Annotated in this window: 192 protein-coding genes, 2 tRNA genes and 2 pseudogenes (2 of these 196 running past the window's edge); 94 read left to right on the top strand and 102 right to left on the bottom strand. The window is 42.4% G+C overall.

All coding sequences use genetic code 11. The features are described from left to right. The 3 genes and pseudogenes from ABD894_RS11010 to ABD894_RS11005 form a co-directional block, all read left to right on the top strand. A protein-coding gene (locus tag ABD894_RS11010; RefSeq protein ID WP_345211079.1) for an ATP-binding protein crosses the window boundary here: on the top strand, positions 1 to 2550 show its 3' portion. Its footprint begins 603 nt before the window's first position; 2550 of the gene's 3153 nt are visible here — the last part of the coding sequence; the start codon falls outside the window, past its left edge; the stop codon is at positions 2548 to 2550. Positions 2551 to 2713: 163 nt separating this feature from the next. Then, positions 2714 to 2782 (top strand): annotated as a pseudogene (locus ABD894_RS28140) (hypothetical protein); the annotation flags it as partial. 67 nt (positions 2783 to 2849) lie between these two features. Continuing rightward, positions 2850 to 3050 (top strand): DUF892 family protein, encoded by a 201-nt coding sequence (locus tag ABD894_RS11005; RefSeq protein ID WP_345211078.1) that lies wholly within the window; start codon positions 2850 to 2852, stop codon positions 3048 to 3050. Positions 3051 to 3118: 68 nt separating this feature from the next. On the opposite strand, the gene ABD894_RS11000 is transcribed toward ABD894_RS11005, so the two are convergent. The 6 genes from ABD894_RS11000 to ABD894_RS10975 all read right to left on the bottom strand — a co-directional run bounded on the left by ABD894_RS11000 (position 3119) and on the right by ABD894_RS10975 (position 6635). Beyond that, on the bottom strand, positions 3119 to 3394 hold the full coding sequence (locus tag ABD894_RS11000; protein ID WP_345211077.1) for a hypothetical protein: 276 nt from the start codon (positions 3392 to 3394) through the stop codon (positions 3119 to 3121). 23 nt (positions 3395 to 3417) lie between these two features. Further along, positions 3418 to 3615 carry a hypothetical protein gene (locus ABD894_RS10995; protein ID WP_345211076.1) on the bottom strand — a complete coding sequence of 66 codons (198 nt, stop codon included), beginning with the start codon at positions 3613 to 3615 and terminating at the stop codon, positions 3418 to 3420. Next, the gene (locus tag ABD894_RS10990) at positions 3605 to 3901 is read right to left on the bottom strand and encodes a hypothetical protein (RefSeq protein ID WP_345211075.1); all 297 of its coding nucleotides are present in this window, start codon (positions 3899 to 3901) and stop codon (positions 3605 to 3607) included. Before ABD894_RS10990 ends, ABD894_RS10995 begins: the two co-directional genes overlap by 11 nt. Positions 3902 to 3985: 84 nt before the next feature. After that, on the bottom strand, positions 3986 to 4429 hold the full coding sequence (locus tag ABD894_RS10985) for an Hsp20/alpha crystallin family protein (protein ID WP_345211074.1): 444 nt from the start codon (positions 4427 to 4429) through the stop codon (positions 3986 to 3988). 343 nt (positions 4430 to 4772) lie between these two features. Continuing rightward, the gene (locus tag ABD894_RS10980; RefSeq protein ID WP_345211073.1) at positions 4773 to 5012 is read right to left on the bottom strand and encodes a hypothetical protein; all 240 of its coding nucleotides are present in this window, start codon (positions 5010 to 5012) and stop codon (positions 4773 to 4775) included. 150 nt (positions 5013 to 5162) lie between these two features. Further along, positions 5163 to 6635 (bottom strand): PAS domain-containing protein, encoded by a 1473-nt coding sequence (locus tag ABD894_RS10975; protein ID WP_345211072.1) that lies wholly within the window; start codon positions 6633 to 6635, stop codon positions 5163 to 5165. 180 nt (positions 6636 to 6815) lie between these two features. On the opposite strand from ABD894_RS10975, the gene ABD894_RS10970 reads away from it, so the two are divergent. The 4 genes from ABD894_RS10970 to ABD894_RS10955 all read left to right on the top strand — a co-directional run bounded on the left by ABD894_RS10970 (position 6816) and on the right by ABD894_RS10955 (position 11933). Then, positions 6816 to 7235, top strand: a complete 420-nt coding sequence (locus ABD894_RS10970; protein ID WP_345211071.1) for a response regulator — start codon at positions 6816 to 6818, stop codon at positions 7233 to 7235. 893 nt (positions 7236 to 8128) lie between these two features. Further along, complete coding sequence (locus ABD894_RS10965; RefSeq protein ID WP_345211070.1) at positions 8129 to 8443, top strand: hypothetical protein; 315 nt, start codon at positions 8129 to 8131, stop codon at positions 8441 to 8443. Between the two features lie 1022 nt (positions 8444 to 9465). Beyond that, entirely contained in the window at positions 9466 to 9735 is a 270-nt protein-coding gene (locus ABD894_RS10960; protein WP_345211069.1) for a hypothetical protein, read from the top strand. A 1946-nt stretch (positions 9736 to 11681) separates the two neighbouring features. Next, positions 11682 to 11933 carry a hypothetical protein gene (locus tag ABD894_RS10955; RefSeq protein WP_345211068.1) on the top strand — a complete coding sequence of 84 codons (252 nt, stop codon included), beginning with the start codon at positions 11682 to 11684 and terminating at the stop codon, positions 11931 to 11933. 1716 nt (positions 11934 to 13649) lie between these two features. On the opposite strand, the gene ABD894_RS10950 is transcribed toward ABD894_RS10955, so the two are convergent. Further along, the gene (locus ABD894_RS10950; RefSeq protein ID WP_345211067.1) at positions 13650 to 13829 is read right to left on the bottom strand and encodes a hypothetical protein; all 180 of its coding nucleotides are present in this window, start codon (positions 13827 to 13829) and stop codon (positions 13650 to 13652) included. Positions 13830 to 13866: 37 nt separating this feature from the next. Between ABD894_RS10950 and ABD894_RS10945 the strand changes: the two genes are divergently transcribed. Beyond that, positions 13867 to 14052, top strand: coding sequence for a hypothetical protein (locus ABD894_RS10945; RefSeq protein WP_345211066.1), 186 nt, complete (start codon positions 13867 to 13869; stop codon positions 14050 to 14052). 695 nt (positions 14053 to 14747) lie between these two features. Here the strand turns inward: ABD894_RS10945 and ABD894_RS10940 are convergent. Next, positions 14748 to 15131 carry a hypothetical protein gene (locus tag ABD894_RS10940; RefSeq protein ID WP_345211065.1) on the bottom strand — a complete coding sequence of 128 codons (384 nt, stop codon included), beginning with the start codon at positions 15129 to 15131 and terminating at the stop codon, positions 14748 to 14750. A 476-nt stretch (positions 15132 to 15607) separates the two neighbouring features. Between ABD894_RS10940 and ABD894_RS10935 the strand changes: the two genes are divergently transcribed. From ABD894_RS10935 to ABD894_RS10925, 3 genes are read left to right on the top strand one after another with little or no spacing between them, the layout of a single operon-like run. Further along, positions 15608 to 15811: a helix-turn-helix transcriptional regulator gene (locus tag ABD894_RS10935; protein WP_090463249.1), complete on the top strand. Its 204-nt coding sequence runs from the start codon at positions 15608 to 15610 to the stop codon at positions 15809 to 15811. Continuing rightward, positions 15801 to 16127 carry a HipA N-terminal domain-containing protein gene (locus tag ABD894_RS10930; protein ID WP_345211064.1) on the top strand — a complete coding sequence of 109 codons (327 nt, stop codon included), beginning with the start codon at positions 15801 to 15803 and terminating at the stop codon, positions 16125 to 16127. The genes ABD894_RS10935 and ABD894_RS10930 overlap by 11 nt, the downstream gene beginning before the upstream one ends. Positions 16128 to 16130: 3 nt before the next feature. After that, positions 16131 to 17054, top strand: coding sequence for a HipA domain-containing protein (locus tag ABD894_RS10925; RefSeq protein WP_345211063.1), 924 nt, complete (start codon positions 16131 to 16133; stop codon positions 17052 to 17054). Positions 17055 to 17234: 180 nt separating this feature from the next. Here ABD894_RS10925 and ABD894_RS10920 read toward each other — a convergent pair whose 3' ends face one another. After that, positions 17235 to 17450, bottom strand: coding sequence for a hypothetical protein (locus tag ABD894_RS10920; protein ID WP_345211062.1), 216 nt, complete (start codon positions 17448 to 17450; stop codon positions 17235 to 17237). A 283-nt stretch (positions 17451 to 17733) separates the two neighbouring features. Between ABD894_RS10920 and ABD894_RS10915 the strand changes: the two genes are divergently transcribed. Next, on the top strand, positions 17734 to 18291 hold the full coding sequence (locus tag ABD894_RS10915) for a YciE/YciF ferroxidase family protein (protein WP_345211061.1): 558 nt from the start codon (positions 17734 to 17736) through the stop codon (positions 18289 to 18291). A gap of 397 nt (positions 18292 to 18688) precedes the next feature. Next, positions 18689 to 19033, top strand: a complete 345-nt coding sequence (locus ABD894_RS10910) for a helix-turn-helix domain-containing protein (protein WP_345211060.1) — start codon at positions 18689 to 18691, stop codon at positions 19031 to 19033. Here the strand turns inward: ABD894_RS10910 and ABD894_RS10905 are convergent. Then, positions 19028 to 19183 carry a hypothetical protein gene (locus ABD894_RS10905; RefSeq protein WP_345211059.1) on the bottom strand — a complete coding sequence of 52 codons (156 nt, stop codon included), beginning with the start codon at positions 19181 to 19183 and terminating at the stop codon, positions 19028 to 19030. The genes ABD894_RS10910 and ABD894_RS10905 overlap by 6 nt on opposite strands. Positions 19184 to 19381: 198 nt before the next feature. Here ABD894_RS10905 and ABD894_RS10900 point away from each other — a divergent pair, with 198 nt between their 5' ends. Beyond that, positions 19382 to 19525: a hypothetical protein gene (locus tag ABD894_RS10900; RefSeq protein ID WP_345211058.1), complete on the top strand. Its 144-nt coding sequence runs from the start codon at positions 19382 to 19384 to the stop codon at positions 19523 to 19525. 872 nt (positions 19526 to 20397) lie between these two features. On the opposite strand, the gene ABD894_RS10895 is transcribed toward ABD894_RS10900, so the two are convergent. Both ABD894_RS10895 and ABD894_RS10890 read right to left on the bottom strand, forming a co-directional pair. Continuing rightward, on the bottom strand, positions 20398 to 20664 hold the full coding sequence (locus ABD894_RS10895; RefSeq protein ID WP_345211057.1) for a nuclear transport factor 2 family protein: 267 nt from the start codon (positions 20662 to 20664) through the stop codon (positions 20398 to 20400). Positions 20665 to 20683: 19 nt separating this feature from the next. Further along, complete coding sequence (locus ABD894_RS10890) at positions 20684 to 21478, bottom strand: SDR family oxidoreductase (protein ID WP_345211056.1); 795 nt, start codon at positions 21476 to 21478, stop codon at positions 20684 to 20686. Positions 21479 to 21602: 124 nt separating this feature from the next. Here ABD894_RS10890 and ABD894_RS10885 point away from each other — a divergent pair, with 124 nt between their 5' ends. The 3 genes from ABD894_RS10885 (at position 21603) to ABD894_RS10875 (ending at position 23620) form a co-directional block, all read left to right on the top strand. After that, entirely contained in the window at positions 21603 to 21998 is a 396-nt protein-coding gene (locus ABD894_RS10885; protein WP_345211055.1) for a winged helix-turn-helix transcriptional regulator, read from the top strand. Between the two features lie 501 nt (positions 21999 to 22499). Beyond that, the gene (locus ABD894_RS10880) at positions 22500 to 22793 is read left to right on the top strand and encodes a putative quinol monooxygenase (protein WP_345211054.1); all 294 of its coding nucleotides are present in this window, start codon (positions 22500 to 22502) and stop codon (positions 22791 to 22793) included. Between the two features lie 206 nt (positions 22794 to 22999). Further along, a complete protein-coding gene (locus ABD894_RS10875) occupies positions 23000 to 23620 on the top strand; it encodes a TMEM175 family protein (RefSeq protein WP_345211053.1) in 621 nt (206 codons plus the stop codon). Between the two features lie 158 nt (positions 23621 to 23778). Here the strand turns inward: ABD894_RS10875 and ABD894_RS10870 are convergent, their stop codons facing one another. Then, a complete protein-coding gene (locus ABD894_RS10870) occupies positions 23779 to 24966 on the bottom strand; it encodes a glutathione-independent formaldehyde dehydrogenase (protein WP_345211052.1) in 1188 nt (395 codons plus the stop codon). Between the two features lie 508 nt (positions 24967 to 25474). On the opposite strand from ABD894_RS10870, the gene ABD894_RS10865 reads away from it, so the two are divergent. Then, a complete protein-coding gene (locus ABD894_RS10865) occupies positions 25475 to 26884 on the top strand; it encodes a PAS domain S-box protein (protein ID WP_345211051.1) in 1410 nt (469 codons plus the stop codon). A gap of 375 nt (positions 26885 to 27259) precedes the next feature. Here ABD894_RS10865 and ABD894_RS10860 read toward each other — a convergent pair whose 3' ends face one another. Both ABD894_RS10860 and ABD894_RS10855 read right to left on the bottom strand, forming a co-directional pair. Then, positions 27260 to 27391, bottom strand: a complete 132-nt coding sequence (locus ABD894_RS10860; RefSeq protein ID WP_345211050.1) for a hypothetical protein — start codon at positions 27389 to 27391, stop codon at positions 27260 to 27262. A 712-nt stretch (positions 27392 to 28103) separates the two neighbouring features. After that, positions 28104 to 28661 (bottom strand): DUF922 domain-containing protein, encoded by a 558-nt coding sequence (locus ABD894_RS10855; RefSeq protein ID WP_345211049.1) that lies wholly within the window; start codon positions 28659 to 28661, stop codon positions 28104 to 28106. A gap of 621 nt (positions 28662 to 29282) precedes the next feature. Between ABD894_RS10855 and ABD894_RS10850 the strand changes: the two genes are divergently transcribed. Both ABD894_RS10850 and ABD894_RS10845 read left to right on the top strand, forming a co-directional pair. Further along, complete coding sequence (locus ABD894_RS10850) at positions 29283 to 29729, top strand: hypothetical protein (RefSeq protein ID WP_345211048.1); 447 nt, start codon at positions 29283 to 29285, stop codon at positions 29727 to 29729. Between the two features lie 44 nt (positions 29730 to 29773). Further along, positions 29774 to 30157, top strand: a complete 384-nt coding sequence (locus ABD894_RS10845; RefSeq protein ID WP_345211047.1) for a hypothetical protein — start codon at positions 29774 to 29776, stop codon at positions 30155 to 30157. A 452-nt stretch (positions 30158 to 30609) separates the two neighbouring features. Here ABD894_RS10845 and ABD894_RS10840 read toward each other — a convergent pair. From ABD894_RS10840 to ABD894_RS10820, 5 genes and pseudogenes are all read right to left on the bottom strand, one after another. Beyond that, positions 30610 to 31070 (bottom strand): annotated as a pseudogene (locus ABD894_RS10840) (transposase); the annotation flags it as partial. Positions 31071 to 31957: 887 nt separating this feature from the next. Then, positions 31958 to 32551 carry a zinc-binding dehydrogenase gene (locus ABD894_RS10835; RefSeq protein WP_345211045.1) on the bottom strand — a complete coding sequence of 198 codons (594 nt, stop codon included), beginning with the start codon at positions 32549 to 32551 and terminating at the stop codon, positions 31958 to 31960. Then, positions 32551 to 33114, bottom strand: coding sequence for an alcohol dehydrogenase catalytic domain-containing protein (locus ABD894_RS10830; protein ID WP_345211044.1), 564 nt, complete (start codon positions 33112 to 33114; stop codon positions 32551 to 32553). Before ABD894_RS10830 ends, ABD894_RS10835 begins: the two co-directional genes overlap by 1 nt. A gap of 18 nt (positions 33115 to 33132) precedes the next feature. Further along, entirely contained in the window at positions 33133 to 34272 is a 1140-nt protein-coding gene (locus ABD894_RS10825; RefSeq protein WP_345211043.1) for a DUF892 family protein, read from the bottom strand. Between the two features lie 27 nt (positions 34273 to 34299). Next, positions 34300 to 35241 carry a manganese catalase family protein gene (locus ABD894_RS10820; protein ID WP_345211042.1) on the bottom strand — a complete coding sequence of 314 codons (942 nt, stop codon included), beginning with the start codon at positions 35239 to 35241 and terminating at the stop codon, positions 34300 to 34302. 354 nt (positions 35242 to 35595) lie between these two features. On the opposite strand from ABD894_RS10820, the gene ABD894_RS10815 reads away from it, so the two are divergent. From ABD894_RS10815 to ABD894_RS10780, 8 genes are all read left to right on the top strand, one after another. Next, positions 35596 to 36516: a phage integrase SAM-like domain-containing protein gene (locus ABD894_RS10815; protein ID WP_345211041.1), complete on the top strand. Its 921-nt coding sequence runs from the start codon at positions 35596 to 35598 to the stop codon at positions 36514 to 36516. Then, positions 36513 to 37082 carry a site-specific integrase gene (locus ABD894_RS10810; protein ID WP_345211040.1) on the top strand — a complete coding sequence of 190 codons (570 nt, stop codon included), beginning with the start codon at positions 36513 to 36515 and terminating at the stop codon, positions 37080 to 37082. Before ABD894_RS10815 ends, ABD894_RS10810 begins: the two co-directional genes overlap by 4 nt. 52 nt (positions 37083 to 37134) lie before the next feature. After that, on the top strand, positions 37135 to 37632 hold the full coding sequence (locus ABD894_RS10805) for a helix-turn-helix transcriptional regulator (RefSeq protein ID WP_345211039.1): 498 nt from the start codon (positions 37135 to 37137) through the stop codon (positions 37630 to 37632). After that, positions 37616 to 38296 (top strand): nucleotidyl transferase AbiEii/AbiGii toxin family protein, encoded by a 681-nt coding sequence (locus ABD894_RS10800; protein WP_345211038.1) that lies wholly within the window; start codon positions 37616 to 37618, stop codon positions 38294 to 38296. The genes ABD894_RS10805 and ABD894_RS10800 overlap by 17 nt, the downstream gene beginning before the upstream one ends. 340 nt (positions 38297 to 38636) lie before the next feature. Beyond that, complete coding sequence (locus ABD894_RS10795; protein ID WP_345211037.1) at positions 38637 to 38945, top strand: ISAon1 family transposase N-terminal region protein; 309 nt, start codon at positions 38637 to 38639, stop codon at positions 38943 to 38945. A gap of 280 nt (positions 38946 to 39225) precedes the next feature. Beyond that, the gene (locus ABD894_RS10790; RefSeq protein WP_345211036.1) at positions 39226 to 39807 is read left to right on the top strand and encodes an RNA polymerase sigma factor; all 582 of its coding nucleotides are present in this window, start codon (positions 39226 to 39228) and stop codon (positions 39805 to 39807) included. 214 nt (positions 39808 to 40021) lie between these two features. Next, complete coding sequence (locus ABD894_RS10785; RefSeq protein ID WP_345211035.1) at positions 40022 to 40939, top strand: FecR family protein; 918 nt, start codon at positions 40022 to 40024, stop codon at positions 40937 to 40939. A gap of 252 nt (positions 40940 to 41191) precedes the next feature. Further along, complete coding sequence (locus ABD894_RS10780) at positions 41192 to 43816, top strand: TonB-dependent receptor domain-containing protein (RefSeq protein ID WP_345211034.1); 2625 nt, start codon at positions 41192 to 41194, stop codon at positions 43814 to 43816. A 397-nt stretch (positions 43817 to 44213) separates the two neighbouring features. Here the strand turns inward: ABD894_RS10780 and ABD894_RS10775 are convergent, their stop codons facing one another. The 4 genes from ABD894_RS10775 to ABD894_RS10760 all read right to left on the bottom strand — a co-directional run bounded on the left by ABD894_RS10775 (position 44214) and on the right by ABD894_RS10760 (position 49093). Then, positions 44214 to 44594 (bottom strand): hypothetical protein, encoded by a 381-nt coding sequence (locus ABD894_RS10775; protein WP_345211033.1) that lies wholly within the window; start codon positions 44592 to 44594, stop codon positions 44214 to 44216. Positions 44595 to 44738: 144 nt separating this feature from the next. Next, positions 44739 to 47249 carry a M36 family metallopeptidase gene (locus tag ABD894_RS10770; protein ID WP_345211032.1) on the bottom strand — a complete coding sequence of 837 codons (2511 nt, stop codon included), beginning with the start codon at positions 47247 to 47249 and terminating at the stop codon, positions 44739 to 44741. Between the two features lie 36 nt (positions 47250 to 47285). Continuing rightward, positions 47286 to 48143 carry a hypothetical protein gene (locus ABD894_RS10765; RefSeq protein WP_345211031.1) on the bottom strand — a complete coding sequence of 286 codons (858 nt, stop codon included), beginning with the start codon at positions 48141 to 48143 and terminating at the stop codon, positions 47286 to 47288. 173 nt (positions 48144 to 48316) lie between these two features. After that, positions 48317 to 49093, bottom strand: coding sequence for a S1/P1 nuclease (locus ABD894_RS10760; RefSeq protein WP_345211030.1), 777 nt, complete (start codon positions 49091 to 49093; stop codon positions 48317 to 48319). A gap of 577 nt (positions 49094 to 49670) precedes the next feature. On the opposite strand from ABD894_RS10760, the gene ABD894_RS10755 reads away from it, so the two are divergent. Both ABD894_RS10755 and ABD894_RS10750 read left to right on the top strand, forming a co-directional pair. Further along, a complete protein-coding gene (locus ABD894_RS10755) occupies positions 49671 to 50309 on the top strand; it encodes a response regulator transcription factor (RefSeq protein ID WP_345211029.1) in 639 nt (212 codons plus the stop codon). Positions 50310 to 50454: 145 nt separating this feature from the next. After that, complete coding sequence (locus ABD894_RS10750; RefSeq protein ID WP_345211028.1) at positions 50455 to 50880, top strand: hypothetical protein; 426 nt, start codon at positions 50455 to 50457, stop codon at positions 50878 to 50880. Here the strand turns inward: ABD894_RS10750 and ABD894_RS10745 are convergent. Beyond that, positions 50863 to 52422 carry a clostripain-related cysteine peptidase gene (locus ABD894_RS10745; RefSeq protein ID WP_345211027.1) on the bottom strand — a complete coding sequence of 520 codons (1560 nt, stop codon included), beginning with the start codon at positions 52420 to 52422 and terminating at the stop codon, positions 50863 to 50865. The genes ABD894_RS10750 and ABD894_RS10745 overlap by 18 nt on opposite strands. A gap of 30 nt (positions 52423 to 52452) precedes the next feature. Here ABD894_RS10745 and ABD894_RS10740 point away from each other — a divergent pair, with 30 nt between their 5' ends. Next, entirely contained in the window at positions 52453 to 55413 is a 2961-nt protein-coding gene (locus ABD894_RS10740) for a ligand-binding sensor domain-containing protein (RefSeq protein ID WP_345211026.1), read from the top strand. A gap of 358 nt (positions 55414 to 55771) precedes the next feature. Here ABD894_RS10740 and ABD894_RS10735 read toward each other — a convergent pair whose 3' ends face one another. From ABD894_RS10735 to ABD894_RS10705, 7 genes are all read right to left on the bottom strand, one after another. After that, the gene (locus ABD894_RS10735; protein WP_345211025.1) at positions 55772 to 58558 is read right to left on the bottom strand and encodes a M16 family metallopeptidase; all 2787 of its coding nucleotides are present in this window, start codon (positions 58556 to 58558) and stop codon (positions 55772 to 55774) included. 59 nt (positions 58559 to 58617) lie between these two features. Next, positions 58618 to 60015, bottom strand: a complete 1398-nt coding sequence (locus ABD894_RS10730; RefSeq protein ID WP_345211024.1) for a RagB/SusD family nutrient uptake outer membrane protein — start codon at positions 60013 to 60015, stop codon at positions 58618 to 58620. An 11-nt stretch (positions 60016 to 60026) separates the two neighbouring features. Continuing rightward, positions 60027 to 63713 (bottom strand): SusC/RagA family TonB-linked outer membrane protein, encoded by a 3687-nt coding sequence (locus ABD894_RS10725; RefSeq protein ID WP_345211023.1) that lies wholly within the window; start codon positions 63711 to 63713, stop codon positions 60027 to 60029. Between the two features lie 122 nt (positions 63714 to 63835). Further along, positions 63836 to 64939, bottom strand: coding sequence for a FecR domain-containing protein (locus ABD894_RS10720; RefSeq protein WP_345211022.1), 1104 nt, complete (start codon positions 64937 to 64939; stop codon positions 63836 to 63838). A 54-nt stretch (positions 64940 to 64993) separates the two neighbouring features. Continuing rightward, positions 64994 to 67270 (bottom strand): Gldg family protein, encoded by a 2277-nt coding sequence (locus ABD894_RS10715; protein ID WP_345211021.1) that lies wholly within the window; start codon positions 67268 to 67270, stop codon positions 64994 to 64996. A gap of 6 nt (positions 67271 to 67276) precedes the next feature. Further along, complete coding sequence (locus ABD894_RS10710; RefSeq protein ID WP_345211020.1) at positions 67277 to 68203, bottom strand: ABC transporter ATP-binding protein; 927 nt, start codon at positions 68201 to 68203, stop codon at positions 67277 to 67279. A 108-nt stretch (positions 68204 to 68311) separates the two neighbouring features. Beyond that, positions 68312 to 68896: an RNA polymerase sigma factor gene (locus ABD894_RS10705; RefSeq protein WP_345211019.1), complete on the bottom strand. Its 585-nt coding sequence runs from the start codon at positions 68894 to 68896 to the stop codon at positions 68312 to 68314. Between the two features lie 326 nt (positions 68897 to 69222). Here ABD894_RS10705 and ABD894_RS10700 point away from each other — a divergent pair, with 326 nt between their 5' ends. The 5 genes from ABD894_RS10700 to ABD894_RS10680 all read left to right on the top strand — a co-directional run bounded on the left by ABD894_RS10700 (position 69223) and on the right by ABD894_RS10680 (position 75953). Further along, positions 69223 to 69717, top strand: coding sequence for a DNA/RNA non-specific endonuclease (locus tag ABD894_RS10700; protein ID WP_345211018.1), 495 nt, complete (start codon positions 69223 to 69225; stop codon positions 69715 to 69717). A 350-nt stretch (positions 69718 to 70067) separates the two neighbouring features. Continuing rightward, positions 70068 to 70661, top strand: coding sequence for an RNA polymerase sigma factor (locus ABD894_RS10695; protein WP_345211017.1), 594 nt, complete (start codon positions 70068 to 70070; stop codon positions 70659 to 70661). Between the two features lie 78 nt (positions 70662 to 70739). After that, on the top strand, positions 70740 to 71702 hold the full coding sequence (locus tag ABD894_RS10690; protein ID WP_345211016.1) for a FecR family protein: 963 nt from the start codon (positions 70740 to 70742) through the stop codon (positions 71700 to 71702). Positions 71703 to 71927: 225 nt separating this feature from the next. Then, positions 71928 to 75167 (top strand): TonB-dependent receptor, encoded by a 3240-nt coding sequence (locus tag ABD894_RS10685; RefSeq protein WP_345211015.1) that lies wholly within the window; start codon positions 71928 to 71930, stop codon positions 75165 to 75167. 9 nt (positions 75168 to 75176) lie between these two features. Further along, positions 75177 to 75953, top strand: coding sequence for a hypothetical protein (locus ABD894_RS10680; RefSeq protein WP_345211014.1), 777 nt, complete (start codon positions 75177 to 75179; stop codon positions 75951 to 75953). Between the two features lie 174 nt (positions 75954 to 76127). Here the strand turns inward: ABD894_RS10680 and ABD894_RS10675 are convergent, their stop codons facing one another. The 4 genes from ABD894_RS10675 to ABD894_RS10660 all read right to left on the bottom strand — a co-directional run bounded on the left by ABD894_RS10675 (position 76128) and on the right by ABD894_RS10660 (position 82820). Further along, positions 76128 to 77642: a RagB/SusD family nutrient uptake outer membrane protein gene (locus tag ABD894_RS10675; RefSeq protein WP_345211013.1), complete on the bottom strand. Its 1515-nt coding sequence runs from the start codon at positions 77640 to 77642 to the stop codon at positions 76128 to 76130. Between the two features lie 28 nt (positions 77643 to 77670). Beyond that, positions 77671 to 81069: a SusC/RagA family TonB-linked outer membrane protein gene (locus tag ABD894_RS10670; RefSeq protein WP_345211012.1), complete on the bottom strand. Its 3399-nt coding sequence runs from the start codon at positions 81067 to 81069 to the stop codon at positions 77671 to 77673. Positions 81070 to 81203: 134 nt separating this feature from the next. Next, a complete protein-coding gene (locus ABD894_RS10665) occupies positions 81204 to 82181 on the bottom strand; it encodes a FecR family protein (protein WP_345211011.1) in 978 nt (325 codons plus the stop codon). 87 nt (positions 82182 to 82268) lie between these two features. Further along, on the bottom strand, positions 82269 to 82820 hold the full coding sequence (locus ABD894_RS10660; protein ID WP_345211010.1) for an RNA polymerase sigma factor: 552 nt from the start codon (positions 82818 to 82820) through the stop codon (positions 82269 to 82271). A gap of 567 nt (positions 82821 to 83387) precedes the next feature. Between ABD894_RS10660 and ABD894_RS28135 the strand changes: the two genes are divergently transcribed. From ABD894_RS28135 to ABD894_RS10650, 3 genes are all read left to right on the top strand, one after another. Further along, complete coding sequence (locus ABD894_RS28135; RefSeq protein WP_425562948.1) at positions 83388 to 83567, top strand: SH3 domain-containing protein; 180 nt, start codon at positions 83388 to 83390, stop codon at positions 83565 to 83567. Positions 83568 to 83667: 100 nt separating this feature from the next. Beyond that, a complete protein-coding gene (locus ABD894_RS10655) occupies positions 83668 to 84150 on the top strand; it encodes a hypothetical protein (RefSeq protein WP_345211009.1) in 483 nt (160 codons plus the stop codon). Positions 84151 to 84195: 45 nt separating this feature from the next. Beyond that, positions 84196 to 84426: a hypothetical protein gene (locus ABD894_RS10650; protein ID WP_345211008.1), complete on the top strand. Its 231-nt coding sequence runs from the start codon at positions 84196 to 84198 to the stop codon at positions 84424 to 84426. Positions 84427 to 84449: 23 nt separating this feature from the next. Here the strand turns inward: ABD894_RS10650 and ABD894_RS10645 are convergent, their stop codons facing one another. The 4 genes from ABD894_RS10645 to ABD894_RS10630 all read right to left on the bottom strand — a co-directional run bounded on the left by ABD894_RS10645 (position 84450) and on the right by ABD894_RS10630 (position 90014). Continuing rightward, positions 84450 to 85307 carry a hypothetical protein gene (locus ABD894_RS10645; RefSeq protein ID WP_345211007.1) on the bottom strand — a complete coding sequence of 286 codons (858 nt, stop codon included), beginning with the start codon at positions 85305 to 85307 and terminating at the stop codon, positions 84450 to 84452. 1 nt (position 85308) lies between these two features. Continuing rightward, entirely contained in the window at positions 85309 to 85830 is a 522-nt protein-coding gene (locus tag ABD894_RS10640) for a DUF6705 family protein (protein WP_345211006.1), read from the bottom strand. Positions 85831 to 86403: 573 nt separating this feature from the next. Further along, the gene (locus tag ABD894_RS10635; RefSeq protein ID WP_345211005.1) at positions 86404 to 86640 is read right to left on the bottom strand and encodes a hypothetical protein; all 237 of its coding nucleotides are present in this window, start codon (positions 86638 to 86640) and stop codon (positions 86404 to 86406) included. 503 nt (positions 86641 to 87143) lie between these two features. Then, on the bottom strand, positions 87144 to 90014 hold the full coding sequence (locus tag ABD894_RS10630) for a hypothetical protein (protein ID WP_345211004.1): 2871 nt from the start codon (positions 90012 to 90014) through the stop codon (positions 87144 to 87146). A 663-nt stretch (positions 90015 to 90677) separates the two neighbouring features. Between ABD894_RS10630 and ABD894_RS10625 the strand changes: the two genes are divergently transcribed. After that, positions 90678 to 91952 (top strand): hypothetical protein, encoded by a 1275-nt coding sequence (locus tag ABD894_RS10625; protein ID WP_345211003.1) that lies wholly within the window; start codon positions 90678 to 90680, stop codon positions 91950 to 91952. An 804-nt stretch (positions 91953 to 92756) separates the two neighbouring features. After that, the gene (locus ABD894_RS10620; RefSeq protein WP_345211002.1) at positions 92757 to 94238 is read left to right on the top strand and encodes a glycosyltransferase family protein; all 1482 of its coding nucleotides are present in this window, start codon (positions 92757 to 92759) and stop codon (positions 94236 to 94238) included. Here the strand turns inward: ABD894_RS10620 and ABD894_RS10615 are convergent. Next, positions 94235 to 95806: a hypothetical protein gene (locus ABD894_RS10615; RefSeq protein WP_345211001.1), complete on the bottom strand. Its 1572-nt coding sequence runs from the start codon at positions 95804 to 95806 to the stop codon at positions 94235 to 94237. The genes ABD894_RS10620 and ABD894_RS10615 overlap by 4 nt on opposite strands. 184 nt (positions 95807 to 95990) lie before the next feature. Between ABD894_RS10615 and ABD894_RS10610 the strand changes: the two genes are divergently transcribed. From ABD894_RS10610 to ABD894_RS10600, 3 genes are all read left to right on the top strand, one after another. Then, a complete protein-coding gene (locus ABD894_RS10610) occupies positions 95991 to 97286 on the top strand; it encodes a hypothetical protein (RefSeq protein ID WP_345211000.1) in 1296 nt (431 codons plus the stop codon). A 280-nt stretch (positions 97287 to 97566) separates the two neighbouring features. Beyond that, complete coding sequence (locus ABD894_RS10605; RefSeq protein WP_345210999.1) at positions 97567 to 99141, top strand: hypothetical protein; 1575 nt, start codon at positions 97567 to 97569, stop codon at positions 99139 to 99141. A gap of 23 nt (positions 99142 to 99164) precedes the next feature. Then, positions 99165 to 99686, top strand: coding sequence for a hypothetical protein (locus ABD894_RS10600; protein ID WP_345210998.1), 522 nt, complete (start codon positions 99165 to 99167; stop codon positions 99684 to 99686). A 523-nt stretch (positions 99687 to 100209) separates the two neighbouring features. Here ABD894_RS10600 and ABD894_RS10595 read toward each other — a convergent pair. Then, the gene (locus tag ABD894_RS10595; protein WP_345210997.1) at positions 100210 to 101451 is read right to left on the bottom strand and encodes a carboxypeptidase-like regulatory domain-containing protein; all 1242 of its coding nucleotides are present in this window, start codon (positions 101449 to 101451) and stop codon (positions 100210 to 100212) included. Between the two features lie 1341 nt (positions 101452 to 102792). On the opposite strand from ABD894_RS10595, the gene ABD894_RS10590 reads away from it, so the two are divergent. Beyond that, positions 102793 to 103524, top strand: a complete 732-nt coding sequence (locus ABD894_RS10590; RefSeq protein ID WP_345210996.1) for an SDR family oxidoreductase — start codon at positions 102793 to 102795, stop codon at positions 103522 to 103524. 119 nt (positions 103525 to 103643) lie between these two features. On the opposite strand, the gene ABD894_RS10585 is transcribed toward ABD894_RS10590, so the two are convergent. Then, positions 103644 to 104546 carry an NAD-dependent epimerase/dehydratase family protein gene (locus tag ABD894_RS10585; protein WP_345210995.1) on the bottom strand — a complete coding sequence of 301 codons (903 nt, stop codon included), beginning with the start codon at positions 104544 to 104546 and terminating at the stop codon, positions 103644 to 103646. Between the two features lie 337 nt (positions 104547 to 104883). Here ABD894_RS10585 and ABD894_RS10580 point away from each other — a divergent pair, with 337 nt between their 5' ends. After that, on the top strand, positions 104884 to 106359 hold the full coding sequence (locus ABD894_RS10580; protein WP_345210994.1) for an aminotransferase-like domain-containing protein: 1476 nt from the start codon (positions 104884 to 104886) through the stop codon (positions 106357 to 106359). A gap of 47 nt (positions 106360 to 106406) precedes the next feature. Here the strand turns inward: ABD894_RS10580 and ABD894_RS10575 are convergent, their stop codons facing one another. Further along, positions 106407 to 107150 (bottom strand): SDR family oxidoreductase, encoded by a 744-nt coding sequence (locus tag ABD894_RS10575; protein WP_345210993.1) that lies wholly within the window; start codon positions 107148 to 107150, stop codon positions 106407 to 106409. Positions 107151 to 107713: 563 nt separating this feature from the next. Between ABD894_RS10575 and ABD894_RS10570 the strand changes: the two genes are divergently transcribed. From ABD894_RS10570 to ABD894_RS10560, 3 genes are all read left to right on the top strand, one after another. Further along, complete coding sequence (locus tag ABD894_RS10570) at positions 107714 to 108436, top strand: DUF2490 domain-containing protein (RefSeq protein WP_345210992.1); 723 nt, start codon at positions 107714 to 107716, stop codon at positions 108434 to 108436. A 1040-nt stretch (positions 108437 to 109476) separates the two neighbouring features. Then, the gene (locus tag ABD894_RS10565) at positions 109477 to 111249 is read left to right on the top strand and encodes an ATP-dependent nuclease (protein ID WP_345210991.1); all 1773 of its coding nucleotides are present in this window, start codon (positions 109477 to 109479) and stop codon (positions 111247 to 111249) included. 7 nt (positions 111250 to 111256) lie between these two features. Beyond that, positions 111257 to 112240 carry a DUF4365 domain-containing protein gene (locus ABD894_RS10560; RefSeq protein ID WP_345210990.1) on the top strand — a complete coding sequence of 328 codons (984 nt, stop codon included), beginning with the start codon at positions 111257 to 111259 and terminating at the stop codon, positions 112238 to 112240. A gap of 581 nt (positions 112241 to 112821) precedes the next feature. Here ABD894_RS10560 and ABD894_RS10555 read toward each other — a convergent pair. From ABD894_RS10555 to ABD894_RS10530, 6 genes are all read right to left on the bottom strand, one after another. Further along, a complete protein-coding gene (locus ABD894_RS10555; protein WP_345210989.1) occupies positions 112822 to 113466 on the bottom strand; it encodes a Cap15 family cyclic dinucleotide receptor domain-containing protein in 645 nt (214 codons plus the stop codon). Positions 113467 to 113482: 16 nt separating this feature from the next. Then, a complete protein-coding gene (locus ABD894_RS10550; protein ID WP_345210988.1) occupies positions 113483 to 114370 on the bottom strand; it encodes a nucleotidyltransferase domain-containing protein in 888 nt (295 codons plus the stop codon). Between the two features lie 195 nt (positions 114371 to 114565). Beyond that, positions 114566 to 115627 carry a hypothetical protein gene (locus tag ABD894_RS10545; RefSeq protein WP_345210987.1) on the bottom strand — a complete coding sequence of 354 codons (1062 nt, stop codon included), beginning with the start codon at positions 115625 to 115627 and terminating at the stop codon, positions 114566 to 114568. Between the two features lie 116 nt (positions 115628 to 115743). Beyond that, entirely contained in the window at positions 115744 to 116043 is a 300-nt protein-coding gene (locus ABD894_RS10540; RefSeq protein ID WP_345210986.1) for a hypothetical protein, read from the bottom strand. A 17-nt stretch (positions 116044 to 116060) separates the two neighbouring features. Continuing rightward, positions 116061 to 116306, bottom strand: a complete 246-nt coding sequence (locus ABD894_RS10535; RefSeq protein ID WP_345210985.1) for a hypothetical protein — start codon at positions 116304 to 116306, stop codon at positions 116061 to 116063. Between the two features lie 10 nt (positions 116307 to 116316). Further along, positions 116317 to 118968, bottom strand: coding sequence for a PD-(D/E)XK nuclease domain-containing protein (locus ABD894_RS10530; protein WP_345210984.1), 2652 nt, complete (start codon positions 118966 to 118968; stop codon positions 116317 to 116319). 366 nt (positions 118969 to 119334) lie between these two features. Here ABD894_RS10530 and ABD894_RS10525 point away from each other — a divergent pair, with 366 nt between their 5' ends. From ABD894_RS10525 to ABD894_RS10510, 4 genes are all read left to right on the top strand, one after another. After that, complete coding sequence (locus ABD894_RS10525) at positions 119335 to 119691, top strand: plasmid mobilization protein (RefSeq protein ID WP_345210983.1); 357 nt, start codon at positions 119335 to 119337, stop codon at positions 119689 to 119691. Then, the gene (locus ABD894_RS10520; protein WP_345210982.1) at positions 119666 to 120868 is read left to right on the top strand and encodes a relaxase/mobilization nuclease domain-containing protein; all 1203 of its coding nucleotides are present in this window, start codon (positions 119666 to 119668) and stop codon (positions 120866 to 120868) included. The genes ABD894_RS10525 and ABD894_RS10520 overlap by 26 nt, the downstream gene beginning before the upstream one ends. 68 nt (positions 120869 to 120936) lie before the next feature. After that, positions 120937 to 121287 (top strand): hypothetical protein, encoded by a 351-nt coding sequence (locus ABD894_RS10515; protein WP_345210981.1) that lies wholly within the window; start codon positions 120937 to 120939, stop codon positions 121285 to 121287. A 6-nt stretch (positions 121288 to 121293) separates the two neighbouring features. Continuing rightward, positions 121294 to 121944, top strand: coding sequence for a zeta toxin family protein (locus ABD894_RS10510; protein ID WP_345210980.1), 651 nt, complete (start codon positions 121294 to 121296; stop codon positions 121942 to 121944). A gap of 176 nt (positions 121945 to 122120) precedes the next feature. Here the strand turns inward: ABD894_RS10510 and ABD894_RS10505 are convergent, their stop codons facing one another. After that, positions 122121 to 122522, bottom strand: coding sequence for a helix-turn-helix transcriptional regulator (locus ABD894_RS10505; protein WP_345210979.1), 402 nt, complete (start codon positions 122520 to 122522; stop codon positions 122121 to 122123). A gap of 193 nt (positions 122523 to 122715) precedes the next feature. On the opposite strand from ABD894_RS10505, the gene ABD894_RS10500 reads away from it, so the two are divergent. Continuing rightward, positions 122716 to 124200 carry a HEPN domain-containing protein gene (locus ABD894_RS10500; protein ID WP_345210978.1) on the top strand — a complete coding sequence of 495 codons (1485 nt, stop codon included), beginning with the start codon at positions 122716 to 122718 and terminating at the stop codon, positions 124198 to 124200. Between the two features lie 356 nt (positions 124201 to 124556). Here the strand turns inward: ABD894_RS10500 and ABD894_RS10495 are convergent, their stop codons facing one another. The 8 genes from ABD894_RS10495 to ABD894_RS10460 all read right to left on the bottom strand — a co-directional run bounded on the left by ABD894_RS10495 (position 124557) and on the right by ABD894_RS10460 (position 130432). Continuing rightward, positions 124557 to 124826 carry a helix-turn-helix domain-containing protein gene (locus ABD894_RS10495; protein WP_345210977.1) on the bottom strand — a complete coding sequence of 90 codons (270 nt, stop codon included), beginning with the start codon at positions 124824 to 124826 and terminating at the stop codon, positions 124557 to 124559. 107 nt (positions 124827 to 124933) lie between these two features. Continuing rightward, on the bottom strand, positions 124934 to 126163 hold the full coding sequence (locus tag ABD894_RS10490; RefSeq protein ID WP_345210976.1) for a site-specific integrase: 1230 nt from the start codon (positions 126161 to 126163) through the stop codon (positions 124934 to 124936). Positions 126164 to 126464: 301 nt separating this feature from the next. Further along, positions 126465 to 126542, bottom strand: a tRNA-Val gene (locus ABD894_RS10485). A 201-nt stretch (positions 126543 to 126743) separates the two neighbouring features. Further along, entirely contained in the window at positions 126744 to 127061 is a 318-nt protein-coding gene (locus tag ABD894_RS10480; RefSeq protein WP_345210975.1) for a hypothetical protein, read from the bottom strand. A gap of 51 nt (positions 127062 to 127112) precedes the next feature. After that, a complete protein-coding gene (locus ABD894_RS10475; RefSeq protein WP_345210974.1) occupies positions 127113 to 127652 on the bottom strand; it encodes a shikimate kinase in 540 nt (179 codons plus the stop codon). A 32-nt stretch (positions 127653 to 127684) separates the two neighbouring features. Beyond that, positions 127685 to 128743: an ABC transporter permease gene (locus ABD894_RS10470; protein ID WP_345210973.1), complete on the bottom strand. Its 1059-nt coding sequence runs from the start codon at positions 128741 to 128743 to the stop codon at positions 127685 to 127687. A 4-nt stretch (positions 128744 to 128747) separates the two neighbouring features. Then, positions 128748 to 129896: a BT_3928 family protein gene (locus ABD894_RS10465; RefSeq protein WP_345210972.1), complete on the bottom strand. Its 1149-nt coding sequence runs from the start codon at positions 129894 to 129896 to the stop codon at positions 128748 to 128750. Continuing rightward, positions 129893 to 130432 carry a DUF1599 domain-containing protein gene (locus ABD894_RS10460; protein ID WP_345210971.1) on the bottom strand — a complete coding sequence of 180 codons (540 nt, stop codon included), beginning with the start codon at positions 130430 to 130432 and terminating at the stop codon, positions 129893 to 129895. Before ABD894_RS10460 ends, ABD894_RS10465 begins: the two co-directional genes overlap by 4 nt. Before the next feature lie 53 nt (positions 130433 to 130485). Between ABD894_RS10460 and folP the strand changes: the two genes are divergently transcribed. Continuing rightward, a complete protein-coding gene (gene folP, locus ABD894_RS10455) occupies positions 130486 to 131337 on the top strand; it encodes a dihydropteroate synthase (RefSeq protein ID WP_345210970.1) in 852 nt (283 codons plus the stop codon). Between the two features lie 16 nt (positions 131338 to 131353). On the opposite strand, the gene ABD894_RS10450 is transcribed toward folP, so the two are convergent. The 4 genes from ABD894_RS10450 to recJ all read right to left on the bottom strand — a co-directional run bounded on the left by ABD894_RS10450 (position 131354) and on the right by recJ (position 136686). Further along, complete coding sequence (locus tag ABD894_RS10450; RefSeq protein WP_345210969.1) at positions 131354 to 132418, bottom strand: type I restriction endonuclease; 1065 nt, start codon at positions 132416 to 132418, stop codon at positions 131354 to 131356. Positions 132419 to 132588: 170 nt separating this feature from the next. After that, on the bottom strand, positions 132589 to 134112 hold the full coding sequence (locus tag ABD894_RS10445; RefSeq protein ID WP_345210968.1) for a GH3 auxin-responsive promoter family protein: 1524 nt from the start codon (positions 134110 to 134112) through the stop codon (positions 132589 to 132591). 18 nt (positions 134113 to 134130) lie between these two features. Beyond that, positions 134131 to 134871 carry an LPS export ABC transporter ATP-binding protein gene (lptB, locus tag ABD894_RS10440; protein ID WP_345210967.1) on the bottom strand — a complete coding sequence of 247 codons (741 nt, stop codon included), beginning with the start codon at positions 134869 to 134871 and terminating at the stop codon, positions 134131 to 134133. Between the two features lie 114 nt (positions 134872 to 134985). Next, the gene (gene recJ / locus ABD894_RS10435) at positions 134986 to 136686 is read right to left on the bottom strand and encodes a single-stranded-DNA-specific exonuclease RecJ (protein ID WP_345210966.1); all 1701 of its coding nucleotides are present in this window, start codon (positions 136684 to 136686) and stop codon (positions 134986 to 134988) included. A gap of 193 nt (positions 136687 to 136879) precedes the next feature. Between recJ and ABD894_RS10430 the strand changes: the two genes are divergently transcribed. Beyond that, entirely contained in the window at positions 136880 to 137650 is a 771-nt protein-coding gene (locus tag ABD894_RS10430) for an MBL fold metallo-hydrolase (protein ID WP_345210965.1), read from the top strand. A 5-nt stretch (positions 137651 to 137655) separates the two neighbouring features. Here the strand turns inward: ABD894_RS10430 and ABD894_RS10425 are convergent, their stop codons facing one another. From ABD894_RS10425 to ABD894_RS10415, 3 genes are all read right to left on the bottom strand, one after another. Continuing rightward, positions 137656 to 138072 carry a response regulator gene (locus ABD894_RS10425; protein ID WP_345210964.1) on the bottom strand — a complete coding sequence of 139 codons (417 nt, stop codon included), beginning with the start codon at positions 138070 to 138072 and terminating at the stop codon, positions 137656 to 137658. 245 nt (positions 138073 to 138317) lie between these two features. Then, the gene (gene gcvP, locus ABD894_RS10420; protein WP_345210963.1) at positions 138318 to 141209 is read right to left on the bottom strand and encodes an aminomethyl-transferring glycine dehydrogenase; all 2892 of its coding nucleotides are present in this window, start codon (positions 141207 to 141209) and stop codon (positions 138318 to 138320) included. Between the two features lie 182 nt (positions 141210 to 141391). Continuing rightward, positions 141392 to 142111 carry a pyridoxine 5'-phosphate synthase gene (locus ABD894_RS10415; RefSeq protein ID WP_345210962.1) on the bottom strand — a complete coding sequence of 240 codons (720 nt, stop codon included), beginning with the start codon at positions 142109 to 142111 and terminating at the stop codon, positions 141392 to 141394. A 387-nt stretch (positions 142112 to 142498) separates the two neighbouring features. On the opposite strand from ABD894_RS10415, the gene ABD894_RS10410 reads away from it, so the two are divergent. From ABD894_RS10410 to cdaA, 4 genes are all read left to right on the top strand, one after another. Beyond that, positions 142499 to 143470 (top strand): polyprenyl synthetase family protein, encoded by a 972-nt coding sequence (locus tag ABD894_RS10410; protein WP_345210961.1) that lies wholly within the window; start codon positions 142499 to 142501, stop codon positions 143468 to 143470. Then, complete coding sequence (locus ABD894_RS10405) at positions 143471 to 144529, top strand: TerC family protein (RefSeq protein WP_345210960.1); 1059 nt, start codon at positions 143471 to 143473, stop codon at positions 144527 to 144529. 121 nt (positions 144530 to 144650) lie between these two features. Continuing rightward, on the top strand, positions 144651 to 145085 hold the full coding sequence (locus ABD894_RS10400; protein WP_345210959.1) for a group II truncated hemoglobin: 435 nt from the start codon (positions 144651 to 144653) through the stop codon (positions 145083 to 145085). 209 nt (positions 145086 to 145294) lie between these two features. After that, the gene (gene cdaA, locus ABD894_RS10395) at positions 145295 to 146086 is read left to right on the top strand and encodes a diadenylate cyclase CdaA (RefSeq protein ID WP_345210958.1); all 792 of its coding nucleotides are present in this window, start codon (positions 145295 to 145297) and stop codon (positions 146084 to 146086) included. 629 nt (positions 146087 to 146715) lie between these two features. Here the strand turns inward: cdaA and ABD894_RS10390 are convergent. Then, positions 146716 to 149193, bottom strand: a complete 2478-nt coding sequence (locus ABD894_RS10390; RefSeq protein WP_345210957.1) for a M1 family aminopeptidase — start codon at positions 149191 to 149193, stop codon at positions 146716 to 146718. A gap of 167 nt (positions 149194 to 149360) precedes the next feature. Here ABD894_RS10390 and ABD894_RS10385 point away from each other — a divergent pair, with 167 nt between their 5' ends. Together ABD894_RS10385 and ABD894_RS10380 are read left to right on the top strand one after the other, a co-directional pair. Further along, on the top strand, positions 149361 to 150683 hold the full coding sequence (locus ABD894_RS10385) for a Gfo/Idh/MocA family protein (protein ID WP_345210956.1): 1323 nt from the start codon (positions 149361 to 149363) through the stop codon (positions 150681 to 150683). Positions 150684 to 150959: 276 nt separating this feature from the next. Then, positions 150960 to 152333 (top strand): 3-keto-disaccharide hydrolase, encoded by a 1374-nt coding sequence (locus ABD894_RS10380; protein ID WP_345210955.1) that lies wholly within the window; start codon positions 150960 to 150962, stop codon positions 152331 to 152333. A gap of 215 nt (positions 152334 to 152548) precedes the next feature. On the opposite strand, the gene ABD894_RS10375 is transcribed toward ABD894_RS10380, so the two are convergent. Then, a complete protein-coding gene (locus tag ABD894_RS10375; RefSeq protein WP_345210954.1) occupies positions 152549 to 152959 on the bottom strand; it encodes a BrxA/BrxB family bacilliredoxin in 411 nt (136 codons plus the stop codon). A gap of 91 nt (positions 152960 to 153050) precedes the next feature. Beyond that, positions 153051 to 153350 (bottom strand): hypothetical protein, encoded by a 300-nt coding sequence (locus tag ABD894_RS10370; RefSeq protein WP_345210953.1) that lies wholly within the window; start codon positions 153348 to 153350, stop codon positions 153051 to 153053. A 260-nt stretch (positions 153351 to 153610) separates the two neighbouring features. Between ABD894_RS10370 and ahcY the strand changes: the two genes are divergently transcribed. Then, positions 153611 to 154927: an adenosylhomocysteinase gene (gene ahcY, locus ABD894_RS10365; protein ID WP_345210952.1), complete on the top strand. Its 1317-nt coding sequence runs from the start codon at positions 153611 to 153613 to the stop codon at positions 154925 to 154927. Positions 154928 to 155001: 74 nt separating this feature from the next. Here ahcY and ABD894_RS10360 read toward each other — a convergent pair whose 3' ends face one another. Both ABD894_RS10360 and ABD894_RS10355 read right to left on the bottom strand, forming a co-directional pair. Then, on the bottom strand, positions 155002 to 155577 hold the full coding sequence (locus ABD894_RS10360; protein ID WP_345210951.1) for a hypothetical protein: 576 nt from the start codon (positions 155575 to 155577) through the stop codon (positions 155002 to 155004). An 8-nt stretch (positions 155578 to 155585) separates the two neighbouring features. Further along, positions 155586 to 156584 (bottom strand): polysaccharide deacetylase family protein, encoded by a 999-nt coding sequence (locus tag ABD894_RS10355; RefSeq protein WP_345210950.1) that lies wholly within the window; start codon positions 156582 to 156584, stop codon positions 155586 to 155588. Positions 156585 to 156714: 130 nt separating this feature from the next. On the opposite strand from ABD894_RS10355, the gene ABD894_RS10350 reads away from it, so the two are divergent. Then, positions 156715 to 156802: transfer RNA gene (locus tag ABD894_RS10350), tRNA-Ser, on the top strand. 249 nt (positions 156803 to 157051) lie between these two features. Further along, a complete protein-coding gene (locus ABD894_RS10345; protein ID WP_345210949.1) occupies positions 157052 to 157813 on the top strand; it encodes a hypothetical protein in 762 nt (253 codons plus the stop codon). A 13-nt stretch (positions 157814 to 157826) separates the two neighbouring features. Here ABD894_RS10345 and ABD894_RS10340 read toward each other — a convergent pair whose 3' ends face one another. The 6 genes from ABD894_RS10340 to ABD894_RS10315 form a co-directional block, all read right to left on the bottom strand. After that, positions 157827 to 159245 carry an SGNH/GDSL hydrolase family protein gene (locus ABD894_RS10340; protein WP_345210948.1) on the bottom strand — a complete coding sequence of 473 codons (1419 nt, stop codon included), beginning with the start codon at positions 159243 to 159245 and terminating at the stop codon, positions 157827 to 157829. 483 nt (positions 159246 to 159728) lie between these two features. Next, the gene (locus tag ABD894_RS10335) at positions 159729 to 160568 is read right to left on the bottom strand and encodes an endonuclease/exonuclease/phosphatase family protein (protein ID WP_345210947.1); all 840 of its coding nucleotides are present in this window, start codon (positions 160566 to 160568) and stop codon (positions 159729 to 159731) included. Positions 160569 to 160599: 31 nt separating this feature from the next. Continuing rightward, positions 160600 to 162393 (bottom strand): RagB/SusD family nutrient uptake outer membrane protein, encoded by a 1794-nt coding sequence (locus ABD894_RS10330; RefSeq protein ID WP_345210946.1) that lies wholly within the window; start codon positions 162391 to 162393, stop codon positions 160600 to 160602. 35 nt (positions 162394 to 162428) lie between these two features. After that, complete coding sequence (locus ABD894_RS10325) at positions 162429 to 165953, bottom strand: SusC/RagA family TonB-linked outer membrane protein (protein WP_345210945.1); 3525 nt, start codon at positions 165951 to 165953, stop codon at positions 162429 to 162431. Positions 165954 to 166067: 114 nt separating this feature from the next. Further along, positions 166068 to 167018: a FecR family protein gene (locus tag ABD894_RS10320; protein WP_345210944.1), complete on the bottom strand. Its 951-nt coding sequence runs from the start codon at positions 167016 to 167018 to the stop codon at positions 166068 to 166070. A 74-nt stretch (positions 167019 to 167092) separates the two neighbouring features. Beyond that, positions 167093 to 167701 carry an RNA polymerase sigma factor gene (locus ABD894_RS10315; protein ID WP_345210943.1) on the bottom strand — a complete coding sequence of 203 codons (609 nt, stop codon included), beginning with the start codon at positions 167699 to 167701 and terminating at the stop codon, positions 167093 to 167095. A gap of 136 nt (positions 167702 to 167837) precedes the next feature. Between ABD894_RS10315 and ABD894_RS10310 the strand changes: the two genes are divergently transcribed. From ABD894_RS10310 to ABD894_RS10245, 15 genes are all read left to right on the top strand, one after another. After that, positions 167838 to 168569: an Imm49 family immunity protein gene (locus ABD894_RS10310; protein ID WP_345210942.1), complete on the top strand. Its 732-nt coding sequence runs from the start codon at positions 167838 to 167840 to the stop codon at positions 168567 to 168569. A gap of 147 nt (positions 168570 to 168716) precedes the next feature. Next, positions 168717 to 168899: a DUF2306 domain-containing protein gene (locus tag ABD894_RS28130; protein ID WP_425562939.1), complete on the top strand. Its 183-nt coding sequence runs from the start codon at positions 168717 to 168719 to the stop codon at positions 168897 to 168899. A 184-nt stretch (positions 168900 to 169083) separates the two neighbouring features. Next, positions 169084 to 171627, top strand: coding sequence for a T9SS type B sorting domain-containing protein (locus ABD894_RS10305; protein WP_345210941.1), 2544 nt, complete (start codon positions 169084 to 169086; stop codon positions 171625 to 171627). A 141-nt stretch (positions 171628 to 171768) separates the two neighbouring features. Beyond that, the gene (locus ABD894_RS10300; protein WP_345210940.1) at positions 171769 to 172953 is read left to right on the top strand and encodes an MFS transporter; all 1185 of its coding nucleotides are present in this window, start codon (positions 171769 to 171771) and stop codon (positions 172951 to 172953) included. Positions 172954 to 173056: 103 nt separating this feature from the next. Then, positions 173057 to 175933: a ligand-binding sensor domain-containing protein gene (locus tag ABD894_RS10295; RefSeq protein WP_345210939.1), complete on the top strand. Its 2877-nt coding sequence runs from the start codon at positions 173057 to 173059 to the stop codon at positions 175931 to 175933. 257 nt (positions 175934 to 176190) lie between these two features. Further along, the gene (locus ABD894_RS10290; protein ID WP_345210938.1) at positions 176191 to 179238 is read left to right on the top strand and encodes a SusC/RagA family TonB-linked outer membrane protein; all 3048 of its coding nucleotides are present in this window, start codon (positions 176191 to 176193) and stop codon (positions 179236 to 179238) included. An 18-nt stretch (positions 179239 to 179256) separates the two neighbouring features. Then, the gene (locus tag ABD894_RS10285; RefSeq protein ID WP_345210937.1) at positions 179257 to 180741 is read left to right on the top strand and encodes a RagB/SusD family nutrient uptake outer membrane protein; all 1485 of its coding nucleotides are present in this window, start codon (positions 179257 to 179259) and stop codon (positions 180739 to 180741) included. Between the two features lie 18 nt (positions 180742 to 180759). Next, positions 180760 to 181590, top strand: coding sequence for a LamG domain-containing protein (locus ABD894_RS10280; RefSeq protein ID WP_345210936.1), 831 nt, complete (start codon positions 180760 to 180762; stop codon positions 181588 to 181590). A gap of 70 nt (positions 181591 to 181660) precedes the next feature. Continuing rightward, the gene (locus tag ABD894_RS10275; protein WP_345210935.1) at positions 181661 to 183343 is read left to right on the top strand and encodes a glucoamylase family protein; all 1683 of its coding nucleotides are present in this window, start codon (positions 181661 to 181663) and stop codon (positions 183341 to 183343) included. A 22-nt stretch (positions 183344 to 183365) separates the two neighbouring features. After that, on the top strand, positions 183366 to 184721 hold the full coding sequence (locus tag ABD894_RS10270; RefSeq protein ID WP_345210934.1) for a glucoamylase family protein: 1356 nt from the start codon (positions 183366 to 183368) through the stop codon (positions 184719 to 184721). Positions 184722 to 184728: 7 nt separating this feature from the next. Beyond that, positions 184729 to 186510, top strand: a complete 1782-nt coding sequence (locus ABD894_RS10265; RefSeq protein ID WP_345210933.1) for a family 43 glycosylhydrolase — start codon at positions 184729 to 184731, stop codon at positions 186508 to 186510. 29 nt (positions 186511 to 186539) lie between these two features. Further along, positions 186540 to 188807 (top strand): beta-glucosidase BglX, encoded by a 2268-nt coding sequence (bglX, locus tag ABD894_RS10260; RefSeq protein ID WP_345210932.1) that lies wholly within the window; start codon positions 186540 to 186542, stop codon positions 188805 to 188807. 128 nt (positions 188808 to 188935) lie between these two features. Beyond that, positions 188936 to 189496, top strand: a complete 561-nt coding sequence (locus ABD894_RS10255; RefSeq protein ID WP_345210931.1) for a helix-turn-helix domain-containing protein — start codon at positions 188936 to 188938, stop codon at positions 189494 to 189496. Between the two features lie 84 nt (positions 189497 to 189580). Next, the gene (locus ABD894_RS10250; protein ID WP_345210930.1) at positions 189581 to 190321 is read left to right on the top strand and encodes a heavy-metal-associated domain-containing protein; all 741 of its coding nucleotides are present in this window, start codon (positions 189581 to 189583) and stop codon (positions 190319 to 190321) included. Positions 190322 to 190574: 253 nt separating this feature from the next. After that, complete coding sequence (locus tag ABD894_RS10245) at positions 190575 to 191984, top strand: hypothetical protein (protein ID WP_345210929.1); 1410 nt, start codon at positions 190575 to 190577, stop codon at positions 191982 to 191984. 277 nt (positions 191985 to 192261) lie between these two features. On the opposite strand, the gene ABD894_RS10240 is transcribed toward ABD894_RS10245, so the two are convergent. After that, positions 192262 to 194535: a GH92 family glycosyl hydrolase gene (locus tag ABD894_RS10240; protein ID WP_345210928.1), complete on the bottom strand. Its 2274-nt coding sequence runs from the start codon at positions 194533 to 194535 to the stop codon at positions 192262 to 192264. 303 nt (positions 194536 to 194838) lie between these two features. Between ABD894_RS10240 and ABD894_RS10235 the strand changes: the two genes are divergently transcribed. Continuing rightward, positions 194839 to 195570 (top strand): GntR family transcriptional regulator, encoded by a 732-nt coding sequence (locus ABD894_RS10235; protein WP_345210927.1) that lies wholly within the window; start codon positions 194839 to 194841, stop codon positions 195568 to 195570. A gap of 69 nt (positions 195571 to 195639) precedes the next feature. Here the strand turns inward: ABD894_RS10235 and ABD894_RS10230 are convergent, their stop codons facing one another. From ABD894_RS10230 to ABD894_RS10210, 5 genes are all read right to left on the bottom strand, one after another. Further along, the gene (locus ABD894_RS10230; RefSeq protein ID WP_345210926.1) at positions 195640 to 196659 is read right to left on the bottom strand and encodes an asparaginase; all 1020 of its coding nucleotides are present in this window, start codon (positions 196657 to 196659) and stop codon (positions 195640 to 195642) included. Between the two features lie 40 nt (positions 196660 to 196699). Then, positions 196700 to 197467, bottom strand: a complete 768-nt coding sequence (locus tag ABD894_RS10225) for a TatD family hydrolase (protein WP_345210925.1) — start codon at positions 197465 to 197467, stop codon at positions 196700 to 196702. A gap of 48 nt (positions 197468 to 197515) precedes the next feature. Further along, positions 197516 to 198508: an FKBP-type peptidyl-prolyl cis-trans isomerase gene (locus ABD894_RS10220; RefSeq protein ID WP_345210924.1), complete on the bottom strand. Its 993-nt coding sequence runs from the start codon at positions 198506 to 198508 to the stop codon at positions 197516 to 197518. A gap of 66 nt (positions 198509 to 198574) precedes the next feature. Next, entirely contained in the window at positions 198575 to 199543 is a 969-nt protein-coding gene (locus ABD894_RS10215) for an FKBP-type peptidyl-prolyl cis-trans isomerase (protein WP_345210923.1), read from the bottom strand. Positions 199544 to 199545: 2 nt separating this feature from the next. Further along, on the bottom strand, positions 199546 to 200556 hold the full coding sequence (locus tag ABD894_RS10210) for a DHH family phosphoesterase (protein ID WP_345210922.1): 1011 nt from the start codon (positions 200554 to 200556) through the stop codon (positions 199546 to 199548). A 126-nt stretch (positions 200557 to 200682) separates the two neighbouring features. On the opposite strand from ABD894_RS10210, the gene ABD894_RS10205 reads away from it, so the two are divergent. Next, on the top strand, positions 200683 to 201102 hold the full coding sequence (locus ABD894_RS10205) for a nucleoside-diphosphate kinase (RefSeq protein WP_345210921.1): 420 nt from the start codon (positions 200683 to 200685) through the stop codon (positions 201100 to 201102). Positions 201103 to 201261: 159 nt separating this feature from the next. Here the strand turns inward: ABD894_RS10205 and ABD894_RS10200 are convergent, their stop codons facing one another. Then, positions 201262 to 201552, bottom strand: a complete 291-nt coding sequence (locus tag ABD894_RS10200; RefSeq protein ID WP_345210920.1) for a DciA family protein — start codon at positions 201550 to 201552, stop codon at positions 201262 to 201264. Then, a complete protein-coding gene (gene recF, locus ABD894_RS10195; RefSeq protein WP_345210919.1) occupies positions 201545 to 202645 on the bottom strand; it encodes a DNA replication/repair protein RecF in 1101 nt (366 codons plus the stop codon). The genes ABD894_RS10200 and recF overlap by 8 nt, the downstream gene beginning before the upstream one ends. A 142-nt stretch (positions 202646 to 202787) precedes the next feature. On the opposite strand from recF, the gene ABD894_RS10190 reads away from it, so the two are divergent. The 3 genes from ABD894_RS10190 to ytxJ all read left to right on the top strand — a co-directional run bounded on the left by ABD894_RS10190 (position 202788) and on the right by ytxJ (position 204697). Then, positions 202788 to 203465: a tetratricopeptide repeat protein gene (locus ABD894_RS10190; protein WP_345210918.1), complete on the top strand. Its 678-nt coding sequence runs from the start codon at positions 202788 to 202790 to the stop codon at positions 203463 to 203465. 160 nt (positions 203466 to 203625) lie between these two features. Then, positions 203626 to 204123 (top strand): 6,7-dimethyl-8-ribityllumazine synthase, encoded by a 498-nt coding sequence (gene ribH, locus ABD894_RS10185; protein ID WP_345210917.1) that lies wholly within the window; start codon positions 203626 to 203628, stop codon positions 204121 to 204123. Positions 204124 to 204367: 244 nt separating this feature from the next. After that, entirely contained in the window at positions 204368 to 204697 is a 330-nt protein-coding gene (gene ytxJ, locus ABD894_RS10180; protein ID WP_345210916.1) for a bacillithiol system redox-active protein YtxJ, read from the top strand. 163 nt (positions 204698 to 204860) lie between these two features. Here ytxJ and ABD894_RS10175 read toward each other — a convergent pair whose 3' ends face one another. Together ABD894_RS10175 and ABD894_RS10170 are read right to left on the bottom strand one after the other, a co-directional pair. Continuing rightward, on the bottom strand, positions 204861 to 205511 hold the full coding sequence (locus ABD894_RS10175) for a DUF2711 family protein (protein WP_345210915.1): 651 nt from the start codon (positions 205509 to 205511) through the stop codon (positions 204861 to 204863). A gap of 291 nt (positions 205512 to 205802) precedes the next feature. Then, a complete protein-coding gene (locus ABD894_RS10170; RefSeq protein ID WP_345210914.1) occupies positions 205803 to 206204 on the bottom strand; it encodes an OsmC family protein in 402 nt (133 codons plus the stop codon). A gap of 178 nt (positions 206205 to 206382) precedes the next feature. Between ABD894_RS10170 and lipA the strand changes: the two genes are divergently transcribed. From lipA to ABD894_RS10155, 3 genes are read left to right on the top strand one after another with little or no spacing between them, the layout of a single operon-like run. Beyond that, positions 206383 to 207261 carry a lipoyl synthase gene (gene lipA, locus ABD894_RS10165; protein WP_345210913.1) on the top strand — a complete coding sequence of 293 codons (879 nt, stop codon included), beginning with the start codon at positions 206383 to 206385 and terminating at the stop codon, positions 207259 to 207261. 23 nt (positions 207262 to 207284) lie between these two features. Then, positions 207285 to 207836, top strand: a complete 552-nt coding sequence (locus ABD894_RS10160; protein ID WP_345210912.1) for an RNA polymerase sigma factor — start codon at positions 207285 to 207287, stop codon at positions 207834 to 207836. 3 nt (positions 207837 to 207839) lie between these two features. Next, positions 207840 to 208679: an anti-sigma factor gene (locus ABD894_RS10155; RefSeq protein WP_345210911.1), complete on the top strand. Its 840-nt coding sequence runs from the start codon at positions 207840 to 207842 to the stop codon at positions 208677 to 208679. Positions 208680 to 208681: 2 nt separating this feature from the next. On the opposite strand, the gene ABD894_RS10150 is transcribed toward ABD894_RS10155, so the two are convergent. The 12 genes from ABD894_RS10150 to ABD894_RS10095 form a co-directional block, all read right to left on the bottom strand. Further along, positions 208682 to 209182, bottom strand: a complete 501-nt coding sequence (locus ABD894_RS10150) for a hypothetical protein (protein WP_345210910.1) — start codon at positions 209180 to 209182, stop codon at positions 208682 to 208684. Positions 209183 to 209435: 253 nt separating this feature from the next. Then, positions 209436 to 210419 carry a hypothetical protein gene (locus ABD894_RS10145; protein ID WP_345210909.1) on the bottom strand — a complete coding sequence of 328 codons (984 nt, stop codon included), beginning with the start codon at positions 210417 to 210419 and terminating at the stop codon, positions 209436 to 209438. Positions 210420 to 210440: 21 nt separating this feature from the next. Continuing rightward, positions 210441 to 211355 carry a TIGR01777 family oxidoreductase gene (locus ABD894_RS10140; protein ID WP_345210908.1) on the bottom strand — a complete coding sequence of 305 codons (915 nt, stop codon included), beginning with the start codon at positions 211353 to 211355 and terminating at the stop codon, positions 210441 to 210443. Between the two features lie 7 nt (positions 211356 to 211362). Beyond that, a complete protein-coding gene (locus tag ABD894_RS10135; RefSeq protein ID WP_345210907.1) occupies positions 211363 to 212178 on the bottom strand; it encodes a DUF393 domain-containing protein in 816 nt (271 codons plus the stop codon). Positions 212179 to 212204: 26 nt separating this feature from the next. Continuing rightward, the gene (locus ABD894_RS10130; protein WP_345210906.1) at positions 212205 to 212585 is read right to left on the bottom strand and encodes a hypothetical protein; all 381 of its coding nucleotides are present in this window, start codon (positions 212583 to 212585) and stop codon (positions 212205 to 212207) included. 75 nt (positions 212586 to 212660) lie between these two features. Continuing rightward, positions 212661 to 213167 carry a GbsR/MarR family transcriptional regulator gene (locus tag ABD894_RS10125; RefSeq protein WP_345210905.1) on the bottom strand — a complete coding sequence of 169 codons (507 nt, stop codon included), beginning with the start codon at positions 213165 to 213167 and terminating at the stop codon, positions 212661 to 212663. A 199-nt stretch (positions 213168 to 213366) separates the two neighbouring features. Beyond that, entirely contained in the window at positions 213367 to 214869 is a 1503-nt protein-coding gene (locus tag ABD894_RS10120) for an NAD(P)H-hydrate dehydratase (protein WP_345210904.1), read from the bottom strand. A 47-nt stretch (positions 214870 to 214916) separates the two neighbouring features. Beyond that, positions 214917 to 215171 carry a Txe/YoeB family addiction module toxin gene (locus ABD894_RS10115; RefSeq protein WP_345210903.1) on the bottom strand — a complete coding sequence of 85 codons (255 nt, stop codon included), beginning with the start codon at positions 215169 to 215171 and terminating at the stop codon, positions 214917 to 214919. Continuing rightward, the gene (locus ABD894_RS10110) at positions 215168 to 215422 is read right to left on the bottom strand and encodes a type II toxin-antitoxin system Phd/YefM family antitoxin (RefSeq protein ID WP_345210902.1); all 255 of its coding nucleotides are present in this window, start codon (positions 215420 to 215422) and stop codon (positions 215168 to 215170) included. The genes ABD894_RS10115 and ABD894_RS10110 overlap by 4 nt, the downstream gene beginning before the upstream one ends. 90 nt (positions 215423 to 215512) lie before the next feature. Next, positions 215513 to 215686, bottom strand: a complete 174-nt coding sequence (locus tag ABD894_RS10105; protein WP_345210901.1) for a hypothetical protein — start codon at positions 215684 to 215686, stop codon at positions 215513 to 215515. 57 nt (positions 215687 to 215743) lie between these two features. Continuing rightward, positions 215744 to 218587, bottom strand: coding sequence for an excinuclease ABC subunit UvrA (gene uvrA / locus ABD894_RS10100; protein WP_345210900.1), 2844 nt, complete (start codon positions 218585 to 218587; stop codon positions 215744 to 215746). Positions 218588 to 218742: 155 nt separating this feature from the next. Continuing rightward, positions 218743 to 219510, bottom strand: a complete 768-nt coding sequence (locus ABD894_RS10095; RefSeq protein ID WP_345210899.1) for a lytic transglycosylase domain-containing protein — start codon at positions 219508 to 219510, stop codon at positions 218743 to 218745. 235 nt (positions 219511 to 219745) lie between these two features. Between ABD894_RS10095 and ABD894_RS10090 the strand changes: the two genes are divergently transcribed. Together ABD894_RS10090 and ABD894_RS10085 are read left to right on the top strand one after the other, a co-directional pair. Then, entirely contained in the window at positions 219746 to 221224 is a 1479-nt protein-coding gene (locus tag ABD894_RS10090; protein ID WP_345210898.1) for a pseudouridine synthase, read from the top strand. A 75-nt stretch (positions 221225 to 221299) separates the two neighbouring features. Continuing rightward, positions 221300 to 222439 carry a lactonase family protein gene (locus ABD894_RS10085; protein WP_345210897.1) on the top strand — a complete coding sequence of 380 codons (1140 nt, stop codon included), beginning with the start codon at positions 221300 to 221302 and terminating at the stop codon, positions 222437 to 222439. A gap of 577 nt (positions 222440 to 223016) precedes the next feature. Here the strand turns inward: ABD894_RS10085 and ABD894_RS10080 are convergent. From ABD894_RS10080 to ABD894_RS10070, 3 genes are all read right to left on the bottom strand, one after another. Then, entirely contained in the window at positions 223017 to 223499 is a 483-nt protein-coding gene (locus ABD894_RS10080) for a hypothetical protein (protein WP_345210896.1), read from the bottom strand. Between the two features lie 56 nt (positions 223500 to 223555). Next, complete coding sequence (gene bshA / locus ABD894_RS10075) at positions 223556 to 224695, bottom strand: N-acetyl-alpha-D-glucosaminyl L-malate synthase BshA (protein ID WP_345210895.1); 1140 nt, start codon at positions 224693 to 224695, stop codon at positions 223556 to 223558. Between the two features lie 596 nt (positions 224696 to 225291). Continuing rightward, positions 225292 to 227109 (bottom strand): serine hydrolase domain-containing protein, encoded by a 1818-nt coding sequence (locus ABD894_RS10070; RefSeq protein ID WP_345210894.1) that lies wholly within the window; start codon positions 227107 to 227109, stop codon positions 225292 to 225294. A 133-nt stretch (positions 227110 to 227242) separates the two neighbouring features. On the opposite strand from ABD894_RS10070, the gene mutL reads away from it, so the two are divergent. The 4 genes in view from mutL to ABD894_RS10050 are tightly spaced (at most 27 nt apart) and all read left to right on the top strand, a layout consistent with a single transcriptional unit that may run on beyond the window. Then, positions 227243 to 229102 carry a DNA mismatch repair endonuclease MutL gene (gene mutL, locus ABD894_RS10065; RefSeq protein ID WP_345210893.1) on the top strand — a complete coding sequence of 620 codons (1860 nt, stop codon included), beginning with the start codon at positions 227243 to 227245 and terminating at the stop codon, positions 229100 to 229102. A gap of 27 nt (positions 229103 to 229129) precedes the next feature. Beyond that, positions 229130 to 229831 carry a rhomboid family intramembrane serine protease gene (locus ABD894_RS10060; RefSeq protein ID WP_345210892.1) on the top strand — a complete coding sequence of 234 codons (702 nt, stop codon included), beginning with the start codon at positions 229130 to 229132 and terminating at the stop codon, positions 229829 to 229831. 18 nt (positions 229832 to 229849) lie between these two features. Further along, a complete protein-coding gene (locus ABD894_RS10055) occupies positions 229850 to 230674 on the top strand; it encodes a rhomboid family intramembrane serine protease (RefSeq protein WP_345210891.1) in 825 nt (274 codons plus the stop codon). Beyond that, on the top strand, positions 230664 to 230686 hold the 5' end (the start) of the coding sequence (locus ABD894_RS10050) for an endonuclease/exonuclease/phosphatase family protein (RefSeq protein WP_345210890.1). It continues 1084 nt past the right edge of the window; only the first 23 of its 1107 coding nucleotides appear in the window; its start codon is at positions 230664 to 230666; its stop codon lies off the right edge, out of view. The genes ABD894_RS10055 and ABD894_RS10050 overlap by 11 nt, the downstream gene beginning before the upstream one ends.

Raw genomic sequence — 230686 nt, 5'->3', positions numbered from 1 at the left:
TTTTCAATACTTAACACTGCGCCAGAGGATATCACGTTTTGTGCTTTGTTCACTGCTATCGGGAAGGATGGCCAGCCGGCAGTGCTCAGTGGCCATACTGCTATTCCCAAAGAGCTAATCCAATACTTTACAGACCTTTCTTCAAAATTATCATTTGATAACAGGCCGGTAATCATTTCCGAACTCGCCGATCATATACCCGTACCGCTCGTTGATCATGTAAATGAACCCGTTAAGGAAGCGGTGGTCGTACCTATATCAGGTGGCAATTCCGGTGTGAGCGGCTACATGGTATTAGGGATTTCTCCCAGAAAGCGATTGGATGATGACTATCTGAGGTTCATGGAAGATGTGGGCCGGCAGGCCGGCACTATCCTCAATAACGCCTATGCGAACGAGATCAACGAGGCCTATCTTCGTGAACTGGCTCTGAATGAAGAACTTGGCGCGGCCAACGAAGAACTCTTTGCGACGAATGAAGAGTTACTACAGACGCAGAGACGGTTAAGTGATCTGACGGATGAACTGGAACTTAGGGTCTCCGATCGTACCAAAGAGCTGGAGGATAGTTACGAAGAACAGCAAACACTCAATGAAGAGATCAATGCCGCCAATGAAGAGTTGACCTCCGCGAATGAAGAGCTTGCCGCCACTAATGAGGAGCTAAGTGAAACGCAATTTCATTTGCAGCGAACGCTATCTGGCTTGGCTGAAAGTGATGAACGCTTCCGCAATTTAGTACGGGATGCACCTGTCGGGATCATTTTGCTGACCGGAAAGACCCTGCAAGTGCTTATCGTAAATAACCGCTATGCGGATATGATCGGACGGACGACAGAAGAGCTACAGGGCAAAAACTTGTTTGATATTATTCCTGAAAGTGCACCAACGTTTAAACCCGTTATCGACCGTGTGATGGATAGCGGGCAAACGCTTTATCTGACTGATCAGCCCTACATGGTTTACCAGGGTGAAAGAACGATCAGCGGTTTTTTAAATATCACTTACCAGCCGTATCGCGAAGCGGACGGACAGGTCACCGGTGTAATGGTGCTCTGCCAGGATGTTTCTGAGCAGTTCCTTGCTAAGCGTAAACTGGAACAAAGTGAGGAACAGTTCAGGTTCATGTTAAACGCGATCCCCCAGCAGGTCTGGACAGCTGCACCTAATGGTGCATTGAAATATGTTAACGAGGTGGTCGCGGAAGATTTTGGGGAGGATGGTGAGGCTATCGTGGGACAGGGCTGGCAGAAATTCATTCACGAAGATGATATCACGTCTACTTTAAATGCCTGGCAAACTGCCCTTTCGAGCGGGAAGGAATACCAGGTGGAATTCCGGTTGCGTATGAAGGAAGGCAATTATGTCTGGCACCTGGCGCGTGCGCGTGCTTACTACGAGAATGGTAACATCGTTTCATGGCTGGGAACGAACACCAATATCGAACTTCAGAAAAACAACGAGCAGAAAAAGGATGAATTCCTGTCGATCGCCAGTCATGAATTGAAAACCCCGCTGACCAGCATAAAAGCTTTTAACCAACTGATGTCCAGATCGAATAAAGCAGATAATCTTAAGGGCTTTATCGATAAATCTATCCATCATATCCACCGGCTTGAAAACCTGATCAACGACCTGCTTGACGTCACCCGTATCAATGCCGGGAAAATGATTTACGAGAATCAGGAATTTGATTTCAGGCAGTTCCTGGAGGAAACGATAGAGGGCGTGCAGTTAAAAAGTGATAGTCATCAGATCTTATTGGAATACGCCGATGATATAAATTATACCGGCGACAGGTTACGACTGGAACAGGTGCTCAATAATATCTTAAATAACGCTGTAAAATATTCCCCGGAAGCTTCCAGGGTGCTTGTTAATGCTTACGTTAAAGATGAAGGGATCATCATATCCGTACAGGATTTTGGGATCGGGATCGAGCGGGAGCATATCGAACACCTGTTCGATCGCTATTACAGGGTCGATAATACCGCTATGCGATTTGAGGGTCTTGGCCTTGGCTTATACATTTCTTCGGAGATCATCAAACGGCATCAGGGTACCTTCTGGATAGAAAGCAAAAAAGGCGAAGGATCTACTTTTTTCTTCCGCTTGCCGCTACAGGTAAAAGACAGGTCTGTAATGATCGATTCATCAGACGAGTATAAAGACGCTTTCATACATATCATCCACAACAAGGAAAATTCCAGGCTTGATGTGGACTGGAGGGGATTCCAGGACGTGGAAAGCGTGAAAAGAGGCGGCATGAAAATGCTGGAAATATTAGGCAGAGCGGGGGTCAGCAAAGTATTGAACGATAATACACATGTGCTGGGTACCTGGTCAGAGGCGTCCGATTGGGCTGCCCAGGTCTGGTTCCCGCAAATGGTTTCCGCTGGTCTCAAATATTTCGCCTGGGTCTATTCGCCAAGCACTTTTAGCAGGATGTCGGCAGAGAAAGCCGCTGATACACCTCCAGGATTGGTAGAGACTAAGTTCTTCGGAGACGTGGAATCTGGTGGCCTGTGGCTGAATGAAAAGAAAAACTAAATGCAGAAATACAAAATTGCCGCATCGGATATCCGTAAAGACGGAACAGAAAAGAAAAATTCAGCTAAACAAACAGAAAATTATCCTGTTTTGGGAGACCCGGCATAAAACCGGGATCAAAGGCGCCACACCTGAAGATCTCAAACGAACGATAACGACGTATTTGGAAAAAACTAAAAATCAGCCCACCCGCCTTAAAAATGTGTTTGCATCTATTCGCGAAAAGGCAGTTGCAAAAAAATGCCTGGCTATGGAAGGCCTATTAGCGGAAGCGACAGCACTTCTTCAGATACTGATAAATGTACAGAAGTTCCGATGTAGCAATTATTTCTGCAGCACAAAAGGTCAAGCATTACGAGATCGCATCTTATGGGACCCTTCGCACTTTAGCAGGCACATTGGGATACAGCGAAGCCAAAAGTTTATCTGATAAAACGCTGGCCGAAGAAAATAATGCAGATTCTTTTACTCACTCAGGTAGCAGAGAATTATGTAAATGAGGCCGCGGCTGTAAAAGTGCTTAATAATTGTTTCTTATCCTATAGGAATAAAGATGCTTCTCATAATTTTAGCTTTTAATATTCTCATTGATACCAGGCGGATGGTGCTTTTCAATCTTGTCAGCCAATAAGTGCAGTAATTGCTCCTCCACATTTCCGGGATTCTGAGAGATATGCAAAAAGGCCTGCGCGTCAGGTTCAAAACTAGCCAAGTAGCTACCGTTTTCGAACACTCTGTATTTGCAGCATTCCCAATCATGGTGCGGATATTGGCCCACTTCGAAACGATGCTCCAACTTGCCCATACTGACAGTCATCGCGTAATTTTCTGATAGAATGATCACCTATCTAACCTCAGTTTGTTTATTTAGTATGCCCAGTCGTCATCATCCTGCGGCTTGCGAAACAAGCAAAAGACTACCCAGCACAAAAAAATGGCTGACAGCAATTGTTTAGGTGTTTCAGCGGCCTGATGCCCAATGATGAATGCGGTCAATTCCCATATAATAGCCACAATGGCCAATGTAGCAAACAATACCCGTAACATTAATTCCTTATTCCTCATAGGTCCGTAGATTTTTTTGACGGAAGACCTCACGTGTGATAAGTTTGCAGTTCGCGGCCAATCCGTCCAGCCGGCAACACTTTGTCCGAATCTTTACCGGGAGCGGCCCGTCTGTTTCCATGAGATCAATATGCAGAACGGCCGCGCCCCGTAACTTTTCATCACCCTGTAAACTTTCAAACAAAGCCGAGGCAGCCGAACTGTCATTACCAATACCAAATTGCCCGTACACTTCAAAACCGGCGTGCGTTTTTAAACTGAGCAACAAGGAAAACCGATCTTCCATAGGACATAGTTTTAAGAAAGCATCAACCTGCAAAAGGCCCCGCGCGAGCCGGGCCTTTTATGATACTTCAAGTTTGTAAATCGATTACTTGATTTCGATCTGGCGGCGCACCATTTTAGCCTCTTCGCGTTTGGCGATATCAATTTTTAATACGCCATCGGTATAAGTGGCCTCAATGTTCTCAGGATTGGCGATTTCGGGAAGCGTAAAGGAACGTACCCAGGACGCATAGCTGTATTCGCGTTTGCTGTAGCTTTTTTGCTGATTGTCATCTTCAGTACGCTGTTCTACGGAAATATTCAACACATTGCGGTCAAGATTTATTTTGAAATCCTCTTTTTTAAAACCCGGCGCCGCCAGCTCCACGTGGAAGTGCTCTTCAGTCTCACTGATATTTGCGGCAGGTACGCGTGAAGTGAGACGGTCATTGAAAAAAGTGTCGTTCAAGATGGAATCGAATACGTCATTAAAGACTGGTAATAATGAACCATTGTTACGTTTGTCAGAATTGAATTTAACCAGTGTCATAGGTCTGTCCTCCTTAATTTAATAATGATTAAAACTTATAATTAATTAATCCGGACAGTGTATTTCAACTTCTGTGCCATGGCTGAAATATTACAATCGGGCTGAAAAAATTTCACAAATAATGAAATTTTTTCAGCTTCAGAATGACAATTTTGCGATTTACGTTATTAGTCTTGGCGGTGCGAGATTCTCGTCTTTGACAGCGGAGTCCCTCTTATTAAAACATTCAGCAAATGCGAATGTCTCACTTCGCTAGGCTGCAACGATAGTGGTCTCCGTTTTAATGTTTTATCCTGTTGCTGCATGTGCGGTGAGTTCTTTATTTGTCGAACCAGATCAGACCCTACCGGTTGATGTTACCTTGGTGCAGGGCGATGCCGTTTTGGAAAATAGTATCCCCACCTCCGGTGGGGATACTGTTGAAATTGTCCACATTGGCCGGATTCTGCTTGGTGTAAACCACCTTGCCCCGCTCTTTGTTCAATGGATTGACCCAGCCGATTGAATTGCCATGGCTGATAACTTCATAGATGTTATACCCGCTCACGCTCTGATCCCTCTTCAACAGGGGGATTTGACCCATATATTTCCGATGAAACGGTTGCCTTTGGGCATTCCATAGACCGAAAAGTTACAGTCGGATGATCAGACTTTCCTGAGATTCCCTACGTACAAACCTGTGAACAATATTCCGCTTCGCGTATTAGGCAAAATGAATCTTTTGAAACCAGGACTACCGTTGTCCCGAACTTAACAAAACCGTAAATGTCGTGCCCTTTTCGGGCTCACTTGCCACTTCGATCGTGCCATTTAGCACTTTTACATGGCTTTTAACCAAGAACAGCCCCAGGCCTTTTCCCTCATGAGAATTCGTAAATCGCTGATAAGGCTTAAAAATATCCTTGCCATACTTTGCCAGGTCGATCCCGGTTCCGTTATCTTTTACTTGGATAAGCAGATCATTACCCTCCCTGGTTACATCTACCCGGATGACCGGCGGTTCTTCTGAACGGTATTTAACCGCGTTACCGATCAGGTTAAATAAAATACTATTTAAATAAGCTTTATGAGAATTAAAAATTATCGGTAATTGCGGCAATAAGAGTGTCACCTCGTTAAGGGCCAAGGTATCATGGAGATCTAGTTTGATATGTTGAAGTATTTCGGAGACATCGACAGGCTCAAGAACCATAGCTGTTGCGCCATCCGTGATCGATAATATTTTGCTCAGGTCCAAGATTACCTCGTCCAGGCGGTGGATTGAAGACTTTAATTCCTGTATGCAACGGTCGATCATCTCCGGATCGTCACGGTCGATTTCCAGCAGCGTAACTATGCCCATAATATTGGCAACAGGCGATCGAAGATTATGCGAGACAACGTAGCCGAACTGTTGCAGTTCTTGGTTACGATGATAAAGGTCGTCAGCTAGTTGTTTTAACTCTTTGATCCGTGCTTTTCGTTCAGAGATGTCGTGCATGGCCCCGACCATTCGGACAGCGCGCTGTGTACTGTCCCGTATAATAAAACCCCGGTCGACCACATAGGCAAACGTGGCGTTCGCGCGTTCAAACCTGTACTCTTCCTTCCAGTTGGCTTGCTGGCTTACTAGCACTGCCCGGATACTTTCAGCGATCCGCTCCCTGTCCTCAGCGTGAATATGATCGGTCCAGGCGCTGATGTCCGCTTTGACACCGTTTACCGGATGGCCGAAGATCTCGGTATAACCCTCCGCCCAGTAAAGAGTATTACTTTTGATGTCCCAGTCCCATAAAGCGTCGGAAGTTGCCCGGGTCACATAACTGTAGCGCAGGTTCGCCTCTTCGAGCGAACGCAACAACTGATCCCTTTCCCTTTTGGTGCTGCCGTCACGTGCTATGCAGTGCATCACCTGGTCATGTTCATCCCAGCCGGCAGACCAAATTAGGGGAACAAGGTGGCCGAGTTTGTGCCGGTAGCGATTCTCCAGGCCTGACTGGTTGCCCCCCGCGACGATTTGGCAAATAAGATTTTCGGCTTCCGGAACATCGGCTGTCTCAATGAAGTCGCGGTAGTTTTTGCCGCAGAGCTCCGAGGGTTGATAACCCAGTATTGGATAGACTGCCGAACTCACACGTTGAAAGATCCCATCTCTGCTGACTGTGCATATGATGTCATGCGAGTATTCCAGAATCTTTTCAAGTTCCCGTTGTGTTTTATCTGACATATTAATACTTGGTTTCGTAGGTTTTTATCTGCTTAGTACGTAAAAATGATAAAAGTGTTGTCGGCGATATTTTTTTAGTCGGTAATGAGCTAGTTATTTCTTCAAAGTATTTGTTCGTTACCAGGCCCTTGGCCCATGGGACATGTTTATCTGTGGTAAAAGGCACTCAGAACAGTCCTTTTGGGCGACATACTAAAAGACAGCCCGCAACTAAAACTGGGCATTTCCGTTCAAAGTCATATGAAAAAGCACCTTGTCATCATTGAAGACGATCCCCTGCTGATGCAATTTTTACAAAACGAGCTTTCCCTGTATTACCGGGTAACCGCCCTTTCGCACGTTGAAAATATCGACGAAATTCTGGGAATTGAACCGGACGTTTTTTTGCTGGACGAGCTTTTGCCGGTGATTAATGGGCATTTACTATGTATTATCTTGAAATCGAAGGTGCAAACCCGCGATATACCGGTACTCCTCATGTCGGGACACCCGGAATTGAAGCATTATGCCTCTTTATGTAATGCTGATCATTATTTGGCCAAGCCTTTAAATTTGTCTGATCTGTTAATCTTACTCGATCGGGTTACCGGGCAGGCCTAAACAGCGGAAGATGTGGATTCCGTCTTACCTGTATTTAACTACAGTACAGAACAGCTTTATTATTTAAGTTACTTTTAGGTGCTATCGCAGATGAAGCGTTAACTGAATAAATTAAACCAAATTGGATGGACTTGACTTCCTTCTGAAAGACCATAACTTTTCCTGTGATAATTGATTAAACAAGCATGATATGACTATGCTTCAGGTAGTTCAAAAAAGCTTCTTCATTAAGGTCGCAAATTTAAACATCATTATTGCCATTTTTCCTTTCCAAATACCCATGAACTGACTCACAACTATCTTGGGCGATGCTACATACTGAATATGGTCCGGATGAAAATATAATATAAATGTAAAAAAACAAAACGCCTTTATATTGTTATAGCTAAGCAATAGAATACAATCCAAGAAACAGGTAAAGAAGTACAAACCGCCTCATCAAAACTTATCAAAATAACAAGAGTAGAAAAATAGAATTTAGAACCACTACGCAAACGGTTATTATACCATCGGTAATATATTTGACAACGATTTGATTTATTACCAAATAACTTAAAACAGAGATATCAATCAGCGGCAAAGAGATTTTTTGCCTTATTTGCTGGTCAATATCGCTACATAAAAGTAAAGCTCTAAAAATTAAAAAAACTTAAACTTTTATCGAAGACATTACTAATGCTGAACAAGGAACCATAGTGTGTGTAATTTTACCATGCGCCATCCTGCTTGTTTGCGATATATCAGTATTATCTAAGAAGCCACACCCTTAATATCTTGTTCACGAACCATTTTTGATACCCCTTAAATCTCTAATTAAATAAACCCTAAAATCAGGTTTGATTATTATCTTTAAGTCGATAAATAAAGCACTCTTCCAACAGGTACCTATCATTATGATAAATATAATAATGTCGCAGAGTGTTGTTGTTACTATCGGGCGGGATGGTGACTTGTTAGAGGTTGTCATCAGTCCAATAACAAGCAAGGAAAACAATGTCATCAGTGGCAACTCTTTTGACTTGGCATTTCGCAATATTATATCTGAAGATGTTTATTATGTTTTGGATACCGAAATGGTTATCGGCTCCATTTATTTAAATGAGGATGGTTCCTGGTATCTTAACGGAGCGACAGATTTATCATTTAATGAAGAAAAATATATTGCAGACTTTATATTAGCGTATAAAGAACCCGAACCTGATTTTTAGCACGTTTCAACCCCAATGACCGAAATAGAATATCTAAACCGTGTAATGGTTTATTTAAAGCAAGAGCTATCTCCCTTATACAGGGATAGAATAGTTATTAATGAAGGCGTGATTATTGTTAAATTATCCGATGATGTACCTTTTAACGAAACCTATAATGACCTTCACCCTTTGATCGTAAGCAATGTCGAGAGAGTAAGGAATCGGGAATACGACTTGAACTTTACGGTGTGGACCGCTAACCAGTTGAGAGACTTTAAGGTTTATAGATAGCTCATAGAATTTACCTAAGAACAAATTAAGCAAATCGTGGTTTGAACATTGATTTGGTTATGAAGTTTTTTACCGCAAATGTATTACCCGTTCTGTTTTCAATATTGACAATTGCGATTGGTTATTATCTATTAATTGCTCTTTCTCAATTGTCCTTTACATATTTTTACACGTGGGTTTATGTTCCAATTGCACCAATAATTTATTTAGGGTGCTATGTGTTGACTCGCTTCTCAATTTATACTGTACCATTAAAGATTTTCAAGTCCTATACACTTGCTCCGAGCCTTATAATCTTCACTTGCTTGATGTCCTATGGAGTATTTAATTTATTGATTTATGATGATATGAATATTTATCATATCCCTAATTGGCATTTCATATTAATGTTTTTAATACTAATATACAGTGGTTTGTTGCAGCTGGCTAATTCTCATTCGCGCTTTGTTAGCCTCGATTACAATAACATATAATAGTCCGAAATCAGAAGTATTCAAGAAAACCACTCAGCGTACCCCTACGCCAAGTGGACTTGTTATGACATCCTACTTACTCTTGTAAGACAAGTCAAAGCTGAACTAATAAAACGGTTAAACCTATTTAAATCCTGTTCATTATTAAAGCTGCTTTTATTCAACCTGAGGGCGTAATTACATGGCTAAAATTTAAAACATTTAATATTCCTAAAAGTTTTAATTGCGCACTGTTTATCAGTGGATTACGGTAAACTAATATTGATATTAAAAAATATGACGGAAGCAGAAATATTAGCAGATTTGCTAACAGGGGTATGGGAATATAAATCTGGTGAATTTATAGAATTCAAGGCGAATGGTTACAGCACAGGTATTTCTGAAGAGCCTTATACTATCGAAGAAAGATTTTTTGAAATTTTGATAAAGGTTCCATCGATAGGGATATTGAGGGGGAAAGTGGTTTCGTATAACTATAGTTCAGTTAAGATAATAGATATAGCCAATTCAACATATTACAATTTTAAAAGGATAGGTTATATATAAAATAAAACCCCAAAAACAATCGCTGCTTGAGGTTCCAACCTAAACCTTATCACGCAGTGAAGTTTGGATAAATTGGAATATAACGAACAATAATAAATAATAGAGATGTTCCCTACCACAGGAACATCTCCGAAGCAATAGACAACGCGGCTAATTTTCACGATGTTTATTACTACCAAATAACAATCACCAAATTATTTTGGTTTGAAATTACTTAAACCTTGTGTAATATAATTAAGGCCAATATTAGCATCCATCACATATAAGTATACATATCAATCAACCCAAAAAACTCCTCCAAGTTCGCAGGTAATTATTGCAAATGGTAATAGTCTATTGACTATAATATTATATTGTTGGGAATAGGTTTATATTACGTTTTAGGTTTATTTCTCTGAATATAAACCTAATCGATCGGCTTTCAGTGTAAGAAATTACTTAATTACAATGAAAGTTGAAGTATTGGAGAGTATGTGCTGATAAGACAATGGGATAGATTTATAAAAAAAAATGGCTGTATCTCAAACCATCTTTATGCCCTAACTTATTTAGCCAAGGAACCCCATGTCCCAGACGGTTGATACCTTAAACGAAGTAATATTCCTGATAGTTATAAAAGAAAAGGTCACTTTACCCCCCTATACAAGTGACCTTATACGAATCACCCGGCGGCAAGTTATTGCAAATATAATAAAATGATAGATTAGGCTAATTATCAAAAAAGATGCCCCGTATGAAAGGAGCATCTCAAACACTTATTTAAAATTTGTGGTATGGGAACCACACCTGTATTAACCAATGTCTTTAACGTGTTTTTTTTATTTTTGTTTTCTGTATTTTTTGTTGCCTTTAAACTCCTAATTTTAAAGCTGGTAACCACGGAGACCTTTCAACAATGAATCAACCCGTCCGCCATTTGAGCTGAGCATATCGGCGTTTAAGCCAGAACGAACGGATTACGGCCTGGCATGTCAGCTTTTACATGGCTGTTTTCTGTTTATGGGAAGAGGATGGCGCGGGGCAGTTTTCTCAGGTGTCACGCAAAAAGCTGATGGCACTTTCCCGTATACAAGGCATTGCCAGCTACCATTTAATGCATCCGTCAATTAGTCGCATTTGCTTATATCAGCTTCACCCCTTCCGATCATCCCCTGCACGGCAGCATGATACGCTTGTGAACACTGGATAAATCTCCCCGGGTGGATGAAATTTCAGCTCCGGTATCAAACCGGACGTTTATCCGAAAAACGTTAATCGAGCGAACACAAGACTGATTTTAGATCATGCTTAGTGAAGCCCGAAATGGCATCAAGACCCAAACCAACACACCGAACTATTAATTGCTAAGACTTTCCTTTTTGTTTTCAATAGCTCTTGCTTATTTCTTACGCCTTTGCGTTGATTTGGCTCGACATTCCTGCAAGGTTGGCCAGGCTGTTTCGTGCAATTAAATCGACGAACGTCTTATTAGCTATAATTTCACATCCACAAATCAGTTAGTTAAAATGATCAAAGTGTCACAGAAAGCTCTACATTGTTTTAAGAACAGAATAATTAATGATTCCGGCATATTCACTTAATGCCATATTTTAATATTATTTATTCGACAATGATAACTCAACCTAATATTATCTTATCTTCATAAACCGAAAGCTAAACCTTGTTATATGCATTCTGAAATTGAAAAATTAAACGATTTGTTAATCGGAACTTGGGAATACTTGCCTGATAAATTTATAACATTTCCAGCCTATCAGACCAAGGATGAAGCGTTCGAGCGTTTATTTTTCATCAAAGAAACCTTTTTTGACTTAATAATAATCATACCGTCCATTGGTATTAGTAGCGGTAAAATTCTATCTTATAATTACAGTTCTATTACCATAATTAATACAACAACATCGGTAACCTATCACTTATCAAGGATTAAATAATATTATTAGGTTATGATATCGTATTTAAATATGGTACTTGTTTACTTACAAAATGAGTTGCCGGAATATAAAACAGTATTAACCATTCACGATGGCCAATTTATTCTTAAAGTGGAAGATGATATTCCATTCCATAATAGCCTAAAAACAGCAATGGAGAAGGTAAACAAGGTTTTATCTGATGGAAAGATTATCGAATATGATTTGATATTTACTGTTTGGAATAGCAATAATCAGAAACAATTTGAAATAAAGAAGAGCTAAAAAATCCCCAAAACACTCGCTGTTTTGAGGACTCTTACTAAATCTTTTAAATGAAAAAACGCAGCCGTTAGAAGCTGTAACTCAAATATAAATAATCCAGATAATCTTTGAATTAAATTTGTTGATAATTAAGAGAACTATTTTTTGAGCTATTTTCCTCAATTATTAACACGGGAAAGAAAAATTCACAAGCTATTATTGGAAACGCAAAAACGACTTGGAAGGGTTAAAAATAAACCCCCTTCAACAATCGCTGTTCAAGAGGGCATTTTACTAAAAATCTGTTTACTACTAATCAACGAGACTATGTAGTTATAAATAAACTTGGGATATTTCAAATTGTTTTTTTTAAGTCTTTAGGTTTTAATTAGTTAACGATAATTAACTGCTAAATAACTGAAGCTGGTAAATTAATGAAGTTGAAAAAGATAGCTATGTTTCAAACTATCTTTTTACTAATTAACCCGTGGAATTAAAACCAGAAGCTATTATTGAAACGTAAAATCAATGCTCAATGTTTAATAAAAATCCCCAGAACACTCGCTGCCTGGGGACTTCAACCTAAACCTTATCACTCAATGTAGTTTGGATACATTGATTCTCAAAGATAGGTACTATAACTGATTCTTAATTAACTTAAATTTAACAAAAAGGTCACTTTGTATACCCCTACACAAAATGACCTAAAATTAATTGATTTAATTTGCTCCGGCGACAAATCACTGCAAATATATGTAAAATCTTTTAGTCAAGACAATGGGAGATAGCCCTAACCACGGTGCTATCTCCATACCTATCTTGCGAAAGGGATAATTGTATTACTATATATAAAACGGGCAAACAAAGAGACATTTTTGGTAATTAAAAAAAGCTGCTTCAAAAAAAATCCCCCCTTAACACTCGCTGTCAGGGGGAATTCCGTTGTCTGAGATTTCAATATTTATTTTGACGGTATTTTAACAAACCAGTAAAACAAAGGTTTTCAAATTTTAAGGGTAAAAAAGAGATGCCTATGCCCCTCAAATATTTTATAGTTTTTACATTGATAAAATGACCAAAAACCTATTATAGCACATTGACTGGATATTACGGGACGCCTGAACACGCAATTCCGTAGTTATTTGATCAGTAAAAGGCGTTATGATCAAATTTTTAAAATCATAAAGTTAGGTAATTAAGATGGTCAAAGTGTAATGGAAAGCACTGCAGTCGTTTCTTTTCAGAACGCTACATTCAACGGTCACGGAATATCCAATTACCAACAGTATAGGAATATGTTTGGTGGCCTTGTGCAGCATGCTCTACAGTTTGTTTAGTAACTACTAACCGATATATTTTAATACACTTGAACTAACTTGTATGCCGCAGAAAGCTATTACTACTAACCCAGCCTGAAATTTTCAAACTGCAGAAAAGAAATTATTTAACAAACATATCCTGAGCTTGATAATCATTTGCTGAGGGCTAATAAATCAGTTTAATTAAATGAAACAAAAAGATATTCAATGGCCTGTGAACTGACCGTTAATTTGGAAAAATAAGATACCGGATTGCGATGATTAAGACGGGCATTTTATTCCTATTTACCCTCTTATTGCCAACCCATTCCGAAGGTACTATTTTGGCAGCTGTCTCGGAAGTTCTTCTTCTGAATTACCAGCGTGTTTTAAAGATAATTTTAATCTTGTAATTCTGCTTTAATTTCAGCCTCTGTTTTCATTCAACAAAAACGCTGATATTACTATTAAACTTGATCTCCTCTAATTCGCTTTCATCAAAGCCCCTCAATAGGAAAAGCTCGGTTTCGCATATGCGGTTAAACTTTACCATTGTTTTGGCCAGGTTTTTTAAAGCGACTGTCAAATCCAAATCCAATTCTTTTTCTTTTTTCCACATGTGTTTTAAGGTTAGAATGTAAAGATACAAACAAGAGTTGGAAGATAGAGTAATCTTAGCTCATAATATATTAGTTGTTGCTATGAAAATTGATATAGAAGTAACTCAGGATCAAATAAAATCATTAATGCTTGCCGATAACAGTGAGGAACTTGATAGTATCCAAGCGCAGTTATTAGCAGCCAATGCTAAGATACCTGCCGGTCAAATGATTATTCATTGAGCGGATGGAGTTACCATCACCTACTTCAGGTTGGATTGGTTTTATACTTTCAGATACACCAAATCACCGAACAATTACCGACCTTTTCAGTCCTAATTAATTGTAACAATTGAAACGTCAATAAAAGGTAAAATGCTTGACCTATTATCCGATAAGAATATTAAGGAGTTTTGCAGCCACTGATCGCTCAGCGAAAGCTAAATTTATATTAACAATGCAAATCTAATTTAATTTTTCAGCTTCGAACAACTATGCAACAATAATTCTACCCAATCCTCTGGGAACGCTCAATTCACTTTTAAGTACCAAAAGCTCATCGGCCGAACTATTGACGATATAGGATACATGAATACAATGCCTTATCGATTTTGTTGATCACACTAATTAGCCTGATAGTATGAGCGCTTCCAAGTATTCAGCTACAAAATAATGATATTGTGCTGGAATGCGATTGAAGTCGAATAACAATTCCTGCAACTTAACGCTTATCCATCCCCCATAGCACCCAGTTTTTCTGGAGAAGATATCGACATAACATTTCTTGGCACCGAGCTGCGATACACGTTTCCAATATAGAGTTGCATTCTATCTAAAATTGATCGTGCCTTTGTCACGTGTGTCGAATGCTCACCCGGATCAGTAATGTAGAGGTATTTTATAAATGGTTTCTAGTCATGCAATCTCAGCCTCTGGTCTTATGTATTTAAATCTATTGTCAATTCAAGTCCCGTGAGTGCAAAATAAAGGTTTTGTAATTGATGTACATATTTCAACTCATATTTACAGATTGGGAAACCACCATCCATCGGTTGTAAATTATTCGGTTCGATGTACATATAATGGTCTTTAATGAAATATACGGGCGGCTGCCCTTCCGTTAGAGTGTCAAGGCGAAACCTAACACCAATAGCCATTCTTGTGTAATAGGGATTGGCTTTAAGGTGTCCATTAAGCAAAAACGATGTTGTAGAGCAATAATATATTATTGCTCTACATAAATAGCACAGATCTACCTTTAAGTAAACCGTTGTCCTGTCAATTAATCGCCCTACAATGAATTCCAGTAAAGCTCCTTTCATTTCTCCGGGTGTTATAAGATTCTTAGGTTATTAAGCAGTGAATACAAAGATTTAGGTGAAAGCGCATGGCAAAAAAATAGGACACCTCAGTTAAGCGATGCCCCTCAAAAACTTTCACAACGGCAGTTTGGTTTATCTGGCTATTCCTGCGACATTACCGCAGTGGGGGTTTTCAACCGACGTTCTCTTCTCTCTCTTAGCTTTCGGCACTTTTTTTTCAATGTCAAGATGAAGCACAAAGTGTAGAAGACGCCGTTACCAGCACGCAAATTATCGTTGAAAGAGCAACAATTGTTGACTTAAAGTACCATTATTTGATTTTTTAAACTAGTTCCTAAGCCCAATAGGGTATAAACCAAGTACAAATTTACTATATAATCCCGTTAGGGTATAATTAGGATATTGATAGAAGACAAGATCCCGATAGGGTATAGTTAATAAATTTAAGGTATATTTGTACCCGAAAGGGTATAAATATGTTGTCGGAGTATTTGAAGAAAAAAAGGAAATCACTAAATCTCACACAGGAAGACTTGGCATCCAAAGCGGGAGTCGGACTTAGGGTCGTTCGTGAGATGGAACAGGGAAAACCAACATTACGGATGGATAAAGTGAATCAGGTGTTGATGTTATTTGGCGCAGAACTCGGGGTGGTATTAAAAGTAAAAAATGATGAGTAGGAAAGGGTTGGTGTATTTTCAGGACACGCTGGCTGGTGTACTTGCGGAAACTGATGATGGTTACGAATTTACTTACCAGGCTGATTATTTAGAGACTAAGAACGCAAAGCCGGTAAGCTTAACGCTGCCATTGTCAACCCAGAAATATGAAAGTAAAGTATTGTTTGCTTTTTTCGATGGCTTGATACCTGAAGGTTGGCTACTGGATCTGGCAACAACACACTGGAAGGTCAAAAGCAATGACCGGTTTGCATTATTACTATTAACATGCAGGGATGCAATCGGAGCTGTAACGGTTGTTCCCGAAATAGATTAAGCTATGGCAAAATGTTGGTTTTGTTATCAGGATGCAAGTACATCGTCTTATCATGAAAAATGTTCAAAGCGATTTTTTGGTACGGCTAAAGTACCTGAACTGGAATTGAATAATAAACTTTTGAAAGCGTTGGCCGAACAGACCATCAACGAGAGGATCGCTGTAACCGGAGTTCAGCCCAAGCTTTCTGTTACCCTGGAAAAGACGAAGGGACACAACCGTCTGACTGTAGTAGGACTTTGGGGAGAATATATACTCAAACCACAGCATCCTGATTTTCCGGAAATGCCGCAATCGGAAGATCTGACGATGCATTTGGCAAGCCTGTTTAAAATGCCAACTTGTGATCATACTTTAATGGAGGCGTCAGACGGTAGCTTGGTTTATTTGGCTAAGCGATTTGACCGGGTAAAAGGCCATAAAGTTCACATGGAAGATTTCTGCCAGCTTTCTGAATTTTTAACGGAAAATAAATACAAAGGCTCTTATGAAAAGATCGGCAAGCTTATCCTAAAATACTGTACTCAAACGGGTTTTGATGCGCTGACTTATTTTGAACTGGTGTTATTTTCTTTTTTGACAGGCAACAATGATATGCACCTGAAGAACTTCTCAGTGCTGTACGGGGACGAAGGGGTAAGCTTAAGCCCTGCTTATGACCTTTTAAATGTAAATCTTGTTAATCCACAGGATGATGAAGAACTGGCCCTGACAATAAACGGCAAAAAGAAAAGCATCAGATTATCTGATTTTGATATGTTGGCTAGAAGCATGAATATACCTGAAACCGCCGTTCGGAATACATATAATAAATTTTCCTCCGGTAATAGGGAGGTTGGTGAGATGATCAAGGCATCTTTCCTGAGCCCCGAAAAAAAAGAACAGTACCTGGAAATTTGGAATAAAAAGCAACGGCTGTTCGATTGACAAGTCGCACCTAAATAGTATAAGTTGCTCTTTCCAGTGAGGAAAAAACAAAATCCTTATTCCCTGCACTCGCGAAGATAGCCCACGCCGAATCAAACGTCAAGGATTTATGTAATAGCTTTGTTTAAAACCAAATACTAAGCTTATGCAAACACCACGGTTGTTTATAGGCATAGACGTTCATAAAAAGAGCTGGGCGGTTAGTATCAGGATCTTCAGATCCGAAGCGATGATCTTATTGCCCAACCGCGATGCTTCGAATACGGCCTGAAAACGGTTCTGGCTTTCCTGATAGGCTTGCGTTACTTCCGCTAATTGACGCGCATCCTCCTTTAACTGCTCATTTTCAGCAATCAATTCAGCATTTCTATTTTTAAGCGCGTCGGTGTTTTCCATGACAATCTGAATTTATAACCCGTTAAGCCTAAGGCAAATTGCCTGAATTTGATGTCAGGTTAAAGGGACACCGGGAAGCCTGGAAAGGAACAAAAACGAAAGATGGGCACCTCGAATTTATTTTGCCAGGTGACAGCCAGGTGCATATTGACTGGAACTAAGCTGCAAGATGATATGCGGAAAAAATAGATCTTTAAAACTTACTGGAATAATAATTGCCCTACATGATCGCGGTCAGTGACCACAGTCACATCTGATCTACATTGATTTTAAATCTAACACTATGGCTACAAAAACAAACAAAAAAACGACTGCAGCAGTTGCAAGTCGTACGCCCGAAGCTGAAAGCGCTTTAAAAGAATTATTCATTGACGAGATCAAGGATATTTACTGGGCTGAGAAACATCTGGCGACAGCTTTGCCCAAACTGATCAAAGGCGCTACATCGGAAGAGTTGAAGCAAACGATCACTACGCACCTGGAGGAGACGAAAAACCAGATAACCCGCCTGGAAAGTGTTTTCGAATCAATTGGCGAAAAAGCCGCGGCCAAGAAATGCCTGGCCATGGAAGGTTTACTGAAAGAGGCGACAGAATTATTATCAGACACCGATAAAGGCACTGAAGTGCGCGATGTGGCGATCATTTCCGCAGCTCAAAAAGTTGAACATTACGAAATCGCCTCCTACGGCACGCTTCGCACTTTAGCGGGGACGCTGGGTTATACGGAAGCACAAAGCCTTTTCGATGAAACGCTTGCCGAGGAAAAAAATGCAGATAGCCTGCTGACGCAGGTAGCGGAGAATTATGTCAACGATGCTGCCGCTGCAGAGGTAGAATAAAAACTCATAATCCAGCAAATCGGCTTTTGCTGGATTAGTTCAATTCTGATAAACAATATTCGGGACTGCTTGTAAAGCTGAAAATCTATAGTCGTTAACTAATTGAGTTTATCATATGGCCTTTTTATGGTAATAATCATCTTCCTATACTGTTGACAAACGTTTAATCAGCCACCTAATATTTGACATTACAAAGTACATATAAATTAAATCATACGCAGCCGATAAGAGTAAGAAAGTCCGGCAGTATCGTGGTACATGTTAGCGGCAGTGAGCATTACGAGATTAAACGTTTAAAAAAAAACTGGCGTAAAGACATTGCCTGAAGGGGTAAATAAAACATTCATTTCGTCCGGCATTTCAAATAGGAACCTTTTCAGCCACTTTGCGTAAAACCATGCAGCCAAAGCCGGCTGCACATTTTATGACATTAGTTTCTGCAACACTTAAACAGCTCAGGCGACAAAAGGGATGGACGCTTCAGGCGGTTGCGGCAACGCTGAGGATCAGCTTGCCTGCCATTTACAAAATAGAGAGCGGTAAATCAGACATCAGCTATTCCAGGCTGCTGCAATTCGCGGAACTCTACCAGGTTCCGGTCAGCGCATTATTCGGGAATGCGGCGGCAGAGGGCCCGTACCATACGCTGACTCAACTCCGTTTGAAGCTCCGCCAAAGGGAGCAGGAACTGAATGCATTACAGGCCAAGCTAATTGAGCTTCACGAGGAAGTCCGGTCATGAGCTGGCCGGAACGAACCCTAACGCAAGAGGACACCTAATAATAGTGCCGGCCAGAACGATTGCCCAGATGACAGCCAGCCATCGCTCCGGACCGTTAAACCACTTTTTCGACCAGGTGATGCCGGTCGTATATTTTTTTTCGTTCTCCATGGCTTTAGCTATTTACTATTTGTTTTACTGCTGGTCTTTGATCAGATAGGCTTCCAGTTCGCTAAGCGCCTGTTCACAGCCTTAACATGGCCATGGCAGAAAAAGGCAACTCAAAAGCCAAGAGCAAGGTGGCCACCGCTATCGAAGAGCAAACCGCCAAGCTACACCTAGACATTCTCTCTGGGCCACCTCTCTGCTATGGCCGCCTCGCTGACCCTGAAGATCCACAGAAAGAAACATACCGCCTTATTTGCAGGACAGTGGGCCGCCTCCTTCCTGCTGCTCGGTATATACAACAAGCTGGTCAAGCTGGTAGGGCATGACCAGGAAAACGAAGACTAGTGCGCTATAAATCATAAAACAGATCTTAAAAATAAATTAACAGCCGATGATGCTGGTAACCGTATTCAGTTTCGGCACCCTGTCCGTCACAGCACAGACCTCCGACGGGGCGACATAAAAAAGGTAAAAAAGAACATAGTGAAAGCACCTTAAAAGATACCAGCGGATCAAGCGCCGCGGATGTCAGCGGCAGCAGGGAGAGCCCCGGCGGTAAACGAAGCCAGGGAGCGGCCGGAAGGGATACCACAGCGAAACAACCACGGCAATAACCCCGTTATCCATAAGAAAGGGCCGTCTTAGAAACGGCCCTTTAATTTTTTTGCGTATATTATAAATGACTTCCGGCCGGAGCCGTACCCTACATAACTTCTAACAGCAATCATGCCAAACCCTAAGCTCTCCGGGATTGTCCCGCCAGCGCAGATGTACTGCTGCCATGTGCCACTTTTCAAATAAGTGCTGCTGTCTTCGTAGCGCTTATCGGTGGCCCTTTCTTTACGCTTGCACCGAATGGCGCAAGCGAGGGGGAAATTCAATCTGCCTTTGGTATAGCTACTGCAGCTTTCGGAATTTCTTTGGGCGTAGCAGCGTTACTATGCTGAACGATAATATATAATTAACATAGCGGAAAGATTCACTCCCACCTAAAAACTTGACATCGGGGCAAAACAATGTGTAAAAACGGCATTGATTGATCTGGAAGAAAGATCGGCATAACTTCAGTCGCCCTCGATCAATTTCTGATTTAGAGAACCGCCGCATTTAACATAGGCGGTTCTCTAATGATATCGACCAGAGCTACCTTTCTCCGTTAAATTATCCAGTTACATTTAACGAATCGATAAGGCCGTGCTTTAGTCCCAAATGAAATTTCAACACGTCGGCCTGCCGGGAAACGTGTCTGACACCTCTGCGGTTAACATGCCATTGGAACCCGACTCTCCGTATTGAAGCGGTTTCATGACGGATCGATATCGCTCGTTAGCGTCTTCGATCCATGCCCGTATTTCTTCTTTACCAGTATGGACCTTGCCTTCGTCATGGACGGTGGCGGACTTGCTGAAACACTCCGTGTAAGCCTCGCTGTCATAAGTGTTCTGCGTCTCTTTAAATTTTGCTACTAATTGTGGTATTTCCATGATCTTGATATATCCTAATTTAAATGGTGGGCACAGTTCCGCCGTCAATAACGAAATTTGTTCCCGTTAAATAATTGGCTCTCGGCGAAACCAGAAAGCCGACCAGTTCGGCTACTTCTTCCGGTTCGGCCGGCCTGCCAAAAGGTATACCACCCAATGCGTCCATGACACCCTGCTGAGCTTCTTCCACTGTACTATTTGCATTTCTGGCGATCTCGCCCAGCCAGGCTACCGATGCTGACGTATTGATCCAACCTGGCGAAACGGTCAGCACGCGTACACCTTTTGGTGTAACTTCTTTTGATAGACTTTTACTGTAATTGATCAATGCTGCTTTTGAAGCTGCATACGGCAAAGTGGAATTATAAAGCGGCAAAATACCCTGGATGGAAGCGATGTGGATGATAACACCGCTTTTCCGCTCGATCATTCGCGGTAAAAATCCCCTGTCAAGCCTGACTGGAGCCAGTAAATTAGCTTGGAGGGTAGATAGCCAATCCTCATCGTTTAAGGTGGAGAAACCACCGGCAGGTGTTGATGAACCACCAAGGTTGTTTACCAGGATATCCAGCCTGCCATAGGCCACAAGCACTTGACTGATCACTTTCTGCGCATCCTCTGCCTTACTTAGATCGGCAGGGATGAACTGCAGGCCGCTGTTTTCCTTTTCAGGAGCGTTCCTTGCAGTTATAATTACCACTGCACCAGCTTGGAGAAGCCTTTCTGCGATCGCTTTTCCGGCACCTTTTGTACCTCCAGTTACCAGGGCGATCTTCCCGGAGAGTTCATTGTCGTAATTGATTTGCTCTTTCATATATTTTATTGTTTATGCAAATCTCAGCAGTACATCGATACCATACAATTACGGGCTTACGAATCGAATAGGGATAAATTTGTCCGTATTGCGCACAAATAAAGGCTGTTGTATATTTGTAGTTATGTACATAAAAAAGATCGCCCCGTCTCTCAATTGCGGCCTTGACCTGGTCGGTGAAGTACTATATGGCAAATGGAAGATTCGTATCCTGTGGTTCATTCATGAAGGCCACTTGCGGCCCAGTGAATTGCAGCGGAAAATTCCGGACGCAACACGGCGGGTACTTAACATTCAGCTAAAGGAACTTGAAGACCATGAGTTGGTGACCAGAACTATATATCCGGTAATGCCGCCGAAGGTAGAATACCATCTTACCGGCTTTGGCAAAACACTCATCCCGTTGATCCGTTCTATCGGCCTTTGGGGCGACGAACACCAGGAGCGACTGCGAAGGGTCATTCTTAAACAGAATACACTATCAGTAACCGAACCGGAAGTTGATGAGATATTAAGCTGACAGCTGTATCCCCGATCAAAATACAGAATCTGCTATCACTGCCTTCTAATCCGTATTAACAAATTTTAGCATAGCAATAAATTTTCAGCATCTTATTATTAAATTATTGATGTACGACTTTCATTGGCTTTAGTCCATTGGTAATTGATTAATTCTTTTATGATACTCGTGTTAGGCCAACGCGCTGGTTAAAAAGGCGGTCGAAATGTTGCGGATACTGACATCCCATACTGTAAGTTATTTCGCTTATTGATTTTCCAGCATCGAATATTTGTTCTCTCGCTCCTTCAATTATTTTTTTTGATATTCCTGGGCCGACTGCCCTGTCTCTTTTTTGACGAGGTCGCCAAAATATTTGGCAAAAAAGAAAGTTTCCGGATAGATGGAGAATAAGTTTTGTTTTTTGCTAAGCGTCTGATCTGCTTGATCATGGCACTATTAGTGTGCTGTGTATCATGGCGGTATATTGCCGCCAACAAACCGTTCTAAAAAATCGATCAAATGGAAAACTTAGCGTTACTGGCCCAATTCGAGGCTAAACCCGGTAAAGAACAGCAAGTTGCTGACCTTCTTACAAGTGCTTTGCCTTTAGCGGAAGCTGAGCCCGGGATCATCCGCTGGTATGCATGGCAGATCGGACCTTCGACCTTTGGCATATTCGATACGTTTACCGATGATGCTGGCCGGGACGCTCACCTCGGCGGTGAGATCGCCAAAGCATTAATGGCTAGCGCAGACGAACTACTCGTTTCCACACCGGTGATCGACAAAGTAAAAATACTCGCCTTTAAGTGATCGCTAATTACAAAAGCCGGCGGTGACCACAGGTCGGCATCAACACCGCTTGGACGATATCGCCACACTTTGAATATGATCAGATCGGACAATTCCGGTGATCCTGGAAATTAACGGGTTCAAACAGTAAGGATCGTTTTGATCGATTGCCATGATCAACGACCCTTTCTGTTTTAAGGTACAAAGCATTTATCAATAAGGTTCTTATGTACAACCATCGACCGACTGACAGGCTTGAGTATTTTAGCGATGCTGTTTTAGCCATCGCGGCAACATTACTCGCTACAGAACTGCCTAAACCAGAGGGCGGAACTGATCTGCTGGCAGAGATTCTTAAAAACTGGCCTCATTATACTGCATTTGCCGCTTCCTTCCTGTTCATATGCGTTGCCTGGTCCAACCATCACAACATGTTTATTTATATCAAACGGACAGATCAGTACCTGCTCATATTGCATATTTTGTTTTTAATGTTTGTTACGCTCCAGTCTTTTACTACAGGATTATTGGCACGGCATGTGGGCAGACCAGACGAACGAACGGCGGCATTAATTTATCATACAACATTGGTGCTGATGACCTTATTTTATAATTGCGTGTGGTGGTATGCGACCAGAAAGAAAGAACTTATGGAAGAAAGTACAGACCCCGCGCTTATCAAATTGCTGACAAAAGAATATGCCATTGCCCCTGCACTACATCTAGCTGCCCTGATCATCTGTTTTTGGAATGTGCCTTTCAGTATTATTCCTATCGTGCTATTATATATTTATTTTGCGCTACCACGGTTCAGTGAACGGAAGATCATGGAGCGGAAAAGGCGATGAAGGATAATCAAGCTACGAGATGATCCTGGTCATTTATATATAAACGCTACGGGATACGCTAAAAAAGGCTGTATCTATTTCATATATTCGAATAAAAGGAAAAAGCCTGTATCGTAACGTACAAGCTTTTCCATTTTATAGACCGCAGTGCTTTATCGTTATGCAGTTAGCGCCTCTCGTTCTTCTGCTTGTGTTTTTGTGGCGCCTTGCTTACCCGGTTTTAAGATCACCTTGGTCCAGCCTTTGTCACGGGCATCAAAATGCTTGTAACCATTTGGTGCATCGTCCAATGAAAGCTCATGAGAAATAATGACCGATGGTTTAGCTTTACCTGAAGAGATCAAACCGCAAAGCTGACGATTATATGCCTTGACATTTGCCTGGCCGGTGGCAATGCTTTGTCCCTTCAACCAAAAATTACCAAAGTCAAAATCCATGTGGCCTTTCTTGGCAAGAGGGTCTTCTGCCTTTGGGTCTGGAGCAACAAAGACCCCAACTACACCAATTGATCCTGTGAACTTAACGGCTTGCACCAATTCGTTCATGGTTATATTGTTATGTTCGTGCCCGTGCTTGTCACAACACTGATAACCTACACATTCGCAACCTCGGTCAGCACCAACACCATCGGTTAATTCAAGGACCTGGGCAACGGCTGGTGCTTTTGAAAAGTCGATCGGTATGCCACCCAACTCTTCAGCTAGTTTCAGCCTGTCCGGATGATCATCAACCACCATGATCTTGTTCGCGCCTTTTATGCCAGCTGAGATGGTTGCCATCAAACCCACCGGCCCGGCTCCAAATATGACTACATTATCCCCGGGCTTAACGCCCGCCAACTGGGTAGCATGATAACCGGTAGGGAAAATATCAGACAGCAGTACATAATCATTTTCTTTTTCCTGGGCATCTTCAGGCAGTTTTAAGCAGTTGAAATCGCCATAGGGCACCCGCAGGTATTCAGCCTGTCCGCCATCATAGGGACCCATTCCGGCAAAACCATAAGCCGCACCCGCAAAGCCCGGGTTCATGGTCAGACAAAAGGCGGTGAGCCCGCTTTCGCAATTCTTACAATGACCACATCCGATATTAAATGGCATGCACACCATGTCACCGACCTTGATATTAACTACCGCATTACCGGCCTCTATCACCTCCCCAAGATTTTCATGCCCAAAGATGCGCCCTTCTTCCATGTTGGTTCGTCCTTCGTACATATGCAGATCAGAACCACAAATATTGGTCGTGGTGATCCTGACCAACACGTCAGTGGGTTGTTCGATCTTGGGATCGGGCACCTCCGATACCCTTACGTCTCTGGCGCCGTAATAAACTAATGCTTTCATAACCTTGATTAAGTGAATAATTTGTTTTGAAAGCTAAAAAGGCTCAAAGGCCGTTCCCATAAGGCCACTGGAAGATCAAATACAAAAATAGTTTAGGAGCTCACTATATTTAACCTTTGGTTAAATATAGTTTTTTTAATTAGCTAATTAACAAAGCTTTGGTATGATTAATGGGGCCAATAAATAGTGATCAGAATTCGTTTTGTGACGAATGAAAGTGTATGATTTTCATTAAAAAAAAACCGGCAATAATCGTACTGCGATTTGGGAATAAAGTTTTGTCATCATGGTTTGGATTCTTTCTATAAGTTAGGTTTTTGAAAAGATATCAAAAGACATGATATGATCTTGAAGGACCAGTGGAGGCGTAAACTTTTCAGTCCAGTGCATAATGTAGAAAAGACCTGGTCAATTGGCAAGAGTTCCCAATCAAATTGCTAAAACAACTTTTAGGAATATCATCTTGAATTCATAACTTGCATGCTATACCCTTTATAACCTCTATGCCATGTATACTATTTTCGCCTTTGTCCTCATGGGATCGGTTGCGCTTGGCTGTTGGCTGCTATATTTCCTTTTTAGGATACAGCAGAAAAATACTTCAGAAGATTACAAGAGACTTTTCAACGGTATTCCGACACCGATGTACATCTACGACGACCAAAGCTTCTGTTTCCTTGCAGTCAATGATGCAGCAGTTGAGCAATATGGTTATACCAAAGAAGAGTTCCTGCAACTCAAGCTGACAGATATCCGCCCGCCTGAGGAAATACCGGCCCTACTCGAATTCCATAAAGACCTTTCAAAAAAACATATGGATGCCGGACGCTGGCTGCATATCAACAATGCGGGGCAACGGTTCTATGTGAGTGTGTATATCCATTATACGATCTTTGAGGGAAAAGGTGCAAGGCAGGTCCTGGTCGTTAACATTGATGAAAAGATGCGCGCTGATCAGATCGTCAGTGAAAAATCGGCCGAAATGGAGAATATGCTCGACAGTATTACGGATGGCTTTTACGCACTGAACAATCGATGGGAAGTGACATTCATTAATAAGGCTGCAGAGGTAGCCTTGTGCTGTAAAAAAGAAGACATCATCGGTAAAAATCTCTGGGACTATTTTCCAAATAGCAGGGATGGCCGCTTCTACGCAGAATACGAGCGGGCCATGACAGAAAGGGTTAGCGTACATTTCGAGGAGCTTTATGCACCTTTGGGTGTATGGGGTTCACTGAATGTTTACCCCACCAAAAACGGTATCGCGGTTTATTTTGTAGACATCACGGAACGAAAAAAGATCCAGGAACAGATCTACAATGACGGGCAGAACCTTCGCGCGATCATCAATAATACACGCGACCTAATCTGGTCGGTGGACCGCCGATCTAATATCATCACCGGTAACCAGGCATTTTGGGACAGGATCAAAGAGTTGACCGGCAAAACAGAAGGCGAGGTCACTAAAGCTGACCTGATGCAGGAAAACTTAAAGATCTTTTTTGAAAGTTATGAGCGGGCGTTCGACGGTGAAGCCTTCAGTCTCGTTAGGCAACGCGAGTCTGATGACGAGGAAATGTATTACGAAGTAAGCTTTAACCCGATCCGGGACCTGAATAATCAGGTAATCGGTGTCAATTGTTTTTTGAGGGATATTACGGAGGCACAGAAATATTTGCATAAGATAGAAGAACATAACGAGCGCCTCCACCAGATCGCCTGGATCCAGTCTCACCGCGTACGCGCACCGGTCGCCAGTATCATCGGCCTTGCTCAGCTTTGTGACCTGAACGACCCACCCAATGCCGAGATCATCCCTATGCTAAAAAGATCGGCAGAAGAACTGGATAAGGTGATCATGGACATCACCCTGTTGACATACCGAGTTTCGGATAAGGATGATCATACAAATACATAGATAGCATTGGTTGAATTTGCCACCGTCGGGTTCAAAGATAACTGCTTCTTTATCAATCAGCACAGCGATGCGATGCGTATAACCCCATTGCCCTAAACGTGCTTTAAATTTATGCTCCGATCTTAAAATAAAAGCCAAGAGCTAGGCAGCCAGATGGAAAATAAAAGCACTAGGTGTAAGCCTTACAGTCGGCAATTGATTAGGATATGCGGCACCAAGTTTTCACATCTTCCAGTTAGTTTAATTGCAAAGTGATCGATTAAAAGGGTAATTGGAGATCATCGTGACCGATCCGCGCTGATCAAATCCCGTTATGAACGACCTATTATTTCAGCCGTCAGCTATCAGGAAATGAAACGGTTGCGGCGGCAGCCTCTACATGGGCACGGTAACGAACGGCGGCGTAGCCGAATTGAGTGAATTGTTCCGTTCACGTATTACCGGAATATACCTCTGGTAATATGCTTTATCGATCTGCTGACCGGGTTCCTGTTCGCAAATGTTCACTGCTGATCTGATAGCTCTCCCGTAGCTATCCCATCAGATTGTCCGACTGCCATTGTTTGATGTCTGCATTTGAAGCCATATCGGATGTTTTTACGATATGTTCCTGGCTTAAATCCTCTTGGTCGATCAGTTTGCTCACGGTCATCCGGATTTTGTGCTGATTTGTTTATGCAAACTTTTATTTCGAAAATAAGATGCGCCAGAGAAAATAATCACCCTTGTTCCGATAGGAACTGTTCTGCATGACTTCTCAGACGGATCATATTAAGTTCCTGATTCAAAAAAAATTTTTAATCAGGATACCTAAACTTTCAGCAAGGCAGATAAAATGTGGTTCCTGTATTTTTTTAAGTAGATCAAAGCTAATCCACTTGCCAAGGCTATCAGGGCAGTAGGATATCCATCACAGCGCGGCTAGCGATGACGATTACTGAGCAGACAAGGGCACCGATGACTGCCGCGGTGATCCCATCCACAAAAGCTTTGATGCTGGTACTTTTCGCGAACAGAAAGTTGCCAAGGCAGCTAATGCAGCACCAGAAAAGCCGTTTGTCAGGGAGCCAATAAAACCAACAGTGATCACCAACGGGCCGGGCATAAAAGATAAAATGCCTATCGGAGAAATCTGATAGGCATTTTATTTTCCTCTAATCAATCTCTTGTTTCAAAATGTAATATCTTTAATTGATTCTTTCTAATCATTAACTTATGGTTAACCATTGGGTACCATGCCTGGTCTTAACAACTCGTCCAAAGGATAATTCTTTATAAGAAGATTAGCTACAAAATCTTCCCACTTCTTTTTTAAATTCACATCTCTGCCATTCTTAGATTGGCTGTCATATAAATTTTGCATTTTTTCACGTTCGCCATCTACTCGTTTATAGATTTTTATAATTTCATCTTTAATGTTTTTTGTGTAGGTGTAACTCTCAAGCTCAAACCTGAGTTGCCTTGCGAAATATTCAGCTATATCAAAGTGTGTTTGCTCATGTTTTAACAAATACGAAGTTTGTTTACTTACAATAGTTGTTGATTTTGAAGGATCAAAAGTGTGAGATATTTTAAATTTTGCTTTGTAAACACCATCAATTACAGAATAGCGGTATTCGTATGTCATACTTAAATAGCTTATGGCTTCAAACTTCCCGGTATCAACAAATACTTTAAAGTCGTTCCATGTTAGTAAAGTGTCTTTACTCCATTTGAGCAGTTGTGCAGAAGCAGTGGTTGAATAAATAAAAAAAAGTATAAGGTAGATGAATTTCATGATTAAACAATAATTAATAAATGTAAGAATATATTAAAGTTTTACAAATGCAGACATACAGCTTGAGCATCTTCAAAGAATAAAGCGTGCACATAATAAGATCAAATGCCTGAAGCTATTACAACGAATCTCCCTCGCCTACGCTAATTAATATTGTTAATATCGTTTACTTTTAAAAGTGACAACTATGTTTTTTTCAATGCCATGAGCATTGATCTGTCATCAAAGATTATAATTTCAATAATACAAGTATTCCATCAGGCTGTAAAACTAGCGTAACGCGCGATAGCATCTTAAAATCAAGCAACTATTAGCAATTTAAATTAATGAATACTTATATAAAATTAGTAACATTGTTTTCCTAAATTATTATCATGGCCTCTCTTATACAAAATCTAAAACCTAAGAAAATATTTATCGAAACACTGCTTCCAATAATCGCCGGGTCTAATTTTGCTATCCGCGTATAAAAGTTCAGGATACCTGCAAAAGGACAAACATTATTAAATAATTGAATTTGCTAATTATAAATTGGGGCTTGTTCCGAACAAATAGCTTGAATGGAAATTTTACTAACGATGAGGTTACCTTACTCATTATCTCTAAAAAATGCTGATCATTATGAATATTATCACCATTTTTTTTGTCTGCATCATGCTGGTAGCCTGTAATCGTAATGGAAGTCATGCGGTTACTGGAGCCGACACTACGGATGTTTTGAACGCCGTTTTACACTCGGAGAAAATTGTTGAAGATATGTATAAGATACCTGATACTATTTTCTTTATTAAAACCAAAAAGGGTTATTATAATTCATCATGGCCTTTGGAAACCGGCAAAATAAAAATATCATATATCGACGAAACTCCAGCAGCGGTGAAACGCATTGAACGCAGTAATAAGCTAAACGCTAAGCCATTGAGATATATCGTCACCTCTTTTTCAATCGATCACGATTCATCTAAAATTGTTATACATGGCATAAATCAACTGACTGATTATAGTTATCGTTTGAGAAAAAAAGACGGTAAGTGGTCAGTAGTCGATCATACTTTTTCTATCGAATAATATACAAACCAATTATACACTAACCTAAAGAACCAAACCAATTCATGAAAAAAAGAACTCTATCATTACTTACAGTGGTGTGCGCGTTATGTCTTGTATTTTTCGCCTGTCGAAAAGAAATCAGTCGAATTGTTGACCCGGCATCAATCAATGTCTCCGCCCGGAAGCTGGAAGCCGCCAAAATCTGGAATGCCAAATTTATTGCTAAAAACATTACTGAAAATTCAAAACAACCGGGATTTGTAACCTTAAACCCGTTGTGGAATCAGGCCTGGACTTTGACTGCCGTGAACGGAAATGAGTTCGTAGCCGTTCCGACGGCTTTAGATCATATTGATCAAATGAATGTTACCATTAGCCGATTATTCCTTTTCGAAATGAAAGGTGAAGATGTGGTGAATGCCCAGATAGCAGAGTTTATGGGCTAAATTAAAATGTAGACAGAAACATCAATCAATTAATTACAAATAATCAAAGTACTGCGATAGCAGAGTTCAACGGAGCTATCATTCATTACGATTTGAACTATCGCCGTACCGGTGGTAGCATATTTTAAAACGGCGCAGAAAAATTCACTAATGCCGCTGTTACCCGAAAAGAAACATTTGGGGGTTAAGTCGGAAATATCGGGTTCCAAGAAACACAAAAAAAGCGTGGGCTGGCAAGCTTAATTTGACTACTTTGCTGAATGCAGACAACTCTTCAGCGCTTCCAGTGATCACCCAAAGTCCGGAATCAAGGTTACTCATCAAGAAAATACATGAGCTTACCAAAGCATTAAAACTATCCCAATTGGAGAATCTTGATTTGGAAACAATGATCGAAGTAACGGAAAGTGACCTTTATATCAAGATCCGAGAAAAGCGTGGTACCAAACGGGCTTAAGATGCCGAAGTTTGCAGATATTCTTTAGTTCATCCTTGAAGCACTCGATAATAGCTCTTACTCTAAGCATTATTTTGTCGGCCTGGGAGATGTTAAAGTCTTTTATATTTTTACGGGGCTTGGTGATCATCTGGATGCGGTTGCCCCGAAGCAAGTCAGCCAAAGCTTTCGATAGATAGCCTTTATCACCAAAAAGTTTGCCGAAGATCTCCTGTGTCATAAAGGTCATCAGTTTGATGTTCCTGTCGTCTATATCGCCTTTTGTAAGGTAGAAAAACAGTATTTGAACTTTGTCATTGATGATCAGATGCAGTATCAAACTATAAATCCAACCGGTGGAACACTGGCCCCATTCTGTTACCAAGGCAATACTTTGTGGTTATGGATGCGCCGATTATGACAGGCTTTGATAGGTGTCCAATCGATTAAGTTGATACCCCGCGACCGCCCAAGGCAATCCTTTCCAAAAGAAACTTTTCCTCTTTTCTGCCGATGATTTCATGCATACTGTGGCTGAATATAAAAAAATATAAACAGCCACAAGTTTCCTAATAATACAGTTATGGCTGATTATATTTTAAAGAATTGCGTTGCTACAGATTGCCCTTATCATAGCCATCAAATTATCAGGTTGTACATTCCGGTAATCTTAACCGCGCTGTCCCGTGCAAATTAGATCAGCGAATTGGGTTGTCATTTTATAATTCCAAATTTACCAATCAGTTAATTAAATTGTTAATGTTCTTTTGCAAAACTTTCAATGTAAGTGACACCCCCATTGCGCCTAACGCCGCCCAAAGTAAAATATCAGCAGGTTATTTAGACGTTTGTTCTTCTATAGCTTTTGCCATCGGCCCTTCGCTATGTGATTGGTTGTTTTCCATGATTTTTGTTTTAATGGGTAATTATTTATTTTTAAAGAATTGGCGAATAAAATTTCGAATAACTAAGTTTTGAAGGCTGACTTTTAAACTCCTGGCCAACATGACAATGAGTATATATATAACAGTGACGCAACCGAATCCTTCCCAGTCTAAATTAAGTAAATGGCCTAAGAATAAAGCGAGGGTAACACTAAAAAAGAGAAAGGCTAATAGCGATAATACAACCGCTACTAAATCTGTTATTACCTCTGCTATAATACCGCTTGCTTTGTCTACACCTTAATATTTTAAAAGCTTAATCTTTGTTTCCAGGTATTGCTTAATCTTCTCAACAATCGGCAATGGAGTACTCGTTTGTTCCATGGTATTAATAATTAACCGGTGGTAATAATTCCGTGCTTAGTTTATAATATGAAGTACAAATAATAACCGGCTAAATAAAACCGGTTATTATATTAACTATGGTTTTAGAACCACTTTTACGCAATCCTCTTCCTTTTTATCGAAGATTTCGTAACCATGAGCAACCTCGCTGAGCGGTAAAGTATGTGTAATGATATCGTCTAATACCACCTTCTCTTCCTTTACCAAGTCAATAAGGTGATCAATATAATTCAATACCGGTGCTTGTCCCTGACGTATGGTAAGGCCCTTATCAAATATGCGATGCATCGGGAAATTATCATAAGTAGAGCCATAAACGCCCATTATGGTTACTGTACCACTACGACGTACGGCTTTAAAAGCCATATCCAGAACCTTCATACTGCCTACTTCAAAGTTGATCAGCGCTTTGGCTTTATCAATTATAGTACGTTCCGGTTCGAAACCCACACAATCCACACAAACATCCGCACCTCTGCCACCTGTCATTTCACGGATAGCTTCTACTACATCAACCTCATCCGGATTAAGCGTATCAACGTTATTAACCTTTCGCGCTTTTTCAAGACGGTAATTTAATGGGTCAATAGCAATCACCCGGCTGGCGCCATTGATCCAGGCAGCTTTTTGCGCCATCAGTCCTACAGGTCCCGAGCCAAATATAGCCACTACTTCTCCCCCTTTAAGCTGAGCCCAATCAATCGCAGACCACCTGTTGGAAAAATATCAGTAAGGAAGAGCACTTGCTCATCACTCATATTTTCCGGCACTACCCTCGGGCTGATATCCGCGTAAGGCACGCGAACGTATTCGGCCTGGCCACCGGAATAACCTCCATATAAGTCGGTATAACCAAACAGGGCGGCACCTTTTTGATCCATCATGTCGCCATTTGGACCGTAATGTTTATAATTGGAGTTTTCACAGCTGGGTGAAGCCTGATGCTGACAAAAAAAGCACTGTCCGCAAGAAATAGGGAATGGCACTACTACACGGTCACCTTTTTTAAGATTTTTTACCTCCGAGCCTACTTCCTCAACAATCCCCATAAACTCATGCCCCATGATCATAGGTTCTGTTTGCGGAACGCCACCGCTAAGGATATGCAAATCAGAGCCGCATATAGCCGTAGAGGTTACTTTTAAAATTACATCCGTTGCAAGTTCAATGCGCGGATCTTCAACGGTATCATAGCGGATATCGCCGGGTTTGTGAAAAACTACTGCTTTCATGGTATAATAGTTAAATGATTAATCTTCTGCCGGTTCGTTAGCAGCATCATAGTTTGCCTGGCTTTCGGCAATTTCCGTCAATAAGCCATCGGCTATTTTTTCTTCTTCCAGAGTTAATACCAGCACTTCGGCAATTTCATAATAACCCAGTGTTTTGGCCAAACTAATCATACCTCCATAAGACGCAATCTCATAATGTTCGGCCTTTTGACCGGCGAAAATCAAACCTACATCGCGTTGCGCTGTGCCATCTTCAGTAGCGCTGATAATTTCTTCCCCTTCTTCAACTATACCGGCCATTGCCTGGCATTTACGTGCTTCCGGTTCTAAACCAAGTACAGCAAAAACTTGCTCTAACCGGGCTACGTGGGTTTCAGTTTCAACCAAATGGTTTTCAAAGGCTGTTTTTAATTCGATTGAAGTAGCAGCATCTGCCATATCGGGCAAAGTATCCACCAGTTCACGTTCCGCCCAAAGCAGGTCTTTTAACTCGTTAACAAAAAACTCCATCAATTTCGAATCACCCGAAGCATCATCAGTTTCGTCATCATACAATCCTTCTGATTCGGTGGCTTCATATTCAGGGGAATAAGCCGATTCGGTTTCAAATGCGGTCGTAGTTTCTGAATAAGGTTGTTCAGTGTTTACACTACCTGAATAATCATCGGTATTACCGGCATTTACCGCATTGTCATCATTTTGTGCAGCCTTATTACGTAATGATTTGATAAGATCGTGGCCTTCAGATATCCCTATAAACTGGGCTTGTAATATCTGAGCCAAATCAGGACTTAATTCATTATCCGGTTCAAGCGCGGTATTGTAAGCTGCTTTAATTGCATCCTCGCCGCGCTCACACTCATTAAGTATTGCTTCCGGGTCGCTCCCGGTAAAGGCAGCTTTAATATCAAGCCATGTGCGGTGCAGTGCTCCTGAAGCGCTTGTACCATCAGTAGGTTCACCGCCATACTGTAATGCTATAGCATAAAGTTCTGCAGCATAACTACTACTTTCACCTGCAAGCTTGTTAAAAACTACGCTAAGTGCGGCGCCATTTTCTCCGAGATCTTTACCTGCCTTTTCAAAACCCGCCACGCGGTCGTTATTGATTTCGATGAGATCATTGATCACATCAAGTGCTTTTTCTGAAATTTCCATAGATGTTTGTTTTTTAGGTATACTATTTTAGTCCTGGGATTCGCTGTAAGTGCTCCATTGTGCCACACCCTTAGGTTCAGCTTTTTTCACTTCTGAACTTTTCAGCAGACTCATTTCTTTATTTTTCTTTGCAGCCGCTTCAAGTTCTTCGCTTTTATCATCTTTTAATTGAGTATGACCAAAAGTTTCCCGGGCCTGAGCAATAGGATCGGCGATGTATTCGAAGTCCTTACCAAGATTTGGCATTTCCCCTTCATTCCACGGTCCGCGGACGGTTCCGGCAGACAGATTGTACGCCTGCTGAGCGAATCTTGGATCGGCAGCTAAGACTCCCGGTGGAAAGTTATTTGGAATACTGTCTAATGCGGCCTCGAACATTTTGTAATGCGCCACTTCACGCGTCATCAGGAATGATAACGTTTCATGGATGTACGGATCATCGGTAAATTTCATCAGATGTTCGTAAACCAGCTTGGCTCTTGATTCTGAAGCAAGGTTGCTTCTCAGATCAACAGTAAGATCGCCGTTAGAATGAATATAGGATGCACACCATGGGATCCCCTGGCTGTTGCGTGGGGTTACGCCACCGCCTGTAATCATTACAAATTGCGGATTAGCGGTCAGCGCTTCATGTATGATACTTTCTTTAGCAGCCTTGCCATTCATTACCTGCATAATCTCGGAGTTATCGGCGGCATCTTTCAATTCGCCGTTTACGCCCTTCAATAACATTTGAATGGTAGCACCCACAATTTCCAGGTGACTAAATTCTTCGGTTGCGATATCCATCAGCATGTCATACTTATCAGGATGTGGCACCTTGGCACCAAATGCCTGAGTGAAATATTGCATGGCCGCGGCCAGCTCTCCATTCTCTCCGCCGAATTGCTCTAACAATAAATTGGCAAAACGCGGGTCAGGGCGAGATACCCTGGCATTGAACTGTAAGTCCTTTACATGGTGAAACATAATGTTTTTGTTTAGTAGATGTGTATTTTTAAAAGTGGCTGGGTGGGATTATATGGAGCGGCAAGTATGTAATAGATACAACCTGAGCACACTGCTATTGTTTTAATTTCTAATTAAATAATTTTATATTTTATTAAATTGAAGGGCGGTGTTTTCCACAGCTGTTTCTACATTGGAGTATGCATTTGCCGCTTAAGTTTTCGTGAAGTCACTGCTCGACGACCACCTATAATATAGGCTCGGGAAATCAGCTTTCCCGAATCTGACAGGTAAATTTGCCCCATTCCTCGGCTTCCTTTATGAGGAGGCGACTACACATCTTGGCTTTTTGACTCTTCAGAAGAATATAAAGTAATGGCGCTGGCCTCATACGGCAAACCCGAATTTATCAAAGATTTCAGAGAGATGGTTCAGGTTAGCGACAACGGGCGGTACGCCATTAATGATCAGCGCTTTGAAGAGCGCTTTGGGCCGAAACGACTACGCCACGAAGACTTTACTTCGCTTCATTTTAATATAGCGCATTCCCTGCAACTGGTGATTGAAGAATCGCTGCTGGAGCTAACCGGCTGGCTGGAACAGGAAACCACTGAAACCCGACTTTGCCTGGCCGGCGTCGTTGCATTAAATTGTGTGGCGAACGCGCGTAGTAAGCGCAAAGAACATCCTGTATACATTAGGATAACGGTGAATGGCTCCCGGGAAGAATGGTCGACGGGCCGTAAATGCTATCCCTTGGAATGGGATCGTGCAGCCAAACGGGTCAAAGGCACACGTGAATATGCCAGGTCGATCAATAATTGGCTGGATGTTTTACAGGCCCGGGCGTATGCCTGCCGGCAAGAACTGTATGCGTCGGGTAAAACGTTTACGGCCGTACATATTCGTAAATTGATGCAAGGTGAAGAACTGGAGCCGCCAAAAATGTTGTCTGATGTATGGGATTATCACACTAACCAGATCGCCGGTCTTTTGGGTAAAGGTTACACGGCGGCAACCCTGCAGAAATATAAGTCTGTCTTTCGGGTATTACGAAAGTTCTTACTGCTGAAAACGCAAAAGGATGATATCAAACTCGATGATATCGACTATCAACTCGTCAGGGACTTCGACCATTACCTTAAAGCTGATTATGGTGTGAAGATAAATACCGCGGTCCAAATGGTGAAAAAACTGCGGACTATGATGAAAATCGCTAATGAGATCGGCTGGGCTAAGCACGATCCTTTCGTCGCTTACCGGCAAAAAAGGAGGAAGTTTTCCGTGAGTTTTTGACCAGTGAGGAGCTAAATGCGCTTGCGCTTAAAAAACTGAAAAAACGTTTAGTATTGACCCGGGATCTTTTCCTTTTTAGCTGTTACACCGGCTTGTCTTATTCGGATACCGTGCGATTGACGGCGGAAGATATAGTCAAAGGTGAGGACGGTGGAATCTGGCTGGAAACGCATCGCATGAAAAACAATAACAGGGTGAGGGTTCCGTTGTTATCTCCGGCGCTTAAACTGATCGAGCATTATAAAAGCTATCCACGATTCCCCGATGAAGATTTTCTTCTTCCCAAGCTTAGCAATCCGAGGGTTAACTTTTACCTGAAGGAAATTATGAAAGAAATGGGCTGGACGAAATGGCTTACCTTTCATTGTGCCAGGCATACTTTCGCGACGACTGTAACGCTGACTAACGGCGTTCCCATTGAAACTGTGGGGCAGATGCTCGGACATAAGAATATCCGCTCCACACAAATTTATGCGCGGGTCACTGATACTAAAGTAAGCAGGGATATGAGCGCACTGAAGAAAAAGTATGCAGGACAGGAATTGACTCTGGCGAAGGAGATTTAGCTCAGGTAATTTATAAACTTTTATTTATAAACAAAATTGTTTATATTTGATTATGAACAGCGGCATTGAAAAATATTATGGCATTCATCCGGGACGTGTTCTGGAAAGAGAACTAACGAAGCGTCAATTAAAAAAGGGACCGTTTGCCATTTCCATCGGCGAGTATCCGCAGGTTATCAATGAGGTTACCAAAGCAAGGAGGGGTTTATCACCCCTGCTTTCCCTGAAAATTGATCATGCTCTGGGTTTAGAGGAAGGCGCATTCTATTTGTTGCAGGCGCATTATGAAATTGACCAGGTAAAAAAGAAATTAAAACATAAGGGAGTGCCATCTTTCAGAAAAGCGCTATTCTGGGACACAGACATGGATAGGATCGACTGGAATAAACAATATAAAGCGGTGATACAACGTGTTTTCGAACGTGGAAATGATTCGGAAAAGGAACACGCGCTGGAGTTTTATGGAAAAGATAGGATCATGGAAGTTACGGGTAGTGATGATTTAAAAGAAATCTCTATGCCGGTAATGGCTCATGCGAAAAAACATTGATATGCTATATTGGAATACAGTTACACCGGCTTTAAAAACCGCGCTTCTCAAATTAATGGAAGGACAACCGTTCCAGGATTTCAGGTTAGTGGGAGGTACTGCTTTAAGCCTCTATTGGGGACATCGCATGTCAATTGATATAAATCTGTTTACGGATGCACCATATGGAAGTATTGATTTCAATTCACTAGAAGATTTTTTAACCCACAACTTTCCATACGTTAAGGGCGATTTTGGCATTAATCCGGGCATGGGAAAATCATATCTTATCGGAGATAGTGAGGATTCCGCGATAAAGCTTGATGTGTACTATTCAATGGATCCTTTTTTCCAGCTGGCAGAGGAAATTGAAGGTATTAGAATGGCCACGATTGAGGAAATACTTGCGATGAAAGTTGACGTGGTTCAGCGACTTGGAAGAAAGAAGGACTTTTGGGATTTACATCAGGCATTAGAAGCGTACACCATCGACGAAATGATCAGCTTTCACAAGCAGCGATATGAATGCACACACGACGATGAACTGATCAAAGATAACTTCAGGAATTTTTCTTTGGCAGATGACGACTTTGATCCCGTATGTTTGAATGGGAAAGAATGGGTTTTTATAAAGGAAGACATTGTGGCCGCCATTGATCCGCCCCGACGCAGAAGAGGCCGTTAAACCTCCGCCCTATCATGAAATTTCTTTGTGGTGTAGCTTCATTTCAATAAAATTTTTTATTAGCTTTATAGTAGTTCTTTAAACTCAATCAAAACAAACTAAAATATTCGGTTACCTAATCGGTTACCTTTTGAATATTTAGAAACATATTTCATTGATTATCTTTCAGATAAAGGCATGGTTCGAGTCCCGTCCATTCCGCAGAAAAGGGTATCAAAACCCACCGAAAGCGCTTAAATCAATGATTTAGGCGCTTTTTTTATGTCAAAAGTGCTTGTTTCAAACTAAGTTTTATGGGGTCAAGCTGAAAAGTTGGGGGAAATGATAAAAAGTATTTGCTTTGCGTTTTATTACCGATCCAAACGAAAGCATCTTGCCTACTGCCCACGAAACCCTCATCCGCCTTATATTACCTGAAGGTATTTTAGATTATTTCGAACTCACCAACGTGGCTGCCGCAGAAAGCGGCCAGCTCAATATTTATTTGGAAGAAAAGAACCTGCCGCCCGCCGGGTATGATGCGCGGCAATTGGAGTCAAAAGGCTTCCTGCCGGAAACAGCCATACAAGATTTCCCTATCCGCGGGCACAAGGTAGCCCTTTGTATCAAACCTTTCTTCCTATTCAGGCTCGCTAATATTTATGCTTAGAAAGCTAATCCCCCAACTTTTCGGACTGATCCGGAAAAGATATAATGAATCTACAATAATTGCTTATGCCAATTCCATTAGTTTATTAATTGACGATATAAACCCAAATTTTCAATTAATTCATTTTATTAAATAACCAGTATATCAGAGCTTGTTCGCTATTTTAAAAACCTAAGCGTTGAAAAAAGGATGGAATACAAATTTATCTCTATTTGTATAAAATGTAACTAATCGTTCTAAGTGCATGTCTTTTATAATAGTACTTTAGTTTTAACGAGCAATGACAACGTATTCAGTCTTAAATGATCTGCAACTGATCGATCTTTTAAAAAAAGATGATGAGAACGCCTTTTCCGAAATTTACAGTCGGTATGCAGATTCGTTGGCAGGTTTTGCGAGTTCGAAGTTTTTTGACATGGAGGATGGCAGGGACATTATCCATGATGTTTTTGTAAAGCTATGGCAGGAAAGAACACAATTGAAGGTTGACCGGGATTTAAAAGCTTACCTCTTTAAGCTCACACGTAACCGGATAGTGGATAAAATAAGAAAGAATATCACACACCGGGCTTATGCAGCTATGGTAGACTCGCTGGCTGTTCGCTATGAAGCGACTATCGAGCAAAAAATAGCTGCACAAGAAATAGCCCAAAGCATTGAAACCTCGCTGGATGAATTATCACCCCGGGTGAAAGAAATTTATTTATTAAGCCGGGAAGAAAATTTGAGCATAACAGAGATCGCCGACAAATTGCAGCTTTCTGAACAAACGGTAAAAAACCAGCTTTCTACTGCGTTAAAACATTTACGGGCTTCACTGGCAAAGGTTTCTACCGCTGCATTATTGCTATGGCTATCCTAAACCTAGTATCCCGAGCATTACATGTCCGTTCTTTAAATGGTCTTCCTTATCGTCAAGCTAAAATCACACCTGCAAAAAAAGTTCATTTCTTTATAGTACCAAAAGGCATCTCACACGGCTACTGTGAAATGGATAACAAATGAACCGTGATCAAATAGCCGCCTTACTGGATCGTTACCTCAATGGAGAAACCACAAACGAAGAAAATGAACTGGTGAAACGCTGGCTGGAAGAGCATGATAATGGTAACGCTCAATGGCATGATTTAGATCGTTCGGCAAAAGATCAATGGCTCTCCGTTGTTTTTAGCGAAATTAAAAACACAATTAGCGAAACGGAGCCCAAAATAGTGTCGCTGCCGCAAAGAAAGCTTGGGCTCTGGCGAAGTATCGCTGCTGTCGCAGCAGTGTTGCTGATCTCTTTTACTTTGTACCTGGAATGGCCGTCACTGCAAAGCCGTTTGCATCCTGTTGAACTTACAACTCTCCGGGCTCCCAATGATCAGAAAAGGGAGATAACCCTTACTGATGGCACCCGGATATGGTTAAATGCCGGCTCCGCGTTAAAATACCCTGAGACATTTAATGGTAAAGCAAGGGAAGTTTACCTTTCCGGTGAAGCTTATTTTGATGTCCGCCATAACCCGGGCAAGCCTTTTATCATTCATACAGGAACCGTGCTTACCACCGTGCTGGGTACCGCATTTAATATCAAAGAAGATAAAAGCAAACACACCATTCAGGTCACAGTCACCCCTGGCAAAGTAAGCGTTGCCAATGGCCAAAAATTATTAGGTGTAATTATCCCCAACCAGCAGATCAGCTATAACACGTTAAAAGCGGAAGTCGTACAGGCAACCGTTAATGCCAATGCGGTAATTGCGTGGCAGCAGCGTGATCTGCATTTTGAGGACGTGAGTTTTGAGGATGCGATTATTCAATTGGAGCAACACTTCAACGTGAAAATCAGTTTTAGCAATCCGAAATTGAAAACCTGCCGCTTTACGGGCACTTCGTTAAATGGAGAAGAACTGGAAAAAATATTGAAAGTGATGTGCGCTTTTAACAATGCCACTTATCAGATCAAGCCGGACGGTAATTTCGTGATAGACGGGGCGGGCTGTAATAATTAACGCCATTAAGAATGATTAACAGCTAAGCTTTGTAAACGCTTATTGTCCTCCAGGCAGGATCATAAGTCAAATAGACCTGTAAACCGACGGTCATCGGCTTACAGGTGTCCCGGAAAACCGGGGTTTTAAATAATTGAGTCACTTAAAACATTTAAAAGTATGCATATTTCTGCAAAAATGCGGAACCCGGGAGGCGTATGTGCTGGCCTCAGCGGTGTAATAAAATTAAACAAGCCATTTATTTTTCAGTTAATGCGCGTAAGCCTTGTCATTATAGTAATTATACTAACCACGTTCCAGTTATTACTGGCCAATACCGTAAAGGGGCAGAATATGCACTCGGACAGGATTACTATCGGCCTGCGGGATGAAAGTCTTGCCAGTGGTCTCAAAAAGATCGAACAACAAACTTCACTTCGCTTTTATTACCGCAAGGCGGAAATTAAAGCACTTATCGGACTCAACCTGACTTTGGAGAACAGAACAATAGAACAAACCTTGCAGGAATTATTACAAAATACTTTCCTTTCGTTCCGGCAGGTTGAGGGCAATATATTGATCGAACGTGATGCTGCGCAAGCTAATTATAAGATAAAAGGCCGTGTAGTGGATATAGATCATCAGGCAATATCTTTTGCGAATGTGATCATAAAGCAGGTTGCTACCGGTAAAATAATCCAATCTGCACTAACCGATACCGGGGGACGTTTCCGACTCAAAGCATCAGAAAAAGGGGATTATCTGATCGGAATTTCGGAAGTAAGTAAGGATAGTTTGTCTCTTGCCCTAACTTTAGGAGACATGAAGATGGTTCAATTACCGGATATTATACTCAATGCATCAATCAAACAGCTTAAACAAGTAACCATAACCAGCAAAACCCCCATTTTGGAACGGAAGGTTGACCGGCTAATATTTAACCTGAACAACACTCTAACAGCGAGCGGCTCTTCCCTTTTCGACGCTTTGCGGATGGCGCCTCTTTTAACAGTGTCTGAGAATGGCAGCATTTCTATGGTTGGCAAAGGCAGTATGGCAGTTATGGTAAATGAAAAAATAATCTATCTAAGCGGAACTGACCTTGCCAATTACCTGAAAACGCTCAGGGCGGAAAATGTAGAAAAAATTGAGATTATCACCACGCCGCCGGCAAAATATGAGGCCCAGGGAAATGCCGGCCTGATCAATATTGTTTTAAAGAAAAACGAATCGTTAGGCTGGCGCGGGTCGGTTAGTTCCACCTATTATCAGAACACCTACCCATCCTTTAATAATAGTATGGCTCTTTTTTTCCGGTCAAAAAAAGTGAGCAGCTCTTTCACACTTAACCAATCACATTATCGATTTATTCTTAAAGAATCGAGAGATATAACCGGGCAGCCGAGCCAAATCCTCAGTGATGAGCGTCGTTTAGGCAGCTCGCCAGGGTTGCAGTCCGGTTTGAGTATAGATTACGCGTTGAATAAAGCCAATAACATCGGGTTTATTTATAATATTTCAGACTATAAATCGAATACAAACTTTGATAACAACTATACCTTTGTTACCGGCAAAGCTATCGATTCTGTTTTAAACACTACGGGAAAAATTTCAAGGCCAGTATTTACACAAACTTTCAATTTATATCACGATTTAAAGCTTGATTCGGCCGGGAAGAAATTGAGTAGCTCTGTCAACTTTTTTACGAATAAACCTGAAATGAGAAATGATTTTATTTCTGAATCTGAAAATACCTATGCTTCAGTTAAAAATAATAACTTGTCAAAATACCATATTTGGTCCGTTCAATCAGATTTAACATTGCCTTATAAATGGGCTAAAATAGAAACAGGTGCTAAGTTTGCTACCTATAATAATAGTGCCAGCATAGTATATTATAATCATATCCTGAATAACCTCGTATTGGACAAAACTCGCAGTAATGATTTCGACTATACGGAAAATAACTTGGCCGCGTATTTCAGTATGGAAGCTGAACTATCGAAAAAATGGACAGCTAAAGCAGGGTTGCGTTATGAGTATACCCTGATGGATGGTTATTCGCCTACTTTAAATCAGCGTAATAAACGTGATTATGGGGCCTTATTCCCTACGGCTTACATTGTTTATAAGGCTGATAAAAACAATGTTTTTTCCTTAAATTATTCAAAGAGGGTCAACCGTCCGAGCCTTAATTCCCTAAATCCATTTGCCTATTATACAAATATTTATACCTATTTTACCGGCAACCCATCGCTCTTGCCGTCGTACAGTAACAATTTCGAGTTTAACTATCTCTATAAAGGCATGTTTTCTTTTACTGTATATACACAACATACCAGAGATATGATCTCGCACCTCATAACCGTTAATGGCCCGGAGGTTCATACTAGCACAGAAAACTTTTTATCGCAGGATAACGTGGGGGCTTATGCATCCTTTAACCGGTCATTATTTACATGGTGGGACAAAAGCATCTCCGCCACTTTTTCTTGTGCCTCGCCAAAGTCTAAAATAGCAACTATCAGCACTCCAAACGGAATTTCCGGCTCATTTAGTTTCAATAATACCTTCAAGGCAACTGCCATGCTAAGTTTTTATTTGAATTATAACCAGAACCTGCCATCAACCTATGGTAATATTTATACCTATAGTCAACGTATTTTTAGAATGGGGGCCACATTAAAGTTGTTAAATAACAATTTGATCATCAGCCCGGGTTATTTTTTGGGTAACGTAACTAAATATGAATACCGTTATAGTGGATTTGTGCAAACGGACAAAACGGACTATAATTACAACACCTTCAGCCTTGGTCTCACCTACCTGTTCGGAAGATCAAAGGTTTCCGGAAACAACAAGAACATATCCTTTGATGAGAAAAGAAGAGCTCAATAGTAATGTGATTTAAAAATATGAAAATGGCGATGCTTGTAATTCTACATTTCTGTTCTCAACTTCTTGTTGTCGTTTAAATTGCTAAATAAACTGGTCGTTTGAGATTAATCATGTTCGGAAGAATCTGAACTGAAGAATCTTATCGTCATTGCACGAGGCTGTTCCGTGCAAATTGGATCAACAAATTGTGTTGTTATATAATAATTTCAAGTTTACAAATCAGTTAGTTAAAAATGGCCAAGTGTAATAGTAAGCTCTGTACCCGTTTTCGGAACACGATGGTCAATGATCCTTGAATATCCATCCTTATCTGTTAAATTATTTTTTGATATACATTTTTGAAACTTTAAATTAGGGTGCCAACCAATTTTACTCATTGGCCGGCACCTGAAATAAATTATACCCCCGCACAAAAGGCTCCAATACCTTTGTCAAATATAAATTTGGCAATTTTTTTTACCAGTGGTTTCAATATAAAACCACCCGGTATTAGTTTAACTAATTCATCGAGTATTGCGTCAATTATTTCGTCTGCTGACGAACCCGGTCCAACAACAGCGCAAACAGCACGTCTGATTTTTTTTAGCAGATTGCCACCTATACCCAGAAAACTAATAGCTGCCATGCCGGTCACATTCGTGTTGCCTTGCTGATACGCAGCTTCTAAATCGCTTTCTAAATCGCTTTCGGTAGGAATGGGTTCATCTTTCAAATCCCGTAATTCCTTTTTTAGCTGATCGATGTCTAAAGGTTGGTTGTTCTCATCAAAGAATTTCATAAAAGTAATGTTTAAAATTGCCTACTCTTTGATCCCGTTTTCGGCTTGCCGGTTTTTTAATAAATTAGTAAATAATGTTTTTTTGCTTGCTTATACAGTTATATATGCACTATCTGTGTTCAACAGCATTATTCTGTATAACTGCTAAATATTGATTGATTGACTTGTTTCAAGAAGCCAGTCGGCCGGCGAATCATAATCAGCTTTTTCACATTTAACCGAAATATGCGCGTGTTTGTCATGCGGGTTTGCTCCGTTATAGGGCCTCCAAACCCAAGGTGCCGTGCCGTTAATTGCGGAGGAGTTAACAATTCGCCGGTTCCAGATGATGTACTTTATCCTGAAATCTTTGTTATCCACTAATGATGCTACCAGAATTTCGCAACTGCATTTACCATTTGGATCATTTGTAACATCTATAGCCGTTACTACGCTTCCCTCCACCCACGGATTGTGATCAGAGTTTCTTGTTTGATGAGCGGCATCACCAAACCATCCGTCCAGCTTTTTATCTCTGGCAGGAGCGAGCTTGTTAATTTGTTGCCGCAGTTTTATAAGGCTTGCTGCAAGGCGGCTATCACTAATTTTCCAGGGCTTAGGGTTAAGGTTTTGTTTACAGCTTACCAACCCATTAAGTGCATTCAGTTCTTCTGCGGCATCAATATCATCAGCTAAATTTGGGGTCATCACATTTTCATTGCTCCCGGAAGCCGCCGTAACAGCATCGGTATTTAAATTGCCGGCTACTTCCGCAACACCGCTATCGAAGCTTTCTTTAATGTTAATGATTGACGGACCTTGACTTGACGCGTTGACGCCCATTCCAAATTTTGCAAATGAAATCCGCAACTGGTTAATAGCAGCGTTTACAAGGGGGGCAGGAAAGCTGCCTGTGTTTGCCATGGCATTAAGTGCCCGCATAATGGCGTCGCGTGCATCCAAAAAACTTGGATTGGCGCTCATTAGCTTAAGGCCGTCTATAACAGCCTGCCAACAAATATAATAAGCCTGCTCCTTATTTTCGGTAGTGGCAAGATGCCGTGTCCAATGCATCAAAGTGGCACACCAAACTTCCCCACGGGAATGTTCACCGCTCAATCTGGCCAGGTCGCCATATGTTAAGTTGAAAGATTCATTGTAAGGCCTGCTTCGAATGCCTGCTACCCCGGGGTTGCCTTTCACCCAGTCGCCTATAATCACCTTTTCGGTGGTGCGGCCAATATTTTGTATGGTGAGTGCAAAATAATCGCTCCAACCTTCACCCATAGCCCTGCTTTGCGGTTCTACCAGCGCCCGGTCATTAACCCTTCCTCCAACCAGGCGATTAGTTACCCCATGTACATATTCATGAAATACTACATCTGCATCAAGTGCAGTGTGCAAGCTTGAACTGGCCACCAGGCCCATATTCATTACCGGCGAAGAGCCATCAACAGGCGTGCTCATATTAGCTGTGCCAAATACTGTGGCATTAAAAGCCCTTGCCAATACGGGATCATCATCTTCAAAACTGCCCGATTCTTTATTAAAACCCAATAGAGAAAAAAAGTCGTGCATTAAATTACAGAAGTAAAATATGTTCAAAACCTGCTGGTCTTCATCAGTTGTGGGATCAAAATCCAGTTGAGTATTTTGCACACCGCGCAGTAATCTGGCCATACTACCCAATGATGCAACTACATTAATACCATTAGTTTCATCGGCAATTACCCATTCTTTAAAAACGGTTGCATTGCCATTTACCGGAATAGGGTATTGATTTCTGTCAACGGGAAAATTCACCCATTCCCGCGGCTCTCCTCCATTTGTTTTAAAAACGTTTCCTCTTGCAAGTATACTGTGCGAAGTATTTTTAAGATAAAGGATTTCGGTATTTGAGGGGTCATTTGCAGATATTACCACATCACACTGCAAGCCCTTATCATCAACGTCTATTGTAAAATACCAGGCAAGAACTGCTTGCGGACCAATGTAGAATATGATAAGATTAGCGCGTATGTAATTGGCAAAAATGCTTTTTTGCAATACGGTGGGCTTGCAGGATATACCCGGAAATTCTACTAACTTTTTTGCTTCAAATTTTTGGTTTTGAGCAAAATTTCCTCCGGATAGCTCACCCCACCCATCTTCGCTTTCCTCATGGTTTGAGATAATTGCATCTGCCGCTTTTTCAGCTGCTTCCAAAACAGTTATTTTAGGTTCAATATCTACCTCTGCCGGAAAACTTACACTATCCCCTAATGTTTCTTCAATTTCTCCGCTTTTATTGAACACTACTGATTTATTTACTAAAAAAACAGGTATCCCTTTATATACCTGCTGCATATTTACAACGGAAAGCCCCGTACTTGTATTTGCAATATAAGAATCAGGTAAAAAGCTTGCCGGTTCAGTTTCCTCAAATCCAAAACTCTCTTTTTGCATCTGAATATAATTCATAGCTTTTTCAATAAGTGAGCCTTGATTTAAATTAACCGGTTTACTGGTTTTTAGAAAATTGGGGTTGCCGGTCCAGGCATTAATATCTGCCATTAAGGGCACATCACCAAAATCCAGTTTACCTGAGGTTTCATTGGCGAGGTTAAAAAACCGGCTTTTCCGTTCGTCAGTATCTTCAAACGCGGCAAAATTGCGCTTGTCTATTTCCCTGATCATGATGCTTGAGATTTAATTAATATCTGTTAATGAATTTTATCTTATTCTCGTGTTAGCGGGAATGCAGTGAAAGAAACCACAAAAGGTGGTATATGGCCCCCTGTTACACGTCCGGGGATCGGTAATAAGATTTCCCGAATTATCCGTGTTTCTGGCCGCGGTTCCTCCCGGCTTATGCGACCACATCGCATTAGAATCAAGCCGGTACCAGTGGTAATCGTTAAAGGTTGGATATCCGCTAACTAATGCTATGAAATGGCCTTGCTCCGGAGTAGAAGAGGCATTTGACACTGCAATCTGTCCGTCTCTTTGCGCTGCTGCGCTCACTGTTGGGCACGAAACATCTGTAATTTCAGAACCACTGCCCCTGCCGGGTTGGGCAAAAGTGTTTGTAATTTTATCGTTTGCATAATTATAGCAGTTGTTAAATGGTTGAACAGAAGGGATGTTCCATTTACCCGGGTTAAATGGCGGAACAGCAAACAGATTAAAAGATTCATTAAAAAGCTTATTTTTTGAAGCTATTCCGCCGTTGAAGTTTTTTGATATTTCGTCCGAAATATATGTTGCCTCGGTATCACTTAAAGATGATTTTCCTGTTTCCAGAAGAAAGCTTTCTAAAGAGCTCTCCCGGTCAATAAAGTTGAACTGTTTTTGATCAACAAGATCAACCAGGCCATCAAAACAAAATGTTTTGGTATGCAATGAATCGTCAAATGTTTCAATTGAAAAGCCTGTATACCCTAATAAACCAGCCGCGAGTGCCGATATTTCAGTTGTTCTTTCCTGCTTTTCTATTAAAATTTCTTTGAAATTTTTTGCTTGTTCGGGTGTAAGTTCCCAGCTTGGGTTGGGCTTACCCGAATACATTAATGCTGTTACGATAGTAGTCATATAGATTTCTTTTTTGGTTAATTCAATTAATGGTGGTTTTTGTTATCCAACTTTCATAGTTGAGAGTTGGCAGCGCCTTTTTCAGATTTGGTAATTATTTAGATTTAAGAATTGCCGGCACCGAAAAAGCGAAAAGAGTTTCTTAATTAAACTTAGTAAGCTGGTCACATTAGCTACTGATATATCCTGTTGAGTATACCGGCCAGGCGAATCCCGCCGGCTTCCAGTCTATTTTCAGCAATCGAAATGTGAGTATTATAATAATCAGCGCCAAAATGCGGATTAGCGGAAGCTTCTTTGTATAGCCTGGAACTAATCTGATAACTTTCCCAAAGCCAGGTTAATACGTCGTCGTTTTGCCATTTAGCAATTTGGGCACTGTTTACATTTTGATCAATTTTTTTTGCAAGCTTGCCAAAGTTCCCCTCATCGTGCTGAATCAGTTTGCCGTCCCAAACGCTGTGTAAGTTGGTTTTACTGGTAAAAAACGTCACAAGAATAGAATTTCCGCCCTTGTCTTTGGCCCTGCTTACGTGCATCGGCTGATGTGCATCTCCAACAAGGTGAATTAAAAATTTTAAGTCGGCCACACGTCGATCCGGACTTGTCGTATTGGCAGATAGCTCCCGAATGCAATTAAGGATGGCACTATAGATGTTAGCCTCCTTTACAGATTTTGTACTATTAACAAACTGGGCATAGGTAAGCTTATCCGGCAGGTTTAAAAAATGCATAGGAGCCGTTTTAGGATAATACGGTTTTATTGCATCGGCCCAGGAACTTACTTCATACATATGACGGCCGCCAAGCAATTTACCAACAGCGGCTGCAGCTTTAGGGCTAAGGTGGTTCTCGGCAACAGATGCTACTGTACTGTGCCCTTCCGGGCCCCATGAGATTAGCGGAAGAGCGATCAGCAAAAGTGTAGTTTTTAAAAGGTACTTCTTCATCGTTATAGCAATTTAGCGGCTGCTGTTTATATCAGATTGGCTGCTGTTTTAAACTTATTTGTTAAGGCAACTGAGCGTATAACTTGTTTTTCAATGTCAAAGCTACTGCCATTCAGAATGCTGATAAAGAGTATTTTACAGGTAAGTTATACAGGAAAATTCCTGTTTTTTACATATCACAATTACTGTTAACGAATAGAAAAGTTAATAGCGGCCTGTTTATATACTTTCTGCCGGGAGCAATCCTCCCGCCTTTAACCTTCCGGTCAAATATTATACTTGTGAAAGGTGCCTGCATTCTTGATTGTTCAAACCGGGATTTTTTGAGCGGGCGTGGATATTGATGCTATATTACCCACAAAAGCTTTTAAAACAGGTAAAATACCCTGTTCAAATACCGGATTTTTCCGGTGTTTATTTAACAAGGGAATAGGCTAAATTGGCGCTCTGATTAATTTAAAAAAAATGTTGTATTTTATTGATTTACAAGTATTTTTGAGATATTAGGTGGGTGTATTTATTCATTTATATACTACCTTAACATACAGCCTTATTACTCTCAAAAATTCAGTATTCAATGAAAATAAGAATAGGTATTGCCGACGATCAACAATTATTTCTGAGGTCTTTATCTAATTTAATAACATCATTTAAAGATTTCGAGGTTGTAGTGGAAGCTTTAAACGGGCTCGAGCTTTTAAAAAAGCTGGCGGCACTAAACGTTTATCCTGATATTATTTTAATTGACGTACAAATGCCGGTGATGGATGGGCCCGCAACTGTTAAGGAAATTGCCCTGAACTATCCCGCGGTAACTACTGTGGCTTTATCAATGAAGGAAGATGATTACTCTATTTTGAGTATGCTAAGAGCGGGTTGCTCTGCCTATTTACTTAAAGATATACACCCACAGGAGTTTGAGCGCGCATTAACGGAGGTAAAAAATACCGGATATTACAACGGTGATGTATCAAGCGTTAACTACCGGCGATTGTTGCGCAGGCAGGATATTGAAGAAATAAAGCTAACTGAACGGGAAAAAACCTTTTTAAAGCTGGCCTGCAGTGATTTCACTTACAAGGAAATAGCTTCAAAAATGTTTTTGTCGGAGAAAACGATTGATGGCTACCGGGAGTCGCTTTTTCAAAAACTAAATGTTAAAAGCCGGACAGGAATGGCTTTGGAAGCAATAAAGAAGAACCTGGTAACACTTTAGCTATAAATATCACTTTTTAAAAAAGCTGTCAACAACCCCTTACGGGTAAAAGCAAGATACGGATATAAACGTCGCGCCAAACCATTGTAAACACTCTACTAACTAATAGAAATAACTGAATTCAAACACATTAAAATTTAAACCCATGGAAGATCAAACAAACTCAACCACCAACGAGCAAGGAGCAGAAGATACAGAGGAAAAGAAAACATTGATAGCCGGAGAATTTGCTTTTGAAAGAAACGCAACTTTTAAACTAGACAAAAACAAACCGGTTATAAAAGTTAAAAACGATGGCACAATGAGCATCACATTTAACTATACTTTAGAGGATAAAACGCGGCTGCAAACCGCCATCGGGGATATTGTATTTATAGAGTCGGGGATTTTTACCGAAAAAACAGATATTAATCTTGATGATCCCTCTTCTTTTTCTGAATTTTCACTTGATATTGAGGATACACTCGATAAAATCTTTATAATTTCTAAGGATACTAAATATATGCTGAAAACAACAGCAGTAAAGGGCAGGCAGGGTAATTCGTTCGCGCAGCTAAACAAAAAAGTTTGAAATTTGTGGATCGATGAAGCCAAGTAGATCTTGCCAGCTTTTTAATCGGCTCATCAGCCCGTCGGTAACAACATTATCTTTTAATTTTTGCAAATTGGGATTGCCAGGCCGGTAAATCATCGGGAAAAACAAACTGTATGCTGCAGGGGGCAAGCCGACAGTAGGTGATAACTTAATGCTTCTTTCAATAACATATATTTTCTTTCCGCTGGATGATTTTAAAACGATATTGTTGTTCAAGTTTAACATCGCCATTAAAAAGGCGTTAATCTTTTTCCTGGCAGAGTCTGTAAGCATTTTTGCGTCAAGCCTAATGTTAGCCCGTATTAAACTCTTTAACCAATTAACAATATCAATCATTTGAGTTTGGTCGTCGCTAAAATCAAAACACACCGACCTGATATACTTTAGAAAGTATTTCAGGTCGGTGTTGGTGTCCGGAGCTTTCAGGTCATCAACAAGTATCTGAAATATCTCCTCAAGATCGTCTATTTGTTTATCAAAAATGTTTTCGCCTCCCGTTTCTTTGCTCAAATCAACAGCAAATATTTTAAACCGCTCAATAACGTCAGGTTCTGATTTATCAAGGATGGCGGCTTTCGCTTTCGAATATTCATTATCAATGGTTGTAACACAAAGTTCGGCAAGTTTTACAGGTTCAATACCGGTTTGATCGGCCCTGTTTATTCCTATTAGTATATCTTTAATATTGTAACCGGGGCAATCAATATTTCCTTGTGGAGCAACCAAACATCTAACTGATTCTTTGAGTGCATACATGGTATGTAAATTCATCATCCAGCAGTTGGTCATTAATAACACTCCAACTTTGCGTTTATTCCTCAGCCAGGCTTGCAAAGCCTCATTCAGCTCACTATTTTTCAGAATTTCAGGAACTCCGGGCGTTGGCATAGATATGTTAAGCGCCTGATTTTCTTCGTTATTACCCACAGCGGTCAATAAGTTATTCCGATAACTTTCGTCAGCCGCATCCCAAAATGTTTTTAAAAACGGGTATTGCATTAAGTTTTTTTCTACCTGCATTGCTACCGTGCCGGCGTTAGGCAAGGGAGGTTCATCCCTAAAAATTCCAAATGCCGAGCCATGATCCCATGTTATTAAAAACACTTCTTCATCGTCCTGCAGCGCCGTCCTTTCGGTAAAAATTTTTGTTAGCTGATGGCTTTTTTGCAATACATGTCCATCACTATTATCGGTTTTATAACAGGTAAAATTGTCTATTATATCACATTTCGTTATACAATTTTGTGTGACGTCCTTACATATTCCGATAGTATAAAATGCGCTTTTGTCATTGATAGCGGTTTGGGCATTATCAAAAACAAATTTAATACTGTTCATAACCACCAATATCCGGGTTCGGCCGGCATTTACAGGGGTTGTGATGATGTCGCCCAACATGTTATTGAGTGTTACCTTCAATTTCTCTACTTGATCAGGGTCATTGTTTGTGGTGAAATCTGCGTAAATTAAAAAAATAATTAACCACTTCTTGTTTTGAGGTACAATAGCATTTTCCATATCGCAATTTTGATATTGAGTACGTTAAGTATGAGTCTTTTAGCACAGGAAAAAGTCAGATTATCCCTTGTGAAATACGGTCAGGCTGAAGGATTATCCAGCTACAATATAAGACAAATTCTTCAAGATAAAAAGGGCTTTCTTTGGGTTGCCTCTCAGGATGGTTTGGCAAAGTTTGACGGTAAAACATTTATCTCTTATACTAAGCAATCACCCCCAAAATATCAGATATCAGGAGCGGACGTTCGTGAAATTATTGAAGATACTATTAGTAATTCGTTATGGGTGCTTCCAAACAGAGACCGGTTGGATATCATCAACGTACTGAATGGGGAGGTTATCCGGCATATTCCTATTCCGCCGTATGCTATTGAGGACTGGAATATCACCATGACAAGTAGCGGAAATAATTTATGGATAGGCTCTTTTTGTGGCCTGAAAATATTAGACACAAAAAAATGGAAGTTTATTACCGTGCCGAGAATACAATATGCAAAGAGACAGCCTGCCGGCACCTTCGAAGTAAATTGTATTGGCAGGGATAATTTAAATAATTTGTGGGTGTGTTATACCGGCTATGGCATTGTTATTTACAACTACAAAACCTTAAAAATCATAAGAGAGGTTAAGCTGAATGAGCTTGGCGATTATTTGGGAAATGGAAATATCCGGTTCAACGATTTCGCACAAACCGGTAATAATACGATGCTTTTTGCCACCAGCCAGGGTTTAAAAAAAATTACATACGATCGTAATTATGCATTAAATATCAATAACAGCCCGGTAAATAAGGTTGGTTTACTAAACTACAATGCCGTAAATGCGCTTCAGATTACTAATGCCAACGAAATTTTGATTTCGGGCAACAATCATTTATACCGCTTTGACATTGCTTTAAACAACCATGTTATTTATGATGAAAGCCTTGGTGAAGCAGAGAGTAAGTGGATCAATTACGTTCAGTCTATTTACAAAAAAGGCAATAAAATATGGCTCGGTTGCCAGCAAGGCATAGCAATGATGAAAACCGTTAATAGTCCTTTTTCAAAATATTATTATGATGAGCATACCGGTAACAAGCTTGAGCACCTGCGCTCTATTTGTGTTTTGCCAAGCAAAAATATCCTGTGCGGATTAAGTAGCGGGCTCACTATGGTAAATCATACCAACAATCGGTTTGTTATACTGGATACGCTGCATCTTTATCATCATATCTTCGCCGATAAAAATAAACAGGTATTCCTCTGCAGGGATGATGGTATGTACGTCTTAAAAAAGCAGCTGATTACCCCCCTAACTGATATTTATCCGGAGTTCAAAAGTTTCAGCACCTATACCATTAACAGCCATGTTTTCCTGGCAGACTCTTTGGTTGCAATGGGAACCGAGAATGATAACGGTATTTTAATATGGAATTATAAGCAACATTATGTTCGCAAAATAGATATTCATTCCCGGCCGGCCCTGGCATCTAACTCGGTTAACAATATTTATCTTGATAAAAAAGGGCAGTTATGGGTATTATCTGATAAAGTAATTACAGTTATTAATAAAGACTTCTCCAGTACACGGCGACTTAATTTGGCTATAAATAAACAACACGCCAAGATTGATCTTTTTTTTGATATGTGCGAATCCGCAGGCAGCTATTGGGTTGCTTCGTATGGAAATGGGATAGTTGAAATAAACGACCGTTTAAAGGTCAAGAAATTTATCGGATTGCAGGATGGATTATGTAATGAGGGTGTTTATAATGTTTTTAATATCGGAGATTCCAGTTTGCTGATCACCTCTAACAATGGGCTTTCAATTTATAATATTAAACAAAATAAGTTTAAAAACTATTACAGTGAGGATGGGCTGCACTCCAATGCTTTTGAGGAGGTTTCGGCCATAATTGACCAAGACCAGATCTATGCAGGCGGCATAAATGGTTTTACAAAAATTGACTTTGCTAAATTGGCAATAAACAAAGTTCCGCCGGTGTTTTATTACAAAAACGTTGATGTAAAATTGGGCAATGGTAACAATATAGTTAATACTTATCTCAATAATAAAAACATTACTATACCAAGCAACTGGCTGCAAACATCCATATCTTTTGCAGGCTTAAACTTCGACGATCCGAAACGGGTAACTTACAAATACCGTATAATGGAAATTGATACCAACTGGATTAGTAATGGCTATCGGGATCTGATTAATATTATCGGACTCCCTCCTAATACATACACAATTGAGGCCAGCGCTGCAAATGAAGACGGCTACTGGAGTGCTTCAAAAACACTTGTTTTGAAAATTAAGCCTAAATGGTTTGAAACCTGGTGGTTTAAAATTGGCGTTGCTTGCTTAATCATCATTGGCTTATCTGTTTTTTATCAATACCGAATAAAGCAGATAGAGATCCAGCAACGCATCAGGCGGGAAATTGCAAACGATTTACATGACGATTTAGGCAGCAATTTAAATTCTATCAAGATATTCACTCATTTGGCGATGGAAAACGAGCACAATTCATCTTATTTACAAGAGTTAGAAAATTTGGTTGGCGGAATGCTGATTGGATTAAGGGATATGCTATGGGTTTTGGACGATTCGAATGATACTATTGAAAGTTTAACAGAAAGAATAAAGAAGTTTGCCATGCCTATTGCAGAGGCCAGTCAGATCATGTTTTCATGCAATAGCGAACAGGGAAATACAATGATCTCCAAAACTGAAAAAAGAAACTTATTTCTGATCATGAAAGAAGCAATAAATAATAGCTTTAAGTACGCGCATTGTAGTTCATTAAAGGTTACTCTCATCTCAGATAAATTAAATAAAATTTCAATTACGATAGAAGATGACGGTATCGGGTTTACTACAGACAATCAACCTTACGGTTATGGGTTGAATAATATTAAATATAGAGCAACTCAAATTAAATATAGTTGTAGGTTTTTATCCGCACCGGGAAAAGGCACAAGAATTATAATAGGCAAGATATGACTATGCCATAAAAAAATAAAGGCACTTTGTTTTCTCAAATAAAAAGAATGTAATATTTGACGCTTGTTAACAAATTACTAATAAGAGTTATTCCTGCAAGCGGCAGTTACCATCAGAATAACGATAGTTCTTCAGCCATCGGGCCGACACACTGAAAAAAATCATCGAGATGAACGTGCCGCCGGTTGCTACTGCTCTTAAGCAGACCTCGTTTGCGCAATGCATTACAATGCCCACAAGGCGACCAGGGATTAAAAAAGAGACTATCCTTTTTGGAATAGCCTCTCCTGATCAACTATTAACCTTTCATTTTTACGAAATGAAAAACGTTCTTTATGCGGGCCACGTTCAACCGGAATTACTGCCCCGGCATTAATATTATTTTGATAAAGTTGCCGTTCTCCAGGTACTTACCGGCTATCATTTTCACTGCTGCCGGGGTAGTTGCCTGCACCAGTGCCTGCTCTTTAAGATAGCCATCAGGTTTATCGCCGGTTTGTACTTTATCTACAAGATAATTTAACCACCACGAGTTCTCATTAACATCCAGCTCGCGCTGCCTTGTCCACTCGGCTTGCCATTTGGCTATATTTGCAGGCTCCGGTCCTTGGTTCACCAGTGCTGCCACTTCGGCTTTGGCCTTTGCAACCAGCTTATCCACATTGACCGGGGCACAGCCGAACTGAATGGTTAAACTAAATTTAGCATCCGGATATTTCGCGGTGCTTAATTCCACACGCGGGCTGTACACGCCGCTTTCCTCTTCGCGCAGGGTTTCCAGTAAGCGGATATTAAGGGTTTCGCGCAGGGCATCAAAAAATATATTATTGCCCTCTGTATAATCATACCTGCCCGAGTATACCAATAGTACCGATGCCTTTGCCTCCGTACCTTTATATACGGTTTTGGAGATTTCGCCGGCGGGGATATCGATATACAGGTCTTTCGCCTGATCTGGCGTTACTGTTCGCGGCAATGCACCCAAATATTTTTCGAGAACAGGTTTTGCCGCAGCAATATCAATGCTGCCCGTAAATACAAACGTCATGTTGCCGGCATTGGCAAAGCGCTCTTTGTAGATCTGATAAGCCCGATCGAGGTTTACCATATTGAGCTTTTTAATGGAAGGGCCGGTACGGCGAATATTATTATTGCCCAAAACGGCAGCTACCGTATCATTATAAACACTACCCGGATCATTGGCCCTGTTGAGATACCTGGCCCGCGACCTATCCATCATTGACAGGTACAGCGATGAATCTTTTTGGGGCTGCGTTAAATAAGCATAAACCAATGACATCGCTACTTCAAAATCCTTTACAGAGCTGCCGCCCGTTATACCCTGATAACGCTCGGCGATAAAAGGGCGTACTTCTAGCTCTTTATCTGCAACAAAACGGTCCAGCTCACTGGCATTTAAATTACCCACGCCGGCAGCCGCAATAATAGACGCCGCATTTGCGGCCGAAGGATAATCATTGTCGTTATACAAAGAAGTACCCCCCGCTGAAAATCCCCTGAAAACGATTTGGTTATTTTTAAAACCGGTGGGTTTAATAATTATTTTAACACCGTTTGACAGGGTTAAAGTGGTAATTAACCCGGCACTGTCCTTTTCTTCACCCACCACCTTACCGGCAACCGGTTCAGTAGCAAGTAATGCCGATGATAACTTTTGTACCCCAAAGGGCTGCACAGGCATGCTTTTAACATCGGCAATCCATTTATTCACTTCTGCCTGATTGGGGAGCTGTTTTTGTGCATCGGCAGGCGCGGTTATAATAATGTCGCGGTTAGTGTCTTTCAGGTAGTTATCCGTTAAGGCCTTCATATCGCTCAGTTTAATCAACGGCAAAAAGGTGTTCATCAGTTTATATTCGCCTACTATGCCCGGCGCGGCTTCGTTCTTTAAAAAGTGCGCCAGGTATTCCTGCACATAATTTTCTGAAGGGTTTTTATCCCGCTCGCGGTAAACGTTTTCCAACTGTTCTTTCAGGTTCTGTTTAGCCCGTTCCAGTTCGTCGGCGTTAAAGCCCAATGCTTTCAGCCGTTCGGTTTCGTACCACATTGCTGTAAAACCCTTTTTCAATTCGCCGGGTTTAACTCTTACTGTAGCGCGGTAAGTATCCAGGCCGCCTAAAAAATCTTTAATACCGGCACTGGCAGATAAGTATGCAGGGGCAGGCCGGCGCGATAGTTCTGCAAACCGGCTGGCCAGCATACTGTTGAATAACTGGCGGATCAGCAAGCTTTTATAATCGGCAGCGGTGGCCATTGCAGGCGCCTTATGCTTGATCACCACTTCGGCAATGGTACCGGTTAGTTCCTGATCGGTTAAAGCGATAAATTGATTTTTCCCGGTCAGTGGAATTGTATAAGCCGGGCGCTTCTTTTCGGCAGCAGGGTTTTTAAGATCAGCAAAAAGCGTTTTAACCTGTTGTTCCATCGCCGCGGCATCCACATCACCAACAATGATCAATGCCTGCAAGTTTGGCCTGTACCAGTCATGATAGAACTGCCTTATGGCAGCCGGCTTAAAGTTTTTCAAGATGGCATCTGTACCAATAGGGTTGCGTGCCGCATACCTGGACCGGTTAAACAGCAGCGGATAATACTGTTGCTGCAAACGATCGGCAGCGCCTTTGCCCAGTCTTTTCTCTTCCAAAATCACACCGCGCTCTTTATCAATCTCTGCCGGGTCAAGCGTAGCGCTTTGCGCCCAGTCATGAACCATTTGCAAGCCTTTGCCCATCAGTTCCTTATTATCGGTAGGCAGCGGAAGCTGGTAAACTGTTTCGTCATACCCCGTGTAGGCATTTACATCGGCACCGAAACGAACGCCTGCCGATTGCAGGTAATTCATCATGGAGTTTTTAGGGAAATTACGCGACCCGTTAAACGTCATGTGTTCTACAAAATGCGCCAGGCCCAGCTGATCGTCATTTTCCAGTATTGAACCAACTTTGTTTACCAGGTAAAGCTGCGCCCTGTTTTTGGGAGTTTCGTTGTGCCGTATGTAATAGATAAACCCATTGTTGAGTTTGCCGGTCCTTACTGCCGCGTCTAAGGCAATTGCAGGTGTTTGAGCACTTGCAGCCGCGGCAAATGCGCATAGCAAGAGGCTGCTCATGATTTTTCTGATCATAATTTAGCTGTAAAAACCACCCGCGGCGGTTATGCCGCGGGTGGCCGGATAAAATAATGTTACCGGATGTTTTGCGGTAGTTTTGAATTGGTGATTACCTCCTGTGGTATCAGCAAAGTATAGCGCGGGTCGTTAGGGGGCAGCGTATAAGCCGTACCGTTAACTGTGCGGGTAAGCGTTTCAGCAAAACGGCTATCGCGGTTCAGCCTGCGAAGATCTGTCCATCTTAGGCCACGCATCAACAGTTCTTTACGTCGCTCCAGCAATATTTTCGTTAGTGCCTCGTCTGCATTTGCTGCACTAAAACCCGGATAGTTGCCATCGGCCCAGCGGGTTACCAGCAGTTTATTCATATCGGCCACGGCATTGGCTGTTTGATTGGCGCGGGCGTAGCACTCGGCCCTTATCAAATATAATTCGTCGGTAGCGAGGCCGTTGAACAATGTTGCCGAACCTACCGCCCCCTCATAATTACCAATGAACCGGTAAGTGCCGGATGGTTCGGGCACATCAAGATTTTCTTTCACGTATAATTGCTTCCGCAGATCATCACCGGCGTAAGCGTTTATAATTGCGGGTACTATCAGCGCTTTATCCTCATCACCGTAGCCAACCTCTAAAACACTGTTCTGCTGGTTAATTACCGAGTGAAATATTACCTCTTTATTAAACCGCGGGAAAGGGTTATAGCTGCCCAAATTAAGGGTATTAAAATCAATCAGGTCGCTTTTAAGTTTCAGGGCCGCGTCAGCATTTGCCAGGGCATTGGTATAATCGTCCATTGATAAATAAACCCTTGCCAGCATGGCATAGGCAGCCGCTTTATTGGGCCTCGACGCAATGCTTGACGTAGCGTTAAGCAACACGGCGGCTTCTGTAAGATCTTTTATAATGGCATCATAGGTTTCCTTAACTGTACCCCTACCCGGTATGTCATTAATATCCGATCGGGTATGGATGGGTAAACCCGGCTCCTGCAAGTTAGCTGCGCTGTAAGGCTTTATATAGATTTGCGCTAATGGCCATAAGGCATAGGCACGCAAAAACAGCGCGCTGCCACGCAGGTTATTTACCACAGCCGGCTGTTCTGATGCCTGTAACTTATCTAAAGCCTCTAACACCAGGTTGCTGTGATATATTTTGTTGTACGATGATACCCAGGGTGTTGCCGACGCACGAATAGCGGTAGCCTGCCAAATGTATAAAGCCCTGTCTTCTGCCTGTATAACATCTGCATTGTAGCGATTATCATCCATGTAATAATCATTGGCAGAAATTTCCCCGTCTAAAGGGTAGTTAACATTAAACAGGTCGTAATTGTCAAGTATCAACTGGCAATCGTTGGTGGTTTCGATAAACGACTGCGACCCGCTTTTTTTTATGTCGACAAATTTCTGGCAGGCAGATGCCAGCAGGATACACGTAATAGCAAGGGTATATTTTATATAACTTTTCATGACCTGTGCGATTAAAAATTAGCTGAAAAACCAAAACTGTAGGTGCGCGGCAACGGATAATCAAACACTTCCGGATCTACACCTTTATTATTAGCACGCCAAATGATACCCAGGTTGCTTACGTTGGCATAAAACCTCGGGGTTTTGATAAAGCTTTCCGGGTTTACCTTAAGCGTGTACGACAGGTTGACCTCCTGTAACCTGATGTGGTCGCCTTTTAAAACATTTACCGACGAGTAATAATAAAAATTATCGCGGTTGGAATTGCCGGTTGACATTACCGCCGATGGCACATTGGTATTTAACTCATCGCCGGGCTTTTGCCACCTGTTATTATATTCAACAGCCTGCAGCGAATTACCCGAATACAACGACCCGTAATTAACCACCTGCGCTTGCGGCCTGCGTACATAATAGCCAAATTTGTAAAGCAAATTAGCCGATACCGAAAACGAGGCATAAGAAAACGTGTTACGGAACGAGCCATAAGTTACCGGCACAGCACTGCCAAAATATTTAAGGGTACTAAGCGGCGCATTTTGAATAGCCCTGTAATTGTTATCGCCTTCGGGTGTGCCTGATATGGTTACCGGCTGCCCGTTAACATAGCCGCGCGGGTCGCCGGTTTGCGGGTCGAGCCCTGCCCATTCGTAACCAAAAAGGCGCGACAAGTCATACCCCTCGTTATACGAGCCCGAGCTATTATTAACCGCCGAACCTGCTTCGCTGGTAGCTGTTGCATATAGCTTGGTTACCTTAACACGGTTATAGGCAAACAGCAGGTTACTATTCCATCTGAACTTGTTTAACTGCAGGTTCAGTGAGTTTAAAGTAACCTCAACACCGTGGCCTTGCAAATTACCGGTATTATAAGTGATATTGGTATACCCGGTGCTTGGGTCAAGCGCTCCGCCGGCAATAAGATCGGTTGTTTTTTTGCTGTAATATTGGATGTTACCAGAAAGCCTGTTGCCCTTGATCAGGAAATCTAACCCAATGTTCAGCACGCCGGTTCTTTCGGGCCGTAACTGGTTATTACTGATACCGGTACCGAACGCGGTATAAGCGTATGGAAGATTGGTATAAGGATTATTAAACAACGAATAGGTAATTAGCGGCCTGGCAATAACCGATGGGTTTACGTTGCCGTTGTAACCATAGGTAGTACGCAGGGTGAGCGAAGGCACCAATGCCCAATGGTAAAAACTTTCGTTGTTGATATTCCAGGCGCCGCCTACCGAGTAATAAGGCGTACCGTTTTGGTTGGTACCGCGGCCAAATTCGCTCGACAGATCTTTACGTAAGCTTGCCGAAAGCGTGTAACGCCTGTTATAGGTATAGGCGGCATTGGTGTAGTAGCTTAGCGTACGCACTTTATTATCAATAAACCCGGTTGAAAGATTGGAGATATACTCGCCGTTATAACCACTGAAATCTTCGGCGAAAGCAATGGGGATCATCGTTTTATAATCCAGCTTATTATTGGTGTACAGCGTATTTTCATCATAGCCGTAATAGCCATCGCTTTTGGCAATACTGTAGGCCTGCGCAATATCAAAACCGGCGATAGCCGATAACTGGTGCTTTTCGTTCCAGGTATGATCAAAGTTCAGCTGGCCCCTTAACGTGTGGTTGTTAGATGTTGTTAAAACGGTTGAATACTGGCCGCCAAGTGGCAACTGCCGGTTATATGCAGGTACGGGATCAAAAGTCATCGGATCAACAGAGGCCGGCGATGTGGTGAAATAGTTGATCATGTTGCGCATGTAAAACGAGTTTTGCCTGTACAGCGTATTATCATTATTGCGGCTGGTGTTATAGTTATACGTTACCTGCGCGCTTAAGCCGTTCCATATTTTGTAATTAGCGTTGAAGTTCAGGTTTAAGTTTTGCGATTTAAGCTTGTTATACCCTTCATTAATATCGGTAAGCGGCACGTAACTATAGCTCAAAAAACGATCACCGTAAGCGTCTTGCACGGCTTCGGCAAAGCTCTGGCGATAGGTTTTAGCTAAAGCAAGATAATTGCCGTTATCGTCTGCCAGGCGCGAGTAAGGATAAAATGTGGCATCTGTTGCGCCGGTTATCCTGTTCAGCGGTGCCTGCTCGTTATTATTTTGTACGTTATAGCTGATGTTGCCCTGTAACTCTAAACCGTTAAAAGGTTTAACTGCCATGGAGTAACCCAGCGCCAAGCGGTTGTAATCAGAGTTTTTGGTATTGTTGATACCCTTGTCTAACCCGCCCGACAGCCTGTAATTAAACTTGTCGCTTCCGCCATCTAAGCCTAACGAATAGCTTTGGGTTACCGCGTTCCGTAAAAAGTATTTGTCGTAATCTTTCCTTATATCATTATTTCTTAAGGCATCTAAATTCGATTTCGCCTGTGCATCTGTTAAGGTGCCCTTAAACTTCCAGGCATCAACAATTTCTGCCACCGGCGATTTTATTTCCTGTCCGTATAAGTGTGTTATGCTCAAATCGGGCAGCGGCCTGTTCTGCTGTTCAAAGTATGCCGCCTGCGCATCAATATAGTCAGATACGCTCATCGTTTTGTTGTAAAACAGATCTACCTTTTCGGTAATGTTCACATTGCTGTTAAAAGTAATACGAGGTTTACGGTTATAGCCCCCGCGTTTGGTTTTAATAACCAGTACGCCATTTGCAGCACGTGAGCCCCAAACTGATGCCGCGGCAGCATCTTTCAGTATGGTTACGCTTTCTACATCATTGGGGTTCACTTTATCAATAGAATAAGGACTGGCGATACCATCAATAACCACGAGCACCTGCCCGCTGTAATTGCCGTTCAGATCGGCATTGGCCGATTCGTTCAGGGTGTTTTTACCACGGATGGTTAAATTGGCCAGCGGCGACTGCCTGGCATTCGGGTTTGCTGAGTTATTGGTACGCAGATCGTTACGAAAATCGAGCGAGGTAGTGATCCCTTCCAGCCGCCTTACCAGGTTCGGATCGGTACTGTGCTGTAGTTGTTCTTTGGTAATCACCTCGAATGAACCAGTCGCTCTTTCTTTTGGCAAATCCTGCAAACCGGTAGAAACGATGGTTACACTGTTCATTTCCAGCGGCGCTTCTTTCAGTATCATATTGATGGTGGTGCGGCCACTGATGGCAATGGTATCAGTATGGTAACCTATATAAGAGAATATCAGATAACCATCATCAGGCACCCTGAGCAATTTATAATCACCTGCCTGATCAGTAGCTACCTGTACCTGTGTACCCCGTAACCGTATGGTGGCACCTGGTAACCCCACGCCCTGGCCGTTAACTACCGCACCGTTTATATCAATAAAGTTGATAGCCGCCACAGCTATTCTTTTATCTTTCAGTACGATGGTATTATCATCAATGGTATAGGCCAGCGGCTGATCTTTCAGTACAAGGTCAAGCACTGTTTTTATATCGGCCGATTTTACGTTGATGCTCACCTTACCGGTGTTTTTTAGCTGCTGTGTGGTATACACAAAATCGAAATTGCTTTGCTGTTGTATTTTGGCGATGATTACCTTGATGGTTACATTCTTCTCATTAAGTGATATCTGCTGCGCAAAACCTGCCGCAGTTACCCGGAAGAAGAATATGAACAGTAAAAATGTAGTCAATCGCATAATCAGCAGTACTTTACGAACGCGTGCGCCGGGCACGCCAAATTTGGTCGTATAAATTTTATACATTTGTTAAGTCTGGTTAATAAGTTGATACAATGAGGAATTTTGTTGACGTAATGCCAGGCATTAGCCAGCTGTGTTGCAACCACACCTGGCTTTTATTTTTGGATTACCGGTATAAGTATTTATTATTTCGTTACGATAATCCTCCTTCCCGCTATTTTAAAATGCACTTTGTTGGTTAATTCCAGTTTTTTTAATACCTGCGAAATGTAAAAGCGTTTGTTTACACGCCCGCCAAAATCATCGGCAGGGCGCTCGCCTTCATAAACCACCTCCACATCATACCACCGGCTTATCTTCCGCATTACGTTTTCTATCTTCTCGTCCTGAAAAACGATATAATTATTTTTCCAGCCCATCACTTCGTCTACATCAGCCGTTACTACCCTTATACCGGCATTATCGTTCTCTGCCTGTTCGCCGGGTTTTAGCAGGGTTGTGCCAATACGTACACTGCCTTCAAGCAACGTGGTTCTGGTAAGCGGTTCATCGTCAAAACTATTGATATCGAAATGAGTACCAAGTACCTCTACTTTTTGGCCATGGCTTTTAACAATAAACGGAACCTGCTTATTTTTTGCCACCTCAAAATACCCTTCGCCGCTTAGCTCCACTTCTCTTTGTTTTTGCCCTGTAAATGCAGATGGAAAAATTAACCGGGAAGCCGCGTTCAGCCACACTACCGACCCATCGGGCAATACTAATCTGTAGGTTCCGCCTTTGGGCGTTTGCAGTGTAAGCATTTTAACATCTGCCGTTAATTGGGTGCCTACCCTGGTATTATCATCATAAGTAAGCGTACCCGCAGCTACTTTAATACCAGACCGTGTTGAATCCAAAGTTACTGTGGGGCTACCGGCTACTGTTAGGGTTGCTTTATTATTGCCCGGTGCTATATCTTTTTTACTATTAGCCAGCTGGCTTACTGTTATTGCCGGTACCTGTACAACTTTCCATATCAAATAACCGCCAAGTGACAAAACAAGAATAGCCGCCGCCGCAATGGAACGCCACCTGAACATAGGTTTAACAGGGCGGTATTCATCTTCCAGTTTTGCCCATACCCTGTCAACCGCTGCAAGGCGCTCTGCTATATCCGGGTTTTCAGTACCTTCTTCACGGTAGGTTACATACCATGCCTCTAACAAGGCTATTTCCTCATCGGTAGCCTTGCCAAGCCTGTAATTTTCCAGCATCATACGGATAGCATGTTCATTCAATTCTGCCATAACAACAAATCTAAGTGTAAGACAGTCAAGTCTCCTACAGGTGTATCCTGATTTTTATTTTCTTTTCCTGATCAGCAATAATACAGTTCCGCAAGCTATTATTAAGCCCGGTACCCCACAAAGCGTAACCATGCTATAAACTGATAATTGTTTACGGTTAATTAAAAGGGCATTATCCTTTGGTGCCGGGCGTTTAACCGTTACAGGGAACTCTCCGTTACTAAACCATTTAAAAATGCCATTTATAAACGGAAAGTTGTAGGCCTTCGTTACTAAATTATCACTCATAAAGTCGGCATCGGCGCTTATTATTATTTTTTGCTGCTTGCCTGCCACGTTACGCGTTAATGCAACCAATAAGGGTTTTTCGCCTTTGCTATCGCCCTGTTGTGGTTCATAACTTACCGAAGCCGATGCCGGATCAAAACCGTCAACTTTGTTCCATCCAGCCGGGCTGCTTTGCAACAAGGTATCGGCAACAAAATCTGCAGGTTGCAATTCAAGCATACCAGCAGACGGCATTACCACATTGGCATAAGTATTTTTCATCTGCCCGAAATAGTTTTTATCTTTTCCGGTAAACCGGGCGTTTATAACTTCGGGCGGTGTGCTCTTATCCGGATTAACCATCATCCCTGCAGAAAGTTGCACACCCAATGGTGTTAATAATGGGTTGATTGCCGCACGATGCTGTGGTTCGGCGGTAATCAGCATATTACCGCCGGCATGCAGGTATTGTTTAATACGCAAGGTGGCAACATTGCTTAATGACCGGGCAGGGTCGGCCAGCACCAATACAGTTGTACCATAGGGTACGCCGGCCTGGTTAAGGTTTACGCTGATTACATCAAACCCCTGGTTTATTAATGATTTCCGTGTTTTACGGGCATTGCTGTACAATCCGTAGCTTCTGTCACCTTTCAGTGAAATACTGCGTTCATCATTCCCTTCTATAAAAACTATCTTTTGTTGGGGCACTATCAGCGCTCTGATAGCTGCAGTTATTTCTGCCTCTTCAGGAAATTGATTATTCTCGTTATATAACCTCAAATAACTATATCTCCCGTTGTATGACAATCGGCGTACAAAGGTGTTATCCTCGGGTTTCAGGTCAATAATTTGACGGATTTGGTTGGGTGATAAGAAATTGCTAAGATCAACCTGCAGGTTATCGGCTACTTTTTCAGCAATTTGCTTTACGCTTAATCCTTTAATATCGCCCTGGTATATCATATTAGGGTTACCGGCCAGGTCGGTAGCATCGTAATAATAAACATAGTTCATTTTTATGCCGGGTATAAACCGGCGAAAATCTTCAAAACGCGAAAGGTCGGTATTTCTTGATACTGGCAGGCCGGCATAAACATGCTGATCAAGCAAGTTTACATATGTGGTGATGTCCAATTGCCCGGTAATCTGTTTAGCTGTTTCCTGGCTGGCTGGTGTTAAGGTTTCTGTTTTTTGCGCGGTAACATCCCAATACATGATGTTTAATGGCCTTGAGCTAATGTAGCCGAAAAGCAGCACTGTTGCTACAAGCGCGAAGTATTTACCCGCCTGTACTACAAGTGCCTTAGCTTCCCGCCCTGCTTTGAGGCGTAAAATGGTAAGCCCCAAAAACAGTGAAATGATGAGCAGGTAATAAATGACATCGGCAGAAGTGATCAGCCCGTTCAGCATATTTTCGGTACGGCCGGACAACGAGAGGAAATAGGTAAGGTCGCGCACGAAATCAATGCTTTGCCCGATACCTCCTACGTATTTCAGCGCAGCGAAAACCGCGAGCGTACTAATGGCCGCAACTACCTGGTAACCCGTAAGGCTTGACATGAACAGCCCTATGGCCGCATAGGTAGCCGTGAGCAGAAACAGGGACAGCAACCCCGCGCCGATAAGGCCGGTGTCGGCATCTTTAATAATCGTGGCGCCTATCAGGCTGTAAATCCCCAGGATGGCCATCAGCATCAACGCGTAATACAACATGGCCAGGTATTTTCCTAAAATGATCTCCCTGATTTTTACGGGAGATGATAACAATAACTTGATAGATCCGCTGCTGATTTCGCGGCTGACAAGCCCCATGGTAAGCAACGGAATATATAAATAAAGCGTTTGCAAAACTTTATCAAACAACCCGTTAATACCCGGAAAAAGCAATTGCGTGAGATTATCAGCCTTTTCACCCATCATAAACAGTTCCTGAAAACTTCCCAGCATACCGAAAAACCCGGTGCCCGATTGTACCATAAAAATGGCCAGCACCAGCCAGGCCACCGGCGAATAAAAAAGGATGCTGATCTCCAGCCGGGCAATTTTAAATATCTTGATCATAATGGCTTAGATGGCTTTGTTGGATAACTGGGCAAAAATTTCGTCGAGGCTGCTCTTTTCGAGCATAATCTCGGTGAGCTGCCAGTTGTTGGTTACGGCCAATTCAATAATTTGAGAAGAAACTTTTGTCCTCATATCAAAATGCAGGCGCATACCGCCATCGTTTAAAACTTCGGTTTGAGTTATACCGGGTATTGCAGCAAGTGTTGATATTGGCGGCGCATTGTCCATATAAACCAACAGCGAATTGGGTAATATATAATTGTTGAATGCTGTCATGGTATCGGCAAAAACCATTCGGCCGCCCTCAATCATGCGGATATCATCGCAGGTAGCCTGCACTTCGGATAAAATATGGGACGAAAAAATTACAGCCCGCTCTGTTGCTATCTCTTTAATCAGTTTACGCACCTCCAGTATCTGGTTAGGATCGAGCCCGTTTGTTGGCTCATCCAATACCACCAGCTTGGGTTTGTGTATAATGCTTTGAGCAATACCCACACGCTGCCGGTACCCCCCGCTCAGGTTATTGATAACCCTCGCCCGAAAATGAGCCACCCCGCATTTTTCCATTGCCGCGTTCACTGCTGATTGCACATCGCGCCGGCTAATGTTACGCAGGTAGGCGCAATAGGTTAAATATTCGCTCACGGTAAGATCGAGATGCAGGGGCGCGTTTTGCGGCAAAAAACCGATACGCATTTTTGCTTCCTCGGGCCTTTCTCTTATGTCTATCCCGTCTATATGCACAGTACCTTCTGTTTGGTTGAGCACCCCGCATAAAATATTCATGGTGGTTGATTTACCGGCTCCGTTTGAGCCAAGCAAACCAAGCACGCCTACTTTACTTATTTCAAGATTAATATCCCTGATTGCCCAGTCGCGGCTGTATTTATGCGACAAACGCGATGCCTTTACTATACTGTTTTCCACTTTGTTTTACCGTTAAGCCCCTTTGCAGGATGCCTTTTATAACCGTAAGACAAAGTGTTAAGCTACCGGAGGTATCGTTTAATAAAATAAATATGAAGAGAATGTAAATTAATGCTTAAGCATCCAAAGCAGGTAGATGTATTGAACCAAGCCCAACTTGGTACGCAAGTGTTTTAGGGCATTAGAAACCTGCTTTTTTATCGTTTGCTCGGTAGTGCCCATAATGGCTGCTATCTCTTTATGACTAAGGTGCTGTTTACGACTCAGTTCAAACACCTCGCGCATACGGGGCGGTAACGCGGCTATCTCTTTTTCTATGGCATCACGCAACATCGACTCGCGCACCCGGTGGTCGGTTATCGCTGTTTTTTGTTGTGTGTATTGTTGTATGGAATTGATGTATTTCTCCTGAACCTGCTTTTTGGCAAACAGGTTTAAGATATGGTTACGCAGGCTGGTATATAAGTAGCCCGACAGGTTACTTCCTATTTCAATTACCTCTCTTTTAGTCCAAAGGTTTGAGAAAACTTCCTGAATGGCATCCTGCGCCTCCACATTATTGCGCGTTTTATTCCAGGCGTGGCTATGAAGAATTAATTTATAGCGGTTATAAATTTCAGTAAACGCAAACCTGTCACCGGATTTTAGTAATTCCGCCAGATCACTGTCTGTATATGAACTATAATTTATCAATAAGTAAAAATCAATACTTTAACCATCAGAGAAAGTAAAGATAATCGAAATCCGTAAATGTCAAAATATACTTTATAATTGTCCGCAGCATGATCTGAAGCCAAGAAGCATTAACAGCGTTACGGGGGAAAATATATTACATCGTCAACTACAGTGAGTAAATACACCGAATCGATAATTATTATTTAAAACTCGTATATTCGTTAAACCTAATATTATCACTGTGAACGGCTATTATAAAATTTTCGCGAACATTCCTAATGCGGATTATGAGAGCAGCGTCGCATGGCTGGAAAATGAACTTGAATATTACCTGATTGACGCTTATGAAGAACGGTTCGACGACGCTGATATCCGCCCATTTCAATGACACTTTAAAACGACTGTATACGATTTTTTTCGACTGTACACAAGATTACAGTGATGACATATACGGAAGAGCAGCCAGAGTAGCATTCGTTTTCGGTAAATCCACGTCAAGTACTTCACTTAGAAACCAAGGGCGCATGCGCCAATTTCTTGGCGCTTTCAAAGATCAACCAGAATATGTAGGCTATGATAAGGGGCATTTCATTGCACACAGTATTGATGGCCAAATTGATCAAAACTTATATCCACAACTCAAAGAATTGAACCGGGGGTTATCGCCCCAAGGAAAATTATTCAGATCCATGGAACGATATCTCCTAAAAAACGAGGGATTGTTTTATTTTGTCAGACCGGTTTATAATGATCTGACCTGGATACCGGATCAAATAGACTTTGGCATATTTACAAAACAGAGGGGACTGATCTTGAACCGATTTAATAATCGCCCTTGATTAAACTTTACAATCTTAATAGAATATTTCTTTTTTAATTTTGCTTTAGTAGAGTCGCTCCTAATGAAATATTTTTTTTTAAATGATAAAAAGGTTACTAAAACAATGTGTAAAGTAATTTACTATATAATGGTACAAACTATCGTTTTATAAGCAGGCATATCATACTTTGGCCGAATTATATTAAAACCCTCTTAATAGGCCGATATCATATTTCACCAAATCAAATCCTACTTAGTTGGATAGTCTTCATCGGCCAGTACATGCAATTAATGTGACTGTTTTAGTTCCTGATTGCTTATCGCTGTAAATTAATATCCTCTTAATTTAGTTTAACTATTTTAGCGGCGGTGGATCATCTGTCGGATAAAGAATTACTTGTGCTGATGCAGCAGGATAACGAACAAGCTTTCGCTGTTGTGGCACGCCGTTATCAAATGCAGCTTTACCGGCAAATATATAAACGCCTGGGTTCTGAAGACGATACCAAAGACATGCTCCAGAATATCTACATCTCTTTGTGGACCAATCGCAGATCTATTGTTATTGCCGATTCGCTATCCCCCTATCTTACACGTGCCGCGCATTACTCAATTGTAAATGAATACTTGTTCCGAAAAAAACGGGCCGGTTTTGAGGAATTTATGGCTTTGCGGGATGAACCTATCCATACGCCTGTTGAAGACAGCTTAGTTGCAGCCGATTTACAACAGGAGTTTGAACGGGAATTATTAAAAATGCCACAAATGGTGCAGGAAGTATTTCGCCTGAGCAGGCAGGAAGGGCTTTCCATACGGGAGATAGCCCTTCAGTTGGGTATTAACGAACAAACGGTCAGGAATTACTTATCAACCGCGCTGCAGTCACTCCGTGCATATCTCAAAAAAGACAACCTCGCATTTGTTTTAGCCCTGGCATCCGCCTGCTGGTTCGGTGACCTATAGTTTCTTTATATCTTATTAACAAAACATTGTTAATTATTTAATAGTATAAAAGTGCCCTTCTGTTGATTATACAGTTGAATGACAACACCGAACAACAGGCTAAAAGTACTCGCCGAAAAATACCAGGCCGGATTATGCACACCGGAAGAATTTAAAAAGATCAGAGAATGGTACGATAGCTTTGAAACCGAAGGCTACCCGCTACCCGAAGAACCGGAGATAAAACGGGCCGCAGAAGAAGCGACCGTTCGGGCGATAAGGCATATAGCGACTACTCAAAAAACAGCCCGGGTTAAAAAGCTATGGATCCCTGTATTAAAGATAGCTGCCATACTTGTGGTAATAGTTTCGGCCGGCTTACTGCTCATCAACAACTACCCCCGGCCTAAACTGGCCTGGCAGCAGGTAAGTACCGCCGCCGGTGTTAAAAAGCAGGTTACCTTACCCGATGGTTCGTTAATTCAGCTCAACAGTTCTTCGGTGGTCGAGTTTCCGCAGCAATTTGGCAAAGCCAGCCGTGAAATAAAATTAAAGGGCGAAGCTTTTTTTACTGTAGTTCATAAGCCCGAACATCCATTTATTGTTCATACCAGGCACCTGAACATACAGGTACTGGGCACATCATACAATATCAGGGCCTATAATGATGATACCAATACGGAAATAGCGGTGGCTACAGGTAAAGTGGGTGTATCGGGCAATGCGCAAAAGAACAACAATGTGTTTCTGTTAACACCCGGCCAGCAGCTCATCTATAACTCAAACACAAAGCATTTTGAGAAAACCATTTTACCCATAACCGATATAGGTAGCTGGCAGCAGAATGTACTCAGCTTTAATATGGAAACGCTGGATAACATTAGCAAAAGACTAAGCAAGGTATACGGGGTAACTTTTGTATTTAAGAGTAAATCCCTTCTGAAAAAACGGTTCCAGATAAAGGTGAAAAATGAAAGCCTGCCTAATATACTGAAGTTGTTAAGTATTTCAGGCGGAGATTTCCCTTACCATATCAGCGGGAAACAGGTAACTATAGGTTAACCTATTGCACTCGATATTATTAATTAATCAAAAGAGGAGGTAATATACATACGGCATTATTATTAAAAATATCACATAAATAATGCGGTCATGAAAAAGAGCGAAAGTGTTCCACCACTTCCGCCCGGATAAGCTTCATGACCCATTGAATTGCAACCCAATAATCATTTAAAAAAAGCTATGCACAATTCTACAAAAAGTAGTGTAATTAAACTATTATATTTTATGACGCGCGTAACCTTAATGGTGGCCGTAATTTCATTTACCCTTACCGGGGTTATGCTTGCCTCAAACGCGCGTTCGCAGCGTTTAGATCAAGTTATAATTTCGGTAAATACCAAAACAGGCTCGTTAAATAACCTGTTATCTGAACTTTCGAGGCAGTCGGGTTTTAACTTTGTTTATTCCGAAGAACTCGGCAACATTCGCCCGGTGGCGCTGGAGGTTACAAAGATGAGCATGGATAAAGTACTGGCCTTGTTATCCAAACAACAAAGGCTGCGTTTCGAGCAAATTAATGGCGCTATTGCTGTTAGCAAACTTCCCCCACTCGCCATACCCGGAAAAATCACCGGCAAAGTGCTTGACGAAAAAGGCGAACCATTACCGGGTGCAAATATTAAGGTAGTAGAAACCGGCCAGGGCCTGCAAGGCAGTGTAGATGGCTCGTACACGCTGAGTTTAGCACCGGGCACCTACACACTTGAGTTTAGTTTTCTATCCTATCAAACACAAAGAGTTACCGGTGTGGTGGTATTAGAAAAAGGCAATACATCCCTAAATATTAGTTTAAAACCGGCCAGTGCCGCGTTAAAGGAAGTAGTAATAACGGGCACCTACCGTAAAGCCTCGATAGAGGGTTTGTACGCGAGGCAGAAAAATAACGCGGCCATGTCAGACGGTATTACTGCCGAGCAGATCAGCCGCACGCCCGATAACAATACCGCGCAGGTACTTGCCAGGGTAAGTGGTTTGCAGATATCGCAAAACAAATTTGTGGTAATACGCGGCATGAGCGACAGGTATAACAATGTGCTGCTCAACGGCTCGCCATTACCAAGTTCAGAACCTAACCGCCGCGATTTTGCATTCGATGTTATCCCGAGTTCGCTGGTTGATAATATAGTGGTGAACAAAACCGCCACGCCCGATCTTACCGGCGAATTTACCGGCGGACTGGTACAGATCACCACCAAGGATATCCCGGATGAAAACTTTGTGGAGTTTAATATTGCAAGCGGCTATAACAGCCGCTCAACCGGTAAAGATTTGATAGGCGGGCACCGCGGTACCGCCAATTACCTGGGCTTTGCCAATGATTATCAGCGTAAACCGATTGGCATGACTTTGGGGCAATATGATGACCTGGCGATCCAGATAAATGACCGTACAGCCACTGCTGAACAAAAAGCGCAGGCCGCAAAATTTTTAAGTACCATGCCCGATAACTGGGCATTGCGTAGGTATATCGCCCGGCCTATCCAAAGCTATCAGTTTACGGCTGCGCACCGTTTTCCCTTTAAAGATAACTCCACATTAGGCATTGTTGGGGCACTTACCTATCGTAACGAGCAGCTGAACAATCAGCATGATGTGTATGTATCTACGGTACGTGATTATAAGGGGACAGATTACTTATTCAATACCCTTTGGGGCGGCAGTCTTAACCTGGCCTACACCAGTGGTGCTAACAAGTTTACCTTGAAAAACACGTATAACCGCCGCTTTAGCGACGAATATTTTACCTTCACCGGCGCCAATATGGGCGATAACCGGTTTGTAAATAACTATAGCGACCAAACCGTTATTAACCAATTGTTTCAAACCAACTTTACGGGCGAACATACATTAAGTAAGCTTGGTATAAAAGGCGATTACGGCTTTTCACTGTCTACCGTAAACCGCGACCAGCCTTTTACCAGGCTGATGGAGAGCGGCAGAACTTTGGCCAATAATTTCGATCCTGATGATTATTATTCATATAATTTCAGTGATGCCAATTTTCAATATGGTAACATTTTTTATTCGGAACTGGCAGAGAAACGCTATACCTGGCAAACCAACTGGCAGCTTCCTTTCAAACTGCTCGGGCTTGGTCAGTCGCTAAAAGTGGGCTACCAGGGCAGCAGGCGTCAGGCAGATTTCGGGGCAGATTTTTACCGGATACGTACGGTAACCTTAGACGGAACCAGCAACAGTCGTTACGATGGGATGGCATACTATGATGTTTATGATCCTTCACAATTTGCCAACGGTAATTTGTACCTGTTTACTACCACCCCACAGGGCGACGGTATAACCAGGGCTGGTGCAGGCACAGGTTATAAGGGCAGGCAAAACCTTAATGCCATGTATGGCATGCTTGATCTGAAACCGCTTAAAGATCTGCGGCTGATAGCTGGTATAAGGTACGAACGGAACGAGCAGAATGTTTTTACCAGAACGCGCGGCAGGGCAACCCCCGGCGGGGTGGCCCCAATTGTTGACAGCCTCATCCAATCAAAAAATAACGACTGGCTGCCATCAGTAAATGCCATATATGCCTTAACCCCCAAAATGAACATCAGGGCGGCATATTACAAAACGGTAGCCCGGCCCGATTTTAGGGAGCTGTCTTTTTTCAGCTATTTTGATTACGACTTATTTGTTTCTATCGGCGGTGATAATCTTAAGCGTACTTCTGTAAAAAACTTCGATATCAGGTACGAGTTTTATCCTTCGCCGGGCGAGATATTATCTGTTTCGGGCTTTCGTAAAGATTTTATTAACCCTATTGAGGTGGTTGTATCAACATCGCCTACACGCTACCAGTTTTATAAGAACCTGCAATCAGCCACCAACACAGGTTTTGAGGTAGATGCGCGTAAATCGCTCGGATTCATATCGCCATCCTCTTTTTTAAAAGATTTATACCTCTCGGGTAATTTTACCTATATAAATGCCAGCGTTGACCTGGGAACAGCTTTTACCAAAGATGACGACGGAAATGTAGTATCCAGTAAACGAAACAGGCCGTTAATGGGCCAATCGCCATATATAGTTAATGCCGGGATATTGTACACCGGTAAGCATTTTGGTTTTAATGCTACTTTTAACCGTTTTGGGCAACGCATTGTTTATGCCTCGCCCGACCGTGCCGAAGACCTGTATGAAAATAGCCGGAATATGGTTGACCTGCAGCTGAGCTATAAATTTATGAAGGGTAATAAAGCCGAGCTGCGTTTAAATGTAAGTAACTTACTGAACAGCGAGTTGTTTTACTACCGTAACCTGTTTCCGCCGAGCAATACCAAATTTCCACAGCCTACCCCTTCCGTACAGCCCTATCCCGGCGAAGGCACTAAACCATGGCCGGCCGAGCAGATTGACCCCAAAGGCACCAGGTATAACCCGGAATACGACACCAAAATATATACCTGGAAGTACGGTACAACCTCTACCCTTAATTTCATTTATCGCTTTTAATTAAAACACATGAAATCAAATCTTAAATATTTATGCCTTTTTTTATTTGCCATATTACTATTAGGCGCTTGCAAAAATGAGGGTGAGCTTATTGAAGCGAAAGGTTACGGCGTAATAAACATTAACGCCACCACCACAACCGATATAGGCAACCTGCTGGTTGATATTGACGGCAAAGTTGTGGATACGCTAAAACCGCCATCTGCAGTTAAAGCAATTAAGGCTTACACCGGTGACCGGAAATTGAAAATATACCAAACAGGAAAGGAAGGAGCCCCGGTGATAGATACCTTGCTTAACGTTGAAGGTAAAGATACCAAATTGAGTTTTTTATATACTGCCGAGGTTAAAATTATTGGCGGAGGATATGATGGCAGTGTAACACCAGCCAAAGGCAACAGCCTGGTGCAATTCGTAAACCTGGAGAAATCATTACCGGCATCGGTTGACCTGAAAATATATGAACTTTATTATACGGACAATGGTGATATTCTATCTGAAGAAGTTACAACCGTTAAAAATATACGTAAAGATAGGTTCAGCCCATATATTGAGCTTGGCCCCACTAAGCACGGCGACTACACATTTGGGTATTATTTCGGAGTATTTGAACCGGGAACGGGTAACATGCTTGTTGATGTGTTAACCTATTATCCTACTATTTATTGGGATAGCCAGGGCTCGCAGTATTTTAAGCCTAATAAGGTGATCTCGCTGGGGTTTGTGTACGATCCTGTCAATGTGTTTTACGCCACACCGGTTATTTATGATACCGAACTAAAATAATTCGATTGTTACCTGGAAACCTTATCTAAAAAAGCAGCCTGAAAAGGGCTGCTTTTTTAATGACCCGCAAGGCCATATTACCTTGTAATACTCGCTTTTAACATAATATCAAGTACTTTTCAGTTTCAAAGTAAAAGGTCACGGAAATAAAACTCCCGTGACCTTAATATTTATTTACCAGCCCTGGTTTTGTGTAATGATACCATTGCTGCGGTCTATTTCTTTTTGTGGTACTGCCCAAACATGGTGTACAGCCGGGTTGAAAGTACGCGATGGCCATATTACGCTGCCGCTAAAGCCATGCAGTGGTTGCGCGTAAACTGCCTGCGCATCGCCCCAGCGTACCAAATCGCGGTGACGGTCGGCCCACTCACCGGCAAGTTCGCAGCGGCGTTGCTTTTTCAGATCGGCCATGGTGGCGTTGCTGATATTTTCCAAGCCTGCGCGACGGCGCACCAGGTTGATCTCCTTATCGGCATTTTTATTCTGCATTAATGCAGCTTCGGCCTTAATTAACAGTATCTCGGCATAACGAAGTAAAGGCACGTTAAGGTCAGTTGTAGGGTGATCACCATTAGAACTAATATGTGAACCTACCGGACTCGCATAGCTGAACGGTTCCATATATTTTCTGAACTGGTAACCAGAAAGACTGTTCACCGAGCTGTAGGTATTTTCTACACCGAAGAACATGAACTTATCGCCCGGTTTCAAAATAGTTACCTCGCGGCGTGTGTCGCCGGTTTCATAGGCATCATACAATTCTTTGGTTGGTTGGTAATATCCCCAGCCATTGTACTTGCCCCAGCCTTTGTTTTCGAGCATTACACCCGGTAAAATACTACCCCAGCCAGCTGCGCCTTTAGCGGTACTTACTGCCGACCAGATATATTCTGAACTATAATTATTAGCAGCTTTAAACACATCGCCATAGTTATCCAAAAGTGCCCTGTTACCAAAGTTGATCACCGAATCGGCATACTTTTCGGCATTTACGTAATCCTTTTTGTACAGGTACATTTTTGAAAGATAACCCCAGGCAGCAACCTTATGTGGTCTGCCATAGTTGGCTGTACCTAATTGCGCCAGCATTGGCAACAGTTTAGCTGCTTTTTTCAGTTCACTTTCAATGTAGGTATAGTTGGCGTCAACATTGGCGGCACGTGGTGTAGGATTAGGGTCGTTATTGTTTTCGCGGGTAATGATTGGTAAACCGGCACGTGAATCTCCGTAGTTATAAGCTAACTGAAAATACATCAGGCCACTTAAAAAATAAGCTTCGCCCATTAAACGGTTTTTAAGGGTAGCATCCATACTGATGGCGGGGATCTTACTGATCACATCGTTTGCACGCCTGATCACAGAATAACGCATATTCCACTGATCAACCGTATAGCTGCTCGAATAATAAGTACTGCTGAAGTTTTTTATAGCATCGACATTAGTGTTTATACGGCCGGTAACCATATCGTCGCTGGCGTTAATGAACCACATATAACCGCGGCCATAAAACTCTTCGCCATCAAAAGGCTGGTACATGGCATTCGCGCCCAGTACGGCATCGTCAGAAGTGCGCCAGAAATTGCTTTCAGATACCGCGCCTTCAGGTAATATATCCAGCTTATTAGAACAAGAACCCAGTAGCAGGCTTGCCGATAAGATGAGGAGGTTATTTAATATCTTTTTCATGCTCTTTTTAATATGAGATAGTTTTTACTTACAAAGTGAGGTTTATACCAAAAATGAAAGCTCGCGATTGCGGATAGCGGCCCACATCCATACCGTAATTGTCAAAGCCAACCTCGGGGTCAAACCCTTTATATTTGGTTATAGTGAACAGGTTGTTTGCTGTTGAGTAAATACGCAGGCTGCTTATACCTGCATTTCGCAAAACTTTAGGAGTAAAGGTGTAGCCAAGCGTTACGTTCTTAATACGCAGGTATGAGCCTTTTTCAATATAAAAATCAGAGTTGGTACCAAAGTTACCGTTAGCATCGCTCGCGGTAATACGCGGAATATTTGTATTGGTATTTTGTGGTGTCCAGGCATTCAAAACATCGTTCAGCAGGTTATAGTTTTGTCCTAAACCGCCCGCGTTCCAGCTGGTATATTTTAAAGCGTTGTATAGTTTATTACCTTGTACACCCTGCGCGAAAATGTTCAGGTCGAAATTTTTGTAGCTGGCATTAAAGCTGAAGCCATAAGTAAAATCAGGGAAAGCGCTGCCTAAGAACTGGCGGTCTTCGTCGCCTATTTTACCGTTGCCGCTTGCATCCACAAACTTGATATCGCCCGGTTTGGCATTTGGCTGTACAAGCGTACCATCGGCCGCGCGGTAATTGTTTATCTCTTCCTGATTTTGGAATAAACCATCCGTTTTTATAGAGAAATATGAGTAAAGCGGCTGACCTACCTGTATACGTACCGGTGATAGTAAACCCCTCACGCTCGGGCTGCTACCCGTAGTAGGCACGTTATTTGGCAACGACAGTACTTTATTGTTGATCTTACTTAAGTTAGCGGTAACGTTGTATTTGAAATCTTTACGCTGATCGCTGTTGTAGCTCAGGCTAAATTCAAAACCTTTATCCTGCACCTTACCACCATTTACCCACACATTACCTAAACCAATACCCGCCGGAATGCTCATTAGCATATCTTCGGTATTTTTAACAAAGTAATCGGCGTTAAGGGTAATTCGCTCGTTCAAAAAGCCGAGGTCTAAACCTATATCAGTTTGTTTTGATTTTGCCCAGGTAAGATCAGGGTTTGAACGATCGCTGCTGTAATAACCATTAAGCAATGTTGGATCGGCACCCAGGTATAACGTACCCGAACCCAGGTTAGGGCTAACCGCGGTAGTTGACACCGAAGACAAGTTACCTAACACACCATAACTTGCGCGCAATTTTAAATTGCTAAGCCAGTACAGCGGTTGCATAAAGTTTTCGCGGCTAAGTACCCATCCACCCGATATAGAACCGAAATTTTGAAACTTGTTCTTTTCAGCAACAAGTGAAGTACCATCGCGGCGGCCGGTTAATGATAACAGGTACTTGTGGTCGTAATCGTAATTTACACGCGCCAGGTATGATACAAGGGCCTCGGTTACTTTATAATCGCCGGGTTGTGGTACCGGTGTGCCTGTACCGTTAACAAAATAGCGGTAAAGCGGGTTCTCGTTGCCAAAACCCGATAATGATGCCGATAAACCCTGGCTGGTATTTTTCTGATAACTGTAACCACCCAGCACATCAAAATTATGCTTGCCTATTGATTTGTTGTAGTTTAACGTTTGCTCGGCCAAAAAACGATTCTCTGTGCCCGATGCTTCTGATAGGGTGTTGGTAAGCACAGGTTTACCCACCTCAGGCACTATTGCCGAAAAGTTTTTGTAATAGTTGAAAACCTTGGTTATCGAGTAGTTAGAACGGAATTTTAAACCGGGTAACAATGTTGCTTCCAGGTAAGGGTTGGCAATAATGGTATTTATAGGGTTACTGCTGTCTATACGTTCAAGGTTAGCTACCGGGTTAACCACATCACCGTATGAACCCGCGTATTGAATTGGCAAGCCTGAATACGCGCCGGTTTCTGTACGTGGTGTAATGCTTGCCGGGTAAAAAATAGCCGCCTGTATAGCACCTGTATACCCGCTGAAGGTATTGGTACCACGGCCGTTAGTATTGCTGAACGACAGGTTTTCGCCTACCTTAAGCCACCTGTTTATCTTATGATCAGAGTTTACACGGTACGCGTAACGTTCAGAGAAAGTATTTAACAATATGCCCTCGCCTTTGCGGTAATTAAAGCTCATGTACATGCTGCTGGTTTCGTTAGCGCTACTCAGGCCAATGTTGTAATCCTGCATGCGGCCGGTTCTGAATATTTCATCCATCCAGTTAGTGCGGGTAATCTGTCCGTCGGGGTAAAGTGTGGCGTCGAAAGCCGGGAGGCGAGGTTTGCCAGCGTTGTCTGTAGCGGTATTGTATACATCGGCATATTCCTTAGCGTTAAGGGGTTGTAATAAACGCCAGGCCGATTCAGCGCCGTATTTAGCATCAAAAGTAATAGCCAGTTTGCCTTTTACACCTTTTTTAGTAGTGATAAGGATTACACCGCCCGAAGCACGCGAACCATAAATAGCCGCCGATGCATCTTTTAGTACCGAAACCGATTCGATATCATTAGGGTTAAGTACCGGTGTGCCGGGATAAAAAACCGAACCATCCACTACATATAATGGCTGTTCACCGTTTATACCGCCTAAGCCACGTATGTTTACCTGTGGTGTGGCGGTCGGGTCACCACCATTGTTGTTTACTACTACACCCGCGGCTTTACCTTGTAGTGCTTCCTGAATGTTACGGAAAGAGCGTGACGTTAATTTATCAAGATTAACACTGGTGATAGCTCCCGATAATGTTGAGCGGCTTTGGGTACCGTAACCTACTACCACTACTTCCCGCAGCGATTGATTGTCGGCTTTCATTACCACATCAATAACGGGTTGATTTTTTACCGCTATCTCCTGGCTTACATAACCTATGTATTGAAAAACAAGTATGGCGTTCTCATCAACATTAAGGTTATATTGTCCTTCCTCGTTGGTTACACCACCAACAGTAGTGCCTTTTGAAGCAACGGTAACACCCACAAGCGGAAAGCCCTCTTCATCTTTTACCGTACCCGAAACACGAATGCCCGGGGCTGCATTTACCTGTTTGGCAGGTGCTGTAGCAGGCTTTTGTTTTTCAACCTTTAGTAATACGTGTTGCTCATCTACCTGTTGTACCGAACCCTGGTAACCCGATAATAGTTCTTTCAGGATGTTTATTACCAGTTCATTATTGGCGCTAAGGCTTATTGTACGGTCAGAATCGAAGTTATTTGAGTTGTAACCGATTTTGAAAGATGTTTTTTGTTCAATGATCTTGAAAACGTTTTTGATGCGTTCGTTTTTTACCGTTATGCTGATACGCATGGTATTGATGGTTTGTCCATCGGCAGAGAATGAAGGCGTGGTATTGAATGTAAGGATCAATAACAGGTTCAGGAATATGGGGAATTTCCTGAAAATGTATTTGTTTGAAATAAATTGATAAAGATTTCTCATTTTTACTAATGTTATTAATATGATTTGGGTATCGTTGAAATAACTATGGCCTGCTGCTTCAGCAGCCATACAACAGGCAGGTGTTCGATGCATCGGCCTGTTCTTGTTTTTATTGACTTGGGTTTATATCATAATTAATGGCAATTTTTTGCGTGTATGATGATCTTGTTTTGTGTTGTTTGATAAGTGATGCCGCTTAACTGGCCCAGTACCGTAAGTACTTTAGGCAAAGCATCGCCCGAAGAAAAGCTGATCGTGTATTTGCAGTTGGCCAAAGGTGCATCGGCCAGTTCTATACCCTGGTTATATCGCCTCGATAGCGCCTTCACTATCTCCTGAATGCCGGTTTCCTCAAAATACAGTTCACCTTTTTTCCATGCGCTCAACTTTTCGGCATCGGCAGTAGTGGTAACATGGCGGCGACTATTTACATCGTAGCTCAACATCAAATTGTGGGTAAGTACATCACCCAACTGTTTGGTAACGCCATTTTGTTGCTCGCTTACTTTAACGCGGCCTTGTACCACGGCTACCTTAATATTGGCCTCATCGGTATAGGCATGCACATTGAACTCGGTACCCAAAACCTGGGTTTGTAATTTGCCGGTGCTTACAATAAACGGCCTCTGCTTATCGTGCTTAACCCTGAAATAGGCTTCGCCCGAAAGCGTTACACGGCGGTATTTTTGATTATAGCTGCCACCTACAGCTAATGATGACGAGGAATTAAGCGTTACCTCGGTACTATCTGGCAGTACAATGATCTTTTGTTGCCCCGGCAAGGTAGAAAAGCGTTGTTCGGCAGGTGTTTGCGGTTTATATAACTGATTGTAAAACAAGTAAGCTAAAGGGATAAACACCAACATTGCAGCCACACTCGCGTAGCGAAACATTGTTACAGTACGGCCACGTGGGGTACCGGTTTGTTTCAGCACTTCCTTCCGTGCAGTTTTCAGAATATTTTTTTCGGATACTGAAGAAACTTCAGGAATATCCTGACGGCCTAATCCGACGAGCCATTGCTCCACACGAAGTTTTTCCGCGGGTGTGCATTCGCCGTCCCGGTATTTTTTTAACAAGGCTTTTTCCTGTGCCGATCCTTTCATATTCATCTGCACCTATAATCGGCAGATGCGGCGATGAGTACCGTTAAATAATTATGAAAAGTTTGTTAAAATAAAAACACCGAAAATTTTACCTTATAACAGGTTTTTAAGCGCGATGAGGATAAACGAGATGCTCACTATGCGGTTAAAGCGCACATGCAGGTGTTTAAGGGCAATGGTGAGGTTATTTTTCACCGTTTGTTCTGACAGGGAAAGCCGCCGGGCAATATCTTTTATGGTAAGCTGTTCGAGGCGGCTCAGCTTAAATACGTTTTTTACAGACTCGGGCAGTTTATTGATCTCGCTGCTAAACCAATCCTCCAATTCGGAGGCTACGATATCCTGATCGGCGGCGGGGGCCGCGTCGTATTGATACTCGGGCAACAGCGCTTCGTAATTTATTATTTCGCGATTGGCAGCGGTATAAAAATCTACTACCTTATACTTAGCGGCTTTATACAAATAGGGCGATATGGTATCGTTGATCTGGATGCTATAACGATTGTTCCATAGGGTAATGAAGATGTCCTGTACCGCTTCCTTAGCATTTTCGGCCGAATTGATGCGTGAATAGATGTACCGGAACAAAGCCCGGTCGTATTTCTTCATCAATAATAACAGCGCCTTTTGATCATCAGCCTGCATTTGGCTTAACAGATGAGGGTCCGCTGGCAAACTGTTTTTCATTACCCCAAACCTACAGGCGGGGCTTTAAATAATTGTTACGCCTACATAAATTGTGTTAAAACCATAATTTTCTGACAAACGCCATCTTTGGGTCGGCATTACTTCGAAAACAAAAATTCGGGTATAACCTTATCAATGTAAAGAATGCAGGGAAGCTTGACTATACAATTCCTTTGTTTTGCCACATAAATTTGTGTGGTAATATTCAATTTATAAGTTATCTAAACCAATGCCAATACTAATTAATTAAAAAGGCCACGCAAATGGTATTCAAAACGGTAACAAGATATGTCCCATTTTTGGGTTTGCTGTAAAGTTGCAAACATAGTATGCACTATGTAATGACAGAAAATTAGGGACATAAAAAAGGCCTCATTCTTTCGAAAAGGCCTTCTTTTAGTGGGAGTTACTGGGTTCGAACCCTCTTCCGTATATCGTTAGTTATTAGCTAATTACAAAGAACACCTGCATGCAGGTAGTCGTTTAGGTATACCGTTTAATTCGTTTCAAAATTAGTCATTTTTAATAAAAATCCAAATCAGTAAAGACAGTGCTTGCTTCCGCAAGCCCTATTCATTTTCAACCAAGTCATTACACAATGGCGGGAGTGTAGTGATATTAGATACAACTGAAGCAAAAGGATGGTTTAAAGTCAGCTACAACGGGAATGAAGGATACGTTTGGAACGAATACGTCGAGGATTAATAAGTGCAGCCCCCATCCTATTCACATACCAGTTGCATTATTATAAAACTTATATTTCCTTTACTATTTTAAACTAAGTCACATATATAAAATTAATTCTATGCTAAAGCTCTATAAAAATGATAATGGTACGATTAGTTACTGGGAAACCTGGGATAAAGACAGTAAAAACGCATTAGTACACTGGGGCGTAATTGGTAATAAAGGTCAAAGCAAAGAAGTTAAATCAGGTCTGTTTAAAAGCTTTAAAAAGGAAATACAACAAGAAATTGATCAATTGATTGCTGAAGGATATGGGGTGATTGATACTGAAGATCATTACACACTCCTTATCGAATACATTGTTGATGGAATGGGAACGCTTGAAGACGTTGAAAAACGGTATAGTCTTGAGAATCTAATGAATGAAGTATTAGGTTGGACAGGGTTAGGTCATAGCGATGGCGGAAGTATAGGCAGCGGCACTATGGAGGTTTGTTGCTTGGTAGTTGATTTTGAGATTGCCAAACAAGTAATAGAAAAGGCTTTGCAAGACACTCAGTTTGCGAACTACAGTCGCATCTATGACGAGAATGAAATGTAACATTAGTTAAGCAATCTATTTATCTGATATATCTAAACCATTATCATGCGTAAAGCAATAGCAATAGTCCTCATTATCATAGGTTGCTTAGTATCAATCATAACAATCGGTAGTGTAGTTGCATTATTAAAATCTAATAGTGATGAAGTATTTGGCAGTTCAGCAGAAGAATCGGGATACATCTTTGGCCAATGGTCTTTTTCAATAGGCTTGGCACTGATCTCATATTTTTGCTTAAGAACGGGGATCAGAAGAGTGAAGTTCTATCAATCATAAGCCCCTAATCATCCCGCTTTTGATTACTTAGTGATCATCGAAAAGTATATTCCTGGATTGTCATCTCCAAAGTACGACATTATACCATTTTTAAATGCAACATGACAGAAGCTTAAACCATATTTGTTAATGTATCTTTTGAAGAATTTAAGATTTAGGCGAGCTACTTCTTGGGACGCATTATCATAATCAGTTTTATAAGGTTTGATATTATGGTTCCAGGTGTTCATAAGGTGTATTCCGAGACTGCTTATCTTTCGATAAGAATCAAATTTGGTGTTATTGTAATACTCATCGTAATACTGGTCCCGTAAGTTGTTAATCATTTTTGTTTCTTCCTCAGTTAAAGGTCTGCTGACTTTTATACTGTCAGAAATCTCCTTAAGTATTGAGTCTCGCTGTTCGGAATACGCATAGAAGCGTTTCGACAAGCTATCTTTCAGTTCAATCATATATGATAAACTATCTATCAAATGCCTCTGCTTAATTGTCTTAGAGATAGCTATTTCATCCTTTAGCTGGTACTTGTAAAAATTCAATCTAACCAAAGCTTCTGTCTTTTTAAATGTAAACATTCTGCCTTCGGCATGATTCAATAGTTCCTTTTTGAGATCAGCATCTGTCAGATGTGGGAACTCATTTTGTAACGACCAGTAAAGGGAGGTAACGTCAGTACAGATTTCTTTTGTTTGTCCAGTTTTAGAATCTTTAACGTTTATTACGAGGATCCCTGGAGCTGTTGATGGACCGTCCTCAATCACTTCACGATATGCTCTTTCTTCAAGGCTTTGGCTAAAGCATAAAAAGGGAATGAGCAATAATGTTAACAAGGCAATAGATCGTAGCATAAAAGGATTTAGAGCATTGGCGTAAATGTTCATTTCAATCTCGTTTAAGTATCATGCTTTCAGGGTAGATATAATCAGGGTAAGGATGCTTAGCGTATTCGTGTTTGAAGTTAACTTGAAGTTTCAACGTCTTTTTGTCAATATATGTCAGATGAAGATAAACGACACTCATGGGCTTTTCTTTATTGGTTAGCATAAACACCACTGGCTGGGAATCTGTATCCATTGCACCAAACAAGTTGTTTTTTGCTGTATCAATCGGCACCCGCTTCTTATTGATATAATATTCACAGTCGCCTTTCAGGATGTCCATAACAATGTGATTTGCTTTGTCCATAGTATATTGGATCTTATTGAAGTTTAAAATTATAGCTTTTGAATCCTCTTTCCATATCCACCTTCCTTTAAACTTATCAAGGAACGGATTCTCAATATATGTGTCGGGTTGGAGCGGAGTAGTCGCAGCTTTCGTAATTGAAACACTTTTTAATTTCTGTTGACTAAAGGCTACAGAATATATAAATAGGAAAGCCGTAAGTATAATCGTCTTTTTCATAAACATTAGGAATAAAATTCACATGTAAACAAACCTAGGATGCATATAAACTAAAGATTCCATAATCAATGTTAAATATAATCTGTAATCATAAGCCATCACTTACCTTTCCCGCTTTTTGCTGCTTAGACCGGAGAAAGGTAAGCTCTGCTTATGCCTGTCCTCTCCATTAGGCCATACCGCACAGGCCCAACGGCATTCCGCAACTAAAATGCTATCAAAGCACAATGCCAGATTTCGTTACGTTTAAGAGGCTGCGCCACGTTAAACTCCACTGCTAACGCATCTGTCACAGGCTTTGACAAAGCAAATGACGTTGCTCCATATTCGCTTTCTCTGTCTTTATCAACCTTTCACTTATGCTGCGCTTTTACTTGGTCTGTTGACCAGGTAAGCTTGCAACGTTCAATATTGCTAAAGCCAAGCGTTCGCCATAATTTAACTCACCTACGCCGCGTCGAAGTCGATAAATTTTGGCGGAACAGCAATTGACTGATTGTGTTATCAAGCCTAAATCATTGTCATTGTATGACCGATCAAACGCTTTAAAAACACAGCATCCCATTTTTAATGCTATATCCTGGTTTCAATGTACTGTGCTACTTCAGCCAGGCGGTTGCTAAAGCGCCACTCATTATCGTACCAGGTAGCAATAGACAGTAGATCGCACTGCTTAGCCGTAATGTTAGGATCAATGATGGAGGAATGCGGATTCTCTACAATGCGGGCAGAGATCCATTGTTCTTCCAGCACATCAATAACGCCGTTCGGTTCTGATCCGGCGCAATTAAAATATTCGATAGTTTTCACATGTGGAATGTGAAGTAACTTTGTTTTTATCGAAACCGTCTAAGAAAAGACAGCCGTGATAGCAGAAATTTAACTTAAATAAGACTTTGATTGAGACTGCTTGTAAACTTGTTTTGAACAGTTTGATGATTTAGTTCAAAGATGGACGGGACCGTGCCGACTTAATATCTAAACCTTATTTTCAACGAGTTATATCTCCTTTAATCATCTGTTAACCGTGATGTTAACCGAATAATTTGCTCGATATTAATCAAGTTTATATTAATACTAATATAAGAAATGTTCGGTAGAATATTGAATTTATTCACCCTTTAGTTGCTATTAAAATAAGACCGCATAATAACACCTTCGACGGGTTCGATCCCGCTATGGGCTACATAACTATTGGAGCGTCAGCAGGACTCGAACCAATAATCAGCTGTGCGGGTGAAGTTTTTTAGAAAAAGAGGTGCCTCTTATTCTTTGCAATTATAGGTTGCCCCAATTTAAATTGACTATCGGTTTCAAGCTTTAGTGACTAGTGTCTTGTGTAGAATTATTAGTTTATAGGACAATCTAGTATCTTTTTCGTAAGATATTCGTTTTTGAATTTTTGCAATTAGATCACTCTGACCTGATTGCAATTTATTTTCTTTAGCTAATAAAGAAAGTAATCTATCGATTTTACCAACGGTTAAATTGTTATTCAAAATCACTAAGGAAAATCTCCATAACTGTAAATCCTGATTTTCTGGAAAATTAGATAAACAATGCGTTAAAAGGCGATTTAAGAAAGGTATAGCATTTTTACTGGCTGCAAAAAATAAAGCACCGACCAATATTTTTTGGTGCTTATTTGCCGGTTGATATTCAATTGCATTATCGACACAACGTTCAGCCTGATCCCATTCATCCAAACTGAGATAGGCTTTAAATAGATTCAACGAATGTGAAATATGTAGCTGATCATACGACGTGTTTGAGAACAGTTTTATACAATCTCGATACCTTTTATTCCGAATTAGATAATTGGATATTAAAGTTTTATTGGTTTCATAAAATGGCTTAGTGATTTTGCCCACTCTTAGTATAGTTAAAGCTATATGCCTTTGACCATTTCGCTCAAATTTAGCCGCCCAAGCTTCAATCATTTCCGCTTTGTTATCAACAGGATTATCTTGTTTAATGAATTGGAAAATGGAGTCAGTAACGTCCACCCAAGAAAATAATGAAGATGATAGGGCATTTTCAACTAATACGATTATACTCTTTACGGCATATAAATCATTTCGGTCTAGTAAATAATTTAATAACGTGGGTGTCGGAAATAATCGATTATTTTCTGTAGATGGGCAAGCTTCTAATATTTGATGACATATTTTAAAAAAAGTTTTAATGTCTATTAATTGCTGCTGTAACATTTTATAAAGTGTTTGGCTACTGCTAAACTGTCCGTCCGAAGTTGATAGCCTTATCAGCACCTTGTGGATCTTGAACTTTATAATGAGACTTTCTTTTGCAATAGCTAACGCCTCGATCAACAACTTTAGCGCTTGATATTGTTTATCCAACGCTTCGTCAAGATACATACTCAATAACAACGTTCGAGCATGTACATCATATACGTGGTTCTTTTGAATAATATTAAGTAATAACGAGAAAGCTTCGGGTCGGCGGCCGAGTACTGTGTAAACTTTCGCCATTTCCACTTGTGTTTTATTGCTTTCCGTAGTTAGTATTGGTGACAGTTGTCTCAAATGCCTGTGAAAGGTGGCCAAACAAGACTCGTAAAATTCTACTGAGCTCGGAAAACTATTAAAAATAAAAGATTCTTTGAATGGACGTTTCCAATAAATATTTCTTAAAAGATACTGGTAGTCAATAGAAGTATTATCGGTTAGTTGATTTTTGAAAAAACGTATAGCAAGATTACGATGGGCTGGTATCTTAAGATAACGATGGGCACTTGATTCATGACGTAGCCACAGACTATCATTTTCAAGAATAATGGGGAATTGGTGTCTTGTGTCAGAATCTCTCGGCGACAAGAACCAGATTATTTCTTCTTGTTGCTCTCGCGAAAACACTCCCAATGGCACAGACATACCAAATTGATAAAAGGTCGCTACCATACCAAAAAGACCTTGTAAGAATCCATTTTGATCAACGGTGGATTGTTGCCAGGCTAACCAATCTTTACCGCCGCGTTTATTGCCATTGTCCAAACCCAGGGAATTCAATAAAACTTCGATTTTGTCAACTAGTGTCTCCGTGGAAGACAAACGAAAGAACCCTTTCTCTGCGGATATCAATTTTTTTTCTGGTACTATAGAATAATCTTGCTGTAAATGAGATTTGAGAAGTTCGAAAACTGAATGTAAAAAAAATGGGGTATTCGATAAAACTAAATCAAATATTTCCCGATCTGCAATTAGTTCCTCCCATTCTTCAATGCCGTTAAAACGAAAAGCTTGATCAGCGAAAACAAAATAAACCACATGATTTTTATAATGTGCTTCTGCGGCTTCGATAATTGTACTTAAGGGAAATTGCGCACAATTATCAATGATAATCACCACCGGTATCCTGCTTGGTAAATCAGCGAAATAAATATCATCATCTTCATCAACCGTTCCTGAAAAAAAACAAACATGAAACGTCGTGCTCCATTTTTTTGCCAAATGCCAGACAAGCGTGCTTTTACCATCTCCCATCGACGCGCTGATCCGTAAAATTGAATTTTGACCACAATGCGAAAGAACATGTAAAACGGATTTCAAAATTTGATTGCCTCGATTGTCACTAATCATCAACTCATCAGCAGGCGAGACATAAGCATTTTGTGCGATAATTCGGGGCAATAATTTAAAAGATGTATTATTCTCGAATAAATAAGATACCTTTTCTTTGATCGTTAACTCTACTGCTGTTTGTGAGGCCCAGAACAACTGATCAAGCATCACAACAGCGTCCGATGTTTTTTTTCGACTATCTCTGTGACTTATTGTTTTGGGCTCATAGTAGTTATCAGGCTCTATTTCTCCCAATAATTGCGAACAATCATTCCAAGGTTTCCAAAATGCATAGTAACACAACAAGTCTCTAATCTCGGACGGAATTCGCTCCGTTTTTCGCGAACCGAACGCTTGGTAAAGATCTTCTACTCGTACAGATGGCAGACTGATTTTATAGCGATCAGGATGATGAGCCTTAAAATATTCGTTGAATACAAAAAGGTCAGCACGGAGGTTTGCAAAGGTATAATTCGTACGGGTCGATGGACGCTCCCTACCGGAGGCATTTCTTTTTAAACGATATGGATTATCTCTAAATGTTTGGTGAAGCTTGTTTTTTAATTCCAACGGGATGCTTTTACACTGAGGTTTATTTACCATCTGTATAAGGCATGGATTCATTTTGTGATATTTAGGATAAATCGGTTAAAGCAGTTTTTTAGTTGTGGTCCCGAATTAACCATCGTTTATTCGGATTGTATTAAAAAAATCAATATCATGAAAAAATTCAACACTCACAAATGTGGTAACTCGACATCAGGTGATTCGGTTTATCAATGTAACAAATGCAAGCGCACGTATTGCGAAGTTTGTTTCCCAAGTTATCAATGTGATGGCTGCAAGAAAGTATGGGGAACCTTTTTTTCTGGTTTCCGAACTATAGGGTATATAAAATAACCCTATGGTATAAAAGTTTACAACGGGGGGCGTTAGCCCCCTTTTTTTCCAACTAACTGTGGGAGAAAAAAATTGGCAAGCGACCGTAAACGTGCTTGTCCATTGTGCCTTCCCAAAATTGGTTTCGAACCAATCTATTAATTTGCTAATCGTTTTAGATCATCTAAAAAGCGGTTCGATATCTTTCCCCTACGGGCTGCTCAATACTATTGTTTGAAGCGAAGATATAAGACCAAATTGTAGCACAATCTGGTCTTGTATATTACTACTTATTCACAAGTAACCTAAACAAAACGATAAAAGCTACTTTTCCCTTCTCAACTATGTGTGAATTTCACTTGCTTCAGGTACCGCCAATTGGATACCTTGTTTAAACAATTTGTACAATTTATCTTTAACAATGCTTTTAATTTAAATCGTATCTTACTCCAATCAGCTGTTTATCCGAATCTTATGAGCTATGATGATTCCGGCAAAGACTACAAATGTTGCTCTGACTGCGATGCCGTTGAAGAGATAGATTTTTTCTTCAATGATGTCAAGGGAAATGGCAAATGTGACATATGTAATGGTGAAGGAGAAATAGACGACTTTTTTCGCGCTGAAGTAACGCGTTTTACAGCGAAATTAATAACGTTTGGCTTAGATCAAACGGAATTTCCAGATACAGTTGACTGTCCAAAATGCAACGCCACAGGGCAATGTCAGTCCTGCGGTGGCAATGGCCGTGTGAAAACAGATTGTGAAGAGCAAGAAATCGAAGGTGACGAGAATGAGGTAGAAATACACGGTTACGAAGTAAATGATCATGACAGTTATAGTGACGATGATGAAGATTATGAAGATAACGATAGTTACTCGTACGTTAGCCCGACAGAAAACCACTTAAGTGATATAAATCCAGACAATCCAGTTAGCTCAGGTTCCAACAGCAGTATCGTTGGGATAATTGTTATAATAGCAGTCATAGGAGTAGGGTACGCATTATTTCATCGTTCACAACCTCCGGCAGCAACAGATGTTCGGCAACAACCAGTTTATAATGATGCGCCCGTGCTTCAACAGGAGGCTTTGCCTGAAGTATCTGGAGCAACTCCCACAGTTGTGGATAGCGGTCACGTAGGCTTTTTGATTAGTTGTGACTATTGTGAGCCCTTTTTCGTCTATGAAGATACCATGTTTTTGGGTACAGTGCCAGAACGCCGCTTTGCCGCTGGTCGTGTTTGCGGTTCCTCGGACGTATTAACAATTGCTGAGACAACCGGTGACCATATTTTTACTATAAAAACAAGCGCTGGTGAGAGTTGGCAACAAACCGTGAAAGTGACGCTGGGTGATTGTGTGATGATTGATGCCCAACAAAAACATGTAACGAGTAATAGAGAGGATCCATTAGAAAACGTGCCAATAGCGACAGATATGCTTATTGTGTCTCCTGAAGAACACAGCAGTTTTGATTTCCCGCGAAATACTAATGTTTCCTGGACACCGATGACAGACGTAGACAGTTATGAAGTTGAATTACAACTTGCTGATAAGCCATACGATTACACTGCAACAGCATTTTCACCGATGCCTTACGCTAATCGAGGAATTTCTCCTACAACCGGTACCTCGGTAACAGTTGAGGGAATGGGTTAACAGGTTCACCGCATACGGGTGAGGGCCATTAAAAATGGGCAGATCATAGCGGCTACATCGTGGCGGTATTTTGATTATATCAATTAATGGCAGTCTCATTTGACAACCTCAATACTGACATTCCGCTGTTGTTGGCGAATTGCCAATAGCAAAAGATGAATTTAATTTACGAACAATTCGCTGAGCCCGCAGCGGAACGTTTTCGAACCCCTTTCTGGAGGACTTACGACTACTCGCTTGGTCATGAGTTGAGGCAAATGTCCCTTTTTCAATAGCATAATGCAATAGGTGTGATGTACTGAGGTTTGGCGTTAATTAACAAAATGTTAAATTCATTTAGTTTATGTTTGGGAAAAAGGGTGGGCTAAAAACTTCTTTTCTTTACAAAAAAAAGAAGCAAAGAAACAGCCACAGGTCGTTGTTGGAAAATTCCATTTGCCAAATAGATGAGTGATTGAGCTATCAGTTTTTGAAGAATAGTTCTAACTTCTCGTGATATTGAGTGTTCAATAATAATCACAAAAAAAGCTTGGTCAATAGTTGACGAGCGCAGGAGGCAATCCAAACCCTTATTCGAGAAACCCGAAGGTTAAGGTCTGTTAAATGATATCTCCTATATTAACTTACACTACCCTCCCAAACTTAGGTTGTGTAAGCTAACTTATTTCAAGTTGGTGCCTTTTAAGTAAAATATATACCAAAAAATGAGTAATTTCCCTGCAATAACTTAGATTTGCATTTTTTTTGCTTTTATTAGAAAACAAAAAATATACTTTATACATACCTACCTGTCACATGCGAACGTTGCAACTTGAAAAATCCTATTGGTTTTTAATACTGATTTCCGCTTTTTATTTTTTTGTTGCCTGGAATAGTTCGGGGTACAATAATGCCGACGAACATTTTCAAATAATTGAATTCGCCAATTATAAGTTAGGTCATTCGACAATAAATGATTTGGCATGGGAGTACAAAGCGAGGGTAAGGCCTGGACTACAACCCGCGCTATGCTATCTCGTTTTTAATTCGGCGTATTTGCTCGGTATTTCCGACAAATACAACATGGCTTTGATATTGCGTTTTATGAGCGCTCTCGTGTCCTTAGTCGTTATTTACTGGTTTGTCATTGGGGCACGTCCCGTAATTGCGAAAAGGAACTTCAATTATTTTGTAGTTCTCAGCTTCCTGCTGTGGTTCCTTCCGTACATAAACGTCAGGTTCTCATCCGAAAGCTGGTCGGGCACGCTCTTCATGGCATCGCTTGCCGCCATTCAATCGCAATATCACAAAGGCGCTATTAAAAAACCTTTTATACTTGGGATATTATTGGGTGCGTCTATCTTGTTCCGTTATCAATCCTCTCTTTTGGTAATGGGTACAATTTTATGGCTGTTATTTGTGGATAAGGCAGGATTGAAAAAGATTTCCATAATCACCAGTTCAATAATAACCATGTTGTTGCTGGGATTTTTTATCGATAGATGGCTGTATGACGCAAATGCTTTTTCTTTATACAATTACTTTTATGTGAACATCGTCAAAGGGGTCGCGTCAAACTACGGCACGTCGCCCTGGTACGAAATAATGTGGTACATTATTATTTCGCCTGGGATAATTGGCATATATATATTTTCCGCAATCATCATTCTGCTTATCATCGAGCCCAAAAGTATTTTGCTTTGGGCAATTGCTCCTTTTTTGATAGTGCATTCAATTATTCCGCATAAAGAGCTCCGCTTTTTGTTTCCAATTGCGAACTTGGTGCCGTTCATTCTTATACTCGCTTATCAAAAAACTAGACACCTAAGATTACTGAAAATTAGGCTCTTTAAATACGCTGCCAGCGCAATATTTTTAGTAGTCAACACTGCGGGACTTGTCGCCATAACCTGCAAAGGAGCTGGAAAGGCAGACATATCTGTCACTCAATACATTCACAGACATTACTCAGGGCAAAAGGTCAATGTGTTGTGCATTGACGGCCTAAATCCATACTGGGATTATGTGAATCCAAGAAGTTATTTTTACAATAGTAATGAAGTCGAGTTGACGTTCATAACCACCATTTGGCAGAATGAACTGGTTAATAAAAGGAAAAAGGGCTTGGTAAATCTGCTGATTATTTCTGACAACGAGATAGCCGGCCAACGTAGCGCGCAGCTGCTGGAGGAAAACAATTTTGTGAAGGTATTTCAAAGCATTCCTGACGTTGTTAAAGCAATCAACAATTTTTATGACCCTTCTTTGAATGACTATAACCTGATAGTTTACGAGTACGGGGATTAAGGCGATGTCAATTTATGCATCATGAATCCATTATTGACCTCCTTAAAATTATAGTCAATAACAGCTTTTCTCCCATTAGACTTTCTCCAAGGTTCAAATAATTCGTAAAATAATATAGGTTGTTCAAGAAAGTACTGCTCCGATATGTATGTAATGTCGCTTATTTGATTTGTTTTCAGAAAGTCGATTAACGGCTTGTTGGGTAGAAAGTGAGCCGATGTTTCAACTTGATGGTTTCCGATTGTAAAATCTATTGCTTTCAAATGCCTTTCGGGAGCACTAAAAATGTTTAATAGCGAAAAATTGAGGCAGATTCCAGTAGTAAACAGAGATATATACAGAGGCAGTACAGACAATCGGCTCTGACACATCTTGATTGACATGTATATACTTAAAAGTGCGTATACGCACAAATAGTATCTGAAAGAGCAATTGGCGGTATATGCCGGGAATATCGCGAAATAAGCCACTATTACCAATGCAAGCAGTGCTTTGTTACCACCCCTAACTATATCGAAAAATAGAAAGTAGCAAAGATAACATGCGAAGACTACGCCTCCCGATATAAACAATCCCTGAACAAAAGCATTCTGTTGATAGGAGTACGTCTGTATAACAACCTTATAACTTGAAAAAACTTCAAATAAGGCGACGCCGTGATAAAACATAAAGAAGGAAAAGCCGATAGTTAGGAAACCATAAATGATGGTCTTATTGACCGGAAAGAGATAATCAAACTCAAACTTTGACAGCCGCACTACAAGATATAATTCGCATGCCAACAAGGTAGCACATACTGCGCTTGTCATTGCTGGGGCTTTTATTACAACAGAGTCCAGCCAAAGGCGCATAACAAAAAAAACGATTAATACATTTAGTTGGTTGAAAACCAAAATTATGATTGCTTTTTTCAAAGTATAATCCTTGTAAAGAAAACTGTATAGAAGAACGCCAAGCAGCATGGCGGCCGCTATGCATGAAAATATCACGTGGTTGTAGGTGCCAAGTATGTTTACAATAAACAAAACCAATATCCAAGACAAATTATGCTTGTTTGCTGATTTTAATATTTGAAGAGCAGATGCAGCAAGCAGCGCTATGAAAAATAGCGTAAAGGAGTTTACTTCCCAGGCTATCCGGGGGGATGTAAGATAAAGTGCGGACTGAGAAATTATCAAAAGGAATAACAGCAGCGCTCTTCTTTGCTTGCTGTTAACGAAGATTTTTGCAAAGATTATCAATGCTGCAATGTTGAAGAGCACGCCTCCGATCCTTAATTGCACCACGCCGATCTTGAAAGTATCGAAAATCACGTAAGCCAGCAATGTTTGCAAAATACCGGTATATGTATTCATTCCATATAAGTGCTCAACGCCGGACCGTGTCCAGGTATCCGCCCTTAGTCCGGCCCAAGCCTCATCGCCATGTAAGCCGGGTAGGACTGAAAGTTTATAAATCCAACAAAAGCAGAAATACGCAATAAAAAGAGAAACAAAGAATCGGTAATGTTTATCAATGACTTTCAATGTAGAGGGTGCGATTATAGGTTTAGGATAAAATAATTGCATTGCAGTTATTTTATCCCTCGCAATTTATTCAAAAAATCCGAAAAAGGATTAGCTTTACATATCCTAACCCTTCATCGAAATGTTTGCCAACCGCCCTCTAATCCGCTTTTTGCTTCAGTCCCGAAGTACAGCGTGCTTTGTATTAACATTAGTTGCGTATCAGTACCTCAATTTGCAATAGTATATGGGAGAATTTATTCCATTTGGAAAGAACGCCGGTCGACTAAAAACAACTCATGTTCATATCTTCATAGTCATTGCCTGTGCCGTCATTATTTATTGGCCGGTCTGCAGGTTTAATTTTCTAATCGGTTGGGACGACCAGTGGTTTGTGACCAACCATTACACCAAAAATGGGGTTACCTTGCGTAACCTGTCCTCAGTCTTCACTGATTTTTATTGCGGCCAATATGCGCCAATAAATCAATTATTCTATACCTGCATCTACAGCCTCGTTGGATACAAACCCAATTATTTCCACACCGCCTGCCTGGTTATACATTTGGCAAATTCAGTTTTGGTCTACGACCTGATCAGGAAGGTTTCGGGCGATATTTCTAATCTGCCGCCCGAGCAAAACCTAAGGATCGCATTCGTAACCGCTCTTCTTTTTGCGGTCATGCCCGTGAACGTAGAGCCAGTGGCATGGGTTTCCGCCTCAAAGGTAACGCTGTACGCATTTTTCTATTTGCTGGCATTAGGCTGGTACAGAAGGTATGTTTTGGAACCGAAGCAAAAATACTTTTATTTGTCTCTTGTGTTCTACATAGTGTCTTTTGGGGCAAAAGAACAGGCGGTCGTATTGCCACTATCCATGCTGCTGATGGATTATGTTTATGGAAGGAATCTGTTAGATCGGCTGATATGGTTTGAGAAGCTGCCGATCTTCATTTTGTCCGTATTGTTTGGAGGAGTAACCATCGCTTCGCAGCGATCCGAGGGTGGGGATTTTTATAGTATTTTTCAGCGGTTGCCGCTTTCGTTCTATACACTTAGCGAATACTTTACTAAAGTGATCGCCCCCGTGAATCTTTCTTATTTGTACCCGTTTCCGTTTCAAAAGACGGCTACAGTTCCCTTATGGCTTTGGATTTACCCGCTGGCAATACCAGCAGTCGTTTATTGCTTTTTTAAACAGTTCACTCAAAAATGTATCCTATTTGGATTGCTGTTTTTTATGATTCACATTATCTTGGTATGCAATATCCTCTCACTTTCCCGATATTCGGTTACAGCAGACAGATATGCTTACCTGTCATCTATCGGCCTCTGCTTCGTTGTTGGATATATTTTTGTATTGAGATTGAGTCGAACGCGCTACAAGAGCTTTCTCATTGCTATTGGTGTAACTTACGTGGTTGTTTTAATAGTTTACGCTAACTCGTATGTTAAGGTTTGGAGCTCGACTTATATACTGAAAGAAAAGCTCAAAACAACCATTGAGCAGCGGGGAGATTTCAAGCAGTTAAATAAAAAGTAAGAATATGAGGTGTAGGGAAATGCTTAAAAAAAGAATAGGGACTGTGCTAATAATTATTGTCCTGGCGATAAATCTTTTTATCGCTGCGCGGTACTATTTTCTCGAAACCGCAAAGCTGGATTCTTTTTTCGTTGAGCAGTGCGGTATCGCCAAGTAGAGCTGTAAAGGCTGCTAAGCCTCAATGTTGTAGCAAATTTAATTCTCAAATAAATTTGCATTTATAGTTTTAAGCCGTACATTTAAAATGTAAATAAATTAACCTTTAAACCAATCACATCCAATGAAAAGAAAATCCCTTTTTCTTTTGACGACACTTTTTAGTGTTTGTCTCTTGATCTTTGCGTGCCGCAAAGATTTTAGCAACTACATTCACGACAGGAATGACGCCTCGGAGCCGGTACTGGAATCTGCAAAAATATGGTATGCCCAACACATTGAGACTACCATCAATGGAGGCGGGAGACTAAGCCCGTTCTGGAAGGAATCTTGGTCAGTTAGGTCAACATCCGGCAAGGAGCTGCTGATCGTGCCTTCTCCTGAGAATTACATCGAAAACGAAACTGTCAGTCTAAGGCGTTTCTTTGTCTTTCAGGTGTCCAACTCGCAGATAAAGGAGGGTAACATCTTTGAGCTTCTCGGCCTGAACTACGATGTCGAAGGCAACTTGGACCTATTGATAAAAAACAACGATCAGTCGGAAATTGCGGGTTTTAATGGAGGCATTCTTCAGTATGATATAAATTACCAATACATAACGGGTGCCGCTTACGAAGGCGGGAAAAAAACCGATAAAGAACTAAGGATACTTAGAGGATCGCCTTTGTCAGCCGCGCGAAAATCAAGAAATGGAAATGGCTTACAAGTCAATTATTGCCCACCTCCAGTTCCTACCAATATAGGCTTTCCATCTTATGAGGCACCTGAAGGGTGTTATTTCGTTTGGATACAAAATGTCACCTATTCTGGCGGCTGTCCCTTCACAATTACCAACACTTATCTAAATACAGTATGCCCACCACCACCAGGCTCTGCGAGTGCAACGGCATCGGGGTCTGGCGCGGGAAGTGGCCCTGCCTACGGTGGGACACAGGTCGATTGCATGGGTATAGCTAATGGAACTGCATTTATGGCCGCCTGTGGCTGTATAGGCGGCACAACTGGCATTCCGAATTGTTCAGTTACGCCATGCTCTGAGAAGTTGCGCATAACGGGAATTAACAGTCAGCCAAATATTAACGGGCAAAATGTGTCAATTCTAGCAGCAACAGTAAACAGTAACCCCCCGAAAGAATGGGGGGCTGACAGAAAGCTGACCACCCCCACGAGTGGGGTTTATAAACCGGAAATTGTCAGACAGGGTACAGCTTCAAATATTTTCCCGTCAAATTTTACATGGGACGCTGTTAATGGTTATTCGATAGGAATAAGTCATGGCCACCCTGCGGGATTCGCCCCGTCTCCGGCAGACGCCGTATGGGCATATGGAAATCTCAGTAACTCGCAATTAGTCGCTGCTGGAGCGGCAGATATAGCAAGATACAAAGGACAGGTTTCAGTAACTACAACTACAGCAAACGGGACGTATATTATAACTGTCAAAGATTGGACTGCGCTTGCAACGCTTTATACAAATTATTTAGCCAATCCCAGTGCTAAAGATCAGGAATATATAGATGCCGGATTAGCTTATAAAAAGGCTCATCCTGAGGCTTCGTATGAGACTTCTTCGGAATATGCATTGGCTAGTTTGTACGGAAGTGCCGTTAATATCTATAAAGCGCCTGTCAACAGCAGTAATTACGTCCCGATCGGAATTGACAGTTCTGGTCATATTTCAGTAGTGCCTTGTCCATAAAATACCAAAAATAAATTCAAATTATGAAAAATTTACTTTTCTTACTAATGAGCTTGTTTATAAGTTTAACCGCCCTGAGTCAAGACCGACTTGCTGGGGCAGACGTTATTAATGTAGCTTCTTTTACCCTGCCCAAGGAGGCAACTAGATTAAAACCCGGATCGATACGTATGAGCGGAAGCGTTGAAAAAAAAGTTCCTGAAGGATGTGCAACCGCTACTTTTAAAAAAATGTATATTCAGTTGGCAGCCGCTTCAGGGGAAGCTGACGTTGATTATTTGGAAAAAACTCAAAAGGGCATTACCAGTTTCACAGAATCACTAGGGGTTAAAAGGGATTATCATTTCCAAACAAAAGCTATAAACAATTATCGGGTATTGATTACTCACGAAACGACCAATAATATGGTAAACACATATACATTTTACTGCGTCGCAGGCGATAGAAAGAGTGTTCTTACTGGAGTAATCGAGTATCCGAAAAATGGCGAGGTTGATGCAAAATCTGAGCTTGACAAACTATTGGCAAGTATTAAGTTTAAATAATTTGTGACGTAGCCAGCTATATTTTGTTGCAAACGCATGCACGCGCTGCTGTTATTATACTTTAGTTAATCCCTTGCTATAGGTATCTGTCTAAGAAATTAGGCAGATACCTATTTTACAAATGAACATTTATAAATTTTCAGCCGGTGGAAAATTAAATTTTTATTTTTCCTTTATAATCGAATATTTCTCAAGTTCTTCATGGATTGGCACATTTTGTCACATTGCGTTATTTAATGTATCCCATCAAGTCCATTTAAAACCTTACATTAGCCAAATGCTACAGGATGTATTGTACTAGTACAATTTCTGCCGGAGAAGCTAATGCTAGTTATTGGGATAAAGCCCCTACAAGAATTACTGATTTTATTGCATAGTAGGTAAAACATAAAATCATATTTAAACGATATCAATAAACAATTATTGGGTTTTGATTACTCACAAAAACTACAAAATATGAGGTTCGCACATTTATAGCCTCACAGGGTATATAATAGCTGTTAAAATCTTCTTTTTTTATTAATCATTCCAGTAGTAAGCCAGTTTTATTGGGTTTATATTCAAAGGGTAGCTGATCAGCAACTCTTCGCAACGCCATATTTCCTTGTATTGTAAAATTGTGTAGACCCGCTACGTCTCCTTTTTGATCAATCATCGCTTCATCGGTCAATAAATAAATCAGGGTACAATTACTTGTAAATGGTACCTGCTTTGTTTGCGCTTCCACGTTGCTGGTACGTTCTTTAGCGGCTTGTTTGGGAGCGTAGGCAATAAACAACTTAGTGAATTTCAGTCTCATTAAGCTATCCGGCCTGAGTTTTGAAATAGCAGGCAGATCAATTTCATTAGGATCAACATATAGATATTCGCGATCATCAGCTATACTAAATACAGGGGCTCTTCCAAAAGCCTTATGTATTAGAAATCCCTCCTCGCGCGCATTATTATGATATAATCCCCTGAAGAACTGCATTAATGAGCCATAGTAAGCTTTTGATCGGGCAACGTTCCAAACTGCTTTTCGTTTTTCATTTCCCGGAAGCTCCTCAAAACTGCTATTGCCCGAAAAGCTGGCATTATCTTGTTCGATCTGATAATTAAAATTATTAAGTAAATACCTTATTTTGTAACCCAACGATTCATTTTCCACAACTATCAGATCATCTGCAGTTGCATTAAGAACACCTGTTTTTTTATCAAGCTTTAAATGAATTACCTCAGGATTTAAAATTCGGCATTTTTTAGCATTGTCCGATGTTCCCAAAAACACCTTTTGAAATATTTTGTAGTTAGCTTCCTGTACTTTACTACTTTCTCCGTTTATAACTACTCCTGCTAACTCTATAGTTGCCGGATGTAAATTAATTTGAATATCGACTGACGAGCTGGCAAGCAGTACAGTTTCCGTGTGGCTTGCAAAACCCAGTATTGAAACAGATAACTGATAAGTACCAGCTTGTAATCCATCGAATTTAAAGATACCCTCTTTAGTAGTACTAGTCATCTTTGTCATGCCGACAATAAATACAGTAGCTGATGGTATTGGTTTATTTAAGCTATCGGTGACATGGCCGGTTAAAGAATATCGGGATTGCCCTGCGACATGAATCGAAGCCCCGAGCATAAGAACCATATAAATAATTATGGCGAAAGGACTTGATGAACCTTTCAGAATTGTCAAGATGAGCTTTGTATTGCACATAGAAATGTGATTGGGGTTTATAGGTTTTTTTGAGCCAATATACAAAACAGAAATTATTTTCATTTAGTTTTCAGTTTATAAACCATTAGAATGCTATAGTTATTGATAACTATGTAAGTAATATTAGTTTCGTGTAACGCTAATATTGATTTATTAATTTTACTATAAATTTTAATTGAAGCTAATTACATATTTATATCCAAGGAAATGGTAATGTAACTGGCGTTTACTTATTGCAGTATTAGCATATTCTTATCATCGCCTAAATCTACGTTGTCACTAATAATTTTGAAGATGAAAAGCGTTATGAACCAATAATGGTTAAGGTAATGAGTCCTTTTTATTTAGCAACCCACAAAGCTGAGTAAAGTGAGTTGTTCAGCCGATGGTTCTTAACTTACTAAACCAGGTTGGATAATAATGTATCGAATTCTACAGGATAGGCCTTTTTCGCAAGCTGGCTTAAAAAAGCTTTTTTGTTTTTATCTCTTAGTTCAATTCTTAAAAAAATCCTACTTATGATTTTTTTAACTCACTCCGCATTCTATGTTCAAAACTATTAGGAATCGTTTATTACATGAGCCCCAATAGGACTAAACTCGAACCATCTCTTGACTGATTTACAATGTTTCGCTACCATATATTATTAGTTCGATCCTATTCCGGGCTCGCTTAGAACGGTAGCCCGAATAGGACTCGAACCATCTTGAAGTCCGTCAAACTTGTAATCTCAAGGATGAAAGGCTTTTTAAATCTGCTACAAAATGATTCGAGAAGCACCCGCTTGGGCGCCCGAACTTGCCAGCTCCTAACTGGGCTCGAATCAATTAAAACGCAATCTTCTTTAAGTCTTGTAGAAAGTAATTCGAGAAATGTCCAGTAAGGTCAAGTAGCCCGAGCCGGTTCGAACTATTGCTAGTTGATAGCTAAACGTAGCAAATCGGAAAGAAAATGATTCCAATTAAGTCCTGTTCGGGCTACCTACATCGCGAGCGGGAGCAACGCCCGAACCTACAACTTTGGTTACCTTTATTTCAATATTTACAGCTTCTTTAATTACCTGTCTACAGATTGTGTAATGATTTCTTTGGTTAATTACTCAAATTTATTAAATGTTGACTACCTAAGATGTATCCATGTTACTTTAATGATTAAGTCAATAAAAGAATTATGGTGCTCATACTCGCTTATAGCAATCAAGTGCGTAATGGCAAGGGAATAAATGAAAGGTGGTGAAAGAGGCTGTGTATACAGGGAGCACTTGCGTGCTACGGCAGTTATAAGTGTAACTTTGCTGAGTAAATCAATAAACACTCTTAATTACACTTTAAAGAGCAGTTCTATGAACAATGTGGTGACTTAAGGAGTTCTCCAATTAAGAATACACTTTAACCCATTTTAGTTATGCCAGGACAATTAACCGGTAAGGTCGCAATTGTAACAGGAGCAAGTGCGGGAATAGGCAGAGCATCAGCCCTTGCTCTAGCTTCTGAAGGAGCTAAGCTTGTAATAACAGCGCGCCGACAGGATAGGCTGGAAGCGTTAGCAGCTGAAATCGAAGCTATGAATACACATGCATATATTGTTGCTGGTGATGCAAACGACGAAACAACGGCTAAAAGATGCGTCGAAACCGCTTTGAATGAAGCAGGAAGAATTGATATTCTTTTAAACAATGCAGGCATGGGTAATTATAAAAATCTTGTTGATACTTCGTTGGAAGATTATGACCAGCTTATGGATACTAATATGCGTACCACTTTTATTTTCACCCGGCAAGTGGTGCCTCAAATGTTGTTGCAGAAACAAGGGACAATCCTTATGATGTCATCTATGGCAGGACTTTATGGTTTTGCAAATCAGGCAGTGTATTGTGCTACCAAATTTGCGCAGGTAGGTTTCGCCCAATCGCTTGACAAAGAACTTAGACCAAGTGGAATTAAAGTAGGTGTTATTTGCCCGGGCGGAGTAAAAACAGAGTTTGCTGTTGGAACTGGCCGCACTGAAGAAAGTGTTGCGCAATCAAGCATGCTCGAAGCAACGGATGTAGCTGGGGCTGTATTACTTGCCTGTACGCAAGCCCCTGGTTCAAGAATTATTGAAATCCAAATGCGCACTATGAATGAGTCGCTATAACTAGTTTAACCGGGATGAATCAATGTAATCTATTTACGCACTAGAGTAACGGAAAATAAAGCTTCCGCAAATATTAACAGTGGTTTCAGCAATTGGTAGACAAGTTCCCAAACAAACTGTTAGTCCACCTTCACATATTTCCGCCAGTTATGTTGTTCGTTGAATCCCAGAACCTCACGGATTTTGCGGTTTGAAAACAGGGCTTCATGTACCTCCAATTCACGGGTAACCGGCACACCGGGAAAAAACTTTTCAGCCAATTCTTTGCTGGGAATAATCGCACCATTGTGATCATTGCCAGCATTAAAAACCTGAAAACCAAGATCATCTTTTTTCAAACATAAATCTACAATTTGTCCCAGGTCACGTGCATCAATATAACAGAAAGCATTCCTGCGACGCACTTCAGGATGTTTGAAATAATAAGGAAACAATTCTGTGTATTCGTGCGGCTCAATTACATTGCCAATACGAAGTGCATATATATCAAAGCCTGAGCGTCGCTGGAAGGCCCGTGCCGTTTTCTCATTCACAACTTTCGATAATCCATAGCTGTCCATGGGGTCGACATCATAGCCCTCCTCTAATGGCAGCACATGAGGATCGGTTTTGCCACCTGAAAAACAAATTCCGTAAGTAGTCTCCGACGAGGCGATAATGATTTTTTTAATTCCAAGTTTCACGGCTGCTTCAATCACATTATAAGTACCTATAGTATTGACCCGGAAAGTTTCATTATCAGGTGTAAGTAAGATCCTGGGCACAGCAGCAAAATGTACTACAGCATCAAATTTTGGTACGCCGTCACCCTGTTCCAACTCATCTAACCCTGCGTACGAACTCATGGCATTAAACATTTGCCCTGAGTCGGTAATATCAGCAATCAGATTGTCTACGCCCGGGTGATCTAAACGTGCCAGGTCTACATTCATCACCCTATGCCCCTGGTTCAGGAGGTAAGGTATAACGTGCTTTCCTGCTTTTCCTGATCCCCCTGTAAAAAATATCCGCTTTTTATTCATGATGTTCCTGATTATAATGATTTACTTTTTTGTCCCCGCAGGTGTTCACTGCTTCACCGTTAGTGATTACATATGTAGGAACAATGGAATCCTATGAATGTTAATGATTGATTTGACTTATTTTTCATGCATCACTTGAATAATTTATCTGATGTATCGCCTTATTGCGTTTTGTTTAAATATCACCAAGTCAAAACTCCCATTTAGATCTGTGACAATATCGCTATTAAATTTCTTTATGTTACATTATTGCAAACTAACGCTAATTTCATTTTCTTCTCGCTTTTAGTTAAAATTGTTAAATGCTTGGATGGGATAATCGTCCAAATATGCCACTATGACCATCCCTACACTACCTTTCGGCAACTTAGTAATCATAGATAGAACGTCAGCAACGCCATTATTCAGACAACTAGCGAATGCGTTAGTGACACTGATCAGAAATGGCAAACTTAAACCGGGGCATCAGGTTCCGTCAAGTCGTGACATGGCTGCTTTGATCGGACTCAACCGTACGACGGTAGTTGCTGCCTACGATGAGTTGAGGGCGCAAGGTTGGCTCGAGGTTATCGGTAAAAAAGGAATGTTTGTTTCCAGGCACTTACCAGTATTAGATCCAAAGGCTTTTCGATCGGACGATCCGTTATCTCCAATAGCTTCGGTTCAACCTGATTTTTATCGACAGATCAATTTCGACCGGCCCCCTGCTAGAGATCTCAAGCCTTTTCACTTACTTATCAACGATGGCTATCCGGATGCCAGACTTGCCCCGCTTAATTCCTTATTCAATCGTTATAAAACACTACTAAACAAGCCTGATTTACATGGCCCTTTGCAAACAAGCGGTCCTGCGGGAAGTATGTCCCTAAGATGCGAACTGGCTCAATTTTTATCGCGAACGAGAGCGTTGGATATTGAAAGCGAGCATGTAATGGTCACACACGGTGCACAGCTAGCTATATACATTGCGGCAAGCCTGGTGTTAAAACCGGGAAGTAAGGTCATTGTTGCACATATGAATTATGTTCTTGCGGATAAGCTTTTTGAACAATTAGGCGCGACACTGGTGAAAGTTAATGTGGATGAAAATGGGATCGATGTGGATGCGATCGACGAGATCTGCAGGCGTTCCCGTCCGGATCTCTTATACATCATCCCACATCACCATCACCCGACGACCGTAACCCTTAGTCCAGAAAGGAGAATGAAGTTATTGGATATCATTCGAAGGTATCAACTGCCGGTCATCGAAGATGACTACGATTATGATTTTCATTACGATAACAGTCCGATCCTGCCTTTGGCCAGTGCTGATCATAATGGCTATGTGCTGTACGTCGGCTCTATCTCTAAAACTTTAGCGCCAACGATCAGGCTGGGTTACCTGGTCGGCAGTGCCGATTTTATACGACAAGCGTCAAGGCTCAAACTAATGATGGAGATACGTGGGGATGTTTTGTTCGAAGAGTCTGTAGCAAATTTATTCACTACCGGCGAACTGCAACGTCATTTAAGAAGATCGGTCAGATCATACCGGCAGCGTCGAGATCTGTTTTGCGGCCTTTTGAAGGCCTCGTTAGGGGATCTAATACAATTCACTACGCCATCGGGAGGCATGGCTGTTTGGATGGTTTTTGACCAAGATTATTCTATTAGTGGACTCTCGAAACGGCTGTACAATAAAGGCATTTTTATGAATGATGGCAGCATGTATCGTTACTCAGAAACCGTGAACGGTATCAGGGTCGGGTTTGCGTCACTTGACGATGAGGAGATAGAAAAATTTACGCAAATTCTCACCCTGGTACGGTAGCCGAAGACCAAATTATAAGACTGGCTTCGGCTACCGAAAAGTTGAGCTTAGTTCGCTTTAAGCCAGTCATCAAAAGCGATGGAACCGGCCCGGAATTCGCCGAGTGGTACCAAAAGGTCTTTCGGGATGTCAAAAAACATGTATTTGTTGTCATCATTTGCAATAAGGATTTTACTATCACCTTTATGGTCCAGATACCGTTGAACGAAATCAGTCATCGGAGCACGCTCCGATCCTGCTATCTCTACCGTTCCGTTCTTGGGTTCCTCCAAAGCCAGCTTAACAATAAGTTCGACCACATCTGCTGCAGCGATCGGCTGATAGTCAACTGTTGAAATATGCACTTCCGTTTCGTTTCCCTGAACAGCGATCAATGTCGTTATATGTTCATGGAATTGTGTCGACCGTATAACGGTGTACGGAATGCCGGAATCTTTGATGTTATCTTCCTGATCTTTTTTTGCCTGAAGATATCCAATGTAGGTGGCCCGGTCGGTTCCGACGATCGATAGGACAAGGTGGTGTTTCACGCCTGCCTTCTTCTCATAGGCAGCGAGGTTCTTTCCGGCTGCACGAAAGAAATTCAATGCCGTTTCATCGTCCGGTGATGACGAATTGGATAGGTCTATAACAATATCTGTCCCTACAAGTGCATTTGCCAAGCCTTCGCCTGATACAATGTTTATACCTTTAGATGGTGATCCGATGATCACTTCATGACCTGCTTCGGCCAATTTTCTGCTGACATCTTTACCGATGAGTCCCGTACCTCCTACCACTAAAATTTTCATAAGTGTCTAATTAATGTTATTCATGAAATTCGCGGACCGCGCTGTGCGATATATGACCTCTTGGAACAATATTACAAGGTTCATCAAGTCATTACAGGCTGAATCCGTTTTGCAGGTACAAACTAAAAAATTCCTTGGATGATGATCATCATCCAGAATTTAAAATTGAGATCATCCAGAGGAACTCAATCATATTCTGGGTGACTTGCAAAGCTTGGAGATATCACCATGATCGAGCGCTCTCGCCTAAGGCCAGGTGTTCTTTAGCCCGAATAGGACTCGAACCATTTTATCTCTGATCTGCAACTTTGCGCTACCAACTATTAACAATTCTATCCTGTTCTAGGCTAATTGATATTCTCTGGCTTATTTGGCATTATCTGATTTAGGATGAGGCAGTCGCAACTGCTGACTTACTATCAATTAGAAAAGTACAACATTAGACTTGAAGCGCTATTTTGATAGTATGCCGAATCTTTTAAGCTTCGCAAAATAGCTTGTAACAAATGTGGTAGCAGACCTGTTGTGTTTCAATAAAGCTGCAAATAGTCTGAAATATGATTTTGGAAAAACTAACGAAGATATTATCTCGAATACCACTCCATGGTAATATTGCAGTTATACTAATAGGTTCTTATTTTTCAGGCTACGCACAGCAAGCAGAGACCCAGGGGTGGTTGTTTCTAACCCATACCCAAAAGCTCAATCAAAACTTTGATATACTTTTTGATGCACAAACAAGATCCGCTGATAAATTTGACTACGCGAATACCTTGTTGTTGCGTACGGCGCTGAACTATAATTTTAATAGTGCGCACTCGTTCGCATTGGGTTATGCATATAAAAAAGATAGGGAAAGAATCGGAGGTATCTATGATTATACGAATGAGAACCGGACGTATGAACAATACCTCTATACTTTTAGGATTTCGAAAACAGAAATGATAGTACGGGGACGGCTCGAGCAACGGTGGGTCAAAAATGAAAGTAAAAATTTCTCACAACGTGCACGGATATTTATAAGCGGACAGATACCAATTTTTACAGACACAGGATTTTCAAATGGCATGTATGCAGGCGTCCAGAATGAGATTTTCTTAAATGTAACAAATAAGAAAAATGTCAACAAACGATTTTTTGATCAGAACCGAACTTTTCTCTCTTTAGGCTACCGCTGGAGCAAAGAGGTGGATACGGAAATAGGTTATATGTATTGGTATAAGCCTGAAAGCGAAGATACTTTTAGGCGCAATGTTATACAGTTACAAGTAACAACCAGTTTTTAAAGTTTAGCAATTGCCTTTCCTAAACCAACTTAATATTATTTGACAACACCCCTCCATCAAGCATCGCATAATATACATAGCTATAATATGTATTTAAGAGGTAAATAGATAACACTTATTATAAACGCATAATACAATAAGCCTGATTAGGACTCGAACCATCTACAAAACTGCTGCGAGTTGTTGTAAATTTAATATCAGATGGTTCGAAAAAAGTCCCATGGGGTTCACGAAGTCAGTGAGATCCCCATTGACTTTCTTCGAACCTCATTCTTCAGAATTTACAAAAATTCGCTAGGTAATTGTAGATGGTTTGAGTTCTTTCAAGGCTGCTTGCACTCCGACTGTTACTAGACAAATTTCAAACTATTTCTGAAACACTGGAAGAATTGAGAAGCTTAATGGTTCTGGCTGCTGCGAGATTTGCACTTGTGGCAAGAGAAAGATGTATCATGTTAATCATTCAGAACTGAACGTGTGCATAAAACTTTCTTATCCACTGCACGTCAACAACCGGAGCAAAATAATGTCGAAAACACGGCGACAACAGTTTAGACAGATTTATTTCGCATCAGCTTGCCTTCGGACGGCATAACCTACTTTGTCCTGAAAAATGACTAATTATCACAAATTGCAAAATTGTCGCAATAATTCCGTAAACGATGGAAACCTTATTATATGGATTCGCCATTGCGATAAAGGGACATCGGTCTTAGTTTTGTAACCGCAACAGTATTGTGAAATTGGTACAATGTAAAATTGCCAGCATCATGGCCAATAAATAAAATCAAAAAAGCTCCGAATAAATTCAGATAAATTGGTTGCCAGGCGGTCTAAATGAAGCGATAAATAACATGTACTAAGGGACCACTGAAGCAAAGTGTATAAGGCCATATATGTAATTGTAATATACGGCTTGGGCAGTATCCAAGCTTTGCGTTTCTAAAACTTTTCGGGCTATGTTGGTTGGGCGGCTTGAAAATATATTTTGTTTACACGGAATATATAATTATAATTGAGATGCCTAAACCAATATCACGATGGCTCATAAACTTTCAAGAATTGATATATTTAATTTCAAGTCAATTATTGACCATTCTTTTATTCTAAGTGATTATACGCCGTTGATTGGATATAATAATGCGGGTAAAACTAATTTAATTAAGGCGATTAAATGGTTATTACGCAAATCATCGTTAGCGAGCGATCACTTTTATGATTCAGAACAAGAGATAGTAATCATTGGGAAAATTGAAGGAATAACTGAAGAATTACTTCAAACATTATCTGCAAATCAAAGGAACAGTTTATTACCATTTGTTTATAACGAAAGCATTGAAATTAAGCGGGTACAGTTTAGGCCAGGGGACTCTGCAACTAATATTAGACTATTTATAAAAAATCCAAATGCAGAAAACGATGAGGATATATGGCGGGTGAACCCAAACGGAATAGATCAAGCCATTGCAAATTTATTTCCAGAACCCATACACATTGGAGCTATGGAAAATGCTGAAGAAGATGTAAGTAAATATAAAACCTCAAGCACAATCGGGAAATTGCTTGCCGAAATTATTGCTCCCATTGAGGAGCAACACGGAGCCAATGTACGTGAAGCTTTACAAGGCTTTCACTCCTTACTTGACGCAGAAGGTCCAAACAGAGCGCAAGAATTAATCGATTTCGATAGGGCAATGAATAATAAGATTGACGACTTCTTTCCTGATGTGAGTGTCAAATTACATATACCAACCCCTGAATTAAAGGAGGTCTTTAATAAAGGAACAATAAAAGTTTATGAAGGAAACGGCATTGGTAGAGATGTAGCATCATACGGACATGGTGCGCAAAGATCAATTCAGATGGCATTGATAAGACACCTAGCTGAAATAAAACGTGTAGCAAACAATCAAACAACACGAACATTGCTCTTGATTGACGAGCCCGAACTTTATCTACACCCCCAAGCAATTGAAGTAATTAAGGATGCTCTCAAAGAGTTGTCAAAGGAAGGATATCAAATTATATTTTCCACGCATACGGCGATGATGCTAACCCATGAAGATGTTGGAAATGCCTTATTAATTAGGAAGAGTAATGATGCAGGAACTTATTGTCGCTCTACCTTAAGAAATGCAATTGAAAGAATTGAGCAAGATGCACCAAGTCAACTTCAACTACTATTTTCACTTGGCAACGCAAGTCAAATTTTATTTTCTGAAAGGGTAATTCTAACTGAAGGACGAACAGAAGAAAAAGTACTACCTACTGTAGTTTATTCCATACTCGGTAAAACTCTTGGCTATCATAAGTGTGCATTGATAAAGCAGGGCGGAGTAGCAAATACACGAAAATGCCTATTAGTATTGCATGCTATGAACGTACCTGCAAAAGCAATTGTTGACTTAGATTACGCTTTTAGAAACAGCATTGTAGATGGTTTTTTAAACGAAGACGACACAGATATTTTCGCTGCAAAAGCTTTAATGCTTCAACTATCTCAACAAAACAATTTTAATCTTGCTATTGATGGATTTCCAGCTAAGGGAGGAGACTTAACTCCTTCTCAAGCATTTTCCTTATTCGCCACTAATTTACAAGGGCAAGAAATTGTCTCAAGATTGCATAACAAGTTAAAAGCCTTTAACATTTGGGTATGGAAAAGGGGGGCAATAGAAGACCATTTAGGGTTAGAGGGGAAATCTGAGGCTGTTTGGGCGACTTTTTGTAATCGGTGTAAAAATGAAGAATTGATTGATTTCATTTTAGATCATGCCGAGATTGTTAATTGTATTAACTGGGTAATAAACTAACCATATAGTGTCTAATTCAAGTAGAATTACTTTAAAGAACGAAGCTACAGGATTAAGAGTAGTATCACAAATTGTACAAGAATTTTGGGAGTGTGGGTGGCAACCTTATGAACACAGGAACGACAGAGGAATCGATGGTTTGGTCATTTTGAGAAAAAGGGGAATTGATTTGGGAATCAAGATGAATGTTCAAATCAAATGTGGCCCTAGTTACATAAGTTCAAAAGATGAAAACTTCATTTACATATCTATACACGATAGTCAATCCCTATTGCAGCATCTGGATTACTGGAAAATTCAAAGTGAACCAGTTATATTGATTTTCGTCAATCCTTGTATAGAATGTCGAGATAAATTTGGCAATTTATTGAAGGATAATTACGGGAAAGTCATTTGGAAAGAAAACCGAGCCAATGCTATTGCTTGGTGGGTTGACTTAAAAGCCGATGATCTTCTCAAAACAAATACAAAAACAATTGTAAAAATCAATAAAAAGAACAGATTTGGTGAACACTCTAAAGGCGAATTGATTCGTCTGTCTCAAAGGCAGGTGGGCCCTATAGGTCTGCAGTCAATTCGTGCGCACGCATCTAGTTTAGCTCTTTATAATTCAGTGTCTTTAAGGCAAGAAGCTAAACAGTTTTATAATCAATGGAAAATTAATCCTATAACATGCCAAGCTATAAATGAAGATGTAATCATCGCCCGTACAGGATGGAGGCACATACTTCACAAGAGAAGAACTAAAGAGAGAAGAATTATATCATTACGTTATTTAGGGTTTGCCAGAGACATAATAGCTAATGCCGAACAATCGTATTTACTAAGTCAATCTGAAGACTATTTGCAAACTGAGCAAAAAATTGGGTTAAGGGCTACCATCATAACAAGAAATAACGGCGAAATGAATGTACAGGTGATACTGCTCCGACGAATTAATAAGTCCACAGGAATAAGTCGCTGTTGGTTCTTTAGTGTGCATAACAGATGATAGATGCATTACCCTTGTTTCATTTACCTTTAAAGTGGTCAGACTTGAGTCGTGAAACTCTGAAATTAGCCGGACACGCACCTATCTATCTGCAACGCGTTGCTAATATAACACAGACTAATCCATTATCAAATAATTTGATGTCAAACAACAACCAAAATTGCTATAAATCATCTTCCTTTCTTTATTATTCCATTTTTTTATAAGTCTACACTGGATCGGATAAAATAATCAATCATCGCTTCGACGTACCTTATAGGATCTTAGAAGATCAATACGGCTTTAATAATTTCAAACAGAGCAGCGAAGCCTGCTGAGGCTTTTTGAAGAGCTATTGAGATACTTGTCTCATTCAGGATTCGCTATTATGAATTCGGTTTGTCCTTCAGCACATGTTATGTGGATTCGCCTGAGTGTATTTAAAATGGCCATTTCCTGTTCATCCTTTGCATCTTTTAATTTTTTATTTCACGCTCTACTGCCCTGAGATCGTCAAAGGATTTGGAAAACTCCCAAACTTTAGCACCAATTTTTGAACCGGTTACAGTAATGCTGTCTATACGTCCGGGGATTTTAACCGGTTATTGATAACGGCCTAATAATTTTTTGTCTTTGAATGTTACATCTATTGTGCCGAGATTCTTCCTGATATTATAGTATTCACCCTTTAAGCTTTTGATGTCAGGAAAATATTTTAACGATACCGTGCCACCATGTTGGTAAATCTGAGTGCTTGTGAGATTTGGCGCATTCGCAAATTGATAGGACAAAGTATAAAAACCGTCCTGCCCCTTTGTTATCAGTTCTGAATAGCTATATGAAGTTGATGTTTGCAAAGTGGTACCAAGATTTGCAAAATACCCATTGATTTTAACCTGAGACGCAGTTTGGCGAATTTCCAATACAATGTGCATCTGGAAACTTCCATTATAATCCGACTGCAATATACCTTCATATCTGCCACTAATGTTTGGCAAATTGACTAACCAACTAAATGCCCATGTTTTCCATAAATAGGTATCAATAAGCCACAAAATGACACCGACAATACCCAATACCCCAAATACATCCAGGTAATCGGAAATGGTTTTAATTTCTTCTTTAAATCTTCCTTCAATTAAAATATCAGCATACGGGTCGAACACTTTGATCAGAATATTGGCAACCACTATCAGGATTGCGACCAGTACGATAATTCCTTTAGTTTTGTAATACTTAAAATTCATAGGGATGATTTAGATTTTAAAATTGAAGATAATTCCACATCTGTACTAAGTATTTATTTACGTCAGCTCGGCTCCATTTGCGGTTACCGCTAAAAAGGTATAGCAACTCTGAAACCTCGCCCCAGTCGCTACATTGACTATCCTCTTTCGTGTTTTCAAATAAATAAATAATAGATTGGCGCAATCTTTCTGTCCACGTATCATCGTTATTAAAAATCCTATCAGGTACATTCCAAACTAAGCATTCCAATAGAAAGGATGTGATATTATCGCTTACAGCAACTTTATCATCAATCATTTTGTACCTTATCCGGCGATAAAGACGGGTGACTCTTTTAAATCGTTTTTGTGTCCGAGCATTCTTCGCTTTACCATTTTCTATATGTTGTAGAGGATAACAGATCACAGGAATGCCTTTGTCTGTAATGAATTTAGCGCCGACATGCAACGTTGTCCTACTGTCATGCCTATTGTATTTGAAAGTCGGAACTACATCGGTTACAACTCGTGTTGGCGACTCTTTTACTGTAATACACTTATCATTGCGAGTTATGTTCCCAACTCCAAATTTTCGGATTAGAGCGCTTTGGACTTCCGACTTAAAAGTCGCAAAAGAATAAGAACTGTCTTTATAGCCATAGTCTTCGGAGGTTTCACCGTTTGGCACATGTGTAAAAACTGTATCACTCAAGCGGACATTAACATCAATGTCACTGTTTAACCTAACATTAGTATCATTCGCATAAGAACCTTGAGCAAATATCTCTATACTTTTTTTCGACAATACGGGATCTTCTCTGATAGCTTCACGAACAAGCCGGAGCGAATTATCTAATTTATCTTGTTCGCTAGTACTAGGCGGCATGCGCCAGTTGTTAAATGTTTCTTCAGTAAATCTTGGCATCGTAACAGGTTGATTAAATTGTAGTTACCGCTACTCAAAACTTAGACCACTGAAAAAACATGTCGTCGGGTGGCAGTTTAAACGTAATTTAACTGACTTTTAGGCAGTTGTTAAAAGAGTTATTTGGACAACAGATGCTAATGATGCCGAAAACTAATGGCTGTAGATAGCAAATAATGTATCTTAAAAGCCTGACTAAACTATTTTCAAGAATTTGGGATCTGTTTTTCGAGCCATTCCCCGTTCTTTTTTAAATCCCAGCCCAGTACTATAAAGTTGATCATAAATATAATCGTCCTTAGGACTGAATCGATAAGTGCCCGTCTGCAACAAAATTCTTTTATGTGTAAGAAATTGGCCGGTGATTTGTCCTTCATCATTCACAATTAATTGTCCATGAAGGTTTCTACGCTGGTATAAAAACCTGTAAAAATCTTTTTCAGACATATTTAACTTGATTAGGCCCAATAGAAATATCTCTAAATCATCGATACAGACCGCCCATGGGAAATGATCATCATCATCGAACAAATCCAACATCATTTGCAAATCTGATTGCACATGACCGAATTTATGGTAGGTAACTATTAAAGTGTATATCTCTTTTATAACCTTTGGGTCGATAGTCTGTAGAACATTCATCTTTTTGTCGTAGACGTCAAAAGGCTTCCTGGCTATCAACTTTTCCTTAACACTGTAGGCTTGAACATATCCGTAGTCAATGGTTTCTTTGAAATCTTGCCAAATTCCGTTATAATCCTTATCAGGATCGTACATAGGCTCCCGTACTTTCCCTGCTTTTGCTTCAATAATTAAAGCAGTTTTTCCAGCTAATCTTAAAAGATCCCTTTCGCTACCCCCATGTTCTAAATAATAAGATGGCAATATTTTAACAGATTTATTCCAAGCGTAAAAGTCTCTGAAAATTTGTTCAACCTTGCGTTCCAAATATTTATCCCTAGCCTGAGTAATGCGGTTTTTGTTTTTTATAATCTCAGAACACTTTTTCTGAAGCAAGCCGGACATTGCGTTCAACAATACTCTATGGTCAACGACCAAATAATTACCATTCTTCAATTTATAGATCGGCTTTTTATACAACTGGTTCGGCTGACTGAAGAATAAAAAAGTTTCGTCACCTGATCTGCTAATAGTTATTTTATCCAATACCGTATCAACAAGTGCTTTCGAGCATTCATTGAGATCAGATACTGAAAAAAGGTTTACAATCGATGGATTTGCGACATACTCAAACATATCAATTGGGACGTCTAAAGTGGACCTCATAGCCTCATCAAAATTACTGCCACTGGATAACGCATTTAATATTTCAGTTCTAAACTCATCTTCATTCAGATTTTTTTTAGGTTGTTTTAAAAAACCTTATCCTTCTTTTGCTCAAATAATGCGTCGAGGCAATTATATAAATCTATTACATCACACACATTCCAGCCAAAAGAATTCTTTAATTCTAAATCAAAATTTTTGTAAAGCTCTTCAACTTTTTCAATGGCTTGCTCCTCAAAATGTAAAGGCCCAACATGGAAGAACGCAGTATATGTAAATGAGCCAATCTGCCTTCTTCTAAAGACTTCCTCGGCGTCCATTTTCTCAAAAAGAACTTCAGAGAATGGCTTTAGTTCGCCGTATTCGCATTTATGGATTTTCTCCATTTCAGCGAGCATAGAAATTAATTCAGGCCAGTCTTGGTTAAAGTCAAACGATATTTGCTCACTGGATTCATCGCCGAAGTAATATTAAGGTTGAATAAATAAAATAATTGCCTAAAAGGAGACACCAAGCCTTTTATAATCGAGGCATTCCAAGGTAGAGTGATCCCGGTAATAAAAGAAGTCATTTGACGAGCAAATCCATCGGATTCAAATCGCCCAACTTTACTTTTCAAAGCCCTTGCTATGCGCTCCAGGTTATCCATAATCTAAAAACTATATCTTTCCAAATCTTTGCAGTTTTTCAATTTTAAGCCGTTCAACTTCTTTATTCAAAATTTTTTCCAAGTCCGCAATTTTACGTACCTGTTTGACATAGTAGTTTTTGTGCAAGTAGGCTTGAGATCTGAAGTTACCATCTATCGGTCTTATTTTCAGAGCATCTGAAAAATCATATCTAACAGATAAGTAACTCTTAACGCCTTTAACCTCAAAATAATAAGATATGGTGATTTCTTCAAGTAATATTATCTCTTTAAAAAAGTCTTCTGATAACTCTCTTAACCCTTCAAGTTTTTTGCCTCTGAAAAGTATGATTAATTCCTTCTCGGTTCGGTCTTTGTAGATTTCAGGGATTTCTTTACTCTCGTCAAAAATATACTTCAACCCTTTTATATCCTGCCTTATAAATATATTACTACTATCAATGTTGTTAAAGCTCAACAAAAAATTAACCCTTTCTGTATTTGAAGTAAAGTCAGAAAATTTGATTTCTGTTGTTTGGTCTGCAATATGACCGTGTTCAAGCAGTTCTTCTTTAATAATAGTATTTATGCGATTAGCAATTATTTTAGCATCCTTAGAGTTTGTTTCGACGTTGTTTAGGATGAACCCTCCATTAATCTTCTGATATGTTATTTTAATAGGTTCCCAAATAGTATTTAAGGCAATATGTTTAGTCGGGTCTTTTTTCTCTACATGTGATGAAAAAACAAAAAGTCCCGGCTGATCCGGATCGGGCGCAAATACCACCGGGCTATTTAATTTTGCTTGTAGTCCATGCGTAATGTTTTCAAAGTTTGGCCTGATTTGGTTAAATATTTCTGATATAGGTGTTTCGGTTATTGTTGGCAAGAAGTAGGGAATGCTGCTAACCGGTCGTTCCTTTACATTTATTAAGTTAATGAAATTTTCTAACTCGATAGGACTAAACAACAAGCTAACCATCAAATCCATAAGCTTACGTTTATCCGCATTTTTTAGAAATATTCCTTTATGAGATAAGAATATTTTTAAATCCTGTGCGCCAATCTTATCAGTATTCAATATTGGTTTAAGAATGTCTCCGTACGGTAGCTGCTCTTTAAAAATAGGGTTTATCCTTAGTTGCCCCTCTGATTGAATAGCCTCTATTGTCGCCGACAGGTCGGCCGTATTAGGTATGGACAAATCCGCAATCTGGGATGTTTCTACAAACAGTGATTTTTTAACACTTACTTTATCTAATATATCATTGTTGTCAAAAGATTGTAGGACATCCAATACTTCGTTCTGAAAATCCATTGAGTAATCGCTAAAATAAACGATATACTCATTAGCCAATCCGCTGGTTAAACGAATGAGAAACCATATGATTTTTTTTAAATTTTCTTTGTTGTATGGGTCGGAGCAGAACAAAAGCACACTAATCTTTTCACTGTTTTCCTTTATGATTGGGAGAATGTTAGTATTAATGTATTCCGGTGGTAATTGGCTGCCCCGTTTTCCTATTTTATTAAAAGAAGAGTTAAACTCGGTTATTGGATAGAGAAATTTAACTGGTAAATCTTCCCTATAGTTTTTTGCGGTTACTATTGAACTGATTATAAAGTTTGCCTTCGCATTATCAACTAAAAAGTAATGCTGATCAAATTCCAAATACTCATTTCTAAATACTTCCTTATTCTGATAGATAAAGTCTTTATTGATATCGTCGTTGTCGGTTGAAATCCAAAAGAGGATATTGAAAATCCCATTAACCTTCTCAGAATCGATCTTTCTTTTAGCTTTAAAGTCCTCAGTAATAATATTTGTGACTTTTATAAACTTTCTTATTTCTGCCCGTGCGCTTTCTGGGTACTTATAATCATGCAGTGAATTAATAAAGATGTGGTTTGTCGTACTGTCTTTTAGTTTGCTGTCAAATGTAATATAGTAGTCTACCGTAGCGGTTTCATTACTTACCTGTTTGTCATCAAAGTAATCCAGGGATAAATCTTTACTAAAATGTTGCCAGCCTATCAGCTTTAAAAAGTTTGTCGTTATAACCTGTTCAAGGGTCAAGACAGGCTCTTCACTATCAAAACCAGTAAATTGAACAAATGGATTTTTACTTACATGCTTTTCGATAGCGGTAAGCCAATTTAACAGGACATTATCAAAATCTTCTTTAGTAATAGTTTTACCGAAGATCGAATCATGCCCAAATTTGAAATTTAAGCTATTGACCAGTATTTGTTTAATGGTTGCTTGGAGTTTACTGCGATTTTTCTTCTCATAAAACTCATCGAGTTTTACGATTGAATTAGAGAGTAGTAAATCAAAATCCAACGGCTTTTTAACGATTTTAACACCATCGATATCATCAGTTTCATTCAATTTGGTATCTGTATGGCCGATGCAAATGAGTTCATAGCGATCCGCCAATGTGTCAGTTTTAAGTTCAGCTACCCATTTTTTGGCTGAAGCAAAGCCAATAGTATTCTGTGATGATTTGACTTGAACTAATTTTTTTTCACCATTAGTCAATTCCCATTTTATGTCAACTTTTTCAGATTCGTCATTAGGCTCGATTGTAACAGTTTGCCAATTTGACGATTGAGAAAGACTGTCTAAAACTGTAATTATTGTTTGCAAGAGATACCCTCGCATACCATGTTGACCACCCATAATTTGTAAAAAGGTTTAAAGCGTTGATAAAGCTGAAATATAATAAATATTTAAGAAATATATTATTACATAATTGGCATCAAAGGGATTTCTGGATTGAAGTTCTTATAGACGTTAGGTTCCTTTGCGGGTATGATTGCTCCATATAATATACTTTCAACTCTAAGTAATTCAAAGCAAAGCAAGCCATGTTTTGGGCAGTCCAAAACGTCTTGTTGGGACACCCGAACCCGATATACTTCACTTTGTTCAGCATATTAAAAGCAGCGATGCAATAATGATGTAATTGTTGAATAGAAAATCTTTCGGTACTACCGAAAAACTCTGATTTTGGTCGTTGAACTTTGCATTTAAATAGTGCATGGTATGGCAAGGCCTAAGATATTACAGGATAAAAAGCGCGTTTTCAAAATAACCATTCGGTTAAATGATACTGAGCGGCTTCAGGTGCAGCAATCTGCACGGGCTGCCGGTCTTTCCAATTATCTGTTCGTCAGGGATAAGGTTCTGAAAGGGCGTGTTCCCGAACCTAAAATGGCACGTATCGACATCAATGTATATGTTGAACTCAAAAAGATCGGCACCAATATCAACCAGCTTGCCAGGCATGCCAATTCCGGTAAATTTCCTTACGGGATCAATAAGGCTTTGCGCGAGCTATCAGAACAGCAGCAATTCATTATTAAACTCTTGCTCAATGATAGCCAGTCAAAAGATCGGTAAAAGCTTTATGGGAGCCTTGCAGTACAATTGGAAAAAGATGAACCATCCCGATAAGGACAAAAGGGCGGTAATGCTCGATACCAATTTCGCTTCAGCTGATTTGCGCATTATCAAACAGGAAGTGGATCTGGTACGCCAATTCAGACCGGGTTTAAACCGGTACGTATACCATACCAGCCTGAATTTTGCAAAAGAAGACCAATTAAGCAATGCTCAGCTGGTGGAGATTGCCCATGAATACTTACAGAAAAGCGGCTACGACAATAACCAGTATTTTATATTCAGGCATAATGATGCCGATCATTTACACATCCATTTGCTGGTTAACCGTATCCGCTTTGACGGCAGCGTGGTTTCCGACAGTCAGAACTTTAAAAAGAGTGAAGCTATATTAAGACAATTGGAGGATCAGTATAATCTCGTAGCAGTAGAGCCGGATAACAAACTATCACCTCAACGAAGTATCGGTATAACCAGTAAAGTAAACAACAGTGTAACTGGAAAGCGTTACCTGAAAGCACCGACCAAGGGCGAACTGGAAATGATGGATCGTACAGGCATAGTTTCTGAAAAGCTATTGCTTCAGGAGAAGTTAAATTTACTGTTGCCATCCAGCCGTATGACTATTCAGGATTTTATAAAGCGGTGTGAACGGCATGGCATCTTTTTACTTTTTAACCAGGCCTCCACAGGCAGGGTGAGCGGCATCACCTATTTTCATCATGATTTCAAGATACGGGGACAGGCATTAGGCAACCGGTTTAAGTGGAGCGAAATCCTTAAACGCATAGACTATGAACAAAGCAGAGACAGCGCGGCGATTAGCGCAGCAAACGATAGAACAAGAGCAAAGTACGACGAGCGACCAGCAACAGTCGGAACTGGACACCTCCCTACAGGATTTCCTGCAAACGATCATAAACCTCACGGAAAAGACAGCCGTCAATCTACCCCTGCTCAGGGAGATCATACAGCGGCAGGAAGCAATAGAGAAGGAATTGAAAAGCAACAAAGCAAACCACAGGGTGCTGATCTACCTCATCATGCTGACGGGGATATTGAATATGATCGGCTGGATACTGTTTTAGATGTTCAGATCAGCGATGATGTGGACGATGAGGCTGTTTATGGCAGGAACAGACGAAAAGACGATAAAGCAAGGACGAACAGGCGATAATAACCGGATTACAGCTATCGTTAGGTAAATAAAGAATTAGTAAATTTGAAATAATTAGAACATGCAGCATGGAAGTCGTATTGGATCAACAACAAAAACCGCAGGGCGTTTTTCTTCCGCTCGATGATTGGGAGCAGTTAAAACATGTTATCAACCGGGCAAGTGATCTTTACAAATTGATGGATGATCTGACCCATCCCGATATTTTTGAGATGGATGCCCATGCATTTGCAGGATACGTAGCGCCAATTGCCCAGGATGCTGTTCATAAGGCCTTAGATCAGGGCCTCTATTTTTCTTATCCATCGGGAAATGAAGATCTGCCTTCTACGTTCATCCACGAATATAAAAACGGGAAAAAGGTATTGGTCAAAATCGACACCCAAACAGGGAAAGAACATTTCTTAAAAAATCTTTAGGCCCGTATGTTACATTTTACGGTTATAGCCGGACCAAACGGCGCCGGTAAAAGCACCTTTTCCGCCCATTTTTCAAGGCCGGGCACGCTGATATTTGATCCTGATAAAGAAAAGGCAAGGATAGAAAAGGCGTACCCGGATATATCCGAAGAAGCCGTTCAAACGGCGATTACAAGAAAATATGACGGCTATGAGTTACGGGCTATCGGTGACAAAAAGCACTTGACTGTTGAAACGAATTTAAGAAATGCCTTTTTGGGGGAACGTGCCGTGTGGTTTCGGGAAGAAGCAAAATATAACACAAGATTAATTTTTATGATGCTGCCCGATATCGAATCTTCAATGGATCGGGTTAACTTGCGCGTTAAGCAGAAAGGCCATTTTGTAGATTCTGATAATATTAAGCAAAACTTTGAGATGAGCAGAGAAAATCTGCTTAGTACCGCAGGCATGTTCAATGAAGTTATGCTGGTATGCGCTGCTTCTGCTTATGGCATTATCTCCAGACCCGAGCTTCTGCTAACGATAAAAAACCAACGGATCAGCGAAATGGCTGCAACAATACCCGATTGGGCAGCCGATGTGGTATCCGGCGTTATTAAACTGGCGACAGCGGTCGGCGATGATACCTCGTATAATCGTAAGCGGAGCAGGTAAATCATTAAAGCGCTCTGACCCCCGGGATCGTTACATTGTCACACCTTTCAATAGGCGTTAAGAAAAGTTATTAATACTAACTTTGCAGTTCGATGCAGGCCAGACCTTGGTTGCCTATAAAGCGCTATCGATGCCAGCACTGCTTGCCGTAACCTTTGGAAGATAGGTTGACAACCCTATTGTTTGGACTTTCGCAGCTCGTTTTTTTCACGTTCACTTTGTAATAAACGTTCTAACAAAGCTACCTTTTCATCATAAAGCTGAACAATTTTTTCAATTGGATTAAAATTGTAATTGATGTTATGAGCAGCGTTATCGTAGTTATTTTGGATATTATAGATTGCCTTTTCCTCATCAAAGTTTTTAATCGCTTCAACCGGTACTTTCAATATAGCAGCGACTTGCGCTAATATATCGTCTTCAATTGTTTCCTTGGCTTCAAGCAACGAGACCCTTTTTTGACTCCACTCCTCGCCAAGTTCAATGGCAAGGGCTTCCTGTTTGAGGCCAAGCATTTCACGAAACCGCTTTACATTGCGGCCATGATGAATATTGGGTCTTTCTGTCGTTGTGCTCATAAGTATTCTGTAAGGCTGTAAAACAAAGATAATAATTTACACGGACACTTGATAAAGCCATTTAAAAGCGGCATTCAGGTATAATTTATACTATGCATTTTCTGCTATAGAACGCTGCTGAATTGGATAGAAACCGGTGGTGCCGGTCTTTTGAATTGCCGGTTAATGGTGGCCGGTAATAACTTATCGGCTTATGTATTGCGGCACTTTTGCACCCTGGGATCATTATCCAAAAAACCTGCGCTTTTCGGAAGTACAATATCCATTATCCGTCCTCATCGATTTTTTCAGTTGGGACTGGCCATTAGAAATACGGAAGAATCTAAAGCACTGGCGGCACTTTGTTATCAACCATGAATTATACAAACACCAACATTATGAACCCGGCGACCTGCTGCATTTCCATGAGATGCATGTTAAATTGCTGGAAGCGCTGTATTTACTTTTACTCGAGCACCAGGCGAGCCGGTACTCGCTTTCGGAAAAGAAAATGCTACTTGAGGATCAACTGGAAGTGGAAAGAAAGGAAAGGCTCTACTTCCCGGAAAACTTGTCGAAGGAGGAACTACTTGATCCTTATAGCGTTTTACAGGAAGCTTTCAGCAAGATCAATCCGCAGGCCTTTCGGGACTATTTGCAGGATTGGGTGCATGCCGCGCTGGTTACTCCTGCCGTTGATACAGCTATGGAACCGGGTGAGATTATCACCGTATATGAATTATTGAAAAGGCTATATTCTGCCGCCTGGCTGATCCATCAAAGGGAAACAGACCAGCCTTACCTAAATAAAGCGCCGGATGTTATATCAAGTAATAACAACCTGCCGCAAATAGCAACAATGGCTGCCACCAATCCATTGCATACTATTGCGCCTGACCTTACCAAAGCGCAAGAACTGGGACTAGAAGAAGTGCGAAAACTGATTGTAAGCAAGGAGCCAACCGTGCGTTTGATCTACCTTCTGGGTACGCACGATAGTCCGTTTACCTATTACCTCGTGATCCTGGTGGATAATAGCGACCGCTCAACGGAATATGAACTCAGCAACAGGATCGAGGATCTTTGCCGCTTCCTGGTTTCGGTATGCGCCATCGTTCATAAGGTAAGCGGTGCACGATCAGGGATATTAAAAGGCAAACGCTTCTGGAACTTTGCTTTGCATCAGGGTATAGAAGTTTACAGGGCTTCGGAACTGGAACTGCCCAAAATTTCACCGGTTACAGATTCGGTATGGCAAGAGCGAGCCAGGCGGAATTGGGATCGCTGGGGTAAACAGGCACAAGCTTTTCTAAAAACAGCCGGGCATTGCATATGTGATGAAAATTATGGGCTTGCGATATTTCTTCTACACCAGGCGGCAGAAAGTGGACTGATCGCGATAACCAAAATATTATCGGGTTACCGGTTCACGGTGCATAATATATCAAGGATGCTCAGGTTCACGTTGCTCTTTACAGAGGATATCAGGAATGTGTTCGAACTGGATACGGAAGCAGGTTTACAGTCCTTCTCTTTATTGCAGAATGGATATACTGATGCAAGGTACAGGAATGGTTTTAAGCCGGATAGGGTATCTGTTGAAATAGCACAGCAACAGATAGAAGTTCTATTATCTGTCTTAGAACATGTATATCTCCGGTTTTTAAGCGAACCTGACAGCGAAGGAGCGCATGGTTAAAACAATCCTTGGCAGTGTAGTTAAATTTGTTGTAAGCTATTAAGTTGGCATGCATTCATGATTTGTGAGATGCGGGTGCGGCAAGCGATCAATGCCATCGCGTTATCACGCCTGTTATTGATCGCCAGCCTCCCCGCCATTCAGGTCGGCTGCTCGTACCTCGCTGACAACCTGCATTAATATCTTATAAAGGATTCCGGGTCGCATTACATCGCAGTCACAAAATTAGCACCGCAGGAAAGCCGTCAAGAGTATATAAATGGTGCAGATTGGTTTGTTTTTCTGGCTGCACCACTCTTGACAGCTTTTCTGCTTACTGCTGCCGGTTGTTTAAGCGTGGTAATGAATTCGAATATTTATTTACCTTTTCCGTCAAATATTTTCATAATATCTTCGTACTTGTAATAGATGATCCCACCTATTTTAGTAAAGGGCAAGGTGCCGTTTTCCCGCAGGTTTTGAAGTGTTCCCGGTGATATTTTAAGCAGATTCTTAACTTGGTAGCTTTTGAGCAACTTTCGTGGCTCCTGCTGCCCGGATCTGCCCGAAAGCAGGGCTTCAATGTCTGATAATAATTTTATCCTGAATTCGATCAGGTCTTCCTTGGTGATGATTTCTGCCGCCATAAAATTTCTATTGTTTCAGCACAAAATTGATCGGTACGGAATACTTTTTATCAGTAGTTTTTCGGTAGTACCGAAAATTAAATGGCTTTAAATATTGGGCTACGCCTTTACGACTGGGCAGATAGCTTTAACCGCAAAGCCTGCATATCCGAACTGATCTTGTTTTCCAACACCTTCGCGTAGATCTGGGTGGTCGCAATTTTGGTATGTCCGAGGATTTTACTCACAGTTTCAATGGGCACACCGTTGGATAAGGTTACTGTCGTGGCAAATGTATGTCGCGCCAGGTGAAACGTGATGGATTTATTGATGCCGCATAGGTCTGCGATTTCCTTCAGATAGCTGTTGACTTTTTGGTTAGATATGACCGGGAACAACCGGTCGGCCGCAAGGGCACGTTCGTTGCCTTGGTAACTCACCAGGATTTCCAATGCTTTTGGCAGCAAAGGTGTACTCACCGACGTTTCTGTTTTTTGTCTGCTGGTCTTGATCCAGTATTCTCCGTCATTGCCCTGTACCAGGTTGTCCTGCGTAAGGTTGATCAGATCTACATATGCCAGGCCCGTGTAGCAACTGAACACAAACAGATCCCTGATCAGTCCCAGCCTGGGTATATTGAATATTTTATTTTCAATGGCAGAGAGCTCGGGTAAAGAAAGACATTCCCGGTTAACCTTTTTGGCTTTTATGGAATATTTGACAAATGGGTTCTTTTCCAGCCACTCTAACTTTACAGCAAGGCCTATCATCTTTTTTATCCGCACCATATGTTTCACGACGCCGTTGGTCTGAATTGGTTTTTGATGGCCGACTGGCTTATGGTTGTAAAGAAACGTTTCGAAATCATGAATGAATTTATAATTCAGTTCATGCAGAAAAATATCACCCTTTTTAAAATGTGCCTTTAAAAATTTAGTGAGATATCGTTGTGTTACAAAATAGTGTTTTAGCGTGATCGGCTTAATGGTGGACAACGACGTTTCGTTATGGTAGGCAAATAGGTCACTGAGCTTGTGAACCTGGACGTCGGCATTGAAGTATACGTCCTTAACAGCGTCTGCTGTTAAATAAACGCCTTTAAGCTGCATCTGCTGATAGATATTACTCAGAGAGCGCCGTACTTCCTCCAGGTACGTATTAATCGATCTGATGTCATCTTTGGTGCCTTTCGCGGCACCCTTTCGGTTATCCCAGTTCTTTAAATCCACATATTGCTTAACGGCAAAGAAGCACTTCTTCCTGTTAACGGTTATACAGGCATAAATCGGTAATTTGCCATTCTTTTCTTTGTCTGCTCTGGCTGTAAAATGTATGCCAAATGATTGTGTTGTTTTCATAAACTCCTGATTACTATTAAAATGCTTTAAAATAACCTGTTTTCAGGTATTCATTTCACATCTAAAACGGTTCAAAAACAATCAAAAACATTCATTTTTAATCGTTTTTTATTTGACGTAACCAACTGTAAAACAATTAATTACATCACTTTTGAACACCTCAAATGTAAAAACTAAAAACAGGTAGTCGGATAGGTAACCTAAACTTTGAAATTCTTTGATATAATTTGGAAGGCTTAAAAACATAAAAGCCTGTAAATCATACGATTTACAGGCTTTTGGAGAACTTTGAATTCCGTTCTGGTGGGAGTTACTGGGTTCGAACCAGTGACCCTCTGCTTGTAAGGCAGATGCTCTGAACCAGCTGAGCTAAACTCCCTTTTGCTAACTTCTAAACCCGTGGGCTTTTTTGAAGTTGTGTCCCCGTGTTTGGGTGTGCAAATATAGAAAGCTTATTTAAATCTTCAAAAAATATTTTACTTTATTTATAAGCTACTGATTTTAAGGGCGAAAAATTTAAACCAGCTTTCAAAAATACACTTTCAGCTTATAAACGGGCATAAATTGCCCATAAAAAAGTTTACATGGCTACATCATGACCCTTATTGGGGCGTGGGTCTTCGGGCAATATCTCCATATCGGGGTAATCAATATAGTCGGCATACCATTGTAAAGCGCCAACTACGTCGAGCGCGTCCTCGGCCATTATGTCGATGGTTTCAAAGGCATACAGCTTGCTATGGGCATAGCCATACAGCTGTATCTCATTGCTACTTGGTGTAAACCTGTCATGGTTAAGGCAATACACCCGTACTTTGAGTGCAGTATCCCTTGAGTGGATAACATCCCTGCAAGGGTCTTTCGGATCGGTTGCTAACAGATACACGTTGTGTTCCATAAGTTTTATAACAACACTATTTGTGTATAGTTTCAATTATTTTGGCCGGCATTATTTAGCCAGTTCTTCTTCCAGCCGTTCTACCGATAACGATATGCCATCAATAATATGGGTAGCCTGTTCGTAAAAGCTTTCACGTTCGGCCAGTTTTGAGGTGATAAACTCCACCAGTTCGTCGCCTTTTTTACCTTGCAGTACAGGGCGTTCGGTTTTACTACCCTCCAGGCGCTGGGCTAAGGTTTTAGGCGATAGTTTAATGTAGGCTGTTTTTCCGTTAGCGTTCATCCATTCCATATTATCAAAAAAACATGGCAGGCCACCTCCGGTTGATATAATGGCGTCGGCAGGGTATTCGGTTTGTTTTAGCAGGTCTGATTCTAACTGGCGAAATGCATCTTCACCAAAGCTCGAAAAATACTCGGCCACGCCCATGCCTGCTTTTTCTTCCAGCAGATGGTCGAGGTCGACAAAATGGCAATTAAGGTGCGTAGCCAGTTTGCGGCCCCAAGTGGTTTTGCCGCAGCCCATAAAACCTACAAAAAATATACGGCCAAAACCTTTGGCAACTTGCAGTTCGTTAGTATCAGACATTTATCAGTAAACAGGTTTAAACAAAAAACAGATCAGGCTAATTTAACACGCGGATCAATCCAAACATAAATTATATCAACCAATATATTGATCATCACAAAAATACCGGCAATAAATAATATAGAACCCATGATCACCGGAAAATCCGACATTTCCAGGGCATCTACCGTGGCTTTGCCAAGCCCGTTGTAGCCAAACACATATTCCACAAAGAACGAACCCGCCATCAACGAAGCGAACCAATTGGCAATCGCTGTAATTACCGGGTTAAGCGCGTTCTTTAAGGCATGCCTATAGACCACGGCGTTTCTGCTGAGGCCTTTGGCACGGGCAGTGCGGATATAATCCTGCGACAACACATCCAGCATAGCGTTTCGCGTGAGCTGCACAATTATAGCCAGCGGACGCAAGCCCAGCGTAAGCATCGGTAATATCAGGTTCTTCAGCGTAAGCACCTCTCCCCTGAAAGGATCATAACGATACAAACTGCCCGACATGTTCAGCCCTGTTTGCGCACTCCATATATAACCAAACAGCCAGGCTATTATAATACCCGCGAAAAACGAGGGCGCCGAGATCCCCAGTGTTGACAGGCTGATGCATAACTTATCAATCCAGGTGTTTTGATTTAACGCGCTCACTATGCCCAGCAATACGCCCACAGTAATGGCGAACAGCATGGCCGTGGTGGCGAGTATCAGCGTATTGGGCACTACCTCTAACAGCAGCGTGGCAACATCTTTATGGGTTTGGTACGAGCGGCGCAGATAAGGCCATTTTAAAGCCAGCAATTTATTGCCCCATACGGGGAACAGCCCAGCGTAATGATAACGCTGCTGCTCATCGGCAGTATTGGCATGTATGCCTATCGGCGAAAGATCATTAAGATAGTATATAAATTGTACAGGCACGGGTCTATCCAACCCAAACTCCTTGCGCACGGCTTCTAACGATTGTACATCAGCCCGCTGCCCCTGCGTCATCCGGGCCGGGTCGACAGGCAGAATATTGAACAGAAAAAACACCACTACCACAACGCCCAGCATTACTGCCAGTCCGTAACCGGTTTTGCGGAGCAGGTATTTGATCATGTTTTTATTGGGCGAAGTATTTTTTTACCAGTTCATCATAAGTAGGCACCGTATGGTAATGCCACTTATTTATCACTGTACCGTTCTTCAGCAATATTACACCCGGGTTAGCGCGTACCATGCTTTTCAGCGGCACTTCATCAGCATAAAATATTTCGCTGAACAGCTTTAGCCTTTTACTATAAGCTTCGGCGTTTTGTGCCGATGCCGATGTAAGCAATACTGTACGTACATTATAATTTTCGGTAAGGTTAAGGGCGATGGCATTAATTTTTGCCATGGCGGCCTCATCGCTATGATCGAGGTTGTAGGCCACTATCATCACGTTATAAAACGGGTTGGTCAGCAGTTCCTGTGTATAATCATTCCCCTGCGCATCTTGTATACTAAGATCCTGTATTTTAGGGGTGAAGCCTTTCTTAACAAGACGACTTACCGGGTCACCTACTACTTCCCAATTATCATCTTTCCAGATACCGGTTTTCATGTACTCCTTATCGGTCATCACTTTAGTGGCACCGGTAGCTTTATTTTTAAGGTGATACGTCTGTTCGTATTCGTCGGGCTTGGCACCCGGCGGGGTCTTCATTTCGTTAGGGATATTGTTACCTATTTTATAAGGCAGAAAATCCAGCACGGGTAAAAAGTTATAAGTATACACACCCACACCAACCGAAATCACCGCGGCCACAACCAGGGCCACATCACCTGCCTTTTTATTTAATACCGGTTTCAGGCTGTTTTTATTGAAGAACAGCACCAGCGTTAACAACAGCAATACCAAATCTTTACTGAACGATTGCCATGGCGTAAGCGGAATAGCATCGCCGAAGCAACCGCAGGTACGCACCACCTCAAAATAGGCAGAATAAAATGTAAGGAAGGCAAAAAAGATGATGAGCAAAAGCAAGCCCCAAACTACCAGTTTAGCACGAGCGCCAATCAGCAGGGCAAAACCCAGCAGCATTTCGAGCGCGCATAAAAATATGGCTATGGCCAAAGCGTAACCGTTCAGGAACATGGTATGGAACACCTCAAAATACTCCACCAGTTTATACGAAAACCCAAGCGGGTCATTCGCTTTTATAAGGCCCGAGAAGATAAACAACAAGCCTACAAATATCCGGCAAAACCAAACTACAGCATTTTTCATTTCACCCCCAGTTTTATTAACGCGAAAACGGCATAGTTCAGCATATCCTGGTAATTGGCCTTCACACCTTCAGATGCTACGGTTTGTCCCTGGTTATCTTCAATCTGCTTAACACGCAATAGCTTCATCAATATCAAATCGGTTAATGAACTGATACGCATATCGCGCCAGGCCTCACCGTAATCGTGGTTTTTGGCAAACATCAATTCCTTGGTTTCGGTTACCTTTTCGTCGAAATAAATGCTCACCTGGTCGGCAGGCAGTTCAAGCGGGGTATCAGCTTCGCAATCCAGTTGCAGCATGGCTATCACACAGTAATTCACAATGCCTATGTATTCGCCGGTAATATCATCGCCTACCTTTGATACCTTTTTTTCTTCGAGCGTACGGATGCGCTGGGCCTTTATAAAAATTTGATCGGTAATGGATGAGATGCGTAATATGCGCCAGGCAGTGCCGTAATCGCGGGTTTTTTTAATGAATAAACCTTTACATACGTTTATTACTGCTTCGTATTCTGCTGCTGTATTGGCCAAGGTAGATGAATTTGTTATATTTTTGCTGATAGTTCCCAAAGGAACAAAAACTAATGGCTAAAGATACGTTTTTTCATAAAAAGGCAACCCTGAATGCAGGCGGTAAACTTATTGACCTGAGCAGCCCGAAGGTAATGGGCATTATTAACGTTACCCCCGATTCATTTTTTGCCGACAGCCGCAAGCCCGCCGTGGCCGATGCCGTGCAACAAGCCGCACAAATGCTAACCAATGGCGCTACCTTCTTAGACATCGGCGCGTATTCATCCCGTCCCGGTGCCGAAGATATCAGCATACAGCAGGAAATTGACCGGTTGATACCTGTTGTAGAAGGCATTGTTACCGCTTACCCGGATGCAGTGCTTTCTATAGATACCTTTCGCGCCGGTGTAGCCGAAGCCGCCATTAAAGCAGGCGCGCATATTATTAATGATATAGCCGGAGGCCAGTTAGATACCGATATGTTTGCCACCGTGGCCCGTCTGCAAGTACCCTATATATTGATGCACATGCGCGGCACTCCCCAAACCATGACTCAATTAACCGATTATACGTATGTGTTCAGTGAGGTGTTCGACTACTTTGTTACCAAATACCACGAGCTAAAGCAATTAGGCGTGCACGATGTAATACTCGATCCCGGATTTGGGTTTGCAAAAAAAGCCGAACAGAGCTACGAGCTAATGCGCCGTCTTCAGGATTTCGCGCCATTAGCGTTGCCTGTACTGGTTGGTATTTCCCGCAAAAAAATGATCTATAACTTTTTAGATACCACCCCGGCCGAAGCGCTTAACGGCACTACCGTTTTAAACACCATAGCGTTAAGTAAAGGCGCTGCTATTTTACGTGTACACGATGTAAAGGCAGCGGTTGAGGCAGTAAAGTTGTGGGAAGTGTGCGGATAAAACATTCTTACTTATGTTACTTTGTATTTAATCTATCAACTGTTTTAAGTAATACGTCTGAATAATTAAAGATTTCGTCAATTGCGTTGAGCTCGTATTTTGTTTCTTTTTTATTTTCGTCAAGTACAGCAAATACCTTCTTATTATTAAAATATAAGCGACAAATTGTTTTTCTGTTGTTATCGTCTAATAAGATGGCAAAGTAAGATTGAGCATCCCGATAGGTTATTCTTTTAGCATCAATAGTTTGTCGCAGTATTGATTTTACTATGTAGAAACCTTCCAGTTCTTCTTCAGTAGTTACAATATTCGAAACCGGATTTTCCTGTGCTTCTTCAATTTTAATAGCCTCTTCTACATCTTTCTGCTTTTCCTGGTTTAATGCCGACTTTAAACGGTCACTAATTGTATCGTTAATTAATTGCGCAAACGATCTTTTAACTATCGGAACAAACTGTTCTTTGATTTTGGCAGTTAGCACTCCCGGATAAACCTGCTTTGTAAAAAATGCAACGAAGTTTTCAGAAGGATTGTTTATTTCTTTATTAAGTATCCCTTTTAATTCGTTAAGATATTTAAGCTCGCTTGCTGTATTTGTAATATTATCTACATCAAAATAAGACTTATGAAATTTCTTAAGTTCTGCAATTTCAACTTCTTTTATCTCACTTAGTTTGAATTCAAAAAATGGTGTTGTATCCATTTTATTTTTCTCCACTAAATCTGTGTAGAAACGATATGTCATTCCATTTGACAGTAACCCAAACTTGGCTTTAGTAGTATGAAAATACCTGAACAGTTGCGAATTATGTGGGTCAAGATTTTCAAGATGGTGCTTACACTCAACCAGTATTGCCGGTTCGCCGTCTTTCATTATTGCATAATCAACCTTTTCCCCTTTTTTAATACCAATATCAGCAATAAACTCCGGGTTAACTTCAAATGGGTTAAATACATCATATCCCATTATTTGTATAAAGGGCATTATCAATGCATTTTTTGTGGCTTCCTCTGTTTGAATTTGCGGCAGCATTTTTTCAGCACGGGCGGCAAGCTGCATTATTTGGTCTTTAAAGTCCATACGATAACTGTGTTAGGTTTAATCGGTTAGTAACAAGACATTTGCGCTTGCTAATAAATATCTATTATCGATATTCTTTTTATTTAAACCTATAATTATCCTGTTCTTTATCTGAACAGACAGTTAACAGCAGTATTTAATTAGAAATATGGCCTCCAGCCAGCGAATCTTTAAGAACCCACCGCTTCCATAATCCGCAAAAGCGAATCCAGATACTCGCGGTTATTGGCCAAGCGGGGCACCTTGTTTTGGCCGCCCAGCTTGCCTTTTTCTTTCATCCAATAAAAGAAGGTATTTTCGGGGGCACGGTGTATTACAGGGCGGCGCAGCGCCATGTCTTTAAAGCGCTTGGCATCGTAGTCGGAGTTTATTTTGCGCAGCGTTTCGTCGAGTATGTCAACAAAGCGCTCAAATTCGGCAGGTTTTTTAACAAATTCAATGATCCACTCGTGGGCACCGCAGCTTTTGGCATCAAAATAAACCGGCCCTGCCGTATAATCGCGGATAATTGCCCCGGTATTTTTGCAGGCCTCTTCTAAGGCGCGTTCGGCATTATCGATGATCACTTCTTCGCCAAAGGCGTTAATGTAATGCTTGGTACGCCCGGTGATCTGTATCCGGAACGGCGAGAGGTTAGTAAACCTGATGGTATCGCCTATCATATACCGCCATAACCCTGCATTGGTACTTATAATGAGGGCGTAGTTCTTATCCAGCTCTACTTCATCAAGCGTAAGCGTGTGCGGATTTTCATCGTGCAGGTGTTCAACCGGTAAAAACTCGTAGATAATGCCGTAATCAAGCATCAGCAGCATTTCGCCCGGCTCTTCCAAATCCTGTATCCCGAAATAGCCCTCGGAGGCATTGTAGTTTTCGAGGTAGTACATATTATCCGTTGGGATCAGTTTTTTAAACTGCTCTCGGTACGGACTAAAATTTACCGCCCCATGAAAATAAAACTCCAGATTGGGCCATATTTCCAGCAGGTTCTTTTTACCGGTGATCTCCAGCAAACGGTTAAACAACACAATATTCCAGGTGGGCACACCGCTGATGCTGGTTACATTAACATCTTTGGTGGCGTGCGCCATCTTTTCTATCTTCTCTTCAAAGTTATCCAGCAGGGCAATATCCAGGTCGGGGGTGCGGCAAAGTTCGGCCCAAAAGGGCAGGTTCTTCATAATAACGGCTGATAAGTCGCCAAAAGAAGTTTCGGCACTTAACTGGCTGATCTGGTGGCTACCGCCGATGGTAAGGATCTTCCCCGTGAACATGCGGGCATTGGGGCGGTTATTAAAGTAGATGGTCAATACATCTTTACCGCCTTTAAAATGGCATTCTTCCAGCGCTTCCTCACTTACAGGGATAAACTTGCTGCGATCGCTGGTAGTGCCCGATGATTTGGCGAACCAGCGGATCTCTGACGGCCATAGTATATTTTGTTCGCCTTTGAGCATGCGCTCTATGTAAGGCTTAAGGGTATCATAATTTTGTATCGGCACCCGCTCCTTAAACTGACTCAGGTTTTCGATGCTTTTGTAGCCGTGCTTTTTGCCCCATTCGGTATTTTCGGCACCAATGATGAGGCTCTCAAACCACTCTTCCTGTACTTCATTAGGGTACTTCATAAAAAGCTCTATCTGGTGGATACGCTTTTTCATGAACCAGGTAAAAACGGAGTTAAAGATGGTCATAGGCTACTATAATTGGTTTTACTTAGCGAATGTTTTTCTCTTAAGTACGAAGTTTGCACCAAGATACACTTTTCTAACCATTTCATTATCAGCCAGCACCTCGGGCACGCCCGATTCCAGTATCTTACCTTCAAAAAGCAGGTAAGCCCTGTCGGTAATCGACAGTGTTTCCTGTACGTTGTGGTCGGTAATGAGGATACCTATGTTGCGGTGCTTCAGTTTATATACCATTGCCTGAATTTCTTCCACGGCAATAGGGTCAACCCCGGCAAAAGGCTCATCCAGCAAAATAAAATTAGGTTCGGCAGCCAGGGCGCGGGCAATTTCGGTACGGCGGCGTTCACCGCCCGATAGCAGGTCGCCACGGTTTTTACGCACCTTATGCAAGCTGAACTCATCAATCAGTTCTTCCAGCTTATCGCGCTGTGCATCCTTGGGCATTGGCCCCATTTCCAGCACAGCTTTAATATTATCCTCTACCGAGAGCTTACGGAATACCGATGCCTCCTGCGCCAGGTAGCCTATCCCCTTTTGGGCACGGCGGTACATAGGGTCGGTAGTAATTTCCTGATCGTCGAGGATAATGCGGCCCTCATTCGGCTTTATCAATCCTACAATCATGTAGAACGACGTAGTTTTACCCGCGCCGTTAGGCCCCAGCAAACCCACAATTTCGCCCTGCGCCACGTTGAACGATACATCGTTTACAACGGTACGCTGCTTATATTTTTTTACTAAATGCTCTGCACTGAGGATCATGCTTTTTCAATTCAATATTTAATTCAAAAGTTAAAATTCAAAATTCAAAACATGGTGTAAACTGTTCCTGATTTTTGACTTTTCACTTTTGAATTTTGACTTTCTACTTCTTACTTAACTAAATCTTATTCCTTTTATATTTAACTGCACCGAGCGTTTTTCGCGCCAGATGTTCTCTTCAATGGTATAACAAATATCAAACGGTACGCCTTGTTTTAATTTTGGCAAATATTCGCCATGGTTAAAGGCAATGCAATCAAATATAGGCGAACCCGGCTGCGCCACAAACATTTTTACATGGTTGCTGCCTACCAAACCCGCGTTACCGCTAACATAAACATTTTTACTTATGAAAACCGGCGACATATTTTCGGGGCCAAACGGCGCGAACTGGTTCAGGATCCTGAAAAACTTCGGGTCTATCTGCTTTAGTTCCAGCTCATCGTCAATTTCAATTTGCTGTATCAGTTGCTCGGCCTTAATACTGGCGCTTACCACCTCTTCAAACCTGTCGGCAAAGGCCTCCACGTTTTCGGGCTTAAGGGTAAGACCGGCGGCATATTTGTGCCCGCCAAATTGCAACAACAAATCGCTGCATTCGCAAAGCGCCTCGTACAAATCGTAGCCAAAAACAGAACGTGCCGAACCCGCCACATGCCCATTTGAGCGGGTAAGCACTACGGTTGGCCGGTAATACTTTTCGGTAAGGCGCGATGCCACTATACCAATTACCCCCTTGTGCCAGTTCTCGTTAAATACTACGGTCGATTTACGGTTGATAAGCGCCTCGCTGTTATCGATCATGCTTAACGCCTCGTCGGTTATAGATAGATCATGCTCCTTACGTTCAGCATTTTTCACGTTAATGAGCAGGCCTTTTTCTTTGGCTTCGTTCTCATCACAAGCTATCAGTAATTGTACCGAATGCTTGGCATCATCAATACGACCGGCAGCGTTGATACGCGGACCGAGCAGAAAAACAATATCTGAAATGGTGTAATTCGATGTTCTGCCTGCCACCTCCATCAATGTTTTTACACCGATGCAAGGGTTGGTATTCAGCTTCTGCAAGCCGAAATAGGCCAGCACCCTATTTTCGCCTGTAATATGCACAATATCGCAGGCTATGCTAATTGCTACCAGGTCAATAAACCTGAACACATCTTCCTGCGGAATATCATTCTTTTCGGCATAGGCCTGTATCAGCTTAAAACCAACACCACAGCCCGAAAGCTCTTTATAAGGATAATTACAATCAGGTCGTTTTGGGTCGAGCACGGCAACCGCGGCAGGCAGTTCGGGCCCGCAGGTATGGTGATCGCAAATAATAAAATCGATGTCCTTGGTATTGGCATACTCAACTTTATCAATTGATTTTATACCGCAATCGAGCGCTATTATCAGGCTAAAATTATTTTCGGCAGCGTAATCAATTCCCTGGGTTGATATTCCGTAGCCCTCTTTATAGCGGTCGGGTATGTAATAATCCAGGTTTTGGTAGCGGTCTTTAAAAAAGCCGTACACGGTTGATACCGCCGTGGTACCATCCACATCATAATCGCCGTATATTAATATTTTTTCGTTTTGGGCGATGGCTTTCTCTATGCGCTCAATAGCCTGTTCCATACCGGCCATTAAAAACGGATCGTGCAGGTGGCGTTCATCGGGCCTGAAAAAATATTTAGCGCCATCAAAATCACTAATCCCCCTGCTTATCAACAGGTTGCTTAAAACGGTGTCAATACTTAATGCAGCAGCAAGCTTGTTCAATTCATCATCTTGCGCTTTTTGCCTTATCGACCACCGTTTATTCATATTATTTTTGAGGGTAAAAACAGTAAATATAAGTATTGGCTTATTAAACTGTAATGTTCAAAAGAAATTGTTGACTATTTTATTATAATTCGTCATGCTGGTTTCATTTACGGCATAGTTAAGGCAAGGTATTTGCCGCATAGCCTTATATTTGCAGCCGGTGCCCAATTGGGTACCTTAATATATAACTGACATGGAAGCATACGCACTTGGTGAAGGATCATACTCTGTTGACGCTACAAAGAAATTTATTCCCTTTAATCCCGAAACTGATAACCGTAAAGATCGCCCTGGTTCGCTGTTCATCCATGTTAACCCTTTCCTGATAAAAACCGGCACCGACCTGATCTTACTTGACGCGGGTTTAGGTTATAAAGATACCCGCGACGAGCTTTACCTTCATCAGCATATCCGCAACGCGGGCTACGATCCGGACGATGTTACACTGGTACTGATGTCGCACCTGCATTACGATCATTCGGGCGGCCTGGTAGTTGAGCGCAACGGCCAATTGGAGCCCAGCTTCCCTAATGCCGAACACGTGGTGCAAAAAGGCGAATGGGAATTTGCCTTTACCGGTAAGTCATCATCGTACCACGTAGAAATATTCGAGGCGCTTAAAGACAAAGTGAAGTTTACTTTTACCGATGGCGACGGCGAATTTAAGCCCGGCATTAAATACGAACTATCGGGCGGGCATTGCCCAAACCACCAGGTATTTTGGTTTGATATAGAAGGCAAAAAGATTTTCTTCGGCGGCGACGAATTACCCGAGCCCGAGCAACTATTGCGCCGCTTTGTTGCCAAGTACGATTATGATGGCCACAAGGCTATGGAACTACGCGAACAATACGGTAAAAAAGCAGCCGACGAAGGTTGGGAATGCTTGTTTTATCATGCCCGCAACAGCGCCATAGGTACAGTAAAACACGACGGCGACCACTTTACAGTAGAGTCCGTATAGGTTAATTATTGCTGATCTACCTCAAAAATTTCTTTTATACGCTCCACGTTTAGCGGCTTGGATATAAAATCTTGCACTATGGTGTATGATTTTGCACGGCTGATATCGTTGCTGAACACCGACGACGATATGATGAATACCTTTGTTTTTCTGAGCGGATCGATATTCAGGCGGGTATACTCATCTAAAAATTCCCAGCCGTTCATGATAGGCATGTTGATATCCAGCAAGATATAATCGGGCAAATTATCGGGGTTTTCCTGCTGAATTTTTATTAGTTGATCGATTGCGAACTTACCGTTTAAACAAGCGGTTATATCCGTATTGAGCATGGCCTTCTTAATCAACTTTATCGAAATAAAATTATTGATCTCGTCGTCATCAACCAATAGAACGCTTATAGTTTTGTTGAGTATGTTCATATCTTCTTTATACGGAAGTATAATTAAAAGGTTTTATTCCCAAAAGTTGTGAAAAACGTTTTTATACACGTATATACGCAGTAAATGTACTAATGTTTTAAATAATTTCAGTCAGCAGCGGATTAATTTTCGGGAAAATTTTAACTATAAATACACCAATTATTTACAAGACATTAACACACACCACATAAGTTATGCAACAAAAAAAAGACCCGGGTTATTGGCCCGGGTCTGTAATAATTTTGTTATTCAATCACGCTTTCTTCAAAAGCGTAATCTTCAATTGGCGGGCACGAACATATCAGCGTTCTATCGCCGTAAGTATCGTTAACCCTGCCCACTGATGGCCAGAATTTATAGGCCGCTACATAAGGCAGCGGGAAAGCTGCTTTCTGGCGGCTGTACGGGTGCTCCCACTCGTTGGCAGTTACTACCGCTGCTGTGTGAGGCGCGTTCTTAAGCGGGTTGTTCACTTTATCTAAAGTGCCTTCTTCTACCTCTTTTATTTCGTTACGGATTGCGATCATCGCGTCGCAGAAACGATCGAGTTCGTGTTTAGGCTCTGATTCGGTTGGCTCAACCATTACCGTACCCGCAACCGGGAACGATACTGTTGGCGCGTGGAAACCATAATCCATTAAACGCTTAGCAATATCGGTTACCTCAACACCAAAGTTTTTGAATGAGCGGCAGTCCAGTATCATTTCGTGCGCGCAACGGCCTTTGCTGCCGCTGTACAATACCGGGTAATGCGCCTGCAGCCTGTTCTTTATATAGTTGGCGTTTAATATAGCGTATTTGGTAGCGTTAGTTAAACCGTCGCCGCCCATCATGGCTATGTAGGCGTGTGAGATGATAAGGATAGATGCCGAACCCCATGGCGCTGCTGATACAGCCGGGATTGATTTACCTTTATCAATATCAACTACCGCGTGGCCGGGCAGATAAGGCACCAGGTGCTTAGCCACACCGATAGGACCCATACCCGGGCCGCCACCACCGTGAGGGATACAGAATGTTTTATGTAAGTTAAGGTGGCAAACATCGGCACCAATATTAGCCGGGCTTGTTAAACCTACCTGCGCGTTCATGTTGGCGCCATCCATATATACCTGGCCGCCATTAGCGTGTATAATCTCGCAAATTTCAATGATGCTTTCCTCAAATACACCATGTGTAGATGGGTAAGTTACCATTAAGCACGATAATTCGTTTTTGTATTGCTCGGCTTTGGCTTTCATATCGGCAACATCAATGTTACCGTTATCATCGCATTTTACCACGATAATTTTCATGCCCGCCATTGCTGCCGATGCCGGGTTGGTACCATGTGCCGATGAAGGGATCAGCGCGATGTTACGGTGATGGTCGCCCCTATCCTGATGGTAAGCGCGAATAACCATTAAACCCGCGTACTCGCCCTGCGCGCCTGCGTTTGGCTGCAAGCTCATGGCGGCAAAACCGGTGATCTCGCTCAACCATTTATCCAGTTCATCAAACAGCTGCATGTAACCGCCGGTTTGGTCAACAGGTGCAAACGGGTGCATCTTGCTGAACTCGGCCCAGGTTACAGGTACCATCTCGGTAGTAGCGTTCAGTTTCATGGTACATGAACCCAAAGCGATCATCGAGTGGCAAAGCGAAAGATCTTTTGTTTCCAGCGATTTAATGTAACGCAGCATCTCATGTTCTGAATGGTGCGAGTTAAATACCGGGTGTGTTAAGTATGCCGATGTACGCTGCAAGCCAGCCGGAATAGTAGTTTCCAGGTTAGCTTTCAGGTCATCAAAATTAATATCGTTAATTGTTTTCGCCTTTACTTTGGCAAAGAAACGGGTGATGGTTTTAACATCTTCGGGTGAAGTAGTTTCGTCAAGCGAGATAGTTACAATTGAACCATTGTAGTTCAGGTTCATCTCGTTGTTTAGCGCTTCGCCATGCAGCGGGCCAACCAGCTCGCCAAGGTCAAACTGAATGGTATCAAAGTAAGCGGCGTTCAGTTGTTTGTAGCCCAACTCTTCTAACGAGTTTGATAACAATACTGTTAAGCCATGGATACGCTCGGCAATCAGTTTTAAGCCTTTAGGGCCATGGTAAGCGGCATACATACCGGCCATAATAGCCAATAACGCCTGCGCGGTACAAATATTTGAAGTGGCTTTATCCCTGCGGATGTGTTGCTCGCGGGTTTGCAGCGCCATACGCAAGGCGTAGTTGTTGGCGCTATCAATAGTAACACCTATAATACGGCCCGGCATTGAACGTTTGTACTCTTCTTTAGTAGCGAAAAATGCAGCATGCGGACCACCGAAACCCATTGGTACGCCAAAACGCTGGCTGGTACCTACTACGATATCGGCACCCCACTCGCCCGGAGGCGTTAACAGCACCAAACTCATAATATCGGCAACAACAGTAAGTTTAATACCTTTTTCGTGCCCAGCGGCAGCAAAGCCTTTATAATCGTACACCTCGCCGTTTTTGGCAGGATATTGTACAATGGCGCCGAACATATCATCGGTAAGTTCAACAGTTTGGTGGTTGCCTATTACCAGCTCTATACCGTAAGGCTGCGAGCGGGTTTTTAATATATCTATAGTTTGCGCGAAGATCTCTTCAGACACAAAGAATTTGGTAGCTTTTTGATTTTTGCGCAGGCTGTATTGCATAAACATAGCCTCGGCAGCGGCGGTACCTTCGTCTAATAATGAGGCGTTGGCTATTTCCATACCGGTAAGATCAAGTACCATGGTTTGAAAGTTCAGCAACGCTTGCAGGCGGCCTTGCGCAATTTCGGCCTGGTACGGGGTGTATTGGGTATACCATCCCGGATTTTCCAATATATTACGCTGAATTACACCGGGTACAATTACATCATAATAACCCTGACCGATGTATGATTTAAATACTTTATTTTTTGATGCCGTTTGCTTTAAGGTGTTCAAATAATCGAACTCGCTTTTTGCAGGCGGCAGGTTAAGCGGGGCCTTCAGCCTTATCGGCGCAGGCACTGTTTGATCTATAAGTTCATCTACAGAATTTACGCCTATAGTTTTTAACATTTCGGCGGTGTCAGCTTCGTTTGGCGCGATGTGACGGTTTTGGAATTTCTCCTGGTAGTCAGTGTTTAACTTCATGAAAATGTGGCCCTGTTAATATTTCCGCAAAGGTACTATTTTAACAAGTGACTATCAATTATGTAACCTGCAATTGACAATATGTTTACAACAATACTTTATGGCAAATAATAATTGCGCACCACGTTAAATAACCAACAAAAATTCGCGACTAAAACCTTTAGGCAATATATTAATAGGCGTTACTTAGCCAGCTGTTTCAAATACATTTGTATGGTGTTCTCCAACCCATAATATAACGCATCGCTGATGAGCGCGTGGCCTATGCTCACCTCTAATAATCCGGGTATGCTTTCGGCGAAGTATTGCAGGTTGCTCAGGTCGAGGTCGTGCCCGGCGTTGATGCCCAGCCCTACCTCCTGCGCTACCTGCGCGGCGGCTATATAGGGTGCAACGGCCAGCTCGCGACCTTGCGCGTAATGGGTGGCATACCCCTCGGTGTATAGTTCAATGCGGTCGGTACCGGTAGTAGCGGCGGCTTCCACCATGCGTGGCACAGGGTCAACAAATATGGATACACGGATCCCTGCGTTCTTGAATACGCCTATGATATCTTTCAGGTAAGCCTGGTTTTCAACCGTATCCCAGCCGTGATTCGAGGTAAGCTGTCCTTCGGCATCGGGTACTAAAGTAACCTGGTGCGGTTTGTTGGCCAGTACCAGGTCAACAAATTTCTGTTCGCGGCAGTTACCCTCAATGTTAAATTCGGTAGTTACAATTTCTTTCAGTTTGTATACATCATCATACCGAATATGGCGTTCATCAGGCCTCGGGTGCACGGTTATGCCCTGCGCGCCAAAGCGTTCGCAATCTTTAGCAACCTGTATCAGATCGGGGTTGTTGCCTCCTCTTGAATTACGCAACGTGGCTATTTTATTGATATTGACGGATAAACGTGTCATGGTGATGTTTCAGCTTAAAAAATTAAAACGGTAAATATCATTAATTACTTTTTAAACAGTAAAATCATTTTTTGGATTGCAGTATTTTGAGATAATGGTGACTTACTATCTGTAAGTAAAAGTCCTCTCCTTTGGAGAGGATTTACGTGAGACATCTTCTCATCCCTCCCTCCACAAAAAAAGCGAGGCCAGTTAAGGCCCCGCTTCTCACATAAACATAAAAATTAATTTTCTTTTTTGGGTAGTAACATTAGTAAGATGGCAAACAGGCATAAAGGTTTAACGGATGTAAAAATTTTTGATGATAATATATATAGGTAATTTTACCTTATGTTTGCCAAGCAATTGCCAGGTAGCAATCCGCTGTATAAATTTGTTTAGTATTAAATGCCCGGCATTAACGAAATTAAGAAACCTATAGCTGCCGATATTGATGCTTTTGAAGCTAAGTTTAAAGCTTCGATGCAAAGTTCGGTACCCTTGCTTGATCGTATTACGCACTACATTGTAAAGCGTAAAGGCAAGCAGATAAGGCCTATGTTTGTTTTCTTTTCGGCCAGCATTAGCGGGGGCATTACCGAGGCTACCCACCGTGGCGCCGCCCTGGTTGAACTATTGCATACCGCTACCCTGGTGCACGACGACGTGGTTGATAACTCTTACCAGCGCCGTGGTTTCTTCTCTATCAACGCTTTATGGAAAAATAAGATAGCTGTGCTGGTGGGCGATTTCCTGCTCTCAAAAGGCTTGTTGCTATCTATCAATAACGGCGATTTCAACCTGCTTAAAATAGTATCTGAAGCGGTGAAGCAAATGAGCGAAGGCGAGTTGCTGCAAGTAGAAAAGGTACGCCGCATGGATGTTGATGAACCTGTTTATTACGAGGTGATCAGGCAAAAAACGGCTTCGCTTATAGCGGCCTGCTGCGCCTGTGGGGCGGCATCGGCAGGTGCAAGCGACGAGGTGGTTGAAAAAATGCGCGACTTTGGCGAAAAAATTGGCATAGCCTTCCAGATAAAGGATGATATGTTTGATTTTGGCACAGATGATGTAGGAAAACCATTAGGAATTGACATCAAGGAAAAGAAGGTAACGCTGCCGCTGATCTACGCGTTGAACAACTGTACTTCGGCCGACAGGAAACGGATGATCAACCTGGTAAAGAACCATAACGACGACCCTGCAAAAATTACGCAGATCATCAACTTTGTAAAAGAAACCGGCGGACTGCAATATGCTGAAAGCCAGATGAAAATTTACCAGGACGAGGCATTTAAGATCCTTAACACCTTCCCTGAAGGCGATTCGCGCACAGGTTTAGAACAATTAGTACGTTTCACTACCGAACGGAACAAATAAATGACCAACGAGCTTATTTTTATTTGCGGCTTTATAGTTTTTATAATGCTGATGCTTGCTATTGACCTTGGTATTTTTACCCGGAGCAATAAACCTGTGGGCATTAAGCAAGCCGCCATTATGAGCGGTGTTTGGGTAGCGCTGGCACTCGGTTTTTACCTGCTTATTTATAATTACGGCCACCTGCTGCATAATGTGGACAGCTTTGCCGTTCTGCAACAAAAAAACCTCGATAACTTTCACAAGCTCAAACTTAACCCGGTCGATTTTGAGGGGAGCCTCGCGCTTTACCGTAAAAACCTCGCGCTCGAATTTATTACCGGTTACGTGGTGGAATATGCTCTGTCTGTAGATAATATATTTGTGATGGTGCTCATCTTCTCGGCCTTTTCGGTAGAACCTAAGTACTATCACAAGGTATTGGTTTGGGGTATTATCGGCGCGGTGATCATGCGGTTCATATTTATTTTTGTGGGAGCGGCATTGATCGATAACTTCCATTGGGTGCTGCATATCTTCGGGGCGTTTTTGGTTTATACGGGGGTAATGATGTTTGTTAACCGTAACCAGGAAGAGCACATCGACCCGCAAAACCATAAAGTAGTAAAGTTTGCTTCGCGATATTTTGGTGTACACCCTAAGTTTGAGGGCAGCAAATTCTTTATAAAACAGAACGGCAAAAAACTCATGACCCCGCTGTTCCTGGTGCTGCTCATTATTGAGTTTACCGATGTAATTTTCGCGGTGGACAGTATCCCGGCCATATTCTCTGTAACTAAAGATCCTTACCTCGTATTTTTTTCCAACATATTTGCCATACTGGGCCTGCGTTCCATGTTCTTTTTACTGGTGAACATCATCGAGAAGTTCCATTACCTCAAAGTTGGCTTATCTGCCCTGCTGGTATTCATTGGTCTTAAAATGCTGGGCGGCCATTATGCCGAACAATGGGGCTTTACCACAATGCACTCGCTGATTGTGATTGTGGGTATTCTGACGGTAAGCGTAGCGGCGTCATTGGCATTTCCGAAAGCGAAGACTGTTCAAAAGCACCATTAATTTCTGGTTGAAAATTAGAATTTTCAATCTACGGATGCCTACCTTTAGTACTCATAAATAACACATTATGCCAATTACTGATAAACCCGGTGTACCAACCTTATTTTAATGGGCTGGTGGCATGCCTGCCTTTGAGGCGCTGTTTCAGCAATTTTATGATAAGGTATTAGCCGATGATCTGCTCGAACCGGTTTTCAAACATATGTCGGCACAGCACAGGTTACATGTAGCACATTTTGTGGCCGAAGTACTGGGTGGACCAAAGCTGTACAGCGAAAGCGAAGGCAACCATTACCAGATGATACAAAAGCATCTTGAAAAATACCTTACCGAAGCCCACCGCAAACGCTGGATACAATTGCTCCTCGAAACCGCCGACGAACAGTTGCTGCCTGCCGATCCCGAATTTCGATCTGCATTTGTGGCTTACCTGGAGTGGGGCACACGTATTGCCGTATTAAATTCGCAGCTCAACGAAATTGATATGCCTGCCGATAACCCAATGCCCGAATGGGGTTGGGGTGTTCCGGGCGGACCTTACCCCCCAGCCCCCTGAAGGGGGAGCTTTTGAAGTGCATATCTACGCTTCGCTGGATCGGCTTTTTTTTCACGACCAGAATAAGGCAGTTCCCTTCTTTGCGCAGCAGAGAAGGGTGTCGAGCAAAGCGATGACGGGATGAGTCCCCAAAAAGTTTTTAAAATGTCATAGTCATTCTTCAATGGGTTGAGGCACTATTTATTATACAAATCTTTTTAACTTCGTAAATGCACTTTTTCGATTTCAGCTTCCCGAAGTTTGGCATTTTCGATGCTTTGGACATTCTGCTGGTAGCATTTATTATATATCAGTTGTATAACCTTATACGCGGCACCATCGCTGCCAATATATTTATTGGCCTGGCTGTGGTTTGCGCCCTATATTTTGTGGTGGACGCGCTGAATATGAAACTGCTTACCGGCATCCTTAAAAACTTCATGAATGTGGGTATCATCGCCATCATTGTGGTATTTCAGCAGGAGATACGGCGCTTTTTATTGCTGGTAGGTAAAAACACTTCGTTGCAGCGCAACCGTGCCTGGTGGCAATACTTTTTTGGTAAAACCGAAGCCGAAAAGAACAACTACGCGCGGATAAAACCTATTATTGATGCCTGCAAAAGCATGAAACAAACCCGCACCGGGGCCTTAATAGTATTCGCCAAGTTTTACGACGAACAGTTTTACCAGAACAGCTGCGAACTGATGGACGCCAAAATATCAAAACGTTTGCTGGAAAGTATCTTTCAAAAGAATAGTCCGCTGCATGATGGCGCGGTAGTTATATCGGGTAATAAGATAAAATCGGCCAGCTGTATTTTACCCCTTACCGAAAAGAGCGATCTCCCGGCACAATTCGGCTTACGCCACAGGGCAGGCATCGGTGTAACCGAAGCCAACGAAGCCACAGCCCTCATCGTATCAGAAGAAACCGGCGAAATATCTTACGCCAAACAAGGCCGTGTTAAAATGAATATCAGCTTCGCTGAATTGGAAAAACTATTGAATAAAGATTTTTAATTGGTCATTAGGTAGTGGTCAATGGCCATTTTCTAATTCCTCAGCGTCATTGCCAATCCGCTGGACTTTGAAGGCTAAATGATGATGGCTTACACTCTCCCTCCACTGTCATGCTGAGGAACGAAGCATCTGTCGTAGATAAGCATAGCGAAGAAGATTCTTCACTGCGTTCAGAATGACAGTTTTTAACACGTCATGGGTATGTACGAAGCAATCTCTACTTAGGTTTTGTTTGTGCTGGGATTAACGTTAGTCTGCTCATTGCCGCAGGGGCTATTACTTTTGTAGCCACAAAAGGCAACAAAAAGGCTTGTCCAGCAAAAGGCTTCTTTACCACACAAGGCCCCTGCGCTGCAAACCGTGCAGAACTTAGGGCTGGAACTTTTGCCCCGCCGCGCAATCCCTTCCCGCATGCAACAAGTTCGCTATGCCCGCCTTTGCGCTCATAGCCTTCAGTTCTGCCCGCTTTCGCCCGAAGCTGTTTGCTGACGGGAAAGCTAATCCATTTATTTTACGGCAATACCCTTCTCATCTTCGCAGTATCAACCTTAACTATTTATTACCAATAAAAAAGGGTTGCCTATAAACATAGCCAACCCCTTTTTAATAATGTTGCGTGTTAAATCACATTATTTGGCATCAATAGCCTTAATAGCGTCGTCGGCTACTTTGGCAGATGCATCGTCTTTTAACGCTTCGCGTTTGGTTTTAATGCTGTTAAGCATGCCTTTTACATAGTCGCCTACGTATTGTTTAAAGCGAACGCCAAGCTCTTTTATTTCGTTGATGCCTTGTTGTGCATACTCCGGTTTTTGAACGCGGCCAACCAGGTCGGCAAATTTTTGCAGCGCGTTAAATTGTGCCTGCGGACCAAGCTCGCTGTATTTACCATAAACAAAAGGCCATTCGGCATCGCTGCCGCTGGTTGAATAAATACCGATCAAAGCCTGCGTAAGCGCGCCTTTATTATCAGCCTCAAAACCTTTAGCAAGTTTCAATGCTTCCGCCGGATCAATTTGACCGATAGCGTTCAAAGCAGCGCCCTGTACCGCGTACGATTGGTTTTTCAGCGCCTCTTTAAACAAATTTAACTGACCTGATGCTTTTAGCTTACCCAAAACCGAAATAGCCGCGGCACGTGCCAAAGTGTTTTCATCTGAACGGGCAATTGATTGCAATACCGGCTGGGCCGCGTTGCGTACTTCATCATTGGTCATGTTAACGGCTTGTATCGCTTCAATGCGCAGACCGTAATACTTATCTTTCAGCGCGGCTAAGATGATCTTTTGCGCGTTTTTATCGCCTTGTGCCGGCGCGGCAGCTTCAATAGCCTCTAAACGATCTCGGTATAAAGGCGCGTTAGCATATTGAAAAGCGAACTCTTCTAAAGTTTTCTTATCTGTTTTCTTGGCAGCCAAAATCTTGTCGCCATCCACATTCACCAGGTTTGGTTTTGATGCTACTGCGAAAGTTAAGGTATCGGCCTTATTACGCAGCCATACTTTATGGCGTTCTTTTTTACCGCCTGCGTAAACGTCAACAGCTATCGGTAAAATAAACGGATCACCATCCTGGGTTTGATTCACGTACACGGTTTGTGTTTTTGTAGCCTCATCCCATTTGTAGCTGATATCCAGTACCGGATGACCGGCGCCAAAATACCATTGGTTAAAGAACCAGTTCAGGTCGCGGCCGCTGGCTTCTTCCAAAGCTAAACGCAACTGGTGCGCTTCGCCGTTTTTAAAAGCGTTAGTTTTAAGGTAGATGCCTAAACCTTTGTAAAAAGCATCCTCACCTAAATAATTACGCAGCATGTATAAAATGCAACCACCTTTTTGGTAGGTAACCACATCAAATACTTCCTCTTTATCTTTATAATGGAAACGTACCAGGTCCTTTGTTTTAGCGTCAGGATTGCTCAGGTAGTTTTGCAGGTCGTCGTAAATGTGCGCGCCGCCTTCGTCTTTACCGTATTTGTATTCGGCCCACATAGTTTCGCTAAAGTCGGCGAATGATTCGTTAACGGTAAGGTTGCTCCAGCTTTCGGCAGTTACATAATCGCCAAACCACTGGTGAAACAACTCGTGCACAATAGTACTGCGGCCCTGGCTGTAATAAGCGTCGATCAATTCGCGCGGGGTAGATTGTACGTACTCGCCGTGCAGCGTAGCCGATGTATTTTCCATCGCGCCGCTCACGTAATCGCGCACTACAATTTGTGAGTATTTAACCCAAGGATAATCAACACCTAATTTGGTTGAATAAAACTGGATAGCCTCCGGTGTAAAACCGAAGATCTCTTTAGCGTAAGGGGCATATTTAGGCTCAAGGTAGTAGTTCACCTCCTTGTTCTTCCACTTGTCTTTATAAATTTTGAAATCGCCAACGGCCATCATAAACAAGTATGGCGAGTGTGGCAATTCCTGCTTCCAGGTATCGGTACGGGTACCATCGGCATTAGCCTTTTGCGCGGACAGCCTGCCGTTTGACAGGGTTACGTATTTGGCAGGCACCGTAATGCTGATCTCTTCGGTAGTTTTTTGGCTTGGCTTATCAATAGTAGGGAACCATGCCGATGAAGCTTCGGTTTCGCCCTGTGTCCATATCTGAGTAGGCTTATCTTTTTCTTTGCCTTCGGGGTTAATAAAGTACAAACCCTTAGCATCGGTGATGGCCGCGCTGCCTTTAGCTTTTAACTCGTTAGGCTTGGCGGTGTAATCAATATAAATGGTATAATTCTCGTTGTTACGGTAAACTTTATCCAGCTTAATGGCAATGCTCAGGCTATCATAAGTAAACTTAAGTGGCGTGTTTTTACCATTCTTTACTACGGCTATGGTTTTAATATCCATGCCCTTGGCATCAAGCCTTAAGGTATCGGTAGGGTAAAAGTGCGGCTTTAAAGTAACCCATTCTTTACCATACATATAGGCCTTTTTATAATCAAAACGCACATCAAGTTTGGTATGTATCAGGTCGTTAATCTTGGCAGGAGTTTCCCTGTAAATTTTCAGGCGGGGATCGGCAGGTTTTGGCTGCTGTTGCGCCATAGCCGGTAAAATGCAGACGGCGGTCAGTACAACGCCTGCAAGTAAAGTTTTTTTCATAAAAATGAGGTTGTTAAAATGCAAATTTAAAAGTTTAGCAATGGCATGCAATTAATTGCCACCTAATTCTTTTTTTGAGGCTATGACGCAACGGATAGCCAAATTGTTACATAACTTAACACTCAATAACATATATTTACTTCACAGTAAACCAACCAGTAATAAACATGCACAGGAGAAAATTCATACAGAATGTATCTGTGGCGGGTACAACTTTCCTCATCGGTTCTCACCTATCGGCTTCGGGCTTTTACAAGGGTTCGCCTAATAATAAAGTAGTTGTTGGTATAATGGGCGTAAACGGTCGCGGCAGCTTTTTGGCGCAAAAACTGGCCGCCCTTAAAAACGTAGAAATTGGCTACATATGCGATGTTGACCAAACCGTGCTTGCACGCGCTATTGCCGATGTTGAAAAACTTACCGGCAAAAAACCGCAGGGTATTACCGATATAAGGAAGTTACTGGAGAAGAAAGATTTTGATGCCCTGTTTATTGCCGCGCCCGATCATTGGCACGCGCCCGCTACTATTTTAGGCTGCCAGGCAGGCAAGCATGTGTATGTAGAAAAACCGTGCAGCCATAACCCCAACGAGGGCGAAATGGCGGTAGCCGCGGCACAAAAATATAATAAGATAGTGCAAATGGGCAGCCAGCGCCGCTCGTTCCCCAATGTGCAGCAAATGGTAAAGGAGTTGCATGAGGGCATTATTGGCCGGGCCTACTTCGCACGCGGCTGGTATACTAACAACCGTAAAAGCATAGGTACGGGCAAACAGGTGGCTGTGCCTGCTAATTTGAATTACGATTTATGGCAGGGTTACGCTCCGCGGAAACCTTTTCAGGATAATTTGATACACTACAACTGGCACTGGTTTTGGAACTGGGGCACCGGCGAAGCGCTCAACAACGGCACGCACGAAATTGACGTAATGCGCTGGGGACTGGGGGCTGAATTTCCGGACAAGGTAACGTCATCGGGCGGCAGGTTCGCTTTTAAGGATGACTGGCAAACACCCGACACGCAAACCATACTGGCAAACTTCCCGAATGATACGGCCATTTCGTGGGAGGGGCGCAGCTGTAATAACTATAACGACGGCAATGGTCGCGGGGTAATATTTTATGGCGATAAAGGCAGCATATACTATGGCGGCGGCAATGGCTATACAGTTTACGATCCGGCGAATAAGGTAGTAAAAGAGGTTAAAGATTCGGTTGTGGTAGATGCCAACAATAAGGTAAGCCCTACCGAACTGCTGGACACTATGCACCTGGTGAACTTTGTAAATACTATACAAGGGCTTGAAAAGCAAACCGCTCCGATCAGCGAGGGCCATAAATCGACCCTGATACCGCAGCTGGGCAATATTGCCTACCGCGTTAACCGGGTGCTTAACCTCGACCCAAAGAACGGCCACATCATAGGCGATGCCGAGGCCACCAAACTTTGGAGCCGGGAGTATGAGCCGGGTTGGAAGCTGACGGTGTAAATGACAGGTACAAATTTGTCATTTCCGAACGAAGAGAGAAATCTTCTGCTCTTAACAAGTAGCAGACAGGCATAGTGAAGAAGATCTCTCCCTACGGTCGAGATGACAGGGAAAATATTAAAACGGAATTGTCATTTCGAACGAGGTACGAGGAGAAATCTTCTGCTTTATAAAAGTAGCAGACAGGCATGGTGAAAAAGAGCTCTCCCTACGGTCGAGATGACAGTAGGTATTAAGAAGAAAACAAGAATAACGATCGATCTATTATAATCTACAATGAAACAAAAATTTAAACTTTTAAGTACGCTTGCGCTGGGCATAATGGTGATGTCGGCATCGGCACAGGTTAAACCGGGCTATACCAGCCTGTTTGATGGCAAAACCCTTAACGGCTGGAAACGCCTTGCCGGTACTGCCGACTATAAAGTGGTTGACGGCACTATACAGGGCACTACCGTGATGAACTCGGGCAATACCTTTTTGGTGACCGAAAAGGAATACGGCGACTTTATTTTAGAGCTGGATATTAAACTGGAAAGCAACGTAAGTAACTCGGGCGTACAAACCCGCAGTCATTTTGACCCTGCCGCTAACGGCGGCAAAGGCAAGGTATATGGCCGTCAGTGTGAAATTGACCCTTCTGCACGCGATTGGGCAGGCGGTATTTATGATGAAGGTCGCCGCGACTGGCTTTACCCTGTTGACCTGAACGCCCAGGCAAAAGGCACTTTTAAGGTTGGCGAGTTTAACCACATTAAGGTTGAATGTATAGGCAACGAAATGAAAACCTGGATAAACGGCAAACCCATCGCCTATGTAGTTGATACGGTTGATGCCAAAGGCTTTTTAGGTTTACAGGTGCACGGCATCAACTCGCAGGAGCAGGCCGATAAAAAAGTATGGTTTAAAAACATCCAGATAAAAACTACCAACCTTAAACCTACCCCGTTTGAGAAAGGCATTTACGTGGTTGACCTGGTACCCAACCACATCAACACCTACGAAAAAGCCGATGGCTGGAAATTATTGTTCGACGGTAAAACTTCTAACGGATGGCACAGCGCCCGCGCCAACGCCTTCCCGGCAAAAGGCTGGGACATCAGCAACGGCACCATCAGCGTACAACCATCAAACGGTGCCGAATCAACCAACGGCGGCGATATTGTAACCAATGGCGAGTTCAAAGCGTTCGACCTGTCGTTTGAATTCAGGCTGACCGAAGGTGCCAACAGCGGCCTCAAATACTTTGTAACGCTGGATGAAAAAACGCAAGGCTCGGCCATCGGGCTCGAATACCAGGTATTGGATGATGCCCGTCACCCGGATGCCAAGTTAGGCCGTGATGGTAACCGCACCCTTGCGTCGTTATATGACCTCATCAAAGCCAATAAACAAGAGCGCTTTGTACACCCGATAGGCAAGTGGAATACCGGCCGTGTGGTAGTTTCTCCTGATAATCACGTAGTGCATTACCTTAACGGCGTAAAAGTACTGGAATACGACCGCGGCTCGCAAGCCTTTAAAGACCTCGTAGCCATCAGCAAATACAAGGTATGGAAAGATTTCGGCGAAGCCCCCCAAGGCCATATCCTATTGCAGGATCATGGGAACGCGGTGAGCTTTAAGAGTATTAAGATAAAGAATTTGTAAGCACCGTCTGAACCTGAATTTATAGAATTAAGGAATTATCAGAATTATTCAGTTCATCAGAATTAGCAGTTCAATTCAATTCGGCAAATTCTTAAATTCTATAAATTCAGGTTCAGACAAAAGTTTCACACAAAAAAGGTCCGATGCACAGCACCGGACCTTTTATATTTTCTTTCGGACTTACGGACTTACCCGTCTTCCGGACTCAAATCTGCTTAGCAGTATTGATCAAACGCGCCGATCAGGTTATCAGCGATCATTTGTGCTGGGCGGCCTTCAATTTGGTGGCGCTCGATGATATGTACCAATTTACCATCTTTAAACAAAGCCATTGACGGCGATGACGGAGGGTAAGGCAACATCAGGTTACGGGCTTCATCAACCGCGTCTTTTTCCATACCTGCAAAAACTGTTACCAGTTTATCAGGGCGTTTTTCGTTTTTAACAGCGTATCTGGCAGCAGGGCGCGCGTTAGCAGCAGCGCAACCGCATACTGAATTTACAACCACAAACACAGTTCCTTCGCTCTCAATAGCTTCTTTTACTGATTGCGCGTCTTTCAACTCGCTGAAGCCATCATTTGTAAGTTCGGCACGCATAGGAGCCACTAAATATTCCGGGTACATATTATTTTCCTCTGATTTAATTTATACAAAAATATCAATTCGGCGGCAAATTAAAAGTTTACCTTATGTAATATTACCATTTTACTGTAGGCTATTCTGCATTTGGCTTGCATATACCGTCCTTAATATCAATCAGTATCACCGAAATTACGCTCAACCCGCTGGCTGTCGCCACAGTAAGCAAGCCATCAACAAACGATGTATTGAAAAACAAAAGATAAATAATGGCACCGTAATAGGGTGTCATACATATCGGGCAGCCGTAAATGGGCTTGTACAGCATCCCCTTGGGTTCAATTATCTTTTTTATACCATCAAATATCATCCCCTTCCAGCTACAGGCATGTATAAAAAGCACAATGAGTGCGATGATGAACGCGTGTTGTATCATAATAATTGCTTAAGTAGCTGGTAGTGTGCAAAAAGCCTACCATGATTTATTTGACTATGATTTTTTGGATTGGGGGATTGGCTTGATTCTTTTTGTTGGGGAGAGGGATTTTGATTGTATGGTTTTGAAGATTGGGCTATTGCTTATTTTAATAAGTTGTTGTTAATCTTGACTCCTGATTCTTGTTTCTTACCTCTCTCTTTGTGTTTTATAAAGAAAAGTTTATTATGTATTTTTGCAATCTCAAAAAATTGAAAAATATGTCATCAGTAGAAACTGCCTACGTAAAATACAAAGTGAAAGACTTTTCGCTGGCCGAGTGGGGTCGGAAAGAAATAGAACTTGCTGAAGCTGAAATGCCGGGTTTAATGGCCCTGCGTAAAGAGTATGGTCCAACAAAACCACTTAGTGGCGCACGTATAGCAGGCTGCCTGCACATGACCATTCAAACCGCTGTTTTAATTGAAACACTGATAGAACTGGGTGCCGAAGTTACCTGGTCGTCATGTAATATATTCTCAACACAAGATCATGCCGCTGCCGCTATTGCTGCTGCCGGTACTTCAGTTTACGCCTGGAAAGGTATGAACGCCGAAGAATTTGACTGGTGTATTGAGCAAACGCTTTTCTTTGGTGAAGAGCGCAAACCATTGAACATGATATTGGATGATGGCGGCGATTTAACCAACATGGTACTGGATAAATTCCCTGAACTGATTGCCGATATTAAAGGCCTTTCGGAAGAAACCACTACCGGTGTACACCGTTTATATGAGCGCATGAAAGCAGGTACACTGCCAATGCCGGCGATTAACGTTAACGATTCGGTTACCAAATCAAAATTCGATAACAAATACGGCTGCCGCGAATCGTTAGTTGACGCTATCCGTCGTGCTACTGATGTAATGATGGCCGGTAAAGTTGCCGTTGTTTGTGGTTATGGCGATGTGGGTAAAGGATCTGCCGACTCATTACGTAACTCTGGTGTGCGTGTTATTGTTACCGAAATTGACCCTATCTGCGCATTACAGGCAGCTATGGAAGGCTTTGAGGTGAAAAAATTAGGTACTGCTATCGCCGAGGCTGATATTGTGGTAACTGCTACCGGTAACAAAAATATAGTTCGCGAAGAGCACTTCCGCGCCTTGAAAGACAAAGCTATCGTTTGTAACATCGGTCACTTTGATAACGAAATTGACATGGCCTGGTTAAACGGCGCTTATGGCAATACCAAAATTGAAATTAAACCACAGGTTGATAAATATACCATTGATGGCAGCGATGTAATTGTACTTGCCGAAGGTCGTTTGGTTAACTTAGGTTGCGCTACAGGCCACCCAAGTTTTGTAATGAGTAACTCATTCACCAACCAAACATTAGCTCAATTAGAGCTTTGGACCAACGGTGCCGCTTACGAAAACAAAGTATACACCCTGCCTAAACACCTTGACGAAAAAGTTGCCCGTTTACACCTTGCCAAAATTGGTGTTGAACTAGAAGTTTTAGACCAGGACCAAGCAGAATACATTGGCGTAACGGTTGAAGGTCCGTTTAAACCGGAGTATTACAGATACTAATTCAAAAGTTAAAATTAAAAATTAAAAAAAGGGACGTGGTTTAATATCACGTCCCTTTTTTATGGGATTTCGGGTTATGGAGTGGGTGTTGTTACTGCTACCGGTTTCTGTAAATTGCGGCCGATACATATAGCGCAAATAGCAAGCATGATAATTAATACCAATTGGGTAATGATTACCACAACCGGCATTTTAGCGATAAGCGTGTCTATTCCATTACCTGTTGAAACAGTTATCGCGGGTTTAACGCCTTCCCCTAACTCTGCCGGTAATGATTCCACCAGTTTTGATAAACCGGCGCCCATCTGCTGAAAGCTGTTAAAAAGCGTGATCAACATATTGAACACATAGTTAAGCCCAAACAAAGCCGCAATGCTTAAAAAAGTGCTTGCCAGTGTGATGTAGTTTTGAGGCTGCCTTTTAAACCTGTACAAGGCTTCTTTTATAAAATATACCAGCGATACCGCAAGCAAAAACGTGGGGATAAACGCACCTTGCCCTTCCACCTGGATCAGGCCATCGTTAAAGTTTACATTTAAAGTTGGCTCCCATACATTAATGGGTTTTATCCATGATTTTATCGCGATAAAATTGGCCACGTAAATGGCCACAAGCCACACCGACTCTACGATCAGGGTTTTATATTTCATAATAAGGTTTAGTTCTTAAATTCATCGTCAACACTCTCGCGGAGATTGTATAGCAGCCATTGTCGTTTTGCGGCCAATTGTTTGTTTTGTTTCAGCAGGTTGATAAAATCGTTAACACCCACGGGCTCGTTACCGTTGCCATGTATCAGTACAATGCTGCCTGCATGCGGTTGCTGTCCTTTGGCCAGCCAGGCATCGGTACCTACGGGGATCAACCCGAACCCGGTAATTTGCATCACCAGTTGCTGATCAGATACCAAACCCGGGAAACGGAAGAAAACCGATGGCAACAAGCCGTTCTGCAACATGGCCTTTTCGGTTTCCAGCACTTCATAGTTAATATCGGTGCCGGCTTCCAGCAGAAAATTTTGCTTTAGCGGCAGCGTACTGCTTACCCGGTGATTATAAGAGTGATTGATCCAGGTGATATGGATCTCGCCATTCTGCTGCATTTGCTTAAGCCATTGCAAATCCTGCTGATGCTTGTTCATCCAAGTACCGGTTACGGATAGTGCCACAGGCACGGGTTGTTCTATACCTTTAAACTCGTTGAATATGTCTGTAAATATTCGCCTGTCCAGCGGGCGGTGCGAGGGGCAAAGATCTGCCGTAAGGCTAACCCCGGCCTCTTTAGGCATACCGCTTTCAATCCCGGCATCCTGTATATTAACCGACTGCTGATCGGCCTTGTTCAATGCCTTTGCATAAGTCGTACTGTTAAATACCTTGCGCAGCTGTGTTAATGGCATAGGCGTAACCCGATACAGCGAGGCATCATTCACCTTGGTTTCTAACGTGGAAGGCTCTACCAATAGGAAATAACTTTTCCCTTCGCTTTCAAAGCTGCGCAGCACTACCCAGTCCTGCTGAAAATACTTGGCCCAACCGTAATAAACGTGGTAATTACTAATGCTCCTATACACTGTTTGCCCCTTAGCCGATGGCACAGCAGCAAGCCATAAAAAACAAATAAGCGTTAACAGTAGCGGGTTTAAGGTTCGTTTCATTTCAATAAGCTATCAAGTATACACGGTTTGGCAGCGCGATACAATAGTAAAGGGTTATTTATGGACAGATGAAAGTTAACACTTTACTGTTATTTAAATTATCTTACTTTTGCAATCCCACAAAAAATACGGAGAGGTGTCTGAGTGGTCGAAAGAGCACGCCTGGAAAGTGTGTATACGCCAAAAGTGTATCGAGGGTTCGAATCCCTCCCTCTCCGCAAGAACTGATTTAATAATCAGTAAGTTACGCAACACAGCTGACCAGAAAACTGACGAGAACAATTAAAGATTGTCTTTAATCGTTAAATCCGTTAATTTCAGTCGAATCCATGTCTCCGCTTTAGTTGCTTGTTTTCTTAAAACTGAGTAAAAGAAGTCTTGGAAACAAAATACCCACAACTTTTATTCCGCTACTATACAACAATCCATTTTGGCAACTGCTTAATTGTATTTACTTTTGCTGCCGAATGAAAAACTTAAACCGTTACGCCGCATTAATTATAGTCCTGCTATTTTTATTTTCTTGTAAAAAAGATAATCACGAAACTATTGCCGATCCAGTTCCGGAAAAAGTGATCAACTATCAGGATAGCATTTCCTTCTCCATTAATGACAAGCAATATACTTTTGATGATAAGTATTCTTATGGTATTGGCAACCAGCCGATAAACATAAAGCGGTCTGCTACCGTTATTAACAACGGAAAGCTGGCTTATGAAACGGGTGGTTATTATTGGTATGGCGTTCAGGATTCTACCCTTTATTCCGTTGTTTATAAAGTCCTTTCGAGGCAGGCCGCGAATACGTTCTCAATCGACTTCACAAAGAAATTTGCAGACAAGACCCTGCAAGGCGGTATACATTTATTATACCCGAAGAGCAATCTTGAAGTTTTTAAATTAGGGAAACAATCTTTCGCTGTCGATTTGGATAAGGAAAACACACTGGAAGGCATTTCAATAAATTTAGCCGGCGCAGATATTAATAAGTCGTTAAGCACCGACGTTCCGGGATTCTCCATATTGATCCGGTCTGATTTGAAGAACGACATTCAAAACAACTCAACCTTTGAGATCACCAAAATTGAGCAACTGAAAGATAACATATACGCAATAGAGGCAAAATTTGAAGTGAACCTGTTTGATATTGACGCGAAACAGTACAGACTTAAAAATGGCTTTATGCGACTTGTAACCAATGTTGTACCCGGCAATGGCGGAACTTTGTAATTCCTCACCGACCCTACAATCTTGTTAAATTCACCTGCCTCACCACCGGCTTATTCAACTTGTAGATTTGCGCCAACAGCAGGTCCATTTCCATTTGCCAGGCCTGGCGTACGCTTTTGTATTGCGATGTAAGGTAGGTTGATTTATTGCCTGCTACAAATATTTCCCTTTTGGCTACGGCGTTCACGGTATCCATCGCCACGGCGTTATCGGCGTTGTACAAACCACGGTCGAAAAGTACATTGAACTCAATAAAGGCGTGGTTGCGGAAACGACGCTCTATTTCCCAGCGTTCTTCGTTCAAGGCCATTACCTGCAATGCCTGCTGGTATTGCGGTGTATTGGTTTGTTCGGCAAGGTTTATACCCTTTGCCAAATCATCTGCCGACCAGTTACCTATTGCCTGCCCGTCAATTTGCAGGCTGTACTTGCCGCTCGCAAGCCCCTTTACCGCGAGCACCTCCTGGTTAAATTCTTTGATGAACGGAATAACTTTCAGCGCGTCGGCCTGCCTGCGATGATTGCCCCAGCCCCGTACCACGGTATCCAGCGGATAAGGCAAGGCCTTTGCAAGGTAATTGAAGGTAATGTCATTTGTCGTGCGGCTTAGCTTATTCACTACCGCATTCTCGGCTTTAACTACTTTTTGGCTGCCTGCCTCAATCTGCACATTGGCAACGGAGTTATTGGCCAGTCCCTGCGCTTTTAATATGAGGTAAGCCATCACCATGTGGCCATCGTTATCGGGGTGAATCCGGTCGTTAGGTGTAAGGCTGAAAGCAGGGTCGGTAGCCTGGCCTTGTTTGTTAATAGCCGTCATGGGGCGGTTAAGATCGATGAATCCCCATTGGTTCTTTTTAGCCGCCGCTTCCTGAAATTCTGCTATCTGCAACAGCGCCGCGCTTTTGCCTTTATATAAATTATTGGGGGCCGATGTAGTGGTTTCATCATAAGGCGATGAGGCTACGAGCACCTTTTTCACATTCGGCAGGCGCTTAAGCTTCTCTTCAATAATATGGTAGTATTTTATAGAAGTATCAAGGCGTTTTCTGAAAGTTTCCTGCGCGTTATCAGCAAACCATTCCATGTAACCGGTATCGTTCATCCCCCAGGTAACAGTAACCACCGTTGGGTTGCGGTTGAGTACGTCATCATCAAACCGGCGGGCAATCTGCTTAGCAATATCGCCGCCTATGCCGGCATTAAAAAAGGTAACCCGCATATCGGGGAAGCGCGTCATGTAATAAAGCCAGATGTAAGAATGGTAGTGCCCGCCATCGGTAATGCTGTTACCAACAAATGCCACCCGGTCGCCGTTTTTAAATGGTGCTACCGTTTGAGCTTTAGCAATAGCAGTAAACGAAACAAGCAGCACCATTACAGCGCAAACGCGTAAGGTAAGTTTCTCTTTTAATTTTTTGATAACAAGCATTTTAAATGTGGGTTTGATCTGGTTTAATAATATCTGCCAACGCGGCATAACTGGTTATAAACAAATATATAAATTAAAATGAGGTATCGATTTAGCAAATTGTAAAATAAAGCGAGTTGGGAATAAGCTGTATAGCCTCATCCAACCATCTCCATGGGAGAGGGCTTAATACAAGTGTCGATTGGGATACGGAAGCGTAGTCTTCCTTAGCATAATCGACACTTAGAGTTGATCATATCGACTCACCCCGACATCGCTTCGCTCGTCACCCCTCACTCCGTAAGCGGAAAGAGGGGCTTGTATATTTATTATTTCATTCAATCCTCTTTGCGGCAAAGCCGGAGAGAGGGAGGTCCAGCGAAGCGTAGACCGGGTGAGTTAACTATACGATTGCCTAAAGACACCTTTTAGCCGTGACCACAACAAAAAAAGGCTACCTCCCTTTCAGAAAGCAGCCTTGATATTTAAATCATCAATTAAAATTTACAGTTCAACCTCGGCCAGTACCGGGAAATGATCTGAAGGATATTTACCGCGATAGCTGTCGGTTAATACACCCCATCTTTTCACGTTTACTTTACCAGTGGTAAAAATATGGTCAATGATGCCGTCCTTATCCAGAGCCTTACCAAATGAATTGAACGAAGCGCTGAACACATACGGATGAGCTGCCTGGCTATAAGTATCAACCAAATAGTTTGAAGTAGCTAAACGCTGGTACCAGGTGCTGTTATGATCGCCATTCAGGTCGCCGGTGAAGAAGGCCTTTTCTTTGCCTGCAATTTCTTTGATCTTTTTCAGGATCAGCTTACCGCTTTCTTCGCGGGCAATTTCACCCTGGTGATCAAAGTGCGCGTTAAAGAAATAGAACTTCTTTTTGCTTTGCTTATCCAGCAGGTACACCCACGAGCAGATGCGGTTACAGCAGGTAGCATCCCAACCTAAACCCGGTTTATCCGGAGTTTCCGATAACCAGAAATCGCCTTTTTTAAGCAGTTCGAAACGGTCTTTTCTGAAAAAGATAGCCGAATGCTCGCCGCCATCTTTACCGTCATCGCGACCTAAGCCATAATGCTGATATTCGGGCAGTGCGTTGTTGATATCGTCCAGTTGGTTCTTCCAACCTTCCTGCGTACCAAAAACATCAAACTGGTGAAAACGGATGAGTGCTGCCGCTACCGGGGCACGGTTCACCCAAAGATTGCCCGTATCGCCCTGGTTATCATAACGCAGGTTAAACGTACCTACTATAAGGTGTTGCGCCCAGCCTTGCAGGCAAACCAGCATAAATAATGCTGTAAATAGATAATGCTTTGTTTTCATTCAGGATAAATGTATAATTAATAAACTATTGTTACCAACCCGGGTTTTGCCCAATTTTCGGATTTTGCAATCTATCTTTTTCCGGGATAGGATATAAATAGAATTTATCATCCCATTTACGCTGTACGGTTGTTAACCATGTTAACTCATTATCGCTGTTAAGTCTTTCGGGGTTTGGTGTGCCGTTGCTTAATGTTGCGGCAATACTTACGTAAGTTACACCAGCCACCTGATTTTCTTTGGCAGGCAATACGGTATAAAAACATACATCAAGTACACCATCATCGTTCAAATCCATTGGTACATCTACTTTTGGCACGTAAAAACCGTTCCAGGTTTGATCCATCAGCTCGCCGCGTTTCCATCTTATAATATCACTGAATCTTAACCCTTCAAAGGCCAGCTCAATACCACGCTCGCGTCTGATCTCCAGCAAAGAAGGATCAGATATGGCAGGGAAATAATTTGTTTTCAGGTACTGATCGGCAACCGTTGGTTTGGTGCCGGTGTTACCGGTTATGCCCGCTCTTCTGCGTAGGGCACCAATGGTTTGATTCCAGTCGCCATCGGTAAGGGTATTCAGTTCGGCTTTTGCTTCAGCATAGTTTAATAATACCTCGGCATAACGCATCACCGGTATAGAATTGGTATTACGACTACCGCCATCCATCGAGGCATCATCCTGCGTTAATTTTATAGGCTGATAACCTGTATAGGTATACGAAAACACCGGCGGGGCTATTTGTTGCGTAGCACCGTTCAGGCGTGTATAGTTACCCATACGTATGGTTTGCTGCAAGCGCATATCGCGGCCTTTTACTTCTTCGGCAAACGGCATGGTTTTATAACCCGGCTTGTCGGTAAACGGTGTACCATCAATATTAAGATAGGTATTCACAAATGTGCGGATGAAGCTTAACCTATCGCCATAGGTAGCACTTGTCCAGTACCAGTTAGAATCGTTAAAAACACCCAATGCAGGGTCAACCACCGCTGCCAGTATCACTTCAGATGCTACCGGGGCCTGGCTGTTGAACAACGCCCTGTAAGTTTTATCGGTACCACCGGTGGTATTTAATGCAAAGCCGCCCTCTGTTATTACTTTTTGTGCCGCTTCAGCCGCCTTTGTAAGTAAGCCTTCGGCAGATGATTGCAGGCCGTACTCGTCATGGTATTTTCTGAAAGTACCCTCAAAAAGGCATACTCTTGATTTAAATGCGTAGGCAACGTATTTAGTGATCAAGCTACGCGTTTTATCAGTACTGTTGATATACTGACCGGCATAATCAAGATCGGCAATAATAGAGTCAACCACGAGTGTGCGTTTATCACGACCGTTATACAAAGCGGGGTCGTCAATTTTCATGGTTTTGTTTATCCATGGCACATCACCAAAACGTCTAAGTTTATCAAAATAAAACCATGCCCTGAAAAAGCGGGCCAAACCTATATAATTTTGGCGCGTTGCAAGCGGCACTGATGGCCTGTTGCAATTTTCAATAAAGTAATTGATATTGCGCAGGCCGGCCCACTCCCAACCGCTGCTTTGACGCGGACCGAAAGCGCCTGGCCTTAAAAAATCGGGTACTGATGTACGAGCAGCATAATCTGCCATGGCATCGCCGCGCACCATTGCGCCGGCATCAGGCAAAATATCATAAAAAGAGTTGGCATAAAGCTGCAAACCTGCCTCACTTGAAAAAACGGTACTGTTAAGCGCTGAATCCTGCGGCAGTTGGTCTAATTTTTTACAGCCGGTTATAATAATGCCTGAAAGCAGCATTATCAGCAATGGCCTTATAAATGTTAATTTTCGGGAAAACATATTTAAGCTATTTAAATTGTTTGTACTAATAATGATTAAAATGTGGCTGTTAAACCTAAGGTTACGCTTTTAAGTATAGGGTAGTTATTACCGTTACCGCTGGTACCATCGGTTAGTATCCTGTCAGATCCGTTGATGCTTTCAGGATCGATATCCTTAGTGATCTTGTACAGCGGCGACCATGTTAACAGGTTTTCTCCTGATACGAATACACGCAGACTGCTCAATTTCACACGTTGAATAAGGCTCAATGGCAGGTTATAACCAATCTGGATATTTTTCATACGCAGGTATGCCGCGTTTTGCAAATATTTGGTTTGCGCCTGGGTTAGCTCACCCGCTCCGTTTTGCGCCACATAGCCGCGGTAACGCGGGAAGTAAGCATCAGGGTTGCTCTCCGACCATATTTTATCAAGCTGCGATACCGGCACTTTGTTGTACGGCCTGTTGTACTGGCCCCAAAAAACTCCGGCTTCTGAACCAGGATACCAATCGCGTTTGGCTACACCCTGAAAGAAGGCCGAGAAGAAGAAGTTGTTCCAATCGGCATCCACACCAATACCATAAGTATACCTTGGCGTTGCGTTACCAATAACTCTTCTGTCGCCCGGGTTGCCCACGGTTTGGTCGCCATCATTGATCACGCCATCGCCGTTTAAATCCCTGAATTTGATATCACCCGGTAAAAGCTGGCCTGTGGTAGACGCCTTGATAAGCGTTTGCTTTGGCGAATTGGCAATATCCTCGGCAGAGGTAAAGTAACCCGCCGTTTCATAGCCCCAAATTTCGCCTACGGTTTGGCCCGCATAGTAATCGCTTAGCTTTTTATCAGGGTTGTTAAACTTGGTAATTTGTGCGGTATAATCGGCAAGGGTTAATCTTATGCCGTAACCAAACGGTTTGTCGGCTACTTTTATCCTGTCTCTCCAGGCAACTGATACCTCCCAGCCCTTGGTTTTCAGATCGGCATAGTTACCTTTCGGAATATCGGTACCAAATACGGCTGGTAAGGTCATACCGGTGGTGAACATATTATTTGTTCTGCGGATGTAAGCATCGCCCGTTACAGATAAACGGTTTGACAGCATACCCAGATCTAAACCTAAGTTTGAAGTATTTGAGGTTTCCCACGTTAAGCCATCAGGCAATACACGCGGCTGACTTGTTTTTTGCGGCAACACGCCATTAAGCACCCTGCCCGATTTGGCAATAACAAACTGCTCTTGAAACTGGTACGAACCAATGCTACCATTACCTAATGAGCCGTATGAAGCCCTGATCTTCAGGTTGGTGACAAGATCTTTTGATACCTTCCAAAAAGGCTCGTTTGATAAACGCCAGCCTGCCGATACTGAAGGGAAGAAAGCGTAACGCTGGTTTGAAGGGAATTTAGATGAACCATCGTACCTGCCGTTAGCTTCAATCAGGTAACGATCTTTATAGGCATAGTTCAACCTGTAAAAACCACCCATAATATCCCAACGTTCCCAACCACCTTTGGTAGTAATACCCTGGCCAAGCGCAAGGTTAATGTCAGTAGCATCTTCAGATATTAAACCGTTACGTACCATTTCCAGGCTCTTGAATGTCGATTGCTCAAAGTTAAAACCGGCCAACGCCTTAAAGTAATGGCCGCCTTTTAATTTCGGCTCGTATTCACTGTAAATATTGGTAGCTACATATTGTGTACGCTGACTAAGGTTTTGCAAATCATTGTAGTTGGTACCTACGTATTCAATAACTCCGGGTTTGCGGCTGTATGGTACAGGTACGCGTTTCCTGTCCTGGTTGTTATCAGTATTCTGGAAAGTGAAATCGCCTTTTACCCTGAACGTGTTATCAAAAAAGTCGGCCGCAAAACCTGTGGTGTTCCTGAACACTCGGGTATCAAAGTTGATACCGTTTTTACCGTAAAAATAATCGCCAACCGAGTATGCTGCCGAATAGGTAAGTGTACCATCGGGATTAAACATAGGTGCCATAGTATGGCCTTCATCGGCAATGTTACGCCATATACTACCACCCTCGCCTACGTTTAGCGGGTTATGGTATTTCATATTTGAGTAATCGGCGTTGTTGTATAACTTTAACCATGGGTAAACCTGTAATGAGGCTTTTGCCCTTAAGTTGTAGATGTTGTAGTCGTCGGAATTATAACGGAACAAACCATCCTGTGAAAAATAACGACCGGTGATCAGGAAGTCGGTTTTACCGCTGTTGCCCGATACCGAAAGGTTATGCTCACGTGCGCTGTTATGATCTTTGTACAGCAGCTTATACCAGTCGGTATTGCCATAGTACTCATACTCACCTGCTGAATTTACGATGGTTGACGGCAACGACGGATCGTTGGCATGTTTCTCCAGTTCGGCTAAGTAAGCCGGTGAAAACTTAACTGTTTTGTTGATATTTTGAGGCGTTTGCGCGTAATCGTTCCATGCGCTCCAGCCTTCGTTAAACATTTTGGCGAAGGTGTAACCGTCGGTAACAAACTCGGGTACCGTAGTTGGGCTTTTTATAGATTGATTGAACGAGTAGCTAACGCTGGTTTTCTCTTTAGATGGATTTTTGGTAGTGATCAATATCACCCCGAAAGCACCACGCGCGCCGTAAATAGCCGCCGAAGCTGCATCTTTAAGTACCGATACGCTGGCCACATCATTAGGGTTAATGCGGCTTGGATCGCCTTCAACACCATCAACCAATACCAGCGCGTTACCACCCTGGCCAATTGAGGTTATACCCCTGATGTTGTACGCCGGCGACTGCACCGGTTTACCATCCAAAGGTACCAGGTTTAAGTTTGGCAATACACCCTGTAAGCCTTGCGAAAGGTTAGGCAGCGAACGGTTTTCCAATACCCTTGAAGTAACCTGGTCAACCGCGCCGGTAAGGTTTTCCTTTTTTTGCGTGCCGTAACCTACTACCAATACCTCGTTCAGGCTACCCGATTGGGCCACCATAGTAATAGTATTTAACTGCGTGGTTTCGCCCGCTTTAATTTTAACACCCGGGATGCGTTTTGCCTCATAAGATATAAAGCTTACCACTACGGTATAGTTACCTTCATCGGCAGTGATCACAAACGCGCCGTTAATATCGGCTTGTGTGCCCCTACCCGATTCAAGCAAGGTTACGGTAGCGCCGGCAAGCGGCTCGCCTTTTTCATCCAAAACCTTACCAACTATTTTACCCGGTTCGGCTTTTTTGTATAGGGTAACAGTACCTTTTACCTCTTCTTTAAACCCTATTCGGGTATCAGCGAAAAGCCTGTTCAATATAGTAGCTAAACGCTCGTTGCTGAACGAGCTGTTCTTGATCTGCACATCCGTAAGGCTAATCAGCAACGGATCGTAAGCGAAATCAATGTTACCGGCCTGCTGGATCTTTTGGATAGAACCTAACAGGGTTTCGTTCTTGAGTGAAACGCTAACGCGTTTATCAAAGATCTGTCCGGTGGTGGGGGCGGCAATAAGTACACCTGCGCCCGCAATAATTATGGTGTAAATAATAAACGTGATACGCATAGCTTTACTTAAGCGACGTAAGTTTTTTTTCATACTTTTGAGTTCTTAGTGAATTTTTAACAGAGAAACTAAGGGCATAAGCTAATAGGGCTCAATCTATTGGCTTTGCAACTACGGCCGGCCTGCTACAGACCGGCTTTTTTTATTTTAATAAATAATTACTTCATTATTCTTCCTCCTGAAAGTGTTTTGATGCACCGAGCATATTATTTTCATTGCCTGGTCAACAGTGTGCGATGAACTGATGGTTACGTTATATTTATAGGATGTTGTCAGTTTGTTTTTGCTGGTTAACTGTACGCCGTAAAGGCTTTTAAATGCCAGCGCCAGCTCTTTAAATGATGCCTGGTTAAGTATGGTTTGCCCATCCGTCCAGGCTTTGCTTTTACCGCCATCGCCCGTAACCATAATGCTGGTATGGTCTTTTATGGAATAGATGATCTTTTGGTCGGGCAGCAACACGGCCAGTTGCCTTTGCTTATCGTTTACCTGTACCCGGCCCGTGCGCACGGTTACGGTGGCGTTATTGAGTTTATTGTAGGCCTTAACATTAAATGATGTACCCAGCACACGGGTAGTAATATTACGGGTGATCACCAAAAACGGGCGTGCGGGATTCTTTTTTACTTCAAAAAACGCTTCGCCTTCGTCAAGATAAATGTTACGGAAAGTTTTGTTCTCAAAATCTTCGCTCACGCGGATGCTGCTCATGGCATTCAGCCACACGGTAGAGCCATCGGGCAATTGCAGTTTACGTACCTGTCCGGTACCTGTTTTAATAATGGTATAGGCTTCTTTATTGCTGTGCTCGGCAGCTTTTTTACGAAAAAGCAGACCAACCGAAATAAGCAATATAGTTACCGCGGCTGCGGCATAGCGGGTAATATTAAGCCAGCGTATTTTTGCAGACGGCGTATCTATCTGCCCTTTTACATGGCGGTAGATCTCTTTCTTTAGTCTGGCTTCTTTTTCGGCAGATAGCGCGTTTTTGTCGCCCTCGTAGCTTTGGTACCACTCGTCAACCAGTTGCCGTTCCTTATCGGTTACGTTATTTTTAAGGTAGCGGTCAATTAATTTTTTTAGTTGCGGTGGCTTCATGCAGTTCTGTGCTTTTTACATATACATGTTGCACAGAAACCGCTTTACTACTTCTATTTTACATCAACTTTGCGTTAACTTTTCGTAAACAGGATAACGAACAGCGCGAAGCAATGCATATAACGGTCGGGATATTCCACCTTTAAGCGGCGCTTTAAACGCTTTAGGGCTTCGGTGATATTGTTTGATACGGTTTGCTCGGCAAGGTTAAGGCTTTCGGCTATTTCCTTCACCGAATAGCTATCGCTCCGCAATAAAAAAGATTGTTTCATATTGGCAGGCATCACCTCCACTTCTTCGCTCACTATTTTTTCGAGATCGAAGTAGGTAGATAAGCCTTCCGGAGAGTAAGTGAGTTCGCTCATGCGCTCCAAAGCATTCTCAATGGCGCTCTGTTTAATGTTTTCCGACCGGAAGTGATGCAATACCTTTAGCTTAACCGCGCCGAACAGGAACTGCCTTAAACTGGTGTTTATTTGCAGTTCATTACGCTTTTGCCAGAGGTCTATGAGCAGGTTTTGTACTATATCTTTAGCGGTATCCTCATCATCTACCCTGGTTTGAGCTGCTATATAAAGGGACTTCCAATAACGATCGTAAAGTATATCAAAAGCATTTGTATTATCTTGCTTAAGCCTTTCCACCAATTCATCGTCAGTAAGCGAAGTATCACATTTGCGCATGCCGCAAATGTAAACCACCAAAGTAAAGTGAATGTTAAGTAAAGAGGTATTAAGTTTATAAATTAGTTAGGAAGTGAATTAGCGGTGGATTTTTTTAATGAGGAGAAATAGTTATATTAAAACTTTTAAACTACTAATGGAAAAACTTGAACATCTAAAATTAATTTACCACGAAAGATTACGCGATGAAGCAAGCATACCTGAAAAAATAAAAGAGCCAAATGGTATTTATTATTATGTACCTTTTTTAGAATTTGTCAATGTTGTTCGTGCTTTATATGAAATTAATGTAAACAACGATTATAAAAAAGCCCGGGAACTATTTTATAAAGCAGCACTTATACCCGAATTTATGAGCCGTAAATTTGACTGGCGGGTTATTGATAGCGGTATTTATCAAATTAGCTATGCATTATTCTCTGATAGTAAAGACTTGATCAATACCTATTCTGTATTAAAGAACAAAGCAAATAACGAAACAGGTATAGGCTATCAATTTACTAACGTTGTTCAGAATATATTGCTTGATGACTGGGAAAAAGTAGCATGGAATATCCATTGCTTTACACGACTTACCAAAGTAAAAAGTCTTTCAAAATATGCAAATATCTTACCTGTTTTAGAAGGTTTCGCACAAAAGGATCCTGACCTGATTAGAAAAGGATTGATAGATTATTTAAGCACACATGTAAAACGTAATAGTAACAACGAATTATATTGTAACTTTCTTTCAATTGACACCGCAGGATTTACAAAATTGGCGTGGATAAAGGGTTATCAAATTGACTTAAACAGCCCGTTGGTACCAATTAAATTGATGCCGGTTGAACCGGTTGATACCTATTCAGGTTACAGTTATATTTCATAACAATATTAAATCTCCATCAAAAACGAGAATAGCGAAGGAATCACCCTCGCTATTCTCGTTTTTTCGAAGGATAGTACTCCGCTAAATACTGTTCTTAAGGTTATCTTTTCGAATTTGAGCCCATTCGGGCGTTCCATAAAAAAATGGATGTACCGCAGTTATGCGCTAACTCTATCGGCTATAAGTTTACGCTTATGGAAATGGGGACTGGTACTTTTACTTCAACCCAGACCAATGGATGTTTACAGAGTGGTTGCCTGGCTCGGCTGGACAGGCAACTTATTGGTAGCTGAACTTATTATCTATTTTATATTTAGTAAAAAAAGATAACCTTTTTCTTGTGCGCATGTATTTTAACACTTATTCGGTTATAAATTTTCGTTTAAAAAAGTATTGATAACACAAAATCGGCAAAAATACCCTATTTTGGAAATGGAAATACTATTAAATGACCATTCTGAAACGAGCAATTGAGTTAATAAGGGTCTTTACGCCTTGTAAAGTGCTATTGCTGATGTTTTTTTTAAGCGCTCAAACTACTATTGCTCAACCACCAAATATCACTTATCCAACTCCTCAAACATACATTATTAACACCCCCATTACTCCATTAACACCCGTAAACAATGGCGGCCCTATGGGTAACTACGGTGAGGTAATTACATTGGCGGGTACCGGAGTAGCGGGTACAACTAATGGGGCGGGTGATATTGCAAAATTTAGTGCACCACGCGGTATTGGTGTTGCCGCCGATGGTAATATTTTTGTAACAGAAATTGATAATAACCAAATACGGCGTATAACCCCGGCAGGCTTTGTAAGCACATACGCAGGTACTGGTATAGCCGGTTATAAAGATGGCAGTTTAACGTCATCACAATTTAACAGACCGGCAGGGCTTACCTTTGATTTAACAGGCAATATGTACATAGCCGACGAAAACAATCAAATGGTACGCAAAATAGCTACCGATGGCACCGTGAGTAAGGTAGCAGGTTCAGGTAATCGCGGTTTTGATAATGGCCCTGCTAATTTAGCTACTTTCAGAGAGCCCGGCGCGCTTGTTACTGATGCCTTAGGAAATATATTTGTGGTGGATGCTAATAACCTTGTAATACGCAAAATAAACACATTGGGTATTGTGAGCACTTTTACGGGGACCGGCCGGCCGGGCTCTACTAATGGAGGCCCAACTACAGCTTCTTTTTTAGCCCCATATGGCATTACCATTGATAAAGCCGGCTATTTATATGTGGCTGATGTTATAAACCATATAGTCAGACAAATATCGCCTACCGGGTTTGTTAACACATATGCCGGCAATGGTATTCCCGGAGATAAGGATGCGCCTCTTCCGCGTGATGCCTCTTTTGCCTACCCTACAGGTGTGGCAATTGATAACAATGGCACCCTATATATTGCCGATCGTAATAATCATAAAATAAAGCGCGTTACCCCAGGCGGGGTAGTAACCACTTTGGCAGGTACCGGTTTACCGGGTAACAGAAACGGAAAGGGGACTGAAGCAAGCTTCCGCAATCCGTCCGGGGTAGCGATTGGACCGGGTGGAGTGATATATGTTGCCGATGAATTAAATAACCTGATACGCAAAATAGATATTAATGGCTATTACACTATTAGCCCTAAACTACCTGCCGGATTAACCTTTGACGAAACCACAGGGCAGATAAGCGGTACGCCTACAGTAACCTCACCGGCAAGAAATTATACTGTTACCGCATACAATTCTGCCGGCAGCAATTCTTTTATTGTGAATATTACGGTGTTGCCTGCTTCGGTTTTTACATTTAACCCTATACCTGATAAAACTGTTTGCGATGCTGATTTTGATGCCGGAGCCACAGGTAATTTCCCTATTGTGTACAGCAGCGATAATGCCGCAGTCGCCATGGTTGTAGCAGGCAAAATACACATTACAGGGCCGGGTATGGCAAACATCACTGCTACCATGAATGGCATCCCAAAAACAAATGTATTAACCGTAACGCTGGCTGTAAGCCCAACGGTTAGCATTAATGACCCGGGGGTGGTATGCACCGGCGTGGCTGTAACATTTACTGCCGCTACGGTTAATGGTGGCGATAGTCCAAACTATCAATGGCAGGTTAACGGTATTTCTACAGGTAATAACAGTTCAACATTTACCACAAACAGTCTTGCCCAGGGTGATATTATGCAATGTATCATTACAAGTAATTCAACTGCATGTTTAACCTCTACTACGGCCTCGTCAAATAAAGTAATTATTAACACATTACCAGGTACTACCCTATCTGTAATTATAGCACCTATATCAGAATATCCGCTTTGTAATGGCGGTGATGTTACATTTAAAGCTACCGTAAACGCCGGGAATACCGCTATTAATTATCAATGGCAGGTTAACAATATAAACACGGGCAATAACAGTGACGTTTTCACCTCTATACAACTTAAAGCCGGCGATGTATTACGCTGCACTGTAAGTAGTGCGGCTGCTTGTGTAATACCAGCTGTAAGCCCATCATTTCAGGCAGTTATTTTTCCTAATCCATCTGCTAAGTTGCAAAATCAATTTATTGCAGAGCTTGGAAAACCGGTGCAGCTAAACCCTAATATATATAGCGATATTAATGACATTAAGAGCTTCAAATGGTCGCCGGATAACGGACTTAACAACCCAAACATAGCCAACCCGATAGCCAACCCGTTAAATACCACAACTTACTCACTCGAAATTACTTCGGTTAACGATTGTATGCTTGAATTAACTACAGTTGTAATTGTACAGAAACCTATAGTTATTCCTAACACTTTTAGCCCTAATGCTGATGGCATTAACGATACCTGGAAAATAAACGGTCTTTTAGATTACCCTGATTGCCTTGTAAATATATACAACCGCTACGGAAGCATTGTTTACCGCTCTGCAGGCTATTCAAAACCATGGGATGGTACACGTAACGGCAATAATTTACCGGCAGCAACCTATTATTACATTATAAGTTTTAAAGGTAATAAGCCAGCATTATCAGGCAATGTAACTATACTACGTTAGCATTCTTCGTAAAAAAACAATCCCCTTCTTAAAAAACGCATCCACTTAGTGTAAAAATGACACTTTATTAAGTGTTTTACTTGCCTTATTGCTTAAATTTGCAGCATAAACAGCGGAAATTGCCGCATAATTTATTCCGGTTTGAAAAAGAGTTTATTCCCGCTTTTGCTTGGGGGCTTAGGTATAGGTACTACCGAGTTTGTAATGATGGGCCTGCTGCCCGATATAGCGAAGGACTTTAATATCAGCATTCCTGTTGCAGGTCACTTAATATCGGCCTACGCGCTTGGTGTGGTAATTGGCGCGCCTTTGCTGGTAGTAATGAGCAGCAGCTTTGCACCCAAAAAGATCTTGCTGGCGTTAATGATGATCTTCACTGTTTTCAACGCGTTTTCGGCATTCGCGCCTAATAATACAACCTTGTTCTTAGCTCGCCTGTTCGCGGGTTTACCGCATGGCGCTTTCTTTGGCGTGGGCTCGGTAGTAGCCAGCCGCCTGGCCGACAAGGGCAAACAGGCACAGGCCATATCCATGATGTTTGCCGGGCTTACCATCGCTAACCTGCTTACCGTGCCGCTGGGCACCTATATTGGTCACCATTATTCGTGGAGGTTTACCTTCGGCATAGTGGCTTTTATTGGGGTGGTAACTTTAATCTTCCTGAAAATATGGCTGCCTGCCTTACCGGTGAGCCGCAGCGGTAATATCAAATCAGAAATGAGCCTGTTTAAACGTGTTGATGCCTGGCTGATCATTTTGATCACTGCTATCGGTACCGGCGGCTTATTCGCCTGGATCAGCTATATAGCCCCTTTGATGACCGAAGTTTCGCATTTCGCTGCTAATAGTGTTTCGTATATACTGGTGCTGGCGGGTTTCGGCATGGTGGTTGGTAATGTAATTGGCGGTAAACTGGCCGATAAAGTTGAACCGGTTAAAGCCTGCGCGGTATTGTTAATAGCAATGGCTATTACGCTGGTTGCCATTTACTTCTTATCGGGCAGCCAGGTAATATCACTGGCACTTACTTTTATTGCCGGGGCTTTATCAATAGCACTTGCCTCCCCTATTCAAATATTAATGATCAATACCGCCAAAGGTGCCGAAATGCTGGGCGCGGCAGTTACACAGGCTGCCTTCAACATTGGCAACGCGCTGGGTGCTTTCTTTGGCGGCTTGCCTATTGCCGTGGGCTTGGGTTATAATTCGCCATCGGTAGTGGGTGCAATAATGGCCGTTATCGGTGTGCTGTTTGCCTTGTTATTCATAAAAATTCAAAACACAAGCGAAGAAAAGATCATCCGCGAGAGCGAACTTATTGCCTGAGTACTTCGTACACTTACCTATTATAAATAGCGTTAATTAAAGTTTAAGTTTTATTAACGCTATTTTTGTATACCAATTAATCCGAAAAAATACTGTAGCACTTATGTTTAAAGCATTTAAGCTATTCTTCTTTATTTTATTTTATACGATATGCACTCAAGGGCTTAACGCCGCCAATATCAAAAGCATTGGTGTGCCCTACGTTCATAACTATACCAAGAGCATTTATCAGTCGGGCAATCAAAACTGGGCCGAAACCAAGGATGCAAACGGCATGATGTACTTTGGCAACTCGGAAGGCTTGCTATCATTCGACGGACGAAACTGGCAGTTATACCGCCTGCCCAACAACCTCATCGTTCGCGCGGTAGCGGCAGATGGTCACGGCAAAATCTATACCGGTGCCTTCGGCGAAATTGGGTACTGGGCCAACGATAGTAACGGGCAGTTCAAATACACATCCCTCGTAAAACTCATCCCCAAAAAGTACCAGCTTAACGAAGAAGTGTGGAAGATTTATGTAGATAAAGACAGGATCATCTTTCAATCTTTCGGGGTGATCTATATTTACAGCAAGGGTAAAATAAGCGCCATAAAAACCAATCAGCCCTATCTGTTCCTGTTTAAGGCGGGTAACCGTTACCTTATTGAAAGGGTGGGCACCGGCTTGTTCGAGCTAAAAGGCGACAGCCTCAGCTATATTAAAGGAAGTAACATTTTAGGTATCGGTGTATTATCTATACTCCCTTTCGACAAAACCCGCTACCTGATAGCCACCGCCAAAAACGGCTTTTACCTGTACGATGGCATCAGCATAACACCATGGAAAACACAGGCTGACGATTTTATAAAGCGCTACCAGATCAATAACGGCGTAGTGATACCCGGCAACTACTTCGCCTTTGGCACCATCCTCAACGGTATTATAATTATCGACGCGGCGGGCAACGTGGTGCAGCATATCAATAAATCGAGCGGATTGCAGAATAATACCGTTTTGAGTCTTTACCTGGATAATGAGCAGAACCTTTGGGCCGGGCTTGATAACGGGATAGACTGTATTGAGGTGATCTCGCCCCTGTACTTTTACTTTGATAAAACCGGCAAGTTCGGTACGGTATACTCCAGTATTATCAACAATAATAAAATATACCTGGGCACCAACCAGGGTTTGTTTTACAGCGACTGGCTGCCGGGCAATAAAAACCAGTTGTTTCAGTCGTTTGATTTTAAGCTGATCCCGGGCACGCAGGGTCAGGTTTGGGATTTATCGCTCATTGACGGTAAACTCCTCTGCGGGCATAACGACGGAACCTTTCAGGTAGATGGTGATGCCATCACCAAAATATCATCTGAAAACGGTGGCTGGAACATCAAAAAAATAAGCGACACCCAACTTATACAAGGCACCTATAATGGTATTGTTATATATCGTAAAGATGCCGCGGGCAATTGGGTATATGATTATAAGATAAAAGACTTTAACCTGCCCTCGAAATACCTGGAACGCGACAGCAAGGGCCAAATATGGGTGAGCCATGCTTACAAGGGAATTTATAAGATAACCCTTAGTGCCGATGGGCGTAGCGCGGCATCAATTAAATATTACGACCAACGGCAGGGCCTGCCCGGAAGTTATAACATCAACGTGTTTGATTTTGATAACCGCATATTGTTCTCCAGCAACTCCGGCTTTTATGTTTATGACGATATAACCGACCGCTTTTTTAAATACGATCAGTTTAATAAAATACTTGGGGCTTATGCCGCCTCAAACAAGATCATCCCGGCGGCGGGCAAAAAATATTGGTTTATTAACCACGGCCGCGTGGCACTGGCCGATTTTTCGGTAACCGGCAAGGTAAAGATAGACTCGAACAGTTTTAGCGTGCTCAACGGCCGTATGGTGCAGTATTATGAAAACATCAGCCGTATCAGCAGTTCCATTTATTTAATAAGTGTTGATGATGGTTTTGTAATTTATGATGATAACAACGCGCTTACCAAAGCCATCAACCTGCCCAAAGTATTGATACGCCGGGTTGAAAAAGTGGCCGACAGGGTGAGCACCATCCGCAACCGCGATAATATTGAAATTCCGTACCGGCAAAATAATATCCGCATCACCTACTCGCTGCCTTATTACCGGCAATCGAAAATCAAGTTCCAGTATTTTCTTAAAGGGTACTCCAAACAATGGTCGGACTGGAGTATACAGGCACAAAAAGAGTTTACCAATCTCGATCAGGGTGACTACGAATTTCAGGTCCGTGCGCAGGTGAACGACCAGGTATCGGAAATAACCACTTTAACTTTTACCGTTTTGCCGCCATGGTATGCTACCAAAATAGCGTTCCTGTTTTATGTGTTGCTCATTATAGCTTCTTATTACGGTGTTAAGCGCTATTATAAGTACAAACTGCATAAGCACAAGGTTCATTTACAGCAAAAGCTACAGCACGAAAAAGAAGAGTTTTTGAAACAGGAAGCCACCGCGCACGAGCAGCGCCTGGTGAAGATCCGTAACGAGCAGTTGCAGGCTGATCTGGCTGGCAAAAGCCGCGAACTGGCTAACTCGGCCATGAACATTGTTTACAAAAATGAGCTGCTGCAAAAGATACATGATGAAATTGCCGAACTGAAAGATTCGAACGGCAAAAAATTATCGGCAGACCAGCTGCGCAAAATTCAGAAAGTAATTGACGATGGCATGAACGACGAGCGCGACTGGATACTGTTTGAAAACAGCTTTAATGAAACCCACGAAAACTTTTTCAAGAAGTTAAAAGCTAAACATCCCGACCTTGTACCAAACGACCTTAAACTGTGCGCCTACCTGCGCATGAACATGAATAGTAAAGAAATGGCATCGTTATTGAACATCTCATTAAGGGGGATAGAAATACGGCGCTACAGGCTGCGTAAAAAGCTCAATTTAGAGCATGATAAGAACCTCGTGGAGTTTCTCATGGAGCTATAACACTACATCATTACCTCTCATAACTGTAAAAATGTATGTTTAACAGCTTATTAATTTGAGTGTGTATTGAGTACGCCTTTATAAAATTCAATTAATTAACTATCAAATAGTTACAAAACAACCTGTTGCCTGTTGTGAAACTATTTTAACTGTGATGTAGTAATGTAGAGTGGCTATTATTGTAACATCTCAATTCTCTTCTCAATTTTGGTAACACAAAACACAATTGTTAAAACCAATTTTTAATTAACCATTTTATGAAGAGAATAATTACAATCTCACTGTGTGGGTTATTGTGTCTGCTTTTCATCAACAGGGCATCTGCACAAAACATTACCGTAAAGGGAACAGTAACAGATTCCAAAACAGGCGAAACCCTGGTTGGTGTAAGCATCGCAGTTAAATCAACTCAAACCGGCACCCAAACCGGTCCCGACGGAAAATTCACGCTTTCTGCCGCGCCCACAGCCGAATTATCGATCAGCTACATCGGTTACGCTACACAAACCATAGCAGTAGCCGGAAAAACAGACATCGATGTTAAATTAGTAGCCCAAACCAACGAACTGCAACAGGTTGTGGTAGTAGGTTACGGTACGCAGCGCAAGCTTGACGTAACGGGTTCGGTAGTACAAATTAAAGGTGAAGAAATTTCCAAACAATCATCAGTAAACCCTATCAGTTCGTTACAAGGTAAGGTAGCCGGTGTACAAATCACTAATTCAGGCTCACCAGGCGCATCGCCCGAAGTTCGTATTCGTGGTTTAGGTACGGTATATGGTAACGCCAACCCATTATATGTTGTTGATGGCGTATGGTATGATGATATCAGCTTTCTTAACCCTAATGATGTTGAGAGTTTGAGCGTGTTAAAAGATGCGTCATCTGAAGCCATATACGGTATCAGGGCTGCAAATGGTGTTATACTAATAACAACTAAAAAGGGCTCAAAAAACACCAAGGCAACTGTTAACTATGATGGCATTGTTGGTAACCAGGTTATTACCAACGAATTTAAATTAGCTAATGGCCAGCAGTACGCTACTATAATTAACGAGCTCGACGTTTTAGGAGGTGCGGCACAGGGCCGTTATGCCGATCCGAATAGTTTCGGTACTACTGACTGGAACCACCAGATATACAGAAACGCATTAATTACTAACCACAACTTAACAGTAAACGGAGGTAATGATAAATCAACCTATAACGTAGCATTCGGCTATCTGAAACAGGATGGTATAGTTAGTACAAATACGTTTGACAGATATACGCTAAGGATAAAGAATGATTTTGAACTATCGCAATATTTGAAAGTAGGTTATACCCTTACCGGTAACCTTAATCAATCGAGAGATATTGACGGTTCAATTTTCCACCAAACCTATGCTGCAGTACCAATTGTTCCGGTAAGATATGCTGATGGAACATATGGCGACCCTAATGATTTTAACGTTACCAGTTCGGCAATGTTTAATCCGCAGGTAACCCTTGACTTTTTTAATCAGCGTTCAAAAACATACCGTGCCAATGGTAACGTATACGCCGACTTAAAATTCGCTAAACATTTCACATTCCATACCAGCTTAGGAGGCGATTACGGACAAGGCGCGGTAACCAATTATTCGCCGCTTTATACCGCTACGTTTTCACAACGCAGCACCAAAAGCACGTTAACACTTACCAATAATCAAACCCGTAACTGGATATTTGAAAACACGTTAACCTATCAAAATACATTTAATAAAGATCATTCATTAACTGTATTATTAGGCCAGGGAGCACAATCGTACAGGTTTAATCAAACTATCGAATCGGCAGAGAACGTGCCGGATAATGGTAATGGCTATTACCTTTCACAGGGTAACAACTATAAACTTAAAGATGTTGAATACGGCCAGTATCCGCTATACAGCACTGTAAGTTCATACTTTGGCAGGGTAAATTATTCATTTAAAAGCCGCTACCTGTTAAATGCTACGTTACGTGCAGATGGTTCATCGAAATTTTCGCCAAGCGAACGTTGGGGTTATTTCCCTGCAGTAGGTGCGGGTTGGGTAATCAGCGAAGAAGAGTTCATGAAAAACCAAAGCTTCTTTAATACATTAAAGCTACGCGGAAGCTGGGGTAAGAATGGTAACATGGGTGTACCAGCTGCACTTTCTACACTTGTTGTTACCCAAAATGATGGTTTAATTTATGTAGGTCCGGGTGGCTATACCAGTCCGGGTGCCAATATTACCACAATTGTACCGGATCAGATCTATTGGGAAAAAAGTTCGGGTACAGATATAGGTATCGAAGCATCAATGCTGAAAAACAGGTTATATGCCGAAGTAGGCTACTATGATAAAAGAACAGACCGCGCAATATTTGATGCGCCTATTCTTAGCTCTATTGGTTTATCTTCAAGTTCAGGTTCATCAATTATTTCAAACCAGGCAACTTTCCAAAATAAAGGTTTCGAGTTTTTAGTAACCTGGAAAGATAAAATAGGTAAAGACTTTGGATACACGCTTAGCGGAAACTTAGGTATTAACCAAAACAAGGTATTATCTGTAGCCGGTAATAATTATATTGATCAGGCAGTAAATACAGTAGGTTCGGCCAATATCAATACACATACCGTATTAGGCCAGCCTATAGGCCAATTCTATGGATTGAAAGTAGTAGGCATATTCCAAACCCCGGAAGAGGTAGCGGCCTATAAAAAAGGCGACAATCAAATTATGCCAAATGCCAAAGCAGGCGATTTCAAATATCAGGATGTTAATAATGATGGTGTAATTGACGATAAAGACCGTGTTGTTTTAGGTAACCCTAATCCTAAATTCACGTATGGCTTTAACACAGCGTTTACCTATAAAAACTTCGACCTTGCCATAGATGTTCAGGGTGTTGCCGGTGTTGATATATATAATGCAAATGTTGCGTTACGTTTCGGTACCGAAAACTACAGCCAGGATTTCTTTAATAACCGCTGGCATGGTGCAGGTACTTCAAATACCTACCCCTCTGCAAATATCGCCGGAGGCCAAAACAATCGTTCAAACTCATTCTATGTTGAAAGCGGCAGTTACGTTCGTGTAAGAAACATGCAATTGGGTTACACCATTCCAACAGCGATAACCAGCAAACTTAACATCAACCGTCTTAGGGTATTTGTTAATGCTCAAAACGCGCTAAACTTCTTCAGTTACAAAGGCTTCAGCCCTGAAGTTGGCGGCGGCGCTACAAGAGCCGGTGTTGATGCTAACGTGTATCCGCTGTATGCTACTTACAATTTTGGCGTAAATGTTGGTTTTTAACCTTAATTAAACAGAGAGATGAAATTATATAATAATATAATAACAAGAGGGGCAGCGATAGTAACGATTGCTTCACTGATAACTTTTACAGGCTGTAAAAAGAGTTTTCTGGATGTGCCTACACAAGGTGCACCGCCGGCAACACAATTTTTTGTTACGGCAGATGATGCCACAAAAGCGGTTAACTCAATATATGCAAACCTGCGCGAATGGACAGAGGTGGCCTTTGCCCCTATAGCACTTGAAAGCCTTGGATCTGACGATACGGAAACAGGTAGCGATCCAAGTGATGGTTCGGTAGCTTTCATGAATCTGTATGACAGTTATACTGTTACCTCAACACAAGGCCAGCTGCTTGATTTTTGGACCGGCCGCTACAAAACCATCAATTTATGCAACCAGGTGCTTGATAATGTACCCAACATAAATATGGATGCTAACTTAAAAGCACGTTATTTGGCAGAAGCCAAATTTATAAGGGCATATGAGTATTTCAGGCTTGTTAGGGCATTTGGTGATGTACCATTGAGGCTGCACGTACCTACTGCTAATGAATTTAATATTCCCCGTACCCCTAAAGCACAGGTTTGGGCTGCTATTGAGCAAGATTTAACCGATGCCGCAGGTGTTTTGCCACAATCATACGCAGGCGTTAATGTGGGCCGCGCTACAAAAGGTGCAGCACTCGCGTTACATGCCAAGGCTGCCATGTATCAGCAAAAATGGTCTGACGTGCTTGCGTTTACCAACCAGGTGATGGGCTTAGGTTACTCATTGTTTCCAAGTTTTGAACAACAGTTCAGAACAAACAATGAGAACAATTCAGAGTCGGTTTTTGAGATACAGGCTGAACTTGTTCCCGGAAATGCAGCGGCATCTAACTCACAGTACTCACAAGTTCAGGGAGTTCGTAGTGTAAACGGTGGTGGCTGGGGTTTCAATGTGCCTACACAAGATCTGGCAAACTCTTTTGAAACCGGCGATCCTCGTCGTGATGCCACCATTATCTTCAGGGGCGAAACTACTCCGCAGGGCGATCCTATACCGGCCAGCGTGCCTAACCCAATGTACAATCAAAAATCGTACGTTCCGTTTAGCCTTTGGCAGTCTGGCTTCAATGAAGGATGTCAGCAAAACATCCGCGTTATCCGCTATGCCGATGTGCTGTTAATGAACGCAGAAGCAGCTAATGAGCTTGGTCAAACCCAACCAGCCCTTACTTCTTTAGAATTAGTGCGTAACCGTGCCCGTGGTGGTAATGCCGCTATTTTACCGCAAGTTACCACTACTGATAAAACAGCACTGCGCAATGCTATCTGGAAAGAAAGAAGATCAGAGCTTGCAATGGAGTTTGACAGGTATTTTGATGTGATAAGACAAGGCCGCGGTACAGAAGTTTTTGGTCCGCGCGGCTGGAAAGCCAACAAAAATGAGGTTTGGCCTATACCATCAACAGAAGTTGAGAAGAGCGGCGGTACCTTAACCCAAAACCCAGGCTATTAATCATTAACAGTAATTACAATGAAAAAATTCAACATATATGCTATAACTACTGTACTGATTGGTATGGGGTTATCATCATGTCAAAAAAAATTCGACCCATCAACTTACGCGCCACAGCTAAGTATTGCCGGATACAATAGCGCAAGCCAGGTAGCAGCATCAAACCTGGTGAGTTACTGGGCATTTAATGGCGGCCTTACAGATAGTGTAAACGGAGGCGCCGGAACCGCAACAGGCACAGGTTTTGCAGGCGGTATAAAAGGACAATCTTTACAGGGAGCACTAAATAGTTATGCATTAACAGATCCTGATAGTAAAGTAACCGGGCTAACCAGCTTTACACTATCAGAATGGGTAAATACCCCGCCGCCGTCAACAGGTATAATCGGCCTTTTCAGCTTAGCAAATACTAAAGAGTTTTGGGGCAACATTGATGTATTTGTTGAAAACGGCAGCACTAATACAAATGGTAAATTAAGGATACACGTAAACCCGGGCAGTGGCGATAAAACGCTGGCTGTTGATAACATACAAAACCTTTTTGACAGGTGGGTTAATATCACTATCAGTTACGATGAAGCCACTTCAAATATCATACTGTATGTTAATGGCGCTAAGGTGAGCAATTCTACAACTACACTTTCGGGAGCATTACATTTTGCAAATCCCGGTAAAATTGTTTTCGGCTGTGTTCAATTTCAAACCACGCCAAGCCAAACTTCAAGCACAGGCAAACAGGATTGGGCCAGTTATCTTACCGGCACACTTGATGAAGTAAGAATATACAATAAAGCACTTACACCCGAAGAAATTGGTGCTTTAGTAAAATTAGAAGGCCGGGGCAAGTAATATAAATTGTTTTTTTCTCTACAGTTACCCGTCCTATTGGTTGGGCGGGTAACTTTTTAATCATTTACTGATGATGTTTGTTAAAAGGATATTTTTTTATAGCTGTTGTTTGTTCGTGTTGGCATCGTGCAGTAAGAGTAACGATACTACAGCTCCGGTTACACCACCGCCTGTAACGCCGTCGTCATTTAATTTTGATGCCTTGCGCGTAAACAATGTAAACAGTGGTTTTACTTATGTTAACCTTAATACAGCGCCTGTAATAAAAATTTCTTTTTCCGAAGCTCTAAACAAAACATCGGTTAGCAGTGCCATCGCTTTTAAAAGCAACTCCGGCACTAATGTAACCTATGCCGCTACTTATGAGGATGGCGATAAAACCGTCATCATTAAACCATCGGCAGCTTTACAATACTTAACTAAATATACCGTATCGGTATCTACCGGGCTAAAATCTGCAAAAGATGGCAGCCTGCAATCGGCCGTAACGGTTAACTTAACTACAGCTATTGATTCCACCGACAAGTTCCCGCAGATCAGTGATAACGCGCTGCTTGACTTGGTTCAAAGGCAAACCCTCAAATATTTCTGGGAGTTTGGGCACCCTGTCAGCGGCCTCGCCCGCGAACGTAATACATCGGGCGATGTAGTTACCACAGGTGGTTCGGGCTTTGGCATTATGGCTATAATAGCAGGTTCAAGCCGTAACTTTATTACCCGTGCCGACGCTTTGGTACGTATGCAAAAAATAGTAGGCTTTTTAAAAGATAAAGCCGTTAAGTTCCATGGCGCTTTTCCGCATTGGTTAAATGGCGCTACCGGCGCGGTGCAGCCTTTCAGCGAAAAAGATAATGGTGCCGACCTCGTTGAAACCGCTTTCCTGATGGAAGGTCTTTTATCAGCCCGCCAATATTTTAACGGCGCAAACACTGCCGAAACCACGCTTCGTGCCGATATCAATACCCTATGGGATGGTGTGGAGTGGGACTGGTTCAGGCAAAACAACCAAAACGTGCTTTACTGGCACTGGAGCCCTAACTATAACTGGGATATCAACATGCAAATAAGGGGATGGAACGAGGCGCTGGTTGTTTACGCGCTGGCGGCATCGTCAAATACGCATGCTATCCCTAAAACTGTTTATGATAATGGTTGGGCCAATAATGGCGCTATTAAAAACGGCGCTTCTTACTACGGCGTTCAGCTGCCATTGGGCGAAGAACGCGGCGGTCCGTTGTTTTTTGAGCATTACTCTTTCTTAGGCATCAATCCTAACGGTTTAACCGATGCTTATGCCAATTACGAAACACAAACAAAGGCGCACACTTTAATTAACCATAATTACTGTGTTGCCAACCCTAAAAATTATACCGGCTACAGTGCCGATTGCTGGGGCTTAACCGCCAGCGATATTAACAATGGCTACACAGCCAGCTCACCGGCAAATGATGTAGGGGTGATAGCGCCAACCGCGGCCATATCATCAATGCCTTACACACCGGCCGAATCAATGAAGGCATTAAAGTTCTTTTATTACAAACTGGGCGACAAAATGTGGGGCGATTACGGATTTTACGACGCGTTTAGCCTGAACGAACCATGGTTTGCCAACTCTTATTTAGCAATTGACCAGGGCCCGATAATGGTGATGATTGAAAATTACCGCAGCGGCCTGCTTTGGAACTTGTTTATGAGTTGCCCCGAAGTAAAAAAAGGCATGAAAGATATTGGATTTAGCAGTCCGAATTTATAGGCGTTCTTAGCAAGAATTTAGCATGAAGAAACTAATACTAACAAGCCTGCTATACATAGCAGCAAGCTATAGCTTTGCCCAAAACAAAGTAGCCAGCAAACCGGCCGAAACGGCTATTAAACCCGTCGGCATTATAAAAAACCTTACCGACAGCGCCCTGCTTGATGTGGTGCAGCGCCAAACTATCCGCTATTTTTGGGATTTTGGCCACCCGGTAAGCGGCCTTGCCCGCGAACGTAGCAACGTGGCTTATGAGTACGGCGACGAGGTGGTTACCACCGGCGGCACCGGCTTTGGCATTATGGCGCTTATTGTAGGGGTCGATCGTAAATGGATTCCCCGCGAGCAGGCGGTAGACCGCATGCTGAAGATGGTGAAGTTTTTAAGCAAGGCCGATGCATACCACGGCGTGTTCCCGCATTGGTTAAACGGCGCTACAGGTAAAACCATTCCGTTTGGTCGTAAAGATGATGGCGGTGATTTGGTTGAAACATCGTTCCTGTTCCAGGGATTATTAACCGCACGCCAGTACTACAATGCCAATACCCCTAAAGAGAACGAACTGCGCGGCCGCATCAGCGGGCTGTGGAGCGAAATTGAGTGGGATTGGTATACTCATGAAGGCAGGGATAACTTGTACTGGCACTGGTCGCCAAATAATGGCTGGGCCATGAACTTCCCGCTGCGTGGTTTTAACGAATGTTTGATCACCTACATACTGGCCGAATCGGCCGAGCGTTACCCTGTGAGCGCGAGCATTTACAATCGTGGCTGGGCACAAAGCGATTTCTTTAAAAATGGTAAAACATTTTACGGCATCAAACTTCCGCTGGGTTTTGATTTTGGCGGACCGCTATTCTTCAGCCATTACTCTTTCCTGGGGTTAAGTCCGAAGGGGTTAAAGGATGAATATGCCGATTACTGGGAGCAAAACCTTAACCATACACTCATCAACAGGGCTTACTGTTTAGATAATCCTAAAAAGTTTAAAGGCTACGGCGAAAACTGCTGGGGCTTAACCGCCAGCGATAACCACGAAGGTTACAACGCGCATTCGCCAACAAACGATCTGGGCGTGATATCGCCAACGGCAGCGCTATCGGCATTTGCCTATACTCCGCAATACTCCATGCAGGCACTGCGCCATTTTTACTACGACCTGGGCGATAAGATTTGGGGCGATTACGGCTTTACCGATGCCTTTAACGAGAGCAAGAACTGGTATGGCAAATCGTACCTGGCTATTGATCAGGGGCCTATAGTGGTAATGATTGAGAATCACCGTACCGGCCTGTTATGGAATTTATTCATGAGCTGCCCCGAAATACAGGCCGGTTTAAAGAAACTGAACTTCCAAAGCCCGTACCTGAAAAATTAAGTTTACCATGCGTAAAACCAGCTTACATATTTTAGGCATTGCCTGTTGTTTACTTTTGCTGGCCGATACTTCATCGGCACAAAAAAAGCAGCTTACCTATTGCAACCCTATCAATATCGATTACGGTTATACGCCAATCCCTAATTTTTCAACCGCGGGCAGGCACCGCGCCACTGCCGACCCGGTAATTACTTTTTACAAGGGCGATTACTACCTGTTCAGCACCAATCAATGGGGCTACTGGTACAGCAGCGATCTGTATAACTGGAAATTCGTATCGCGTTCGTTCCTTAAACCATACCATAAGGTGTATGATGACCTTTGCGCCCCGGCGGTTTGGGTACAGGGCGATACCTTGCTGGTTTATGGTTCAACACAGGAGAAGAACTTCCCGATATGGATGAGCACCAACCCCAAGGCCAATGAGTGGAAAGAAGCCGTTTATCCGTTTATGATAGGTGCCTGGGATCCCGATTTTTTTGTGGACACCGATGGCCGCCTGTACCTGTACTGGGGCAGCAGCAATACATATCCGCTATACGGCATCGAGATCAACCGTAAAACCTTTGCCCCTATTGGCGAGCGTAAAGAACTTTTTAAACTGAACGATACCAAATTCGGCTGGCAGCGCTTTGGTGAATACCTGGATAATACCTTCCTCGATCCGTTTATGGAAGGTGCCTGGATGACCAAGCACAACGGCAAGTACTACCTGCAATACGGCGCGCCCGGTACCGAGTTTAGCGGCTATGGCGATGGTGTGCAGGTAAGCGATAATCCGTTAGGGCCGTTTACACCGCAGCCGCATAACCCATTCTCGTACAAACCGGGTGGTTTTGCAAGGGGCGCCGGGCATGGCAATACCTTTCAGGACAGGTATAACAACTACTGGCACCTGTCAACCATGGTTATAGCGGTAAAAAATAATTTTGAACGCCGCCTCGGTCTGTGGCCTGCCGGTTTTGATAAGGATGGCGTGCTGTATACTAATACCACCTTTGGCGATTATCCGCATTATTTACCTTATGCCGATAACACCGCCAAATTCACTAACGATAATGCTAATGGCACCTTCACCGGCTGGATGCTGCTGAACTATAATAAACCCGTAACGGTATCATCAACCCTGGGCAGTTACAGTGCCAACAACGCGGTCGACGAAAATATTAAAACCTACTGGAGCGCGGCTTCGGCCAACGCGGGCGAATGGATAGCAACAGATCTGGGCAGGCTAAGCACCGTTAACGCGGTACAACTCAACTATGCCGATCAGGATGCCACCATACTGGGCAAACCCAAACAGCCATTCTATCACCAATACAAACTTTTGTATTCAGCCGATAACAAAACCTGGAAGATACTGAAAGATAAAAGCGCTAATAAAACCGATGTTCCGCATGATTATGTGGAGCTGAACACACCGGTAAAGGCACGCTACATAAAACTCATTAACCTGCATGTACCAACCGGCAAATTCGCAATAAGTGGTTTACGGGTATTTGGCAACGGAGGCGGTGCTAAGCCCGATACCGTGAAGGAGTTTGTGGTACTACGCACCGAAAAAGATAAACGCAGCGCCTGGCTAAAATGGAAACCGGTGGATAACGCTTATGCCTATAACATTTACACCGGCATAGCGGCCGATAAGCTGTACACCTGCACCATGGTGCACAATGCCAACGAGTATTATTTTAAGGCGATGGATAAAGACCTGCCCTACTATTTCAGGATAGAGGCAGTGAATGAGAACGGCGTATCAAAACGTACGGCAATAATTAAAGCAGAATAAAAACTAACAGATAACATATACCAACAGTTATGAAATTATATAAAGTGGTGCTCGCATCGTGTTTGGTGGTCTCGGGATTGGGGGCTACGGCGCAAACATCAAAAAACGCTAAAATGGATGCCTACATCAAGGGCTTAATGGCTAAGATGACGCTTGACGAAAAGATAGGTCAGCTGAATTTGCCATCGATAGGATTTGATGTAACCGGCCCAATTTTAAGCCAGGGTGTGGAAGAAAAGATTGAACAAGGCCTGGTTGGCGGTGTGTTCAATACCTACACGCCTGTAGCCGTACGCAAATTACAGGAGCTGGCCCTGAAAAAATCGCGCCTTAAAATACCCTTGTTGTTTGGTTACGATGTAATTCACGGTCACCGTACTATATTCCCTATTCCGCTGGGTTTGGCCGCTACCTGGGATTTGCCGCTGATACAAAAAACCGCCCGTGCCGCTGCCGATGAGGCTACTGCCGATGGCCTGAACTGGGTTTTCTCGCCAATGGTGGATATTGCCCGCGACCCGCGCTGGGGCCGTGTATCTGAAGGTTCGGGCGAAGATACCTGGCTGGGCTCGAAAATAGCCGTAGCCATGGTAAAAGGATACCAGGGGAACGATCTGCGTAAGGATGATGCCGTGCTGGCCTGCGTAAAACACTTCGCGCTGTACGGCGCTATTGAGTCCGGCCGCGATTATAACGTGGTTGACATGAGCGAACGCAAAATGATGGAAACTTACCTGCCGCCTTACAAAGCCGCTGTTGACGCGGGAGTGGCCACGGTAATGAGTTCGTTTAACGAAATTAACGGTGTACCTGCCGCTGCCAATCATTGGCTGCTAACCGATCTGTTACGCAAAAAATGGGGCTTTAACGGCATGGTTGCTACGGATTATACCGCCATTATGGAACTCATGAACCATGGCGTAGGCGATGCCGCCGAAGTATCGAAACTGGCCTTAGTAGCCGGTAACGATATGGATATGGTGAGCGACCTGTACATCACCCAGCTTAAAAAATTGGTGCAAGCCAAAAAACTGGATGTAGCGGTGATTGACCTGGCTTGCCGCCGTGTGCTGGAATCAAAATACCGTTTGGGTTTGTTTGACGATCCTTACCGCAACATCAGCGAAGCGCGTGCGCAAAAAAATATCATGAATGCCGAAAAGCTCGATCTGGCGAAGCAAGCTGCTGAGAAAAGCATCGTGCTGTTAAAAAATGATAACGCTTTACCATTGAAAGCCGGACAAAAAATCGCCTTCGTGGGTCCTATGGTTAAAGATCAGCGCGACCTGATCGGTAACTGGAGCGGTGCCGGCGACTGGAAAAAAGCCGTTACTTTTTGGGATGCCCTGCAAGCGCAGTATCCTGACAATAACTTTACTTACGCCAAGGGTTGCAATGTACTGGATAACCAGGAACTGATCAATAAGCTGAACCCGCATGGTGCCGAAATTGTACTGGACAGCCGCACGCCTCAGCAAATGATAGACGAGGCTGTTGCCACCGCTAAAGATGCCGATGTAGTGGTAGCTTTTGTAGGCGAAACCTTTGGCATGAGCGGCGAGGCTGCCAGTCGCAGTGATATTACCCTGCCGCAAAACCAGCAAACTTTACTAAAGGCTTTAAGGGCTACCGGCAAACCGGTGGTGTTGGTACTGATGAACGGTCGTCCGTTGGTTTTACAGTGGGAAAATGATAACATGGCGGCCATTGTTGAAACCTGGTTTGCAGGTACCAAAGCCGGTGATGCCATTACTGATGTGCTTTTCGGCAAATACAATCCGTCGGGCAAATTAACCATGACCTTTCCGCGCAGCGTAGGGCAAATACCGCTTTACTACAGCGCGAAAAATACCGGCCGCCCAATGAGCGAGGAAAAATATACATCCAAATACCTGGATATACCAAACACACCGCTGTATGCTTTTGGTCACGGGTTAAGTTATACCACCTTTGGTTACAGCGATATTAAACTAAGCAAAACCACCATTAAAGCTACTGACAACCTGCAAGCCACGGTAACCATTACCAATACCGGCAAGTACGATGGTGAAGAAACCGCGCAGCTGTACATACGCGATATGATAGGTTCGGTTACCCGCCCGGTGAAGGAGTTGAAGGGTTTTCAAAAGGTTTTCCTGAAGGCCGGTGAATCAAAAACCATCACCTTCACCCTTACCAATAACGATCTTAAATTTTACGACATCAACATGAAATACACTACCGAACCGGGCGATTTCAAGCTCTTTATAGGTACCAGCTCTGCTGATGTTAAAGAAGCTGCATTTAAGCTTTTATAAGTTTTTTCTTTTCTAAATGGTGTTTAATAAAAGTGGGAATGTCCGGCGTGAGCCGGGCATTTTTTATTTTACGCTGTGCTGTTTTTCGGCAGTAGCTTATCATTACATAAAATAAATACTTTTGTAACATGAAGTTCTACATAAAAAACATGGTATGCGCGCGCTGCAAAATGGTAGTGAAAAACGAGCTTGAAAAAGCCGGCATGCAGCCATTAAGTGTTGAATTTGGCGAAGTTGAGGTAGACGGTACTCCATCTGCCGAACAGGTTACGCATTTGGATATTCAGCTTAACGCGCTGGGTTTCGAGATCATTGACGATCGCAAAAGCCGCATGATAGAAAAGGTGAAGAACGCCATCGTAACCCTCATTCACCATACCGAAGAAAGCAGCAATATCAACCTGTCCGACTATATTACCCAACAGGTAAATTACGATTACACTTATCTCAGCAACCTCTTTTCGGAAGTGGAGGGCACTACTATCGAAAAATACTTCATCGCCCAAAAAATAGAAAAGGTAAAAGAACTGCTCAGGTACGATGAGCTTACCCTATCAGAAATTGCCGACAAACTGGGTTACAGCAGCGTGGCTTACCTCTCAAACCAGTTTAAAAAACAAACCGGCCTTACCCCTACCTTTTTTAAAACGCTTAACCAAAATAAGCGCATCAATATCGAAGACCTGTAAATCTTACAACTCATTTCCAAAATAGCGTAACAGCTTGCCGGGCTGCCTGGTGTAATTTTGTAACATTAAATTACATCAATTAAAATGACACACACCTATAATATAACCGGCATGACCTGTACCGGCTGCCAGGCCAAAGTACAAGGCTTGCTATCGAAAATACCGGGCGTTACCAATGTAGCTATCGATCTGCCGCAAGGCACCGCCGATATTACCATGGCGCAGCATATCGCTACCCCAACGTTAAAGGATGCCTTAAAAGATTACCCAAAATACCAGTTATCTGAAGCGCAAACACATCAGCATACCCCCATTTTTATGGAGGAAGAAACCGATAACCGCACCTGGCTGGCTACATACAAACCTATACTCATCATTTTTGGGTATGTAACCGTAATAACTTTATTTACCTCGTTTAGCGGCGGTACCTTCCATTGGATGAAAGCCATGACGGTATTTATGAGCGGCTTCTTCCTTACCTTCTCCATGTTTAAAATGCTCGATCTGCAAGGCTTTGCCGATAGTTATTCGAGTTATGATATCGTAGCTAAAAAGTTCAGGGGCTGGGGATTGATCTATGCTTTTATCGAACTGTTTTTGGGTTTGGCTTACGCCATAAATTTTGAGCCTTTTATTACCAATGTGATCACGTTTGTGGTGATGACGGTGAGCATCATTGGTGTACTGCAAAGCGTGCTCAATAAACAGAAAATAAAGTGTGCCTGCCTGGGTACTGGCTTTAATTTGCCCATGAGCACGGTTACCATTATTGAGGATGGCATGATGATTTTGATGAGCGCCGTGATGTTGGTTGCTATGCTTTAGATTTTTAACCGCAGAGAAGAAGATTTTAACCACAAAGTACACAGAGGTTTTCACGGAGGTACACAGAGAGCTTCATCTCACTTTGTCTTGAGTGGACATACCCTCTTTGATATGCAGGTTTAAGTTTTTAACCGCTGGGGTAACGGAGATTTTCGCGGAGAGCGGGGAGATTTTAGCAACAAATTACACATAGAGATTTCAACGGAAAGACATAGAGAGCCCGGCATTTTAACAATTACATAAAACCACCACAATGAAAAAAATACTATCAGCTATATTAATATCCTTATTTACCACGTCGGCATTCGCGCAGCATGATCATCATACGGACATGAAAAAGAAGGATATCACCACCGTTAAAAAAGATACTACCATGAAGGGTATGGATCATAGCGACATGGATGGCATGGACATGGGCAATATGGATATGAGTGGCAAGCACGATCATAACATGGCAATGCCGGGCATGAACCACTCCTACTCGTTATCGTTGCCCATGAACAGGAATGGGTCGGGTACGTCATGGTTGCCGGATAATACGCCGATGTATATGCTGATGGATCATACCAAAAAAGGAATGTGGATGTTTCATGGCAGCGCTTTTCTACGTTATAATAATCAGCAGGTAAACGGCAAAACTTCGCGCAGCGGTTCACAGTTTGATGCCCCAAACTGGTTTATGGCCATGTATAACCGGCAGGTGGGTAAAAACGGCTTGCTCAACATTAGTGCTATGTTAAGTACCGATCCGCTTACAGTTACTGAACGCGGCTACCCGCTACTGTTTCAATCGGGCGAGAGCTATAAAGGCCAAACCCTGGTTGACCGCCAGCACCCGCACGATCTTTTCTCGGGCCTTACCATTGGTTACACACAGCGTTTAAGTAAAAAGGTAGATGTATTCGGGTACTTCGGTTACCCTGGTGAGCCGGCCCTTGGCGCCCCTGCCTTTATGCATCGCACTTACGCCCTGAACGACCCGGACGCGCCGCTTGGTCACCACTGGCAGGATGCCACACACATTACTTACGGGGTAGCTACCATTGGTGTACGGGTTGATCAGTTTAAACTGGAAGGATCGAGCTTTACCGGCCGCGAGCCCGACGAGAACCGTTACGATTTTGATAAGATGCGCTTTGATAGTTATTCATGGCGCTTATCCTACAATCCTGATAAAGCCTGGGCGTTCCAGTTTTCGCAGGGTTATATTAAAAGTCCGGAATTGCTGCACCCCGACGAAAACGTATGGCGGTATTCGGCATCAGCACTGTACTCATCGGCAGTTACTGATGATGGCAAATACTTTACCGGCGCACTGATATGGGGAATGAACCACAGCCACGGTAACGAACATTCCTTTTTAGCCGAAGGCACACGCCAGCTAAACAAACAGGTCATTTATGGCAGATATGAGTTTGTACAAAAATCGAGCGAAGAACTGGCGCTGGAAGAGCAGTTCGGCGAACGGTTGTTCAACATACATAAGCTTACATTGGGCACAAACCGCAAACTCTTCAAAACCGGCCCGCTGGAATATGTGGGTGGTTTGCAGGCATCAGTTAACCTCCCGGCAGGCGACCTGAAACCTTTATACGGCAACAGCCCCATCAGCGGACAGGTGTATATACAGATACGCCCTATGCTGATGAAGCATAAGATGTAGTTGGAGTTAGAAATACTTACGAATTAGAAGACTTACGAAGTTTTGAAAACTTCGTAAGTCTGGAAACAGGTTCCTTGCGCTCGTTTGCAACGAGCGCTTAACATAGGCGGGCGATTGCATCGCCTCTTCACCCCAAGCGTCGCAGACGCATGACCAGATGAAGCACTCGTTGCAAACGAGCGCAAGGAAATGACATAATTGGTTACCCATAAACAAAACAGCCGATCCATCGCGGAGCGGCTGTTTGCATTGTTTAAAAGAGAAACCTGACATTAATTTATTGAGGCCTGTCGGCGGGTTTAGCGCCCCAGCTTTTGTTGGGTTTAGGGCCCATTACAAATTCAAGGGTACCGCCCGTGGTAATATCCTGCTGCGTAATGTATACCCGGTCGTGCTTTTTACCATTCAGCTTTGCCGATTGTATGTAGATGTTTTTGGCTGATACATTGGCGGCTGTAACCGTAAACGTTTTATCGCCTACCTGCATTACCGCCTTTTTCATTGTAGGCGAACCTATTGCATAGATGCCGCTTGTTGGGTTCACCGGGTAAAAACCCATCGAACTGAAAACATACCACGACGACATCTGCCCGCAATCGTCGTTACCCGAATAGCCTGATGAAGAAGTATTGTATAGTTCGTTCATTACCTTGTTAACATATTGCTGGGTTTTCCATGGCTGCCCGGCGTAGTCGTACAGGTAAGTAACATGCTGACTCGGCTCGTTACCGTGCGCGTACTGCCCAATAAAACCCGAAGCGTTACCGTTTACCTCCCTGTTTTTACTGCTTAGGGTAAAAAAGGTATCCAGCTTGGCTGCAAAATTCTTTTCGCCGCCGGTAAGTGCTATCAGGCCCTTAATATCCTGTGGTACATACCAAAAGTATTGCCAGGCATTGCCCTCGGTGAACGGATTACCGCCATTACCTCCGTATTCCAGCGGACTAAATGGCGCTATAAAATTCCCCTTATCATCCTTCGACCTGAAAAAGCCGGTGCTTTTATCGTACAGGTTTTTGAAGTAGGCTGATCGTTCCATGAAATGCTGATAGTCTTCCGTTTTACCCAGCTTTTTCGCCAGTTGGGCTACACACCAGTCGTCATAAGCCATTTCGAGCGTAAGCGATACCGATTGGGTTTGGATATTCTCGGGCATGTAATGGTACTGCTCCCACACCTTAAACGGCGAACCGGGGTGATCTGTAGTCGATGATTTTTTTACTGCCTCGTAGGCCCTTTCGGCATCAATACCCGGCAAGCCCTTCAGCACGGCATCCACCACTACGGGGATGGCATGGTTACCTATCATGCAATAATTTTCCTGCCCCCAAAGTTGCCATATAGGCAGGTAACCGTAAGTTTCGTACTGGCGCAACATGCTGTTCACAAAGGCAGCATCACGTTGAGGCTGTATCAGTGTGTACAGCGGATGCGTGGCGCGGTAGGTATCCCATAATGAAAAGGTAGAGTAAAACCCATTTTTATCGTTACGAACAGCGTAGTCAGAACCCACATAGTCGCCGTTAACATCGGCCAGGTTATTGGGTTGTATAAACGCGTGGTAAAGGCCGGTATAAAATATCTGCATCTGATCGGGCGTGCCTTGCACTTTGATCTTTTCAAGCTCCTGCTCCCATTGCGCATCAGCGGCGGCAACGGTCTTATCAAAATCCCAGCCGGGTATTTCGGTAGTAAGGTTCAGCTTAGCATTCTCCGGACTAACGGCCGACAGCCCTATTTTGGCCAGCAGTGGTTTATCATCGGTATCAAAATCAAGTATGGCGCGTAGGTCGGTGCCATTTATAACAGTTTGATTAAAGTACTGCGTGCCGCCGTCTACAAAATCGTTACCCTTTACAGGCTTTGAAAATTCGGCATAGAAATAGATCTTCCGTAGTTTGGCCCAGCCGGTTATCACCCTGTAACCCTCAATGGCGTGGTCGTTCACCATCCGGAACTGCGCGCTTACTACGTGGCAGCCCCAGTTGCCTTTTTTCATCGAATGATTAAGATCGATCACTACCCTCGCTTGCTTCCCTTTCGGAAAGGTATACTTATGAAAACCCGAATGCGCGGCGGCGGTAAGCTCTACATTTACATCATGGTCTTTCAGTTTTACCTGATAATAACCCGGCCTGGCCGATTCCTGATCGTGCGAGAAAGCCGAACCATAGCCGCTGTATGGTTGGTTCTTGTCGCCGGCGCGGGTTTTTATTTCGCCGGTGATGGGCATAAACAGTACATCAAACAGTTCGGCTACGCCGGTACCGCTTAAGTGGGTATGGCTGAAACCAGCGATAAAGGTATCGTTATGGTCGTAACCGCAGGCGGCATCCCAATCGGGTTCGTCGCGGGTATCGGGGCTAAGCTGTACCATACCAAAAGGCACCGTAGCGCCGGGATAGGTATTACCCGAGAGACTTGACTTTACCGCGCCCGTACCAATAAACGGGTTTACATAATTGGTTAACCGCGCATTTTGTGCATTCACCTGCGTGGCGGCGCATATTAACGCCAGCAACATAACTTTTTTGTTAAATGATCGTATCATTAGGTTTAACATTAGGGAGTTTAAACTTTTTGTAAGTAGTTCAAACTCCGCTAAATGTATTGAGTATAGCCGGGCATTAAAATGGATTAATGCTATATTGATATGGATTATAGTACACAATAAATTATACTCCAACACGTTTTATTTGTTGAAATTAGCTATTATTGTATGTACATAGTTACATATATTTGTAATTAGTAAAACCAGTTTAATGTTTATAAAAATTGCGTATAATTAACATACTACTTATACGCATATTACACCATATTTACCTAATTTTACCTTAACATACTAATAACGGCTATGCAATTTAAAATAGACCACAAAAGCCCTATTCCGCTTCATACACAGGCAGAAAACCTGTTGCGCGAGTTGATTGATGACCCGCAGTACCAGGGTGGAAAGTTTTTGCCCAACGAGGTAAACCTGTCTAAACAACTGGCAATATCGCGTACTACGCTGCGCCAGGCGCTTAACAAGCTTGTATATGAGGGTTTGCTAACGCGCAAAAAAGGTGTAGGTACAAAAGTTGCACAGCCCTCGGTAAGTTCAAAATCAATGAACTGGTTGAGCTTTTCGCAGGAAATGAAGGCCAGGGGCATCCCTATCAAGAATTTTGAACTGCATTTAAGCTGGGTTTTCCCCGAAGAGAAGATCGCTAACTTTTTTGAAATAAAAACCGACAAGAAAATACTCAAGCTTGAACGCCTACGCGGCCGCAGCGAAGGCCCGTTCGTTTACTTTATATCTTACTTTCACCCGCGTGTTGGCCTTACCGGCGAAGAGGATTTTACCCGCCCTTTGTACGAAGTGCTGGAGAAAGAACACATGGTGGTGGCACAATTATCAAAAGAAGAGATCAGCGCGCGCGCGGCAGATAAGCTGTTATCGGGCAAACTGGATACCGAGATAGGCAGCCCTATTTTGGTGCGTAAACGCTTTGTATATGACCAGGCCGACCGCCCTATAGAATACAATTTGGGCTATTACCGTGCCGATGGCTTTGTATATACTGTAGAGAGCCGCAGGGAGTAATTGTATTAAGGCTTTGCTTAGTAAAAGGGCAATAAACATTATGCTATGTTTATTGCCCTTTTTGTTTTATCAGGATACGGTTAGTTCGCCGCGCAAATCTTGCTCTAACAGTTCTTTTACCTGTTTAGGATCATCGTACTGGCCAAGCAGGTACATGGTTTTGGTTACGGCGGCTTCAAAGGTCATATCGTAACCGTTGGCTACGCCGATGTCTTTCAGCTGCTTGCTGGTTTCGTAACGGCCAAGTTCAACCGTACCTACCTTACATTGCGATATATCTAAGATCACCTTGCCGCTATCGATAGCGTTTTTAAGCAGATCGATAAACCAGGCATCGGTAGTGGTATTACCTGCACCGAAGGTTTCCATTACAATACCCCGCACATCAGAGGTCAGCACGGTTTCAACCACTTTAGGGCTAATACCCGGATATAGTTTCAGTACGGCAACTTCGCTCTCAAACTTATTGTGTACCACCATAGGCGCATCAGATGGCTGCCTGATATCGTTAAGGCTGAACTTCAAATGCACACCCGATTCGGCCAGTATAGGATAGTTGGGTGAACGAAATGCCTCGAATTTTGATGAGTTATATTTGAACGAACGGTTCCCCCTGAAAAGCTTATAATCAAAATAGATACAAACCTCGGGCACGCGGGCCAGGTCGTTCTTTTTGGCTTTGGCCAGCTCAATGGCCGTCATCAGGTTTTCCTTGGCATCGGTTCGTACCGCGCTTATAGGCAATTGCGACCCGGTAAATATTACCGGCTTGGCCAGGTTTTCCAGCATAAAACTTAATGCCGATGCCGAGTACGACATGGTATCAGAACCGTGCAGTACCACGAAACCGTCAACAGTATCATAGTTTTTTTCGATCAGGCGTGCCAGATCGCCCCATATTTCGGGGTTCATGTTCGATGAATCAATCACCGTATCAAAAGAGTGTACCTTTATTTTGCAGTTCAAACGTTCCAGTTCCGGAACGTTATCCATTATCTGTTCAAAATTGATGGGTTTGAGCACCTTTGTTATTGGGTCGCTCATCATACCTATTGTCCCTCCGGTATAGATGATCAGTATTTGGCTCATTAATGTTATTGTATATTAGGTTTAATCGTTATTATAAAACTCATACGCCGAAAATCAGCTTTGAGTTGTGTGTTGTTATATCGGCTACCGTTTGCAGGCTTACATTGTAAATATCTGCCAGTTTTTGCGCTACATAAATTAAGTATGAGCTTTCGTTTGGTTTACCACGGTGCGGGGTGGGGGTAAGATACGGAGAATCTGTTTCTAAAACTATATGCTTCAGGTCAATTTCTGCCACCACTTTATCCAGTCCCGAGTTTTTGTAGGTAACTACGCCGCCTATGCCCAGGTAAAAATTAAGATCGATGATCTTGTTGGCCTGCTCCACCGTACCACCGAAACAATGGAATATTCCGCGCAGGTTTTCATCGGCCTGTTGCTGTAATACTTCGTACACCTCATCAAAAGCATCGCGGCAATGTATTACAATAGGCAGCTTTAGCTCCTTTGCCCAGGCTATCTGCCGGTTAAAGGCGATGATCTGCTCTTTCAAAAAGGTTTTGTCCCAATAAAGGTCAATCCCTATTTCGCCTATGGCGTATATTTTATGCTGCGCGATAGCCTGGTGTACATTATCCAGCTCCTGTTCCCAGTTCTCCTTAATATCGCATGGGTGCACGCCCAGCATCGGGAAACACAGATCGGGATAGGCATTTACCAGATCAAATACCAGCGGTATGGAACCGGTATCTACATTAGGTAAAAAAAGCCTTTCAATATGATGCTCTTTACACCGCTCAATCAACGCCGCCCGCTTATCAGTATCTGTTTCATAGTACAGATGGGTATGTGTATCAGTTAACACCATGCGGCAAAAATAAAAAAGCCTTCTGATTTTATGCAGAAGGCTCTATAATTAGTTTTTCTTTTTACCTGCTACTGTTTTTTTAGCAGCAGCCTTTTTAACAGGCGCTTTCTTTGCACCGGGCTTCGCTTTAACTGGCGCTGCCTTTACGTGTTTAGCAGGTTTTATTTTTACCAGCTCTATATCAAACAATAATGTGCTGTATGGTTTAATTACTTCGCCTCCGCCACGTTCACCGTAAGCTAAGGCCGATGGGATGATCACTTTAGCTTTAGCGCCTTCGTTAAGCAACAGTAAAGCTTCTTCCCAACCCGGTATTACCCTGCCCTGGCCAAGCACCACCTCAAAAGGTTCGTAGTTACGGCCCGGCTGGCTAAGGTTAGCTTTAGCGGCTTCTGCCGCCACGCTCGAATCAAATACTACACCAGCCAGCGTACTGCCTGTATAATTTACCAAAACGGTATCACCCACAAGCGGTTTACGTTTTGCTGATGGCGTGGTAATAATATATTTTAAACCCGACGCGGTAGTAACCGGAGTCAATTTGTTATCGGCAATGTATTTAGCGGCTTCAACACCTTCGTTTTGTTTCAGCTTTTCGCCCTCGGCGTTGCGTTCGGCAATAGCGTCGGCAAGCAGTTGGGTTTTACGAATTTTAATATTGAAAACAATGTTACCACCTTTTTGAAATACAGGCGGCATTTGATCTTCATGGCCTTTAAACACGCTATCAACCGGCACCTTGGCCACAACGCTATCGCCCACAGTAAGCAGCGGAAACAGCTCCATCAGGTCGGCCACGTTTTGCGACGCGGTAACCTGCGCTTTTACCGGCTTGCCTATTTTATAGGTACTGTATAGTATCGAGTCTTTATCGTTTTTTTGAATTACATCAAAAGTTAATACATCATCAAGCTTCACCTTTTCGCCGGTGCCTTTTGTAACTACGGTGTAGCTGGCACCTTTAGGCGTACGCAGCGGGGCTTGCGCATTGGCGCCTGCTGCCAGGCCAAACAATGCTAAAATTAAAATATTCTTTTTCATGGGTGCGAAAAAGCCTTCCTGAGTTTTGGGTTCAGGAAGGCTTTGTTAAAATTTTGAAACGTTCAATTATTTTTTAGCCGGAGCTTGCATCATAGCAGGTGCAGCCGGTTTTGGAGCGTTAGGGTTTGGTTTAATAATATTTATTACTTCAACAGTAAATATTATTGGTGTAAACGGCGGAATAACGCCTTGTGCACCTTGCTCACCATAAGCCAGGCTCGATGGAATTACGAAAGTTGCTTTAGCGCCTTTGTTTAACAACAACAAGCCTTCATCCCAACCTTGAATAACTTTGTGCTCGCCAACAGGGATACGGATTGGCGCGTACTGACGCATACCATCGTTAATTTTAGCTTTAACAGCATCTTCTTTAACGCTTGTATCAAACACTTTACCTGTTGGTAATGTACCTGTATAGTTTACCTCAACGGTATCACCCACAACCGGAACAGGACCGCTGCCTGGTTTAGTGATCACGTAGTTTAAGCCTGAAGCTGTTTTGGTAACTTTAAGGTCTTTTTCTTTTACATATTTTTCGATGATGGCAGGCTCTTTAGCTTTAACAGCATCAGTTTGTTGTTTCATGTAATCAGAAATACGGCCGTTAAATACCTGGTCGCTCAGTTTGCCTTTAGCAATTACTTTTTCAACCTTAATTTGGTAGATAACATATTTACCTTTAATTGCAGGTGGCCTTGGCTGGCCTTTAGGTATTACCGAATCGATATTTACTTTAACGGTAGCGCTATCGCCTTCGCTTAATAATAATAAAGCGTTAGTAAAATCGGCTTTGCTTTGTGGTTTTTGTATCAGTTGCGGTGCCGGGCGACCCATATCATAAGTGCTGCCCAATACTGAATCACCTTCAGTTTTAAGCGTCATGTTTAAGCTAACAAAGTCACCTTCTTTAATGGCAGGACCATCTTTATCAGTATGAATATCGTAAAGCAAACCTCCCGACCCTTGTTTAAATCCACCGTTGCAACTTGCCAGTCCGATAGCAGCAAGCGCTAAAAACATCAGTTTTTTGTTCATTTCTATTGTATTAATAACTTTTTATAGTTTGGTAAAATTGATTTAAATAATTCAACAACTTCGTTAAGCGGTAACTCCGACCGTCCGCCGGCCGCATTGCGGTGACCGCCGCCACTAAAGTATTTTTTGCAGATCTCGTTTGCCGGAAACTCCCCTTTTGAGCGTAATGATAACTTTACAGCATCGCTGCGTTCAACAATAAAGGCCGCCAAACGCACATTGCTTATTGATAACGCGTAATTAACTATGCCCTCGGTATCGCCTGTAACTGAATGATATTGGTCCATCTCCTGTTTAGTAACGGAAATTATGGCCGTATTGTATTCGTCAATCACTTCCAATTTATTTGCCAGGCAATGGCCCAGGAAACGCAGCCTGTTTTCTGACGAGCTATTGTACACCAGCTCTTGTATGCGCCAGTTAACGGCACCGGCCTCAATAAGGTCGGCAGCTATGCGGTGTACTTCGGCAGTAGTTTTTGGTAAACGGAACGATGCCGAATCGGTAAGGATACCGGTATACAGGCAGCTGGCCACATCCTTATTAATAAGGTGCTTGCTGTTTAGGGCATCAACTATAAAGGTATACACCAGTTGTGCGGTGGCGCAGGCATTGATATCCCAATAGCGGAAATCATCAAAATCTTCCGGATCGAGGTGATGATCTATCATTACCTTAACCGCGGGGCTTTGCCTTACCAGTTCGCCCATTTCATTAATGCGGTTTAACGCGTTAAAATCCAGGCAGAATATCAGTTCGGCTTCGGCTATTAAAATTTCAGATTGCTGTGTGTTTTCTGTGTAGATGATCACTTCTTCATTTCCGGGCATCCAGCTTAAAAAGTCGGGATAATCGGAAGGCGCTATTACTTTGGCGTGGTGGCCAAGCTGTATCAAATAATTGTACAAACCCAGCGAAGAACCCATCGCGTCGCCATCAGGTTTATGATGGGTAGTGATCACAATTCTACGTGGTTGAGCCAGTAATTCGGTAAGCGCGGATAAATCTAACATCAATATTCAAAAAGATTGCAAACATAATTATTTTTATCAAATAGATTACCTTTATTTAAATACAAAAAACTTTAAAAATCAGGCCTTAAAACATTAATTTTGCGCCTCAATATTGAATACAACATAATGGAAACCAACAAAACTTTTACCATGATTAAGCCAGACGCGGTAGCGAACGGCCACATTGGTGCAATTTTAGATTTAATTTTAAAAAACGGCTTTAAATTAGTAGCCCTTAAATACACTTCATTATCAACCGAAAAAGCTGGCGAATTTTATGCAGTGCATAAAGGCCGTCCGTTTTACGATGAGTTGGTTGGCTTTATGTCATCAGGCCCAATCGTAGCGGCTATCTTAGAAAAAGATAACGCGGTTGAAGATTTCCGTAAACTGATTGGTGCTACTGATCCTGCTAAAGCAGATAAAGGTACTATCCGCCAGTTATATGCTGAATCAATCGGCGCTAACGCTGTACACGGTTCAGATTCTGACGAGAACGCTAAAATTGAAGGAAGCTTCTTTTTCTCGGCATTCGAGCAATTTTAATCGATATTAGATAATATCCGAAATACCCGCGTCATTGCGAGGAACGAAGCAATCCCCTACTTACAGAGTCGTTCTGTATAGTTTATAGATTGCTTCGTTCCTTGCAATGACGCTTTTTTGTGCGCTGCAACACTCCTGTCCTCGTATTCCTTAATCTACCTACAGGAATACAATATCCTCTATCAGTACCGTTCCGGCTTCGCCGTTTATCTTTTCGATGATCTGGCTGCGAATGCTCATCAGTTCGTTTTTAATTACCGACGATTCTATCCTCAAAAACAGTTTTTTGTTGTTGATGAATAATTCTTTGGTACGGTTGGCTACCGATGTGCCTACCAGCTGCGGCCAGTTGGCTACTACGGAGGTTTCATCGTACTTGCGTTTCAGCTTGTAAACCTGCAGCATTTGCTCAATGGCTTCCTTCAACGATTTATCATTTGCTTTACGCATCAATTTCTCCTCCTTTTACATTAAAAACCCGTACCTCAACACCTATATTATTAAATATATGCTGCACCCGAGTGGTACTGGTATCGGTAATAAACACCTGCCCAAAATCATTGTTCGATACCATTTGCATCAACTTGGTTACGCGGTTATCGTCGAGCTTATCAAAAATATCATCGAGCAGTAAAAGGGGCTTAAACTTTTTCTGCATATATAAATAGGTATACTGTGCCAGCTTAAGCGCAATTAAAAAAGACTTTTGCTGCCCCTGCGAGCCAAACTTTTTCATGGCCATGCCGTGCACCGAAAATTGCAGGTCATCTTTATGTATCCCGGTATTGGTACGTTCCAAGGCACGGTCCTTCTCCATCGTTTTTTTCAGCAGCGCGCCAAAATCATCGTGCAGTAATTGCGACTCGTATACCATGCTCACCAGTTCGGCATCATCACTTATAAAGGTGTAGTGCTTGTTAAATATTTCGGTAAAGCTTTCCATAAAAGCCTTGCGCTTTTGAAAAATGCGGTTACCCGATAACACAAGCTGTTCATCCAGTACCTCCATCAAATCGGGGTCGTACCTGCCGGTTTCGGCAATGCGTTTCAGCAGCGCGTTGCGGTTAACGAGGGCACGGTTATAGGTGATTAGTTCATCGAGGTACTTATTATCAGTTTGCGATATTACGTTATCGATAAACTTACGGCGTTCCTCGCTCCCCTCTATAATAATGCTGATATCATAGGGCGATATCATTACCAGCGGCAGTAAACCTATGTGATCTGCCAGGCGCTGATAATCTTTTTTATTGCGCTTGAATTGCTTCTTCTGGTTACGTTTTACCGAGCAGGCCACGGCTTCGGGCTTGCCATTTTTATCAAAGGTACCGGTAACAAAAAAGAAATCAGTTCCTTGCTTTATCTGCTGTGTATCAATAGGGTTAAAGTAACTCTTGCATAACGAGAGGTAGTGAATAGCATCGAGCAAATTAGTTTTTCCCGTGCCGTTGTTGCCCAAAAAGGCGTTAACGCCGTCGCTAAAAGTTAGCCCGGCCTCGGTATAATTTTTAAAGTTGATTACTGATAGTTGTTGCAGATACATAAACAGGGTTCAAATTTAACACTTACATGCTTGCCTTTCACTATACAAATGCATCAAAAAAGGCCGGTTAATTATTTAAGTTAAAAGGTGTTGATAAAAACTTTGAAAACTGTATTTTTGCAAACTTAATTTTTGAATAAAAATGTCAACACCCCAAGCGAACACCAAAATTGTGAACGAAGATAAAGCAGTTAAACCGACAGGCAATTTTGTGCGCGAAAACCAAAAGAGCTTATTATTTATAGCAGCAGCAGTTGTTGTGCTGGCGATTATCTACATCGCATATTTAAAGGTATACCTTGCACCGCGCGAAGTTGAAGCGGCCGATCAAATGCATGTAGCACAAGATTTTTGGGCTAAAAAAGATTGGGACAAAGCCATTAAAGGCGATGCCGGTTATCCTGGTTTTGAAAAGATCATCAGTGAGTACAGCAATACCAAAGCTGCCAACCTTGCTTATTTTTACTTAGGCACAGCATACCTTAACAAAGGCGAATACCGTAAAGCTATTGATAACCTGAGCAGCTACCGTGGTGATGATTACATGGTTGCCGCAGAAGCACTGGGCAGCACCGGTGATGCTTACGTAGAGTTGAAAGAATACGATAACGCGGAGTCATACTTTCAAAAAGCGGCTGATAAAGCGGCTAATAAATTTTTGTCGCCTTTATATTTGAAAAAATTAGGCTTGGTTTACGAAGCTAAAAAAGACAATAAAGCAGCAGCAGATACTTACAAAAAAATTAAATCAGATTATCCTGAAAGCCCTGAAGCGCAAAATATAGACGAGTACATCGCCCGCGCCGAAGCAAAACAGTAATCAATTTTTTATACTGAAAGGTTGTAATGTTATAATTGGAAAGGTTACTTTCGGTTATCACATTACAACCTTTTGTTTTTTAAACATATTTTGTACAACAAGGAAGGCAACATTACAACCTTCCAACATTAAAACATTACAACTTCAAAACCCCACAACAATGGCTACACAGCTTAAAAACCTGTCTGATTTTTCAGCTACACAAATACCTTCGGCAGCGCCATACAAATTTGGCATAGCAGTAGCCGAATGGAACGCCGAAATTACCAACGCTTTATACCAGGGCGCCTACCAAAGCCTGATAGCCAATGGTGCCCTGCCCGAAAATATTTTTAACTACGCCGTACCCGGCAGCTTCGAGCTTACCTCGGGTGCCGATCTGTTGTTAAAAAATCTACCTGATTTAGACGCCGTAATTTGCCTGGGCTGTGTAATACAGGGCGAAACAAGGCATTTCGATTTTATTTGCAACGCTGTGGCCAATGGTGTAAGTAATGTTGCCATTAAATATGCAAAACCTGTTATATTTGGCGTATTAACAACTGATAACCAGCAGCAAGCTATTGACAGGGCCGGCGGCAAACATGGCAACAAAGGCGACGAAGCTGCCATCACCGCTATAAAAATGGCTGACATGGCTAAAACTTTAAAAGGTTAATTACGTATAATAGTTAAAAAAATATCCCGGCGTAAAATGAAAACAATCATCTATATAGTTTTGGTGGCCTTCGCGGTAAGCATCTTCGCATCATGCTCAAATAAGCTTTGTCCGGCTTATGATTCTTATCCAAAAGGCCGTAGATAACAGTAGTTTGTCATTTTTGTACCTCTTTTAAAACTATTAGGGCACTTTGCTGTAATTTTGTAGAAAAGGTATAATTAAAAATAAATAGTTATTGTTTATGAGTTGGATAGCGTTGGAAACGAAAGAGCAGATTGAGGAAATTAAACAAAACCCGGGCTACAGCCTGATATTTAAACATAGTACACGTTGTTCTATCAGCATGATGGCTAAAAGACGCTTTGAGTTGGATTGGGAAAACCTGCCCGAAGATATGCCGTTATACTTTTTAGACCTGATCAAATACCGCGAACTATCCGGACAGATAGCCCACGATTTTCAGGTTCACCACGAATCACCACAACTACTCCTCATAAAAAACGGCGAGTGCATACTCGATCAGTCACACGGCGGCATCTCTGTAGATGAAACGCTGGAGATGGTTCAGTAGGTTTTTTGAAGTCCGGAAGTCGGAAAGACCGGAAGTCCGAAAGTTTGCTTTAATGGTGATTACCTTAAACGGTTATTTACAAATTCAAGATATAAAAAGAGCGACCTGAATTATCAGGCCGCTCTTTTGTTGTTAACGACAATCTTCCTATAAGTATTCTGTTTTAACCACTCACGCTCCAGTATATTTTGGTTCTATTATCACAAAAGAATCCTTCAAAAGGGTAATCCTCTAAAATCCTTTCTATAGTTCTGCGGTCGCTACATAATAAAGTGTAATGACTATCCCAATGTGTTGCATAAAGCACTTCGCCCTTGGTTGTGTACCAACTTTCGTGATGCAGATTAACATCTGAATGATCACCAATAATATCCCGAATATATACTATCCGGCGTTCGAAACCGAACTCATCTCCAATGTATAGCCATTCATGTCCGAGACTCAAAAGAGTCTTTAACATATCATCTATTAATAATGAACTAAAGTTTCCTTCTTCGGGTAGCATAATATTGTTTAGGTCTGCTGTATTTTGAAGCTTGGCGAGATCACTTTCGTTATGATGAATTTTTACAAGCCCGCCGATCGAGCTACGCAAAGCTATATCCAGGCGGTTGATATTTTCTAAACCGGAAAGCAGTAGAAATTCAGCCCATGATAGTTTTTCAACCGTACTAATATTTTTATAAAACGGATGGAGGATAATATAAACACAATCAAAATGCCCATTGTAAAAGTTCAATATAGTATCATCTCCGTGCGGCGACCTGATGTTATGCGGAATATTTGGCGTTGATCTTGTTTCTTTATTTTCCATGTTTTATACCATTAAAAACGCCCTTATAACTCACATTACTCATCAACTGTCATGCTGAGGTACGAAGCATCTGTCGGCGAACTTTAAAGCGAAGAAGATTCTTCACTGCGTTCAGAATGACAGTTTCATAATATGTCACAGGAGCCTGAAGGATCGTGCGCAGAGGCCTTCACCCACGCACCCTTCGACAGGCTCAGGGTGACAGGACTACCCCCAACTGCTATTTCTCCTCAACTTCCCAAACCCTCAACTTTCAGTCTTCCGGACTTTCCGACTTGCGGACTTCTTCCATTACCACCCGAAATCAACCGTTTTTATCAGGTCGGCATTCAGGCTGAGGTATACGGGGCAGGTAAGCGCCGCGTGTTCCAGTATCTTTTGTTCTTTTTCGGTATATTCTTTCGGGAATTTAAGGTTCACCACCACTTCAGATACCCGGCGCGGATTGGCGGCCATAATTTTGGTGATGGAGCATTGCGTATTATCAATATCAATGCTATGCGTACGGGCGGCAATGCCCATAATGGTAAGCATGCAGCTGCCTAATGATGCCGCCAGTAGGTCGGTTGGTGAAAAGGCTTCGCCCCTGCCCTGGTTATCAACCGGTGCATCGGTAATTATTTTTGTGCCCGATTGCAGGTGGGTAGCCTCGGTACGCAAATCGCCCAGATAAGTAGTTTCTATAGTTGCCATAATAATGCTTTATACTCGTAAATTTAAATTTTGGTTTTATTGATACTATTAAACGAAGTGTAAAGTTATGTTTAAGCTGATGTATTTCGTTTTTAATATATCAATTAACTGTAATATTCATACAAGTAAGCCTATATGCTTTTAGGCTGTTAAGCTGTTTTTATTTACTTTTGTATATATGATCGAATTGCCGGTAGTTCCTGCCACACAAGTACAACGTAAACCAGATTGGTTACGCGTGAGGCTTCCTGTTGGAAAAGAGTATGCGCATGTGCGTGGTTTAGTGGATGAGCATAAGCTGCACACTATTTGCGAAAGCGGTAATTGCCCTAACATGGGCGAGTGCTGGGGTGCAGGTACGGCCACGTTTATGATATTGGGTAATATTTGTACCCGTTCGTGCTCGTTTTGCGCGGTTGCCACCGGCAGGCCTTTAGCGGTTGATTTAGATGAGCCAAACCGTGTTGCTACTTCGGTTAAACTGATGCAGGTAAAACATTGCGTTATTACCTCGGTTGACCGTGACGATCTGAAAGACGGCGGTTCTATCATCTGGGCCGAAACCATTAACGCTATCCGTCGCGAAAGCCCTGAAACTACTTTAGAAACCCTGCTGCCCGATTTTCGTGGTAACTGGGAAAACCTTGCCCGCGTAATTGCGGTAAGGCCAGAAGTAGTATCGCACAACCTCGAAACCGTACGCCGCTTAACCCGCGAGGTACGTATACAAGCCAAATACGATCGTAGTTTAGATTGCCTGCGCCAAATATCGCAAGCAGGACTGCGCACCAAATCGGGCATTATGCTTGGCCTGGGCGAAACCGAAGCCGATGTATTGGAAGCCATGGCCGATCTGCTTGATGCCGGTGTTCACATACTTACATTGGGCCAATATTTACAGCCTACAAAGACCCATCACCCGGTTATTGACTGGATTCATCCGGATCAATTTAATTTTTACAAACAAAAAGGCCTTGAGATGGGTTTTAGATATGTAGAGAGCGGTCCTTTAGTGCGCTCATCATATCATGCTGAAAAACACCTTTTTGAATTCTAATATTTCTTTATATCTTCACCGCAGTGAGTAAGAAACACAAAATATCATTGTCGGAAGAAGAACTTATACTTGCACTGCGCCACCGCGAAAAGGTGGGCGCGGAGGCATTGTATGATATGTATTCGGCATCGTTGTTCGGTGTTATCTCTCGCATAATAACAGATGAGGCGATCGCCGAAGATGTTTTACAGGAAACTTTTGTAAAAATATGGCATTCTTTTTCGAGCTATAGCAGCGAAAAAGGCCGTTTATTTACCTGGATGGTGAATATTGCGCGAAACCTCTCCATTGATAAAGTAAGATCGAAAGATTTTAGGAACCATAATAAAAACCAAGAACTCGAAAATAACGTAACTTTTATCGACGAACAAAAAAATACGGTTTACAAGCCTGAGCTGCTGGGATTAAAAGATCTGGTACAGAATTTAAAGCCCGAGCAAAAATCAATACTTGACCTTGTTTATTTTAAGGGGTACACCCACGTTGAAGCCGCCGATGAACTGAAGCTGCCTTTGGGTACCATTAAAACAAGGTTACGTATGGCTATACAGCAACTCAGAAAAAATTTTAATTAGAAAGTGGAAGACATTAAGGCATATATCGAATCGGGCATACTGGAGCTTTACGTACTGGGAGATTTAACCCAAGCCGAAAAGGTACAGGTAGAAGAGATGGCTTCAAAACATCCGGAGGTGAAAGCCGAACTGGATGCCATTGAAGCGTCCCTTGAATATTATGCTTCGGCGCATGCCATTGAACCTACTGAAAAACAGCGCCACAGGGTACTTAACAGCCTGCTCATTACTTTTTCTGACGATAACAACTTCCCCGGCCGTACGGTTGACCATACGCCGGTTGAAGATAATGTTGTACCATTTAATTCACCAAAAACGGTTAATTTTTACAAGTATGCCTTCGCGGCCTGCCTTGCACTGTTAATTGTGAGTGTGGTTGCCTTGCTTAATGTATACAATCGTTTGCAAGATTCTAACAGCACCATTGCCTCTTTAAACCTGCAAAACCAACGCTTTAGTAACCGCGTAAACCTGGTCGACAGGCAATTGAGTGTTTTCCGTGATACTTCTTATAAATTCATTAAACTACAGGGTACACCTCATTCTCCGGCTTCGGCTATGATGGTAGCCTGGAGCCCGGTTAAAAAGAAAGTAGTTATTGATATGGCCACCCTTAAACTGCCTGCTAACGATAAAGACCATCAATACCAACTATGGGCCATTGTTAACGGTAAACCGGTTGACCTTGGTGTATTTGACGCAGCACTTGCCGATAACGAAGATGCCGACATGAAAGAGATGAAGGAAGTAGCGGTACCACAAGCATTCGCGGTTACACTTGAACCACGCGGCGGCAGCGTAAACCCAACAATGGATCAAATGATGGTGATCAAGGCTATCTAATATCAGATTTTAGCTACCGATAATCCTTTTTCAAGATAGTACCTCTCCAACTGTTTTGCCTGTTTATAGGCAAGGTACAATGGTATAATTCCTATTACGCCGAAAGAGCAATCTATCAGCTGCCAAAAGAATGGTATCCCCCTGATATTGCCTACAATAAATGCCAGCGGAAATATCAATACACAAGCCAGCATCCCGAATTGTATTACCCATATATTGCGTACTGGATACTTTAACGTACCTACAAAAAGCAGGGCCAATACCAAATGCGCGAAAGCGAGCCAATCGGTACCGTAACTCAAATAAGGGTATTGTTGATTGGTAGTTTTAATAGCGTTGTAAATGGTGTGCAGCCAATCTTGCATAAAGATTGGCGCCCAGGTGGTAACACTTGTTAGCCAGCTAAGCTCACTTTCCAAAGGAAAGGCGGTTATACCGCTGATAGCCAGTCCGGCTATAACAATGATGATATTTTTGCGGATCTTTTGTTGTAGGGTTTTCATTTGTTAATTTTTTAGTGATAAGGTTTGGGTAAGTATTAATGTCATTTTGTTTAAAGGAAGGGGCTTCCCAATTCAGCTTACATATATGGCAAACAGGTTGTCATTTCGAACGTAGTGAGAAACTACTCTCTTGAGTGATAGCGAAAAATCTTCTGCTCTCAGCAAGTAGCAGACATGCATAGTGAAGAAGATCCTTCACTTCGTTCAGGATGACAGGTGCTGGAGTTTCCCTTCAGCCTCCCGGTCGGTGTTATCACCGCATCGCTACAATACTTTTCAACTCCGACCGCTCCTTTATTACTTGAAGAATATTGTTCTGAATATCTTTCATGATCCATTCGGCCCAAAGCGATGCGTAGAGATTGAAGGTGGTGGTCAGCTTAAAATGGCTGTACAAATACAGGCGATACGTGGTGGCATTAAGTTGCTGAAGCTGATACGTGCCATCCATCACATCAAAATACCGGCCGCCGATAACCACATGCTCATCCATAGTAGTCGACTGTATTTCGTAGGGATTCGCTTTTATGGTAAAGCTCATTTCTTGCTGATCTTTGTAGTCGGTTACCTCTTCGTGGAAGATCAACCCTTTATCAAAAATAGCCTTGCGATAACCGCCTACACCATTATAGTTAAGTTCAGCACGTATCGGGCGCGGAAAGCCCAGCTTTTCGGTAAGCCAGCCTTTGTCTTCGTCTTTTTTTATTGCCCTTACACGGGTAACGTTCGGCCATATCTCGCTTTTATCAGCCTTAATATCAATATAAGTATAGGCTTTGTAAACCGATGGATGATCACCGATGTAACGTTCAACCGGTGATGCCAGCAATGGCAGCAAAGCAATTACCGAAATGTAAGTATTTTCGTTACGGTGTTTTTTCAATTTATAATGCCCCGCCACCATTCCGCCAAGGCTGGAAGCACCTAAAAACAACGGCAGCACCATTAACCAGCAGGCCCAACCTTCAAGCGAGGCCAGCATAGTAAGTAACATAAAGGCAAGGATTGGGATCCAGGGTGTAAAAACTCGGTAACTCATTTTCTTCACCGATTCAATACCCGACAGAAAAATAGTTAAGGCACCTATACCAAAGGGCACCAAAAATATAAAGCTGACAGACATGATGGTAAACAGTCCATTCAAGCTCTCCAGGTTAAATAAGGAGTGCACAATAAGCGCGAACACGAGCGGCAACACAACGATGAGCAGTATTCTCTTAATATTAGGTTTTATCATGATATGATAAGGTTTAGGTGATTAAATACTTTTTTCAACAGCATCTTTTATGTAAGGTACTTTAAATGTATACCCGGCATCAAGCAAACGTGCGGGCAGCACCCAGCGACTTTTCAGTATCAGTTCTGTTTCGGTTTGTAACAGCAGGGTGCCTATGCCGAGCATCCATTTTGAGGCAGGCAAACCGAAGGGTACACCTACTGCCTTGCGCATCGTCCGCATGATCTCGTGATTTTGTATGGGATAGGGTGAAGCTATGTTGAACGCGCCTTCCAGCTCCTGGTGGGCTATCAGGAACTCGATACTGCCTGCAAGGTCATCTTCATGCACCCAACTGAAATATTGTTTACCATCACCCTGTATACCGCCCAGTCCGTATTTGGCCAGGTTGGTGTAGTAATGCAGCACACCTCCATTTTTGCCCAATACCACACTAATACGGAGTGCTACCTTACGGATGCCGGGCACTACCTGTTCGGCAAAGGCATGCTCCCACTTTTTACAAACTTCTATAGAAAAACCTGTACCGATGTCGCCGGTATATTCATCTTGCGGATGGTCCTCGGCATGGCGGTATATGGTGGCCGATGCAGCGTTCATCCACAAAGCAGGCGGGTTAACAGTTTGTTTCAGTGCTTCGCCCAATACCCTTGTGGCATTCAACCTTGATGAAAATATTTCGGCCATGTTAGCCTCGTTGTACCTGCAATTCACACTTTTACCTGCCAAATTGATCAGCACATCACTATCTTCGAGATGCTTTGCCCAATCGCCAAGGGTACTGCCATCCCAATAAACCATTTTAACATTGCCGTTACCGGTCTTTGGGTTGCGGGTAAAAATGATCACTTCGTTAGCTTGCCCACTAAAATGCGCGGCGAGCACCTTGCCTAAATAACCGCTGCCGCCGGCCAGTATAATTTTATTGTATTTCATGATGATGCTATTTAAGTATTAAAACCAATATACCTAATCTGTAAAGTATCCAGGTAATGGTCATTAACCAACCCAAAGCCAGTATTTTTGTACGGCGAATGTGCTCCAGGAACATTAACCCCGCAACGCCTAAAAAGTAAAGGGTGTAAGCGATAGCAGGCAGGGCCACAAATTGCGCGAGCAACAACGCAGGCAACAGCAACAATGCACCTGCTAAAGAGATCGTCATCATGTTACCGAGGTAATCCCACTTTTTACGGGCAGCGTACATACTGATGATGATTCCTTGAAAAACGATCTGCACGCCGCAGATCAGGTATTCGCGGTATTCGTTACCTACCGGTACCATGCCTTTTAAAAGCGGGGCATAAGCGGTAAGGATAAAGCCGACCACTAACCAGCTGAATAAGAGATAAGCCAAACGGTAGATCAGTCGGAACGTAGGTTGCACTTCAAAATCATCATCCGCATTACCCGGAACAATTACCCGCCTGTTGTATGATATAAAAGAGTAACCCTTACTCATGAACCATATAAACGGCTTCCAGCTAAACAAGCCCTTAAACACCGGGAAAGCGTTGGCGATAACTTTAAACAAACTTACTATGCCGTAATTCACCTCACCCGTTTGGGTATTTACAAGCGCTATTTCATTAACTGCGCGTTGCCTGTCCACCAGCGGACAAAAACTATCGGGCATGGTTTGGTAAGGCTGCCTGCCATTGCTATCGAGCATACCGGTATTGATAAATGCTTTGGTATACAAGCTGCACATTGGGCATTCGGCATCGTAAAGTATAATATGGTTATTAAGCGTTTTCATGATTCATGAGTTTATGGGGTTGACTACTACTGTTTCTCTACAAAAACGGTACGTTTTACTTGTTGCTGCGCCCTGCTGCGAAGCCTGAAAAATATGATAAGGTTTAGGAAATGCATGCCGCCGAGTATTAATATGATGCAGCCCAGTTTATAGCTCAATACCTCAACTACTACTTGGGTGTTTGGTATGCTGCCCGCCTCTTTTAGCGCAAGGCTCATGTAACCGATGTTGATGAGATAGAAACCCACTACCAGCAGCTTGTTCACAGAATCGGCAAGTGGGCTATTCCCATGGAAGATATCCACCAGGAAGATCAGCCCGTTTTTGAATAAAACTTTTGCTACCCAAACAGTTAGGGCGATACTGATAATGATGTAGAATGCGTAAGTGATAATAAAATAGTTCATGATGATAAGTATTTATTTGTTTGTAATTTTTGAATTTTCAGTAAATAATGAAATTTATAGACAAAAAAAATAGAGCTATTTAAATAGCTTAAAAATTGAGCCCCAAAACCAGCTTTCTTCTGCCTTTATCATGGTTTCTAAAGTTTTGTTTACGTTGCCTGCCAACTTGTTTATACCCGCAAGCGATGTTTTAAACGTTTTAAAGTCAGGGTCTTTTTCGTCGCCCTTCAAAGTTGATAGCTCGTTTAATACTTTCAGTACCGGGTCCAGCTCGCGCTTTTTACGTTCCTGAGCTACCTGGCGGGCAATGTTCCAGGCATCTTTATCAGCAAAAAAGTATTCTTTACGCTCGCCTGCTTTATGTTGTTTTTCTACCAGTCCCCAGCCTATTAAATCGCGCAGGGTCATGTTGGCATTACCACGCGAGATGCTTAGGGTTTCCATAATATCCTCGGTAGTAAGTGCTTCCGGAGAGATCAGCAGCAAGGCATGTACCTGGGCCATGGTGCGGTTTATACCCCACTCCGATCCGAGTTTGCCCCAGGTTTCAATGAACTTCAACTTTGCTTCTGCCAATTCCATGATGCAAATATATAGAAGTTTTTAAACTTTCAAAAAATAATGAAAGTTTATTTTTAAATTTATTTAATCTTTTTTACGATTTGCTGTAACGTTTTAAAAGTCGACACGTCTTATAGACAATAAATGAGTATTTAGTTCTTTATAAGGTCAGTTAATAGTTAGAAAAAAAGAGGTTGCGGGATACTCACTACCTCTTTTTTTATGCCATCAATTTTGCCATGGTAGCCGGCAACTGTGCCGCGAGTTTACCCGGCAATACCACATTCAGGCGGTTAGGTACTGCCAATTCATCCCCCGCTTTTCCGTGTATATAAATACCTGCCAGGCAAGCCTCTAAGGGTGTATATTTTTGTGCCAGTAACGATACCAGTATACCGGTAAGTACATCGCCCATGCCACCCGTTGCCATAGCCGGGTTCCCTGTCGAATTAAAGTACAGTTTGCCTTCGGGCGTGGCCGTTATGGTATAATCATTTTTTAGTATAATATAGATGCCGAGCTCAGTTGCCTTTTCCTTCGCAGTTTGCAGGCGGCTCCACCAACCTTTATGCTCACCAAACAAGCGGTCAAACTCTTTCATGTGCGGAGTGAGGATACTTCCTTTGGGCAAGTTGGTCCACAATTCACGATGAGCCGATAACAGGTTCAGGCCATCGGCATCAATTACTACGGGCTTATTATAATTAGTCAGCAAATCGGCCATTAGTTCCAAAGCGATTTCGTCCTTCCCCAAGCCCGGGCCTATGGCTACCGCGCTAAACTTATCCCAATCAATTTGTGGCAGACTATCGCCGGACCGGGTAATGGCCATCAATTCGGGCAGGTAACTATTCAGGGCAATCAAACCACTTTCGGGGATACAGGCCGTAGTTAAGCCAGTCCCGCTATAGGCACTCCCGGCCGAACTTAGCAAAGCCGCTCCCATTGTTTTGGCTTCACCGGCAATAATTAGCGCGTGACCATAAGTACCTTTATTACTAAAGCCTTTACGGGGTTTCAATATTTTACGGATATCCTTACGTTCCACAAATTGGTATGGTGAGTTAAGCGATTGCAGATAAGTTTCATCGTGCCCTATATTCACCGCCTCCCAGCAATCAATAAACGGGGCCGAACCCGGCAGCAGGAAATTGATCTTAGCCTGTTGAAAGGTAATCACCAGGTCGGCTTTAATAGCTGTCGCGTCAGGGTAAATTTCCCCTTCGGTAAAAAAACCGGTAGGTACGTCAACCGATACTAGTGTTTTTTGCAGGTTGTTTATATAATCTACTAATTGTTTATAGTTATCTAAGGGTTTGTTCAAACCACTGCCCAACAGGGCATCTATAATAATGAGGGCATTTTCGTTTGGCAAAGTATCACCGCTCTTAATTTCGGTATAAGTAACAGGTGTTTGCTGCAAACGCTGCAAATTGGTATTAAAATCATCGGTAGCTTTTGCCGAAAACCGGGTGATCTTTACATTGATATATTTATACTGATGTTCGGCCAGCATACGGGCAATAGCCAAGCCATCGCCGCCGTTATTGCCAGTACCGCAGTATATGCTTATAGCTTTTGTTTTATCAGGAAAATGATTGAGAAACCAGCCCACGAATGCCTTTGAAGCACGTTCCATCAAATCGATAGAAGCAATAGGTTCGTTAGCTATGGTATACGCGTCGGCCTCGCGAATTTGTGATGATGTTAACAGCGGTAGCATATAATCATAAAGTTACTATTTATGATTATTGTTTGCTTACACCTTAGTTAATAATGATACCGGCATTGCAAAATAATAATGGCGTCATCTTCTACATTATATACTAATCTGTGTTCGAGGTTAATCCTCCGCGACCACCAGCCTGTTAAATTATGCCTTAAAGGTTCAGGTTTACCGCTGCCCTCAAATGGCGTGCGCTCAATTTCTTTTATAAGCGCGTTGATCTTTTTCAGCATTGATTTATCAGCAGCCTGCCAGTACAAGTAATCTTCCCAGCCCGTTGTAATAAAAACAAGTTTCATTCCTCTATCAGCTTCTGCTCGTTAGCCAATCCTTTTTCATAAGCGGCAATGCCATCTAACAGGCGCGCTGCATTTTTAGGACTTTTAAGTAAATAGAAGGTTTCTTCCATACTTTCATAATCGGCTTTTGAAAGCACTACCACATCTTCGCCATTTGCGGTAGTTACTATCAAAGGCTGATGGCTATTGCGTACTTTATCTAAAAAGGATTTCAATTGCTGCCTGAATGCTGTATATGTTGTAACCTGCATGTATTTCTGTTTTTATAAAGATATAAAACAAAAAGCACATGTACAAGATAACGTACATGTGCTTTTTTATACAGAAATCGCTTCTTTACTTTATTTATTCCTGCTGGCTTTCGCTTGGTTTGAGAAATGCTTGTTGTAATCTTCCTTTGTTAAACTATCCAATTTTGATAGTTTGGATTCGCGCACTTGCACCCCCAACTTTTTCAGTTGAGCCATCACCTCTTCGGTGTGCCCATCCGGAATATCAATTGTTATAGTTGTCATTGTTTAAATACTTTACCAATAAGACCGTATAACAAATATACGATCTTATCTCCATGTTTACAGCCCCATCTCTTTCTTCAAAAACCTGCCGGTAAAGCTATCCTTAACCTTGCATAAACCTTCCGGTGTGCCCGAGAAAAGGATCTTTCCGCCCCCTGATCCACCTTCGGGACCAAGGTCTATCACGTGGTCAACTACTTTAATTACATCAAGGTTATGTTCAATTACCAGCACCGTATTGCCTTTATCAACCAGTTGATTGATAACGCCTAACAGCACGTTAATATCTTCAAAGTGCAGGCCTGTTGTAGGTTCGTCAAGTATGTAGAAGGTGTTGCCGGTATCTTTTTTAGATAGCTCGGTTGCCAGTTTTACACGCTGTGCTTCACCGCCCGATAGCGTGGTAGATGCCTGTCCCAAAGTGATATAGCCTAAACCAACATCGTTCAAGGTTTTTATTTTACGGTAGATGGCCGGGATGTGTTCAAAAAATGGTGTAGCATCCTCAATGCTCATATCCAGCACATCGCTGATGGATTTGCCGCGGTAGCGTACTTCCAGCGTTTCGCGGTTGTAGCGTTTGCCGCCGCATTCTTCGCAAGGTACTTGTACATCAGGTAAAAAGTTCATTTCTATCACCTTCATACCACCACCCTGGCAGGTTTCACAACGGCCGCCTTTTACGTTGAACGAGAAACGGCCGGGCTTATAACCGCGGATACGTGCCTCGGGCAATTGAACATACAGGTTACGGATATCTGAAAACACACCGGTATAAGTAGCCGGGTTTGAGCGCGGCGTACGGCCAATCGGTGTTTGATCTATCTCGATCACCTTGTCAATATGCTGCAAACCATCAATGCTGCCATAAGGCAAAGGCGTTTTTTTAGCCCTGAAAAAGTGATGGTTCAATATAGGATACAGCGTTTCGGTAATTAAACTCGATTTCCCGCTACCTGATACCCCGGTAACACCAATGAGTTTCCCTAACGGGAAATCAACACTTACCTTTTTAAGGTTATGGCCGGTGGCATTTTTAATCGATAATGTTTTGCCATTGCCTTCCCTGCGTTTTTCGGGGATAGCAATTTGCAGGCTGCCGTTAATATAGGAGGTAGTCAACGTATTCATGGCCATCAGTTCGGCAGGTGTGCCCTGCGCTACTATTTGTCCGCCATGTACACCGGCTGCCGGCCCCATATCTATTACATGGTCGGCTTCCAGTATCATATCCTTATCGTGCTCCACTACCAATACGGTATTCCCCAGATCGCGCAGGTTTTTAAGGGCGTTGATCAAGCGTTCGTTATCACGCTGGTGCAGGCCTATGCTTGGCTCATCCAGAATGTACATTACGTTCATCAATTGCGAGCCTATCTGTGTAGCCAGCCTGATGCGCTGCGCCTCGCCGCCCGAAAGCGTTTTGGCTGTACGGTCAAGCGTTAAATAGCTCAATCCAACATCCAATAAGAAACCGATGCGCGCACGGATCTCTTTCAAGATCTCGCGGGCAATCACATTTTGGCGATCATTTAAACGATCTTCCAGCCCATCAAACCACTCTTGCAGGTTGTTGATGTCCATAGTAGCCAGCTCAAAAATATTCTTATTATCTACCTTAAAATGTAACGATTCTTTTTTAAGCCTCGCGCCGCCGCAGGTTGGGCAGGTACGCAGCACACGATAGTTTTCCATATCGTCCATGCCTTCATCGTTACGGCGTTCCTGCTGCTCTTCCAGCATTTTTACTATACCTTCAAAATTGATGGTATAGCTTTGCACGTTCCACTTATTATATTCAACCGCTACGGTGATCTTTTCTTCGGTACCGTTAAGGATGATGTCCAGCTTTTCACGCTCCAGTTTCTCTATTGGCGTAGTTAACGAAAACTCAAACTTTTTGGCCAGCGCTTTCAACACCTGGAATATCCACGTTTCGCGGTATTCGCCTATAGGGGCCAATCCTCCATTTTGAATACTCAATTTAGGATTGGGAATCACCGATGCTTCATCTACCTCGAAAATATAACCCAGGCCATTACATTTTTCGCAAGCGCCATAAGGCGAGTTGAACGAGAAGGTATTAGGTTGCGGTTCATCATACGAAATGCCCGATACCGGATCCATCAGGTATTTACTGAAATAGGATACATTATTATCCTTATCCGCCACGCGAATGATGCCCTTTGCCAGTTTTAACGCGGCTTGTACAGATGTATATAAACGCTTGCTGTCTTTTTCGCTTACCACAAGGCGGTCAACCACAATATCAATATCGTGAATTTTGTAACGGTCAACCTGCATTTTAGGTTCAACATCGGCAATTGCGCCGTCAATCCAAACTTTCAGGTAGCCTTGCTTACGGATCTGCTCAAACAATTCGCGGTAATGGCCTTTACGCCCTTTTACCGCTGGGGCCATAATATTCACGGGCTGCCCGTCGAACTTTTCAGAAATGGTACGCATGATCTGGTCTTCAGACATCCGCTCCATTTTTTCGCCCGTGCTGTACGAATAAGCATCACCTGCGCGCGCGAAAAGCAGGCGCATAAAATCGTATATCTCGGTAATGGTACCCACGGTTGAGCGCGGGTTTTTACTGGTGGTTTTTTGTTCAATGGCGATCACCGGGCTCAAGCCCGATACCTTATCCACATCGGGCCTTTCCATACCTCCCATAAACTGGCGCGAGTAGGCCGAAAATGTTTCCATATAACGGCGCTGCCCTTCGGCATAAATGGTATCAAAAGCCAGCGATGATTTACCGCTGCCGCTTAAACCGGTAATAACAACCAGCTCATTACGCGGAAAAGCAACATCAATATTTTTTAAATTATGTACCCGCGCGCCATAAACCTCAACCTGGCTCTGGTCGCCCAGATCAATATGTTTTTCACTCATATATTAATACTAAAGCAAGTATTTAACCCGGCAAATGCAGCATGGTTTTTATACGGGCTACAATTTGCTAATATTTTTTGCAAATATACATAAAAAAGGCCGGTCTTCCATTCCAGAAGACCGGCCAAAAATGTGCTCCGTAAATAATGCAGGTATTAATTGAATGCTAATAGCGGCAGGCTCTTAAACGAGTAGCTATAGTATTCTTCTTTGTAACCGTACTTCTTTGGGTTTTGTATTACCTCTTTCATCGCTATCAGCTTGTAAACGTACGAGCCGGTTTCGCGGTTAAGGCGCATGCGGAAGTAATTGTCCTCATTTTGCCTGTTTATTGCTTTTTCTAATTTAATAGAACCATTATTGTAAGCGGCGGCGGCAAGCGTCCAGCTGTTAAATTCGCCATATAATTCCTTTATGTACTTACATGCGGCGATGGTTGATTTACGTACGTTCATACGCTCATCCTTCTTTCTGCTCACCTTTAAGCCGTAGGTACGCGCGGTACCGGGCATAAATTGCCATAACCCTTTCGCGCCTCGCGGCGATGTGCCTTCGCGCAAACCTGTTTCAACCAGCGGAATGTACTTGAAATCGTCAGGAATACCGTAGTACTTCAGGATTGGCTCAATAATGGGGAATAACTTTACTGCTTTGTTATGCAGTATGTTAGATTGAACTTTTGAGTAAGAATGCATTTTTAATGAATAATGCATTTTGCGTGTTACCCTTTCGTCGTTAACCGGTAAAAACTCTTCAGCGAAATTTAATTCATCGCTTTCGTCTTTTGTGTTTGTTGATACAAATTTTGAAATAGAACGAGTGCTGTTTGACCGTTTAACAGCCGTTGCATCACAAAGATCAAAACTTGAAATGATTACTACCACCAGCATTACGGAGCACGTAATTAAGTGTTTTTTTGTCATTTCTTTTTTTATCATTTATTATACAATATGTAAAACTTGCCGCAAATGTACGCTATATAAATCACATTATCAAATACTTACCTTTTACTTAGTGTTTTGGGCCATTTTTAAGCCCCAAAAAAACGGCTTTTAAAGGCTGAAAATCACTGTTTTTGAGCCGATATAAAAAGTTGTGAAATTCAGTTTTTTAGCATACCTTTGTTCCCCTCGCTGAGATAGCGTTAAACAAAAAATTATGGTATTTAAAAAACCACGGAACAGTCGCGACGACAAATCCACAAGATCACCCAAAAGTCACTCAAGGGGTGATGATGCTACTAAAAGGTCATCAACCTCTTCACGCGGTAAGTCTGCTTCCGCTGATAGTGCAAATAGTTACAATCCACGCAAAAAGTTTGATAATGATACACCGGGCGAAAGGAAACCTTTCTCGTCAACGGGTAGCAAACCATATTCAGGCAGGGCAAAAAGCGCAGATGACCGTCCGAAAAGAAGTTTTGGAAGTGACTCAGGCGACAGAAAGCCTTTTTCATCAACATCGCGCAGCAAGCCGTATAACGGCAGGCCAACAGCAGATGGCGACAGGCCTAAAAGAAGTTTTGGCGGCGAACAAAGTGCCGACAGAAAACCTTTCGGATCAGCATCGCGCAGCAAACCGTATACCGGCCGGCCAAGCGATACCGACCGCCCAAAAAGAAGTTTTGAAGGCGGCGAGCAAGGTGCCGACAGAAAACCTTTTGAATCTCGCGGCAGAAGCCAGAGTTTCGACAGGCCTAAAAAGAGCTTTGGTAACAGTGATAGCGGCGAAAAGAAATTTAACCGCAGACCGGCTGATGCAGACGGTGGCTTTAAAAAACGCGAAGGTGGTTTTAAAGACAGGCCATACAGCAAAGCGACAGACACAGATCGTCCGGCAAGATCAGCTGACAAACCAGCAAGCGACGCGCCCGGAAAAACTATGCGCAGCCGTAACCCTAAAAAGGTTGAAGCAAAAGACTCGGGCCTTATCAGGCTTAACCGTTATATAGCCAATGCAGGTATCTGCTCTCGCCGTAAGGCTGATGAGCTGATTGAAGCAGGCGTAGTTTCGGTAAACGGCGTAGTAATTTCTGAATTGGGCCACAAAGTTGACCCGATGAAGGATGAAGTTCGTTACAACAACGAAACCCTGAAACGCGAAAAGAACGTTTACGTTTTATTGAACAAACCGAAAGATTACATCACCACTACCGACGATCCTCATGAGCGCCGTACGGTGATGCACCTGGTTGATAAAGCCAGCAAAGAACGCATTTACCCTATTGGCCGTTTAGACCGTAACACTACCGGTTTATTGCTAATGACAAACGATGGCGACCTTGCCGACAAGTTATCACACCCGCGCAGTAACATTACTAAACTTTACCAGGTTGAACTAAGCAAAAACTTAGTACAGGGCGACCTTAACAAAATAGCCTTCGGTTTGGAGCTGGAAGATGGTTTAATTAAGCCCGATTCGGTTTCTTACGTACAAGGTGGTACCAAACGCGAAATAGGTATACAGATACACAGCGGTAAAAACCGCATTGTGCGCCGTATATTTGAGCACCTGGGTTATGAGGTAGTAAAGCTTGACCGTGTAGTATACGCAGGCCTTACCAAAAAAGACCTTCCGCGTGGCCGCTGGCGCTACCTCGATGAGAAAGAAGTGATACAATTAAAACATTTGATATAACATAAATGCCCCGCTAAAACGGGGCATTTTTTTGTTGATTTTGTTACCTTGCATTAATATTAAATTTATCTGTTAATGAAAAAAGTACTATTAATATTGGCACTGCTCTCCCCGGTGCTTGGTTATTCGCAGGATAAAAAGAAAGGCCCAAAAACTTTCGATCTTATTGTTGGCAGTTATACCAGCGGTAAAAGCAAGGGCATATCAGTATACCGTTTTTACGCGGAAACCGGACGGCTGGCGTACCTGAACGAGGTAGAAGTAAGCAACCCATCATACTTGTGTGTATCAAACGACAATAAATATGTGTACGCGGTAAGCGAAAATGACGACAGCGAAGTAAGCGCCTACGGCTTCGACCCTAAAAGCGGCCAGCTAACCTTTATCAATAAGCAAAAAACTAATGGGGCTTCGGCCTGCTTTGTATCGATTGATGAAGATAACAAGAACATTTTTACAGCCAACTACAGCAGCGGCAACGTTACTGTGCTCCCACTGGCTAAAGACGGCTCCATACAGCCTGTTACACAAACCATACAAGGCAAAGGCACCGGCGTTGACAAAAGCCGCCAGGAAGGCCCGCACGCGCACATGTCGGCCTTAACGCCCGATGGCAAATATCTGTTCTATACCGATTTGGGAACAGACAAGCTAAACCTCTTCCGCTACCATAGTTCAGACAAAACACCTTTAACACCGGCATCGCCCGAATCTGTTAGCGTAACCGCAGGCAGCGGCCCAAGGCATTTTGATTTTAGTCCGGATAAAAAGCATATGTACCTGATACAGGAAATGACTGCTAATGTTACCGTATTTGATTATAACGGCGGCAAATTAAAGCAAACACAATCTATCACCATGCTGGCCGATGGTTTTAAAGGCGGAGTTGGCGCTGCGGATATCCACGTATCGCCCGATGGCAAATTCCTGTATGTATCAAACCGCGGCGAGGCTAACGACATTGTAGTATATTCCATCGCCCCGGAAACAGGTATGCTTACCTTTGTAGCACGCACATCTACCTACGGTAAAGGCCCGCGTAACTTCGTTATTGACCCCACCGGTAGCTTCCTGCTGGTAGCCAACCAAAACAGCGATAACATTATCACTTTTAAAATAGACAAAGCAACGGGTAAATTAAATGTATTCGGCGCTCCCGTAAATACGGGTAACCCGGTGTGTTTGAAATTTGCTTCGGCAACAGCAGCGAAGTAAGAGATAAGATTCAGGAATCAAGAAACAAGACGGCGCCTGGGTGCAACCCAAGCGTGGTACGAAGTTATCCGTCAGCAAACAGCTTCGGGTGAAAGCGGGCAGAACTGTGGTGGCCCGGAGCGCAAAGGCGGCATAGTGAACTTGTTGCATGTGGGTGGGGATATGAGCGGCGGGGCAAAAGTTCCAGCCCCAAGTTCTGGCCGCTTTGCAGCGCAGAGGCCATGTGCGGCAAAGAAGCCTTTTGCTGGACAAGGGTTTATTCGCTGTTTGTTTGTTTTTTATAGGTGCTCATGAGATCGCTTCGCTTAGTATGTTACTTTTGCCTTCAAAAGTAATGGGGCCTGCGCCCAAGAGCAGGCTAACGTTAATACAGTACAAGCCTTGAAATAAGCAGAAGAACGCGACGAGATTGCTTCGTTCCTCGCAATGACGCGGGTTTTAAATAACGCGGGTTTCAAACACAAGAATCCTGATTCAAGGATCCTGACTCTTGCATCTTTATTCTTACTTCTAAACAAAAAAGGCTTGCAGAAATTTCTGCAAGCCTTTTTTGTTTTTATTCCGAAGGAATAATCAATTATTTTTTGGTGAACGAATAAACTACATACCCTGTTTGAGTACCAATAGGAACCGGCGATTTCAGTATCAGAGTTGAGCCTGTTGCCGAGCCGATATCTAAACGGTAACCCTCGGTTACGTTTTTGGCTTTATCACCTTCGTATATCTTTTTAAATTGAAACTGTGTACCTGTACTACCGCCGTTATAAACAGACCAGAAAATGGTTTGTGATGTACCATCGGCCAGGGTGTAAATACCGTTACCGCTGTTGGTCAGTTTCCATACGCTGCCTACAAACGCGCTTGGCGGGGCCTGGTCAAATACGTTTTGTACCGCGTTTGAAAGTAAACCACCTTCGTAGGTTACTGTATTTAGCACCCATGTATTCACAAACTTATCGCGTGCTACATGGCTTGAAGTGGCGTTTTTGGTAGTTGAGCAAGCCGACAATACAAACGTAACGGCTAAAACTGCAAGAGCATATTGAAATATCTTTTTCATGGCTTTTTGTGTATTATTTGAATATTAAACAGCAATATTAGTAAAAGGTTTAATATTTATAACTGCGAACCGCTGCGTTCAATTACCTCACGGTAATAGTTTTCGTACAGTGGCAGTATGTTAGCCAGGTCGAAAACCTTTGCACGGGCAAGGGCGTTTTCTTTAAACTGCGCTAACCGCTCGTCGTCTTCCAGCATGTATATCGCCCTTTCGGCCATGCCGTCAACATCGCCTACATCGCGCAAGAAGCCAGTTTCGCCATCAACATTCAATTCCGGCAAACCACCTGCATTGGTACTGATTACCGGTACTTTACAGGCCATCGCTTCCAAAGCAGCCAAACCAAAACTTTCCGATTGCGAAGGCATCAGGAATAGATCGGATACCGACAGAATCTCTTCAATAGCATCCTGCTTACCTAAAAAGCGTACGTGATCGGCAATTCCCAAATCGCGCGCCAGCTGCTCACAAACAGAGCGTTCACCACCATCCCCTACCATCAGCAGTTTCGATGGAATCTTTTTTACTACCTGCGCAAATATCTTCACTACATCTTCGGTACGTTTTACCTTACGGAAGTTGGAGGTATGCACCAGTATCTTTTCGCCTGCCGGGGCTATGGCTTTCTTAAAGTGGTCTTTGGCTTTCAGGCTGAAACGGTTAAGATCGATAAAGTTCGGGATCACCCTGATCTCGTTCTCGATATCAAAAAACTCGAAAGTATCCTTACGCAAATGCTCCGATACAGCCGTTACCCCATCAGATTTATTGATGGAGAACGTTACCACCGGGCTGTAAGTACGATCTTTACCTACGAGGGTAATATCGGTACCGTGCAGCGTGGTAACAAACGGTATGTTGATGCCGTAAGTTGCCAATATCTGCTTGGCCATAAACGCCGCCGAAGCATGCGGAATAGCGTAGTGTACGTGCAGTATGTCCAGTTTTTCAAACCTTACCACATCAACCAACCTGCTGGCCAGGGCCAGTTCATAAGGTGGAAAATCAAACAGCGGGTACTTTGAAACCGCTACTTCGTGGTAAAAAAGGTTTTCAGAAAACAGATCGAGCCGGGCGGGCTGATTGTAAGTTACAAAGTGTATCTGATGACCGCGTTCGGCAAGGGCCTTGCCTAATTCTGTTGCAACAACCCCGCTACCGCCAAAGGTTGGATAACAAACAATTCCTATTTTCATTAATATGACTGTTCTTTTTTAAGTGGTTCTGAAGTAATACTGTGCATCAAAAAATTAGCTAAGCACATTAGGTAATTACCGGTGCAAGTTTAACAGCAATTTATGGTAAATGTGTTACCCGTATGTAAAACTTATACGACGGAGAAACTCGCCCACGCCATGGCTTCGCCCGACATCCTTCTCTGCTGCGTGTACAGGGCGCCTTCAATTTTTTTACACCCTCTTTGAGCAAAGCTCAGAGAGGGTGATCCAGCGAAGCGTAGATCGGGTGAGTCCTCTACGACATAGAGGACACTACGTCCTTAACAGACCGCAATCTTTGAACTCAACTTTGGCAACTTTTAAAAAGTTGCCAAAGTTTTCAATAGCGTGTGCGGCGGGACGCCGCGTAATAGTCGTCACTCGGCTAAAGCCGCAGCGACTGCGGGATGTTTTAAAACAGCATACAGAAAAATCTCTGTGTAACTCCGTGCAAACCTCCGCGCACTCTGTGGTAAAATCTTCATTGCCATACAAAAGCACTACCATTCCTATATAAAGAACAAAACGTCAATAGATCCTTCGCTCCGCTCAGGATGACAGTGAGAAGAATAGCTTTACAATCCTTTCTCTATCGCCTGATACACCACATCCTGTATCCTGCCCCTGATGCGGAGGTTCGATAGCTTGTCGGTTACTTTGGGGTAAACCCTGTTGGATAGGAATATATAAACAAGGTTATATTTAGGATCAACCCATACGCAGGTACCGGTATAGCCGGTGTGGCCAAAGGTTTGGTCGGAGGCCAGCTCTGATGGGTAATGACGGGTAGCAATAGGATCCCAACGGTCGAAACCCAATCCGCGGCGACTAACCGGTGATTGTTTTGATGTAAACATTTCTACCGTTTCGGGTTTCAAGTACTGCACACCACCGTAGTTACCTTTGTTCAGCATCATTTGCATTAAAATAGCGATATCATTAGCCCCGGCAAACAAACCGGCATGCCCCGATACCCCACCTGCCAATGCCGCACCCTGATCGTGCACGTAACCATCTAACAGGGTATGTCTGAAATAGGTATCATCCTCCGTAGGCACTATCTGATCTATACTGAAACGGTTGCGTGGTAAAAAGCCCGCGGTTTGCATCCCCAGCTTGTTATAAAACTGATCCTGCACGTAAACATTCAGCGGTTCGGCGGTGATGGTTTCAACTATCTCCTTCATAAAGTACATACTCAAATCGCTGTATTCATACTGACCGCGGGTACGCAAACCTGTTTTCAGCATGGTGGGCAGCATCACATCTTTATAGTAATCCTTCCGCACAAAATAATTATCGGCCACCTTGGTTGGGTACATTGCCGATGAATCGCTGCTGTGGTCGGTTGGTTTTATACGGTCGTGAAACGGTATGTAAGGCACCAGTCCGGCCTGGTGCAGCATCAGTTCGCGCACGGTAATATTATTTTTGTTAGTGGCACGAGCCAGCGGAATATAGCTGCCCATGGTTGAATCGAGACTGATCTTCCCCTCATCATACAAACGCATTACCTGCATGGTGGTGGCGCTTATTTTAGTTACCGATGCCAGATCGAAAATGTCGGTTATCTTATCGGGCATTTCAGCCTCATAGGTATGGTAACCGTAAGCCTTGTTAAATACCACCTTGCCATCTTTAGCCACCAATACCACACAGCCCGGAGTAGCATGTTGCAGCATGGCTTCTTTAGCGATGTTATCAATACCGGTTAAATTATTGGAGTTGATACCCGCCGCTTCGGGGATGGTGTATTGCAGCCGCGTTTTTTGTGTAGTAAAACCCATATTGGCGCTATACCTTGCCGAAAACGTACGGCTAAGCTTTTGTGTAACAGGCACCCCGCCGAAAATAGCCTGCGCCATAACAGATGACGATACCGGCGTAACCTGTTCCGACCATAATATCGGACTGGTAAAATCTTCCAGCAGGGCAAGCGAGTTGCCATTGCCAAAAAGCGCTACCACTACGTTCTTTATTTTTTGGTTGGCCTTAATAAAGCCGAGTACCTGTGGATTATTGAGGTCGATATCGGTTACCTGTATAATGAGGGTGTTATAAAATTTCAGATCGAGCGCCAGCGTATTGATATTTTTAGGGCCGAGATAATCGGTTCCCTTAAATTGCTGCACTTTGGCATACCTGGTAAGCAGGCTATCAAAGGCTACGTTATACGTATTGGAGAAATTGATGCTGGCTATTTTCACCTCATCAAGCTTTTGCAGCGGAACAGTTTGCTGTTCGTTATTAAGCAGTACGATGGAATTTTCTACGGTTGTTTCCTCTTTAAGGTAGGCCATAGCGGTCATGGGCGGGTTTTGCGCGCAGGCCGAGTTAAACAATACAAATAACAACAGCACTAAAGGCACATAACCATACTTATTTTTTCTCATACGTACTAACTAACGATATTTTTTGTTTCTTAATGTTTAACCTGTAGTTTTTATTACAATCAGTAAACCGTAAAGTTATGCCTCTAAATAATTAATTTAGCGCCGAAATAGAAATAGAAGGGAATTTTTTTTAATGCCAGATATCATACAGCTTTTACCTGATGCCGTTGCCAATCAAATTGCCGCCGGTGAGGTGGTGCAGCGCCCTGCATCAGCGGTAAAAGAATTGGTGGAGAATGCCATAGATGCCGGTGCCGATAAAATACAGCTGATACTTAAAGATGCCGGAAAATCACTAATACAAGTTATTGATAACGGCTGCGGCATGAGCCTTACTGATGCCCGCATGAGCTTTGAGCGCCACGCCACCTCAAAAATACGCAAGGCCGACGACCTGTTTGCCATACGCACCATGGGTTTTCGCGGGGAGGCTATGGCTTCTATTGCCGCTATTGCACAGGTGGAGTTAAAAACCCGCCGCCACGAGGATGAACTGGGCACTTGCCTCAACATTGAAGGTTCGGAAGTGATTAGCCAGGAGCCATGTTCAACTAATACGGGTACATCCATCGCCGTAAAAAACCTGTTTTACAATACGCCCGCCCGCCGCAACTTTTTAAAAAGCAACCCGGTGGAGATGCGCCACATTATCGACGAATTTCAACGTGTGGCACTGGCTAATCCGCAGGTGTTTTTAACCATGCACCACGATGGGCAGGAGGTATACCACCTACCTGCATCAGCTTTGAAACAGCGTATTATACACCTTTTTGGTAACAATTACAACCAGCGTTTAGTACCTGTTGAAGAAGATACCACCATTATAAAGCTGCACGGCTTTGTTGGCAAGCCCGAGTTTGCCCGTAAAACCCGCGGCGAGCAGTTCTTTTTTGTAAATAACCGCTACATACGCGATGCTTATTTAAATCACGCGGTGCTGACAGCTTTTGAAGAATTGCTGCCCGATGAAAGCTTTCCGCTGTATGTGCTGTTTATCGATATCGATCCGGCAAAGATCGATATCAACGTACACCCTACCAAAACCGAAATTAAATACCAGGACGAGAAAGCTATTTACGCCATTATCCGTTCGGCGGTAAAACGCTCGCTGGGTAAATATAATATTACGCCTACTTTAGATTTCGACCAGGAGAACAGTATCGGTCACCTGATCACCGAAAAACCTTTGGATGAGATAGTAGCGCCAACCATCGCCTTCAACCCCGATTTTAACCCCTTCGCGGGCGAAAAACGGGCCGACAGGGAAACCTCATTCATGCGTAACTCGGCCGAAAGGCGTGCTAACCCAATCCCTCAAAACTGGGATACGCTGTACCAGATAGCCAAACGGGAAACTGCCGACGTACAGCACGAACTGCACGAAGAAAAAAGCATTTCGGTAGATGAGCAGGAGGTGAACAAAAGCAGTGAAAGGCAATTGTTCCAGATCCATAACCGTTTTATCCTGTCGCAAATAAAATCGGGCTTTATGCTGATCAGTCAGCAAGCCGCGCACGAGCGCATTTTGTACGAACGCTTTTTACAACAATTGCAAAACCATTCGGGCGTGAGCCAGCAGAGCCTTTTCCCGCAATCTGTCACACTAAACAGTGCCGATTTTGAGTTATTAAAAGAGCTTTTGCCCGATATTCGCGCGCTGGGTTTCGACATCAGGGAGTTTGGTAAGAACACCGTGGTAGTTGAAGGTATCCCCGCCGAACTCAACAACGTGGGCGAGCACGAGCTGCTGGAACATTTACTGGAAGGATTTAAAAACAACCAGGCTATTTTAAAGTTAAATAAGCGCGATAACCTTGCCCGTTCGCTGGCGCGCAACGCCGCCATAAAAGCCGGCACCAAATTATCTTTAGAAGAAATGAACTTGCTGATAGACCAGCTTTTTGCCTGTCAAATGCCTAACCTGGCCTTGAACGGTAAGCCTGTAATCAGTACATTTACAATGAACGAACTTTTTGAACGATTTGAAAAATAGCCGACAGGCTTAAACCTGAATAACAAGATGATGCAATCGCCCTTAGCTAATATACCGCCGGTAATAAAAAACCTGCTGATCATCAATATCATATTTTTTATAGCCACATATACCCTACCGGGATTAGAACTTACAGCGAGGCTTTCTGCATTTTATCCGCTTGCCCCACTTTTTAAAGCCTGGCAGCCCATAACTTATATGTTTATGCATGGCAGCCTGGGCCACATTTTCTTTAATATGCTGGCGCTGGTTATGTTTGGTTCTACCATTGAAAGGGTATTGGGTTTAAAACGCTTTGTTGAGTTTTATTTTATAACCGGTCTTGGTGCATTGGCGTTGCACATGGCTGTGCAGGCGATTGAGTTACACGCGGCTATCGGTTCGTTCAGCATCGCAAATGTTGACCCCACGGCTATGCTAAGCCAAGACGCGGTTCAAACAGCTACAGATATTTACCGAACACCTATTTTAGGTGCTTCAGGTGCTGTTTTTGGTGTATTGCTTGCATTTGCTTACCTGTTCCCTAATACTGAATTGCTTATTCTTTTCATCCCGGTGCCTGTAAAAGCAAAATATGTTGTTGCAGGTTACATGGCAATAGAACTTTTTTCGGGTTTCGGACGTTTTCAAAATGACTCTGTTGCTCACTTTGCACATATTGGTGGTGCGCTGTTTGGCTTCATCCTGCTTAAAATATGGGGTTACAGAAGTTCAAATAATATGTACTAAATTACCTGTGTATAAACCATGACACTCTGGCAAAATATTACTTATAAAATTCAAAGCACCGGCAGTAAACTGTATTACCTGATCGGTATTAACGTTTTTGTTTTTTTATTGAGTAGCCTTGTCCCGCGTGTTAGCGCATACCTGGCTTTTTCGCCCGATGTGGCCATCCTATCATCCCATTTATGGACGCCTGTAAGCTTCATGTTTATGCATGTGGGCATATTGGCTATCATATTCAATATGCTTTGGCTGTACTGGATAGGCACCGTATTTGAAGATTTTTTAGGCTACAAACGCATAGTAGGTTTGTACATAATGGGCGGCCTTGCGGGCGCGGCGCTGTATTCGGCCTGTTATTACCTGGTGCCTTTAATAACTCATACTGCTTTTTTAAGCAACGCCGCTATACCGGGCGGCATCGCGGCGCTGCTGGCTATTATAGTAGGTACAGCAACCCTCGCCCCAAATTTTGAAATAAAACTGATACTTTTTGGCAACGTTAAATTAAAATGGCTGGTGGTAGTTTACATAGTTGCCGACCTTATTAATTATAACAGCGCAAACGCGGGCGAAAAGATAGCCCACCTTGGCGGTGCCATACTTGGTTTTGCTTATATTAAAAGCCTGCAAAACGGTACCGACTGGCTTGGCGCCATCAGTAACCTGTTTAAACCACGCCCCAAACTGAAGGTAGTTTCACGGAATTTCGAAAAAAATACAACCTCGTACCCCCCGCAGGAGGAAATTGACCGTATATTGGATAAGATTTTGCAATCGGGCTATGATAGCCTGAACAAGCAGGAAAAGGAAGTATTATCTCGGGCCAGCAAGGATGAAGGATAAAAAAAAGAAGTT

Source organism: Mucilaginibacter gynuensis (genome assembly GCF_039541195.1).
GTDB classification, from domain to species: Bacteria; Bacteroidota; Bacteroidia; order Sphingobacteriales; family Sphingobacteriaceae; genus Mucilaginibacter; species Mucilaginibacter gynuensis.
This window is presented reverse-complemented; position numbering and strand designations above follow the sequence as displayed.

What these genes read in the sequence shown, in the direction of transcription:
- ABD894_RS10225 (WP_345210925.1), bottom strand. Translation starts at nt 197,467, where the DNA reads ATGGTGTTAACTGATACACATACCCATCTGTACTATGAAACAGATACT.
- ABD894_RS10675 (WP_345211013.1), bottom strand. Translation starts at nt 77,642, where the DNA reads ATGAAAAAGATATTAAATAACCTCCTCATCTTATCGGCAAGCCTGCTA.
- ahcY (WP_345210952.1), top strand. Translation starts at nt 153,611, where the DNA reads ATGTCATCAGTAGAAACTGCCTACGTAAAATACAAAGTGAAAGACTTT.
- ABD894_RS10660 (WP_345211010.1), bottom strand. Translation starts at nt 82,820, where the DNA reads ATGCAGGCTGATGATCAAAAGGCGCTGTTATTATTGATGAAGAAATAC.
- ABD894_RS10280 (WP_345210936.1), top strand. Translation starts at nt 180,760, where the DNA reads ATGAAAAAATTCAACATATATGCTATAACTACTGTACTGATTGGTATG.
- ABD894_RS10320 (WP_345210944.1), bottom strand. Translation starts at nt 167,018, where the DNA reads ATGAAGCCACCGCAACTAAAAAAATTAATTGACCGCTACCTTAAAAAT.
- ABD894_RS10975 (WP_345211072.1), bottom strand. Translation starts at nt 6,635, where the DNA reads ATGTCAGATAAAACACAACGGGAACTTGAAAAGATTCTGGAATACTCG.
- ABD894_RS10245 (WP_345210929.1), top strand. Translation starts at nt 190,575, where the DNA reads ATGAAAAAAATACTATCAGCTATATTAATATCCTTATTTACCACGTCG.
- ABD894_RS10650 (WP_345211008.1), top strand. Translation starts at nt 84,196, where the DNA reads ATGCGTAAAGCAATAGCAATAGTCCTCATTATCATAGGTTGCTTAGTA.
- ABD894_RS10290 (WP_345210938.1), top strand. Translation starts at nt 176,191, where the DNA reads ATGAAGAGAATAATTACAATCTCACTGTGTGGGTTATTGTGTCTGCTT.
- ABD894_RS10215 (WP_345210923.1), bottom strand. Translation starts at nt 199,543, where the DNA reads ATGAACAAAAAACTGATGTTTTTAGCGCTTGCTGCTATCGGACTGGCA.
- ABD894_RS10940 (WP_345211065.1), bottom strand. Translation starts at nt 15,131, where the DNA reads ATGAAAGGAGCTTTACTGGAATTCATTGTAGGGCGATTAATTGACAGG.
- ABD894_RS10985 (WP_345211074.1), bottom strand. Translation starts at nt 4,429, where the DNA reads ATGACACTGGTTAAATTCAATTCTGACAAACGTAACAATGGTTCATTA.
- ABD894_RS10355 (WP_345210950.1), bottom strand. Translation starts at nt 156,584, where the DNA reads ATGAAACGAACCTTAAACCCGCTACTGTTAACGCTTATTTGTTTTTTA.
- ABD894_RS10910 (WP_345211060.1), top strand. Translation starts at nt 18,689, where the DNA reads ATGCAGCCAAAGCCGGCTGCACATTTTATGACATTAGTTTCTGCAACA.
- bshA (WP_345210895.1), bottom strand. Translation starts at nt 224,695, where the DNA reads ATGAAAATAGGAATTGTTTGTTATCCAACCTTTGGCGGTAGCGGGGTT.
- ABD894_RS10640 (WP_345211006.1), bottom strand. Translation starts at nt 85,830, where the DNA reads ATGAAAAAGACGATTATACTTACGGCTTTCCTATTTATATATTCTGTA.
- ABD894_RS10935 (WP_090463249.1), top strand. Translation starts at nt 15,608, where the DNA reads ATGTTGTCGGAGTATTTGAAGAAAAAAAGGAAATCACTAAATCTCACA.
- ABD894_RS10890 (WP_345211056.1), bottom strand. Translation starts at nt 21,478, where the DNA reads ATGAAAGAGCAAATCAATTACGACAATGAACTCTCCGGGAAGATCGCC.
- ABD894_RS10875 (WP_345211053.1), top strand. Translation starts at nt 23,000, where the DNA reads ATGTACAACCATCGACCGACTGACAGGCTTGAGTATTTTAGCGATGCT.
- cdaA (WP_345210958.1), top strand. Translation starts at nt 145,295, where the DNA reads ATGCACTTTTTCGATTTCAGCTTCCCGAAGTTTGGCATTTTCGATGCT.
- ABD894_RS10750 (WP_345211028.1), top strand. Translation starts at nt 50,455, where the DNA reads ATGGAAGATCAAACAAACTCAACCACCAACGAGCAAGGAGCAGAAGAT.
- ABD894_RS10405 (WP_345210960.1), top strand. Translation starts at nt 143,471, where the DNA reads ATGACCAACGAGCTTATTTTTATTTGCGGCTTTATAGTTTTTATAATG.
- ABD894_RS10565 (WP_345210991.1), top strand. Translation starts at nt 109,477, where the DNA reads ATGGCTCATAAACTTTCAAGAATTGATATATTTAATTTCAAGTCAATT.
- ABD894_RS10820 (WP_345211042.1), bottom strand. Translation starts at nt 35,241, where the DNA reads ATGTTTCACCATGTAAAGGACTTACAGTTCAATGCCAGGGTATCTCGC.
- ABD894_RS10895 (WP_345211057.1), bottom strand. Translation starts at nt 20,664, where the DNA reads ATGGAAATACCACAATTAGTAGCAAAATTTAAAGAGACGCAGAACACT.
- ABD894_RS10725 (WP_345211023.1), bottom strand. Translation starts at nt 63,713, where the DNA reads ATGTATAAAATTTATACGACCAAATTTGGCGTGCCCGGCGCACGCGTT.
- recJ (WP_345210966.1), bottom strand. Translation starts at nt 136,686, where the DNA reads ATGAATAAACGGTGGTCGATAAGGCAAAAAGCGCAAGATGATGAATTG.
- ABD894_RS10505 (WP_345210979.1), bottom strand. Translation starts at nt 122,522, where the DNA reads ATGAGCACAACGACAGAAAGACCCAATATTCATCATGGCCGCAATGTA.
- ABD894_RS10200 (WP_345210920.1), bottom strand. Translation starts at nt 201,552, where the DNA reads ATGCGTAAAGCAAATGATAAATCGTTGAAGGAAGCCATTGAGCAAATG.
- ABD894_RS10250 (WP_345210930.1), top strand. Translation starts at nt 189,581, where the DNA reads ATGACACACACCTATAATATAACCGGCATGACCTGTACCGGCTGCCAG.
- recF (WP_345210919.1), bottom strand. Translation starts at nt 202,645, where the DNA reads ATGTATCTGCAACAACTATCAGTAATCAACTTTAAAAATTATACCGAG.
- ABD894_RS10995 (WP_345211076.1), bottom strand. Translation starts at nt 3,615, where the DNA reads ATGAGGAATAAGGAATTAATGTTACGGGTATTGTTTGCTACATTGGCC.
- ABD894_RS10805 (WP_345211039.1), top strand. Translation starts at nt 37,135, where the DNA reads ATGAACAGCGGCATTGAAAAATATTATGGCATTCATCCGGGACGTGTT.
- ABD894_RS10690 (WP_345211016.1), top strand. Translation starts at nt 70,740, where the DNA reads ATGACAACACCGAACAACAGGCTAAAAGTACTCGCCGAAAAATACCAG.
- ABD894_RS10850 (WP_345211048.1), top strand. Translation starts at nt 29,283, where the DNA reads ATGAATATTATCACCATTTTTTTTGTCTGCATCATGCTGGTAGCCTGT.
- ABD894_RS10720 (WP_345211022.1), bottom strand. Translation starts at nt 64,939, where the DNA reads ATGGCAGAATTGAATGAACATGCTATCCGTATGATGCTGGAAAATTAC.
- ABD894_RS10915 (WP_345211061.1), top strand. Translation starts at nt 17,734, where the DNA reads ATGGCTACAAAAACAAACAAAAAAACGACTGCAGCAGTTGCAAGTCGT.
- ABD894_RS10920 (WP_345211062.1), bottom strand. Translation starts at nt 17,450, where the DNA reads ATGGAAAACACCGACGCGCTTAAAAATAGAAATGCTGAATTGATTGCT.
- ABD894_RS10170 (WP_345210914.1), bottom strand. Translation starts at nt 206,204, where the DNA reads ATGGCAACTATAGAAACTACTTATCTGGGCGATTTGCGTACCGAGGCT.
- ABD894_RS10590 (WP_345210996.1), top strand. Translation starts at nt 102,793, where the DNA reads ATGCCAGGACAATTAACCGGTAAGGTCGCAATTGTAACAGGAGCAAGT.
- ABD894_RS10575 (WP_345210993.1), bottom strand. Translation starts at nt 107,150, where the DNA reads ATGAAAATTTTAGTGGTAGGAGGTACGGGACTCATCGGTAAAGATGTC.
- ABD894_RS10865 (WP_345211051.1), top strand. Translation starts at nt 25,475, where the DNA reads ATGTATACTATTTTCGCCTTTGTCCTCATGGGATCGGTTGCGCTTGGC.
- ABD894_RS10680 (WP_345211014.1), top strand. Translation starts at nt 75,177, where the DNA reads ATGAAATCAAATCTTAAATATTTATGCCTTTTTTTATTTGCCATATTA.
- ABD894_RS10950 (WP_345211067.1), bottom strand. Translation starts at nt 13,829, where the DNA reads ATGTGGAAAAAAGAAAAAGAATTGGATTTGGATTTGACAGTCGCTTTA.
- ABD894_RS10965 (WP_345211070.1), top strand. Translation starts at nt 8,129, where the DNA reads ATGATAAATATAATAATGTCGCAGAGTGTTGTTGTTACTATCGGGCGG.
- ribH (WP_345210917.1), top strand. Translation starts at nt 203,626, where the DNA reads ATGGCTACACAGCTTAAAAACCTGTCTGATTTTTCAGCTACACAAATA.
- ABD894_RS10780 (WP_345211034.1), top strand. Translation starts at nt 41,192, where the DNA reads ATGCGCGTAAGCCTTGTCATTATAGTAATTATACTAACCACGTTCCAG.
- ABD894_RS10115 (WP_345210903.1), bottom strand. Translation starts at nt 215,171, where the DNA reads ATGAAACTTGTTTTTATTACAACGGGCTGGGAAGATTACTTGTACTGG.
- ABD894_RS10110 (WP_345210902.1), bottom strand. Translation starts at nt 215,422, where the DNA reads ATGCAGGTTACAACATATACAGCATTCAGGCAGCAATTGAAATCCTTT.
- folP (WP_345210970.1), top strand. Translation starts at nt 130,486, where the DNA reads ATGGCTAAAGATACGTTTTTTCATAAAAAGGCAACCCTGAATGCAGGC.
- ABD894_RS10685 (WP_345211015.1), top strand. Translation starts at nt 71,928, where the DNA reads ATGACGCGCGTAACCTTAATGGTGGCCGTAATTTCATTTACCCTTACC.
- ABD894_RS10345 (WP_345210949.1), top strand. Translation starts at nt 157,052, where the DNA reads ATGAAAAACTTAAACCGTTACGCCGCATTAATTATAGTCCTGCTATTT.
- ABD894_RS10205 (WP_345210921.1), top strand. Translation starts at nt 200,683, where the DNA reads ATGGAAACCAACAAAACTTTTACCATGATTAAGCCAGACGCGGTAGCG.
- ABD894_RS10790 (WP_345211036.1), top strand. Translation starts at nt 39,226, where the DNA reads ATGACAACGTATTCAGTCTTAAATGATCTGCAACTGATCGATCTTTTA.
- ABD894_RS10925 (WP_345211063.1), top strand. Translation starts at nt 16,131, where the DNA reads ATGGCAAAATGTTGGTTTTGTTATCAGGATGCAAGTACATCGTCTTAT.
- ABD894_RS10120 (WP_345210904.1), bottom strand. Translation starts at nt 214,869, where the DNA reads ATGCTACCGCTGTTAACATCATCACAAATTCGCGAGGCCGACGCGTAT.
- ABD894_RS10670 (WP_345211012.1), bottom strand. Translation starts at nt 81,069, where the DNA reads ATGAGAAATCTTTATCAATTTATTTCAAACAAATACATTTTCAGGAAA.
- ABD894_RS10730 (WP_345211024.1), bottom strand. Translation starts at nt 60,015, where the DNA reads ATGAAAAGTTATATAAAATATACCCTTGCTATTACGTGTATCCTGCTG.
- ABD894_RS10520 (WP_345210982.1), top strand. Translation starts at nt 119,666, where the DNA reads ATGATAGCCAGTCAAAAGATCGGTAAAAGCTTTATGGGAGCCTTGCAG.
- ABD894_RS10090 (WP_345210898.1), top strand. Translation starts at nt 219,746, where the DNA reads ATGGTATTTAAAAAACCACGGAACAGTCGCGACGACAAATCCACAAGA.
- ABD894_RS10360 (WP_345210951.1), bottom strand. Translation starts at nt 155,577, where the DNA reads ATGAAATATAAAACCCTGATCGTAGAGTCGGTGTGGCTTGTGGCCATT.
- ABD894_RS10630 (WP_345211004.1), bottom strand. Translation starts at nt 90,014, where the DNA reads ATGGTAAATAAACCTCAGTGTAAAAGCATCCCGTTGGAATTAAAAAAC.
- ABD894_RS10585 (WP_345210995.1), bottom strand. Translation starts at nt 104,546, where the DNA reads ATGAATAAAAAGCGGATATTTTTTACAGGGGGATCAGGAAAAGCAGGA.
- ABD894_RS11005 (WP_345211078.1), top strand. Translation starts at nt 2,850, where the DNA reads ATGTACAGAAGTTCCGATGTAGCAATTATTTCTGCAGCACAAAAGGTC.
- ABD894_RS10095 (WP_345210899.1), bottom strand. Translation starts at nt 219,510, where the DNA reads ATGACAAAAAAACACTTAATTACGTGCTCCGTAATGCTGGTGGTAGTA.
- ABD894_RS10270 (WP_345210934.1), top strand. Translation starts at nt 183,366, where the DNA reads ATGAAGAAACTAATACTAACAAGCCTGCTATACATAGCAGCAAGCTAT.
- ABD894_RS10745 (WP_345211027.1), bottom strand. Translation starts at nt 52,422, where the DNA reads ATGGAAAATGCTATTGTACCTCAAAACAAGAAGTGGTTAATTATTTTT.
- ABD894_RS10475 (WP_345210974.1), bottom strand. Translation starts at nt 127,652, where the DNA reads ATGTCTGATACTAACGAACTGCAAGTTGCCAAAGGTTTTGGCCGTATA.
- ABD894_RS10190 (WP_345210918.1), top strand. Translation starts at nt 202,788, where the DNA reads ATGTCAACACCCCAAGCGAACACCAAAATTGTGAACGAAGATAAAGCA.
- ABD894_RS10930 (WP_345211064.1), top strand. Translation starts at nt 15,801, where the DNA reads ATGATGAGTAGGAAAGGGTTGGTGTATTTTCAGGACACGCTGGCTGGT.
- mutL (WP_345210893.1), top strand. Translation starts at nt 227,243, where the DNA reads ATGCCAGATATCATACAGCTTTTACCTGATGCCGTTGCCAATCAAATT.
- gcvP (WP_345210963.1), bottom strand. Translation starts at nt 141,209, where the DNA reads ATGAAGTTAAACACTGACTACCAGGAGAAATTCCAAAACCGTCACATC.
- ABD894_RS10760 (WP_345211030.1), bottom strand. Translation starts at nt 49,093, where the DNA reads ATGAAGAAGTACCTTTTAAAAACTACACTTTTGCTGATCGCTCTTCCG.
- ABD894_RS10325 (WP_345210945.1), bottom strand. Translation starts at nt 165,953, where the DNA reads ATGAAAAAAAACTTACGTCGCTTAAGTAAAGCTATGCGTATCACGTTT.
- ABD894_RS10885 (WP_345211055.1), top strand. Translation starts at nt 21,603, where the DNA reads ATGTACATAAAAAAGATCGCCCCGTCTCTCAATTGCGGCCTTGACCTG.
- ABD894_RS10210 (WP_345210922.1), bottom strand. Translation starts at nt 200,556, where the DNA reads ATGTTAGATTTATCCGCGCTTACCGAATTACTGGCTCAACCACGTAGA.
- ABD894_RS10310 (WP_345210942.1), top strand. Translation starts at nt 167,838, where the DNA reads ATGGAAAAACTTGAACATCTAAAATTAATTTACCACGAAAGATTACGC.
- ABD894_RS10610 (WP_345211000.1), top strand. Translation starts at nt 95,991, where the DNA reads ATGGGAGAATTTATTCCATTTGGAAAGAACGCCGGTCGACTAAAAACA.
- ABD894_RS10235 (WP_345210927.1), top strand. Translation starts at nt 194,839, where the DNA reads ATGCAATTTAAAATAGACCACAAAAGCCCTATTCCGCTTCATACACAG.
- ABD894_RS10060 (WP_345210892.1), top strand. Translation starts at nt 229,130, where the DNA reads ATGATGCAATCGCCCTTAGCTAATATACCGCCGGTAATAAAAAACCTG.
- ABD894_RS10855 (WP_345211049.1), bottom strand. Translation starts at nt 28,661, where the DNA reads ATGAAATTCATCTACCTTATACTTTTTTTTATTTATTCAACCACTGCT.
- ABD894_RS10130 (WP_345210906.1), bottom strand. Translation starts at nt 212,585, where the DNA reads ATGAACTATTTTATTATCACTTACGCATTCTACATCATTATCAGTATC.
- ABD894_RS10500 (WP_345210978.1), top strand. Translation starts at nt 122,716, where the DNA reads ATGTATTGCGGCACTTTTGCACCCTGGGATCATTATCCAAAAAACCTG.
- ABD894_RS10825 (WP_345211043.1), bottom strand. Translation starts at nt 34,272, where the DNA reads ATGGAAATTTCAGAAAAAGCACTTGATGTGATCAATGATCTCATCGAA.
- ABD894_RS10340 (WP_345210948.1), bottom strand. Translation starts at nt 159,245, where the DNA reads ATGCTTGTTATCAAAAAATTAAAAGAGAAACTTACCTTACGCGTTTGC.
- ABD894_RS28130 (WP_425562939.1), top strand. Translation starts at nt 168,717, where the DNA reads ATGTACCGCAGTTATGCGCTAACTCTATCGGCTATAAGTTTACGCTTA.
- ABD894_RS10230 (WP_345210926.1), bottom strand. Translation starts at nt 196,659, where the DNA reads ATGAGCCAAATACTGATCATCTATACCGGAGGGACAATAGGTATGATG.
- ABD894_RS10605 (WP_345210999.1), top strand. Translation starts at nt 97,567, where the DNA reads ATGAAAAGAAAATCCCTTTTTCTTTTGACGACACTTTTTAGTGTTTGT.
- ABD894_RS10275 (WP_345210935.1), top strand. Translation starts at nt 181,661, where the DNA reads ATGATGTTTGTTAAAAGGATATTTTTTTATAGCTGTTGTTTGTTCGTG.
- ABD894_RS10470 (WP_345210973.1), bottom strand. Translation starts at nt 128,743, where the DNA reads ATGATCAAATACCTGCTCCGCAAAACCGGTTACGGACTGGCAGTAATG.
- ABD894_RS10265 (WP_345210933.1), top strand. Translation starts at nt 184,729, where the DNA reads ATGCGTAAAACCAGCTTACATATTTTAGGCATTGCCTGTTGTTTACTT.
- ABD894_RS10540 (WP_345210986.1), bottom strand. Translation starts at nt 116,043, where the DNA reads ATGGAGAAAATCCATAAATGCGAATACGGCGAACTAAAGCCATTCTCT.
- ABD894_RS10415 (WP_345210962.1), bottom strand. Translation starts at nt 142,111, where the DNA reads ATGACACGTTTATCCGTCAATATCAATAAAATAGCCACGTTGCGTAAT.
- ABD894_RS10550 (WP_345210988.1), bottom strand. Translation starts at nt 114,370, where the DNA reads ATGCCAAGATTTACTGAAGAAACATTTAACAACTGGCGCATGCCGCCT.
- ABD894_RS10715 (WP_345211021.1), bottom strand. Translation starts at nt 67,270, where the DNA reads ATGATCAAGATATTTAAAATTGCCCGGCTGGAGATCAGCATCCTTTTT.
- ABD894_RS10765 (WP_345211031.1), bottom strand. Translation starts at nt 48,143, where the DNA reads ATGACTACTATCGTAACAGCATTAATGTATTCGGGTAAGCCCAACCCA.
- ABD894_RS10490 (WP_345210976.1), bottom strand. Translation starts at nt 126,163, where the DNA reads ATGAAAACAACACAATCATTTGGCATACATTTTACAGCCAGAGCAGAC.
- ABD894_RS10410 (WP_345210961.1), top strand. Translation starts at nt 142,499, where the DNA reads ATGCCCGGCATTAACGAAATTAAGAAACCTATAGCTGCCGATATTGAT.
- ABD894_RS10775 (WP_345211033.1), bottom strand. Translation starts at nt 44,594, where the DNA reads ATGAAATTCTTTGATGAGAACAACCAACCTTTAGACATCGATCAGCTA.
- ABD894_RS10740 (WP_345211026.1), top strand. Translation starts at nt 52,453, where the DNA reads ATGAGTCTTTTAGCACAGGAAAAAGTCAGATTATCCCTTGTGAAATAC.
- ABD894_RS10700 (WP_345211018.1), top strand. Translation starts at nt 69,223, where the DNA reads ATGAAGAACGGTTCGACGACGCTGATATCCGCCCATTTCAATGACACT.
- ABD894_RS10900 (WP_345211058.1), top strand. Translation starts at nt 19,382, where the DNA reads ATGGCCGCCTCGCTGACCCTGAAGATCCACAGAAAGAAACATACCGCC.
- ABD894_RS10370 (WP_345210953.1), bottom strand. Translation starts at nt 153,350, where the DNA reads ATGATACAACACGCGTTCATCATCGCACTCATTGTGCTTTTTATACAT.
- ABD894_RS10125 (WP_345210905.1), bottom strand. Translation starts at nt 213,167, where the DNA reads ATGGAATTGGCAGAAGCAAAGTTGAAGTTCATTGAAACCTGGGGCAAA.
- ABD894_RS10305 (WP_345210941.1), top strand. Translation starts at nt 169,084, where the DNA reads ATGTTTTTTTTAAGCGCTCAAACTACTATTGCTCAACCACCAAATATC.
- ABD894_RS10525 (WP_345210983.1), top strand. Translation starts at nt 119,335, where the DNA reads ATGGCAAGGCCTAAGATATTACAGGATAAAAAGCGCGTTTTCAAAATA.
- ABD894_RS10055 (WP_345210891.1), top strand. Translation starts at nt 229,850, where the DNA reads ATGACACTCTGGCAAAATATTACTTATAAAATTCAAAGCACCGGCAGT.
- lipA (WP_345210913.1), top strand. Translation starts at nt 206,383, where the DNA reads ATGATCGAATTGCCGGTAGTTCCTGCCACACAAGTACAACGTAAACCA.
- ABD894_RS10135 (WP_345210907.1), bottom strand. Translation starts at nt 212,178, where the DNA reads ATGAAAACGCTTAATAACCATATTATACTTTACGATGCCGAATGCCCA.
- ABD894_RS10615 (WP_345211001.1), bottom strand. Translation starts at nt 95,806, where the DNA reads ATGCAATTATTTTATCCTAAACCTATAATCGCACCCTCTACATTGAAA.
- ABD894_RS10600 (WP_345210998.1), top strand. Translation starts at nt 99,165, where the DNA reads ATGAAAAATTTACTTTTCTTACTAATGAGCTTGTTTATAAGTTTAACC.
- ABD894_RS10955 (WP_345211068.1), top strand. Translation starts at nt 11,682, where the DNA reads ATGATATCGTATTTAAATATGGTACTTGTTTACTTACAAAATGAGTTG.
- ABD894_RS10845 (WP_345211047.1), top strand. Translation starts at nt 29,774, where the DNA reads ATGAAAAAAAGAACTCTATCATTACTTACAGTGGTGTGCGCGTTATGT.
- ABD894_RS10870 (WP_345211052.1), bottom strand. Translation starts at nt 24,966, where the DNA reads ATGAAAGCATTAGTTTATTACGGCGCCAGAGACGTAAGGGTATCGGAG.
- ABD894_RS10315 (WP_345210943.1), bottom strand. Translation starts at nt 167,701, where the DNA reads ATGCGCAAATGTGATACTTCGCTTACTGACGATGAATTGGTGGAAAGG.
- ABD894_RS10445 (WP_345210968.1), bottom strand. Translation starts at nt 134,112, where the DNA reads ATGACCATCTTTAACTCCGTTTTTACCTGGTTCATGAAAAAGCGTATC.
- ABD894_RS10880 (WP_345211054.1), top strand. Translation starts at nt 22,500, where the DNA reads ATGGAAAACTTAGCGTTACTGGCCCAATTCGAGGCTAAACCCGGTAAA.
- ABD894_RS10450 (WP_345210969.1), bottom strand. Translation starts at nt 132,418, where the DNA reads ATGGACTTTAAAGACCAAATAATGCAGCTTGCCGCCCGTGCTGAAAAA.
- ABD894_RS10335 (WP_345210947.1), bottom strand. Translation starts at nt 160,568, where the DNA reads ATGAAAACAAAGCATTATCTATTTACAGCATTATTTATGCTGGTTTGC.
- ABD894_RS10530 (WP_345210984.1), bottom strand. Translation starts at nt 118,968, where the DNA reads ATGGGTGGTCAACATGGTATGCGAGGGTATCTCTTGCAAACAATAATT.
- ABD894_RS10655 (WP_345211009.1), top strand. Translation starts at nt 83,668, where the DNA reads ATGCTAAAGCTCTATAAAAATGATAATGGTACGATTAGTTACTGGGAA.
- ABD894_RS10175 (WP_345210915.1), bottom strand. Translation starts at nt 205,511, where the DNA reads ATGGAAAATAAAGAAACAAGATCAACGCCAAATATTCCGCATAACATC.
- ytxJ (WP_345210916.1), top strand. Translation starts at nt 204,368, where the DNA reads ATGAGTTGGATAGCGTTGGAAACGAAAGAGCAGATTGAGGAAATTAAA.
- ABD894_RS10385 (WP_345210956.1), top strand. Translation starts at nt 149,361, where the DNA reads ATGCACAGGAGAAAATTCATACAGAATGTATCTGTGGCGGGTACAACT.
- ABD894_RS10390 (WP_345210957.1), bottom strand. Translation starts at nt 149,193, where the DNA reads ATGAAAAAAACTTTACTTGCAGGCGTTGTACTGACCGCCGTCTGCATT.
- ABD894_RS10105 (WP_345210901.1), bottom strand. Translation starts at nt 215,686, where the DNA reads ATGACAACTATAACAATTGATATTCCGGATGGGCACACCGAAGAGGTG.
- ABD894_RS10140 (WP_345210908.1), bottom strand. Translation starts at nt 211,355, where the DNA reads ATGAAATACAATAAAATTATACTGGCCGGCGGCAGCGGTTATTTAGGC.
- ABD894_RS10535 (WP_345210985.1), bottom strand. Translation starts at nt 116,306, where the DNA reads ATGGATAACCTGGAGCGCATAGCAAGGGCTTTGAAAAGTAAAGTTGGG.
- ABD894_RS10255 (WP_345210931.1), top strand. Translation starts at nt 188,936, where the DNA reads ATGAAGTTCTACATAAAAAACATGGTATGCGCGCGCTGCAAAATGGTA.
- ABD894_RS10735 (WP_345211025.1), bottom strand. Translation starts at nt 58,558, where the DNA reads ATGATCAGAAAAATCATGAGCAGCCTCTTGCTATGCGCATTTGCCGCG.
- ABD894_RS10960 (WP_345211069.1), top strand. Translation starts at nt 9,466, where the DNA reads ATGACGGAAGCAGAAATATTAGCAGATTTGCTAACAGGGGTATGGGAA.
- ABD894_RS10800 (WP_345211038.1), top strand. Translation starts at nt 37,616, where the DNA reads ATGCGAAAAAACATTGATATGCTATATTGGAATACAGTTACACCGGCT.
- ABD894_RS10080 (WP_345210896.1), bottom strand. Translation starts at nt 223,499, where the DNA reads ATGAAAAAGATATTTCAATATGCTCTTGCAGTTTTAGCCGTTACGTTT.
- ABD894_RS10220 (WP_345210924.1), bottom strand. Translation starts at nt 198,508, where the DNA reads ATGAAAAAGAATATTTTAATTTTAGCATTGTTTGGCCTGGCAGCAGGC.
- ABD894_RS10515 (WP_345210981.1), top strand. Translation starts at nt 120,937, where the DNA reads ATGGAAGTCGTATTGGATCAACAACAAAAACCGCAGGGCGTTTTTCTT.
- ABD894_RS10425 (WP_345210964.1), bottom strand. Translation starts at nt 138,072, where the DNA reads ATGAACATACTCAACAAAACTATAAGCGTTCTATTGGTTGATGACGAC.
- ABD894_RS10815 (WP_345211041.1), top strand. Translation starts at nt 35,596, where the DNA reads ATGGCGCTGGCCTCATACGGCAAACCCGAATTTATCAAAGATTTCAGA.
- ABD894_RS10145 (WP_345210909.1), bottom strand. Translation starts at nt 210,419, where the DNA reads ATGATAAAACCTAATATTAAGAGAATACTGCTCATCGTTGTGTTGCCG.
- ABD894_RS10150 (WP_345210910.1), bottom strand. Translation starts at nt 209,182, where the DNA reads ATGAAAACCCTACAACAAAAGATCCGCAAAAATATCATCATTGTTATA.
- ABD894_RS10555 (WP_345210989.1), bottom strand. Translation starts at nt 113,466, where the DNA reads ATGAATTTTAAGTATTACAAAACTAAAGGAATTATCGTACTGGTCGCA.
- ABD894_RS10770 (WP_345211032.1), bottom strand. Translation starts at nt 47,249, where the DNA reads ATGATCAGGGAAATAGACAAGCGCAATTTTGCCGCGTTTGAAGATACT.
- ABD894_RS10085 (WP_345210897.1), top strand. Translation starts at nt 221,300, where the DNA reads ATGAAAAAAGTACTATTAATATTGGCACTGCTCTCCCCGGTGCTTGGT.
- ABD894_RS10495 (WP_345210977.1), bottom strand. Translation starts at nt 124,826, where the DNA reads ATGGCGGCAGAAATCATCACCAAGGAAGACCTGATCGAATTCAGGATA.
- ABD894_RS10905 (WP_345211059.1), bottom strand. Translation starts at nt 19,183, where the DNA reads ATGGAGAACGAAAAAAAATATACGACCGGCATCACCTGGTCGAAAAAG.
- uvrA (WP_345210900.1), bottom strand. Translation starts at nt 218,587, where the DNA reads ATGAGTGAAAAACATATTGATCTGGGCGACCAGAGCCAGGTTGAGGTT.
- lptB (WP_345210967.1), bottom strand. Translation starts at nt 134,871, where the DNA reads ATGATCCTCAGTGCAGAGCATTTAGTAAAAAAATATAAGCAGCGTACC.
- ABD894_RS10580 (WP_345210994.1), top strand. Translation starts at nt 104,884, where the DNA reads ATGACCATCCCTACACTACCTTTCGGCAACTTAGTAATCATAGATAGA.
- ABD894_RS10375 (WP_345210954.1), bottom strand. Translation starts at nt 152,959, where the DNA reads ATGTACCCGGAATATTTAGTGGCTCCTATGCGTGCCGAACTTACAAAT.
- ABD894_RS10755 (WP_345211029.1), top strand. Translation starts at nt 49,671, where the DNA reads ATGAAAATAAGAATAGGTATTGCCGACGATCAACAATTATTTCTGAGG.
- ABD894_RS10400 (WP_345210959.1), top strand. Translation starts at nt 144,651, where the DNA reads ATGCCTGCCTTTGAGGCGCTGTTTCAGCAATTTTATGATAAGGTATTA.
- ABD894_RS10830 (WP_345211044.1), bottom strand. Translation starts at nt 33,114, where the DNA reads ATGAAAGCAGTAGTTTTTCACAAACCCGGCGATATCCGCTATGATACC.
- ABD894_RS10480 (WP_345210975.1), bottom strand. Translation starts at nt 127,061, where the DNA reads ATGGAACACAACGTGTATCTGTTAGCAACCGATCCGAAAGACCCTTGC.
- ABD894_RS10465 (WP_345210972.1), bottom strand. Translation starts at nt 129,896, where the DNA reads ATGAAAAATGCTGTAGTTTGGTTTTGCCGGATATTTGTAGGCTTGTTG.
- ABD894_RS10595 (WP_345210997.1), bottom strand. Translation starts at nt 101,451, where the DNA reads ATGAAAATAATTTCTGTTTTGTATATTGGCTCAAAAAAACCTATAAAC.
- ABD894_RS10545 (WP_345210987.1), bottom strand. Translation starts at nt 115,627, where the DNA reads ATGTTTGAGTATGTCGCAAATCCATCGATTGTAAACCTTTTTTCAGTA.
- ABD894_RS10430 (WP_345210965.1), top strand. Translation starts at nt 136,880, where the DNA reads ATGGAAGCATACGCACTTGGTGAAGGATCATACTCTGTTGACGCTACA.
- ABD894_RS10645 (WP_345211007.1), bottom strand. Translation starts at nt 85,307, where the DNA reads ATGAACATTTACGCCAATGCTCTAAATCCTTTTATGCTACGATCTATT.
- ABD894_RS10665 (WP_345211011.1), bottom strand. Translation starts at nt 82,181, where the DNA reads ATGAATATGAAAGGATCGGCACAGGAAAAAGCCTTGTTAAAAAAATAC.
- bglX (WP_345210932.1), top strand. Translation starts at nt 186,540, where the DNA reads ATGAAATTATATAAAGTGGTGCTCGCATCGTGTTTGGTGGTCTCGGGA.
- ABD894_RS10330 (WP_345210946.1), bottom strand. Translation starts at nt 162,393, where the DNA reads ATGTTTTCCCGAAAATTAACATTTATAAGGCCATTGCTGATAATGCTG.
- ABD894_RS10980 (WP_345211073.1), bottom strand. Translation starts at nt 5,012, where the DNA reads ATGGGTCAAATCCCCCTGTTGAAGAGGGATCAGAGCGTGAGCGGGTAT.
- ABD894_RS10510 (WP_345210980.1), top strand. Translation starts at nt 121,294, where the DNA reads ATGTTACATTTTACGGTTATAGCCGGACCAAACGGCGCCGGTAAAAGC.
- ABD894_RS10240 (WP_345210928.1), bottom strand. Translation starts at nt 194,535, where the DNA reads ATGATACGATCATTTAACAAAAAAGTTATGTTGCTGGCGTTAATATGC.
- ABD894_RS10070 (WP_345210894.1), bottom strand. Translation starts at nt 227,109, where the DNA reads ATGAGAAAAAATAAGTATGGTTATGTGCCTTTAGTGCTGTTGTTATTT.
- ABD894_RS10295 (WP_345210939.1), top strand. Translation starts at nt 173,057, where the DNA reads ATGTTTAAAGCATTTAAGCTATTCTTCTTTATTTTATTTTATACGATA.
- ABD894_RS10285 (WP_345210937.1), top strand. Translation starts at nt 179,257, where the DNA reads ATGAAATTATATAATAATATAATAACAAGAGGGGCAGCGATAGTAACG.
- ABD894_RS10380 (WP_345210955.1), top strand. Translation starts at nt 150,960, where the DNA reads ATGAAACAAAAATTTAAACTTTTAAGTACGCTTGCGCTGGGCATAATG.
- ABD894_RS10990 (WP_345211075.1), bottom strand. Translation starts at nt 3,901, where the DNA reads ATGGAAGATCGGTTTTCCTTGTTGCTCAGTTTAAAAACGCACGCCGGT.